Source organism: Ectothiorhodospira mobilis, from assembly GCF_016584115.1.
GTDB classification, from domain to species: domain Bacteria; phylum Pseudomonadota; class Gammaproteobacteria; order Ectothiorhodospirales; family Ectothiorhodospiraceae; genus Ectothiorhodospira; species Ectothiorhodospira mobilis.
In genome coordinates, this window is sequence record NZ_NRSK01000002.1 from 1 (window position 1) to 167,464 (window position 167,464).

Below are 167,464 nucleotides of genomic sequence, written 5' to 3' on the forward strand. Positions count from 1 at the left end.
GGCCCGTTTCGCCCGCTTCCACGCCCCCGGGGTGTTCATCCTGCTGGCGCTGGTCACCGCTGGCGGCTTTCTCCCCGGTGTCCCGGGCATCGCCCTGCAGACCCTGGCCGCTGCCGGTAGGGTGCCGGGATGGGCCGTACCCCCCATCCCGTTCCGGGCCGCCCGGGTGACACATTAGAAATCCGGGAGATATCCGGTACCGCTGATCCTTCTGGTGCCGCCACCCATCCATGGTGCCGGGCCTGGCCAGGGGGGAATCCCTGGTGATGGCCGGTCCGGTGGCCTATTCTTGCCGATGGGCGGTATCCGGTGACCTGATTTCCGGATCCAGGCCCCGCAGGCGGCAATCCGGGACCGCAAATTTTCCGCAAAGCGGCTAAAGCTTGCCGGTGGGGCGCCGATAAGGGGTTTGCAGGGGGATGATGAACCCCCCACAAAAACGGCAAACCAGGGTCCCCGCCCGGGACCCGCATCCGGCAAGGAGAACGATCATGGCACAGGTCATCAATACCAACATCGCGTCGCTGACCGCGCAGCGCAATCTCAACGCCAGCCAGTCCCAGCTGCAGACCTCCCTGGAACGCCTCTCCTCGGGGCTTCGCATCAACAGCGCCAAGGACGACGCCGCCGGACTGGCCATCTCCGAGCGGTTCACCGCCCAGATCAACGGCCAGAACCAGGCCGTGCGCAACGCCAACGACGGGATCTCCTTCGCCCAGACCGCGGAAGGGGCCTTGAGCGAGATCGGCAACATCGCCCAGCGCATCCGTGAGCTGGCCGTGCAGTCCGCCAACGCCACCAACTCCGCCTCCGACCGGGAGGCCCTGAACAACGAGGTGAAGCAGTCCGTCGCCGAGATCAACCGCATCGCCTCCTCCACCCAGTTCAACAGCGCCAATGTCCTGGATGGCTCCGTGGAGGACCTGATCTTCCAGGTGGGGGCCAACGCCGGTCAGACCATCAAGGTGGACGGCATGGATTCCCGGGGCAGTGAGCTGGGGGCGTTGCTCAACTCCACCACGGACTTGGCGGATGACGCCGGTGCAGGCGCTAGCGTGGCTGGGGTCACCGGCCTGAGCGTGAATGAGGCCTTCGCCGAGGGCACCACGGGGACCTTTACGGTGACCATCAATGGTGCGGCGGGTACCACGACCCTCACTGGCACCGCCTCTTCCATGGATGACATCGTCTCCGCCATCAACGCGGAAACGGGTGATACGGGCATCAAGGCCAACCTCACGGCGGATGGCGGTGACCTGGTCTTCTCCAGTGCCCTGGAAAATGATGGTGAAGCCTATGATGTGGGCGTGACCATGAGTATCGGTGGAACTTCGGTTGACTCGGGTACGATTGCCCTGGATACCAACTCCATCACCCTCAACGATGTGGAAGTCGATACGGTGGAAAACGCCAACGAGGCCGTCGTGACCGTCGACTACGTCCTGGACCAGGTGAACTCGATGCGCGCCGACCTGGGTGCTCTCCAGAACCGCTTCGACTCCACGGTGAACAATCTGGAGGTGAGTTCCGAGAACCTCTCGGCCTCGAGATCCCGCATCCAGGATGCGGACTTCGCCGCCGAGACCGCGGCCCTGACCCGGTCTCAGATCCTGCAGCAGGCCGGTACCTCCGTCCTGGCGCAGGCCAACCAGGCCCCCAATAATGTGCTGGCCCTGCTCCAGTAACCCCCGGGGGTGATGTGAACACGGCGGCCCGGGCGGCGAAGGCTTCCCGGGCTGTCGTTCTTCCCGCCATCGGGGAAGAGGAGAATGCAGATGGATACACGAATTCATGCCTTGCCCTTAAACCCCGCCCCCGCATCGAAGGCGGAACCCCCTGCATTACCGGCCACCGGAGAGAACCGGCCGGCCCTTGCGCCTTCGGAAGGCAAACCCCTGCCGGATGCAGGCCGTTCACAGGCCAGCAGCGACCCCAGCCAGGGAGAGCCATCCGCCTCCCGCGGATTCTCGGAACAGGTGGGGGATGCGGTTCAGCGGATCAACGACTTTGTGCAGGTGGTGCAAAGGGATCTGCAGTTCACGGTGGACGAGGACACCGGAAGAACGGTGGTCAAGGTCTTTGATGCCGGCAGCGAGGAGCTCATCCGCCAGCTCCCGCCGGAGGAGATCCTGGAGGTGGCGGCCTACATGGATGAGCTGCGTGGGTTGCTGGTCCGGGATAAGGCCTGAAGGTGGCCTGTTTATTGCATTATGAAATCCTGTCTGCGGGCGGTGGTCTCGATGAGGTGATCTTCGCCAGCGACCGGAAGCGCTCTACGGGGCATGCCTTTGCTGAAAGGGTGCGTCCCGCAGGGCGTTTCAAGACCCTCGTGAAAACGCATGATGGAAATGAATCGCTATGGCCCTCCATGGGGCCGGGGTGGGGCCCTCGGGGTCCGGGAGGAGGATGATGTCGACGATCAGTTCGTTGGGTGTGGGCTCCGGGATCGATGTGCGGGGCCTGGTGGACCAGTTGGTGGCCGCCGAACGGGAGCCCTGGGAAAACCGGCTGACCAACCGTCAGCAGTCCATTGAGACTCAGATCTCCGGGCTTGGGCGTCTTAAGGATGGGCTCACCCAGTTCGGTTCGGTGGTGTCGGATCTCAAGTACAGCTGGAGCTTCCGGGGCATCGAGTCGAAGGTCTCCGACGAGGGGGTCCTTTCCGCAAATGCGCAGTCCAGTGCCCCGATGGGGAACTACGAGGTGCGGGTGGACCAGTTGGCCCAGTCGCAGCGGCTGACCACCAACGAGAATCTCTTCGGTGCCGATTTCTCCCCCGGGACCACTTCCCTGGGGGCGGGGGATGTGACCCTCACCTATGCCGACGGCAGCACCGAGACCTTCACCCTGACAGAGGAGGCGGACACGCTCCAGGACCTGCGGGCCATGATCAATGAGGAATCGGACAAGGCCCGGGCCGAGGTGGTGGACGATGGCAGCGGCTACCGCATGGTCCTCACTACTACCGGGACCGGAGAGGAGAATTCCATCTCCGGGATCGGAGTGAGTAATGCGGATCCCGCTGCCCTGCTCAACGAGCTCGCCTTCGATGCCGGCTCCATGGATGGTAACGGTACCAGCGGTGGGTTTACCCAGTTGCGGGCCTCCCAGGATGCCGTACTGTTCGTGGATGGTCTGCAGATCACCCGTCCCAACAACCAGGTGCAGGATGCCATCGACGGGGTCCGTCTGGAACTGACCGATGTGGGCACCACCCGGGTCTCGGTGAACGAGAAGGATGGCGTGGCCAAGGAGGCGATCCAGGGATTCGTGGAGGCCTACAACAGCCTGCGTGCCACGATCAATGAACTGGGGGCATATAACCCCGAAACGGGGGAATCTGGACTCCTGAATGGCGATGCCACCCTGCGCGGTGTGCAGACGAACCTGGCCCGGACCCTGGGTGAGGCCGTGGAAGGCATGGAAGGCGGGATCCGCGCGCTTGCGGACCTGGGGATCTCCACCCGCCGGGACGGCACCCTGGAGCTGGATGAGCAGAAGCTGAACAGTACCCTGGCAACGGACCCCGGGGCGGTGGAGGCGCTGTTCACCCGTGCCGAGACCGGTGTGGCAAGCCGGGTTGAGTCGGTGGTGAAGCAATACACCGGCTGGGACAGTATCCTCAATGTCCGGAACCAGAGCCTGCAAGACCGGCTCGAGGGGATCGATCGGGAATGGGAGGACCTGGATCGCCGCATGGATCGCTATGAGAGCCGGATGATCGCACAGTTCTCCGCCATGGATGCGCAGGTGGCCTCCCTGAACAAGACCAGCGAGTTTCTGGACAACCAGCTGGCGGCCCTCAACAGCGGCAAATAAAATGCCTGACGCACGGATGCCGCATATGCGTCCTGGAGGCGGACCCGGGACCTGGCTCCGGGCCGGGACTGCGGGACTGGATCGGCCCGGAACCGGATGGGGGATGAATCAGATCCGGGGTTCTTGCTGATGGTGAGATCCATCCCGATAAGACGGGGCAGTGGCGCTCAAGCCCTCACCGCCTTGGCCGATACCATGAACATGGGTACGATCCATCCTGGAGCAACAGCATATGAGTTACGCCGCCATGCATAAAGGCATCAATCAGTACCAGCAGGTGGGCGCCGCCGGGGCGGCGTTCGCCGATCCCCACCGCCTGATCGAGATGCTGCTCAACGGCGGCATCGATCGTCTGGCCCAGGCCCGGGGGGCTGTCCTGCGGGGCGATCGCCCGGCCAAGCTCAAGCTCATCGGCAAGGCCCTGGATATCATCGGCGGTCTACGCGGGGGCCTGGACCTGGACCGGGGCGGCGAGATCGCCCGAAACCTGGACGAACTGTACGACTATATGCAGCGCCGCCTGGTGACTGCCAACGCGCGGGACGATGTGGAGATCCTGGACGAGGTGAGCCGGCTCCTCGCGGAGATCCGGGATGGATGGCAGGCCATCCCCCCCGAGGCCCGCAACCCCGGAAAGGAAACGCCCACAACTGCATCCGCCCAGCCGGAATAGATCCGCAGCGATGCCCTGCCCGCGGGCACAAGTGGAGCGTATGCTGGCAGCGGCCGCGGATCTGGAGCGGCTGGCCCATCGTCGTCTGGAATGGGCGCGGCAGGGGCAGTGGGAGCCCCTGCTTGCCAGCGAAACAAGGCATGCTGAGATTGCGAATGTGATCGATGCGACCGGGGTGGAGCCGGGCAGCCCGGAGGCCGAGGCCCTGGCGCGTCGCCTGATCCGGATCCGGGAACTGGACCGTGCCCTTCAGCCCCTTCTGGAGGATGCCCGCGATCGTCTGGGGGATGAATTGCGCCAGATCCGCCGGAAGGCCAGCGGCGCCCGTGCCTACCAGCAGGTGGAACGCGGGCGGGATTGAAGCCGGCTGCTTACCACCATCCCCGCTGCCTCAGATCGTTCATCACCGCCTCGGTGACTTCAATCACAGCAGCACACCTTCCCGCCGGGCCACGTCGTGGATGGGCAGGGTGCGTAGATTGGGGGTGCTCAGGATGACGTCCACGCGGCGCCCCTGCAGGCGCCGGCTGATCCGGGCGGAAAGTTGAGCGGACACCAGGACGGGTTGTTCCACCGGTCGCTCGAGGGCCACGAAGAGGTCCACATCGCCACCCCGGGCGCTGTCGTCCAGGCGGGAACCGAACAGCCGTACCTGCGCATCGGGACCTGCCCATCGGCCACGATGCGGCGGATGGCTGCCTGTTGTTCGGAGGATAACCGCATGGGTGGAGTGTAACTACAACACCTGTGTAAGCCCCTGTCTTTACCGCGCCAGGCGCGCCAGTTTGTGCTGGTAGCGCCGCATCACCAGCAGGTGCATCACCGCCTGGGTCCAGCGGTAGATGGACCAGGGCAGGGCGGGGGCGTAGTCATGGATGGCGGCCAGGGTGTAGCGCCCCCCCAGCACCGACTGGAACTCGAAACGGGCCTGGCCCGGACTGGGCCGGGCCAGGATGCCGCCCGTGATGTAGTACACCTGCCTTTCGGGGCCGGATGCCTGCGGTGCGTGATGCAGGGTGAGCAGGCGGCATCCCGGCCAGACCAGATCCACATGGATCCGGCCGTCCTCCTGGAGCCGGGTGCGCACCAGGGGCCAGCAGCAGCTCCCCAGCCAGCGGAAATAGTTGCCCGCCACCCAGGCGGCATCCTGGCCGGGGGGCTGGAGGATGCGCTGGATGGAGCGCACCAGGCTGGCCTGGCGCAGTTCCGCGGCGACTTCCCGGCGGATGGGGTGTCGCGGGCTGGGCCGCAGGCGTTTGCGCTCCGGATCCACCGCCTCTTCCAGGGCCTGGTGGAAGGGGATGGCGTCCGGGTCGATGTGGGCCTGCACCGGATTGCTGCGGATGCGGGTATCCCGGGGCAGGCTGGCCATGATGGGGCCCACCAGTTCCGCCGGGGCGCCGGTGATCCAGCGCACTCCCAGTGCGGCGATGCGTTCCGGCATCCAGGGCAGGGGGATCACCAGGCGCCGCAGACCCAGCACCCGGGCGGTACGGCGCAGCATGGTCTCGTAGCTCAGCCACTCCGGCCCGCCGATGTCGAAGGGGCCCCGGCAGGTTTCGGGGTGATCCAGGCAGTAGCGGATGGCCCGGGTGAGATCCCGCAGGGCGATGGGGCGGGTCACCGACCGGGCCGTGGGGGGCAGGGTCAGCACCCCCATGCGCCGTACCAGGTCCACCATGAGCCGGGTGGCCGAGCCGCCGGGGCCCACCACCAGCCCCGCCCGCAGCACAGTGACCGGAACACCGTGTCCCCCCAGGGCCATCTCCACCTCCCGGCGGCTCCACAGCAGGCGGGAGATGCGAAAGCTCTCCGGGATGAGGCCGCTGACGAAGATGATCTGCCGTACCCCATTGGCGGCGGCGGCGCGGGCGAAGTTGTCCGCCAGGATCAGGTCCATGTCCCGGGGGGTGGCCTGGGTGAGCCGGGAGGAGGGGGCCAGGGAATGGATCAGGTAGAGGGCCACATCGCACCCTTCCAGGGCCCGGTTCACGTCGGACTGGGAGAACAGATCGCAGTGCCGCCAGGTGATGCGGGTATCCGGGTCCGGCGTCGCGGCGCGGGCCCGGGAGCGGGTGAGGGCGGTGATCCGGTGTTCCCCGGCCAGTTCATGGCACAGGGCCGTGCCGATGAAACCGCTGGCCCCGGCGATGGTGATGCGGGTCATCAGGGCACTCTTCCCGGCCGGCGGGAGGTGACGCGCATCCACCCCGGGTATCGTGGACAGGCCCTGTCTGTTGCGGGCTGCCATCCGGTGGCGATGCGGTAGGCGGCGTACGGATCGGGAGAGGATTGCATGGGCACAGTGTACCGCGCCCCGGGACTAGGTCGGGAGGGCCTGCACCAAGGCGGCCGTGCCGGCCAGGGCGGAGAAGGCGAGGACCGCGGGCCGCAACCAGCGCCGGTCCAGCCGGTGCGCCACCCAGCCCGAGATCCAGAATCCCAGGAGGATGGCCGGCAGCAGCGAGACCCCCAGCAGGACCTCCACGGGACCGAAGCGGCCCAGCCAGGCCAGGGTGGAGAGGGAGAGGATGCCGGCGGGCACGAAGATGGCCGACAGGGTCCCGCGCAGGCGCGGACCGGAGACGTTCTGGAAGGCCAGGGCCAGGGGCGGCCCGCCGATGGAGGTGATGGTGGCCATGAAGCCGGAAAGCCCCGCCGCCGGGAGCAGGATGGCCGGGCCGGGGTCCGGAACCCGGCGCACCAGGCTCAGGGCGACGGCCAGCAGCACCAGCGCCCCCAGCAGTCCCCCCAAAAGGTCCTGGTCCACCAGGCCCAGCACCAGTGCCGCCAGGGCCGTCCCTGCAAGGCTGCCGGGCAGGGCCCAGGCCACATCGGCGGGGCGCACCGCCCGCCATTCCCGCAGCAGGATCAGCAATGGCAGGCTCATGCCGATGATAATCATGGGGGCGGGCACCAGCTGCGGATGGATCAGATAGAGCAGGGGGGCACCCAACAGGGCCACGCCATAGCCAATGGCGCCCTGGAGGACGGCACCCACCAGGATCACGGCGCTGGCCAGGAGCCACTGCAGCAGGGAGAGGGGGAAATCCATAGGGGCGAGGTCGTTTGGCGCTAGATTGACACCCTCCCCACGGCTAAAGCCGGGGGATTCCTCCTGCGAGACGCTTGTGCCCAAGCGCGAGAATGTTCCTTGCGGCATTGATGTCGCGGTCATGGCGAGTACCGCACGCCTGACAGGTCCATTCTCTTATTCCAAGTCCTGTCCTACCTTTCGGACTGCTGTTGCCGATATGGCCACAGCACGAACAGGCCTGGGTGGTATACGCCTCGTCGATTTCCTCAAACCAAACTCCCCGCGCAATCGCCTTGTATTGGAGTTGGGTCTTGAGCATCGACCAGCCTGCATCCAGCACGGACTTGGCCATACGGGTTTTCGCCAGACTGGAACTGCTCACGTTACCGACGAAGATGGCACCATGCCGCTCCACCAGCATGGTGCTGAATTTATGGATGGCGTCCTTGCGCCGGTTTTTGATTTTTGCGTGGATGGCCTTGATCCGTTTTTTCTTTCCGGCCCGTTGTGCAATGCCCAGCTTCTTTTCCAAAGCCCGGTAGGGCTGGGCGGCCAATAAGCGCTCGCCATCCGAGCAGATGGCCACATCCTTGAGCCCAAGATCAATGCCCACTGCGCTGCAACCTTTCGATCTCTCCTGAGCAGCAACCTCCACCTGCACATTAAAGTACCAACGGCCTCGGGCATCCTGGGAAAAACTCCCCGCACGGAATTTGAAATTTCCCAGCCCGTAGCTGTCCCATACCCCAAAACCCTCTCCGGCAAACCGCACCTTGCCGCCTTCAAACCGCGCCGCGCGGGACTTGAATGGAATCCATCCCAGGCTGCGACGGGGGCCACCGGATACCCGCCAACGCAGCTTGCTTTTCTTGAACTGCTTTCGGCTTTTGCCGTGGACTGCAATCACCTCCTGGATTGTGGCCGATCCGATCCGCCAGCCCCGCGCCTTGTGGATTCCGGCCAATGCCTTCTGGATTTCAAAGGGATGCAACCATGCCCCCTGAATCCAGCCCACCTCGGGCACGGGAACATGCCACGCCTCATAGGCCATTTCATTGGCCAGATTCCACACTTGATTGACCTCGAACGCCATGCGATCAAGCACCTTGGCGTGCCGGTCTTTCACCCGCACGCTCAGGGTCTTGATAATGCTTTTGGCGGCATCGGTCAACTCAAGGTCTCCAGGGCCTACTTCGCATTGAAAAACACTATAACAAAAGCCGCCTTCGGCGGGCGCTATCCCTCCCCACGGCTAAAGCCGGGGGCTTCTCGCGCAATACTGGTGATGTTGGGCTTTCTGTAGCCCTGGAGCTTTTCGAACCCAAGGCCGGACGGCCTTGGGTTTTTCATCAGATCCTTGAGCTTCTTCTCCACCAGGTTCTGCAGCGGGGGATCCAGCTTTCGGAAGTCCCTCTTAAACCGGGCTTTGGCCCTGATTCTGTGGATCTGAACGCCACCACATCCGATGTGGGTCATGGACCGTTTATCCTTCCTTCAGGGCGGCCATCAATCCGGAAATATCTTCGAATTCACCGATGTCATCGCTCGCGTCGGCGTCGTGCTCCCGCAGGATCATCCGCACCTGCTCCAAGGCTTCATGCAGGTCCCTGTAGCGATCCAGGACACGATCGTATTCCGATACCACGCTTTCTTCATGGGTACCGTTCAGCTGGGGATCGCGCACCGCTGCGGCGCGCTTCTTGCGGTACAAGGCGATGACCGAAGCGATCGCGCGCTGGGATTTCTGGTAGGCTTGGTCGATCTCGTCGTTGGGATCGATCTCTTCGTCTTCGTACGCTTCGTTGATGAGTTCGGCGATCTCCTGCGACGCTTTGATGTCAGACTCGAGGGCGCGCTGCTCTGCGGTGAGGTTTTCCACCGTCTGTTCCACGAGGCGCAGGGTCCGCATGTTGACACGGTGCCCAACGAATTCAGGGAAGCTGGTCAGCATCCCTTGCAATTCGTCCCGGGCCTGATGATGCAGCATGGCGTTATTCCTCGGTGATTCCAGGGCCCGGCAGGTCTTCCCGGACCCTGTTGGAGGGATTTTCACCTTCCCGGTTCCATTCAGACCCCACAAAAGGAGATATGGGACCGTAAAGCACCTCTGGCCTGAAGACAAGGAAGACGTCTCGGCCCGGGATAGACCATACCCGGGGCATTCTTCGAGCATAGCCGGTTAAGCGTCTTCCGAAAACCTCGAAAAATGGCCCCATCCCGGGCATCCTGTCTCCTTGCCAGCGGATCGGATGACCCCCACCCAAAAACACTTAAAACGTGACCATGAAAACCGCTGACCAATCAGCCTCCACCCCGCATTCCCACGCGGTTTCGGGGGCTCACCGCTGCTGTCTGGCCCCGATGCTGGACTGGACGGACCGCCATTTCCGGTACTTCCTGCGCCTGATCACCCGCCGGACCTTCCTCTATACGGAGATGGTCACCACGGCGGCCCTGATGCACGGGGATGCCAACCGGCATCTGCGTTTCGACCCCGCCGAACACCCGGTGGCCCTGCAACTGGGGGGCTCCGATCCCGGGGAGCTGGCCCGGGCTGCCCGCATGGGGGCGGACTGGGGCTTTGATGAGGTGAATCTGAATGTGGGCTGCCCCTCGGACCGGGTCCATTCCGGGCGCTTCGGGGCCTGCCTCATGGCCGAGCCGGATCGGGTGGCCGAGGGGGTGCGGGCCATGAAGGCGGCGGTGGAGATCCCCGTGACGGTGAAATGCCGCATTGGCATCGATGATCTGGATAGCGAGGCCCATCTGTTCCGCTTCGTGGACCGGGTGGCCGCCGCCGGTTGCGACCTGTTCATCGTGCATGCCCGCAAGGCCTGGCTGCAGGGGCTGAGCCCGAAACAGAACCGGGAGATCCCCCCCCTGTGCTACGAGCGGGTGCACCGGCTCAAGGCCGCCTTCCCGCGGCTGACGGTGGTGATCAACGGGGGGCTGGCCACGGTGGAGCAGATGCAGGGGCAACTGGCCCATGTGGATGGGGTGATGGTGGGGCGGGAGGCCTATCACAACCCCTATATGCTGGCCCGGGTGGACGCGGCCCTGTATGGCGATGAAGGGCCGGTGCCCACACGGCATCAGGTGGTGGAACGGTTCCTGCCTTATGTGGAGGCCCGGCTGGCGGAGGGGGTCCCCCTGCAGACCATGACCCGGCATATCCTGGGCCTGTTCCAGGGCGTGCCCGGGGCCCGGGCCTGGCGGCGGCATCTCAGTGAGCATGCCCATCGCCCGGGGGCCGGGGCCGAGGTGATCCGGCAGGCGGCCGGGCAGGTCTTGGGAGGGTGAACGGCCGCCTCCCGGGTTTCCCTTCCCGGGAGATGCCATGGTCCCGGATGGGCGTCCCGCAGGGGCCCATCCGGGAACGCATCAGATGCGCTCGGCCTGTGCCCCGGCGTTGCCGGTGTAGTTGCCGGGGGTGAGGGCCTTCAGTCGGGCCTTGTCCTCCTCCGGGATCTCCAGGGTGTCGATGAAGGCCCGCAGGCGGGGGCCGTCCACCCGCTGTCCACGGGTGAGTTCCTTGAGCTTTTCATAGGGCTTCTCCACCCCGTAGCGGCGCATCACCGTCTGGATGGGTTCGGCCAGCACCTCCCAGTTGGTCTCCAGGTCGGCGTTCAGGCGTGCGGGATCGGCCTCCAGCTTGGTGAGTCCCTTGGCGGTCGCCTGGTAGGCGATGACGGACCAGGCGAAGCCCAGGCCGATGTTGCGCAGCACCGTGGAGTCGGTCAGGTCCCGCTGCCAGCGGGAGATGGGCAGTTTGCCCGCCAGATGTCCGAAGACGGCATTGGCCAGCCCCAGGTTGCCCTCGGCGTTCTCGAAATCGATGGGATTCACCTTGTGGGGCATGGTGGAGGAGCCCACCTCCCCGGCCACCACCCGCTGCTTGAAATACCCCAGGGCGATATAGCCCCACACATCCCGGGCAAAATCCGTGAGCACGGTGTTGAAGCGTTCCATGGCGTGGAAGAGTTCCGCCATGTAGTCATGGGGTTCGATCTGGATGGTATAGGGGTTCATCTCCAGCCCCAGCCCCTCGATGAAACCGCGGCTCAGGGCCTCCCAGTCCACCTCCGGATAGGCGCTCAGGTGGGCGTTGTAGTTGCCAACGGCCCCGTTCATCTTGCCCCGGATGCGGACATCGGCCACCTGGTTGCGCTGGGCCTTGAGGCGGTGCGCCACGTTGGCCAGTTCCTTGCCCAGGGTGGTGGGGGAGGCGGGCTGGCCATGGGTGCGGGAGAGCATGGGCTGGTGGGCGTGGCGGTGGGCCAGATCCCGCAGGGCATGGATGAGCTCGTCCATCAGCGGCAGGATGGCCTGGCCCCGGGCCTCCTTGAGCATGAGGGCGTAGGCCAGGTTGTTGATATCCTCGGAGGTGCAGGCGAAGTGGATGAACTCGCTCACCGCCTCCAGTTCCGCGTTGCCCTGGATCTTCTCCTTGAGGAAATATTCCACCGCCTTCACGTCGTGATTGGTGGTGCGTTCGATGTTCTTGACCCGCTGGGCATCCTCCTCGGAGAAGTGCTCCACGATGCCGGTGAGGATGTTGCCGGCGTGTTCCCCCAGGGGGGGGACTTCGGGGATCCCCGGGTGGGTGCTCAGGGTTCGGAGCCATTCCACCTCCACCCGGACGCGGTGGCGGATGAGACCGAACTCGCTGAAGATGGGACGCAGCATCTCGGTCTTGTCGCCATAGCGGCCATCCACCGGCGCGATGGCGGTGAGGGGGGAAAGCTCCATGGGATATCTCCAGGTCTCGCGAAGGGGGCGGAATTATACTACACCAGAATTTTCAGCACACAGCCGGGACCCGGAGGGGATCATGAGTGCAGGGGAACGGATCGAGCGCGACAGCATGGGCGAGGTGGCGGTGCCCGCCGACGCCCTCTACGGGGCCCAGACCCAGCGGGCGGTGGATAACTTCCCCATGAGCGGGATGACCCTGCCGCCGGCCTTCATCCGGGCCCTGGGGGAGGTGAAGGCGGCCTGCGCCCGGGTGAACGGGGAGTCGGGCCTTTTGCCCCCCGGGAAGGCGGCGGCCATCGCCCGGGCTGCCGGGGCCGTGGCGCGGGGGGAATACGCCGATCAGTTCCCGGTGGATGTGTTCCAGACCGGGAGCGGAACCAGTTCCAACATGAACGCCAACGAGGTGATCGCGCGCCTGGCGTCCATGGAGTTGGGGGAACCCGTGCATGCCAACGACGATGTGAACCGGGGCCAGAGTTCCAACGATGTCATCCCCACCACCCTGCACGTGGCCGTGCGCCTGGGTTTGAAGACGCGCCTGCTGCCGGCCCTGGAGGATCTGGCCCGGGTGCTGGAGAGCCGCGCCCGGGCCCTGGATCACGTGGTCAAGACCGGCCGCACCCATCTTATGGATGCCCTGCCCATCCGTCTCGGGCAGGAGGTGGGGGCCTGGGGCCGGCAGGTGCGCTATGGCATCGAGCGATTGCGGGACAGCGCCGTGCGCCTGGAGGAACTGGCCATCGGCGCCACCGCTGTGGGCACGGGGGTCAATGCCCCTCCCGGGTTCGGCGAGGCGGTGGCCGGGGACCTGGCCCGAAGCACGGGGGTGCCCTTCCGGCCCAAGCCCGACCCCTTCGAGGCCCTGGCCGCCCAGGACAGCGCGGTGGAGACCAGCGGTCAGCTGCGGACCGTGGCGGTGAGCCTGATGAAGATCTGCAACGATCTGCGCTGGATGAACTCCGGTCCCCTGGCGGGGCTCGGGGAGATCACCCTGCCGCCCCTGCAGCCGGGGAGCAGCATCATGCCGGGCAAGGTGAATCCGGTGGCCCCCGAGGCGGTGGCCATGGCCTGTGCCCAGGTGATGGGCAATGACGCCGCCGTCGGTGTGGCCGGTCAGTCGGGCAATTTCCAGTTGAACGTGATGCTGCCGGTGATCGCCCACAACCTGCTGCAGAGTGTGGAACTGCTGGCCAGCGGGGCCGACCTGCTGGCCACCCGCGTCATCCCCGGTTTCGGGGTGGACGAGGCGCGCATGCGCGATGCCCTGGATCGGAATCCCATCCTGGTGACGGCACTCAATCCCGTCATCGGCTATGAGCAGGGGGCCGCCATCGCCAAACGGGCCTATCGGGAGGGTCGTCCGGTTCTGGAGGTGGCCCGGGAGATGACGGATCTGGACGAGGAACGGCTGCGGGCCCTGCTGGACCCGATGGCGCTCGCCCGTGGGGGGCAGGGGTCCAAGAATGAATGAAGCGACATCCCGGGAACGCCGAGCCCCAGCTCGGCATCCTTCCTTAAGCCGAGCTGGGGCTCGGCGCTCCCAGGCGGGTGGCAGAACGAACGAGACTGCGGTGTCTTGAGGGAATCCGCTTCAGTGGGGGGGATGCAGCCGGTCCCCGCCCGGTGTCTCCAGGAGGGGGATCAAGGTATCCAGGGGGGCGGGACGAGCGTAATAAAACCCCTGCACCAGGCTGCAGTCCAGGGCCTGTACGAAGGCCAGTTGTTCCGGTGTTTCCACCCCCTCGGCGATGACCTCCAGACCCAGCCCCTTGGCCATGGCCACGATCGCGGTGACGATGGCGGCGTCGTTGGCATCCTCCGGGGCATCCTGTACGAAGGTCCGGTCCACCTTGAGGGTGTGAATGGGGAAGTTCTTGAGATGGCTCAGGGAGGAGTACCCCGTGCCGAAGTCATCCACGGCCAGACGGAATCCCAGGTGGTGCAGTTGCCGCAGGCTGTTCACCGCTGCGTCCACGTCCTGCATGAGGGTGCTCTCGGTGAGTTCCAGTTCGATCCACTGCGGCGGGATGTCCCGCCGGCGCAGGATGTCCCGGTAGGTCTGTACCAGATCCGCCTGGCGGAACTGACGCGGGGAGAGGTTGACGGCCGCCCACTCCGGCCGCAGCCCCCTGGCCTCCAGCCGCTGCAGATCCCGGCAGACCCGCTGCATCACCCAGGCCCCCAGGCCCTCGATGAGCCCCGTTTCCTCGGCGATGGGGATGAACTGGGGCGGGGAGAGCATGCCTTCCTGGGGATGTTCCCAGCGCAGCAGGGCCTCCATGCCACGGACTCGTCCGCTGGCAAGGCAGATCTGCGGCTGGTAGTGGATCTCCAGCTGGTCCCGGGAGAGGGCCTTGGCCAGGGCGTTCTCCAGGACCAGATACCGGTAGCTCTGGGAATTCATCTCCCGGGTGTAGAAGTGGTATCCGTTGCGCCCCTGGCGCTTGGCTTCGTGCAGGGCGGCGTCGGCGTTCTTGATCAGGGTCTCGCTGTCCCCGCCGTCCAGGGGATGGATGCTGACCCCGGCGCTGCAGGCAAGGAACACGGCGTGCCCCTCCACCTCGTACTCCCGGTTCACGGCCTGCACCAGGCGGTGGGCCACCCGCGCCGCCAGATCCGGGGACTCCACTGCATTCAAAAGGATACCGAACTCGTCCCCGCCCAGGCGCGATAGGGTGATCTCCGCGCGCCGCAGGCGGTAGCGGGTGGTCATCGCCTCATCGGATAACAGTCCATGCAGGTCCGTGGCCACCTGTTGCAGGAGACGGTCCCCGGCGCGGTGTCCCAGGGAGTCGTTGATGCGCTTGAAGTGATCCAGGTCCATGAGGATCACGGCCAGGTAGCCTCCCCGTTCCCCCTGTTCCTGATGCGATCCCAGCAACTGGCTCAGGCGGTCGCCGAACAGGATGCGGTTGGGCAGGTCGGTGAGGGTGTCGTGGCTGTACTGGTGGGCGAGGGCCTCGGACTGGCGCCGGGAGACGCGTTCCAGGGTCTGCCGCTGCCGGGCCAGGAGGGCGTAGAGGTCCGCGCTTTCCAGGGCATAGGCGGCATGGAACAGCACCAGGGTGAGCAATCTCAGGCCCAGGTCGTCCCGCTGCAGGGGCTGGTTGTGGATGCGCCCAACGAACATGCCACGGATGCGGGAGCGGGTGGCGATCACGTGCAGCACCCACTGGATTTCGCTGTTGTCCTTGGCCGGCAGGCATACCGGACGGTTCTGGTTGAGGGCCCAGGCGAAGGTGCCGTCTTCGATGAATGCGTCGATGAATGCGTCGACCCCGGGCTCCAGGTCCGCCCTGGCGCCCGCGCCCGGTGGGCGGTAGTGGAGGCGGAAGCCCGATGCGTCATCCACCAGGAAATAGCCGGCGTCCTCCAGGGAGAGGAGGCGATGGATGCAGTCGTGGGCCTTCTCCAGGATGGGGCCGGGTTCCCGGTCCTGCTCGTGGTCACCGAACAGGGTGGTGATGGACAGCAGCACGTCCAGGGCGTACTGGTGACGTTGCGCCGCCTCTTCCAGATGCCGCACGCGCTCCCTCAGATAGACTTCCCCGGGGGTCGGCTCCTGGTCCTTTTCTGTCACGGTCATCCCGTCGCTGCTCCCGTTGCTTAGCTCAGAAACACTTCCAGCGCCTGCTGGTAGTGCCGGTCCGTCTGTGCGGCGATCTGCTCCAGGGCGGATTCGGGCAGGGCCAGGCGCTGCCAGGCCGTCTCCTCCACGGCGGGGCAGTAGCGTTCGCCACTGGTGCCCAGGCGCAGGGCATGGGCCATGCTGTCCGCCAGGTGCACCGTGGCGGTCTCCATGGGATACCGCCGGGCCTCGTCCGGGCTGTGGTGATGGCGCACCGGTTCGATGAGGGCTGCAGGCAGCCGCCAGTGTTCCAGCAGGGCAGCGCCCAGCTGGGTGTGATCGAAGCCCAGTTCCCGGGATTCCACCCGGTACAGCAGATCGCCGCTGCGGTCGCGTGCCGCCAGCACGCGGGTGGCCCGATCCTCCAGGTGCATGAAGAGGATCAGGCGGCCGATATCATGCAGGAGTCCTGCCACATATGCCCGCTCCACGTTGGCCTCCCGTCGGATAAATGCCACCGATCGGGCCATCAGGGCGCAGCCGATGCTGTGCCGCCAGAAGGATGCCATGTCCACGCCGCTCACCGGGATGCGGCTGAAGTGGTGGATGAGGGTGGCCGCCAGCACCAGGTCCCGCACCTGTTGGGTGCCGATGATACCGATGGCCTGGGGGATGGACTCCACCCGGGTGGGGAACTGGTAGAGGCTGCTGTTGGCGATGCGCAGGATGCGGGCGCTCAAGGCGGGATCGGCGCCGATGGTGCGGGCCAGGGTATCCAGGGAACTGGCGGGGTCGTCGATGACCGCCTGGATGCGGTGATAGAGGTCCGCCAGGGTGCCCAGGTCCGGATCACGGCGGAGTATGTCCTGCACGATCCCGGGGATCATGCCTGCTCCATGCGCCGGGAGAGGCGTTCCACCGCCAGGTGGAACAGGGTGCCCATGGGGGGGCGCTGCAGGTCCGCGTGGCGGAAGACCTCCCGCAGGACCGCCTCTGCCCGGGCCTGGGCATCCGTTGCGGGCCGCATCTCCTTATTCTCCTGATCTCTCCCGGCAGGGGCCTGGTGCGCCGCCGATCCGGAGGGATCCCGAACGCTCAGGGTGGCGATACCCCAGATCTGCAACACCCGCAGATGCTTTTCCTTCAATGGCGTCCCGGCGGGGATCAGCAGCCGGCCGCTGCGGTCGCGGACATCCACGGCGACGATCATGCCGGGGTGGGCGTCCTGGGTGGAAAGGGTCTTTTGGGGCTCCATGGAGATCCTTGTGCGGTCCCCGCCGCTCCGCGGCGGGGTCTTTTGGGGTTCTCTTCCGCCGTGTTTCAGTCTGCCGCCAGTTGCCGCAGCACGTAGTGCAGGATGCCGCCGTGGCGATAATAGGCCCATTCGTTGGGGGTGTCGATGCGCACCCGGGCGGTGAAGCGGATCTCGCCGCCATCGTCGGCCCGGGCGGTGACCTGGACCGTCTTCGGTTCCCCCTCCAGGGGGTCGATGTCGAAGCGCTCGTGCCCTGTCAGCCCCAGGGACTGGACGCTTTCCCCCTCCTGGAACTGCAGCGGCAGGACGCCGAAACCCACCAGGTTGGAGCGGTGGATGCGCTCGAAGCTCTCGGCGATCACGGCCCGGATGCCCAAAAGGCGGGTGCCCTTGGCCGCCCAGTCCCGGGAGGAGCCGGTGCCGTATTCCTTGCCCGCCAGGACGATGAGGGGCACGCCCTCGTGCTGGTAGCGCATGGCGGCGTCGTAGACGGTCATGGCCTCGTGGTCGGGCAGATGGGTGGTCCAGCCGCCTTCCGTGCCCGGCGCCATGCGGTTGCGCAGGCGTACGTTGGCGAAGGTGCCGCGCATCATCACCTCGTGGTTGCCCCGGCGGGAGCCGTAGGAGTTGAACTCCTGGGGTTCGATGCCGTGTTCCTGCAGATAGCGGCCCGCGGGGCTCTCGGGGTGGATGCCGCCGGCGGGGGAGATGTGGTCGGTGGTGATGGAGTCCCCCACCATCACCAGGCAGCGGGCCCCCTGCACCGGGGCCGGGGGCTCGGGGGTCAGGCTCATGCCTTCGAAGTAGGGGGGATGCTTGACGTAGGTGGATTCCCGCCAGTCGTAGCGCTCGGATTCACTGACCCCGATGCCCTGCCAGTGGCTGTCCCCCTGGAAGACGTCGGCGTATTTCTCCCGGTAGATCTGCGAGGTGATGTGGGCATGCATGAGGGCGTTGATCTCCGCCTGGCTGGGCCAGATGTCCTTGAGGTAGACCGGCTGTCCGGCGGTGTCGGTGCCCAGAGGGTCCCTGTACAGGTCCACGGCCATGGAGCCCGCCAGGGCATAGGCCACCACCAGGGGCGGGGAGGCCAGGTAGTTGGTGCGCACATCGGGGTGGATGCGCCCCTCGAAGTTGCGGTTGCCGGAGAGCACGGAGGCCACCATCAGGTCCCCCTTGCGGATGGCTTCGGAGATGGGGCCGGGCAGGGGGCCGGCATTGCCGATGCAGGTGGTGCAGCCAAAGCCCACCACGCCAAAACCCAGGGCCTCCAGGGCCTCCATCAGGCCGGCCTTCTTTAAGTAGGCGGGCACCACCTGGGAGCCGGGGGCGAGGGAGGTCTTCACCCAGGGCTTGGGCTGCAGGCCCCGTTCCCGGGCCTTCTTCGCCACCAGCCCCGCCGCCAGCAGGACGGCGGGGTTGGAGGTGTTGGTGCAGGAGGTGATGGCGGCGATCACCACGGCGCCGTGCTTGAGCAGGTGGCGCTGGCCGTCCATCTCGTATTCCACCGCGCCTTTCTCGTGGCAGTCGTCCACCCCGGGGGCACCGTGGCCGCCCTCGTCGGCGAAGCGCTCCTCCTGATCGTCCGCCGGCGCGGCGTGATGTTCCTGCAGGAATTGATCCAGGGTGTCCATGAAGCTGTCCCGGGCCCGGTCCAGGGGGATGCGGTCCTGGGGGCGCTTGGGTCCGGCCAGACTGGGCACGACGCTGCCCAGGTCCAACTCCAGCAGCTCGCTGTATTCGGGCTCGCGGCTGCCCTTCTCCCGCCAGAGCCCCTGTTCCCGGGCATAGGCCTCCACCAGGGCCACCTGGTCCTCGTCGCGTCCCGACAGCCTGAGATAGGTGAGGGTCTCGCTGTCCACGGGGAAGATGCCGCAGGTGGCGCCGTATTCCGGGGCCATGTTGGCGATGGTGGCCCGGTCCGCCAGGGGCAGGTGGTCCAGGCCGTCGCCGAAGAACTCCACGAACTTGCCCACCACGCCCCGCTGCCGCAGCATCTGGGTGACGGTGAGCACCAGGTCCGTGGCCGTGGCCCCCTCCGGCAGGCGGCCCGTGAGCTTGAAGCCCACCACCTGGGGGATGAGCATGGACACGGGCTGGCCCAGCATGGCCGCCTCCGCCTCGATGCCGCCCACGCCCCAGCCCAGGACCCCCAGGCCGTTGACCATGGTGGTATGGGAGTCGGTGCCCACCAGGGTGTCGGGGTAGGCGTGGTGTTCACCATTCTCCTCGCGCACGAACACCGTCTGCGCCAGGTATTCCAGGTTCACCTGGTGCACGATGCCGGTGCCCGGGGGCACCACCCGGAAGTTCTCGAAGGCCCGTTGCCCCCAGCGCAGGAACTGGTAACGCTCCCGGTTGCGGTGGTATTCCAGCTTGATGTTCAGGTCCAGGGCGTTGCGCTGGTTGTAGTAGTCCACCATCACCGAGTGATCGATGACCAGGTCCACCGGGGCCAGGGGGTTGATGCGTTTCGGATCCTTGCCCAGGGCGCTCATGGCGTCGCGCATGGCGGCCAGGTCCACCACCGCCGGCACCCCGGTGAAGTCCTGCAACAGCACCCGCGCCGGCGTGAAGGCGATCTCCTGGCCGGGTTCCGCGGTGGGGTCCCAGGCCAGCAGGGCCTCGATCTGCTGGCGGGTGACGTTGTCGCCGTCCTCGTTGCGCAGCAGATTCTCCAGAAGCACCTTGAGGGCATAGGGCAGACGGTCCACATCGTAGCGGTCCCGCAGGGGGGCCAGGCTGTGGATGTGGTAGCTGCGGTCTTCCACCTCGAGGCGGGAACGGGTCTGGAATGTATCGGTCATCGCGCTACTTCCCTCGGTCGTGGGGCGGATTGGGGTGCCGCATCGTTCTCGGCCGGTCCCGAGGCGGCGGCTCCCGCATGCAGTATGGCATGGCGTGGCACGGAGTGAAGACGGCGAAGCGCCGTCGGGCAGGGGGGCGGCACCCGAGTGGTCTGCTTGCGCAGGCTGGTTTAGAATGCTGCCGCGCAATATCTCGCATTGTCAAAAACACAGAACGATCCAGGGGTCGCATGGCCTGCCCCGCGCCGCGGGGCCTTTCTGCAACAAGGGGACCAATGGTGCTTGAAGCCTATCGTGAACATGTCCGGGAACGCGAAGCCCTCGGGGTGCCACCCAAGCCGCTCGACGCGGGGATGACTGCGCAACTGGTGGAACTGCTGCAATCCCCGCCCCAGGGGGAGGAGGCCTTTCTGCTGGAGCTGATCACCCGGCGGGTACCCCCGGGGGTGGACGAGGCCGCCCGCGTGAAGGCGGAATTCCTGGCACAGGTGGCCCGGGGCGAGGCCCAATCGCCCCTGATCGATCGCCACCGCGCGGTGGAACTGCTGGGCACCATGCAGGGGGGGTACAACGTCGCGCCCCTCATCGAACTGCTGGAGGACGAGACCCTGGGTGCCGCCGCCGCCGAGGCCCTCAAGCACACCCTGCTGGTGTTCGATGCCTTCGACCAGGTGGCGGAGAAGGCCCAGGCAGGCAACGCCCATGCCCGGGCGGTGCTGGAATCCTGGGCCGAGGCGGAGTGGTTCACCTCGCGGCCGAAGGTGCCGGAGGTGCTCACCATCACCGTGTTCAAGGTGCCGGGCGAGACCAACACCGATGACCTGTCCCCGGCGCGGGAGGCCTGGAGCCGTCCCGATATCCCCCTCCATGCCCGGGCCATGTACCAGGTGCCCCGTCAGGGGGTGACCGACGCCGCCGCGCAGATCGCCCAGCTCAAGGAGAAGGGCCATCCCGTGGCCCTGGTGGGGGACGTGATGGGGACCGGTTCCTCGCGCAAGTCCGCCACCAACTCGGTGCTGTGGTACATCGGTGAGGATCATCCCCATATCCCCAACAAGCGCTTCGGCGGGGTCTGCATCGGCGGCAAGATCGCGCCCATCTTCTTCAATACCATGGAGGATGCCGGCGCCCTGCCCATCGAGATGGACGTCACCGCCCTGGAGACCGGGGACGTGGTGGACATCCACCCCTATGCGGGCAAGGTGTGCCGTCACGGCAGCGACGAGGTGATCACCACCTTCGAGCTGGGCAGTGCCACCATGCTGGACGAGGTGCGGGCCGGGGGGCGCATCCCCCTGATCATCGGCCGTGGCCTCACCGGGCGGGCCCGCGAGGCCCTGGGGCTGGGACCGTCGGAGGTCTTCGTGCGCACCGAACCCGTGCAGGGCAGCGGGGGCTTCACCCTGGCCCAAAAGATGGTGGGCCGGGCCTGTGGCGTGGACGGGGTGCGTCCGGGCACCTACTGCGAGCCGCGTATGACCACGGTGGGCTCCCAGGACACCACCGGGCCCATGACCCGGGACGAGCTCAAGGACCTGGCCTGTCTGGGCTTCCAGGCGGATCTGGTGATGCAGTCCTTCTGCCACACGGCGGCCTATCCCACGCCGGTGGATGTGGAGACCCACAAGACCCTGCCGGAATTCATCCGCGAGCGGGGCGGGGTCGCCCTCAAGCCCGGGGACGGCATCATCCACTCCTGGCTCAACCGCATGCTGCTGCCGGACACCGTGGGCACCGGCGCCGATTCCCATACCCGTTTCCCCCTGGGGATCTCCTTCCCGGCCGGGTCGGGGCTGGTGGCCTTTGCCGCCGCCGCCGGGGTCATGCCCCTGGACATGCCCGAATCGGTGCTGGTGCGTTTCAAGGGGCAGCGCCAGCCGGGGATCACCCTGCGCGACCTGGTGCACGCCATCCCCCATGCCGCCATCCAGCAGGGGCTGCTGACGGTGGAGAAGCGGGGCAAGAAGAACGTCTTCTCCGGCCGCATCCTGGAGATCGAGGGGCTGGAGGACCTGACCGTGGAACAGGCCTTCGAACTCTCCGATGCCTCCGCCGAGCGCTCCGCCGGCGGCTGCACCATCACCCTGTCGGAGGAGCGGGTGGCGGAATACCTGCGGTCCAACGTCACCCTGCTGCGCTGGATGATCGCCAACGGCTATGGCGATGCCGCCACCCTGGAGCGCCGCGCCGAGGCCATGGAGGCCTGGCTGGAGAACCCGACCCTCCTGCGGGCCGATACCGATGCCCAGTATGCGGCGGTGATCGAGATCGATCTCGAAAAGATCCACGAGCCCATCCTCTGCGCCCCCAACGATCCGGACGATGCCCGCCTGCTATCGGAGGTGGCCGGCCAGAAGATCGACGAGGTCTTCATCGGTTCCTGCATGACCAACATCGGCCACTTCCGGGCCGCCGGCCGCGTCCTGGAGCAGTTCGAAGGGTCCCAATTGCCTACCCGTCTGTGGCTCACCCCGCCCACGCGCATGGATGAGGACCAGCTCCGGGAGGAAGGTTACTACGGGGTCTTCGGCCGTGCCGGGGCGCGCATGGAGCTGCCCGGCTGCTCCCTGTGCATGGGCAACCAGGCCCGGGTGGCCCCGGGGTGCACGGCGGTGTCCACCTCCACCCGCAACTTCCCCAACCGCCTGGGGGATGGTGCGGATGTGTTCCTGGCCTCGGCGGAGGTGGCCGCGGTGGCGGCGGTGCTGGGCCGCCTGCCCACGCCGCAGGAGTACCAGGAGCATGCCCGGGATCTGACCACCCATACGGCGGAGGTCTATCGTTACATGAACTTCGACCGCATGCCCGACTACGAGGCGGCGGCGCAAAAGGTCATCCCCGTGCAGACGGCCTCGTGATCGGGGGCTCGTGACCGGGACTGAAGGGCAGGGGGCCGGGTCCAGGGATTCGGCCCCCGTTTTTTTTCCGTGCGTTCAGGGGAATCCCCTGGCTGCGGCGGCTCACCAGTATTGCGCGAGAAGCCCCCGGCTTTAGCCGTGGGGAGGGTGTCAATCGTCGACGATGTGATCCAGCATGCCGCGGGCCTCCCGCACCAGGGCATTGCGCCCCAGGAGGAGGCGCCAGCGGGAACCCCCGGCCTGACGCCAGAGCACCGCCCCCCGGATGCCTCCCAACAGGGCCGTGCGGATGCGGGCCGCGGTGTCCTGGTTCGACAGGTGGTTCTGCTCCCCCTGGACGAGGATGCGCGGTCCCAGCTGGCTGATGGTGTCCTGGTAGGTCTGTCCCAGGCGGGCCATGACATTCTCGTGGGTCAGCCCGAAGACCTCGCTCTGGCTCTGGGCCACCTCGATCCCCTGGCGCAGGGTCCGGGTCATGTCCGGTTGTTTCATCAGCCTGCGCTCCAGTTCCATCAGGTTGATGAGATAGCGGGAGATCTCCCCGTCGATGTTTCCCGAAGAGGCGTCCAGCTGTTCCACCAGGCTGCGCAGCCCCCGTTCCAGGTGGTCCACGCCGCCATAGACCGCCTCCAGGCTCTCCGCCTCGAAGCGGAACAGGCTGGAGACCAGGGTCTGCAGCGGGTCCAGATCGCAGCGGCCGTGCCAGGCCAGCTCCTTGACCAGGACGGCGGACTGGAACATGGCCGCCAGGGCCAGGGTACGGTTACGGTTCGAGGCTTCCACGCAGGGTTTCCATCTCTGGGGTTGAGGATGAAAGGGTTTCGCCCGGGAGGGGACACAGGGGTTCCCGGGCGGTGATGACGCCGCCACCCAGACACTGTGCCCCCCGGTAGAAGACCACCGACTGCCCCGGGGCCACGGCCCGCTGGGGCCGGTCGAAACGCACCCGAAGATCGCCCCGGCCATGGGGATCGGGTTCCACCACGCAGTCCTGATGGGGCTGGCGGTAACGGATCTTGGCCTGGCAGCGCAGTGGCAGGGGCTCGGGGGTGCCCCGGATCCAGTGCACCTCCCCGGCGCTGAGGGCGGTGGCCTGCAGGGCCGGGTGGTCGTGCCCCTGGACGACGATGAGTCGGTTGCGGGCCAGGTCCTTGCCCGCCACGTACCAGGGGGCCTCCGCCCCTCCGGCAGTACCGCCAATCCCCAGCCCCTGGCGTTGTCCCGGGGTATAGTACATCAGCCCCTGATGGGCCCCCAGGATCCGGCCTTCCGGATCCACGATCTCCCCCGGCCGGGCCGGCAGGTAGCGCTGCAAAAAATCCCGGAAGCGGCGTTCGCCGATAAAGCAGATGCCGGTACTGTCCTTCTTGGCGTGATTGACAAAACCCGCCTCGGCGGCCATCTCCCGCACGGCGCTCTTGTGCAGATCCCCCAGGGGGAAGAGGGTGCGGGACAGGGCCCGCTGCCCCAGGGCGTGGAGGAAATAAGACTGGTCCTTGCCCGGATCCGCCCCCTGCAGCAGCTGCCACTCGCCGGTCTTCGGATCCTGCTCCACCCGGGCGTAATGGCCGGTGGCGATGCAATCGGCCCCCTTCTCCAGGGCGTAGTCCAGAAAGGCCCGGAACTTGATCTCCCGGTTGCACAGGATGTCCGGATTGGGGGTGCGTCCGGCCTCGTATTCCGCCAGGAAATGGGTGAAGACCCGGTCCCGGTAGTCCCGGGCGAAGTTCACCTTGTGCAGGGGGATCTCCAGGTCCTCGCATACGGCCCGGGCATCCTCCAGGTCCCGGGCGGCGGCGCAGTACCCGGGTTCGTCATCGTCCTCCCAGTTCTTCATGAACAACCCCTCCACGCGGTACCCCTGCTGCAGCAGGCGCAGGGCGGCCACGGAGGAGTCGACACCACCGGAGAGACCGACAAGGATACGTTGTGCACGGGAATAAGGCATGCAGGGCAATCGCGATCACGTGGGGGGAGAGGATTCTAACTGTCGGGGCCCGGCTGTGCACCCGGTGCCGGCCCCAGATCCACCAGCAGTTCCAGGGGATGGCGTCGTCCGGCCCGATAGTCGTCGATGCAGCGCAGCACCAGGGGGCTGCGCAGGCCATCCGGTTCGCGGGCCAGGGTCTCCCGGGACAGCCAGTGGGTGTCCAGGATGTCCGGGTCCAGGCAGGATCCGGGCACCCGCTCGCCCACCTCACCGGCGACGGCCACGCGCAGGAAGGTGAGCCCGCTTTGCGGGTGCCTCCAGCGGTAGATGCCCACCAGGGATTGCGGCGTGAAGACCCGGCCCGTCTCCTCCAGGGTCTCCCGCGCCGTGGCCTGGAGCAGGGATTCCCCTTCCTCCAGGTGACCGGCGGGCTGATTGAATACACGCCGTCCGTCGGCCTGTTCCTCCACCAGGAGGAATCGGCCGTCCCGTTCCACGACGGCGGCGACGGTGACGCGGGGGGTCCAGGTCATGGCATGGTATCCGGGTCGGGGTGGGTGGTCACGGCATGGGCAGGGACGTCCGCTGTCACCGACGGGCCGGGTCATGGCGTGTATAATCCCGGCATCATCGGAATCCACATCCATCTGCATTCAGGAGCCCATATGGCCTACCAGCATATCAAAGTCCCCGAGAACGGCACCCGCATCACCGCCAACGCGGACTGTTCGCTGAACGTGCCCGAGGACCCCGTCATCCCGTTCATCGAGGGGGATGGCATCGGCGTGGACATCACCCCGGTGATGCAGCGGGTGGTGGATACCGCCGTGGAGAAGGCCTATGGCGGCCAGCGCCGCATCCACTGGATGGAGGTCTATGCCGGCGAGAAGGCCACCCGGGTCTACGGCGGGGACACCTGGCTGCCCCAGGAGACCCTGGAGGCGGTGCGGGACTATGTGGTCTCCATCAAGGGCCCGCTGACCACCCCCGTGGGCGGCGGCATCCGCTCCCTGAACGTGGCCCTGCGCCAGGAGCTGGACCTGTACGTCTGCCAGCGCCCGGTGCGCTACTACCCCGGCACCCCCAGCCCCCTGAAGCAGCCCGAGCACACCGACATGGTGATCTTCCGGGAGAATTCCGAGGACATCTACGCCGGCATCGAGTGGGCCGCCGGCTCCCCCGAGGCGAAGAAGATCATCGACTTCCTGCTGGGGGAGATGGGGGTGACCAAGATCCGTTTTCCCGGCACCAGCGGCATCGGCATCAAGCCGGTCTCCGAGGAGGGCACCAAGCGCCTGGTGCGCAAGGCCATCCACTACGCCATCGACAATGACCGCAGTTCCGTCACCCTGGTGCACAAGGGCAACATCATGAAGTTCACCGAGGGGGCCTTCAAGAACTGGGGCTACGAACTGGCCATGCAGGAATTCGGGGCAACCGAGATCGACGGCGGCCCCTGGTGCCGCATGGAAAACCCCCGCACCGGGAAGGAGATCGTCATCAAGGACGTCATCGCCGACAACTTCCTGCAGCAGATCCTGCTGCGCCCCGGCGACTACAGCGTCATCGCCACCCTGAACCTGAACGGGGATTACATCTCCGATGCCCTGGCGGCCCAGGTGGGCGGCATCGGCATCGCCCCCGGCGCCAACATCTCCGACACCGTGGCCATGTTCGAGGCCACCCATGGAACCGCGCCCAAGTATGCCGGTCTGGATAAGGTGAACCCCGGTTCCCTGGTGCTCTCCGCCGAGATGATGCTGCGCCATCTGGGCTGGTTCGAGGCGGCGGACCTCATCGTCCGCGGTCTGAGCGGGGCCATCAGCTCCGGGCGGGTGACCTACGACTTCGCCCGGGCTATCGAGGGTGCCGAGGAGCTGTCCTGCTCGGCCTTTGGCGAAAACATCATCGAACACATGTAACCCGCTTTCCCGATCCGCGCAGGCCCGGGCCAAGCCATCGCCCGGGGCCTGCGCTGAAGGCATCCAGGCCCCGGGACGCGATTCCCCGGGGCCACCGCTCCAAGGGCCGTTTCCTTGCACGGCCCCCGCGACACCCGGCGCCGGCTGTGCTAGACACAGGGCAGGGGATCGCGGCCCATTCTTCCCACAGTGAAACGATTCCAGCGCAGACCGATCAAAGACCATGGGAGAAGAACCCAAGCGACCGGATGACGGCGGTCTTGCCGTCGATGAGGCCAAACCCAGGCTCAAGCAACCGCCCCAGTACAAGGTGGTGCTGCTGAATGACGACTACACCCCCATGGAGTTCGTGGTGGAGGTGTTGGAGGTGTTCTTCGCCATGGACCGGGAAAAGGCCACCCGGGTCATGCTGCACGTGCATACCCGGGGCAAGGGGGTGTGCGGCATCTATACTCGGGATATCGCCGAGACAAAGGTGGCGCAGGTCAACGATTATTCACGGGAGCACCAGCATCCTTTGCTGTGCACGATGGAAGAAGCCTAGAGCGGTACGATCATGCTGAATAAAGAACTCGAGTTTTCACTCAACATGGCCTTCAAGGCCGCGCGGGAGAAGCGGCACGAGTTCATGACGGTGGAGCACCTGCTGCTCGCCCTCACGGACAACCCCACGGCCGTGAACGTCCTGCGGGCCTGCGGGGTGAACGTGGAGACCCTGCGCCGCCAGCTGGAGGAGTTCGTGGACACGAACACCCCGAAGCTGCCGGCCAAGGATCCCCGGGACACCCAGCCCACCCTGGGCTTCCAGCGCGTACTGCAGCGGGCGGTTTTCCACGTGCAGTCCTCCGGCAAGAAGGAGGTGACCGGGGCCAATGTCCTTGTGGCCATCTTCGGTGAGCAGGAATCCCACGCCGTCTATCTGCTGGGCCAGCACGACCTGGCGCGGCTGGACGTGGTCAACTACATCTCCCACGGCATCTCCAAGGTGCCCGATGAATCCCAGGACGAGGACGCCGCCTCCAGCGGTTCCACCGAGTCCCAGGAGGGGGAGGAGTCCGGGCGCAAGAACCCCCTGGAGAACTTCGCCACCAACCTCAACGAGCAGGCCCGCAGGGGCAAGATCGACCCCCTCATCGGCCGTGGCCACGAACTGGAGCGCACGGTGCAGATCCTCTGCCGCCGGCGCAAGAACAACCCCCTGTTCGTGGGGGAGGCCGGCGTGGGCAAGACCGCCATCGCCGAGGGGCTGGCCAAGAAGATCGTGGACGGGGACGTGCCGGAGGTCCTGCAGGGCAGTACCATCTACGCCCTGGATCTGGGGGCCCTGGTGGCCGGCACCAAGTACCGCGGCGACTTCGAGAAGCGCCTCAAGGGGGTGCTGGGTCAGCTGCGGCGCCAGCCCGGGGCCGTGCTCTTCATCGATGAGATCCACACTATCATCGGCGCGGGCTCCGCCTCCGGCGGCGTCATGGATGCCTCCAACCTCATCAAGCCCATGCTGGCCTCCGGTGAGCTCAAGTGCATCGGCTCCACCACCTACCAGGAATACCGCGGCATCTTCGAGAAGGACCGGGCCCTGGCGCGGCGTTTCCAGAAGATCGACGTGAACGAGCCCACGGTGGACGAGACCTACGAGATCCTGCGGGGGCTCAAGAGCCGTTTTGAGACGCACCATGATGTGCGCTATACCAACAAGGCCCTGCGTGCCGCGGCAGAGCTCTCCAGCCGCTACATCACCGACCGGCATCTGCCGGACAAGGCCATCGATGTCATCGACGAGGCCGGCGCCAACCGCCGCCTGATCCCGGTGAGCCAGCGCAAGAAGACCATCTCGGTGCAGGATGTGGAGAACATCGTGGCCAAGATCGCCCGCATCCCGCCCAAGAGTGTCTCCGCCTCCGACATGGAGACCCTGAAGAACCTGGAGCGGAACCTGAAGATGGTGGTCTTCGGTCAGGACGAGCCCATCGAGACCCTGGCGGCGGCCATCAAGATGTCCCGTTCCGGCCTGGCGGACAGCAACAAGCCCATCGGCTCCTTCCTCTTCGCCGGGCCCACCGGCGTGGGCAAGACCGAGGTGACCCGCCAGCTGGCCCAGATCCTGGGGATCGAACTGGTGCGCTTCGACATGTCCGAGTACATGGAACGGCACACCGTCTCCCGGCTCATCGGGGCCCCTCCGGGCTATGTGGGGTACGACGAGGGCGGCCTGCTCACCGATGCCATCCTCAAGCAGCCCCATGCGGTCCTGCTCCTGGACGAGGTGGAAAAAGCCCACCCGGATGTGTTCAACCTGCTGCTGCAGGTGATGGACCACGGCACCCTGACGGACACCAACGGGCGCAAGGTGGACTTTCGCAACGTGATCCTGGTGATGACCAGCAATGCCGGGGCCGAGGTGGCTAGCCGGCGCTCCGTGGGCTTTACCCCGCAGGATCATTCCACCGATGCTATGGAGGTGCTCAAGCGCACCTTCAGCCCGGAGTTCCGCAACCGCCTGGATGCCATCATCCAGTTCAAGGCCCTGGATGCGGTCACCATCGCCAGCGTGGTGGACAAGTTCCTCACCCAGCTCCAGGCCCAGCTGGACGAGAAGAAGGTGGTGCTGGTGGTGGACGACGAGGCCCGGGCCTGGCTGGCCGAGCACGGTTACGACCCCGCCATGGGGGCCCGGCCCATGGCCCGGGTGATCCAGGAGCACATCAAAAAGCCCCTGGCCGAGGAGGTGCTGTTCGGCCGTCTCGTGGGCGGTGGCGAGGTGCATGTGGGGGTCAGCGACGACAAGCTCACCCTGGATTTCGCCGAGGAGGCGGTGCACTGATCCCTTTCAGCCCCTGTCCATCCATCCCTGCGCCCCGCCCGGCCCCGAGCTGGGCGGTTTCTTTGGGGCGGGGCCAGGGCCAATAGGACCCGGGACCGGTTCCCTCCGGTCCGGGAAAGGGGGTGTACGGCGCGCCGGAACTATTTGTTCCGGTAGACGATCCGTCCCTTGGTCAGGTCATAGGGCGTCATCTGCACCGTGACCCGGTCTCCGCGCAGGATGCGGATGTAATGCTTGCGCATGCGACCGGAGATATGGGCCGTCACCACATGTCCGTTGTCCAGTTCAACTCGGAACATGGTGTTGGGCAGATTTTCCAGCACCGTGCCATCCAGTTCGATGTGGTCTTCTTTCGGCATACGCCTGTACAGGGTTGAGCAAGCGAAGTCGCTCATTATCAACAATGGGCGGCATAACACAAGGCCCGCGAGAGCCCCCCGCAAGACCCATTTCCGTCATTGCCCCGGACCCCATGGTTTGCCTACACTACGCGGCTTGATCCAGATCCCCGTGAAGGATTCCGCCCATGAAGATTGCCTGCGTCTTTCCCGGTCAGGGTTCCCAGTCCGTTGGGATGCTGTCCGCCCTGGGGGCGGCCCATACCCGGGTACAGGAGACCTTCCAGGAGGCTTCGGAGGTCCTGGGCCGGGATCTGTGGGCCCTTGTCCAGGAAGGCCCCGAAGCCGAACTCAACCGCACGGAGAACACACAGCCGGCCATGCTGGCGGCGGGCGTCGCCGTCTGGCGGGTGTGGAAGGAGCAGGGCGGTCCCGATCCCGAAATGATGGCCGGCCATAGCCTGGGGGAATACACCGCCCTGGTGTGTGCCGGGGCATTGGATTTCGATGCGGCGGTGCGCGTGGTGGCCGAGCGGGGACGCCTCATGCAGGGCGCCGTGACCGAAGGCAGTGGCGCCATGGCCGCCATCCTTGGCCTGGAGGACGACCAGGTACAGGCGGTCTGCCAGGAGGCCGGCGGACACGGCGTCGTGGAGGCGGTGAATTTCAACGCCCCCGGACAGGTGGTGATCGCCGGTGAGAAGGCCGCCGTGGAGGCCGCCGTGGAAGGGGCGAAGGCCGCCGGCGCCAAGCGCAGCGTGATCCTGCCGGTGAGTGTCCCCTCCCATTGCCGCCTGATGAAATCCGCCGCCTCACAGATGCACGTCCTGCTGGAGTCCATCCGTGTGGGGGCGCCGGCGATGCCGGTGATTCACAATGTGGACGTGGCTTGCCATGATGAAGCGGAGGTGATCCGCGGTGCCCTGGCGGCGCAGATGCACCGGCCGGTGCGCTGGGTGGAGACCGTCCGGCGCATGGCCTCCGAAGGGGTGACCCATGTGTTGGAACTGGGCCCCGGCAAGGTGCTCACCGGCCTGAACAAGCGCATCGACCGGTCCCTTGGGCTGGCCTGCGTGCAGGATCCGGAAAGCCTGAACGAGGCCCTGGCCATGTGCCGCGGGGCATGACCCACCCTGGGCCCACCCAGCCGGGCCGGGACGTAATGAGACTTGAGGAGCATGCATGACGCTTGAAGGTGAAATCGCGCTCGTCACCGGCGCCAGCCGGGGGATCGGCCGGGCCATCGCAGCGACCCTGGCGGCCCGCGGGGCCACCGTGGTGGGCACCGCCACCAGCGAGAAGGGGGCCGAGGCCATCACGGCCTACCTGCAGGAGGCGGGTGCCCGGGGCAGGGGCATGGTGCTGGACGTGACCCGGCCGGAGGATGTGGACGGCCTGATCCGGCAGATCGGCGATGAATTCGGCCCGGTGGGCATCCTGGTGAACAACGCAGGCATCACCCGGGACAACCTGCTCATGCGCATGAAGGACGAGGAGTGGGAGGACATCATCCGTACCAATCTCACCGCCGTCTACCGCATGAGCAAGGCCGTGCTGCGGGGCATGACCCGTGCGCGCCGGGGGCGCATCATCCACATCGGTTCCGTCGTGGGCTCCTCCGGCAACGCGGGCCAGACCAACTACGCCGCGGCCAAGGCGGGGCTCCTGGGTTTCACCAAGTCCCTGGCCCGGGAGGTGGGACCCCGCGGGGTGACGGTGAACACGGTGGCCCCCGGTTTCATCGACACCGACATGACCCGGGATCTGCCGGAGGCGCAGCGTGAGGCGCTGCTGGAGCAGATCCCCCTGGGGCGCCTGGGGATGCCGGAGGAGGTGGCCGAGGTGGTGGCCTTCCTGGCCTCCCCGGCGGCCGCCTATGTCACTGGCGAGACCATTCACGTCAACGGCGGCATGTACATGGCCTGAGGCATCCTCCGGCGGGAACCCCGCCGGACGGAGTGGAACGGCCGTAGGGAATTCACTACAATAGCGGCCCAGCTTCGGCTGCTTTTCAAATCAAGGGGATACGTTAACCATGAGCAATATCGAAGAACGCGTCAAGAAAATCGTCGTCGAGCAACTCGGTGTCAAGGAAGAGGACGTCAAGACCTCCGCCTCCTTCGTCGACGATCTCGGCGCGGATTCGCTGGATACCGTGGAACTGGTGATGGCCCTGGAAGAGGAGTTCGAGACGGAGATTCCCGACGAAGAAGCCGAGAAGATCACCACCGTGCAGCAGGCCATCGACTACATCAACGAGCACCTGCCCAACGCCTGATCGCGGTTTTCAACCCTGCAAGGCGGCGCGGCGGCGGCCACCCCCTGGCGGGTCGTCGCCGTGCCGGCAGGTTCGCCTTATTTCGTGAAGAAGGGGTGCAGATTGTCTAAGCGGCGCGTAGTCATTACCGGTCTCGGCATCGTCTCGCCGGTGGGTTCCACCATCCAGGCCGCGTGGGAGAATATCCTCGCGGGACGCAGCGGCATCACACCGATCGAGGTCTTCGATGCCTCTCAGATGTCCGTGCGGATCTCCGGGGCCGTGCGGGACTTCGACGCCGATGAGTACATCCCGCCCAAGGAACAGCGCAAGATGGACACCTTCGTCCATTACGGCATGGCCGCGGGTATTCAGGCCATGCGCGACGCCGGGATCGAAATCGACGAGGAGAACGCCGAGCGCATCGGCGTGGCCATCGGCTCCGGCATCGGCGGGCTGCCCTACATCGAGAAGAGCTACGGCGCCTATCTCAAGGGCGGGGCCCGCAAGATCTCCCCCTTCTTCGTGCCCAGCGCCATCATCAACATGGTGGCGGGGAATCTGTCCATCCGCTATGGCCTCAAGGGCCCCAACATCTCCATCGTCTCGGCCTGCGCCACCGGCACCCACAACATCGGTGACGCCCTGCGCATGATCAAGTACGGCGATGCCGACATGATGCTCGCCGGCGGCGCCGAGATGGCCACCACCCCCCTGGGCATCGGCGGCTTTGCTGCGGCCCGTGCCCTGTCCACCCGCAATGACGATCCCGAGCACGCCAGCCGTCCCTGGGACAAGGACCGGGACGGTTTCGTGCTGGGGGACGGCGCCGGTGTGCTGATGCTGGAGGAATACGAGCATGCCAAGGCCCGCGGGGCCCGTATCTATTGTGAACTCTCCGGCTTTGGCTGGAATGCCGACGCCTATCACATGACCCAGCCCTCCGAGGGCGGGGAGGGGGCCGCCGCGTGCATGCGCAACGCCCTGAAGGACGCCGGCTTCAATTCCGAGGACGTGGACTACATCAATGCCCACGGCACCTCCACCCCTGCCGGTGACCGGGCCGAGACCAATGCCATCAAGCGGGCCCTGGGGGATCATGCCCACAAGGTGGCGGTGAGCTCCACCAAGTCCATGACCGGCCACCTGCTGGGGGCCGCGGGGGGCGTGGAGGCGGTCTTCACCGCCCTGTCCCTGCACCACGGGGTGCTGCCGCCCACCATCAACCTGGAGAACCCGGATCCGGAATGCGATCTGGACTTCGTGCCCCACACCCCCCGGGAGACCCAGGCCCGGGTGGCCCTGTCCAACTCCTTCGGCTTTGGTGGCACCAACGGTTCCCTGGTCTTCAATACCCTCTGATCGGCGCTTGCCGGCTGCTGAGGGAAGGGAAGGGGCGCCGGGTATGCGGCCATGATCCTGGTCAACGGCCAGCCCGCCCGCACCCTGCCGGTGGAGGATCGGGGATTACAATACGGGGATGGCCTGTTCGAGACCATCCGTATCCTCCACGGCGCCCCGGTGTGCTGGCAACGGCATCGGGCCCGGCTCGCAGAGGGTTGCCGTCGTCTGGGGATCCCGCTGCCGGGGGCCGACCTGATGGATGCGGAGATCTCGAGCGTCTGCGCCGGGGTTGATGCAGGGGTCCTCAAACTGGTCCTGACCCGGGGGCCCGGTCCCCGGGGGTATGCCCCGCCGAAGGTCCCACAGCCCACCCGGATCCTGCAGGTGGCCCCCGCACCCCGTCATCCCGCCGCATGGTCCCGGGACGGGGTGGCGGTGCGCCTGTGCACCACCCGTCTGGCACGAAACCCCCGGCTTGCGGGGATCAAGCATCTCAACCGCCTGGAACAGGTCCTGGCCCGTTCCGAGTGGGAGGACGAAGTCCAGGAGGGGATCATGCAGGACACCGAAGGACAGGTGGTGGAGGGGGTGATGAGCAACCTGTTCCTGGTGTTCGGGGAGGGCCTGCGCACGCCGGATCTGCAGCACTGTGGCGTGGTCGGCATCACCCGCGCCCGGGTTATGGAGCTGGCGCACCGCTGGGGGATCCCCTGCCGGGTGGGGGCGGTCACCGAGGCCGATCTGTGGCGGGCGGATGGTCTGTTTCTCACCAACACCCTGGCCGGCATCTGGCCGGTGTCCTGCCTGGCGGGGAAGACAAGACCCGTTCCGCCCCTGGTGGCGCATCTCAGGGAGGCGCTGGGCTTAACCGAAGGGGGGGGCCGGGCATGATGAAACGAGGACTCCTCCCGCTCCTGCTGGTAGTCCTGATCCTGGGGGGTGGGGTGCTCTGGGACTATCAGCGCTTCCTGGATGCCCCCATCGCAACCCACACGGAGCAGACCTTCCGGGTACCCCAGGGGGCCTCGCTGCGTGCCGTGGGGGATCGTCTTGCACAGCGAGGCCTCATCGAACGCCCCCTGTACTGGGAGATCCTGGGCCGCCGCAGTGGACAGGCGGGGGCCCTCCGGGCGGGGGAATACCGCCTCGAACCGGGCATGAATCCCCGCGATCTCCTGGCCCTGTTCGTCAGCGGACGCACCCTCCAGTACCGGCTGGTCATCCCGGAGGGATGGACCTTCCGTCAGATGATGGACGCCATCGCCGCCCATCCCCACCTGAAGAGCACACTGCAGCCGGAGGACTATGCCGGGGTCATGGATCGGCTGGGGCGCCCCGGGGAGCATCCCGAGGGCTGGTTCTTTCCGGACACCTATCTCTTTCCGGATGGCACCACGGATCTGGAATTCCTGCGCAGGGCACACCGCCACATGAAGATGGAACTGGAGTCCGCCTGGGAAGACCGGGAGGAGGGCCTTCCCCTGGAGAGCCCCTACGAGGCCCTGATCCTGGCCTCCATCGTGCAAAAGGAGGCAGGGCAGAGCGAGCATGAACGGGTGGCCGCGGTCTTCATCGAGCGCCTGCGCCGTGGCATGCGCCTGCAGTCGGACCCCACCATCATCTACGGCATGGAAGACTTCGACGGGGATATCCGCAGAAGGGATCTGCGCCGGGATACCCCGTATAACACCTATACCCGGGATGGGCTGCCGCCCACCCCCATCGCCCTGCCCGGGGCCGCGTCCCTGCAGGCGGTGACCCATCCCGCCGACAGCGACGCCCTGTTCTTTGTGGGGCGGGGTGATGGCACGCACCACTTCTCCAGGACCTACCGGGAGCACCGCGAGGCGGTGATCCGTTTCCAGCTCGACGGGGACGCCAGCCGCTATGGCCCATGATCCCCCAACCCCTGCCGCGGCCCCGCGGGGCCGGTTCATCTGCCTGGAGGGGATCGAAGGGGTGGGCAAGACCTCTCACCTCCAGGCCATCGTGGATCATCTTCAGGCCCGTGGCATCCCGGCCGTGCGCACCCGCGAGCCCGGTGGCACGGCCCTGGGGGAGGCGGTGAGGGGGTTGTTGCTGTCCCGGGATTACCCCCCCATGCACCCCGATACGGAACTGTTGCTCATGTTCGCCGCCCGGGCCGAGCATCTGCGTCACCGCATCCTTCCGGAACTGGAGGCCGGGACCTGGGTGGTCAGCGACCGCTTCACTGACGCCACCTATGCCTATCAGGGTGGCGGGCGGGAGATCCCGGCGTCCCGCATCGCCATCCTGGAAGACTGGGTACAGGGCCCCTGGCGTCCGGACCTCACGCTGCTCCTGGATGCCCCCGTGGAGACGGGGCTGGCCCGCGCCCGCCGGCGGGGGGAGGGGGATCGTTTCGAGCAGGAGACCCTGGCCTTCTTCGAGCGGGTGCGGGGGGTCTACCGAGACCGTGCCCGGAGTGATCCCGGGCGCTACGCCCTCATCGATGCCACAGGACCGCTGCAGGCGGTGCGCCGGGCGGTCCTGGAGCGGGTGGATTGCCTGTGCGACAGAGAGGCGCCGGCATGACCACGGCGGCGCCCTATCCCTGGCTGGAGGCGGGCTGGAGGGACCTGTGGGGACGGGTGGCCACGGACCGGGTCCCCCAGGGGCTCATGATTGTGGGACCGCCCGGGGCGGGCAAGGGCGCACTGGCCGGGACCTATGCCCGCAGCCTGCTGTGCAGCGCTCCGGGGACGGACGGGGCCGCCTGCGGCCGCTGCCATGCCTGCCGCATGGTGGCGGCCGGGGCCCATCCCGATCTCATCCGGGTGGAGGTCCAGGAGAAACGCACCCGCATCCTGGTGGACCAGATCCGGGACTTGTCCGGCTTTATGGGGCTGAGCCGCAGCCACGGGGCCTTTCGCATCGCCCTCATCGAACCCGCCGAGGCCATGGGGGAGGCAGCCGCCAACAGCCTCCTCAAGACCCTGGAGGAGCCCCCTGCCGGAGCGGTCCTGATCCTGGTGACCGCCCACCCGGCCCGCCTGCCGGCCACCATCCGCAGCCGCTGCCAGATCGTGCGCGCGCCGCTTCCCGAGCGGGCCCGGGCCCGGGCCTGGCTGGCGGATACCCTCCCCGAGAAGGATCTGGACATGGCCCTGGCCCTGGGGGGCGGTTCGCCGCTGCGGGCACGAGCCCTGGCGGAGGCGGGAACCGTGGAGGCCTGGCGGCGGCAGCTGGCGGATCTGCTGCAACTGCTGCGCGGCCGGGGCGGCATCGCCCCCCTGGCGGAGGCCCTGCAGGACACCCCCCTGAGTGAATGGGTGGAGCGGCTGCAGACCCTGTGCGCCGATGCCGTGCGCTGGCACATGACCGGGACCCCCGGGGATCTTTCCGGAATGGCCCCGGTGCGGGACTTGCAGGTGCTGGCCGACGCGCTAGACTTGGAGGCCCTGTTCGAACTCCAGGATCATCTGCTCAGGTGGCGCGGTTGGGTGGAGGGCAATCTCAACCCGCGCATGGCCCTGGAGGACATGCTGGTGACCCTGCGCACCCTGGCGCGGTCGGGATCCGGCCGTTCATTCCCATCCGCCGCTGCGGCGTTCTGAACCGAGGGGCACGCCATGCCACCGGGACAAGGTATTCTCTCGCTGTCCATCAAGGACAAGAACTCCCTCTATTCGGCCTACATGCCCTATGTGAAGAATGGCGGGCTGTTCATCCCCACGCAGCGCCAGTACCGCCTGGGGGATGAGGTCTTCATGCTCCTCACCCTGATGGACGAACGGGAGCGGCTGCCTGTGGCCGGACGCATCATCTGGATCACCCCGCCCCGGGCCCAGGGAAACCGCACCCCCGGCATCGGGGTACAGTTCAACGAGCAGGACAACGGCGCCACCCGCAACAAGATCGAGGGGCTTTTGGGGGGCAGCGCCCAGGCCGACCGACCCACCCACACCATGTAATCACCGGGCCTTGAGGCCCGCGCAAGAAGACCTTCATGCTGATCGATTCCCACTGCCATCTGGACCGCATCGACCTCACCCCCTTTGCAGGCGACATGGACCGCCTGCTGGCGGCCGCCGCAGAGGCGGGGGTGGAGCACATGCTGTGTGTCTCCATCGACATGGAGAACTTTCCCCGCGTGCGTGCCCTGGCAGAGCGGTATCCCCAGGTATCCTGCTCCGTGGGGGTGCATCCCAGCGCCGACGCCGCCGCGGATGCCGACGAGGAGACCCTGGTGCGCCTGGCGGGGGAGCCGCGGGTGGTGGCCATCGGCGAGACCGGGCTGGACTACCACTACAATCAGGGGGACCTGGAATGGCAGCGGGAGCGCTTCCGCCGCCATATCCGCGCCGCCCGGGCGGCGGGCAAGCCCCTGATCATCCATACCCGCGACGCCCGCGCCGACACCCTGGCCATCCTGGAGGAGGAGGGCGCCCGGGAGACGGGGGGGGTGCTGCACTGCTACACCGAGGACTGGGACATGGCCCGGCGTGGTCTGGACCTGGGGCTGTACGTCTCCTTCTCGGGCATCGTCACCTTCCGCAACGCCGAGGCCCTGCGGGAGGTGGCCCGGCGCGTGCCGGAGGACCGCCTGCTGGTGGAGACCGATGCCCCCTACCTGGCGCCGGTACCCCACCGGGGCAAGGGCAACCATCCCGCCTGGGTGCGGCATGTGGCGGAGTGTCTGGCCGGGGTGCGGGGGGTTCCCCTGGAGGCCCTGGCCGCGCAGACTACGGCCAATTACCACGCCCTGTTCGGCTGACCCCACCGGGGCGGGGTCAGGTCTCCGCCGCCTGCTCCACCGCCCGCTCCAGGTGACTGGCCGGGGTATAGAAATGGGGGGAGAAGCGGATCCCGCCCCCCCGTGGGGCGCAGAGCACCCCGGCGTCCATGAGCCGCTTCCAGGTGGTCTGGGCGTCCATGCCCGGCCGGGTGAAGGTGACGATCCCGGCCCGGCGTTCCGGATCGGTGGGGGAGAGGACCGTGAAGCGGGCCGAGCGCAGCAGATCGATGAGGTACTCCACGTTGCGCGAGAGGGCATCCGCCACGAAGTGCATGCCCGTCTCCTCGAACAGGGACAGGCTCGCATCCAGGGCATGGATGCCCAGCATGTTGGGACTGCCGGCCTCGAAGCGCCGGGCGCTGGCCGCAGGGGTCCAGTCCAGGCGATCGAAATCCCCCACATCCTCCACCATGTGCCAGCCGAACTGGTGCAGCCGCAGCCGGTCCCGCAGTTCCGCGCGACAATAGAAGACCGCGATCCCCTCCGGCCCCAGGAGCCACTTGTGGGCATCGGCCACCAGGAAGTCCGCGCCGCAGGCCTGCACGTCCACGGGCAGGGCACCCAGCTGCTGGATGGCATCGACGCAGAAGAGCACCCCCCGCTGGCGGCAGGCCCGGCCCAGGCGCTCCAGGTTCAGCCTCAGCCCCGTGGCGTACTGCACGGCGCTCACGCTCAAAAGGCGGGTGTTCCGGTCCATGGCCCCCAGGAGGGCGGCCTCCGGGTCCGGAGTCTCCAGGTCCACCAGCCGCACCTTGACCCCGAAGGCCTGCTCCAGGGACTGCCAGACGATGCGGTTGGAGGGAAACTCCTGCAGCGGACAGACCACATTGTCCCGGGGTGCCCAGTCCAGCCCATGGGCCACCAGGGAGAGCCCCTCGGAGGTGTTCTTCAACAGGGCGATGTCGTCGGGGGAGGGGGCATGGATGAGACCGGCCAGGCGTCGCCGCACCCGCTGCTCCACCTCCAGCCAGCGGGGATAATGCCGGGAGCCCACATGGCTGTTCTCGCGGGCGAACGCGGCCACGGCCCGGTGGGTGCGCTCCGGCCAGGGGCCCACCGCGGCATGATTCATGTGCAGGAGGTCATCCTTCAGGGGAAATTCGGGGTGCATCGGGATCCTCGGGGCTGGCCCGGGGACGGCTCTGCCGCCGGGCGATGGAATTTGGTGATGGAAGGTGGGTTTGGTATAATTGAAAGACTTTTTGCCCCACAAGCTATCAGCGATTCTAGTGCCGCCTTCCGCGCGGTCTTTCCCGGAGAGCAGGGCCAGCCCGCCTGCGACGCCCGCTGTTCTTCACGCTGGATCCAGATTCCCTTTTCGTAACGATCTGATCACAGAGTATCGGAGGCGTCATGAGTTCTGTCCTGAATTTTTATCGACACGAAGAGCTGCGGGCGCTTCAACCGCGGCCGTTCAAGGTCTTCACCGAGCGCAACCTGGACCGCATCCCGGCCCTGGAACGCCTTTCCGAGGAGCGCCGCTTCGAGATGAAGGTGGTGAGCAGCGTGCTGCCGTTCCGGGTCAACGAATACATCATAGAGGAATTGATCGACTGGGATCAGGTGCCGGACGATCCCCTCTATCAGTTGACCTTCCCGCAACGGGACATGCTCTCGCCGGATGCCTTCGAGCGCATGGCGGACCTGCACCGCAGGGGGGCACCCCGGGAGCAGATCACGGCCCTGGCGCGGCAGCTTCGGGAGGAGCTGAATCCCCATCCCGCCGGGCAGGTGGCCATGAACCGGCCCCGGCTCGATGACGAGCCCCTGGAGGGGCTGCAGCACAAGTATCGCGAGACCGTGCTGTTCTTCCCCAGCCAGGGGCAGACCTGCCATGCCTACTGCACCTTCTGCTTCCGCTGGCCCCAGTTCGTGGGGGACAAGGACCTGCGCATCGCCTCCACCCAGGCCGACCGGCTGCAGGCCTACCTGGAGAGCCAGCCCCAGGTGAGCGACCTGCTGCTCACCGGCGGCGACCCCATGGTGATGAAGACCAAGCACCTGCTGCAATACCTGGAGCCCCTCATGGAGCCCCGGTTCGAGCATGTGCAGAATATCCGCATCGGCACCAAGGCCCTCACGTTCTGGCCCCAGCGCTTTGTCAACGATGCCGATGCGGATGAATTGCTGCAGTTGCTGGAGCGCTTGGTGCGGGCCGGCAAGCACGTGGCCCTCATGGCCCATTACAATCACTGGCGGGAGATGGACACCCCCATGGCCCGGGAGGCCATCCGCCGCCTGCGGGACACCGGCGCCGAGATCCGCAGTCAGGGGCCGCTGCTGGCCCATATCAACGATGACCCGGAGGTCTGGGCCCGCATGTGGCAGACCCAGGTGCGTCTGGGGATCGTGCCGTACTACCTGTTCGTGGAGCGGGATACCGGTGCACGCCGCTATTTCGAGGTGCCTCTGGCACGGGCCTGGGAGATCTACCGCGGGGCCATGACCCGGGTCTCCGGCCTGGGACGCACCGCCCGGGGCCCGTCCATGAGCGCAGGTCCCGGCAAGGTGGAGATCCAGGGGGTGACCGAGATCCATGGGGAGAAGGTCTTCGTGCTGCGCTTCATCCAGGGGCGCAACCCCGACTGGGCCCAGCGCCCGTTCTTCGCCCGCTACGACGAACAGGCCACCTGGCTGGAACAGCTCCGTCCCGCCTTCGGGGAAGATCGTTTCTTCTTCGAGGACGAATACGCCGCCATGCAGGCCCGGGCCACCGCCGCGGACTGATCCGGGGGCAGGGCAAGGGCATACCGGACAGACAGCTATTCGGGCCGCGGTGGACGCGGCCCTTTTCGTTGCACACCGCGCCCCGCGGTCCCCGGAGGGGCAGGGCGGGGCGATCCCCGAGGCGAATGAGATGAACAACGAGACCCTCAAGAAACGCGATCTGGCCGTGGTCTGGCACCCCTGCACCCAGATGAAGGACCACGAACACCTGCCCATGACCCCCATCCGCCGCGGCGAGGGGGTGTGGCTGGAGGATTTCGACGGCCGGCGCTACATCGATGCCGTCAGCTCCTGGTGGGTGAACCTCTTCGGCCACGCCAACCCGTACATCAACGAGGCCCTGCGGCGCCAGGCGGAACAGCTGGAACACGTGATCCTGGCCGGATTCACCCACGAGCCGGTGGTGGAGCTTTCCGAGCGCCTGGTGGCCCTGACGCCCCAGGGCCTGAGTCGGTGCTTCTATGCCGACAGCGGTTCCGCCGCCGTGGAGGTGGCCCTGAAGATGAGCTTCCACTACTGGCTCAACCAGGGCCGGGAGGAAAAGACGCGCTTCATCTGCCTGTCCAACAGCTATCACGGTGAGACCCTGGGGGCCCTGGCGGTGGGGGACGTGGCCCTGTACAAGTCCACCTACCGGCCGCTGCTGATGGAGGCCATCACCGTACCGTCCCCGGACTGCTTCGAACGGGAACCCGGGGAGACCTGCGAGCAGGTGGCCCTGCGGCGCATCGCGGACATGGAGGCGGCCCTGGAGCGTCACGCCCACGAGACCTGTGCCGTCATCGTTGAACCCCTGGTGCAGTGCGCCGGGGGCATGCGCATGCATCATCCGGAATACCTGAAACGTCTGCGCCAGCTTTGCGACCGCTACCAAGTGCACCTCATCGCCGATGAGATCGCCGTGGGTTTTGGCCGTACCGGAACCATGTTCGCCTGTGAGCAGGCCGGCATCAGCCCGGACTTCATGTGCCTGTCCAAGGGGCTCACCGCGGGGTATCTGCCCCTGTCGGTGGTGCTCACCCACGAGCAGGTCTACAACGCCTTCTACGACGAGTACACCCGGCTCAGCGCCTTCCTGCATTCCCATTCCTATACGGCCAACCCGCTGGCCTGCACCGCGGCCCTGGCCACTCTGGACCTGTTCGAGAAGGATGCGGTGCTGGAGCGCAACCGCCACCTGGCCCGGGTGATCCGGGAGACCCTGGCGCCCCTGGCGGATCATCCCCATGTGGGCGATGTGCGCCAGCACGGCATGATCGCCGCCGTGGAGATGGTGAAGGACAAGGACACCCGCGAGCCGTACCCCTGGCAGGAACGCCGCGGCCTGGCGGTGTATCGCCACGCCCTGGAACGGGGCGCATTGCTGCGGCCCCTGGGTAACGTGGCCTACATGATGCCTCCGTACATCATCACCGAGGAACAGATCCGTTTCCTCGGAGAGGTCCTGGCGGAGGGTATCGACAAGGCGGTGGCCGCCTAGAACGCATCGTCCCGGCGGCCGGGTTCCGTGTGCATATCGAGCGCGTGCCCCGGCCGTGTGCAGTGCCTGTGCGCCTGCGCCTCAGAGGCCCGGATCAAGAGAGCCGGTCCCAAGGGGCCGGCGCTTCAAGCGCCGACTCCACCGACCGCAGGCAGGCGAGGGCGATCTTGCGAAACGCCCCCGAGAGCCGTGGCTCTTCGCTTAGCCGCCGCCAGTAGGCCGCGGCAGCCAGGCCCGTGGATTGCCAGAGTTCTTCGCCATCGCGGTACGAGCGAATCGGCGGCTGGTAGACCGGTTCCATAAGTTCTCCGCGAATCGGCGCAAAGGCCATTGGCAGCATGTCGTAGGCCGGCAGCAGCCGATAGCCCGAGCGGGTCGGGGCGAGACTGACGTTGCCGAGGTGACGGTCGTTGTTGGCGATCCACTCCCCGAACCGATCCAGCCAACGAAGGCGCCCGAGATCATCTCGTCTGAGCAGACCCTGCTCGGCGAGCGCTTCACCGCTTTGGCTCCACGATTCGAGGGCACCGACGAACTCCATGTCGATGGCCGTGAGGGAGAGACTCGGCAATCGCCCGTGCTCGCCCATCCGATCGAACCGCTCGATCTCCAGGTAGACGCGGCCGCCGAGGCTGTGAAGCGAGGTGCGCGGCGTCTCGATGCCGTGCTCACGCAGCAGCTCAAGGGCATGCCATTCGGAGACCAGCAGATCCCGCCAGCGCTGCGACTCCGCCGATTCCCCCATCGGGGAGAACTTCACGATAACGTGACCCTGATCCGTCAGGGCTGTGAACTTGGGCTGTTCCCCCCCCGCAGAGGAACCCGGCGCACCGGCCGCCATGATGCGCTGTGCAAGCTCCGGGTAGACGGCAGGTGAGTCCGGGACAATCTCGTGCTGGTGTCGTTGGACGGCCTCCAGTGCGCGTTCGCCCAGGATCAGATTACCGGGGAGGTCCTTGCCGTGGCGCAGCAGGTATCGGCCCACCTGGTCACTGCTCCAGCGTTCAGGATTGGCCGGAAAGCCCGTCTCCGGACGCAGCGCCTTGGCGATCCGGCGGCCGAGGAAACCCTGGGGCCTCAGATCCTGAAGAAAATAGGGCAGGTCCTCGAAGGTCCCTACGGCGCTCTCGCCCCTGAGCCAGGGTGCGCTTGAGGACGATTCGACGTAAAACCCGCCCGGCGCCACCGGATGCAGCGTGGCGATGAGGGTCGGGGCGCCGTGCTGATTGATGGCAAACAATGGAAACTCGTCACCGGCGTCGAAGGCTGTTCGCCGGGCGGCGTAACGGGTCTTGCGGGCCTGTCCGGCCCGGACCACCGTGCGGCCCGCCCGCCGGATGAGCCGCGAGACGGAGGGTTGGCTCAAACCCAGTCGGTCACCGATCTCGCTGGACGACATCCAGCCGCGGTGACTCAGTAAACCGGTGAGAGCTTTTGAGTCCATCCGGGGTGCCCATGTATGGAACTATGAATAGATATTCGAATTGAATTCTACTCAATTAAATCTTAATTTCACAGTAACTTAGATCGATCCTGGCTTGTAAAAAAACCAGATCTGAATAGATCTGAATAGATCTGAATAGATAAGAGGCCAGGCGACCCCGGTTTCCCGACGATGGCGCCCATCCAGCGCTGAAGCCAAAATCGCGTGACCGTTTCCCGTTGAGTGGAAGGCCTTGCACAAGGGACCGTTCGCGGACGGCGGGTATGCCGGGGACGGAGGGCCGTCACGAGGCATTCCCGCCTAGATCGGTGCGCTGGAGCGGGAGCTGATTCGGGTTTCCGTTATGCGCGCACCCGTACCTTAAAGTTCGCATAATGTATATTATGTTAAATTAAGGAGTGACCCTGAAAACCCCTTCCCCTCTCCGCAGCCCCCCACCCCGAACGTTTGTTGCCCCGGAACCCGCGAGGATGGGGATCAGAGGGCCCGTGTATCCCGCCAGAGGCGGGTCTGGGCCTCATTGCCGATATCCCATTCCTCTTCGGAGAACTGGCGGTCGCCCGTATCCAGCAGGATCCAGCTGACGAAATCCGCCACGCGCTTGCTGGACTCCAGTTGCCCCTCGGCCTTCAGGCGGCGGAAACGCTCCACGCCGGGGAACCGGCTCGCGTCGGTGGCGCGGATTCGGGTCTGCATTGGGGTGTCCACCACGCCCGGGCGCACGCTGCCCACATGCACCCCCCGGGGGGCCAGTTCCTCCCTCAGGCACAGGTAGAGCATGTGCAGCGCGGCCTTGGAACTGCAGTAGCCGCCCCAACCCACCAGGCAACGATGGGCCGCCCCCGAGGAGATGTGCAGGATGCGTCCGCCGTGCATCATATGCGGCAACAGGGCCTGGGTGAGGAACAGCGGGCCTTCCACGTTGACGGCCTGCTGGTAACGCCAGTCCTCCGGGGAGACTTCAGCCAGCGGTCCCACCGGATCCAGCACCGCGGCATTGTGCACCACGCCATAGAGCGGCCCCCGATCCTGCACGGCCTGTACCACGGCCTCCCGGCCCTCGGGTGTGGCCACATCCGCCGTCACCGCAAGGATGGATTCCGGGGCGCTCGCGCGCGTCTCCTCCAGGGCCTCCGGGCGGCGCCCGGCCACGATCACCCGCCCGCCCCGGCCGACGATATCCCAGGCCAGGGCCTGCCCCAGACCGCTGCCGCCGCCGGTGATGAGGGTCCACCCGGTCTTGTATGCTCGCATGACGTCTTCTCCCGATGACCGCACGTGCGGAAATGACCGTAAACCCGGATAATACACCGCCCCCCAATCCCCGTTCCAAGCCCTGATACCCCATGGATAAAAGCTCCCTAGACCAAGCCGCCCTCGATTACCACCTCCAGCCCACCCCGGGAAAGATCTCGGTGGTCCCCACCAAGGGGCTCACCAACCAGCGGGACCTGGCGCTGGCCTATTCCCCCGGGGTGGCCGCCGCCTCGCGGCTCATCGCCCAGGACCCCGCCCAGGCCGGCCGCCTCACGGCCCGGGCCAACCTGGTGGGGGTGATCACCAACGGCACGGCGGTGCTGGGACTGGGGGCGGTGGGCCCCCTGGCGGCCAAGCCGGTGATGGAGGGCAAGGCGGTCCTCTTCAAGAAATTCGCCAATATCGATGTCTTCGACATCGAACTCAACGAGCGCAACCCCGACCGCCTGGTGGACATGATCGCCGCCATGGAGCCCACCTTCGGCGGCATCAATCTGGAGGACATCAAGGCCCCGGAATGCTTCTACATCGAGCACCGGCTGCGGGAACGCATGAACATCCCCGTGTTCCATGATGATCAGCACGGCACCGCCATCGTCGTGGCCGCGGCCGTGCTCAATGCCATGCATCTCAGCGGCAAGGACCTGAGCAACGTCAAGCTGGTCACCTCCGGGGCCGGGGCCGCCGCCCTCGCCTGCCTGGACCTGCTGGTGACCCTGGGTCTGCCCCTGGACAACATCTGGGTCACCGATATCCATGGCGTGTTGTACAAGGGCCGCCCCGAGGAGATGGACACCATCAAGCAGCGCTACGCCCAGGCCACGGAGGCGCGCACCCTGGGCGAGGTCATCGACGGGGCGGATATCTTCCTGGGCCTCTCCGCCGGCGGCGTGCTCAAGCCGGATATGGTGGCGCGCATGGCCCCCAATCCCCTCATCATGGCCCTGGCCAATCCGGACCCGGAGATCTTCCCCGAGGAGGTGGCCCAGGTGCGCCAGGACGCCATGATGGCCACGGGCCGCTCGGACTATCCCAATCAGGTGAACAACGTCCTGTGCTTCCCCTTCATCTTCCGGGGCGCCCTGGATGTGGGGGCCCGCACCATCACCGATACGATGAAGGTGGCCGCGGTCAAGGCCCTGGCGGAACTGGCCCGGGCCGAGCCCTCGGAGGTGGTGGCCAAGGCCTACGGCGACGAGGGACTGCGTTTTGGCCCCGAATACCTGATCCCCAAGCCCTTCGATCCCCGCCTGATCGTCAAAATCGCCCCCATGGTGGCCAAGGCGGCCATGGACTCCGGGGTGGCCACCGCCCCCATCGAGCAACTCTGGACCTACCGGGATCACCTGAATAATTTCGTCTACCAGTCCGGTTTCGTCATGAAGCCGGTCTTCGCCGCCGCCAAGGCGGCGCCCCGGCGGGTGGTCTATCCCGAGGGGGAGGACGAGCGCGTCCTGCGGGCGGTGCAGACGGTGCTGGAGGAAGGCCTGGCCCAGCCCGTGGTGGTGGGCCGGCCGGAGGTGGTGCGCAGCCGCATCGAACGCATCGGGTTGCCTTTGGTGCCGGGGAAGGATTTCGAACTGATCAATCCCGATTCCGACCCCCGCTTCCGGGAGTACTGGAGCGAATACCACCGCATCATGGGCCGACGGGGCGTCACCCCGGATCTGGCCAAGCAGCAGATCCGCAGCAACAACACCCTCATCGCCGCCCTGCTCCTGAAAAACGGCGAGGCCGACGCCATGATCTGCGGCATGGTGGGCCAGCATGCCTATCACCTGAAGCACATTGGCGACGTGATCGGCCTGGCCCCGGGGGTACGCCACTTCGCCACCATGAACCTGCTCATGTTGCCGCGGCGCACCCTGTTCCTCTGCGACACCTACGTCAACGAGAACCCGGATGCCCAGACCATCGCCGAGATCACCCTCATGGCCGCCCAGGAGGTGCGCAACTTCGGCCTCACCCCCAGGGTGGCCCTGGTCTCCCACTCCAACTTCGGCAGTGTGGATTCGGAGGGGGCGCGCAAGATGAGCCACGCCCGGGACCTGCTGGAACACATGGCCCCGGATCTGGAGGTGGACGGGGAGATGCATGCCGACGCCGCCCTCAAGGAGGAGATCCGTCAGCGCCTCTTCCAGGACTGCCGCCTCAAGGGAGAGGCCAACCTGCTGGTGATGCCCAACATCGATGCGGCCAACATCGCCTTCAATCTGCTCAAGGCCGCCAGCGGCGAAGGGGTGAGCGTCGGCCCCATCCTGCTGGGGGCGGACCGTCCGGTGCACATCCTCACCGAGACGGCCTCGGTGCGCCGCCTGGTGAACATGACCGCCCTGGCGGTGGTGGACGCCAACCAGTACCGGGGCGGCGAAAGCCGCTACCCCATCCCTGCCCCGGGCGGGCGTTGACACCACCCCGCCCTGCCCCGGTTCATTCCCCCGGGGAATCCGGGGCCCCGGCCGCCACCGGCGGCCGGGATCCCGCCTTGAGATGATGCACCTGCCGGGGGCGGCTGTTCTCCGGGAAGGGGTATTCCATGTAGCGGGCGGTGGCCCGGGCCACCTCCTGGCCATAGAAGCGCATCACCAGCTGCAGGGCCATGTCGATCCCGGCGGAGATCCCCGCCGAGGTGATCACCGAACCGGCATCCACCACGAACTCGTCCTCCACCACCATCACATCCGGGAAGTAGTCCCGCATCCACTCCAGGGAGCGCCAGTGGGTGGTGGCGCGCAGCCCCTCCAACAGCCCCGCCTGCCCCAGCAGCATGGAACCGGTGCATACCCCGGCCAGCAGGGACAGACCGTTGGACTGTGCCCGCAGCCATTCCATGAGACGGATATTGCTCAGTTCCCGGCGCGCCCCCCGCCCCCCCGGAACCACCAGGATGTCCAGCGCGGGACAATCCCTGAAGTCGTGATGGGGCACCACCATCATCCCGCCCGCTGTGGTGACGGGACGCTTGCGCTCGGCCACCAGGCGGATATCGAAGGGGGAATCCGTCTCCGTGCGGCGGGATTCGTCCAGGCGCGTGGTGGCGAAGACCTCGAAGGGGCCGGCGAAGTCCAGGACCTCCACCTGGTCGAAGATCAGAATGCCGACGCGGATACCTGCAGGCGCTTGGCTCATGGGGTTCCTCCAGGGCCGCGCTGCGGGCCCTGACCGGGGAAAAGTCCGTTGAATCTACACCATCAAGGGGCGCACGGCATCCTGCCCGCCAACGCCTTTCGGGGCAAGGCCCTTGAAATGACCGTACCGACCCCCATCCTTGTTGTTGCAGTGCACAAAATACTGCGCTATGCTGCAATGCAACAAGGTCGGGATCTCCCCGGCCCCGCAACCCGATACGGGAGGACCTGTCATGTACAACGAACTCTTCGACAAGACCCAGGAACAATTCAATGCCATGGCCGAACCGGTGCGCCGGTTCAACAACGTCACCCTGGACCACATGGCCAAACTGGTGGACTATCAGATCAGCATGTTCCGTGGCTATTCCGAGGTGGCCATCGAACAGATGCGGGCCATGCAGACGGTGCACGACCCCAAGAGCCTGGAGGCCTATCTGAAGGCCCAGGGCGAGGCCGCCAAATCCCTGAGCGAGAAGCTGGCACGGGATACCAGTGAACTGGTGGAGCTGCACCGGGGATATTCCCAGGAGGTGCAGAAGCTGGGCGAGGAAAGCCTGGCCACGGTGACCCGTCTGCACCCCGAACAGGACAAGTCCTCCGCCAGTCGCAAGAGCGCCTGACGCGGCAGGATGCAGCATGACCTCCGGGCCCGTCCCCCTTCCTGGGAGGCGGGCCCGGTGTCTTTTGAGGGCGGGATCAATAAGAGGCCGACGGTCCCTGACTGCGCCGCTGCAGATACAAAACGCCCCCCCGCCAGGTCATGAGCAGGGTGTCCCGATCCCGCAGATAGAGCATGCCCCCCTGCTCCGGAGGCAGGGTTTCGCCCTGGCAGGAGATGGCGATACGCTCCCGGAGGGCTCCCTGGTCCACCCGCGCCACGGCGGGCGCAGCACCGTCGGCGGGCATGGGCTCCAGGGTGTATTGCGGGCGCAGGCACTGCATGGATTCGAAATGGGCGATGTGCCGCGTATATACGGCGCGCTGGCCCACCAGGGCGTTGAGCCCGCCAGCGGCCTCCTCCCCTTCTTCAGCGGCGATGACCTGCGTCACCTCCCAGATCCCCAGATGGGGCAACGGTGCTTCGGGGCCGCAGCCGGCAAGGCCCGCCAGTAGGGCCAGACCCGCCAGGAACCTGCCGGATAGGAATTTGCTGAAGTTCATGATGTCAACGGCTTGAGGAGCTGTTCTTCCGGTCAACTTTTTTAAACCGTCATCGTGGTGAGACATGGTTCATCCCCCGATCCGGCCAGAGCCTGGGCCACGCCCCGGAATGGCGGGATGGTACCCCCGCGGGAAAGAGAATTGAACCGCCCCCACCGCCGAGAGCTTATGGGTGGTGCAGGAGCGCGCACCGTTTCCCCATGGGTTTCAGGCCGATCGATCCCGGTACCCCAGCAGGACATCCCCGGCCTGTCCGGTACTGCCGTCATTGCGCACGTAGCGCCCTTCCTGGGCCACGGTGTCGTAGGCGTTCAGGGCCCGGGCCGTTTGGCGGTGATCCAGGGGGATGGCCGCCACCCCCGCCTCCCGCAACGTGCGCTGCTGCTGGCGGCCATCCGCCTCCAGTTGCAGCAGGCGCAAACGGGAGAAGACCGGATCCCTGGCATCGATCACCCCGTCGCGATGGGTATCGAAACGGGCCAGTTCCGCAAACCCATGTTCGGCCCCGTGTTGGTCCCCGAAGAGTTCCCGGCCATCCTGGATATGCCCGCTGGCATCGCGGTCCAGGGCCAGGAACCAGGTGTCCCCCGTGGGAACGCTCACCTGCTCCGGGCGTCCGTCCCCCGTGAGGTCGAAACGCACCCCCGCCTCCACCCCGGTGGTGGCCAGGCCCTCGCCCCCCAGATCCAGCATCAGGGGATCCGCCTGGCGCACGGGCTCCGGCTCCGGGGCGGAACCCATGCGTACCTGCAGGTGTTGGCTACGAACGGCGTCGATCCTCAGGCGGGCGGCCGTCAGTAGGGTGTCCTCCGGGGAGGCATGGCTTGCCCCGACGGGCGCCTGCGGAATCTCCCCGGAACGCGCGGGTTCGCCCGCGCCCGCTGCCATCCCCCGGCCCTTCCCGGGGACCCCGGCCGTCTGCGCCTGCCATTCCCCGTTGGGGCGGGAGGGGGCAGCGTCCCCGCCACGGGTCTCCCGGACCAGCATCCGGCGGATGATGCGATAGTCGGCATGCTGGTTCAGGCGCTCTTCCTTGTCCGCCAGGATACGGGCGTCCCCCTGTGCCGGGTTGGCGGCGGAAGGTGCCGGTTGGCTGCGCCCCGTAAAAGCGGGTGCCGTGACCTGGGGAGAGGATAGGGCCATGTGGCAATACCTGTTCAGCCGGGAGGAAGGGGGTCATGCCGGCAGGGTGGGCGGACAGAACCTCGTAAGGGTTATCGGCCCGGCGGCAGCGGACTTGAGGGCCCATCGGGCCCCGCCCCAGGCCCCCGATGGATTCAGGTATCGTCGTACTTGAAGGAGACGTTCAATCGGGCCCGATAGGCGGCGATCCGCCCCTGTTCATCCAGTTTGAGGTCCAGCTTGTTCACCTCCACGATGCGCAGGTTGCGCAGGCTGGACCGGGCCTTTTCCACCGCCTGCCGCGCCGCGTCCTCCCAGGATTCCTCGCTGGTGCCGATCAGTTCGATGACCTTGTAGACGCTCATCTTTGTCCTCCTCCGTTGCAGCTTGGGGGGTATCCGTCAGATCCCGGGGATACCGGCCCATGACCTCTATATAGACGATACGGCGGGAGGTTTTGCGGGGGCGATGGGGCTTCAGCGGCACAGCCGGGCGGTATGCCAGGCGATCATGCGTTCCTCGTCCGTGGGCAGGACCCAGACATCCACGGCACTGTCGTCTGTGGAGACGCGCTGCTCGTGGGCCCTGTTCCGGGTCTCATCGAGGCTCACCCCGAGCCAGGCACAGCCCTCGGCCACCCGGGCGCGCACCGGTGCGGCGCGCTCACCGATGCCGGCGGTGAACACCAGATGGTCCAGACCGCTCAGGGCGGCGGCGAGGCTGCCGATCTCCCGCACGATGCGGTAGACGAACAGGTCCACCGCCTCGCGGGCCTCGGGGACGTTGCTCTCCAGCAGGGTGCGCATATCCCCGCTGATGCCGGAGACCCCCAGCAGGCCGGATTCCTTGTAGAGCAGGTGCGTCACCTCCTCCGGGGTCATGCCCTCCTGTGCGATCAGGTGCAGCACCACGCCGGGGTCGATGTTGCCGCAGCGGGTGCCCATGGGCAGGCCATCCAGGGCGGTGAAGCCCATGGTGGAGGCCACGCTGCGTCCGTCCTGCAGGGCGCACAGGCTGGCGCCGTTGCCCAGATGGGCCACCACCGTGCGGCCGCTGTGGGGGCTGCCCAGGCGGGCGGGCAGGACATGGCCGATGTATTCATAGGAGAGGCCATGGAAGCCGTAGCGGATCACCCCCCGCTCGGTGAAGCGCCGGGGCAGCGCAAAGGACTGGGCCTGCCGGGGCTGATGGCGGTGGAAGGCGGTGTCGAAGCAGGCCACCTGGGGTAGATGGGGCCGCAGGTCGCTGAGCGCCCGCGCCGGGGCCAGGCCATGGGGCTGGTGCAGGGGGGCCAGGGGGATGAGGCGCTCCAGGTCGTCCAGGACCCGGCCGTCCAGGCGCACGGGGGCCCGGTAGGCCTCCCCCCCATGCACGATGCGGTGGCCCACGGCGGCGATGCGGCGGGCGTCGGGGCGCTGTTCCACCCAGTCCAGCAGGGCGTGCAGGGCCGCCTCGTGGCCGAATCGCCCTCCCGGAGCGGTTCCTTCCGGAAGCTCCTCCACCCGGGCGTTGCCCTCCCCGTCCTGGACCACGAAGCGGGGGCGTTCCCCCAGGCCGGAGAAATGCCCCCGGTAGCGGGGATGGAAATCCTCCGGCGTGGCCACCGCATCGTGCCCGAACAGGGCGAACTTGAGGCTGGAGGACCCGCTGTTGATCACCAGGACCTCTTCCATGAGATTACCTCCCCTTCTTTTTCTGGTAGTCCGCCATGAGCAGGGCCAGGGCACAGGAGGCCATGCGGGTGATGGCATCATCGGCCCGGCTGGTGAGGACGATGGGCACCCGTGCCCCCACCACCAGCCCCGCCCCGGTGGCATCCGCCAGGTAGGTGAGCTGCTTCATGAGCATGTTGGCGGCCTCCAGGTCCGGGGCCACCAAGATATCCGCCTTCCCCGCCACCGGGGAGACGATGTGCTTGGTCTTGGCCGCCGCCTCGGAGACGGCGTTGTCGAAGGCCAGCGGTCCATCCAGCACGCCCCCCTCGATCTGCCCCCGCTCGGCCATCTTGCACAGGGCCGCTGCCTCCAGGGTGGACTGGATGTTGGGGTTCACCGTCTCCACCGCCGAGAGGATGGCTACCTTGGGGTTGTCGTTGCCCACGGCATGGGCCAGATCGATGGCATTCTGGACGATGTCCACCTTGTCCGCCAGGGTGGGATAGATATTGATGGCCGCGTCGGTGATGAACAGGGGCCGCGGGTAGGTGGGGACATCGAAGGCCATGACATGGCTGATGCGCCGCTCCGTGCGCAGTCCGGCATCCCGGCGCACCACCTCCCGCAGGAGCTCGTCGGTGTGCAGGGAGCCCTTCATGATGGCCCCGATCTCGCCGCTGCGGGTCATGGCCACGGCCTTCTCCGCCGCCGCGTGGCTGTGGGCCACGGGCACGATGCGGAAATCACGGATATCCACCTCCGCCTCCTCCGCGGCGGCGCGGATGCGGTCCTCCGGTCCCACCAGCACCGGGTCGATGAGTCCGGCCCGGGCGGACTCATAGGCCCCCTGGATGGCGGCCGTGTCCACCGGGTGCACCACCGCCATGGTCACGGGCTCGGGATGGGTGGCGGCATGCAGGAGTTCGTGCAACCGGGCCCGCTCGGCCATGCGCACCTGGGGCAGGACGGTGCGCGGACGGCGCACCTTCTCCGTGGGGGCCAGCACGTCCGCCACCCCCTCGATCACCTCCTGCCCGTCTTGGTTGGTGCAGCGGCAGTCGAACTGGATGCGGTTGCGCCTGGGATCCTTCTCCTTCACCTGCACGCTCACCTGGAGCACATCCCCCAGCCCCACCGGGGCCTTGAAGCGCAGGGTCTGGCCCAGGTAGATGGTCCCGGGTCCGGGCAGTTCCGTGCCCAGAACCGTGGAGATGAGGGCCCCGCCCCACATGCCGTGGGCGATGATCTCCTGGAACCGGCTGCTCCTGGCGAAGTCCTCGTCCACGTGTGCCGGATTCACGTCCCCGGACATGATGGCGAAGAGCTTGATGTCGTCCATGGTGAGGCGCCGCTCCAGGGTCGCGGTGTCCCCCACCTGGATCTCGTCGAAGGTGCGGTTCTCGATGTAATCCCGGTCGTCGACTTGCTGGTCCATGGATCTTCAGGCCTTCACGTGATGACCGGCGTCCACGTAGGTGGTGCCGCCGGTGAGTGATTGTCCCGCCTCCGAGATGAGGAAGACGGCCGTTCGACCCACATCCTCGGTGGAGGCCAGGCGCCGCAGCGGGGCCCGCTGCTCGGCGTCCTCGGCCAGGGCCTCGAAGTTGCGGATGCCCGAGGCGGCGCGGGTGCGGATGGGTCCCGGGGAGATGGCGTTGACCCGGATGCCGGCGGGACCCAGTTCATCGGCCATGTAGCGCACCGAGGCCTCCAGGGCCGCCTTCACCGGCCCCATGAGGCCATAGTTGGCCACCACCTTCTCGGCCCCGTAGTAGGACAGGGTGATGAGGCTGCCCCCGGCGGTCATCAGCGGTTCCGCCCGCCGGGCCAGGCGCAGGAAGGAATGGCAGGAGATATCCATGGCCTGGGCGAATCCCTCCCGGGAGCAGTCCACCACGCGACCGTGCAGGTCGTCGCGTTGGGCGAAGGCCATGGAATGGATGACAAAGTCCAGCCGGCCCCAGCGCTCCTGTGCGCGCTGGAACACGGCCTCCACCTGGGCCTCGTCCTGGACATCGCAGAGCATCAGCTCGGGATGGCCCATGGATTCCAGCAACGGCGTGAGGTGCGGCTCCGCCTTGGGATGGCCGTAGGTGGCGATCATCTCCGCCCCCGCCTCGTGCAGGGCCCGGGCGCAGCCGAAGGCGATACTGTCGGCATTGGCGAGCCCGGTGACGATGCCGGTCTTGCCGGCCAGGGAAAAGGGATGCTGGATCGTCATGTGACCTCCATTGGGGAGACTCGGGACGGGCCGGCGGCCCGCCCCGTCTCCATGTTGCACTGCAGCGAAGACTAGCAGATCCAGATTGCATCTGCATGTCGCAGGACCGGAAAGCCGGCTGCAGACCGCCCCATCCAGGCGATTGCCTGCATTGGATCAAACTCCGGTCACCAGTGCATTGAGTCCCCATGCCGAACCAGTACACTCATTGCGTGCGGTCTTTGTGCCGCTGTGCCGGTCCAGGGAGGCCCAGTGCGGCGGAACCCCGGTTTGCAGATCCAGGGTTTCGCATTGAGATTCCTCATGGGGCCAGGGACCGGCAATCATTAGACTTGGTCTACATTTCACCGTGACACGGGAGCCCTTCCCATGGATCTCGATCCCCTGATCTTGTCGCGAATCCAGTTCGCGTTCGTCGTCTCCTTCCATGCCCTCTTCCCGGTCTTCACCATCGGTCTGGCCTCCTATATCGCCGTGCTGGAAGGCCTGCTCTATCGCACCAAGAATCCGGCCTACGAACAACTGGCCCGGTTCTGGACCAAGGTCTTCGCCGTGGTCTTTGGCATGGGGGTGGTCTCGGGCATCGTCATGTCGTTCCAGTTCGGCACCAACTGGAGCGTCTTCTCCTACAGCAGCGCCAACTTCCTGGGCCCCGTGCTGGCCTACGAGGTGGTCACGGCCTTCTTCCTGGAGGCGGTCTTTCTGGGGATCCTCCTGTTCGGGCGCGACAAGGTGCCCCGGGGCACCCACCTGTTCGCCGCCTGCATGGTGGCCCTGGGGACCTTCATCTCCTCTTTCTGGATCCTTTCGGCCAACAGCTGGATGCAGACCCCCGCCGGGGTGGAGATGAGGGACGGGATCGTCCACCTCACCTCCTGGAGCGAGGCCATCTTCAACCCCTCCTTCCCGCCCCGGTTCTTCCACATGGCCCTGGCCTCCTTCCTCACCGGAGGCTTCGTGGTGGCGGGGGTCTCCGCCTGGTTCCTGCTCAAGGGCAAGGCCCCGGAGGCCTCGAAACGGGCCCTGCAGATGTGCATGGTCATGCTGGTGCTGGCCGCCCCGGGGCAGCTGCTGGTGGGGGATGTCCACGGCCTCAACACCTTCCATCACCAGCCGGTGAAGGTCTCGGCCATGGAGGGGGTCTGGGAGACCACCCAGGGGGCGCCGCTGCTGCTGTTCGCCCTGCCCAGCCAGGAGGCGGAGCGCAACTTCCTGGAGATCGGCATCCCCAATCTGGCCAGCCTCATCCTCACCCACGAGCTGGACGGCGAGATCCGCGGCCTCAAGGAATGGGCGCCGGAGGACCGGCCCTACGTCCCGGTGGTCTTCTGGGGATTCCGTATCATGGTGGGCATCGGGGTGCTCATGATCCTCATGGCCCTGTGGGGGGCCCTGCTCACCCTGACCGGGCGGCTGGAGCGCTCGCGCCTGTTCCTGCGCCTGACCAGTTTCATGATCCCCCTGCCCTTTTTGGCGGTGCTGGCGGGGTGGTTTGTCACCGAGGTGGGACGCCAGCCCTGGATCGCCTATGGCCTGATCCGCACGGAACAGGGACTGACCCCCTCCCTCACCGGCGGCATGGCCCTGTTCAGCCTCATCGGCTTTATCACCGTGTACGCCGTGGTCTTCATCTCCGGCATCACCTATCTGGTACGTATCATCCGTAAGGGACCCGAGGCCCCGGTGCATGAGGCCCCCGGGGCCCACGCCAAACGGCCCTTCTCGGCCGTGGATGATCCACTCCATGAAGCCAACGCCAACCCCCAGGGCACGAGGTAAACCCCATGGAACTCATCGACCTAACCCTGATCTGGATCGGTATCATCGCCTTCGGCGTGTTCATGTACGTGCTCATGGACGGCTTCGACCTGGGGGTGGGCATCCTCTTCCCCTTCGCCGGCAGCGATGAAAGACGGGACATCATGATGAACTCCGTGGCCCCCGTCTGGGACGGCAACGAGACCTGGCTGGTGCTGGGGGGGACGGGGCTGCTGGCGGCCTTCCCCATGATCTATGCCGTCTTCCTGCCGGCCCTGTACATCGGCGTCTTCCTGCTCCTGGCCGGGCTCATCTTCCGCGGCGTGGCCTTCGAGTTCCGCTTCAAGGCCCCACCCCAGGGCCGCGGCCCCTGGAACTGGGCCTTCTTTTTGGGCTCGCTGGTGGCCGCCTTCGCCCAGGGGGCGGTGGTGGGTGCCTATATCCAGGGCTTCGAGGTGGAGGGCTTCCGTTATGTGGGCGGCCCCCTGGACTGGCTCACCCCCTTTACGGTGATGACCGGCCTGGGCCTGGTGATGGGTTATGCCCTGCTGGGGGCCTGCTGGCTCGTCATGAAGACCGAGGGGGACCTGCAGGCCTGGGCCTACCGGGTGGCCCGCTGGATGCTGGTGGCCGTGCTCCTGGTGTACCTGGTGGTGAGCCTCTGGACCGCCCTCGGCCATCCGGATATCCTTGAGCGCTGGCTGGACAACGCCGCCACCCTCTGGATCTTCCCCACCCTCTCGCTCCTGGTGGGGGTCGGGCTCTGGCGCGCCCTGTCCCGGCGCAATGAAGGCTTCCCCTTCGTGGCCACCCTGATGCTCTTCGCCCTGGCCTATATCGGTCTGCTCATCAGCATGTGGCCCTATGCCGTGCCTCCGGTGCACACCTACTGGGATGCCGCCTCGTCGCCGGACAGCCAGCTGTTCACGCTCATCGGCCTGCTGTTCGTGATCCCCATCATCCTGGGCTATACCGCCTGGACCTACTGGGTGTTCCGCGGCAAGGTCCGTGCCGGAGAGGGTTACCACTGACCGGGGAACACACCAAACCGACTGTCCCGCCGCGACAGGCCCGCCGCTGGCTCCAGGGGCATGTGGGCCTGGTGCGTCCCCTGCTGGGGGGCGCCACCGCGGCCGGCGTGCTGTCCGGATGGCTGGTCATCCCCCAGGCGGGGCTCATGGCCTGGATCCTGGACCGGGCCATCGCGGGGCAGCATCCCCCGGCGGCGCTCCTGATCCCCTTCCTGCTGCTGGCCGGGGTCATGTGCCTGCGGGTGTTCCTGGGCTGGGCGCGGGAGACGGCGGGCCTGGCGGCGGCGCTGCGCATCCAGGGACACCTGCGGGAGCAGCTGTTTGCCCATCTGGCCCATCTGGGACCGGTGCGCCTGGCGGACCGGCACAGTGGCACCCTGTCGGCGGCCCTGGTGGAGCAGATCGAGGCCCTCACCGGCTACTACGCCCGCTACCTGCCGCAACAGGCCGTGGCCCTGGCCGTCCCCGCCGCGATCCTCATCGCGGCCTTCACCCAGGACTGGGTGGCCGCCCTCATCCTGCTGTTCACCGCCCCCCTCATCCCCCTCTTCATGGCCCTTTTGGGTATGGGGGCGGAGCAGGTGAGCCGCGAGCAGCAAGAAACGGTGGCCCGCCTGGGCGGGCACTTCCTGGACCGGCTCCAGGGGCTGACCACCCTGCGCCTGCTCAATGCCCAGGATCGGGCCGCTGACGAGGTGGCCCGGGCCTCGGAAGGCTACCGGGCCAGCACCATGAAGGTGCTGCGGGTGGCCTTCCTGTCCTCGGCGGTGCTGGAGTTCTTCAGCGCGGTGGCCATCGCCCTGGTGGCCATGTACGTGGGCTTCGGGCTCATCGGCTATCTGGACTGGGGCCCGGCGGATGAACTTACCCTCTTCTCCGGGGTGTTCGTTCTGCTCATGGCCCCGGATTTCTTCCAGCCCCTGCGCCAGCTGGCCCAGCACTACCACGACCGGGCCTCGGCCCTGGGCGCGGCCCAGACCCTGATGCCCCTGCTGGAGCGAAGGGCGCCGGATCTTCCTGCACCAGGACGCGGGGCGAACCCGGGCCAGGGGGCGGCCGTCCATCTGCAAGACGTGCATCTGCGATTCGACGGCGATCGCCGCGCCCTGGAGGGGGTTGATCTGTCCATCGCCCCCGGTGAGCGGGTGGCCCTGGTAGGCCCCAGCGGCGCGGGCAAGTCCAGCCTGCTGCACCTGCTGGCCGGCTTCATCGAGCCGGACCATGGCCAGGTCCGCGTGAATGGGGAACCCCCCGACCCGGTGGCCCAGGCGGCCTGGGTGGGTCAGCGTCCCCATGTCTTCGCCGGCACCCTGACGGACAACATCCGCCTGGGGGATCCCGGGGCCTCGGAGGCGGCGGTGGAGGCGGCGGCCCGGGACGCCGGAGTGCTGGAGTTCGCCGCCGGTCTGCCCCGGGGCCTGGATACCCCCCTGGGGGAACGGGGCCATGGCCTCTCCGGCGGCCAGGGCCAGCGGGTGGCCCTGGCCCGGGCCGCCCTGAAACGCGCCCCCCTGTGGCTGCTGGACGAGCCCACTGCGGGGCTGGACCCGGACACCGAGGCCCGGGTGCTGGCGGCCCTGGAGCGCTCCGCCACCGCCGGGGCCACCGTGCTCATTGCCAGCCATCATCCCCGGGTCATGAACTGGGCTGATCGGGTCGTCACCCTGCAGGACGGTCGGGTGGTGCAGGACACGAAACGGGGAGAGGAAAAGCCTTGAAGGATCTCTGGCCGTTTCTCCGGCTCGCCCTGCCGCGTCTGCCCTGGTTCGGGGGCGGTCTGCTGCTGGCGGTGCTGACGGTGCTGACCTCGGCGGGGCTGCTGGCCCTGTCCGGCTGGTTCATCACCGCATCCGCCCTGGCGGGCGCGGGGCTGCTGGCGGCTCTGGATGTGTACCGCCCCGCCGGGGGCATTCGCGCCTTCGCCATTACCCGCACCGTGGCCCGCTACACCGAACGCCTGGTGAATCACGAGGCGGTGTTGCGCCATCTCGCGGACCTGCGGGGCTGGATCTTCCGCACCCTGGCCCCCCTGGACCCGGCCACCCTGGCCCGGTTCCGTTCCGCCGACCTGCTGCAGCGCCTGGTGGGGGACATCGACACCCTGGACGGCCTGTTTCTGCGGGTGATCACCCCCAGCCTGACGGCGGTCATCACCCTCATGACCGGGGCCGTCTTCTTGGGCTGGCTGGCCCCGGCATCCGCCCTCTGGATCGTGGCCTGGCTGGCCCTGGCGGGTCTGTTGCTGCCGGCCCTGGCCCTGGTCCTCGGCCGGAGCGCGGGACGGGCCCGGACCGGGGCCGCGGCGTGGGTGCGCGAATATGCCGTGGAGGGGATCCGGGGCCTGGCGGAACTGCGGGTCTTCGGGGCACTGGATCGCCATGCACAGGCCCTGCGGGAGGCGGAGCGGGCCCGGGCCCGGGCAGAATTCGCCCTGGGCCTGCGGGGGGCCCTGGGGGATGCCGCCGCCACCCTGGCGGGTCTCGGGGCCGTGTGGCTGGCCCTGTGGCTGGGCGCGGGCTGGCTGGCCGCCGGTGAGGCCGGGGCACCGCTGGTGGTGCTGGTGGTGCTGGGGGCCCTGGGCCTGGGGGAGGCGGTGGCCATGCTCCCCGGGGCCTATCAACGGGTGGAACAGATGCGGGCCGCCGCACGCCGTCTCCTGGAGGTGGCCCATACCCGCCCCGCCCTGCCGGAACCGGCATACCCCATCCCCCCGGGGGAGCGGGGCGGGCTGGCGCTGCATGAGGTGACGCTGCGCTACCGGGAGGGGATCCCCCCGGTCCTGGACCGGGTGAGCCTGAAGGTGGATCCCGGGGAGATCGTGCTGGTGACCGGCGAAAGCGGCGCCGGCAAGACCAGCCTGGTCTCGGTGGCCCTGCGCCTGGTGGCCCCGCAATCCGGTGAAGCCCGGTTGGCGGGGGTGCCGGTGGCGGACATGAGCTATCGGGAGCTCTACGATCACGTGGCCGTGCTCACCCAGGAGACGGTGCTCTTCGCCGACAGCATCGCCGCCAACCTGCGCCTGGCGGATCCGCAGGCGGACGATGCCAGGCTGCACCAGGCCCTCCACCTGGCGGGGCTGGAGGATTTCGTGGCCACCCTGGAACAGGGGCTGGATACCCCCGTGGGGGAAGGCGGGGCCCTGCTCTCCGGTGGCCAGGCCCGGCGTCTCGCCCTGGCCCGGCTGATCCTGCGCGAGCCCCGGGTGGTGATCCTGGACGAGCCCTTCCGGGGACTGGATGGCGCCACCATCGAGAGGCTGCGGACACGGCTCACCCCCTGGCTGGCGGCGCGGGCCACCCTGGTGATCGCCCACGAGACCGCCGTGGCCCCCCCGGCGACGCGGCATTACCGGTTGCAGGACGGACGCCTCGAAGCGGTGGAAGCCACGTCCGGGCCGGCGTTGTTCCCCGCCACGCTGGAGTGAAGTGCGCAGCCCACCGCGGACCCGATCTCCCTTGTCCGGCCCCGCGCACGGGCATGGAGTGCCTGCAACCGGGTTCCCTTTCCCCTTTCAAGCCTGACCCCCCCCCGGCACGAGTCGTGGGAAGGATGTCAACGAGGAGGTACACATGAGCGGATGGGGTTGCCCCCACGAGAGCAAGGGCCGTTGCGGCAAGTTGGACGGACGCCCGTGCGAGCCGGGCATGAAGGGCTGTGTGCTGGCGGGGCGCTTTGTCTTCAGCGACCCCTCGAAGAACACGGCCCGGGCCCTGCGGGAGAAGGCGGACGAACCCCTGCGGGAGCGGCTGACGAAGAAGGGATGAAGGCCCCTCTCCCCCGGGCCCTCGCATCCCCTCCTCAGCGGCGGTAACGGCCCTCCAGCCAGTGGAATGCCGCCCGCAGGCCCATGGCCTCCCCCCCCTTGGGCCGTCCCGGCCGGTGGCGGGTGTTCCAGGCCATGACATCGAAATGCACCCAGCGCGGACCGGCGGGCACGAAGCGCTGCAGGAACAATCCGGCGGTGATGGCCCCGCCGTAGGGGCTATGGGCCCCGTTGCACAGATCCGCCACGCTGCTCTCCAGCAGGGCGCTATAGGGGGCATGCAGGGGCAGGCGCCAGCAGGGGTCGTCCACGGCCCCGGCGGCACGATACAGACCATGGGCCAGGTCTGTATCCCCGGTGAAGAAGGCGGCGATCTCGGTGCCCACCGCCACCCGGGCCGCACCGGTGAGGGTGGCGAAATCCAGGATCACCTCCGGCGTCTCCTCCCCGGCCCGGGCCAGCAGATCGGCCAGGACCAGCCGGCCCTCGGCATCGGTGTTGTCCACCTCCACGCTGAGCCCGGCGCGGGTGGACAGGACATCCCCGGGGCGGAAGGCGTCGCCGGAGATGGCATTCTCCACCGCCCCGATGAGCACCCGCAGGTGCACCGGCAGGCCCGCGGACATGATCAGGCGGGCCAGGCCCAGCACGTGGGCCGCACCCCCCATATCCTTCTTCATCCACCGCATGCCATCGGCGGACTTGATGTCCAGACCCCCGCTGTCGAAGCAGACCCCCTTGCCCACCAGGGTAACCCGGGGATGGGCCGGATCCCCCCATTCCAGGTCAATGAGCCGGGGGGCATGGGCACTGGCCCGGCCCACCCGGTGGATGGCCGGATAGTTCTCCCGCAGCAGGTCCTCCCCCACCACCTGGGATACCCGGGCCCCGTAGGCCCCGGCCAGGGTCTCGGTGGCTGCCCCCAGGTCCCCGGGCATCATGTCCTCCGCCGGGGTGTTGATCAGATCCCGCACCAGGGAGACGGCCGCCACGGTGTCGTGCAGGCGGTGGATCTCCTCCGGCTCCAGCCCCGGGAGATGCAGTTGCGGTACGGGCCGGTCGCATGGGCGGTAGCGGTCGAAACGATAGCCGCTCAGCCCCCAGCCCACGGCGGCCTGCAGGCGACGGGCAGCGGGCCAGTCCCGGGGCGGCGCGAACACCCCCTCCTGCAGCTGTCCGGCGGCCGCGGCCAGGGACCAGGTATCCCCCTCCGGGGAGACCCCCACCAGGGCCTGGCCGATGCCGCCATCCGCGTCCGGCACGGTGAGCACCTGCTCCGGCCGCGCCCGGAACCCGGCCGCCGCCACCCACTGGCGCACCCGCTGTGGCTGTCCTTCCAGCCAGGCGGACAGACCCTCCGCCTCCAGCGGCACCAGGGGGATCGGGGTCTCGGGGGTGTCGGCCGTGGCGAAACAATCGTTCATGACGTCCTCGGGGATGGGCGTGGGCCAAAAGAAGGCAGTGTACCCCAGGGCGCCGGCTTGCCTTCAAGCGGTCCCATGCGGGGGGCGGGGGCGGCGAAGGGGCCGCCCGCCCCATGGGCCGCCGGCCATCGCCAACGGGTCCGGACGCAATGCATTGGCCCCGAATCCACCCGGGCGGGTAGAATAATGGGTTTACACAGGCCCGGGACCCGATCTTCCCCCTTACCATGCCCAGCGCACTTTCCATCCGGCAGCTCACCAAGACCTACCGCAACGGCTTCGAGGCCCTCAAGGGCATCGATCTCGATGTGGAGCCCGGTGACTTCTTCGCCCTGCTCGGACCCAACGGGGCCGGCAAGTCCACCACCATCAGCATCGTGGCCTCCCTGGTGAACAAGACCGGCGGCAGCGTCTCCATCTTCGGCCACGACCTGGACCGGGACATCCACGCCGCCAAACGCTGCCTCGGGCTGGTGCCCCAGGAGTTCAACTTCAACGTCTTCGAGCCGGTGGAGGAGATCCTGGTGAACCAGGCGGGGTATTACGGCATCCCCCGCCGGGAGGCCTGGAAGCGGGCGGAGAAGTACCTGGTGGAGCTGGGGCTATGGGACAAGCGCAAAGGCATGGCCCGCATGCTCTCCGGGGGCATGAAGCGCCGCCTGATGATCGCCCGGGCCCTGGTGCACGAACCCCGGCTGCTGATCCTGGACGAACCCACCGCCGGGGTGGACATCGAGATCCGCCGCTCCATGTGGTCCTTCCTGCGGGAACTGAACCGCGAGGGGTGCACCATCATCCTCACCACCCACTATCTCGAGGAGGCGGAGAGCCTGTGCCGTCACATCGGCATCATCGACCAGGGGCGGATCATCGAGAACACCACCATGAAGGGGCTGCTGTCCAAGCTCACCAGCGAGACCTTCATCCTGGATCTGAGCGAGCCCCTGATGCACCTGCCGGATCTGCCCCATCACCGGCTGCGCTGGGTGGACGAACTGACCCTGGAGGCGGACGTGGATCGGGACACGAGCCTCAATCAGTTGTTCCTGGACCTGCAAAGTAAGGGGATCCAGGTGCGCAGCATGCGCAACAAGTCCAACCGCCTGGAGGAGCTGTTCATGCACATGGTGAACGGGAGCCGCAATCCATGAACGCCCATGCCCAGTGGATCGCCTTCAAGACCATCGTCCTCAAGGAGATCCTGCGGTTCTCCCGCATCTGGATCCAGACCATCCTGCCGCCCATGATCACCACCAGCCTCTACTTCATCATCTTCGGGGGGCTGATCGGCGGGCGCATCGGCGAGATGGAGGGCATCCGCTACATGGACTTCATCGTCCCCGGCCTGATCATGATGGCGGTGATCACCAACGCATACTCCAACGTGGTGTCCTCCTTCTACAGCTCCAAGTTTCAGCGCCATCTGGAGGAGATGCTGGTCTCCCCCGTACCCAATTACCTGATCATCCTGGGCTTTGTGGGCGGCGGCGTGGCCCGGGGTCTGGCCGTGGGGGCAGGGGTGACCCTGGTGTCCATGTTCTTCAGCCCGCTCACGATCCACGACCCGCTGGTGGCGGTGACGGTGGTGCTGCTCACCGCCGTGCTCTTCTCCCTGGCGGGGCTGATCAACGGGGTCTTCGCCCGCAGCTTCGACGACATCTCCATCGTCCCCACCTTCGTCCTCACCCCCCTCACCTATCTGGGGGGGGTGTTCTATTCCATCAGCCTGCTGCCCGGGTTTTGGCAGGATGTCTCCCTGCTCAACCCCATCCTGTACATGATCAATGCCTTCCGTTACGGCTTCATCGGCCTTTCGGATATGGGGCTTGCCCTGTCCTACGGCATCATCCTGGGCTTTGTCGCCGCGCTCTTTCTCACGGCCCTGTACCTGCTGGATCGCGGCGTGGGCATCCGTAATTGACGGCCCTCAGGCCCCGGTGGGGTCCGGGGCCCGCTTATCTTCCTCCGGCGGATCCGCCGGCCAGAAACGGGCCTTGCCCCGGTGCTTGGCGCAGTACAGGGCCTGGTCCGCACTACCCATAAGGGCCTCGTAGCCGTCGCCATCTTCCGGATGGAAGCCGATGCCGATGCTGCAGCCGATGCGCAGGACCCGGCCCTTGATCTCCACGGGCCGCCCCAGGATCTCCAGGATCTTGGCGGCCACCTCCCGGGCCTGTGCCCTGTACTCCAGGTCCTCCAGCAGCACCACGAACTCGTCCCCACCCACCCGGGCCACGGTATCCGAGGCGCGCACGGCGCCCATGAGACGATGGGCCACCTCGCACAGCATCCGGTCGCCGGCATCATGGCCCAGGCGATCGTTCACTGGCTTGAAGTCATCCAGGTCGATGAACATCAGGGCCACCCCCTGGCCGCTGCGCCGGGCCTGGGCCAGGGCATGCTCCACCCGATCCCGCAGCAGGCTGCGATTGGCCAGCCCGGTGAGGGGGTCGTGCAGGGCCATATGGCGTATGTCTTCCTGGGCCTTCCTGCGCTGGGTGATGTTCACCGCCAGCCAGAGCACCGCCGGGCACCCCATGACATCGGCATCCAGGGGGGTGACCCGGCCCTCGAACCACTGCGGCCCCACGGGGCCGTTGGATTCGTCCATGCCCACGTCTTTTGCCGACAGGGTGTATTCCAGGGTCTGGAGCTGACCCGAGGCCAGTACCCGGCGGATGTGCTCCAGGAACAGCCGGGCCTTATCCGCCGGGAGAACGTCCTCCACCGAAAGCCCCACCAGACCGTCATAGTCCTGATGGTAACCCGCCTCGTCCGTGCCGCCGAAGATCTCCAGGTAGCGGCCCTGTGCATCCAGGATGAAGAAGATATCGGGCATGGCCCGGATGATGGCCCGCAGGCGCTCCCCCTGGGCGCGGTACAGACGCTCGGATTCCCGCAGGCGCAGGGCCTGATAGGTGAGATTCCAGCTGAGCAGCCCCGCCATGAATACCAGCACCCCGCCCCCCAGGTACCAGGCCCCGGGACGCCCGGTCCAGGCCGCCCAGCCCTGGCGCGGCCGCGCGGCCATCTCCCAGCGCCCCCCGGTCACCGTCACGGCCTGACGCACCGTATTCTCCCGGAAAAGGGCCGGATCGCCGTAAAAGACCGCCCCTTGGGCACCCAGGCCGTCGCGTCCGCGCAGGGCGATTTCCAGATGCCGTTCCACCTCCCCCAACCGCGCCCGTTGCTGGATGGCCCCCAGGTTCACCGGGATGCTGCTCAGTCCCCAGTAACGCCGCCCCTCCGGTCCCGCCCGGTAGACGGGGGTGCGGATGAGCAACCCCTCCCCCCCCTCCCGCAACGGCCAGGGACCGGCCAGTACGGTGCGGCCCTCGTCCATCATCCGCCGCACCGAGGCCCCCTGCTCCGGATGGTGGTAGAGATCCATTCCCAGGACCGCCTCGTTGCCCTCCCGGGGGTAGACGTAGCGGATGACATTGTCCGGGGCCAGGGTGAGGTTGCGCATGACATCCGGGCGGCGGGCATAGAGCGCGGCGGCGATCTGCTCGAATTCCTTCCGGTCCAGATCGGGGTGGATGCCGGTATAGGTGGACAACACCAGGGTCAGATGCACAGTGGCGCTGAGCTCCCCCTCCAGGCGCGCACGGTAGGTGGTCAGTTCCTGGAGCACCCGGGCCCGCGCCCGGTCCTCCAGACGGTGGGCCCAGGCATGATCCACCATCCAGCAGGCCCCGGCGGTGAGGGCCGCCCCCAGCAGGCCCGCGGCGAGGGCCTTGAAGGCACAGGGATGGGAGAAGGGGTTGGGGGGCATGGCAGGCGCAAAGCGTGGACTTGATCCAGTGTACCGCGGTGCACTGCATCATGGCGATGTTCACCAGGACGGCCGTCGCCCCAAGGGACCGTCTGGAAAGAACGGCGCGAGTCCGGGATAATGCACGGCCACGCGCAGTCACGATCCATTCCCCAGACAGGTTTCTTATGGCCCAGTACATCTACACCATGAACGGTGTGGGCAAGGTCGTCCCGCCCAAGAAGGAAATCCTCAAGGACATCTCCCTGAACTTCTTCCCCGGCGCCAAGATCGGGGTGCTGGGTTATAACGGCGCGGGCAAGTCCACCCTGCTGCGCATCATGGCGGGCGTGGATCAGGAATACGTGGGCGAGGCCCGGGCCCAGCCCGGCATCAAGATCGGCTATCTGCCCCAGGAACCGCAGCTGGACCCGGACAAGGACGTACGCGGCAACGTGGAGGACGGTGTGGCCGAGATCAAGGCCCTGGTGGACCGGTTCAACGCCATCGCCGAGGAGTTCGCCGATCCCGACGCCGACTTCGAGACCCTGCTGGCGGAACAGGCAAAGCTCCAGGACCGCATCGACGCCGCCGGCGCCTGGGACCTGGAGCGCAAGCTGGAGGTGGCCGCCGACGCCCTGCGCCTGCCCCCCTGGGATGCGGACGTCAACCGCCTCTCCGGCGGCGAGCGCCGCCGCGTGGCCCTCTGCCGCCTGCTGCTCTCGGCACCGGACATGCTGATCCTGGACGAGCCCACCAACCACCTGGACGCGGAATCGGTGGCCTGGCTGGAGCGCTTCCTGCAGGAGTTCCCCGGCACCGTGGTGGCCGTGACCCACGACCGCTACTTCCTGGACAACGTGGCCGGCTGGATCCTGGAACTGGACCGGGGGCACGGCATCCCCTGGCAGGGCAACTACTCCTCCTGGCTGGAACAGAAGGAGAAGCGCCTGGAGATCGAGGAGAAACAGGAGAACGCCCGCCGCAAGAACATGGAGGCGGAGCTGGAATGGGTGCGCAGCAACCCCAAGGGGCGCTCCGCCAAGAGCAAGGCCCGGCTCAAGCGCTTCGAGGAGATCTCCTCCCAGGAATACCAGAAGCGCAGCGAAACCAAGGAGATCTACATCCCGCCGGGCCCGCGCCTGGGGGATGTGGTGGTGGAACTGGACGGGGTGACCAAGGCCTACGGCGACCGGGTGCTCTACCAGGACCTGTCCTTCAGCATCCCCCGGGGCGGCATCGTGGGGGTCATCGGCCCCAACGGCGTGGGCAAGTCTACCCTCTTTCGCATGATCGTCGGCCAGGAGACCCCGGATGCCGGCAGCATCCGCGTGGGGGACACGGTGGATGTGGCCTACGTGGACCAGAGCCGCGACGCACTGCAGGACGAACGCAGCGTCTGGGAGGAGATCGCCGACGGCCAGGACATCATCCACGTGGGCAACTACCAGATGCCCTCCCGGGCCTATGTGGGCCGCTTCAACTTCAAGGGCGGTGACCAGCAAAAGCTCATGAAGGAGCTCTCCGGCGGGGAACGCAACCGCGTGCACCTGGCCAAGCTGCTGCGCAGCGGCGGCAACCTGCTGCTGCTGGACGAACCCACCAACGACCTGGACGTGGAGACCCTCCGGGCCCTGGAGGAGGCCCTGCTGGACTTCCCCGGCAGCGCTGTGGTCATCTCCCACGACCGCTGGTTCCTGGACCGCATCGCCACCCATATCCTGGCCTTCGAGGAGGACGGCAACGTGGTGTTCTTCGAGGGCAATTACCAGGACTACGAAGAGGACCGGCGCAAGCGCCTGGGCACCGACGCCGACCAGCCCCACCGGGTGAAATACCGTCGCCTGGAGACCTGAAGGAGCATCCCATGGCCCCGCAGCCCTCTCCGGCGGAGATCTCCCAGGTCATCCAGATGTCCGTCGCCCCGGTCTTCCTGCTGGTGGGGGTGGCCGGGTTCGTCAACGCCTTCGTCGCCCGCCTCTCCCGGGTGGTGGACCGGAGGCGTCACCTGGCGGGGCTGCTGCGGGCCCCGGATCCGGAGCGTGAGGCCCTCATGCTGGAGGAGGTGGGCATCCTGGACCGGCGCGCCCGGCTGGTGCACATCGGCATCACCCTGAGCATCACCACCGCCCTGCTGGTGTGCCTGACCATCATCACCGTGTTTTTGGAGTTCTTCCTGGAGGTGGCCCAGCCCCAACTGGTGGGGGGATTCTTCGTGCTGGCCATGCTCTGCCTGGTGGGATCCCTGCTGGCCTTCCTGCGGGAGGTCTTCCTGGCCATCCGCAGCCTCAAGCTGAGCCATCGGGACACCACCGGTCCCCGCCGTCCCCTTACGGACGACGGCGAGACCCCGTAACCCCCGCCGCGACCCAGGATCCGCACAGGACATGACAGCGCCCCAAGATCCGAAGGACGAGAGGCAGCGTTTCACGGCCCTGCTGGAACGGGCGGAATCCCTGCTGGCACGGGTGGAGACCCTGCTGCCTGAGCCCGCGCCGGCGCCGGACTGGAACGCCCCCGCCTTCTGCTGGCGGGAGGGAAGCCTGCGGCCCATCCACCACGTCGCCCCCCTGGAACTGGAGGATCTGCTGCACCAGGACCGGCCCAAGGCCCTGCTGGAGCGCAACACCCGCCAGTTCCTCCAGGGGTTTCCGGCCAACAACGCCCTGCTCTGGGGGGCCCGGGGCACGGGCAAGTCCTCCCTCATGCGGGCCCTGCTCACCCGCTACCGGGAACAGGGGCTGCGTCTGGTACAGACGGACGCCCAGGCCCTGGTGGACCTGCCCCGCATCGTCGCGCCGCTGCGGGGGCGTCCGGAGCGGTTCATCGTGTTTGCAGACGATCTCTCCTTCGAGGCGGACGAGCCCGCCTACAAGGCCCTCAAGGCCACCCTGGACGGTTCCCTGGAGACCCCACCGGAGAACGTGCTCATCTATGCCACCTCCAACCGGCGCCATCTCATGCCCGAGCGCATGGCGGACAACCTGGAGGCGCGCCGGGTGGAGGACGAGATCCATCCCGGGGAGGCGGTAGAAGAGAAGGTCTCCCTGTCGGAACGCTTCGGGCTCTGGCTCTCCTTCCACCCCTTCTCCCAGGCCCAGTACCTGGAGGTGGTGGCCCACTGGCTGGAGCGTCTGGGGGGCGGCCCCCTGGACGAGGCCTGTCGCCGGGAGGCCCTGCAGTATGCCCTGCTGCGGGGATCACGCAGCGGCCGCGTGGCCTGGCAGTTCGCCCGGGACTGGACCGGGCGGCAAAAGACCGCGGAAGCGCCGCCCCGGGATTAACGCCCCGCTGATCCTGCACCCTGTTATCCACAGGGGGCATGGAAATGGATCTGCCCCGGCCTGCATCGAGCACGGATGACCCTGCGCGTGCAGACCGGGGGGCTTTTTTCAGTCCAGCTGATCCAGGATGGCCCGCTTCACCGCATCCAGATCGGCCTCCACGGTGAGCGGCGGCCGGCTGCCCTGACGGATGGCCGTTTCCGGGTCCTTCAGGCCCTGGCCCGTGAGGGTGCAGACGATACTGGATCCCTCGGGGATACGGCCGTTTTTCACATCCCGCAGGGCGCCGGCCAGGGAGGCGGCGGAGGCGGGCTCGCAGAAGACCCCCTCGCGCTCGGCCAGGAGCTTCTGCGCCGCCAGGATCTCCTCATCGCTGCATTCGTCGAACCAGCCCCCCGACTCCTCCTTCACCTTCCAGGCATAGTCCCAGGACTGGGGATGGCCGATGCGGATGGCCGTGGCCACCGTTTCCGGATGGTCCACCATATGACCGCGCATGAAGGGGGCACTGCCGCTGGCCTGGTAACCCAGCATCTTCGGGCGGTTGCCCACCACCGCGCCGCCGGCGTACATGCAATGGCCCTTACAGAAGCTGCAGGCCTCGGTGACATGGTCCCCGGAGGCGGAGGAGTACTCGCAGTAGCCGATCCAGTGGGCGGTGATGTTGCCGGCATTGCCCACGGGCAGGCAGTGGTAGTCGGGGGCCCGCCCCAGCTCCTCCACGATCTCGAAGGCCGCCGTCTTCTGGCCCTGCAGGCGGTAGGGGTTCACGGAGTTGACGATGGTCACCGGCGCCGCCTGGGCCATCTCCTTCACCAGGCGCATGCCGTCGTCGAAGTTGCCCTTGATCTGCAGCACCGTGGCCCCGTGCATCATGGCCTGGGCCAGCTTGCCCTGGGCGATCTTGCCATCGGGGATGAGCACGAAGGCGCGGATGCCGGCGCGGGCGGCATAGGCCGCGGCGGAGGCGGAGGTGTTGCCGGTGGAGGCGCAGATGATGGCCCGCGCCCCCTCCTCCACCGCCCGGGTGACGGCCATGGTCATGCCCCGGTCCTTAAAGGAGCCGGTGGGGTTCAGGCCCTCGAACTTGACGTAGATGTCCACGTCCCGGCCCAGGGTGCGGGGGATGTTGTTGAGGCGGATCAGGGGGGTGTTGCCCTCCCCCAGGGCGATGACGCGGGCGTCGTCGTGCACCGGCAGGCGGTCGCGGTAGCGTTCGATGATGCCGGTGTAGCGGGAACGGAATGGCATGGTTCGGATCTCGGTCAGGCTGCGTTGGGACGTTGCGGCGGAATCAGCGCAGGGCTTCCATGCGGATGCGCTGCACCGGGGCGATGACGCTGGACAGGGCCTCGATGCGGCCGATGGCCTGATCCAGATTGCCCTCGCGCACGCGGTGGGTGAGCAGGATCACATCGGCCTCGTGGGTGTCCTCGTCGGGCTCTTTTTGCAGGATGGCCTCGATGCTGATGTCCAGCTCCGCCAGGATGCGGGTCACGTCGGCCATCACCCCGGGCTGGTCCACCACCCGCAGGCGAAGATAGAAGGCCGTCTCCACCTCGTCCATGGCCAGGATGCGGGTGTCGGCCAGGGCATCCGGCTGGAAGGCCAGGTGGGGCACCCGGTTCTCCGGGTCGATGGTCAGGGCCCGCACCACGTCCACCAGGTCCGCCACCACCGCCGAGGCGGTGGGCTCGGCACCGGCGCCGGCGCCGTAGTAGAGGGTCGGCCCCACGGCGTCACCCCAGACCAGCACGGCATTGAGCACCCCGTCCACATTGGCGATGAGGCGCCGCTCGGGGATGAGGGTGGGATGCACCCGCAACTCGATCCCCCGCGGGGTGCGCCGGGCGATGCCCAGGTGCTTGATACGGTAGCCCAGTTCACTGGCGTAGGCCACGTCCTCCCGGGAAACGCCGGTGATGCCTTCCATGTACACCCGGTCGAACTGCAGGGGTACGCCGAAGGCGATGGAGGCGAGGATGGTGAGCTTGTGGGCGGCGTCCACCCCCTCCACGTCGAAGGTGGGATCGGCCTCGGCATAGCCCAGATGCTGCGCCTCGGCCAGGACATCATCGAAGTCGCGGCCCTTGTCCCGCATCTCCGTGAGGATAAAGTTGGCGGTGCCGTTGATGATCCCCGCCAGCCATTCGATGCGGTTGCCCGCCAGCCCCTCGCGGATGGCCTTGATGATGGGGATCCCCCCGGCCACGGCGGCCTCGAAGGCCACCATCACGCCCTTTTCCTGGGCCCGCTGGAAGATCTCGTTGCCGTGGTGGGCGATCAGGGCCTTGTTGGCGGTGACCACGTGCTTGCCCTGGTCGATGGCCCGCAGCACCAGTTCCCGGGCCGGGGAGAGACCGCCGATGAGTTCGACGATCACCTCCACCTCGGGATCGTCCACCACCTGAAAGGCATCTTCGGTGAGGCGCATCCCGGTGGTGTCCAGATCCCCCAGGCTGTCCAGATTGCGCGCCGCGGCGGCGATGATCTCGATGCCCCTGCCGGCGCGGCGGGTGATCTCGTCCCGGTTGCGCGTGAGTACACGCACCGTGCCGCCACCCACGGTGCCCAGACCCAGGAGGCCAATCTTGACGGGTTTCAACAGCGAACTCCTTGTGGATTGGAAACGCAGAAAGGCCGGGATTATAACGGAATCCGCCGGCGCCCATCAGGAGCGCCGTCAATCGTCCTGCGCATCCGGTCTACCGGGGCAATCCCCGTTCTTGCTGCATTCCTCCGGAAAACGGTCCCGGATGGCCAGGATCTCCGGTACCAGGCTGAAAAACAGTTCCGTCAGCCGCGGATCGAAGTGGCTTCCGGCCCCGTCCCGGATCAGATCCAGGGCGTCCTCCACCGGCCAGGCGGGTTTGTAGGGCCGTTGGGAAGTCAGGGCGTCGAAGACATCGGCCAGGGCGCAGATGCGCCCCACCATGGGGATGTCCTCCCCGGCCAGGCCGTTGGGATAGCCGCTGCCGTCCCAGCGCTCGTGATGGGTCAGGGCGATCTCCCGGGCCATGTGCAAAAGGTCGGAATCGTCGCCGCTGAGGATATCCACGCCGATGGTGGTGTGGGTCTTCATGGTCTCCCACTCCTCGGCGGTGAGCCGGCCCGGCTTGAGCAGGATGCAGTCGGGGATGCCGATCTTGCCCACATCGTGCATGGGGCTGGCGTGCAGCAGGCGCTCGCAGGTGCCCCGGCTCCAGCCCAGGTGGCGGGCCAGCAGCACGGCGATGTGGCTCATGCGCAGGATATGACAACCGGTCTCGTTGTCCCGGTATTCCGCCGCCCGGCCCAGACGCTGCACCACCTGCAGACGGGTGCGGCGGATCTCCTCGGTGCGCTCGTGCACCAGCTGCTCCAGCATGTCCTTTTGTCCGTGGGTCATGCGGTGGGCCAGTTGCACATCCAGCATATTGCGCACCCGGGCCAGCACCTCGGCCCGGTCGAAGGGCTTGCCGATGAAGTCCCGGGCGCCGCCGTTGAGGGCCCGCAGCATGTAGTCCCGGCTGTGCTGGGCGGTGAGCACCAGGATGGGGGGTACCAGGGGATCGTCCAGGGCCGCGAACTGCTCCATCACCTCGAAGCCGCTCATGTGGGGCATCTTGATGTCCAGCAGGATCAGGTCCGTGGGGGCCTTGCGGTAGGCGGCCATCACCTCCCGCGGATCCTGGATCAGGACCAGGTTGTGATACCCCTCGGTGCGCAGCAGGCGATCCATGAGGATCAGGTTGGCGCGTTCGTCGTCCACCACCAGGATGCGGGCGGACTTGCCCTCGGGGTCATAGGGGGGGGCGGGGGTGTCGTCGCGTGGTTTCAATGCGTCTTCTTGCATCTCGGATGGCTCCGTTTCGCCGCCTCACGCCGGTCTTGGGGTGCGCTGCAAGAGATCCTCCAGGGTCTCCAGCAGGGTGGTCAGATGCAGCGGCTTGGTCAGGTAGGCATCGAACCCGGCACGCATCCCGCGGTCCCGGTCCTCCTCCCCGGCATGGGCCGTGAGGGCCACCACGGGGATGTCCCCGGTACGGGGGTCGCGCCGCAGTTCAGACAGCACCTGATAGCCGTCCATGCCCGGCAGGCGGATATCCAGGAGGATGACCTGGGGACGATGCTGCCGTGCCAGTTCCAGTCCTGCCCTGGCCTCCCGGGCGCTGAACACCTGCATGGACTGGCCCGAAAGCAGGCGTTCCAGGAGCCTGAGATTGGAGGGGTTGTCCTCGATCTGAAGGACGCGGGAGACCTTCGCGCCCCCCCCGGGGGCGGAGGAGGACTCATGGGCCGAGTCCTCTTCCGGAGGGGAATGACCGGGATCCGCCATGGGGATCTCCACCCAGAACAGGCTGCCCTCGCCCACGCGGCTGGAGACCCCCATGCGCCCGCCCATGGCCTCCGCCAGACGCCGGCTGATGGCCAGTCCGATGCCGGTCCCCTCCTCTTCCTTCCCCTCCCCGTCGCTGGCGGCGGTGATGCGGGTAAAGGGCTGGAAGAGTTCCTCCAGACGATCCTCCGGGATCCCCGGCCCGGTATCGGCCACACCGATACGCACCCCGCCGGGGAGACGGTCGGAGAGCCCCAGGTCCAGATACACCCGGCCCCCGCTGCGGTTGTACTTGATGGCGTTGGAGAGCAGGTTGATGAGGATCTGCTTGAGGCGGATGCGGTCCGCCTGGACGGCCACATCCCCCAGGCTGCCGGTCTCCAGTGCCAGGCCCTTGCGGCTGGCCAGGGGCTCCACCATGGCGATGCATTCACTCACCAGCTCGCGCAGATCCACCGGCGCCAGGGAGAGCTCCATGCGGCCCGACTCCACCCGGGCCAGGTCCAGGACCTCGTTGATGAGATCCAGCAGGTGCTTGCCGCCGCGCAGGATCTCCTGGACGCTCTCCCGTTGCGCCTCGTTCAGGTCCGATTCCAGCTCCAGCAGTTGCGCAAAGCCCAGCACCGCGTTCATCGGGGTGCGCAGTTCATGGCTCATGCGGGAGAGGAACTCGGACTTGGCCTGATTGGCCCGTTCCGCCTCCTGTTTCGCCTCCCGCAGGGCCCGCTGGGTCTCGAAATGCTCGGTGACGTCCTGCTGGATGCCCACATAGTGGGTGATGGTGCCGGCATCGTTGCGCACCGGGGCGATGCTGAATTCGTTCCAGAACATACCCCCGTCCTTGCGGTAGTTGCGCAGCAGCACCCGGGTGGGCCGTTCCTCGGCCAGGGCGCGACGGATCGCGTGCACCCCCTCCTGGTCGTTGTCCTCCCGCTGCAGGAAGCGGCAGTTATGGCCGAGGACCTCCTGGGGGGCATAGCCTGTCATCTCGCAGAAGGCGGGATTGACGTACACCAGGGGCATGTCGGGACGGGTGGCATCGGCGATGGAGATGCCGTCGACGATGGCCTCCATGGCCCGGGTCTGCCAGCGCAGGCGCTCCTCCAGCCCCTGGCGCAGGGCCACGCCCAGGGACCGCCCGCCCTCGGCACAGCGCCGGGCCCGGCGCAGGGCCAGGCGCACCTGTCGCAGCAGCTGCATCGGCGTCACCGGAGGCGGGAGCATCTCATCGGGCCCGTCGAGGGTCCCGGCGGCCCGCTCCAGTTGCACGGCATTGGCACCGGCCAGCAGGTACTGGCGGTGGGCCTGATGCTCATCCGACTGCCAGAGTCGGATCAGATCCACCGGGTCCACATCCAGGTGGGTGCCGTCCAGTACCACCACCTCGGCGGGGAAGTTCTGCATCTGTTCCGCGGCGTTGCCCGGGGTATCCGCCATCTGCACCGCCAACCCCGTCCCGGTCAGGGCCTTCCGCCAGGGGGCAAGGGCATCGGCATCCTGGCCCAGCAGGAGGACATGCCCCGTGCGCGGCAGGGCCTGGTGGAGGACAGCCCGCAGGTTGCGCAGCAGATGGCCGGCGCGCACCGGCAGACCGAGACAGCGGCTCACCCCCAGTTGCATGAGCTCCAGGCGCTGATCCAGGGCGCGGCGGCGCGACAGCACCAGCAGCGGCAGGGAGGTGGGGCGGCTTTGCATCACCGCCTCCAGGAAGGTCCGCTCTGCCGGGGCATCCGGCAGGGCCGAGGTGTCCACCACCAGGGCCTGGAGGCGATCCAGGTCCGAGGCATTCCAATGGCCGGGATCCCCTTCGTTCAGGCAGTGGAGCTGGCATCCCACGGCCGCGAGCAGGTGCTGCACGGCTTCGGGATTCCCGGGCGGGAGGCGCTCGGTGAGGGACGGGGAGCGTCCGCCATCCTCCGGGCAGGGCGGGGTCTGCCCCGCGCCCGCCGCACAGAACCCCACGCGATAGCCGGAGAGGACTTTCCCCGTCCAGTTGTTCGGGTCTTCTACGTGCATCGATAGACCACCTCGACCCGGGAACCCCCGGCATCGAACGCCACCGACTCACACAGGCTGCGCACCAGGGCGATGCCCCGTCCCCAGGGCCGTGCAGGATCCTGGGTCACGGGCTGCCAGTTTTCGGCATCGAACCCGTCCCCGGTGTCGCTGATGCGGATGCGGATCGCCCCGGCACCGTCCCCGGGTTCGTACGCGATGCGGATCTCCACCCGGCCCCGGGGTCCCGCCTCCAGGCGTTCCGCGCGGCGCTGGTAGTAGGTGGCGAACCCCTCCGGATGGGCCTTCATGGGGGAGTGCAACCTCAGGATACCGTGCTCCAGGGCATTGGAGTAGAGCTCGTTGACGATGGTCTCCAGGGCCCCGGCGCAATCCTCCAGCCCCTCCAGAAGGCCCAGCCCCCGCAGCACGGAGCCCACCGAGGGCAGATCCCCCAGGCGTTCGTCCTCCAGCACCAGGCTCCAGGTCCATCCCCCGCGGGGGGTGTGCGTCCCCTCCTGCGGGTCGGTGGGACGGGGCTGGAACAGGGCCCCGTCCAGGGGGACCTCCACCACAGCCACGTCATCCTCCGGTTCGGCCCCGTCGCAGTGCCGGTCCAGGGCCTCGCACAGGGTGGGCAGCACGGCCCGGTTCCAGTCCCACCCCGTAAGCACCCCGTTAAAGCCGGCGTCCTGGAACTGCACCCCCTCGTCATTGCGCGCCTCCAGCAGGCCGTCGCTCATGAGCAGAAGGTGATCCCCCTCGTGGATGGGGATACGCCGCGGGCATTCCCGCGCGGGCAGGGCCGGCAGGATCCCCAGCGGCAGGGCATGGGAGGAGAGTTCCCGCAGCCCCTCCCGGGTACGCAGCCAGGCGCTGGGCATGCCGCCGTTCCACCAGCGCAGTTCCCCGCCTCCGCCCGGCAGGGTGATGAGGCAGGCGGCCATGAAACGGTCCGCCGGCAGCATCTCATGGAGCTTGCGGTTGAGCTCCTCCAGCACCTGTTCGTCATCCAGCCCCTTGCGGGTCATGGTGCGGAAGGCATCGGAGACCGGCAGGGCGCCGATGGCCGCGGCGAGGCCGTGGCCGGTGAAGTCCCCCAGGAGGATGCGCAGGCCGCCGTCCGGCAGGTGCTGGGTCAGCAACAGGTCGCCGTTGAAGGTGGCGGCGGAGCGCTGCACGATCTGCAGCCGTTCCGTGGCCACGTTGCGCTGGTTCACCGCGCGGCTGAAGATGCGCTCGGCCAGGGTCTGCTCCTGGCGATCCTTCTCCAGGAGCTGGGCCAGGGCCCGGTTCTTGGCGGCGATGGTGCGCTGCAGGTCCCGCACCCGTTCCATGGCCACGATGCGGGCCTTGAGGATGCTGAAGTTGAAGGGTTTGGTGAGGAAGTCATCGCCCCCGGATTCGGTGCAGCGCACCAGGGACTGCTCGTCGTGCAGTGCCGTGAGGAAGATCACGGGCACGAAGTCCATGCCTGCCAGGGCCTTGATGCGGCGCGTCGCCTCGAAGCCGTCCATCTGCGGCATCATGATGTCCATGAAGACGATGTCCGGCCGGTGCGCCTGGAATTGCGCGATGGCCTGCTCCCCGCCCGAGGCCTCCATGACCTCGTCGAAGCCCTCCTTCTTCAGCATGCGGGCCAGCAGCCGCCGGTTGGTGGGTTCGTCGTCCACCACCAGGGCAATCCCCCTGGAGGTATGGGGGGAAGATACGGCGCTCCCTGCCGCCTCGGTCCGGATCTCGGGGGATGGGGGCGAGAGCGTCATGCGTGGGGCATCACTCCAGGGTGAAGAGGCGGTCGAAATGGGCGATCTGGAGCACCCGCTGCACATCCGCGCTGCAGCCGCGGATGGTCACCCGCGCCGAGTCCCCGCCGGCGTGTTCCCGCAGCAGAAGGAGCATCCCCAGGGCCGAGCTGTCCAGATAGGTGGCCTCGCTCAGGTCCACCACATAGCGCCGGGTGTTGGCGGGGATGTCCCGGTAGGCGTCCCGGAACTGCTTGTGCTGGGCGAAATCAAAGCGCCCGCCGACGGTAATGGTGACCAGGTTGGATTGCTCGTCCACTTGGGTCTGGATGCTCATGATGTGACTCCGTGCTCACTCTTGGGGGATCATCTCAGATTTCGGGGCCGGGCGGCAAAATTTTGCCGCCCCCGGGAAGGGACTCAGCGGGTGGCCTTCAGCAGGGCCTCGGCGATGCGTGGCAGGGGCAGGACCTGGGTGACGGCTCCACGCTTCACCGCCTCCCCGGGCATGCCCCAGACCACGCTGGTGGCCTCGTCCTGGGCCACCGTGAACACGCCCATGGCGTGCAACTCCTCCAGCCCGAGGACGCCGTCGGCCCCCATGCCGGTGAGCAGGGCGGCGCAGGCATTGGTCCCGGCGGCCTGGGCCACGGAGCGGAAGAGCACGTCCACGCTGGGGCGGTGGCGGTTCACCGCCTCCCCGTCGCTGAGCCGGCAGATGTAGCGGGCCCCGTCCCGGGCCACCAGCAGATGACGGTTGCCCGGGGCCACGTAGGCGCAGCCCGCCATGAGCCGCTCACCGTCCTCCGCCTCCTTCACCCGGATACCCGCCAGGCGGTCCATGCGCGCCGCCCAGGCCCCGCTGAAGCCCGGCGGGATATGCTGGGCCACCACCACCGCAGGGCAGTCCGCCGGCAGGGCCACGAGGACATCCTTGACCGCCTCGGTGCCGCCGGTGGAGGCGCCGATGGCGATGAGGCGGTCGGTGGTGCGCAGGCGCACGGCCTGCCGCCGGGGCAGGACCGCGTCCACGGAGTGTTTCGGTGGCGGCTGTCGGCGGGCGTGGATGTTCACCGCGGCCGCCGTGCGGATCTTTTCCACCAGTTCGTCGCGATAGCCCTCCAGCCCACGGGCCATATCCAGGGCGGGCTTGGTGACAAAATCCACGGCCCCCAGTTCCAGGGCCTGGAGGGTCACCTCGGCCCCCCGTGCGGTGAGGGAGGATACCATGACCACCGGCATGGGGCGCAGACGCATGAGGTTGCGCAGGAAGGTGAGCCCATCCATGCGCGGCATCTCCACGTCCAGGGTGAGCATATCCGGATTCAGGGCCTTGATGCGCTCCCGGGCCACGTAGGGATCCTGGGCCGTGCCCACCACCTCGATCCCGGGGGCCGTGCCCAGGATCTCCTTGAGCACCTTGCGCACCAGGGCGGAGTCGTCCACCACCAGGACGCGCACCGGTCTATCCACGTGCCGTCCCCCGGAAATGAAGGATGAATGCCGGGATCAAGGGCCGCATCCTCAAAAGAGCTCGATCTCGCCGCCACCCATGGAGGTCTGCTGCACCGGCTTGTGGGCGGCCTGGCGCAATTCCTCCCTCAGGGACTCCAGCCGGGCCCGGGCCTGTTCCACCTGGTTCCGGGAACGGCCCGGTTCCACCAGGGGCAACTGGCGCAGCTCGGCGACGAAGCGTTCCATGAAGTCGATGCGCATCTGTGCCCGTTCCAGCACCTGACGGGTGATGTCCTCGAACTGCAGCAGGCGCACGGCGGCATTCACGCTGTCCTGCACCTGCTGCGCCTGCTGGCTCATCTCGTCCAGTCCCCGGGAGATGCGCTGATTCAGCTGCTGCACCTGGTTCATCATCTCGTCCATGCTCCCCTTGGCGCTGATGGAGGTATTCATGTCCTGGGAGGCCATGCGGCCCACCACGTCCCGGGTATGGCCGAAGAGCTGGCTGGCCTTCTCCACATGCTCGCGGATCTGCTCGTTGAAACGGTCGGAATCCCGCGAGAGCTTGCGCACCTCCTGGGCCACCACGGCAAAGCCGCGGCCCGCCTCCCCGGCCCGGGCCGCCTCGATGGCGGCGTTCAGGGCCAGCAGATTGGTCTGACCGGCGATGTGCTTGGCGCTGTCCAGGAGCTCGAAGATCTGTCCCATGAGGGTGGCCAGGTCGTCCACCTGGTGGGCCACCTCCACGGAGTGCTTGCCCATGTCGATGAGCATCTGCACGTTCTCTCCCAGGACCTTCTCGTTCTCCTGGATAAAGGCATCCATGTCGATACCCTGGCCTTCGTCATTCTCGTCCCCGGCCATGCCGTGGAAGAGCTGCACCGCCAGATCGCGCTGATTGCGGGAGGAATCGTTCAGGCTATGGAAGCTGCTTTGCAGGTCGTTCGCGGCGTTGTGCACCAGATCCTTGGCCTGCCCCACCAGGTCCCGCAGTTCCGAGGTCTCCGGGGCGATGAGGGCGTCGATCTCCACCACCAGGTCCCAGAGTTCCCGGTCGGAGCCCTCCCGCTGGGCAGCTCCGGCATCCGTGGTGGTGGCCTCAGGGGTCTCCCGGGACAGGGGGCGCAGCCCCAGGGAGACGGGCCAGGCCAGGGCCGCCAGCAGCACGCCGACCCAGCCGGGCAGCAGCCCTACGAGGGTCAGCACCAGCACGACGACACCCGCAGCGGCCGCCGGCCAGTGGTGGCTCAGGATCTCGTTGGTCGTCCCGTGCATGTCCCTCTCCTCGTTGCATCGATCGTGCGGATCCACGGTTCCCCCATCCCCGATCTGCGCTGGTGATGGCCGCGGCCTCTAGCCGAAAAGCTCCACCTCGCCGGATACAGGGGCCTGACGCAGCTTGCGGCTGTAGCTCATCTCCCGGGCGATGATGGTGTCGTTGTGCAGGGTGCGCAGCTTCTTCACCAGCACCCGTCCGGTGGCGGGAAAGAAATAGACCTTGCGGGGGTGGTTCCCCAGCAGGTCCTTGGCCGCCACGGGGATCCCCTCCATGCGCAGATAATCCAGGATGAAGTGGGCATTGCGTTCCCCCACCACGTTGGTCTTGAAGCCCGGCAGTACATTGCCCCCGCCGAAGACCTTGGCCTCCAGATCGGCACGCCGGGCCCCCAGCTTGAGCAACTGGTTGATGAGGATCTCCATGGCGTAGTCCCCATAACGCATGGAGCTGCCCACGCGCCGGTCTTCCTCCCGCTTGTCGTCCGGGAGCATGAAGTGGTTGATCCCGCCGATCCCCCGCACCCGGTCGCGCACACAGGCGCCGATGCAGGATCCCAGCACCGTCACCATGAGCAGGTCCCGGTTGGAAACGTAGTATTCCCCCGGAAGGATCTTGACCGCGTCCATCTCGAAGTGGCGGTCATAGTACAGGTTCGGGGCCAATACCTCCTCGAAGGCCGTCATCCGGGCATCCTCATGACCGCCGCACCGGCACGCATACCGTCTTGCCCCGCAGGCGGAACAGATCGGCGGCGTGGGCCAGGCTCTCCGAGTGCCCCACGAACAAAAGCCCATCGGGCCGCAGCTGGGGATGGAAGCGGGCCAGCAGACGGTATTGCGTTGGTTTGTCGAAGTAGATCAGCACATTGCGGCAGAAGATGGCATCGAAGGGCTCCTTCAGGGGCCATTCCGAGCCCAGCAGATTGAAGGGCTTGAAGGTCACCAGTTCGCGCACCTGGGGCTTGATCCGCACCAGCCCCTTCATCTCCCCCTTGCCGCGCAGGAAGTAGCGCTTCACCTGGGCCTCCGGCATGCGCGCCACGCGGTCGGCGGGGTAGATCCCCTCCTCGGCGTGCCTCACCACCTGGGTGTCCAGGTCGGTGGCCAGGATCCGCACCGGGGGCTGCCGCCCGCCAAAGGCCTCTATGAGGGTCATGGCGATGGAATAGGGCTCCTCCCCCGTGGAACAGCCGGCGGACCAGATGCGCAGCCCCCGGCGCTCGCGCCGATAGGTCTCCAGGGCATGTTCCTGGAGGATCGGGAAGTGGTGCGCCTCGCGAAAGAAGGAGGTCAGGTTGGTGGTCAGGGCGTTGACGAAATGCTGCCACTCCTCCGACTGCACCTCCAGGCGGTCCAGGTATTCCGCGAAGGAATCCAGCCCGGTGATGCGCAGTCTGCGCGCCACCCGGCTGTAGACCATGTCCCGCTTGCCCGTATGCAGGGAGATCCCGGCATGTTCGTAGATCAGGCGGCGGATGCGCTGGAAATCCGCATCCGAGAACGCGAATTCCCGTTCACGCATGGAGGCCGACCCCGCGCTGCAGGCCCAGGCGGGATGCGCCGGGTACCGGATTCCCTTTCAAGCTCCCATGCTCCCCTGAAGGATCAGAACTCTTCCCATTCGTCGTCCGCAGCGGCCGGCGGGGCCTTGCGGGACCCCGCACCGGGTTTGCCTCCGCCCGACGCGCTGCCCGTCTTGCCAGTGCCGCCTTTGGGTGCGGCCTTGCCCGTACCGGATCCTCCCTGCCCGCCCTGGGGACGGGCCTGGGCACCGGAACCCTTTCCTGTGGTTTGACTCCCCTGCCGTGGAGCGGCTCTGGAGGAGCGGGCAGCACCCTGCCCGGCGGAGGTCGAACCCGGAAGGGCCCGGGAGTCTCCCCGCGCCGGGGCCGACAGGCCACCGGAGCGGCGCTGCTCGTCCACACGAAAGACATTGACCGCCCGGGCCAGATCCTGGGACTGCTCCTCCAGGGACTCGGCCGCGGCCGCCGCCTCCTCCACCAGGGAGGCGTTCTGCTGCGTCACCTCGTCCATCTGCGTCACCGCCGAGTTCACCTGCTCAATGCCTGAACTCTGCTCGTCCGAGGCCGCCGCGATCTCGGCAATGAGATCCGACACCCGCTTCACCTGCTCCACGATCTCCTCCATGGTCTCGCCCGCCTCCATGACCTGCCGGCTGCCGGTCTGGATGGTCTCGGCATCCTCGGCGATGAGGGACTTGATCTCCTTGGCCGCCGAGGCGGAGCGCTGCGCCAGGTTGCGCACCTCGCCGGCCACCACGGCAAACCCGCGGCCCTGCTCCCCGGCCCGGGCCGCCTCCACCGCCGCGTTCAGCGCCAGGATGTTGGTCTGGAAGGCGATGCCGTCGATCACCGTGATGATGTCGCCGATCTTCTCGGAGCTCTCGGTGATGGCCTTCATGGATTCCATGGCCTGCCTGGCCTTGTCGCCGCCGCGGGTGGCCACCTCCCGGGCGGTACCGGAGAGCTGGTCGGCCTGGCGGGCATTGTCCGCGGTCTGCTTCACCGTGGAGGTGAGCTCCTCCATGCTGGAGGCCGTCTCCTCCAGGCTGGAGGCCTGCTCCTCCGTGCGCTGGGACAGGTCCGTGTTCCCCGAGGCGATCTCCTTGGCCGCCGTGTTGATGGCGTCCACCGACTCCTTGATCTGGCCGATGAGCTCCTTGAGCCGCTCCGCCGTGTTGTTGGTGTCCCGCTTGAGCTCACCGAAGGTGCCTTCGTAGTCGCCGGTGACCTGGCGCGTGAGGTCCCCCTGGGCGATGGCATTGAGCACGTTGGCCACCTCGCCAAGGCCCGTGGCGGTCTTTTCCATAAGGGTGTTGACGCCGTTGCCCAGGCGCTGGAAGAAACCGTCCAGTTCCTCGGTGGCCACACGCCGGGTGAAGTCCCCCTTCACCGCGCCCTCCACCAGGGCGCTCACCTCGTTCTCCACCTTGAGTTCCTCGGTGCGATCAGCCCATTCGATGACCGTACCCAGACGCTCGCCCTCGTTGTCGGAGATGGGATTGGCGATGAGCTTGAAGGTGCGACCGCCGATGCGGATCTCGGTCTCATAGGTGCTGCGCATGGCCTCCATCATCTGCCGCTGATGGCCGGGGTTGCGATGGAAGATATCCACGTTGGCCCCGCGCACCTGCTCGGGATCGAAGTTGGGCAGGTCCTTGCGGATCTCGCTGGCCCCGCGGCGGAACATGCCGATGACGGCATCATTGGCGTAGATGATCTCCCCTTCCACGTCCGAGACCATGACATTGGAGGAGACGCTGTCCAGGGCGTAGCGGATGCGCAGGTTCTCCGCCGCCGTGCGTTTGGTCTTGCCGATATCCGCCTTGAGCTTGGCCTGCATGTCCGCCAGACCCTGGAGGGCCTGGCCCACCTCGTCGCGCCGGTCCTGCTGGATCTTCTGGTCGTAGTCGCCGTTGCCGATGGCGTGGAAGTGCTCCACCAGGGTGCGCAGGGGCCTGGCCAGGCCCAGGATGGTGAGTACTGCCAGGGCCAGGGAGACCAGGATGGCCAGGGCGGACAACCAGAGGAGCTGGCGGATCTCGGCGGAGGAGGTCACCACCGCCTCATCCGCCTGGGCGGAGGCCCGTTGCATGTTGCCCTGCACCAGACTCATGAAGGTCTCGCCCATGGCATCGGAGATGGGGACCATGCGCTGCATGGTCTCGCGATAGTCCCCCATGAGGCGGTCAAAGCGTGCCGGATCACGGGTGTTGATGAGCAGCGCCAGCAGCCGGTCCAGCTCCACATAGATCTCCCGCCAGTCCTGGTAGCGGGCCTTGAGCTCCGCCATGGTGCGTCGTCCCGTTTCTGTCAGGCGCGGGATCCCCTGCAGTCGTTCCCAGTTCTCGTCGATCACCCGCCAGGACTCGGTCCGTTCCCGGGCGATCTCCCGCAGACCGGTCTTGTCGTCATAGGCCTCCTCCTGGTCCAGCACCTCCACGGTCTGGGCGCGGATGGCCATGCGTTCGGTGTTCAGGGCCCCCAGGGCCTGGATGGAGGGCAGGCGGTTGTCACGCACCTGCTCGGAGTAGTCGGACCACTGGTTAAAGCCCAGGAAGGCCTCGTAGATGGCATAGGCCAGGGACAGCAGCAACACCCCGCTGAGCAGGCCGATCTTGACCCCGGCGGGCAGATTGTTGAACCAGCGCATGAGAGGCATTCCCCTTGTTTGATTGAGCCGCGCGTCTCAGACCGATTGCTGCTGCTGGACCTGGTCCACCAGCCCCATTTCATTGCTGGACATGAGGCGCTCGATATCCACCACGATCACCATGCGTTCATCCAGGGTGGCCAGGCCCTCGATGTAGTCGGTGTCCAGCACGGCCCCGAACTCCGGCGCGGGGCGGATCTGTTCCCGGCGCAGGGCCACCACATCCGACACCCCGTCCACCACCATGCCGATGACCCGGCCGGTGACGTTGAGGATGATCACCACGGTGAACTGGTTGTACTCCACCTCACCCAGGTTGAACTTCAGGCGCATGTCGATGATGGGGACGATGACGCCGCGCATGTTGATCACCCCCTTGATGAAGTCGGGGGCGTTGGCGATCTTGGTGACGGCGTCGTAGCCCCGGATCTCCTGGACATTGAGGATGTCGATGCCATACTCCTCCTCGCCCAGGGTGAAAGTCAGGTATTCCCGGCTGTCGTCGGTGTTGACGGCGGCCCGTTCCTTCAGTTCCTCGGTCATGGGCTATCCCCTCATGCTGTGGTGGATGGACGGGGCCGGACGGTGCGATGGCTCAGCCGGAGCAGCTCATCCACATCCAGGATCAGGGCCACCCGCCCATCCCCGAGGATGGTGGCACCGGACACCCCCTCCACCTTGCGGTAATTGGTCTCCAGGCTCTTGATCACCACCTGCTGCTGGGCCAGGAGTTCGTCCACCACCAGGGCGGCCCGCCCCTGGCCCGTATCCACCAGCACGATGATGCTGTCCTCGATCCGCTGTGCCGGGGATCCCAGGTCGAACACCTCCTGGAGGAGGATCAGGGGCAGGTATTCGTCCCCCACCTGCAGCACCCGTCCCTGGCCGGAGACGGTCTTGAGTTGCTCCGGCCGCGGCTGGATGGACTCCCGGATGGCGGTCAGCGGCAGGATGAAGATCTCCTCCCCCAGGCGCACGGACATACCGTCCAGGATGGCCAGGGTCAGGGGCAGGCGGATGGTGATGCGTGTGCCCTCCCCCGGCGCCGAATCGATATCCACGCGCCCGTTCATCTGCTCGATATTGCGGCGCACCACGTCCATCCCCACGCCCCGTCCGGAGATGTCCGTGACCTGATCGGCCGTGGAGAAGCCGGGGGCGAAGATGAGCTGCCAGATCTCTTTGTCGCTGGGGTTCTCGCTCACCGAAACCCCCCGCTCCGTGGCCTTGGCCAGGAGTTTGTCCCGATTGAGGCCGCCCCCGTCATCGGCCACCTCCACGACGATATTCCCCCCCTGGTGGCTGGCACGCAGGGTGATCTCCCCGGTTTCGGATTTGCCGGCGGCGCGGCGCTTCTCCGGGGCCTCGATGCCGTGGTCGATGCTGTTGCGTACCAGGTGGTTCAGGGGGTCGGCCAGGCGCTCGATCAGCCCCTTGTCCAGTTCGGTATCCTCCCCCACCAGCTTCAGGCGGACCTTCTTCTTCAGGCTGGCCGCCGTGTCCCGCACCACCCTGGGGAAGCGGTTGAAGACGAAGCTGATGGGCATCATGCGGATGGACATGACGGCCTGTTGCAGATCCCGGGAGTTGCGCTCCAGATTGGACAGACCGTTGAAGATGTTCTCATGGGCCACCGGGTCCAGCCGGGAGGCGGATTCCGCCAGCATGGCGTGGGTGATGACCAGTTCCCCCACCAGGTTGATGAGCTGATCCACCTTCTCCACGCTCACGCGGATGGAGGAATCCCCCCCGCCGGGTTTTCGCGGCGGCCGGCCGGAACCCTGACGGCGTTCCTGACCGCCCCCCGGCGGCGGGGCGTTGCCTGCGGCCGCACCCGTATCGGCGTTTTTGCCGGCCTCCGGGGGGGGATGGGGGTGTACGTCCGGGTCCCCGTGGTTCCCTTCCGGCTCCCGGGCGGCCCCGGGATAACCCGGGGAGGGATCGAACAGCCCATAGCCCTGGGCCGTCTCCGCCCGGTCCTGCTCGGCCCGGGCGTGCACCTGTTCCGATCCCGGGGCATCACTGAAGAGACCGTAGCCCTCCCCCTCCTGGACCTCCCCGCTCGGGTCGGGGCTGCCGGGAGCCGCCGCGAAGAAACCGTATCCCGCCTCCTGTGCAGCCGCATCCCGGGCCATCGCAGATTCCGCCACGTCGGCGCCGGCTGCGCCCGGGGCGTCTTCGAAAAGACCGTAACCGGGATCCGGCCCGGTGTCCGCCGGGGTCCCGGGCGCGGCATCGAACAGGCCATAGCCGGGGTCCGCGGCCACGGATGCCCCGGACGCCGGCAGGGGCTCCAGCCGAATGTGGTGCGTGTCGCAGACGAAATCGAAGACCTCGAGGATGCGCTCCGCCGGCACCTGGGTGTCCGTCACCAGTTCCCAGCGGTACGGCCGTCCGGTGGCCTCGTCCACCCGTTGCAGCCGTCCCAGCTCCGCAACCCCGTCGGCCAGAGCGTTCAGGGTGTCGGCCTCGGCGATGCCCGCCGCCACGGGATCGAACTGGATGCGCCAGCCCGTGCCTTCCACGGATGGCTCAGGGTGGTCCGAGTCCGGGGCAGCGGCGTGCATATCCGCAGCCGGTGGGGGCTCCCCCGCCGTCAGCGCCTCCAGGCGCTGGCAGACCTGCTCGATGCGCTCGTCCTGGTACTCCCCACCCGCCCGGTGGGCCTCCAGTTGGGCCCGCAGCACGTCCCCGGCCTCCAGGAAGGCGTCCACCATCTCCACGGCAGGTTTCAGTTCCTGCTTGCGCAGGCGGTCCAGCAGGGTCTCCAGGACGTGGGTGACCCGGGCCATGTCGGTGAAACCGAAGGTACCCGCCCCGCCCTTGATGGAATGGGCGGCCCGGAAGATGGCATTGAGCTTCTCCAGGTCGGGCTGATCCACGTCCAGTTCCAGGAGCAGGCTCTCCATCTCCGATAGGTGTTCGTCGGTCTCGTCGAAGAACACCTGGTAGAACTGGCTCATGTCGATGGTCATACCTGACTCCCCTGCGCTCGGGTAGGTGCCCTCAGCCGATCACCTTGCGCACCACCTCCAGCAACTTCTGCGGGTCGAAGGGCTTCACCAGCCACCCCGTGGCCCCGGCGGAACGCCCCTGCGACTTCATGGCCTCACTGGACTCGGTGGTGAGCATCAGGATCGGTACACTCCGGTATTGCGGCAGGTTGCGCAATTCCTTGATGAGGGTGAGCCCGTCCTTGCGGGGCATGTTCTGGTCCGTAAAGATCAGATTGAAGCTCCCGGACCGGGCCTTTTCCAGGCCGTCCTGCCCGTCCACCGCCTCGGTCACGCTGTAGCCCGCCCCCTTGAGGGTGAACGACACCATCTGGCGGATGGACGCCGAATCATCCACCGTAAGAATCGACTTGGCCATGCAGATGCTCCTTGATTCCGAAAGATAGGCCCCCGAAGGAGAAGGGGATCAACCCGATCGTGTCCGGCGCATGCTATCGCAGCGCCGCAAGGCTTGAACAGATTCAGTGAAGGGTATCGCACATCCGGGGAAAAGCTTGAGGCCACTGACCCGGATCGGCACGGGCTGCGCCGCCGGGAAAGGCCCGGCGGCGCAGCATTGCAGGGAAACGGAAGATTCAGGCGATGCGTTCGGAACGGGCGTCTTCCCGGAGCATGGCCTTGATCCCCCGCAGGGCCTGACGGGTGCGGTGCTCGTTCTCGATGAGACCAAAGCGCACATGTCCGTCGCCATGGCTGCCGAAACCGATCCCCGGGGAGGCGGCCACCTTGGCGTCCCGCAGCAGTTTCTTGCAAAAGTCCAAAGACCCCATGTGGCGATACTGCTCGGGGATGGGGGCCCAGACGAACATGGTGGCCTTGGGCTTCTCCACGGGCCAGCCCAGGGCGTTGAGCCCGTCGCAGAGCACGTCCCGGCGGCTGCGGTAGAGCTGGCGGATCTCCTCGACGCAGTCCTGAGGGCCCTCCAGGGCGGCGATGGCGGCCACCTGGATGGGGGTGAAGGTGCCGTAATCCAGATAGGACTTGATGCGGCCCAGGGCGGAGACCAGGGTGGGGTTTCCGCACATAAAGCCCACGCGCCAGCCGGGCATGTTGTAGCTCTTGGAGAGGGTGTAGAACTCCACCGCCACGTCCTTGGCCCCGGGTACCTGCAGGATGGAGGGGGCCTTGTAGCCGTCAAAGACGATCTCCGCATAGGCCAGATCGTGCACCACCCAGATCTTGTGCTCCCGGGCGATGGCCACCACCTTCTCAAAGAAGTCCAGCTCCACGCACTGGGTGGTGGGGTTGGCCGGGAAGTTGAGGATGAGCATCTTCGGACGCGGCCAGGACTCCTCGATGGCCCGCTGCAGTTCGGCGAAGAAGTCCACATCCGGCGTCAGGGGTACATGGCGGATATCGGCGCCGGCGATGACGCAACCGTAGGGATGGATGGGATAAGCCGGATTGGGGACCAGCACGGCATCCCCGGGCCCCAGGGTGGCCAGGGCCAGGTGGGCCAGGCCCTCCTTGGAGCCGATGGTGACGATGGCCTCCGACTCGGGGTCCAGATCCACGTCGTAGCGGTCCTTGTACCAGCGGCATACGGCGCGACGCAGCCGCGGGATGCCGCGGGACATGGAATAGCGGTGGGTGTCGTTGCGACGCGCCACTTCCACCAGCTTCTCCACGATATGGGAAGGCGTGGGCTGGTCGGGGTTGCCCATCCCGAAATCGATGACGTCCTCCCCCCGGGCCCGGGCCTTGGCCTTCAGGTCGTTGACGATATTGAAGACATAGGGGGGCAGACGCTTGATTCTGGGAAATTCGTCGATCACGGGGCGTTTCCGGGACAGGTTCGGGATGGATGGGGTGAAATTGAAAACACTACTGAGGGTGCGGGGACCTGTCAATGCGATCCCGCATCCCCGAAACCAGGCCGGGGCAGGGCCTTGCCAGCACCCCTTGAGCGGGGTAATTTCTGCGCCATGAGACTGGCGCGGGAATACGGTGAGGGAAGGTATGCCATCACGGCCTATGGCCAGGGCGGTGTGCGCATCAATGAGACCGTACACCGGCAGAGCCTGGTGGTAATGCCGGACCAGTTGCTGACGGACTGGGCCCCGAGGACACCCCGGGATCTCACCGGGGGCGCCTTCATCCCCGTCCTGGAGATGGGGCCGGAGATCGTGCTCCTGGGTACCGGGGACCACCTGGCCTGGCCACAGCGGGAGGTGCGCCTGCGGCTCCAGCAGGCGGGGGTGGGCCTGGAGGTGATGGACACCCCCGCCGCCTGCCGCACCTACAACCTCATCATGGCCGAGGGCCGCCGGGTGGCGGCGGCCCTGCTCATGCCCGGGCGGGGATAAGGCAGCCCCGGTTCAGTTCTGCAGCAGACTCTCCTCGGAAAACCCCCGGCTCTCCAGGATCCGGCGAAGGCGCTTGAGGGCATCCATCTGGATCTGGCGCACCCGCTCCCGGGTGACCCCCAGTTCAAAGCCCACCTGCTCCAGGGTGGAGCGCTCGAATCCATTCAGGCCGAAGCGGCGCACGATCACTTCCCGCTGTTTCTCGTCCAGCTCGCCCAGCCATTCCTCCACGTAATGCACCACGTCCTCGTCCTGGATCAGTTCGGAGGGTTCGGGGGTCTGTTCGTCCGGGAGCATGTCCAGCAGGGGGCGCTCCCCGTCGCGGCTGATGGGCAGATCCACCGAGGTGACGCGCTCGGAGAGGGCCATCATGCGCTTGACCTGCTCCACCGGCTTGTCCAGATGGCGGGCCACCTCCTCGGCCGTGGGTTCGTGGTCCAGCTCCTGGGCCAGCCGGCGCGCCGCCCGCAGGTAGACGTTGAGCTCCTTGATAACGTGGATGGGAAGCCGGATGGTGCGGGTCTGGTTCATGATGGCCCGCTCGATGGTCTGCCGGATCCACCAGGTGGCGTAGGTGGAGAAGCGGAAACCCCGTTCGGGATCGAATTTCTCCACCGCCCGGATCAGCCCCAGGTTGCCTTCCTCGATGAGATCCAGCAGGGCCAGACCCCGGTTCATGTAGCGACGGGCAATCTTCACCACCAGGCGCAGGTTGCACTCGATCATCTTGCGCCGGCCGTGTTCGTCCCCCTTCTGCGCCAGGCGGGAGTAATGCACCTCCTCCTCGGGGGTCAGAAGGGGTGAGAACTCGATCTCGCTGAGATAGATGCGCGTGGCATCCAGTTCCCCCTTGGGCACGTCCCCGGCAGTGAAGACCTCGGTGACCTCCTCCGCGTCCGTTGCCTCCCCCTCCAGGATCGCCTCCTTGCCCTCCCGGGCGACGTCCCCCTCTCCCTCCTCGGGTTCCCGGGCCATGGGGTCTTCGTCCAGTACCTCATGGACCCGCTGCCCCGGGGTGTCGTCTCGCCTTCTCGGCATGGGACCTCCTGTTCGGGGCTGCCGCGCCCCTATCAACGGTCAGGCAGGTAGTTCAGCGGATCCACCGGTTCCCCATCCCTGCGGATCTCGAAATGCAGCATGGGGCGGTCGGTTCCGGTCTCCCCCATCAATGCAATCTCTTCTCCTGCCCGGACTTCAACCCCTTCTTTTACAAAGATTTTATCGTTGTGAGCATATGCACTCAGATAGCGTTGATCGTGCTTCACAATAATAAGCTTGCCGTATCCGACAAGTCCACTTCCGCTGTAGACCACACGCCCCCCTGCGGCGGCGCGCACCGGCTGCCCCCTCTGTCCGGCGATGCCGATACCGCGCTTGGCCGTATCCTCCCGGGGGAAGCGGCGCACCACCTCCCCGCGGGTGGGCCATTGCCAGCGGATCCCCGTCTGCTGCCGGGCAGGGGCCGCCTGCGTCGCTTCGGGGGCTTGCCGTGGCGCGGGGGAACGGGTGGAACCGGTTTCGTGGCCCGAGGGCTCCCGATGCGCCCCCCCCCGGCCGGAGACGGACCGGGAACGATCCGCGGCCACCGCCGTGGGCTTTTGCTCTGGCGCCTCCGGAGACTCCCCCGCGGGTGGGTTCATGCGCAGACGCTGCCCGGGGTAGATGGTGTAGGGGGCATCGATACCGTTCCAGCGGGCCAGTTCCCGCCATTCCAGACCGTAGCGCCAGGCGATGGAGTAGAGGGTCTCGTGGCGGCGGACGGTGTAGTACCCGGAACGGAAGCCGGGATCCTCCATATACGGCACCAGACTGCACCCGGTCAGCGCAATACCGATGACCAGGGTTGCCAGCACCTTGCGCATCACGGCCTCCCGCCTACCCCTGCACCTGGTAGGCGACCACCGCCACGGCCAGCAGCGCCACCGTGGACCAGCCGATCCACTCCATGTACGGGCGCAGACGCGGCTCGATGCGGGGACCCAGGGCGGCGATGATCAGGGCCACGGTGAAGAAACGGGCGCCCCGACCGAGGAAGGAGGCCAGCACGAACGGGGCCAGCGGCATGGCCATGGCCCCGGCGGTGAGGGTGAACAGCTTGTAGGGGACGGGGGAGAATCCCGCCACCAGCACGACCCAGACCCCCCACTGGCCAAACCAGTCCCGGGCCCGTTCCAGCTCCCCGCCATGCCCCGCCTGCACGATCCAGGGGGTGATCGCCTCGAAGGCGAGATGGCCCAGCAGATAACCGGCCAGGCCCCCCAGGACGGAGAACAGGGTGGTGATCAGGGCCAGACGTATCCCCTGATCGGGCCGGGCCGCCGCCATGGGGGCCAGCATGACGTCCGGAGGGACCGGGAAGAAGGAGGATTCCGCAAACGACAGGGCGGCCAGGTAGCGGGGGGCCCGGGGGTGACGGGACCAGCCCATCACCCGGTCGTAGAGGGGACCGAACAGCTTCACTGCACCTCCCCCGGCAGCAGGGGCACGAAGCTGACCGGGCCCAGGTCATCCCGGGTCCAGCCCGAGGCGGTGCGGATGATGCGCACCAGACACTGGCTGCCCCCCTCCTCCCCCACCGGGGCCAGCAGTTGCCCCCCGGGGGACAACTGCAGCAGGAGGGAATCGGGCACCTGCCGCGGGGCGGCGGTGAGCAGGATGGCGTCGTAGGGGGCATTCTCCGCCCAGCCCTGGCTGCCGTCGGTATGGCGCAGGCTGATGTTGTGCAGGCCCAGGCTGCTCAGCACCTCCCGGGCCCGGCGCTGCAGGGCGCGGATGCGTTCCAGGCTCACCACGCGCCCGGCGAGCCGGGCGAGGACGGCGGCCTGGTAGCCCGAACCGGTACCCACCTCCAGCACGGTCCCCGGCGCGGGGTCGTGGGCCAGCAGGGCCTCGGTCATGCGCGCCACGATCCAGGGCTGGGAGATGGTCTGGCCGAAGCCGATGGGCAGGGCGGTGTTCTCGTAGGCCTGGTGGGCCAGGGCCTCGTCCACGAACAGGTGCCGTGGCGTGGTGCGCATCACCTCCAGCACACGCATATCCCGGATCCCCAGGGACTCCAGGCGCCGGGCAAGGCGGTCCCGGGCCCGCTGGGAGGTCATACCGATCCCCGTGACCTCGTGGTTCAAGCCCGTTCCTCCGCCAGCCAGCGGGACACCGTATCCATGGCCTCGTATCGGGTCAGGTCCACCTGGATGGGGGTGACAGAGACATAGCCGCAACGGATGGCATGGAAATCCGTGCCCGCCCCCGCGTCCTGCTCCGGACCCGAGGGGCCCACCCAGTAGATGGGGTGCCCCCGGGGATCCGTGGAACGGGTTACCGGTTCCGCCTTGTGGCGGTGTCCCAGACGGGTAGACTGATAGCCCTGCAGATCCGCCCAGGGCAGGTCCGGGACGTTCACGTTGAGGATGGTGTCCGGGGGCAGCGGGATGTCATGCAGCCGCTGCAGCAGGTTCAGCACCACACGGGTCGCCGTTTCATAGTGCTGCACGGGGGGGGTGCCCGCCAGGGAGACGGCGATGGCCGGCAGCCCCAGGAAACGCCCCTCCATGGCCGCCGCCACGGTGCCCGAGTAGAGCACATCGTCCCCCAGATTGGCCCCGGCGTTGATCCCCGAGATGACCATGTCCGGTTCCTGCTCCAGCAGGCCCGTGATGGCCAGGTGGACACAGTCGGTGGGGGTGCCGTCCACCCGGATATCGCCGTTGTCCAGGGTATGGGCCCGCAGGGGGCGGATGAGGGTCAGGGAGTTGCTGGCGCCGCTACGGTCCCGGTCCGGTGCCACGACGGTGACCTCGGCCTGTTCCCTGAGGCCCCGGGAGAGGGTCTGCAGTCCGGGGGCGTGGACACCGTCATCGTTGCTGAGCAGGATGCGCATATTGAATCACTGTTGGGTCATTTCGCTAATATACTGGAAACGCCGGGTCCATCGCAGGGTACGATGGCCCGGCCCCATCCCCTGAGGCACCCCGGACCGAGGAGCCCCATGCCGCCCGAGGACCCCACCGACGACGACCGTGCCCTATTCCGTGCCGCCGTGGGCCCGGTGCATCCGGTGCGCGGAGACCGGCACGGGGCCCGTCCCGCGCCACCTCCCCCGCGCCCCCGGCAGACCGAGCGGGAGCGGCTGCGGGTGCTGGAGGAGCTGCGGGACGACCCCTTCCCCGGAACGGAGGTGCAGCCCGGGGACGAACTGTGCTTCATGCAGGAGGGGGTGCAGCGCCAGGTCTTTCGCAAGTTGCGCCGTGGGCATTACCGCATCGCCGCCGAATTGGATCTCCATGGGTTCTCCTCCGTCCAGGCCCGGGAGGCCCTGGCGGAATTCCTCGCCCACGCCCGCGAGCGGCGGCTGCGCTGCGTGCGCATCGTCCACGGCAAGGGGCGGGGATCCAGCAACCGGGGGCCGGTCCTCAAGGGCCTCGTGGCCCAGTGCCTGCGCCGCCGTGCCGAGGTCCTGGCCTACTGCTCCGCCCCCCAGAACCAGGGTGGGACCGGAGCCGTGCTGGTCCTGCTGCGCCTCAAAGACTGACGATCCGCAGGCGATTTTTCAAGGACCCGGCGTCCCCGCGAATCCGGAATAACATGGTATGATGGTCAGGTAGTCGGGCGAGGGCACGGAGGCGGAGTCCGCCCCGCGACGCCCGGACCCCGTAGGATCGGGCCACCGGGTTATTGTGCAGGCGCAACCAGAGGTGCTTTGACCATTGGCCAATTCATGCAATCCAATCCCCCGGGGGGAGATGCCCACAGTGGACAGAAAGAGACCCCGAGGCGCAGGCCCGCGCAAACCCGCCCCGCTGATGGACAACGACTGTCTGACCTGTCCGGTCCGGGACGAGAGCCTGTTCGGCGCCCTGCCCGAAGAGGCGGTGCGGCGCCTGAACAACCCGGCGGAGAATCTGGTGATCCCGGCCGGTGAGGTCCTCTACCGGGAGAACGCCGAGGCCAGTGCCTCCTACACCCTCAAGGACGGGGTCATCAAGCTCACCCGCACCGCCATGAACGGGCGCGAACAGATCCTGCGCCTGCTCACCCGTGGTGACGTGATGGGCCTGGAGTGCATGCTCGGCCAGCGCTACAACCACACCGCCACCACCCTCACCCCGGTCCAGGTATGCCGCCTTCCCCTGACGGCGCTCAAGCGCCTCCAGACGGACAACCCGGCCCTGAACCACGCCCTGCTCACCCGTTGGGCCGCCGCCCTGCAGCAGGTGGAGATGCTGGCCGTGGAGCTGGGGACCAAGAAGGCCAGCGAACGCCTGGCCACCTTCCTGCTCTTCTGGAACGAACGCACCGGCGGCCACGACGACATGCCCCTGCCCCTCTCCCGCACCGAGACCGGTGAACTGCTGGGGCTGACGGTGGAGACGGTGAGCCGTTTCTTTGCCGACTGGAAACGCCGCGGCCACCTCTCCGAGAAGGCCGGGGTGGTCTACCTCCACGACCGCAGTGCCCTGCGGGAGCTGAGTGGCGGCGACACCAGCGGCCTGCTGAGCTGAGCCGGGGGGCTATTCCCCTTTTGCGAGTTGCACCACCCGGGCCAGCACCGTGGTGGCATAACCCCCGGGACCCAGGGTGAAGGCCAGCTCCAGGGTATCCTCCTGCAGCCAATCCCAGGTCAGCCCCTCCACCCGCAACCGCAGCGGCCGGCGCTCCAGGCGCAGGCCGGCCTCCTCCAGGCCCCGGGCCAGAACGGGGTGATCCGCCGCCACCGCCGCCTCCAGCGCCGCCACCGCCCCTTCCACCGGGGATGCCCCCCGGCCCCAGAGGGGGCCGGTGGGATGCACCTCCAGGTCCGCCACGCGGGCATCCACCGTGGGGTCCTCCCCCTGGTGCACAAAGAAACTGCCGCGACCATCCAGTTGCAGGGCATCCCCGATGCGGGCCCGGTCCCAGGTGCCGTCCGCCACCCGGCGCTGCAGCAGGTCGTTGAACAGGAGGGCCCGGGCGGCGGAGAGATAGAGTCCCCGCAGCTTGCGATCCCGCACCCGCAGTTGGCCCTGGAACAGGGCGGCGGCCTTGGCCGGGTTGTCCCCGTCGCGGCCGAAGCGCTGTGGCCCGAAGAAATTGGGCACACCGCCGCGGGCCATGGCCTCGAGTCGCTCTTGTGCCGCCTCCCGGTCCCCACTGCAGGCCCGCACCCGCAGCTGGAAACGGTTCCCCAGCAGATGTCCGGTCTGCAGCTTGCGCCGGTGGCGCGCCGCCTCCAGCACCTCCACCTGCGGCGGCAGGTGACCGCCCCAGTCCGGGTCCGCCATGCCCGGCAGGTGCAGGCTGAACCACTGGGTGGTCACGGCGTGGCGGTCCTTCAAGCCGGCATAACCCACGGCCCGGCGCCCCACCCCGGCGGCCCGGGCCAGCATGGCCGCCACCTGCTCGGTGTTCAGCCCCGTCTTGCGCACCCGCAGCCACAGGTGTTCTCCCTCCCCCTCCGGCTTCGTGGCCGGCAGCTCATCCACGCGAAAGTCCTCCGGCTGACTGCGGATGCGCCCGCGCAGCGGCGGGGTGTCCTGTTCCTGCAACGCCATCCTGTCCCCGTTCATCGCCCGGCCCCCGCCGGGGGCTCGGCCACCCGGTCCCGGAGATACACCGGCAGGGCCGCCTCCGCCGGTACGGCGCGGCCCATGGCCCATTCCCGCACCGCCAGCCGCGCCACCTCGGCGGCGCGGGGGATGCGGTCCGCGTCCGGCAGGGCATCCACGCGTCCCTCCAGGCGCTGCAACAGGGCCTCGCCGTGGACCGTCCAGCCCCGCCCCACGGCGGTCCAGCCCGGGGACGGGGGCACAGGCACGGCCTGCGGCGGGCACACGCACTCCCCGGCCACGGCCTGGGCCAGCCCCTCCCGGGCCTCGAAGGCACCCCAATAGACCTCGCCCATGCGGGCATCCAGGGCCGCCAGGACCCGGGAGGCCCCGGCATCCACCGCCTGCTGGGCCAGGGCCGCAAGAGTGGAGACGGGCACCACCGGCCGGTCCGCGGCAAAGGCGGCCCCCTGCACCACGCCGACGGCCACCCGCACCCCGGTAAAGGCCCCGGGCCCGCGGCCGAAGGCCAGGGCGTCCAGATCCTTCGGCGTCAGCCCCGCCTCGGCCAGCAGGGCATCCATCATGGGCAGGATGAGGCGGGCATGGGCCCGCGGGATCACCTCGAAGCGCTGGGTGACGGTGCCGTCCACCCAGAGGGCGGCGGAGCAGCCCTCGGTGGCCGTCTCCAGGGCCAGGATCTTCGCCGCCTGCGGTTCCATCAGGCCCCCTCCTGCAGGAAGCGGATCACCTCTTGCGGGCCCGGGGCCCGCCCCATGGGAGGGAGACTCTTCATGAAGATCTTTCCATAACTCTTGGTCTGGATTCGTGGATCACACAGGATCAGGACCCCCTGATCGTGGCTGTCCCGGATCAGGCGCCCGGCCCCCTGCTTCAGGGCGATCACCGCCTGGGGCAGCTGCAGGTCGCGGAAGGGGTTGCCGCCCCGCTCACGGATGGCGGCCATGCGCGCCTCCAGTACCGGGTCGCCGGGGGCGGCGAAGGGCAGGCGGTCGATGACCACACAGCTCAGGGCATCGCCGCGCACGTCCACCCCCTCCCAGAAGCTGTGGGAGCCCAGGAGCACCGCGTTACCCGCCTCCCGGAAACGCTCCAGCAGCAGCCCCCGGGGGCCGCTGCCCTGCACCAGGAGTTCCCGGTCCTGCAGGCCCTGGGCCAGAAGCTCCGCCGCCTCGCGCAGGGCCCTGAGGCTGGTGAACAGCAGGAAGGTCCCCCCGGGGTTGGCCCGGATCAGGGGCAGGGCCGTGTCCACCACCGCCCGGGTGAAGCCGGGGGCATTGGGTTCGGGCATGGGCCGGGGCAGGTAGACCCGGGCCTGATTGGCGTAATCGAAGGGGCTGTCCAGCAGCAGCTCCCGGGGCCTGCCCAGGCCCATGCGCCGGTTGAAATGGTCGAAACGGCCGTCCACGGAGAGGGTGGCGGAGGTGAAGATCCAGGCGCTGGCACAGGCCGCGCGGCGCTGCGCGAAGACCGAGGCCACGTCCAGGGGGGTCAGGTGCAGTGCGAAGGTGCGGGTCCAGGTCTCATACCACGGCACCTCGTCCGACGGGGGGTCGCGGAAACGCTGCAGCCGCTGCAGATGGTCCCGGGCGCGGCGGGCACAGGAGTCCAGACCCTTGGCGCGATCGGCCACCGTGTCCATGCCCCCGGCCAGTTCCCCCAGGGCCGTTTCCAGTTCCTCCAGACCGGTCTGCACCTCATCCCGGTCCGCCACGGCCTCCCAGGCACGGCGTTCCAGCCCGCCGCCCAGGACCACCCGGAAGGCCTTGACCGCCTCCCCCAGGGCATCGGCGCGGGTGCGCAGCCCGGGCATGTCCGGGGCCTCCCGCACCAGCTCCGCCAGACAGTCCCGGGACAGATCCACCAGCTGGCGCGCGCTCACGGTGGTGCCGAAGAAGCTGCCGGCCACATCCGGCAACTGATGGGCCTCGTCCAGGACGAAGGCGTCGGCGGAGGGCAGCAGTTCCGCGAATCCCTCCTCCCGCAGGGCCAGGTCCGCCATGAGCAGGTGATGGTTGATCACCACCACTTCCGCCTCCTGGGCCCGGCGGCGGGCCTGGGCCACGCAGCAGCGGTCGTACTCCGGGCAGTCGGTGCCCAGGCAGTTGTCCGTGGTGGAGGTCACCCGCGGCCAGATCTCCGCGTCCTCCCCCAGGCCCTGGAGTTCGGCGATATCACCGCTGCGGGTACGCTCCGCCCAGGCCTGCACCTGCGCCAGGGGCTGGCGCAGCCGTGGCTCCAGCTGGCGTCCCTCGGCCACCGCCAGGGCCAGGCGGTGGGGGCACAGGTAATTGGCCCGGCCCTTGAGCAGGGCGATGCGGGCGTGCACCCCCAGGGCCCGGCGCACCAGGGGCAGGTCCTTGTGATAGAGCTGATCCTGCAGGTTGCGGGTACCGGTGGAGAGGATCACCTTGCCGCCATGCAGCAGGGCGGGCACCAGGTAGCCGAAGGTCTTGCCCACCCCCGTGCCGGCCTCCACCACCAGGGTTTCCCCGTCGCCCATGGCGGCGCCCACCGCATCGGCCATGCGCTGCTGGGATTCCCGCGGGGCGAAGCGCTCCAGGGTCCGTGCCAGGGGGCCGTCCGCCCCCAGAAGATCCGCCGGCGAGGCGCTCAACCCGTCTCTCCCGAGCGCAGCCCCCGGGCCCGTTCCAGGGCGCGTCGTGCGCTTTCGCCATCGCCCTGCAGGCGCCGGGCCCCGGCGATGATCTCCCAGTTGCGGATGCGCAGCGCCGTGTTGGTGCCGCAAAGGCCCAGGGAACGCCGGGCCAGTTCCTCCGCCTGCCGGGCCTCCCCCTGCTCCAGACGCACCTGGGCCAGTCGCTGCCAGAGGCGGGGATCCCGCGGGGCGATGCGCAGGCCCCGTTCCAGGCTCGCCGCGGCCGCGTCCAGATCCCCCGCCCGGCGTTGCCGGTCGGCGTCCCGGGTCAGGGCCGCCACCGCCGGCAGCGGGGGTTCATCGCCCGCGGCGGGGGCATCCTCCGCCGGGGCACGGGCGATGGCGGGCATGGGCGTGGGGACGCGCTCCTGCTCCGGTGTCCTCTGTGCCGGCTGGGACCGCTGTTCCGGCGGGGTGGCGGCATCGGCTTCCGGTTGCGGCGGAATGCCGCCCCCACCGGCGGATTCCTGCGGCCAACGATAGGGGGCGGTGCTGCAGCCACCGGCCAGCAGCAGGAGCAGCAGGATGGGGAGATGGAAAGGGGGTTTGGGTATGCTCATGACACACTGGGGCATCTTGGATTCGGGAGGATTCTCTGCGGCGGGGATTCAACTGCCGGAGGTCCGGCGCACGGTGAAGACGTTGGACACCGCACCGATCTTGTCCATGACCGCGCTGAGCTGGTCGGTGCCGGTGATCTCCATGGTCAGATCCATGGTCACGGTGTTCTCCGCGGGATCGGTGCGGGTGGAGGCGGAGAGGACATTCACCCGCTCGTTGGCCAGCACCTGGGTGATGTCCCGCAACAGCCCCTGACGGTCGAAGGCCTCCAGGTGGATGCACACCGGGTAGGCGCGGCGGTCGTCGCCCCAGGAGACCTCCACCAGGCGGTGGCGCTTGTCCGCCGGCATGCGCAGGATGTTGACGCAGTCCCGGCGGTGGATGGTGACCCCCTTGCCCCGGGTGATGTAGCCGATCACCGGGTCCCCGGGCACGGGCCGGCAGCACCGGGCCATTTGCGTGAGCAGGTTGCCCACGCCGCGGATGCGGATCCCCTGCCCCCCCTCACGGTCATCCGACGGACCCTGACGGCCGTGGCGGCCCACCAGGGTCTCCTCCGCCGTGGGCTCGATGGGCACCTGCATGGCGGCGGCCAGCTGGGCGGGGGTGATGTCCCCGGCGCCGATGGCCACCAGCAATTCCTCCCGGCTGGGCTGGCGGAAGCGGCGCAGGAGTTCCTCCATGTCCGGCTGCTGCACCCCCATGCGCTGGGCCTCCCGTTCCAGCACGACGCGGCCTTCCGCCAGGTTCTTCTCCCGGTCCTGCTGGCGGAACCAGCTGCGGGCCTTGGTGCGGGCCCGGGAGGTGCGCAGGTAGCCCATGTTGGGGTTGATCCAGTCGCGGCTGGGACCGCCGGTGCGGCTGGTGAAGATCTCCACCCGCTCCCCGGAGCGCAGTTCGTAGGTCAGCGGCACGATGTGGCCGTTCACCTTGGCGCCGCGGCAATGATGCCCCACCTCGGTGTGCACGGCGTAGGCAAAATCCAGTGGCGTGGCCCCCTTGGGCAGGTCCATCACGTCCCCCCGGGGGGTGAGCACGAAGACCCGGTCCTGGAAGAGTTCCGAGCGGAAGCTGTCCAGCAGGTCCCGGTCACTCTCCTGGTTCTCCAGCAGCCGGCGCAGGGAGGCGATGGCCCGGGTCATGGCCTGATCCTCCGGCCCCCCTTCCTTGTAGCGCCAGTGGGCGGCCACCCCCAGTTCCGCGAAGCTGTCCATGTCGCGGGTGCGGATCTGCACCTCCACCACCTTGCCCTCGGGGCCGATCACCGCCGTGTGCAGGGACTGGTAGCCGTTGTCCTTGGGGTTGGCGATGTAATCGTCGAACTCCTTGGGGATATGCGGCCAGGCCCCATGCACCACCCCCAGCACGGCATAGCAGGCGGCCACCCGGTCCACGATCACCCGCACCGCCCGCAGGTCGTAGAGATCATGGAATTCCAGGTTCTTGCGCTGCATCTTCTTCCAGATGCTGTAGATGTGCTTGGGCCGCCCCCGCACCTCCGCCGGGATCCCCTCCTGGTGCAGCATGGACTTCATGCGATCAATGAAGTCCACAATATAACGCTCTCTCTCGGTTCTGTTTTCCTCCAGAAGCGCGGCGATGCGCCGGTACTCCTCCGGCTGGGTGATGCGCAGGGACAGATCCTCCATCTCCCACTTGAGCTGGGCCACACCCAGGCGGTTGGCCAGGGGGGCGAAGATCTCCAGGGTCTCCTGGGCGATGGCCCGGGCCAGGTCATCGGGCTCGGCCGCCACCAGGCGCAGGTGCTGCAGACGGTAGGCCAGCTTGATGAGCACGGCGCGCACATCGTCCACCATGGCCAGCAGCATCCGCCGCAGGCGCTCCGCCTGCTCGGGGGTGCTCTGGACCTGGCTGGCGGAACGCTTGAAGTGGGTCAGCAGGTGCACATTGCGCACCAGGCAGGCCACGGCCTCGCCGTAGCGCTCGCGGATGACCCCATCCTCCAGGGTGCCCTCCATGTGGGCATCCAGCAGCATGGCCGCGATCAGGGTATCCACGTCCGCCCCCAGTACCCGCAGATTCTCTGCCACGTCCAGGCAATGGGGCTGCGTGGGCTCGCGGCGGCAGGGCTGCAGAGCCAGGGTCAGGGCCTCCTCCAGGCGCGGATCCTGCGCTGCTTCCGCCGGTGCGAAACGTTCCAGCAGGGCCTCCAGGGGCTGTTCCCCCAGGGGGGTCTTGTCGTATTGCGTATGCCGCATGGGCGCAGAGTATATCCGTCCGTCAAGGAATGGGCGATGCGCTGCAAAGGCAACCGGATCAGGAGACCCCCCGCAGGGTCCACAGCGGAGGCTGACGCAACACGGGGCGCACCCCCAGCCAACCGGCCAGGCCCACCCCCAGGGCCCCGCCGCCGGTGCCCAGGATCCATACCAGGGGATCCGGGCCATAGGGGAGATCGAAGACCCGGCTGGCCAGCAGGGCGCCGCCGGCACTGGCCCCGGCGGCGGCCAGCAGCCCCGCCAACGCCCCCAGCACCACGAATTCCGCCAGCAGTCCCGCGCGGATCTGTCCCCGGGTGGCCCCCAGGGTGCGCAGCACCGCCGTCTCCCGCCGGCGCAGGTCCCGGGTGGACTGGATGGCCGCCAGCAGCACCATCACACCGGCCGCCAGGGTGAACAAAAAGACATATTCCACCGCCAGGGTGGCCCGGTCCACGATCCTTCGGATGCGCTCCAGCAGGGCCCCCACGTCCAGTACCGTGGCGCTGGGGAAACGGCGCGCCAGATCGCTGAGCAGGGTCTCCCCCTCCTCTCCCAGGTAAAAGCTGGCGACGAAGCTGGGGGTGTGTTCCTGCAGCAGCCCCGGGGAGGCCAGGACGAAGAAATTGACGTTGAAGGAATCCCAGTCCACCTGGCGCAGGCTGGTGACCGGGGCCGAGACCCGCTCCCCCTCCACCCGGAAGGTGAGGCGATCCCCCAGGGTGATCCCCAGGGTGCGGGCCAGATCCGCCTCCACGGAGAAACCGGGCGGGGTCCCGTCCGCCCCCCACCATTGTCCCGCCACGATGCGGTTATCCGCCTGCAGTGTGCCGGTATGGGACAGGTTGAACTCCCGCGTGGCCAGGCGGCGGGCCCGCCCCGGGGCAAAGTCCTCGGCACGGACCGCCTCCCCGGCAATGGCCACCAGCCGGGCGCGGATCAGGGGATGGAAGTCCGGGGCGGGCCGGCCCTGCTCCCGGAACCGGTCCTGGATGGGGGCCACCTCGTCGGGCTGCACGTTGATGAGGAAATGATCCGGCGCCGTATCCGGCAACTGCCCCTCCCAGGTGGACAGCAGGTCCACGCGCACCACCGCCAGCAGCAGCAGGGCCATGATCCCCACCCCGAAGGCGGCCAGTTGCAGGGCGCTCACCCCACCCCGGCGGGCCAGATTGGCCAGGCCGAAACGCAGGGCCACCCCGCCGCCGGTGCGCAGCCGGCCCAGTACCCGCACCAGGCCCCAGGCCACCGTCAGCAGGACCCCCAGCAGGCCCAGGGTGCCCGCCAGCACCCAGCCCGCCAGTACCGGGTCCCCCGCCTGCCAGAACACCAGTGCGGCAAAGGCGATCAGGGCCAGCCCCGCCACCAGCCAGGCAGAAGGGGCCGGGGGCGCCAGATCCCGGCGCAGGACCCGCAGGGGCGGCACGCCCCCCAGGGTCAGCAGCGGCGGCAGGGCGAATCCCAGGGCGGTGATGGCGGCCACCCCCAGCCCCGGCAGCAGCGGCCGCAAGGACGGCGCTGGTAGGGCCGTGCCGAACCAGTCCGCCACCAGGGCCGCCAGACCCGCCTGGGCCAGTCCCCCCAGAAGGATCCCGGCGGCCCCGGCCAGGAGCACGATCCACAGCATGCGCAGGGCGAACACCGCCGTCACCCGCCGCCGCGAGGCCCCGAGACAGCGCATCACGGCCACGGCATCGGCCTGGCGGGCGCTGTCGTGGCGGGCGGCCACGGCCACCGCCGCCCCGGCCAGCAGCACGGCCATCAAGGCCGCCAGGCCCAGGAAACGGCGGCTGCGGTCGATGGCCCGGCGCAGTTCCGGGCGGGCATCGTCCACCCCCCGGATCTGCGTACCCTCCCCCACCCGGGTCTCCGCCCAGGTGCGGAAGGCCTGGATCGCCTCCGCCGGACCGGCCAGCAGCAGTCGGTGGTCCACGCGGCTGCCGGGCACGATCAGCCCCGTGCGCGCCAGATCGGCGTGGTTGAACAGGAGCCGGGGCGCCATCTGGAAGAGCTCTCCGCCCCGCCCCGGCTCGTCGCTGATCACCCGGGTGAGGGTCAGGGTGGCCTCCCCCACCTCCAGCCCCACCCCCAGGTCCACACCAAGACGCTGCAACAGCGGGGCCTGGACCCAGGCCTCACCGGGCGCCGGGACCCCCCGGGCCGGCCGGTCCCCGGCAAAGGGTGCATCCGCCACCCGGGCCGTACCGCGCAGGGGCCAGCCTGCCTCCACCGCCTTGAGCTCCGCCAGCTGGGTGCGCTCGCCGTGGAAGAGCACGCTGCGGAACTCGGCCGTGCGCACCGTCTCCAGCCCCATACGGTGGGCCCGTTGCGACAGGTTCTCCGGCGGCGGCTGCCGCGCGCTGATCACCAGATCGGCGCCCTGCAGGACCGCGGCCTGGCGGTCCACCGCCCCCTGGACCCGGTCGGTGAACAGCCCCACCGAGGTCACCGCCCCCACGGCCACCACCAGGGCGAGCACCAGGATGCCCGGGGCCCCGGAACGCCATTCCCGCCCCAGGGCCTGCAGCGATTCCCGCAGGATCCCGCTCATGCCGCCACCAGCACGCCGTCATCCAGGCGGTAGCTGCGTTCGCAACGGGCCGCCAGATCCGGGTCGTGGGTCACCATCACCAGGGCCGTGCCACCGGCCGCGCGCAGATCGAAGAGCAGATCCACCACCCGTTCCCCGGTATGGCGGTCCAGGTTGCCGGTGGGTTCATCCGCGAACAGCACCCGGGGCCCCGGGGCGAAGGCGCGGGCGATGGCCACCCGCTGCTGCTCGCCGCCGGAGAGCTGATGGGGATAGTGCCCCAGGCGATGGGCCAGACCCACCCGTTCCAGGGCCTGCTGCGCCACGCTGCGGGCACCGGCACCCCGTCCCGCCAGTTCCAGGGGCAGCATGACGTTCTCCAGGGCCGTGAGGGCGGGCAGCAACTGGAAGGACTGGAACACGAAGCCCACGCGCCCGGCCCGCAGGGCCGCGCGCCCGTCCTCGTCCAGGCCGGAGAGGGCCGCACCCAACAGATGCACCTCCCCCTGGGAGGGGGCATCCAGACCCGCCAGCAGGCCCAGCAGGGTGGACTTGCCGGAACCGGAGGTGCCCAGGATGGCCACCGCCTCGGCGGCGGCCACTTCCAGGTCCACACCCGCTAGAATGGACACGGGTCCCTCGGGGCCCGGGATCCACCGGGCGAGACCCCTCGCCTGCACCACGGGACTGGAAGACTCGGATACCATGCGTTCACGACTCCTGATGCTGTTGATCATGGTCTGCCTGGGCCTGGCCGCCGCCCCGGGCACGGCGGCGGAGCGCCCCACCCTGCTGGTGCTGGGGGACAGTCTCAGCGCCGCCCACGGCATCCCCCTGGAGGCCGGCTGGGTGGCCCTGCTGGCGGATCGCCTGGAACGGCGCGATCCACCGTGGAAGGTGGTCAACGCCAGCGTCGGCGGCGAGACCACCCGCGGCGGCAGGAGCCGCCTGCCCGCACTGCTGCAGCGCCATGCCCCCGAGGTGGTGATCCTTGCCCTGGGGGGCAATGACGGCCTGCGGGGCATCGCCCCGGACGAGGCCCGGGACAACCTGTCGGCCCTGGTGCGCACCGCCCGGGAGGCCGGTGCCCGGGTCCTGCTGGTGGGGATCCGCGTGCCGCCCAACTTGGGCCCGCGCTACGCCGAGAGGTTCCATGGCATCTACCACCAGCTGGCCGAATCCCTGGACGTGCCCCTGGTGCCCTTCCTGCTGGAGGGGGTGGCCCTGGAGGCGGACATGATGCAGCCGGACGGGATCCATCCCACGGCCCGGGCCCAGCCGGTGATGCTGGATCACGTCTGGCCCATGCTGGAGCCGCTTCTGGAGACGACGGACGCGTCGCCTGCAGGGGGAGGGTCACAACCCCAACCCAGATCCGCCAACCGCTGAGGCAGTTCCCCCACCCCCCGCACCATGAGATCGGGATAGGGCCCACCAGGCCAGGGGGCAAGATGGGTGTTCACCCAGGCGGTGCGCATCCCCACCCGCGCCGCACCGCGCATGTCCCGTTCCGGATCGTCCCCCACGTGCAGGGCCTCGCCGGCGGCCACCCCCGCCTCATCCAGGGCGGCGGTGAAGATCTCCGCCGCGGGCTTGGCCGCCCCGGTGCGGGACGCGGTGACGATGAAGTCGAAAAAGCCGCCGATACCGATGCGGTGTACATCGGCGTTGCCGTTGGTGATGGCCCCCACACGGAAGTGCCGTGAGAGGTGTTCCAGGGTCTCCATCACTGCATCGAAGAGCTCCACCTGGTTGCGGCCCTCCCAGAACACCTGGAAACCGGGTTCCACCAGGGTGTCGTCATAGTCGAACTGGCGCGCCAGTTCCTGCAGCCACTCCTTGCGCAGCACGGTCAGGTCGGGATAGCGGTGGGCCCGTGGGGAGAACCAGTCCTGGCGGTGGCGGATCAAGGCCTCTGCATCCAGACGGCGGGTGATGCGCGGATAGTGGGCGGCCAGCCAGGCATGGAAGGCATGCTCCGCCCGCCGGATCACGGGGGCGCATGCCCAGAGGGTGTCATCCAGGTCGAAGGTGATGCAGCGCAGTTCCATGGCTGCAAGCATACCCGAATCCGCCGCTCGGGTAAGCCATTGGGGTCGGAGGCCCTCATGGCCGGGCCAGGGTGAGATGCTACACTCCCTGCGGACATTCAACGAAGGAACATCGGAGGTATCCCGCATGAAAATCGCAACCCAGGCCGTGCTCACCGGCACCCTGCTGGCCCTGACCGCCGGCGCCGTGCAGGCGGTGGAGCCCGAGGACGCCATCGAATACCGTCAGGCGGTGTTCGAGGTCTTCAAGTGGAACATGGGGCCCCTGGGGGCCATGGCCCAGGGCAAGATGCCCTTCGACCGGGAACAGGCGGCCCTGCACGCCCAACAGCTGAACCGGGTGGCGGACATGCCCTGGCAGGGGTTTGTCGAAGGCTCGGACAGCGGCAACAGCGAGGCCCTGGCGGAGGTGTGGACGGACCGCCAGGGGTTCGATGAAAAGGCCTCCGACTTTGAGCAGGCCGCCGCCACCCTGGCGGAACTGGTGCAAAGCGAGGCCCCCGAAGGGGACATCCGCCGCCAGATCGGGGCCGTGGGCCAGAGCTGTAAGGCCTGTCACGACCACTACCGGGAGGACTGACCCTCTCGCGGCCGCCCCGGCGGGGCGGCCGTACCTGGCCCCTCACGGGGCCAGGCTGATCCCTCCCCAGACCAGCGCGGCACAGAGGGCGAGCAGGACCAGGGCCCGCCCCATCCCCACGAAATGCACCTCCTCCACACCGCGATCCGCGGGCATGGGTTTGCGCCCGGTGATCATGGGCCGCACCAGGTCGTCCCCCTTGAGTACCCTGTGCAGCACCACGGCCACCACGTGCACCGTCACCACCGCCAGGATCAGATTGAAATTGGCGTGGTGGATCCCGGTGAGCCAGGCCCGGGTGTCCCCGGAGACCAGGGTCGCCAGGGGCCCCTGGGTGAAGATCTCGTCATCGGCGAAAAGCCCCGTCACCGCCTGCACCAGGAGCAGGCCCAGCATGAGCAGCACCGACCAGCCCCCCAGGGGGTTGTGACCAAAGCTGCGATGCATGCGGCCCCGGGCCAGGTCCCCCACATAACGGGCCACCGTCCCGGGCCCCGTGACAAAGGCCGGGAAACGGGCGCTGCGGCTGCCGAAAAAACCCCAGGCGATGCGAAACAGCACCAGGGTGAGCAGGGCATAGCCCAGCTGCATGTGCCAGCCCAGGGTGGTGAGGTCCTGCCCCGTGTACCACAGGGCCGCCAGCAGCACCGGCAGCGCCCAGTGGAACAGGCGCGTGGGGGCGTCCCACAGCCTGAGGGGATGCAACGGGATCGCCTCCTGCGTCTGTCTCTTCTCCGTCATCGCCGGTCTCCTTCACGTGCGGGATGGGGGTTCATGATGGCCCATGGGCATCGGTCTGCGCATCCCGTCCCTGGGGATCGTAGCCGGTCAACTCCACAAAACCCCGTCCCGCGGGCCGGCCGTCCTCGAAGACATCCACGGCACCCTCCCAGTAGCGCACCGTCAGGTCCATCTCCTGGTCCGGGCGCAGGGCCCGCACCTCCAGGGTCCGGTCCTCCCTGCGCAGATGCACCCGCCAGGCCACGGGGTACACGGCCCCGGAGGGGGCGGTCCAGGTATCCAGCACCTCCACCCGGTAGTCCTCCCGGGGGATGGGGCGGTAGCCGCCCCGGGGGTCCACCCACAGCCCGTGGCTCACCGGGTCCACGCCCCCGTCCTCCAGGCGCATGCGGTAGAGCATCACATCGTGGCCATCGGCCAGCTGCAGGGAGAACCAGTCCCAGCCCACCTGATCCTCCCCCAGGGCGCTGGTGCTCCATTCCCGGTCCATCCAGGACAGGCCCGACACGCGATATCCCTCGCCATCCAGGGTGAGCCTGCCCTCGGTCTGCATGCGGGTGATGGAATAATAGTAAGAGGCATTCCCCGGACGGCCCGACTTGCGGCTCAACCCCTCCTCCCCCTGCAGCACCACGGGCTTGAGGGCTTGCAAACGCAGATCCAGCGCCACCGACCCCGCCCCGGCCCGCAGCCGCCAGGGGAAATCGTTGCCGGAGACCGCCTCCAGGCGCCAATCGTCCAGCCAGACCCGGAAGGGATCCAGCTGCGCCCCCGCCAGTCCCGCCGCACCCCGGGAGAACCGCTCGAAGGCCCGGTGCCCCCCGCCGGCCACGTCGGTCACCGCCAGGTGGGCCATCCAGCCCTGGTTCGTGGCCCAGGCGGAGGGGGAGGATGGGGGTTCTGGGGCCAGGGCGAAGCGAAAGAAGGTGATCTGGAATCCGAAGCGGCGCCCGGCCGCATCCTCCAGGTTGCCGGTGACATACCACCATTCGTTGCGATAGTCGGGATGGGCCCCGTGATCCCGGGGAAAGCGGAAGTTGCGGGGCTCCACCGCCCGGGCATAGCCCGAGAGATCGTCCCCGCCCAGGGCCCGGGACACCTGCAGGCGGTCCCCCTCCCCTGCGGCCGGTTCCGGGCCCTTGCCGCAGCCCGCGATCCCCAGGATCAACAGCGGCAGCAGGATGCGCCGCATCCACAGGCGGCCGGTATGCCTCATGGCCTATTCCTCCCTCAGGTGTTCGGCGGGCCGGGCCCGGCTCATGCGATACCCGGGATAGGCCCCGGCCAGCAGGGCCGCTGCCACGGCCAGCCACAGGCCGTCGGCCAGCACCCGCCAGGGGACGCTGTGGGCCATGCTCCAGCCGAAGGAGCGGCGGTTGATCACATCGATGAGCACATCGGACATCAAAAGCCCCAGGGGGATGGCGAACAGACCCGCCGCCAGCCCCAGCAGGACGCTCTGCAGCGCCACCATCGCCCCCAGTTCCCGGGGGGTGACGCCAGTAGCCCGCAGCACGGCATGCTCCCGGGGCCGTTCCAGCTGCAGGGCCATGAGGGCGCTCAGCACCCCCACGAAGGCCACCCCCACGGTGAGCAGACGCAGCACGTGGGTGATGGCGAAGGTGCGGTCGAAGACCGCCATGGCCTCCTCGCGGATCTCCCCGGTGGGGGTGACCAGGACGGGGGCATCCAGGCCGGCGACGGCCTCGCGCACCTCCGCCAGGGCCCGTGCCCGGGGGATCCCCGGGTCCAGGAACAGCCCCAGGGAGGCCACGCCGGGGTCATCCCAGTAGCGGTCGTAGCGGTCCCGGTGGATCGTCACCAGCCCCCGGTCGGAACCATACTCCTGCACCACCCCCACGATCTCGAAGGCCCGCAGCCCCCGGTCGGTGCGCAGGGTCAGATGATCCCCCGTCTGCAGTTGCAGGCGCCAGGCCAAAGGTTCGGAGACGATCACCGCATCCCGCCGGGCCAGGGCCTCCCAGGCGGCGCGCCGCTCCCCGGAGCGGAAGCGGTAGCCCTCGGGGGTCCGGGGGGCCGGGTCCACCGCCATGAGCTCCAGGGTGCCCCGGGGCGACTGCACGGGCACGCGGCGGGCCGTGCTCACGGCCTGCACCGCCTCCAGGGCCTGCAGCCGGGGCCGGGCCGCCTCCGGCAACAGCGGGTTCAGGCCCAGACTGGAGCGGCCCGGGGCGCTGACATAGACATCCCCCTGCAGGGTCTGGCCCAGCCAGTCGTCCACGGTGGTGCGGAAGCTGGAGACCATCACCCCCACCCCGATGGTGGCGGAGACGGCCACCGCCAGGGCGGCCACCGCCAGGGCGGAACGGCTCAGCCCGGCACTCACCCCCCGTGCCGCCATGCGGCCCATGGCCCCGAAGACCCCCCCCATGACCGGGGCCAACCCCCGGGAGAGCCCCATGAGACCCAGCGGCACCAGCAGGGCATAGCCCAGGATGAGGGTGAACAGGGCCACGAAGCCCAGTACCAGGCTGCGGCTGGGCCACAGGATCAGGGCCAGGCCCAGGGCCATGAGCCCGGCCCCCGCCCATCCCAGCCACGGGATGAGGCGTCCCACCCGGCGCTCCAGGTGGGAGCGGCTCAGGGCATCCCGGGGGGAGACCCGGGCCGCCTCCCAGGCGGGCCCCAGGGCCGCCACGGCGGTGGCCCCCAGCCCCAGGGCCAGTCCCTTGAGCAGCACCCAGGGGGACAGGTCCAGTGCGGTGACGCTGAGGACGAAGTACATGTCCGAGATGGTGCGGGTCACCATCTGCAGCAGGAAGCGGCCGATGACCGTCCCCGCCAGCAGGCCCAGCAGGGTGCCCATCAGACCCACCACCAGGGCCTCCGCCATCACGCGGCGGCCCAGTTCGCCGCCGGTCATCCCCTGCATGCGCAAGAGGGCCAGCAGACGCCGGCGGCGCAGCACGGAGAAGATCATGGTGTTGTAGACCAGAAAGCCCCCCACCAGCAGGGCCAGCAGGCTCATGGCCGCCAGGTTCACCTGAAAGGCCCGGGCCAGTTGCAGCGTGGCCTCATTGCGCCCCTCGGTGCGCACCAGGTCGGCCCCCGGCGGCAACAGGGCCCGCACCCGCTGCACCGCCGCCGGGTCTTCCAGGATCAGGTCGATGCGGTCCAGGCGGCCCACCCGGTCCAGGAGCCCCTGGGCCTGGGCGATGTCCGCCACCAGGATGCCGTCCAGGGCGGGATCGTCGCTGTCCAGGACGGTCTCCAGGGTCACCGGGTGCCGCTCCCCGAGCACCTCCAGGGAAAAGCCCTCCCCCGCCGTCAGGCCCAGGCGGTCGGCGGCCCGCCGGCTCAGGGCCACGCCATCGCCGGAGGTGATCAGGTCGGTCATGCCGCCGCCCTGCAGGCCGGCGGCGTAGCTGCGAAAGGGGGCCTCGGCAAAGGGATCCAGGCCCAGCAGGGTCAGGGTCTCGCCCCGGATCTGCACATGGCCCTCCACCACCGGGGCACTGTCCCGCACCCCGGCCTGGCGCAGCCGGGTGTAGACGGCCTCGTCCAGGCCCGCCGGACCGCCCAGCACCTGGTGGGTGGCACGCCCGGAGACCGCGTCCAGGGACAGTTCAAAGGCCCGGGATGCGCTGGAGTTGGCCAGGTCCACCCCCACCACCACGGCCACCCCCAGGGCGACGCCGAGGATGGACAGCAGCACATTCCAGGGATGGCGCCGGTGATCCCGCAGCAGGGCCAGGAACAGGCTGTTCATGGATGCACATCCCCGCGATCCAGACGCCCCTCGCACAGGGTCCACACCCGGTCGGCCACCGCCGCCACGTCGCGGCTGTGGGTCACCATCACCAGGGTGCGGCCCTGACGCCGGACCAGATCCCGGAGCAGGGTGATGATGCGGTCACCGGTATCGGCGTCCAGGTTTCCCGTGGGCTCGTCCGCCAGCAGCAGGGCCGGCTCGTGGGCGATGGCCCGGGCGATGGCCACCCGCTGTTGCTCGCCCCCGGAGAGGGCATCGGGGAAGGCCCCGCCCCGTCCGGGCAGGCCCACCTGTTCCAGCAGATCCTCCACGCGGCTGCGCCGTTCCCGGGCCGGAAGGCCGTTGAGTTCCAGGGGCAGGGCGATATTCTCCGCCACGGTGAGGGTGGGCACCAGATTGAAGAACTGGTAGACAAAGCCCACGCGGCGGCGGCGGAACAGGGTGCGCTCCCGTTCCCCCATGCGGTCCAGGCGCTGCCCCTCCACCTGGATCTCGCCGCCGTCGGGGCGGTCGATCCCCGCCAGCAGATTCAGCAGCGTGGACTTGCCCGAGCCGGACCGCCCCAGCAGGGCAACGATCTCCCCGCGCTCCACCCGGGCGTCGATGCCGTCCAGCACCACGCGCCGGTGCCCCCCCTCCTCGTAGGCACGGCGCAGATCCCGGACGAAAAGGACCGGACCTTCCCCGGGCGTCGCTGTCGCATTGGCCATGATGGGTTTCCTGTCTTGTGGTTATTGTCCGTTGGGGACGGGGGAGGCCTCAGGCCCCGTCCGGGTCCAGCACATGCTCCACCACCAGTTGCGCGCTGCAGGCCCCGCGGAACTCGTTGGCATCCAGACGGTAGGCCAGGTGCACCCTGTCCCGGTCCTGCGGCCAGTCCCCGGGATCGATATGGAAGGCGATGCCGCCGATCTCCGTATGGCCGCCCCGGGGCCGCAGGCGCAGGCGCAGATGACGCCCCCCCAGCAGCCGGCGTTCCAGCACCTGGAATTCCCCGTCGAACAGGGGCTCCGGAAAGCCCTGCCCCCAGGGACCGGCGGCGCGCAGGGCCTCGGCGGTCTCCAGGTTCAGTTCGTGCTCCGCCAGGGGGCCGTCGCTGTGGATCACCCCCTCCAGGTCCGCCGGGGACAGGGTCCGGCGCACGTGGTCATCGAACCGATGGCGGAAGGCCTCCAGCCGGTCCGCCGGCAAGCTCAGCCCCGCCGCCATGGCATGGCCGCCGAAGCGGGTGATGAGGCCGGGATGGCTGGCGTCGATGGCCGCCAGGGCGTCGCGCATGTGCAATCCGGGGATGGAGCGGGCGGAACCCTTGAGCTCCCCCGCCTCCCCCGGGGCGAAGGCGATCACCGGCCTGTGCAGCCGCTCCTTGAGCCGTGAGGCCACGATGCCGATCACCCCCTGATGCCAGTGGGGTTCATGCACACACAGCCCGTGCCATGTCTCCCGGTCCAGGCCGCCTTGGAGCAACGCCTCCAGCCCCTCCAGGGCCTCGGCCTGCATCTGCTGTTCCACCTCCCGGCGTTCCCGGTTGAGATCGTCCAGGGCGCGGGCCAGTTCCCGGGCCCGGTCTGCATCATCGGTCAGCAGGCACTCGATGCCCAGGGACATATCGTCCATGCGCCCGGCGGCGTTGAGGCGGGGGCCGGCGGCGAATCCCAGGTCCGAGGCCACCACCCGCTGTGGGTTGCGTCCCGCCACCTCCAAAAGGGCCCGGATGCCCGGCACGGCCCGGCCGGCGCGCATGCGCCGCAGCCCCTGTTCCACCAGGATGCGGTTGGTCTGCTCCAGGGGGACCACATCCGCCACCGTGCCCAGGGCCACCAGGTCCAGGAAATCCCCCATGACCGGCTCGGGCAACCCCCGCTGCGCGAACCAGCCGCCCGCCCGCAGGCGGGCCCGCAGGGCCGCCAGGACGTAGAAGATCACCCCCACCCCCGCCAGGGACTTGGCCGGGAAGGGATCACCGGGCAGGTTGGGGTCCACCAGGGCATCCGCCTCCGGCAGATGCTCCCCGGGCAGGTGATGGTCGGTGACCAGCACCCGCATGCCCCGGTCCCGGGCCGCCCGCACCCCCTCGATGCTGGCGATGCCGTTGTCCACGGTGAGGATCAGGTCCGGGGCCCGGTCGGCGGCCACCGCCACGATCTCCGGGGTGAGTCCGTAGCCGTACTCGAAACGGTTGGGCACCAGGTAATCCAGACGCGATGCCCCCATGGCCCCCAGGGCCCGCAGGGCCAGGGCGGTGCTGGTGGCGCCGTCGGCGTCAAAGTCCCCCACCACCAGGATGGACCAGTCCTCCCGCAGGGCCTGCTCCAGCAGCGCCGTGGCGGTGTCGATACCGGAGAGCCCGGAATGGGCCGGCAGCCCGCCCAGGCCATGCTCCACCTGGGCCGGGTCCGTAATGCCGCGATGGGCATAGACCCGGGTGAGCACATCCGCACCCGCCGGGCTGTGGGCGGGCCGCACCAGGCGCCGCCGGGCCTTCATCGTCCCCCCCCGGTACACAGGGGGCGGGGACGGCGCCAGAGGCGCCAGGCGGCCCCGCGGCCCAGGCGCAGCCCCTGAGCGTCGGCATGCACCTGCAGTTCCTGCAGTACACCCCGGCGCAGGCGGGCGCGCAGGGGGGCAAACCAGGCCCGTTCCAGCCCCTCCAGGGTGGCCATCCAGGCCTCGATATCGTCGTAGGCGGCCGCCCTCTGGAGCGGGTCCAGCAGCACCAGCACGGCGCCACGGCCGGAATGGGCCTCCAGGGCCGCCCAGAGGGCATCGGCATGGTCCGGCAGCGGCTGCTGCGTCACCCCGCTCCAGCGGCACAGCCCCCGCAGCAGGGGGATATCACCAAAGGCGGCGGCCAGCGGCGGGGATGGGGGTGGCCCGGGCAGGGCCCCGGCCCCCCAGAGCCAGAGGCTGTTCACCGCCGGCAGCCCCCGGGCCGTACGTTCCCCGTTCACCCGCGCCGCGTCCAGCACCATCTGGATCTCCGTGAGCCGGCGCACCCATTCATGGTCGGCCCGCTCGCCGCCACCGGGCAACAGGCGCTGGATCCGCCCCCCCATGGCCAGGGACAGGGGGGCGCTGTCCAGGGGGGGGGCTGTATCCGGGAGGCGCAACTGCCAGTGCGCCGGGTCCGGGGCTTCCATGCCGCCGATGCGCTCCCCGAAATGGGCGTTCAGTTCCGCCACCAGGCCAGCGGCCTGTGCCGGCGAAAGCTCCAGCCGGGCCGCGTCGTTCAGGATCAGATCGTCCGTCCCCACCTGCAGATGCACCGGATCGGCGCAGGCCCAGGCATCCGCTCCGGGATCTGCGCCCAGACCCAGGCGGATGAAGGGGGCGGCGGGCGTGCCGGTCTCCAGGCCGAACAACCGGCACAGCCGGGTCTCCACGGCCTGCTCCAGGGACGACGAGACCTCCCCCCGGCCCCGGAACCATTCCAGCGCAGGGGCCCGCCCCACGCCACCGTAGGAGGCACACCATTCCGGCACCCGTCGCCACAGGCCCGGCACCAGCAGATGCAGGACAGTCGGGGTCATGGGCAATGGGGGCTGGGTTTGTACATGGTGGATACCGGACAAGGAAAGTCCGGTATTGTCCACGATCCGGGCCGAAAGGCCAAAGGGGTTTGGGACCACCCTCGCCATTGCGCGCCAGCTCCCGGCTGATCGGATTCTGGCTACACTCCAGATGCCGAGCCATCGCCACCGGCGAGTACCCCAACCCCGCCCCATCATGCGGCGCGTTGCCGCTGTAAAGAGCCCATCAAGACCTTGATCGGGGCCCGGTATCCGACCTGGGTCGGCTGGGGCCGGTAGTACACCGAGGAACGACTGACGTCGAGCAACTGACGCTGTCGCCGGAAGCTGACATCAACCGCCTGCGGCTCCACCAGGGCCTGTCACTGGGCCCGGCTCAACGACCGAGCCTGCGTGATAAAAAATCGCGTTCCACCGTCAGCTTGCCGGTCTCACGGTACAGGGTGTCGATCTCCTCCTGAGTCTTCTGGGCCGCCTTGCCTCCGCCCTTGCCCTCGAAGATCCCCGTCGCCTTGTCCAGCAACTCATGCCGCCACTGACTCATCCAGGTCCACCCATAGAAATCAAATGGGTACGCCTTACCGGTAGACCTCCTTGCGGTGTCCGATCCGCACGACCAGCACCACCAGAACATCCTGGCGCAGTTCGCAGACCAGGCGATAATCCCCCACCCGGTAGCGCCATAGCTCCGAGAGGTGGCCCTTAAGCCCCTTGCCGAGCTGGCGTGGATCGTCCAGGGGCTCGATGCGCTGGCGCAGGTAGTCGCATATCCGCTTCGCCTCAGCGTGGCCCAGTTTCTTCAGCTGCTTCCTGGTCTCTTCCGTGAGCTCAATCCGCCAAGCCAAGGTCGCGCTCCACCTCGTCTAGCGTATAGGTGCGCTCTTCGCCCCGGCGCATCCGCTCCAACGTCTGCTCGGCCAGATAGATGTCCTCCAGGTCCTCCAGGTGCTCCTCGATGGCCTCGCGGATGTAGTAGGTCGCTGTGCGCCCCGTCCGCGCCGCCAGCGCCTGCAACCGCTCATAGGTCTCGTCAGAAATCCGTACTGCCGTTTGCTTGGTCACCCACTTCGCCCCGCAAGGTATGCATGTATACCTTAATATACCGCACGGGGCGCGAAACGGGGCCTGAATTCAGGGGTTTTTTCCCGCCCGGTCACCACGCTCGTCGAAACCCGGCCGCGGGGCGTGGTCGGGGTTGGCCCGGCGGGCGAGGACGAAGGCCAGGGCGATGGCGGGCAGGCCCGCCAGGGCGGAGGTGACGAAGAACCAGAACCAGCCCACCGCCTCCACCAGCAGGCCGGTGAACCCCGCCAGGAACTGGCCCGGGAGGGTCATGAGGGAACTGAACAGGGCGTACTGGGTGGCGGTGTAGGCGGTATTGGTGAGGCTGGAGAGATAGGCGATGAACACCGCCACCGCCAGGCCGCCGGTGATGTTGTCGGCGACGATGGCCACCACCAGCCCCCCCATCTGTGGCCCCAGCAGGGCCAGCCAGGAGAAGGCGAGATTGGTCAGGGGGGCCATGAAGGCCGTGACAAGGAGCATGGGGGTGATGCCGAACCGGGCCACCAGTACCCCCCCCAGGCCGGCCCCCAGCAGGGTCATGGCCAGGCCGAAGGCGGCGGCCACATTGGCGATCTGCGCCTTGGTGAAGCCCAGATCCAGATAGAAGGGATTGGCCATCACCCCCATGAAGATGTCGCTGATGCGGAAGATCCCGATGAAGACCAGGATCACCAGGGCCATGCGCCCGTAGCGGCGGAAGAAATCGGCGAACGGGCACACCACCGCACCGATGAACCAGGCCGCCAGATCCCGCCGCCAGCCCCGGCTGCGGGTGCGGTCCAGGTAGTCCACCACCCGCTGCTCCGCCTGCCAGGTGGGCCGGTCCACGTCGCCTTCCGGTTCCCGCACGATCAGGGTGGTGGCCAGGCCCACCCCCATGAGGGCGGCCATGGCGCCGTAGGCCAGGGTCCAGTCCCCCACCGCCGCCAGGTGCAGGGCCCCCGCCCCGGCCACCAGCAGGGCCACGCGGTAGCCCAGGATGTAGCTGGCGGCCATGGCCCCCTGCCGGTCCCGGCTCACCGCCTCGATGCGGTAGGCATCCACGGCGATGTCCTGGGTGGCGGAGCCGAAGGCGGCCAGCACGGCCCACAGGGCCACCCACCCCAGATGCTCCATGGGGTCGGTGAGGGCCAGCCCCAGCAGGGACAGGCCGATGGCCCCCTGGGCCAGGAGCATCCAGGCCCGGCGCCGGCCCAGCAGGCGGCTGAGGAGCGGCAGCTGCAGCCGGTCCACCACCGGGGCCCAGAAGACCTTCACCGAATGGGCCATGCCCACCCAGCTGAGAAAGCCGATGGCCGCCAGCTCCACCCCCAGGTCCCGCAGCCAGGCGGTGAAGGTGCCCCCCACCAGCAGCAGGGGCAGCCCGGCGGAGAAACCGAGAAAGAGCATGCCGATGACCCGGGGATGGCGGTAGACCCCCAGGGCCTGCCGCCAGCCACGTCCCGTGCTGTCCGCCGATGCCTTCACCCTATCCTCTCCTCCGGGGCCCTGCCCCCATGTCCCCTAGCCGCCGACCCGGCAACACCGGCGCCGGCCCCAGGGCGATGGCAGGGGCGGCGCTTGTCCGTGCCCCGGGCGGGTGGCAATCTGAGATCCCCCATGTCGCCTTGCAGGAGCCCCCCGTGTCCCTTCGCACCCTGCCGCTTGCCCTGTGCTGCGCCCTCGTCGCCCTCCCCCTGCAGGCGGAGACCATCTTCCTGCAGGAAGGCGAGCAGTGGCGGCGTGGGGACGTGCAGGTGTGGTGCGGCCGACCGCAAGGGGGATCGGATCGGCCGGTGGTGCTCACCGAATGCCAGCATTGGGACGATTTCCGGGATGAATGCCTCTTCCAGCGCCGCATCCACCGGGCCGGCGGCGTGGAATGCGTGGAGGAATGCCAGCACTGGGACGACTTCGCCGGCGCCTGTCACTTCGAGACCCGGTGCGCATACCGCCCCGGCCAGGGGGGATTCGTGCGCACGGAATGCGCCCGCTTCGATGACTTCCGCAAGACCTGCCGGGATACCCGGGAGGTCTGGATCGGGCCCTGACAGACGTTCACAAGGTCATTCCCCATGGCGGGGATTCTACGCCAGGGGCCGGAACGGGGCACAGGTCTCAGGAACCCATGCCCGGTAGCAGGGGGACCGCCAGGGGCAGCAGGAAGGCGGTGAGGATCCCGGCCAGGCTCAGGCCCAGACCGGCGAAGGCCCCGGCCGTGGCGCTGATGCCAAAGGCATGGGCCGTGCCAAAGCCGTGGGCGGTCACCCCCAGGGCGAAGCCCTTCACCCGGTCGTCCCGGATGCCCATGAGGCGGATGAGCAGGGGCGCCAGCAGGCAGCCCAGGGCCCCGGTGAGCAGCACCAGGGCGGCGGTGAGGGACGGCAGCCCCCCCAGTTTCTCCGACACCCCCATGGCGATGGGGGAGGTCACCGACTTGGGGGCCAGGGAGGCCAGGGTGCGGGGCTGCGCCCCCAGAAGGTGGGCCACGGCCACCGCACTGATGGCGGCGGTGCCCGCCCCGGCCACACCGGCGGTGAGCAGAGGCAGCAGCAGGGCCCGGATCTGGCGGCGGTGGTCATAGAGGGGGATGGCCAGAGCCACGGTGGCGGGCCCCAGCAGGAAATGGATGAACTGGGCCCCCTCGAAGTAGGTCTCGTAGTCCGTGCCGGTGAGCAGCAACACGGTGATGAGCCCGCCCATGGCCAGCAGCACGGGATGCAGCACCGGGCTGCCCCCCAGACGGCGGTTGAGCCAGAGGCCGGCCTGGAAGGCCAGCAGGGTCAGGGAGAGCCACAGCAGCGGGCTCGCGGCCAGGAAGGCCCAGATGTCGGTGCCTTCAGGCAATCCGTTCACCCCCCTCAGCCATCCCGGCCCGGGCGCCCCGCGGTGCGGATCAGTACATTCAGCAGACCCAGGGTCACCCCCAGGGCCAGGGCCGTGCTCACCACAAGCCCCGTGAGCAGGGGCCAGGCATCCTGCAGGACGCGGTCAAAATGCACCATCAGCCCCACCCCGGCGGGCACGAACAGCAGGGCCAGATGGCGCAGCAATCCGTCACATACCCCCCGCAGGGCATCGGGGACGCCCCCACGGAACACAAGGCCCAGAAACAGCAACATCATGCCCACCACCGGGCCGGGGAACGGCAGCCCCAGGGCGACCACCAGCACCTCCCCCGCCAACTGGCAGAGGAGCAGCACCAGCAGGGCGGGCACCATCCCCGGCATCAGTCACAGGGGCCGGTGCGGTGGCCGTTGATCTCGGTGCGCATGCGCATGGGGCCGATGGGGGTCTGCATGGTGGCCGTGGCCTGCCCCTCCAGGGTGTCGCCGGAAAAGTGCATCTCCGCCTGCATCTCCACTTCCATCCCCTCCTGGGTGCAGAGCAGTTCGTAGCGGGCACGGGATGCGGTCATGTCCATGGAGCGGATCTCGCAGTTCTCCTCCACCCCGAGAAATTCCCGGCCCTTGCCCAGATCCTCTTCGGTGATGCACTCGCTGGAGGTGTTGCGCTGTTCGGGGAAGGCGGCGCTGCCCTCCATGCGGCTGACGTTCTCGAAGGTCCATTGCCCGGGATTCAGGTCCGGGCGGGGATCGGCGGCCTGGGCACCGGAAAGGCCAAAGATCAGGGCAAGGCTGGCGATGCAGATCAGGGGTCGGATGGCCATGATGGGCAGGGCTCTTTGTGGGGGATGGGCAAGGCATGGTAGCAATGCCCGGCGGGGGCCGCCAGGCACCGGTGCCCGGTTCCTCAGGGATTCATGGGCTCGGGGCATCCTTCTCGATATCGAACTGCAACACCCCCAGGGCCTCATCGTAGCGGTCCAGCATCTCCGCCTGATCGCGTCCGCCGATGAAGACATTGGCGATCTCGAAGCTGTACATGTCCTGTCCCTGGAGTTCGCCCAGGTGTTGCCCCGCACGCACCGGGATCTTCACCCGGGTGCCCGGCTGACGGCGCCGGAGCCGGTCGATGGCCTCCTGGCTGGGAAGACGCAACACACGTCCACTCTCGCGGGTGCGCAACATGAAGTGCCCGGCCACGTTGTACGGTCCCTTGCGCTCCATGGGCCTGGGTTTGCGCCCCAGGGCCAGATCCACCATCACCGCCAGGTGGGAGATGCCGTGCACCTTCTCGAAGATATCCGCATGGGCCTGGGATACCCGGGGATTGATCTCCAGCAGCCAGACCTGATCGGAATCCCGATCGTAGAAGAACTCGGCGTTGAAGGGGGTCTGGTCCAGTCCGATCTGCTGCACCGCCATGCGCACCACATCCATCATGTGGTATTGGATGTCCAGGGGCAGCGAGGAGGGGTATTCGTAACGGGCAAAGGAGGAGCGGCCCGGCTCGCGCACCGAATCCACCACCCCATAGAGGTGCACCTGCCCGTCGTGACTATAGAGCTCCAGGGTGCACTGCCAGCCGCCGATGGGGGACTCCGCCAGGAAGCTCTCGGGCATCCCGGTGATCTTCTCCGGGGCCCCGAAACGCTGCATCAGGTAACGGAAAGGCTCGTCGATGAATCCCACCTTCTCGCGGCACACGGGCATCACCGCCTGGAACTGGTGCGCATCCTGGATGTGGAAGGCCAGGAAGGAGCGGAAGGATTTGAAGGGCTTGATCCAGAACGGCGGCGGCAGGTCGATGCCCTCGAAGGCCCCCTCATCGAAGGGGTTGAAGGCCTGGAACCGGGGGATATATTCCGGGATCACCTTGCGTTGTTCCAGGCGACTCCAGTACTTGTGCTCACACTTGAGCACCGCCTCCAGATCGGGACCGGGCAACCCGAAGCGGGCCGCCAGGATGGGGACCAGTATGGTACCGGGGAAATCGAAATAGCTGGCCACTGCATCCACGCTGCCGTCAAAGGTTTCCATGGTGTGGATGGCCTTGTCCAGCAGGTGGGGGATATCGTAGCGATCCACGTTGCGGATGTCGCCGATATCCAGGGCCGCATGAAAGGCGCATTCCCGCGCCTGGGGCAGACGCTCCAGCTTCTCCCGGTTGAACGCATCCAGACCGATGATGAAGACATTCTTCTTCGCCATGGAGGATTCCCCCTGATGGTGGTTGCATCGCCCGCAGGCGTTCCCTCAGATCCCGTCCCGTGGCACGGTTTCATCCCAGGTGCGGGAGAACACGCGCACATCCCCCTCATAGGCATCCAGGGTGGCGCGGATGCTGAAATGGGTGCGGGTGGAGGTGAGCACGGTGCGGGTGATGGTATGGACCGACCAATCCCCCCGGGAAAAATCCCGCTCGTGCACCACTTCCCCCCGCACCGTTTCGTAACGCCCGTTGCTGTAGCTGTAGCGCTCCTGCACCCGGCGGCCGAAGGTGAGATGGATGTCCTCCAGGCGCAGCGTGGGGTCGTTGTTGACCACCTCCAGGGCCACCTGGTTGGTGGCCAGGTTGTGCATCACCTGCCATTCCCGATGGGCCGGGGCCAGGAGGGTATGCACCGGGGCCGGGGCACGGCGTGCCTGGCCCAGATCCCGCAGGGGGGCCTCCCCTTTCGGGGCATCCCGCTGCGGCAGCAGCAGACGGCAGCCGCCGGTGCACAGGGTCAGGCGCGCCGGTTCCGGCGCCGGCCAGGCCAGGGGCCAGTAGGAACTGGACACCGACAGGCGGACGCGATGTCCGGCGCGAAAGCGCTGCGCCACCTCGTTCATGCGCACCCGCACCCGGTAGCATCGCCCCGGCTCCAGTTCCCGGGGGGTCTCATGGCCTTCCCGGTGGGTGAGATTGAGGATGCCGAAGGTCACCCGCGTGGCGCGGTCATCCGGGGCCAGGTCCGACAGCCGCACCGCCACCTGGGCCACCGGCTTGTCGGCGGCCAGTTCCAGTTCCACCTCCGGGGCCCCCAGCATCTGCAGGTCCGTCTCCAGGGGCGGGGTGTCGAACACCAGGGCCCCGCCGTCCTCCAGGCGCTGGTCCGAGGGCAGGTCCGTGGTCTCGGCGTAGGAGCACCACTTGCCGGCGAACAGGCCCACGCTCAGAGGGCTCTGGATGGTGAGTTCCTCCGCATCCGGCGGCGTCCCGCCCTGTTCCGGCAGGAGACGGCCCCGGGCCAGACGATACCCCCTGGATTGCACCGCGGGGCTGGGCCATTGAGGCTCTGCCACCCACTCGCCGGTGGTGTCCGGCAGCAGCGGATCGCGCCGGTCATGCATCCAGATACGCAGCATGGGGTCCGCCTCCACCCCCCGATCGATGCCCTTGAGCCAGTGGTCCCACCAGCGCAGGCATTCCCCGAGGAAGTCGATGCTGGGACCGGGGCCGCCCATGTGGGGATACTTGTGTCCCCAGGGGCCCACCAGCCCGCGGCGGGGGACCTGCAGATGCCGCATCAGGCGGAACACGGTGTTGGAATAGCCGTCGGCCCAGCCGCTCACCGCCATCACCGGCACGCGGATGGCGTCGTAGTCCTCGCATACCGAGGCGTGGCGCCAGTAGTCGTCCCGGCGCTGGTGCTGCAGCCACTTGTGGATCCACAGGCCGCTGCCTTCCAGGCGCTCCCGCCACATCCCGCGCCAGCACTCCCCCACCACCTGCGGGTCCGGAGGACAGCTGTTGAAGCCGAACATAGTGGAGGCCCAGGAGAGGTTGTCGGTGAGCAGGCAGCCTCCCATGTAATGCACATCGTCGGCATAGCGATCATCGGAGGAGCACACCGACACCACGGCGCCCAGTTGCGGCGGCTGCAGGGCCGCCAGCTGCAGGCCGTTGAACCCACCCCAGGAGAGGCCGAACAGCCCCACCCTGCCGGAACACCAGGGCTGGGCGGCGAGCCAGCGCAGGATCTCCAGGCCGTCGTCCAGCTCCTGCTGCAGGTATTCATCCCGCAGGATGCCCTCGGAGTCCCCGCTGCCCCGCAGGTCCACGCGCACCCCGGCATAGCCATGGGCGGCAAAGAAGCCGTGGATCTCGGCATCGCGCAGGGCCTTGTGGTCGCGTGTACGATAGGGGATGTATTCCAGGATCGCCGGCACCGGGTGGGTCTCGGCGTCCTCAGGCAACCAGATACGGGCGGCCAGGCGGCAGCCGTCCGGCATGGGGATCCGGACGGGTTCCATCACCCGCACCCGGGCGCGTTCCCCTCCCTCCTGCATCACCGCATCTCCATTCTCGGGATGTTCCAGGGAGCGTAGTCCAGCCGGCTGCACTGGAGCGCGAACCCGGGCACAATCCTGGGAGATCAATGCATCCTGAAGTGAAAACCCCCATCATGCAGACCATGCCGTCCCGGGAACCGATCATGCCCGACACCCTCGCCCAGCGCACCGTGCTCATCGTCGACGACCAGCCGGACAGCATCCAGGTCCTGGCCCGCCTCATCAAGGACGACTACCGGGTGCGCGTGGCCACGGGCGGGGAAAAGGCCCTGGAGATCGCCGCGGGGGAGGACCCGCCGGACCTGATCCTGCTGGATGTGGAGATGCCGGGCATCGACGGCTACGAGGTCTGCCGGCGCCTGAAATTCCATCCCCGAACCGTGGGCATCCCGGTCCTGTTCATCACCGCCCGCAACGATCCCGAGGACGAGGAACGGGGGCTCACCCTGGGGGCGGTGGACTACATCTCCAAGCCCTTCCGCCCCGCCGTGGTCCGCGCCCGGGTGCGCAACCACATGCGACTGAAGGTGAAGAGCGATCTGCTGGAGCAGTACTCCATGCGCGACAGCCTCACCAACGTGGCCAACCGCCGCCTGTTCGACGCACGCCTGGCGGAGGCATGGGCACGGGCCCTGCGGGAAGGCCATGATCTGACCCTGATCCTCATGGATATCGACCATTTCAAGCAGTACAACGACCACTACGGCCATGGGGCCGGGGACGACTGCCTGTGCCGTGTGGCCCGGGCCCTGCACACCCCGTTGCAGCGCCCCGGGGATCTGCTGGCCCGCTACGGCGGCGAGGAATTCATCGCCCTGCTCCCGGAGACCGATGCCCCGGGGGGGGCAGAAGGTGGCGGAGCGCCTGCGCCAGGCGGTGGAGACCCTGCAGATCCCCCATGCCACCTGCGATCGCGGCCATGTCACCCTCAGCCTGGGCTGCGCAACCCTGGCATCCGGCCTGCTCCGGGACGGAATGCAGACCCCGGCTGATCTGCTGCAAGCGGCGGACCAGGCCCTCTACCGTGCCAAGGCCGCGGGGCGCAACCGGGTGATGGTCGCGCAGGATTGAATCCCGGACGGCGGGATCATGCCAGTTCCACCCCGGCCCGTTGGGCCAGATCCCGCAGCAACCCCAGGGCCCGGTCATGCTCGAATGCCGTCACGGCCCGGGTGAGATCGCTGCCGGCCCCCTCCCCCAGATGATGCTCCAGATAGCGCACGACGCGGGCCAGCGCCCCCTCCTCCACCCATTCCTGGTGCTGCAGGGCCCGGGCCAGTTCCGCCAGACCGGCCCGGCCCTGAGAGTCCCCCGGTGTTCCGGTGCCCTGGCCCACAGCCGCCGGAGGTTCAAGCTCCAGCCCCTCCAGGACCCTGCGGGCCTCCCGGATCGCCTGCCCCAGCGCGCTGCAGGTGGCGGCCTCCACCGCTTTCCCGGCGCGCAGTCGCGCATCCGCGTTGGTGGCGATACGGGCGATGTCCACCGCACCCACCGTGCCCGCCAGCCCCTTCAGGGTATGGACCCGGCGCCGCAATGCGGCATCCTGCGGAGCCCCATGCCGTAGCGCCTCCCCGAGGTTGGCAAACTCGCCGGAGAGCTGCGACGCAAACCGGCGCAGCAGGGTCTGCTGAAAGACCGGATCCCGGTCGGCCAGGCGCAGCCCCCGGGCAAGGTCAAACCCCTCCAGGCGTTCGGGCAGGACCGGCTCCGGGGGTGGCGGAGCCTCCGCCCGGGACGGAGGTGCTGCAGGCAGGGCGTCGGCCTCCTTCCCCGGGGGCAGCCATTGGCGCAGGGTGTCATAGAACACGGGGGTGTCGATGGGCTTGCCCAGATGGGCACTGATCCCGGCCGCCCGGGCCTGCTCCCGGTGAGAGGCCATGACAGCGGCGGAGAGGGCAATCACCGGCAGATCCGGATGCCCCTCCCGGATGCGCCGGGTGGCCTCGAAGCCATCCATCACCGGCATCTGCAGATCCATGAGCACCAGATCGAAACGCCCCTTTTCCACCGCTTCCACGGCCTGGGCCCCGTCGTGCACCAGGGTGAAATCGGCCCCTGTGCGCTCCAGCAGATGGGCCACCACCTCGCGGTTGAGGGTGTTGTCCTCGGCCACCAGGATGGAGTGGCCCGACAGATCGGGGATCCGTCCCGGTTCCAGTCCCCTCTGGGTGGGGTCCATGCCGCCGGTGATCTCCATGAGGGCATCGAACAACCCGGAGGCGGTCACGGGCTTGCTGAGAAACCCCACCTCCCCCCGCAGGGCCTCGGGCAGTTCCTCCCGTTCATGGGCGCTGACCACGAGCATGTGCGGGGACCTGCCCGGCAATACCCCCCTGCGGTAACGCCGCTTCAGGTGCTTCAGGGCCTGCAACCCGTCCATCTCCCCGGGCATGCGCCAATCCAGGAGGACGAAATCAAAGGGCCGGCCTGCATGGGCCGCGGCCTCCACCCGGTCCACCGCCTCCCTGCCGCTGCCGGCTTCGGTCACGCGGAAACGGGCGTTCTCCAAAAGATCCCGCAGCACCAGCCGGGCCATGGCGTGATCATCCGCCACCAGCACATGCCCCCCGGGGATGCCCTGCAGGTCGTTCCCCGCGTCCTCCTCCACCTGCAGGGTGAGATCGAAGAAGAAACGGCTTCCCAGCCCCGGCGTGGACTCCAGCTCCAGCCGCCCGCCCATGGCCTCCACCAGACGACGGCTGATCACCAGCCCCAGGCCGCTGCCCCCATAACGGCGCGTGGTGGAGCTGTCGGCCTGGGAAAAGGCCCGGAACAGACGCGCCACCTGCTCCGGGGACATGCCCATACCCGTGTCCGACACCTCAAAGTGAAGCCGCCGGTGGTCCTTCGCGATCCCCCCTTCCAGGCAGCCGATCTCCACCAGCACATGGCCCGCTTCGGTGAACTTGATGGCGTTGCCGATCAGGTTGGTGAGGATCTGACCCAGGCGCAGGGAATCGGCGAACCAGCGGGCGGGCACATCGGGGCCGACACGGAAGATCAGTTCCAGCCCCTTGCGTCCTGCCTCGGCGCTGAAGAGGGTCTTGAGCTGGTCCAGCAGCTGCTGGATGGGGAAGGGATGCGGCTCCATTTCCAGGCGGTTGGCCTCGATCTTGGAGTAGTCGAGGATGTCATTGAGGATCCCCAGCAGCATGCGCGAGGAGCCGTGGATCTTGCCCACCTGATCCCGTTGCGCCGGGTTCAGGTCCGTCTCCAGCAGTCGCTCGCTCAGACCGATGACCGCGGTCATGGGGGTGCGGATCTCGTGGCTCATGTTGGCCAGGAATTCGCTCTTGGCCTGACTGACCTGTTCCGCGGTCTCCTTGGCCTGACGCATGTCCTGTTCCACACGCTTGCGCTCGGAGATGTCCTGGATCACGGACCAGACCACCACCTTCTCGGTGGCGGGATCGGTCATGATGAAGCCGTTGAGCAGTACGGGATACCGGCTGCCATCCTTGCGGATGTACTCCTTCTCGAAGGGACCGTAGCGTCCGGTCTCCTGGAGCTGGCGCAGTTGTTCCTGCTCCTGGGGGAAATAGCGCTCGGGGGTGAGGTCCCAGTAGCTCAGCCCCCGGAATTCCCCGGCCGTGTATCCCGAGGGCTCCAGCAGGGCGGAATTGAAATCCAAAAATTCCCCCGTCTCCAGGTCATTCATGGCCATGCCCACGGGGGAGAGTTCGAACAGGCCGCGAAACAGGCTCTCCCGCTGCTTCAGGATCTCCTGCGAACGGTGCCGCTCGGTGATGTCGTGCTGTACCCCGAAATGCCCGGTGATACGGCCCTGGTCGTCGTACAGGCAGATGTAGTCCCCCTCGATGAGGATGCTGCGGCCATCAAGACGCCGCTCCCGGGTCTCCACGTGCAAACGGCCCCGATCGAAGAGATCCCGCATGATGACGCGTCCCTGGGCGGGATCGTGGGCAAACAGATCCTGGGGGGTCAGTCCCAAAAAGTCCGCCTCGGAGGCCCCGTACTGCTCCAGCATGGCCTGATTCACCTTGGTGATGCGCTGGTGGGTCAAGATGTAATCCAGCAGGGCCTCCTTGTCCGGGGCCCCCTCCCAGACCACCGGTTCGTCGAGCATGAAGAAGAAGAACCCCTCCAGGGACTGGGAGAAGAACAACTCCAGTTGCCGCTCGTTTTCCATGAGACGCTGCTTGGAGCGTTTCTTTTCGGTGATGTCCTCGACGATGCCCACCAGGCGCACCGTTTGACCGCTCCCATCCACAAGGGGGCGGGCCACAAGACGCAGATCCCGCGGGTCCTGGCCATGGGGCAGGATGCGGATCTCCTGCTCGATGGACAGGGTACTGCCCCCCGTCAGGAGCGCCCGGAGACGCTCCCGGTCGGGGGTGGGCATCATGGCAAGCCAGGCCTCCGGATCCGGGGGGGCTCCCCGTGGGTCCAGGCCATGGATGTGGAAGGTCCGCTCGTCCCATTCCAGGCTGGCGTCTTCCAGACGCAACTCCCAGACCCCCAGACGGGCTGCCTCGGTGGCCAGGCGCAGGCGTTCGCTCAACTGCTGTTCGGCCTGGGCGGCGGTCTTTTCGGCGGTGATATCCAGTCCGGTGCCGCGATAGCCCACCAGCCGGCCCTCGGCATCGAACATGGGCTGGCCGCTGACCCGTTGCCATACCACGCTGCCGTCCGGGCGCAGGGAACGATGTTCCAGCCCCCGCCAGGCACCGGCCTGGGCCGCCCATTTCTGCAGCCGCCCGCGCACATGCCGGGCATCCTCCGGGGGCATGAAGTCCATGGGGGAATGGCCCAGCAGCGCCGAGACCGGCCGCCCCAGGAGGGGTTCCACCGGCCGGGTCAGCAGGGTATAGATGCCCTCGGCATCGATCTCCCAGATGTACTCCCCGGCGGCTTCGGCCACGTCACGAAAACGCCGTTCGCTTTCCTGCAGGGCCTGCAGGGTCTCGCACAGGGCCTGTTCCCGCGCCTCGTTCTGCCGCGTCACCGCCTCCAGGCGGTCATTGCGCTCCTTGAGGGTGGCATTGAGGGCGGTGAGTTCCTCCTGATGCTGCTTGAGCAGATTGAACCACTGGTTGTAGTAGAGATTGACCAGTTCCTTCTGCCCGATCACCCCGGCCAGGCCGCCGCGCTCATCGACCACCACGATACGGCGCAGATGCCGCTGGCGGCAGAAATTCAGGGCCTCGGCAATGGTGACCGTCTCGCTCAGGGTGATCACTGGTGAGGTCATGAAACGGGTCACGGGTTGTCCCAGGTCGGTTCCGTTCCGCAGCAGGGCGATCAGATCCCGCCGCGTGAGGATGCCCGCCGGCCGCCCCTCCTGGGTGATCACCACGGCCGTGCGCAGTTGCGCATGCATGCCCTGCAACACCTCATCCAGAGGGGTCTGCGGAGAGGCGGTCAGGGGCCGGCTGCCCAGCAGCAGCATGCGCAGGGGCTGGGTACGGGCCAGGGTCTCCGGATCCAGGGCACCGGCCAGGTCGGTGTAGCCGATGATCCCCGCAAGCCGGCCCCGGTCATCCTCCAGACAGACGCGCTCTCCGGGATTGTGGATGAGGGCAAGGGCCTCCAGCACGGAATCCTCCACCGAAAGCACCGGCAGCCGCGGCAGTTCCAGCCGGGACAGGGGCGTCGTGAAATCCCACCCCTCCAGGCGCAGCGGCACCAGGGCATCCGCCGTCAGGACACGGTAACCCTCCCGGCCCCGGACCACCACGTCCCGGATGTCGTGGTGATGCATGGCCTCCATGGCCTCCTGCACGCTGGCGGTCTCCGGCAGGGCCACCACATCGGCGGTGGCCAGATCTTGCAAGCGGTTCAGGGTCATGGCAGCACCCGACGGGTATTCACCGTTATCATGGGCTCTCCATCATCCCATGGAGAGCCCGGACAATGCATGCAGACGTGGTGATCATCGGCGGTGGCCTGGCCGGTCTGGCCTGCGCCCTGACCCTGCGGGAACACGGCCGCGAGCCCCTGATCCTGGAGGCCGGGGATGCCCCCGGCGGCCGGGTGCGCACCGATGTGCAGGACGGCTTCCTGCTGGACCGGGGGTTCCAGGTGCTGCAGACCTGGTACCCGGAGGCCCGGCGGTTCCTGGATTACGGGGCCCTGGACCTGCGGCCCTTCGAACCCGGGGCCCAGGTGCGCTGCGGCGGTCACCTGCATCGGGTGAGCGATGTCTGGCGACGTCCCGGGCGTCTTGCGGAAATGATGTTCTCCCCGGTGGGGCATTGGACGGACAAGCTGCGCCTGTTGGGCCTGCGCCGCCAATGCCTGCGGGGGGATCTGGAGGCCCTCTACGGGGCCCACGAACGGGATGCCATCACCCACCTGCGGGAGATGGGGTTCTCCCAGCGCATCATCGACCGCTTCTTCAAGCCCTTTTTCAGCGGTGTCTTCTTCGAACCGGAGCTCCAGGTCTCCTCCCGGGCCTTCGAGTTCGTCTTCCGTGCCTTCGCCCTGGGGGACACCGCCCTGCCGGCCCGGGGCATGGAGGCCATCCCCCGGCAGCTGGCGCAGCGCCTGCCCGCCGGGACCCTGCGCCTGAACACCCGGGTGGAACGGCTGGAGGGCCGGCGCGTGATCCTGCAATCCGGGGAGCCACTGGAAGCGGGCACGGTGGTGGTGGCCACGGCGGGGACCGAGGCGGCGCGCCTGCTGGGGGATACCGAATCCTTCCCCACCCGCGGCACCACCTGCCTGTACTTCGACGCCCCCCAGGCGCCGGTTGCCGGACCCTACCTGGCGGTCAACGGCGAGGGCCATGGACGGGTGAACAACGTGGTCTGCCCGGCACAGCTCTCGGAACACTATGCCCCCGCCGGCCGCCAGCTGATCGGCATCAACCTGCACGGCGCCAAAGAGGAGCCCGAGGCCCTGGAGGAGACCGTGCGCGCCGAGATGGAGCCCTGGTTCGGCGAGGGGGTCCGGGACTGGCGGCTGATCAAGGGCTACCGCATCCCAGAGGCCCTGCCGGCACAGCACCCGCCGGTACCCTACCCCGGGGCCGCGGAACTGCGCCGGGGAGAGGCCCTGTGGGTCTGCGGCGAATACCGGACCGCCCCGTCCATCCAGTGGGCCCTGCATTCGGGCCGCCGGGCGGCGGAAGGGATCGTTGCGGCCTGAGGCCGCCGTTCCTGGCCCCTGCATACCCGGATGAGGACACAGACAGCCAAGCCATGACGATCCCGCACGCCGAAAAATGCACTCCCCATGGCCACGACCATGGCCACGACGGCATCCCCCCCGTGCTGGGTCTGGCCGCCTGGAGCGGCACCGGCAAGACCACCCTGCTGGCGACCCTGATCCCCCTGCTTCGGGCCCGGGGCCTGCGCCCCGCCCTGATCAAGCATGCCCATCACCGCTTCGATGTGGATCACCCCGGCAAGGACAGTCACACCCTGCGCGAAGCGGGGGCGGAGCAGGTGCTGGTGGCCTCCCGCCACCGCATGGCCCTCATGGTGGAATCCCCCGAACCCCGGGAGCCGCGACTGGAGGAGCTGTTGCGCCATCTGGACCCCCGGCGCACGGACCTGGTGCTGGTGGAGGGCTTCCGGGAAGCACCCGGGCTGCCGAAGATCGAACTCCACCGCGCCGCCCTGGATCGCCCCCTGCTCCACCCGGGTGATCCGTACTTTATCGCCGTGGCCAGCGATACACCGGGGGCCCTGAAGACGTCCCTGCCAGTCCTGGACCTGAACGCGCCGCCGGCCATCGCCGGCTTCATCCTGGACTGGCTCCGGGGGTGAGGGCGTACCCCGGGATCCGCGTCCCGGGTCAGGTTCCGTACTCCTGCCGGATCCCGGGGATGGCCTTCCCCAGCGGGGGGTTCAGAACGCCTCCCGTCCGCTTTCCCGCACCCACCGGTCCAGCCGCTGCAGGAAACGGTCCACCTCCAGGGGCTTGCCCAGGTGGTCGGTGAACCCCGCGGCACGCATGCGCTTCAGGTCCTTCTGGGATGCGTGGGCGGTCAGGGCCACCACCGGGATCGCCGCCGTCTGCGGGCAGTCCCGCAGCCGTTGCAGGGCCTGGAAGCCGTCCATATGGGGCATGTTGATGTCCATCAGGATCAGATCCGGACGATGGGACCGGGCCAGCTCCAGGCCGGTGCCGGGGCTGGAGGCGCTGAGCAGGCGCACCCGGTCCGCCCGTCGCAACAGGATCTGCTCCACCAGGCGCAGGTTGGCCGGGTTGTCGTCCACGCACAGGACCGTGAGCATGGGACGGTCCGTCTCCCCCGGCGCAGCCTTCTCCCCATCCCCGTCCGCAGAAGAGGCGCCCCCCGTCTCCCCTGCATCGGGCACCAGGACCTGGGGCAGTTCGATCCAGAAGGTGCTGCCCTCCCCTTCCAGGCTCTCCACCCCGATGGTCCCCTCCATGGCCTCCACCAGCCTGCGGCTCAGGGACAGGCCGATGCCGGTACCCTTCACCGCCCGATCGTCCGTCGTAAGCCGGGTGAAGGGCTGGAAGAGCACCGCCTGCCGGGACGGGGGGATGCCGCATCCGGTGTCTCTCACCTGGATGCGCAGGCGCCCGGCGCTGGTGTCCTCGGCGTAATCCAGGGTGACGCGTCCCCCGGCCCGGTTGTACTGGATGGCGTTGGATAGGAGATGGATCAGCACCTGCTTCAGGCGCCCCCGGTCCGCGCGTACATGGTGCTCCCCCGGCGCCCCGGGCTCCAGGGTGATCCCCGCCTCCCCGGCCAGGGGCTGCATCAGGTCGATGCAGTCCCCCACCACGCAGGCCACGGGCACAGTCTCCAGGGAGAGCTGCAGACCCCCGTTCTCCACCCGGGACAGGTCCAGGATCTCATTGATGAGACGGAGCAGATGCCGGCCGCCTTTGAGGACCTCCCCCACGTTCTCCCGCTGGGCGGGGTCCAGGGCCGGGTCCGCCTCCAGCAGCTGGGCGAAGCCCAGGATGGCGTTCATGGGGGTGCGCAGTTCATGGCTCATGGCGGAGAGGAATTCCGACTTGGCCCGGCTGGCCCGCTCCGCCTCGTCCCGGGCCTGGCGCATGGCCGCCTCGGTGCGCTTGATATCGGAGACGTCCTGGTGGGTCACCACCAGGTGACGGACGGGGCCCGCATCCATCTCCAGGGGGGCGATGCGCACGATGAAGTAGTCCTCGCCCATGGGGTAGAGGTGCTCGAATTGGGCCTGGCCGTCCGCCAGGACCCGGTGGATGCCCTCGGCCACCTTCACCGCATCCGCCTCCCCCCGGGCGGCCGCCTCCTGGCAGATGGCCAGGTAGTTCACCCCCGGTCCGGTGCGCTGCTCGGATGCCCCCTGCAGGGCCGCGAACTCCCGCCAGGCCCGGTTCACCGCCACGATGGTGCCCTCCGAATCCAGCACGCAGAGGCTGGCATCCAGGGAATCGATGATCCCCTGGCTGAAGCGCAGGTCCTTCGCCTCCCGCGCCCGCAGGGCCCGTTCCGCCTCGCGGCGGCGGGTGATGTCCCGGTTCACCGCGCGCCGGCCCAGGTAGCGGCCATCGGTGTCGAACACCGGCAGGCATTCATGCTCGATCCAGCGCAGACCACCGTCGGGTCGCCGGATACAGAACTCCAGGATGTGGCGCGGCAGGGTGTCGCCGCCCTGGCGGATCTCCTCCAGATGGGACCGCCAGCGGGCGGCATCCTCCGGCGGCATGAGCCGCTCCATGAGCCCGGGATCCTGCATGAAGGCCCCGGGGGGATAGCCGCTGATGCCCTCACAGGCCGGGGAGATGTACTCGAAGCGGCCATCAGTGCCGTACCAGTAGTCCCAGTCGGGGGAATGATCGGCGGCGATGCGGTAGCGCCGCTCGCTGGCCGCCAGGGCCTCCAGGGCCTCCCGGAGTTGTGCCGCCGTGCTCTCGTAGTCCTTTTCCGGGTTTTCCCCCGCTCCCTGCCCATCCGTACCGGCCATCCCGCTCCCCCTCACATTGGATCAGGGTACCGCCATTTGACCGGCGGTGCCCCTGGAAAAAAACACGGAGACCCCTGTTCAGGGACCTCCGTGGGCGTGTCGGGGTTCCGGAGGGAGGATCCCTGCGGGGATCCTCCGGGTCCTCATGTTCCGCGGTGGGCGGGGATCAGAAGCTTTCCCATTCCCCGTCCTCGGGTCCTTCCAGGGCCTTGGCATTGGACCGGCCCCCGTGTTCGCCCCCCCGTGCAGGCGCGGCGTGCGCCCGGCTGGCGGCGCGCTGGCCACCGCCGGGGGCCGGCAGCCCCGGCTGACGGCCGGCATCGTCCACGCGGAAGATGCTCACGGCCCGGGCCAGGCCCTGGGACTGCTCCTCCAGGGACTCGGCCGCGGCCGCCGCCTCCTCCACCAGGGAGGCGTTCTGCTGCGTCACCTCGTCCATCTGCGTCACCGCCGAGTTCACCTGCTCGATGCCCGAACTCTGCTCGTCCGAGGCCGCCGCGATCTCGGCAATGAGATCCGACACCCGCTTCACCTGCTCCACGATCTCCTCCATCTTGCCCCCGGCCTCCATGACCTGCTGGCTGCCGGATTCGATGGTTTCGGAGCTTTCGTTGATCAGGGTCTTGATCTCCTTGGCCGCCGAGGCGGAGCGCTGCGCCAGGTTGCGCACCTCGCCGGCCACCACGGCAAACCCGCGGCCCTGCTCCCCGGCCCGGGCCGCCTCCACCGCCGCGTTCAGCGCCAGGATATTGGTCTGGAAGGCGATGCCGTCGATCACCGTGATGATGTCGCTGATCTTGTCGGAGCTCTCGGTGATGGCCTTCATGGCCTCCATGGCCTCCTTGGCCTTGGCGCCCCCCGTCCCGGCCACGTCCCGGGTCTCGTTGGCCAGGCGGTTGGCCTCGCGGGCATTGTCGGCGTTCTGCTTCACCGTGGAGGTGAGCTCCTCCATGCTGGAGGCCGTCTCCTCCAGGCTGGAGGCCTGCTCCTCTGTGCGCTGGGACAGGTCCGTGTTCCCCGAGGCGATCTCCTTGGCCGCCGTGTTGATGGCGTCCACCGACTCCTTGATCTGGCCGATGAGCTCCTTGAGCCGCTCCGCCGTGTTGTTGGTGTCCCGCTTGAGCTCACCGAAGGTGCCTTCGTAGTCGCCGGTGACCCGCCGGGTCAGGTCGCCCTCGGCCACGGCATTGAGCACGTTGGCCACCTCGCCAAGGCCCGTGGCGGTCTTCTCCATGAGGGTGTTGACCCCGTTGCCCAGGCGCTGGAAGAAACCGTCCAGTTCCTCCGTTTCCACGCGCCGGGTGAAGTCCCCCTTCACCGCGCCCTCCACCAGGGCGGTGACCTGGCGCTCCACCTGCACCTCGTCGGTGCGGTCGTTCCATTCCATCACCGTGCCCAGGTGTTCCCCTTCCTGATTGACGATGGGGTTGGCGATGAGGCGGAAGGTGTGACCGCCGATGACGATCTCGCCCTGGTAGCCGGAACGGCTGTTCTCCATGCGCTGACGCGCCTCCCCCAGCTTGTCCTGGAAGACATCGATGCGGGAACCTTCCAGGCGGTCCCCCTGGAACCCGGGCAGTTCCTTGCGGATGCCGTCGCCAGCGCGCCGGAACATGGTGGTCAGGGCCTGGTTGGTGTAGATGATCCGGGTGTCGGGATCCGCCACCAGGACGCTGGAGGAGACATTGTCCAGGGCGAAGCGGATGCGCAGGTTCTCCGCCGCGACACGCCGGGTCTCGGTGATGTCGGCGTTGAGCTTGGACTGCATGCTCGCCAGGTTGGAGAGGACCTTGCCGATCTCGTCGTTGTGCGTGATCTGGATCTCGTTGTCCAGCTTGCCCTCGGCGATGCGGTTGAAGTAGCCCACCGCCCGGTTCAGCGGCCCGACGATGGCCCGGATAAGCAGCCAGCCGATGACGGCAGAGACCAGCACGCCGATGGTGATCATGATCACGGCCGCATTACGGGTGGTGCTGTAGGTATCCACGGCGCTCTGGAACTCCTGCCGGCCCACTTCCTGCTGCAGATCCAGCAGATCCCGGACCACCTCCACCGCGGCGTCATAGCTGGGATTGGTCACCTCCACCATGCGGATGTTGGCCTCGGCGAATTCCCCGGCCTCATAGAGATTACTGGTGGCCACCAGCCCCTCGCGCACGAATTCCGCCCGCAACTCCGTAAAACGCTCCGCCAGGCGCCGCTCTTCGGGGGTGAGGTAGGTATCCATATAGGCCGACCAGAGCTCGTCGATCCGGCGGATGTTGCTGCGGATCTGGTCGGTATGCAGGGTGATGGGATGATCGTGCAGGCGGCTCTCCTGCAGGCGCGGGTCGTGCATCGCCGCCAGGTTGAGCTCGATGATGTTGGCCTGCATGAGGTTATTGATATCGGCGATCTGCTGGGAGGGGATGAGGCGGTCCTGATAGACCGTGCGGAGCCCTTCATTGGCCCCCTGCATCCCGGTCAGCCCCATGGCCCCGATGATCACCAGGAGGACGGACAGCAGCGCGATGACAAAGATCAGGCGCGCCTTGACGCTGATGTTCTTGAGCAATGGATCCTCTCCTTGCAGGCTGATGGACTGCGGCACCTTGGCTTTGCTCAATGGAATCGGCCGCCGCCACCGATTCTTGAGGCCCCATGGGGTCCTGGCCCCATATCCGGATCCGGCCGGGTCTCATGCGCCCGGCGGTGCACCTGCGCCCCCGCGGGCGCTGGCGCGCATCAGATGCTGAAAGGCCATCTCCGCCTGGGTCTGAGCCGCCTGCAGTTCCGGCAGATGGCGCTGCAGGGCATCCCTCCAGCCCCGGCGGCGCAGCTTGCGCAACGTCTGCACCTGGGCACGCATGCGCCGATGGGCCCGGCCCAGTTCCTCGAAGCCGGGATGCTCCCCATAGCGGTTGGCTCCGCTGCCGAAATACCAGCGCTCGAAACGTTTCAGGGCGGCATCCGCCTCGGGGGAGGTCCTGCCCCCCTCCACAAGGACCCGCATCAGTTCCCCCGACCAGCGGGCGTGGCAGCGGGCCGCCAGCCCCAGGGTGGGATCCCCCTCCTGCGGGAGCCGGGCGGCCAGGTCCTCCCAGGAGCGTTCCCGACGCCATTGCTCCACCCAGGACGGCAACGCCTCCGGGGGCAACGCGGCAGTGAAGGCATACCCCTGGGCCTGCACGCAGCCCAGGCGCAGCAGCAGCGCCGCATGTTCCAGGGTCTCCACCCCTTCCGCAACCACCTGCTTGTTGAAGGTGCGGGCCAGGCGCACGATGCTCTCCACCATGTCCAGATCGTTGGGATCCTGCAACATGTCCAGGACGAAGCTGCGGTCGATCTTGAGGATGGCCACCGGCAGGGTACGCAGATAGCTGAGGGAAGCATAGCCGGTGCCGAAATCGTCCAGGGCGAACTGGGCGCCATGATGGAGGCAGCGGGAGATCACCTCGCTGGCGTGGTGCAGGTCCGCCAGGGTGGTGGTTTCCAGGATCTCGAACTGCAGATCCTCGGGGGAGACCCCGGGATGGGCCTCCAGCCCCCGGCGCCAGGCGGGCTCGAAGCGCGGCCCCAAGAGGAATTCGCCGCTGACGTTGATGCCCACGGGGCAATGAAAGCCCGCACGCCGCCAGCATTCCATCTGCCTCAGCACCTGTTCCAGCACCCATTCGTCCAGATCCTCCTCCAGACCCGCGGCGCGGAAGGCGGGCAGGAAGTGATCCGGCCCGCGCAACCCGTATCCCGGCTCGTCCCAGCGCACCAGGGCCTCCGCCCCCAACAGTTCCCCGGTGCGCAGATCCACCTTGGGCTGATAGTGGACGGTCAGCTCCCCCTCCCGCATGGCCAGACGGACCCGGTCGGCATGACGCTGCAGATCCCGGACCTCGCGATGACGCTCGGGATCGAAGCGGTGATAGCGGTTGCGTCCGGCCTCCTTGGCCTGATACATGGCCTGGTCGGCGTGGCGCAGCAGATGGTCGGGGTCCCCCTCGTCCGGCGGGCAGAAGGTCACGCCGATGCTGGCGGAGACCTGCAGCCGCAGACCGTCCAGCCACACCGGACCGCTGGCGGCCTCCAGTACCCGGCGCAGGGCGGCGTCGGCGCGATCCGGGGAGCCGATGCGGTTGAACAGGATGACAAACTCATCCCCGCCCAGGCGGCCGAGGGTATCCCCCGACCGCAACAGTTCCTTGAGCCGTCCGGTGATCTCCAGCAGCAATCGATCCCCCACGGCATGGCCATGGCGGTCATTGATGGTCTTGAAGCCGTCCAGGTCCAGGTAACACACTGCCAGCGGGTTGCCGTGGCGGCGGGCGGCGGTCACGGCCCGCTCCAGGCGCGCCGCCAGCAGGCGGCGGTTGGGTACCCCGGTGAGGGCGTCGTAGTGGGCGATGCGGTCCAGTTCGGCCTGATGGGTGCCGATGCGATGGATCAGGTCGTTGAAGGCGGTGACCAGCCCCCCCAGCTCGTCCGCGCGATGCCGTTGCGGCAGTCGCAGGGGCTGAAAGGGCCCCACATGGGACTGACGGGCCTGTTCCGCCAAGGTACGCAGCGGGAGCCCGATATAGCGGGTGAGGAAGGCCAGCAACCCCAGCATGATCACCAGCATCAGGGCCCCGATGAGAAAGACCGTGCGCACCAGGACCCCGGCCTCTCCGCCCTGGTCCCGCACGCTCATGAGCACCCCCGCCGGGGCCTGCAGATGGGCCAGGTCCAGGGGGCGCCAGGCCAGATGCCAGCCCTTTGGGGAAGGGGCGGCGGCCTGCTGCACCGGCAACGGCCAGGCCAGCTCCGCCAATCCCCGGCCCTGGGCCCCCGGGATCATGAAGAGGCGATCCCCCAGGGTGAGACCCACCCCCTCCAGGCGGGCGTTATGCCGGATCGCATTGAACAGGGAGAGCTTGTCCGACAGGATCACCGCCCCGGCCAGATGGGCCACGGCGCGGCCGGTGGCGGGATCGCGTACCCCCCGGCGTACCACCAGCACCAGCGACGGCGCCCGGTTGGCGTCCCCGGGGTGGACCACCAGACGGGTCTTGTAAAGGTACGGGGTGGCGGCGCGTCGGGCGAGCCAGTCCTGCAGATCCACCCGGTGCCTCAGGGCCACCCCGCCGGCGGCCCAGGGGGTGGCGGTGTCCCGGGTGAGGACCACGGCATCGAAGCGCCGCGCCACCGCCCCCGCCCGAATGCGGTTGAGCACCCTCGCGGCCTGCTCCGGATGATCCCCCCGCACCGCCTGTTCCAGCGCCGGCAGCCGCGCCAGTTCCCCCACGGCCCGTTCCGCCGCCTGGATCTCCTGGTCCAGCACCAGGGCGGCCAGGGCGGCGCTGCGGTCAAAGCCACGCTGCAGCTCCTGCAGCGTGGTCTCCCGTGCACCCTGCACCGCCAGCAGCACCGCCAGCAGGGTGAAGACCATCATGGCCCCGCCCAGGGCCACCACCAGGGTGCGGATCAGCGTCCTGGGACGAGATGCGCTGGGGGCGCTCTTTGGGCCGGCGGAGGGATCGGCGGAGGTCACGATCGGGGCATCTGCCGTTTTCATGGGGGCATCCCCGTCCCCGCGTCTCGGAGTGCGGCGGGGTCCTCCCGGGCATCCCGTCCGGAGTAACGGAAGGCCCGGGCCTCAAGGCCGCGCAACACCTGGGCCGGGGTCTGCCGGGTCACCAGCACCATGTCCCCGGCGTATACGGTGGGCACCTGGCCTCCCTTTCCCGCCACATCCAGGGCGATGGCCTCGGCCATGGCCACGCCGGCATCGTCGTTCATGCGCATGACCGTGGCTGCCAGGCGGCCCGCCTCCAGGGCCGCCAGCTCCTCGCTGCCCCCACCCCAGCCGGTCACCAGGACCCTGCGCTGCGGTGGTACCGCCTCTTCCACCCATCCGGCGGCCACCAGGGCCATGTCCGTGGCGCAGGCGATGACCGCCTTCAACTCCGGGTAACGCGCCAGGGCATCCCGGGTGGCCCGACGCACCACGGGGGCCAGGAAATCGGTGACATAGCCCTCCCGGATGCGCAGGCCGCTCCCTTCCAGGGCCTTGATGAAGGCGCCGCCCCGGGCGCGGCTGACATAGCCGTCGGTGCCATAGAGGATCACCAGGTCGCCACCGGGGAGTACGTCACGCAAATGCGCCGCCAGGATGCGCGATCCCTGGACATGGTCAAAGCCCACATAGAGCAGGGGCTGGCGGCCGTCCCAGGCGCGCACCGGGGTGGTGATGTTCTGCAGGATAAGGCCTGGCCCATCCCCCCGGGCCAGGATGCGGTCGATGAGTTCGCGGTGCAGGTCCGTGTCCAGGGTGTAGACGAGATAATCCGGGTCCTGGCCCAGGACCTCCCTGAGCTGATCGGCCTGCAGCTGCACGTCCCCGCTGTCGGGCCCCGTGAAAAAGACCTGCAGATCCAGATCCAGGCCCAGTTCCCGGGCCCGTTCCCGGAAGGCCAGCAGGTTGCGGCGCCAGTAGCCGGAACTCTGCAACCCGGGATAGATCACCGCCACCTGGACCCGCTGCCGGGATCCGTCCCCCCGCTCCGCCAGGGGGCGTGCGGGACCGCGCACCCGCCGGGTGAAGGCCTCCGTCAGGGCAGCCTGTTCCGGGTGGCGTTCCAGGTAGTCCCCGATGCTCCAGTACCCGGCGGGGACCTGGGCCACAGCCAGACCTCCGGCCCCGGCCAGCAGGGTGGCCAGCAGGACCTGCGCCATCGTATGGATCCAGCGGGACATGGGGACCGCCCCTGGGTTTTGAACCGGATCTCAATGGTACCCGGCGGCGACCTGCCGGGCCATCCCGATCCGGCACGCGCCTCTGGCCCCCATCGCGGGCAGGCACTAGGATCGGGGGCGGATCCAGCCATGCAGGGTTCAGCCATGACCGAGGTCTTCGTCTACGGCACCCTACTCAGGGGGCTCCGTTTCCACGGGGCCCTGAAGGGGGCCACCTTCCTGGGTCCTGCCCGGGTCCGGGGCCGGCTCTTCGACCTGGGGCCCTATCCTGCCCTCGCGGACGGCCCGGACCAGGTGCACGGGGAGGTCTACCGGGTGGATGCCGGGACCCTAGCCCGCCTGGACCGCATCGAGGACTTCGATCCCCGGGATCCCGAGGGTTCCCTGTACCGCCGGGTGGTGCGCCGGTCCTGGCTGCCGGATGGGGAGTTCCGGGATGTGCAGGTCTACCTCTACAACGCCCGGGTGGATCCCCGGCGGCGCATCCCCCACGGGGACTATCGCCGCCATCTGCAATCCCTTCGGGGCAAGGCCACCCCGTAAGGAGCGATCACCGGGATCGCGCACTGCGACCCCTCTTTTATTGAAACGTTATAACGTAAAAAACCCACCCCGAACGGGGTGGGTCCATTCGGTCGCGGCGTACATGGCACCGCGATCCCGCCTCCTTCCTCCCGGCGGTCTTGGCCGGATCAGTCCTTGTTGCGCACCGCGCGGGTCCACTCCTCCATGGCGGCATTGGCGGCCGGCATGGGGGCCTCGAGGAAATCGATCACGAAGCGGTCGGCCATCTCGCACACGCCGATGGAGCGGGGGCGCACGGCCATGGCCCGGGGCGTGGGCAGCTTGATGCCGAAGCAGAAGAGGATGTGCTTGGCATCCAGGATCTCCGGGCTGATCTCGCCCTCTTCCAGCTGCTTGGTGTGGTTGTAGTGATCGAATTCACCGATGTACTGGGCCACCGGGTGGGCGTCCACCTTCTCCTTGAAGTAGGCGATGATCTCGGGCGCGGACTGGAAGGTGGTCTCGGACTTGTCCACTTCGAAATAGAAGACGGGATACTTTTCCTGGAACAGGGTCTGCTTCATTGAGAACTCCCAATGGATGCGATTGCGGATTTACAGGGATCCGGCGGGAAAGACACCCGCCGGGTTTGCCCTCGAGGCCCTGCTTGTTCAGGGCCCCACAGGGGTCGGTGGGCGGCACCCGGAAGGCCGGATGCCGCCGATGTGCCGGGCGCCGCCCGCTTAGCGTGTCGCCGTGGCCGTGGACCCAGCAGGATCGTGCAGCACATGGCGTTTGAGGTGCAGCATCACCTGCACCGTCTTGGCCTGCACCAGCACGAACGGGACCATGAGCGTGTAGTGGACCCAGGAGCCGGCCTGCACCACGCCGCTGGCGATCAGCCCCAGGTGGATGAAGAACAGGCCGAAGACGAAGAAGGCCACCCCGGGGCAGATGAGGGTGAAGGTCCCGGCATCCCCCTTGGGGCCGCGCACGTAATCGCGAAAATAGCCCAGGCGCTGCATCACCGCATAACCGATGAGACCGAAGAGGATCTGCGCCGAAACGATGCCGGCACCGAACACCAGGATGTCCGTGTGATCCATGGGCTGACCCAGGGTGTGGTGCATGCCGTAGCTCAGGCGCACCCAGGTGATGCCCATGAGGGTGAGGATGGGAATGATGATCCACAGGCTGGGGCTGGCCGCCTCGCGAATCCCCTTGATCATCATGGCCTGGAAGCCGTGCACCAGCTTGATCACCGCCAGCAGGGCCGCCGAGGTTAAGAAGAACAGGGATAGCAGCATCCCCGTCATCATGGTCACCAGGGTCTGGCTCATCATGGCCGGGGCGGCGAAACCCACAGCAATCATCGCCAGGGCGAAGATGGCGATCATGGGGGAGAGGCTGTTGTTGGTGGAGAAGTCCACGTTCCCCTGGGCCAGGGTGCGGGCGAAATAGGTGGTGAGGATCCTCAGGGCGTACACCCCCACCGCGGCGAAACCCGCCAGGGCCATGGGGAAGAGCCATTCCACCACCGACCACAGTCCGGGCACGAACAACGCCCCCAGCACAAACAGGATGTTGATGGTCATGGCCAGGGTCAGGGGAATGGCCATGAGGGCGATCTCATCGTTGCTGTTGCGCAGCTCCCCGAAGGCCGGGGTGCGGCGGAATATGCGGTATTCCCGCAGGTTCCACGCCAGCAGCCGGAAGTGGAGCGCGGCGAAGAACAGCACCAGCAACAGGGCCAATGCCAGCAGCACCGAACCCAGGGAGACCGGAGCGGTGAGGATGGGCCAGATGTGGTCGAAGGTCACCAGCGGCACGCCCTGGTGATCCACCAGGAACATGGGATAGAGAAAAAAGGAAACCGCCAGCCCGCCGGCCCCTAATGGGGCCAGAAAAAACAACGGGTTGTACGATTCTCCCAGATTACGCCTGAGCATTGCCTGACCTCGGTTGGTACGCCGGATCTTTCATTATGGAATCAGTATTTTCTAATATTCAACCCCATCGGTCCCCGGCGGCCTGTTCTCCTGCAAAGAGGCGGACAGGGATTGAAAAAGGTCAATGTCAGTACCTGAGTATATTGGTATTGTATTATATTCCCATTCGCCGAAGGAACAGCCGGCCTCCGGGTTCACATCCACCATCCAACCACATCACGAGGAACCGTACACGATGTCACAAGCTGCCAACGCTTCTCAGGAAAAGTCATCCGAGGGGGGCGCCCGCTGGCTGATGCACGTGCCCATCCCCCTGTTCGCCATGGTGATGGGGATCACGGGGCTCGGCCTGGCCTGGCGCAAGGCCGGGCACGTACTGGGGGCGCCGGCCATGGTGGGCGAATATCTCCTGGGTACGGGCGCGGTGCTGTTCGTGCTCATCTTCATGCTCTACATGACCAAGGCCATCGCCCATCCGGGGGAGGTGAAGGCGGAGTTCTCCAATCCCATCCGTGTGAACTTCTTCCCCACGGTGAGCATCTCCCTGCTGCTGCTGGCCATCGCCTCCTTCGACTACTCCCAGGCCACCTCCCTGGCCCTGTGGGCCATGGGCACGACCCTGCACTTCATTGCCACGGTCTACCTCATGGGCCGCTGGATCAACCATGCCCATGAGATCCACATGATCAATCCGGCCTGGTTCATCCCCGTGGTGGGGAATCTGCTGGTGCCCATCGCCGGGGTGCGGCTGGGCTTTATGGAGACCTCCTGGTTCTTCTTCTCCATCGGTATGGTGTTCTGGATCCTCCTGTTCACCATCGTCTTCTACCGCATCGTCTTCCATAATCCGATGCCCGCCAAGTTCCTGCCCACCCTGTTCATCCTCATCGCCCCGCCAGGGGTGGCGGTGATCGCCTACATGGGCCTGATGAACCACCAGGCGGACGTGCTGGTGAAGCTGCTGGTGTACTCCGGCCTGTTCATCACCGTGCTCAATCTCAGCCTGGTGCGCCAGTTCCTCAAGGTGCCCTTCTTCGTCTCCTGGTGGGCCTACACCTTCCCCCTGGCGGCCATGACCATCGCCACCCTGGACTATCTGGCGGTCACCGGCGGCCTTGGCCTGACCCTCATCGGCTGGACGCTTTTGGGCATCACCTCCGTCATCATCCTGGTGGTGCTGCTGGCCACCACCATCGCCCTCTTCCGGGGCAAGCTGTTCGTGCCGGATTGATCGCCGCCATCCCGGGCAGGGAGGCTTCCTCCCTGCCCGGGCCCGGGTGCTTGACATCCGGTGTGCCACCCTTACACTCAAGACCACACGGCAACTGGGGTTGGGCGGTCATTGGCCTCTTCGGCGGAAATGCGCTCGGTTACGTCGACGACCGCCGTGCATGCCGTGACATCAAGACGCCTGAATCCTGTTCAAGGGAGGTACAATCCGCATGAGCGAATACAGACCCACGAAGCCCAGCAATCCCCGGGACGACTGGAAGCTCTGGCTGGTGGTCAATCCGGGCACCTGGCTGATGCCGATCCTGATGGCGGTTCTGGTTGTCGCCCTGGCCGTGCACGCCTTCGTGTACAGCAACGACAACTACAATCCGCTCACCTACGACGCGTCCGCCCAGGCGGCCGCCGAATCCGAAGCCGAGTAAACGGAGGACATCGACGATGGAAACCAGCATCTCCGGCCTGACCGAAGAACAGGCTCTGGAATTCCACGAGCAGTTCAAGACCACCTTCACCGTCTTCATGGTGCTGGCTGCCGTGGCCCACTTCCTGGTCTACCTCTGGAGACCCTTCTACTGAGGGGCCCCCGGTCCCTGCCCGCCCCGCCCTGGCGGTGCGGGCAGGCCCATGCCGGATCATCGTGCCGGATCTCCCCCGGTGATGATGATCCGGTTTTTTTGTGGACCCATGTCCCGCCTCCACCCTGCCCGCCGGCATCCCTCCGCAGTCATCCCCGGACCATGAAGATGCGCTAGGCTCTCCGCAGAACTCGCGCATGGCGCATCCCCTCCCCCACAGAAGACCGCAACGATATGGATACACGACTGGCAACGGAGAACCGATGGTTACGTGCCCGGCTGGAGGCCCTGATCGAAACCGCACGGGAGACCGAGGACAAACTCAATCGTCTGGCCGATCTGGAGTTCCGCCTCCTGCAGGCGGGGGATCTATCCCACCTGCTGCGCCTCCTGCTACAGGATCTGAAACGTGATTTTGAGCTGGACCACGTGGGTCTGGTGCTCTGCGACACCACGGGGGATCTGCAGGCGGCCCTGGAAGGGCATCCCCTGGGCGAGGGGTGGCCACTGCGTCTGATCCCCGATCCTGCCCCCCTGCAGGGGCTGCACACCCCCGTGCTGGGGCCCGCGGGGAACGGCCATACCACCGTCCTGCTCCCGGAGGAGATGGAGGGACTGGCCAGCCACGCCCTCCTGCCCCTGGGCCGCGGCGATCCCCCCCGGGGAATCCTCCTGCTGGGCAGCCACGGGGCCGAGCGGTATACCCCCGACCAGGACACCTTTCTGCTCAGGCGCCTGGCAGCCATCGTCTCCGTCTGCCTGGAGAATGCCCTCGCCCACTGGCGACTGCGGGAGATGGGCGTCACCGACCCCCTCACCGGCGTACGCAACCGGCGGTTCTTCGACCAGCGCCTGCAAGACGAGATCGGGCGCATGGACCGTGAGGGCCACGCCCTGGCCTGTCTGTTCATCGACATCGACCATTTCAAGCGGGTGAACGACCGCCACGGTCACGCTGCGGGAGACCGCGTCATCGCCGCCGTGGCACAGCGTCTGGCGCGCCATCTGCGCCGGTTTGACCTGCTGGCCCGCTACGGCGGCGAGGAGTTCGTCATCCTCCTGCCTGCCCTGGACGACTCCGAACTGCAGTCCATCGCCGAACGCATGCGCCACACCGTCGCCGCCACCCCCGTACCCGTGGAGGATCACCGCGCCATCCAGGTCACCGTCTCCATCGGCGGGGCCCGTCTGCCCCCCGGGGGGCAGGGACAGGCCCCTGAGGCGAGGGCACGCATCCTGCTCGGCAGCGCCGATCACGCCCTGCTGCGGGCCAAGGAGACGGGCCGCAACCGGGTGGAGATGGCCGCGGAAGGCCTCTACAGGCAAGAGGCCGGCCCTACCCCGCCGGTTCCCGCCGGGGCCATCCCCCCTTCTTCTGAGATGAATCCTTGAGCGGTGGAGGACGCTGGAGCACGGCACTCCTCCCCTCCAGGGCTGAGCGGGTGCTGAAAGAAGGGGCAGGAGTGATTGCGTTCATGGCCGCCCCTGCAGCCGGGGGACGACCAGGGCCTTCGGGTATGGAATCAAAGAGGGGGATACAAAAAAACCCGCCTCTGCAATCCAGCAGGGGCGGGTTTTTTCAAATCTGGCGGAGAGAGAGGGATTCGAACCCTCGATGGGCTTTTGACCCATACTCCCTTAGCAGGGGAGCGCCTTCAGCCACTCGGCCATCTCTCCGGAGATGTCGCCATATCGCGCGACCGATAAAGTGCATATGGTAGCGTTTTCGGCGGGACAGGTAAAGCGTACCGGGCGGACGCCGGTCTATGGAAACCGCCATAAAGAAGGGGGCCCTGAAGGCCCCCCGTCTATGCGCATGCGATAAACCGGGCGGTGCTTACTGGTCGCCGGCCACCACTTCTTCCCCGTCCTGCTCGCGCTGGATCCTTTCGTAGATCTCTTCGCGGTGTACGGCCACGTCCTTCGGGGCATTGATGCCCACCCGGACCTGGTTCCCCTTGACACCCAGCACGGTCACGGTGACCTCGTCACCGATCATCAGGGTCTCACCTACCCGACGCGTCAGAATCAACATGTCCTTTTCTCCGTTTTGAACTTCAATCACCTTGCTTTATCATCATCCAGGCTCGGGGCCTGGGGTCGACCGGTGTTCACCCCGGTTCATCATGTGCGCTCTCGGCCCCGGGGGAGGATGTGGTTCCGTTTCCCCGTCCCCATGGCCATGGCGCTGTCTTCCCTCAGGAAGCCTCTTGCGGTGCGTGCTCCAGCCCGAAGGCGTCGTGCAGGGCGCGCACCCCGAGTTCCAGGTACTTCTCGTCCACCACCACCGAGATCTTGATCTCGGAGGTGGAGATCATGCGGATGTTGATGCCCTCCGCCGCCAGGGCCGAGAACATGCGGCTGGCGATGCCGGCGTGGGAGCGCATGCCCACGCCCACGATGGAGATCTTGGCGATGCGCGGATCCCCCTTCACCTCGCGGGCCCCCAGCTCCCGGGCCCGTTCATCGACGATGCGCATGGCCTTGTCGAAGTCGTTGCGGTGCACGGTGAAGGTGAAGTCGGTGGTGGCATCGGCCCCCACGTTCTGCACGATCATGTCCACCTCGATATTGGCATCGGCCACGGCCCCCAGGATACGGTGGGCCACACCCGGCTGGTCAGGCACCCCCTCGACGGTGAGCTGGGCCTCGTTCTGGTTGAAGGCGATACCGGAGATGAGCGCCTGTTCCATGTCCCCTTCCTCGAGCGTGATGAGCGTGCCCTCCCCGCCTTCCTCGAAGGAGGATAGGACACGCAGCGGTACGTTGTACTTGCCTGCGAATTCCACGGCGCGGATCTGCAGGACCTTGGAGCCCAGGCTGGCCATCTCCAGCATCTCCTCGAAGGTGATGCGTTCCAGCCGGCGGGCATTGGGCACCACCCGCGGATCGGTGGTGTAGACGCCGTCCACATCGGTAAAGATCTGGCATTCGTCGGCGTTCAGGGCTGCCGCCAGGGCCACGGCCGTGGTATCGGAGCCCCCGCGTCCGAGGGTGGTGATATTGCCCATCTCGTCCACCCCCTGGAAGCCGGCCACCACCACCACCCGGCCGTCCGCCAGGTCCCGGCGCACCCGGGCGCCGTCGATCTCCTGGATGCGGGCCTTGTTGTGGGCGCTGTCGGTGCGGATGTGCACCTGCGCCCCGGTGAAGGAGCGGGCCGGACATCCCTTGGCCTCCAGGGCCATGGCCAGCAGGGCGATGGTCACCTGCTCGCCGGTGGAGAGCAGCACGTCCAGTTCCCGGCCGTCGGCGTCGGGGCGGACCTCATGGGCCAGTCCCAGGAGACGATCGGTCTCCCCGCTCATGGCGGAGACCACCACCACCACGTCATGTCCCTGGCGGCGGTAGCCGATCACCCGGTCGGCCACGTGCTGGATGCGTTCGACGCTGCCCACCGAGGTGCCGCCGTATTTCTGTACGATTAATGACATAGTCTTTTATTCAGGTATAGACCGCCTGCGGACGGCTGCGTTCAAGCCGCGTGGAAAAGAATCCTCTGCAAAGGACCGTTAGGCGCGGGCCTGCACCCAGGCCTTCACCGAGGCCAGGGCCTCATCCAGGGCCTCGGGCTGGCTGCCCCCGGCCATGGCCATGTCCGGGCGGCCGCCGCCGCGGCCCCCCACCTGACGGGCCACCTCGTTCACCAGGTCCCCAGCCTTGAGGGTCTTGTTGTAGGCGTCGGTCACCCCCGCCACCAGGTTCACCTTGCCGTCCCGGGCGGTGGCCAGGACGATGACCCCCTCCCCCAGCTTGTTCTTCAGCTGGTCCACGGTGTCCCGCAGGGACTTGGGATCGGCCCCGTCCAGGCGGGCGGCCAGCACCTTGATGCCCCCCACCTCTTCCACCTGATCCGTGAGACTGGACCCGGCCTGGGAGGCCAGGCGGTTTTTCACTGTCTCCAGTTCCTTCTCCAGGCTGCGGCTGTGTTCCTGCAACTGGCGCACCCGTTCGCTGAGCTCCTCCGGGCGGGCGCGCAACAGCTCGGCGGAGTCCTCCAGGGTGGACTGCATGCGGGCCACGTGGTCCAGGGCGTTCTGCCCGGTCACCGCCTCGATGCGGCGGATGCCGGCGGCCACACCGGCCTCCTGGATCACCTTGAACAGGCCGATGTCGCCGGTGCGGCGCACGTGGGTGCCACCACAGAGTTCGATGGAGAATTCCCCCAGGGAGAGGACCCGCACCTCATCCCCGTACTTCTCGCCGAACAGGGCCATGGCCCCTGCCTCCAGGGCCTCCTGGATGGGCATGACCCGGGCCTCGGCCGGGGCGTTCGCCCGGATGGCCCGGTTCACCAGCTGCTCGATGCGGGCGATCTCTTCGGGGCTCAAGGGTTCGAAGTGGGAGAAGTCGAAGCGCAGCCGGTCCGGGGCCACCAGGGATCCCTTCTGCTGCACGTGATCCCCCAGCACCTCCCGCAGGGCGGCGTGCAGCAGGTGGGTGGCGGAATGGTTCAGGACCACGGCCTGGCGGCGCTCGCCGTCCACCCGGGCGGTGACCGTCTCGTCACAGGCCAGGCTGCCGCGCACCATCTGTCCCTGGTGAATGAAGACACCGCCCTGCTTGTGGGTGCCGGTCACCTGGAACAGGCCCTGGGGCCCCTCGATGAAGCCGGTATCCCCCACCTGGCCGCCGGATTCGGCGTAGAAGGGGGTGGTGTCCAGGACCACACTGCCCGACTGATCCCCCTGCAGGCGCTCCACCGGGGTGCCGTCGTCCCCCTGCCCCAGGCGGACCACCCGGGCGGGGGCCTCGATGTCCTCGTAGCCCACGAAGCGGGACTCGGAGAGTCCGGCGGCCACGGCCCCGGCGTCGGTCATGCGGAAGCTGCTGGCGGCCCGGGCCCGTTCCCGCTGCTGGCGCATCTCCTCCTCGAACCCGGCCATGTCCAGTTCCAGGCCCTTTTCCCGGGCGATGTCGCCGGTCAGGTCCACGGGGAAACCGTAGGTGTCATAGAGCTTGAAGATGAGGCCGCCGGGGATGGTCTTGTCCTGGATCCGTTCCAGTCCCTCCTCCAGATGCCTGAGGCCATGCTCCAGGGTCTCGCGGAACCGTTCTTCCTCCTGCAGCAGGATCTTCTCCACCTGGGTCCGGGCCCGGGCCAGTTCCGGATAGGCCGCCCCCATCTCCTCCACCAGGGGGGCCACCAGGCGGTGGAAGAAGGGCTCGCTCATGCCCAGCTTGTGGCCATGGCGGGCGGCGCGGCGGATGATGCGGCGCAGGACGTAACCGCGACCCTCGTTGGCGGGCATGACCCCGTCGGTGATGAGGAAGCTGCAGGAGCGGATGTGGTCGGCGATCACCTTGAAGGAGGGCCCCTGGACATCCTCCCGCCCCAGCACCCGGCCCACGGCGGCGAGAAGGTTCTGGAAGAGGTCGATCTCGTAGTTGGAGTGCACCCCCTGCATCACCGCCGCCAGGCGCTCCAGGCCCATGCCGGTGTCCACGGAGGGACTGGGCAGGGGATGCAGGACACCGTCCTTGTCCCGGTCGTACTGCATGAAGACCAGGTTCCAGATCTCGATGTAGCGGTCCCCGTCCGCCTCGGGGCTGCCCGGAGGGCCGCCCCAGACCCCGGGGCCGTGATCGTAGAAGATCTCCGAGCAGGGACCGCAGGGGCCGGTGTCGCCCATCTGCCAGAAGTTGTCGGAGCCCCCGTCGGGGTCATCGCCGATGCGGGTGAGCCGGTCCCGGGGGATGCCGATCTCGTGGATCCAGATGTCGTGGGCCTCGTCGTCGGTCTCGTAGACGGTGACCCAGAGCTTCTCCGGGGGCATGCCCAGCACCCGGGTGAGGTATTCCCAGGCAAAGTGGATGGCGTCGCGCTTGAAGTAGTCGCCGAAGCTGAAGTTACCCAGCATCTCGAAGAAGGTGTGGTGGCGCGCGGTGTAACCCACATTCTCCAGGTCGTTGTGCTTGCCCCCGGCGCGCACGCAGCGCTGGGAGGTCACCGCCCGGGTATAGGGACGCCGTTCCCGTCCCAGAAACACCTCCTTGAACTGCACCATGCCCGCGTTGGTGAACAACAGGGTGGGGTCGTTGCCGGGTACCAGCGGGCTCGAGGGCACGCATTCGTGGCCCTTGGAACGGAAATATTCAAGGAAACTGCTTCTGATCTCGGCGCTTTTCATGTCGTATCCACGTCATTCATCACCCTGCGGATGGTCTCGGGGGGGAACCCGCGACCCTGCAGGAAACGCATCCGCCGGGCGCGCTCCCTGGGCGCCTGCGGCATGTCGCCGCCGAAGCGGCGCCGGTACACCTCCCGGGCCAGGGCCTCCCAGTCCACCTCCGCGGCCTCCACCGCCGTATCCGGATCATCGATCCCCCGCTGGCGCAGGTCCGCGATGATCCGCAGTGGGCCGTGCCCCTGCTGCACCCGCTGGCGCACCAGGGATTCGGCGAAGCGTGCCTCGCTCAGCAGCCCCTGGGCCTCCAGGCGGTCCAGGGCGGCCTCCACGTCAGCGCATGGATAGCCCCGGGCGGCGAGCTTGCGGCCCAGTTCCAGGCGGCTGTGCTCGCGGCGGGCCAGGAGACGCACGGCGGCCTCGGCCGGGTCCTGGTCAGCCCTGGGCGGTGGCGTCCTCGCCCTCACCCTCGGAGCTCTCCCCGCCGCGCCGGGGCAGATGCGCCTCCCGGATCTGGGTCTCGATGGCCTGGGCGATCTCGGGATGATCCTTCAGATAGGTGCGGGCGTTGTCCTTGCCCTGGCCGATGCGCTCGCCCTTGTAGCTGTACCAGGCGCCGGCCTTGTCGATCAGGCCATCCTTGACCCCCATGTCGATGATCTCCCCCAGGCGGGAGATGCCCTCGCCGTAGAGGATCTCGAAGTTGGCCTCCCGGAACGGGGGGGCCACCTTGTTCTTGACCACCTTCACCCGGGTCTCGTTGCCGATCACCTCATCGCCCTTCTTGATGCCGCCGGTGCGGCGGATGTCCAGGCGCACGGAGGAGTAGAACTTGAGGGCGTTGCCGCCGGTGGTGGTCTCGGGATTGCCGAACATCACACCGATCTTCATGCGGATCTGGTTGATGAACACCACCAGGGTGTTGGAACGCTTGATGTTGGCCGTGAGCTTGCGCAGGGCCTGGGACATGAGGCGGGCCTGCAGGCCCACGTGGGCGTCCCCCATCTCCCCCTCGATCTCGGCCTTGGGGGTGAGGGCCGCCACCGAGTCCACCACCACCACGTCCACGGCCCCGGAGCGCACCAGCATGTCGGCGATCTCCAGGGCCTGTTCGCCGGTGTCCGGCTGGGACACCAGCAGGTTGTCCACGTCCACCCCCAGGGCCTGGGCGTAGGTGGGATCCAGGGCATGCTCCGCGTCCACGAAGGCGGCGGTGCCCCCCTGCTTCTGGCACTCGGCGATCACCTGCAGGGTCAGGGTGGTCTTGCCGGAGGACTCCGGCCCGAAGATCTCCACCACCCGTCCCCGGGGGAGACCGCCCACCCCGAGGGCGATGTCCAGGGCCAGGGAGCCGGTGGAGATGGCCGGCACGTCGCGCACGGCGCTGGCATCGCCCATGCGCATGACGGCGCCCTTGCCGAACTGGCGCTCGATCTGCCCAAGGGCCGCGGATAAGGCCTTCTTGCGATTCTCGTCCAAGATCCATTCCCTCTTGCGCTGCCGGAACCCGGCCCACGACCCAAGGCGCCGTATGGCCGGTTCAAACTGTTGATTATCTCACAGGTTCCCTCTGTCCCGCCAACGCCGGAGAAGGTACGGTTTCATCGCCGGGACAGGACCGTGGCCAGGCCCTCCAGGGCCGTGGCCACCGCCTGGCGGCGCACGGCGTCCCGGTCGCCGGGGAAATGGCGGCAGGCCGTGTCCACCTCCCCCACACCGCGCCGGGCCCAGGCCAGCCAGACGGTGCCCACGGGCTTCTCCGCGCTGCCGCCACCGGGTCCGGCGATGCCGCTGATGGCCACCGCCACCCGGGCCTCGCTGCGGGCCAGGGCCCCCACGGCCATGGCCCGGACGGTCTCCCGGCTGACCGCGCCGTCCCGTTCCAGGAGGCCCGCCGGCACCTCCAGCTGGGCCTGTTTGGCCGCGTTGCTGTAGGTGACAAACCCCCGGTCGAACCAGCGGGAGCAACCGGGGAGGTCCGTGAGCACCTTGGCCACCCATCCCCCGGTGCAGGACTCCGCCGTGGCCAGGCCGGCCCCGGTGGCGAGGGCCGCCTGCTCCACGGTACGGGCCAGGGCCTGCAACTCCTGATCCGAAGGGGGCACCATCAACGCACCCCGAGGATGCGGGCGGCCACCCGGTAGCCGCCGTCCTCCGGGTCCACCCGCAGCACCTCCGCCTCTGCGCGGAAGGGGGACAGCAGGGTGCTGCCGGGCTCGATGGACACGGAGATCGTGACCCCCACCGGCAGCGGCGAGGTCATCACGAAGGAAACGCCGGTGGCGCTCAGGTCCCGGCCCAGGGCCTCGTGGGTCCGTCCGCTGTCCGTCTCGGTGACGCGGACGGGATGATCCACCTGCAGGCGCTGGAAGTCCCGTTTTTCATCCATCCCCATGCTCATGTGCACCCCCGTGATCTTGATTCTGGCGTCGGGCCGTCCCGGATCCCCGGTCTTCTTCCACCCGCCTGCGGAAATACTATCATCTGAGGAGAGACCCCGCGCCGCCCCGGACAGCCACGCAGGCCCGTGATGAAAGACCCCATCGACCGACTCATCCGCCGCATCCGCGACGACTACCAGGCCACCGCCACCACCACGGGGCTGGAGGCCCCGTCCCCCGCGGTGGAGGCGGCCCTGCGCCACGTGCCCAGGGAACGCTTCGTCCCCGGGGACCTCGTATCCCGGGCCTGGGACAACACCGCCCTGCCCATCGGCCATGGTCAGACCATCTCCCAGCCCTTCATCGTCGCCCTGATGACGGACCTGCTGGCGCTGGACAAGGACAGCCGCGTACTGGAGGTGGGCACGGGCTGCGGCTACCAGACCGCGGTCCTGGCGGAGATGGCGGCGCAGGTCCATACCATCGAGGTGGTGCCGGAACTGGCACAGGCCGCCCGGGAACGCCTGCGGGAACTGGGCTACACCCGCGTGGAGACCCGGGTGGGGGATGGCCGCGCCGGGTGGCCCGGGGCGGCCCCCTTCGATGCCATCCTGGTCACCGCCGCCGCCCCCGGGATCCCCCCCGCCCTGCCAGAGCAGTTGCGTCCCGGCGGACGCCTGGTCCTGCCGGTGGATTCCGGCTGGCAGGCCCAGGACCTGATGGTGGTCACGCGCGCACAGGATGGCGGCCTGCAACGGCACAAGGTCCTGGGGGTGCGTTTCGTGCCGCTGGTACCCGGGCAGAACCCCCCCGCCACCGGGGAAACGGACTGACACCCTGATTCACAGGAAACGGGGGAGCTGCCGGCGGATCTCCTCCACGTCATGGGCGGCCAGGTTCTTGTCCACCGTTCCCGCCACGGACTTCTGCGTGGTGTCGTCCATGCAGTTGCGCAGGATGCCCAGAAAGGCCGGGGCGGCGATGATGTAGAGCTTGTCGAAGCGACCCTTGGCGCGGGCCGTATTCAGGTGTTCGCACAGTGTCCGCGCGAAGCGCTGCGCCTCCTGTTTCTTCGGCGGCACCTCCCGGCTCAGGGCATGACGCCCGTCGCCGGTACTGTCGAACGCCCTTCCCATGCGCTCCGTCTCCAGCTCCTGGGCATGCAGCCGCGCCTGGGGATGGGAGAGGTCCTCCTCCTCCACCAGGGGGCTGAAGGACTTTTCGGCACTGAAGATCCGGGCGCGGCTGGCGTCCGCGACGACGACCCATATGCTCATGGACGGGACTCCTCATCAGGGGAAACAGAAGGCACCGGCGGGACCCGCGCCGGGAACCCGGCGTACGGGGATCCCTTAGCTGAGGGTAGCAGGTCGCCGGCCGGTGGCGCGGCTTACAGAGGCCGGCCGCGTCCGTACAATACCCCCCCTCGAGCCGGGACCCGCCCGGCTCCCGCACCGCGATCCGTTCCCATACCGCAACCAGGGCCCATCGTGACCGAGACGCAAGACCTCTCCGCCCATACCCCCATGATGCGCCAGTACCTGGCCATCAAGGCCGAATACCCGGACACCCTGCTGTTCTACCGCATGGGGGATTTCTACGAACTCTTCTACGAGGACGCCCACCGGGCGGCGGCGCTGCTGGATATCACCCTCACCAAGCGGGGGCAATCCGCCGGCGCACCCATCCCCATGGCCGGGGTGCCGGTCCATGCCGTGGAGTCCTACCTGGCCCGGCTGCTGCGCCAGGGGGAATCGGTGGCCATCTGCGAGCAGGTGAGCGACCCGGCCACCGCCAAGGGACCGGTGGAACGCAAGGTGGTGCGGGTGGTGACCCCGGGCACGGTCACCGAAGAGGCCCTGCTGGACGAACGCCAGGACAACCTGCTGGTGGCCCTGTGCCCCGCACGGGAACGCGTGGGCCTGGCGGTCCTGGACCTGAGCAGCGGCCGTTTCCAGGTGCAGGAACTGGCGGGGGAAGAGGCCCTGCAGGGGGAGCTGGAACGTCTGCAGCCGGCGGAGATCCTCCTGCCCGAGGGGGCCACCCTGCCCGGCGGGGAGCGTCCCGGGGTGCGCCCATGGGCCCCCTGGCACTTCGAGACCGGGGCGGCCCGGGAACGCCTCACCCGCCAGTTCGGCACCCGCGACCTGGCGGGCTTTGGCTGCGAATCCATGGATCTGGCCGTCAGCGCCGCCGGGGCCCTGCTGCAGTACGTCCAGGAGACCCAGATGAGCGCCCTGCCCCATATCGACGGGCTGAGCGTGCAGGAACGGGGGGCCGGCATCATCCTGGACGCCGCCACCCGGCGCAACCTGGAGATCACCACCAACCTGTCCGGCGGGCGGGAGAATACCCTGATCTCGGTGCTGGACCACACGGTCACGGCCATGGGCAGCCGCCTGCTGCGCCGCTGGCTGCACCAGCCCCTGCGGGACCGGGACGCCCTGCGGGCGCGTCATCAGGCCGTGGGCGAGCTGCGGGACCGGGGCACCCTGGAGCCCCTGCGGGAGATCCTGGAGGGGATCGGGGACCTGGAGCGCATCCTCGCCCGCGTCGCCCTGGGCTCGGCCCGGCCCCGGGACCTGGCCACCCTGCGGGACTCCCTGGAGCTGCTGCCCGCGCTGCAGACCCCCCTGGAGGGTCTGGAGGCCCCGCGGCTGCGGGCCCTGGCCGAACAGGTGGGGGACCATCCCCGGGTGGTGGATCTACTGAGGCGGGCCATCCTCCCCCAGCCGCCGGTGCTGATCCGCGATGGCGGGGTCATGGCCGCGGGCTACGACCCGGAACTGGACGAGCTGCGGGCCCTGTCGGAGAACGCCGACCAGTTCCTGCTGGATCTGGAGCAGCGGGAACGGGCACGCACCGGCATCCCGAACCTCAAGGTGGCCTATAACCGCGTCCATGGCTATTACATCGAGATCAGCCGCGCCCAGGCCGAACGGGCCCCGGAGGACTACACCCGGCGCCAGACCCTCAAGGGGGCGGAACGCTTCATCACCCCGGAGCTCAAGCGTTTCGAGGAACAGGTCCTGTCGGCGCGGGAGCGGGCCCTGGCGCGGGAGAAGCAACTCTACGAGGCACTCCTGCACACCCTGCTGGAGCCCCTGCCCGCCCTGCGGCGCAGTGCCGAGGGTCTGGCGGAGCTGGATGTGCTGGCGAATCTGGCGGAGCGGGCCGAGGCCCTGGGCTACACCGCCCCCGAGCTGGACGACACCCCCGGGCTGCACATCCGGGGGGGGCGCCATCCGGTGGTGGAACAGGTGCTGGACGATCCCTTCGTGCCCAACGACCTGGTCATGGACGAGGGCCGCCGCATGCTGGTGATCACCGGCCCCAACATGGGGGGCAAATCCACCTACATGCGCCAGGCTGCACTGATCGTGCTCCTGGCCCATGCCGGCAGCTTCGTGCCGGCGGAGCATGCCCGCCTGGGCCCGGTGGATCGTATCTTCACCCGCATCGGCGCCGCCGACGATCTGGCCTCGGGCCGCTCCACCTTCATGGTGGAGATGACCGAGGCCGCCGCCATCCTCCATCACGCCAGCGCGCACAGCCTGGTGCTCATGGACGAGATCGGCCGGGGCACCAGCACCTTCGACGGACTCTCCCTGGCCTGGGCCTGCGCCGAGCATCTGGCGCGGCACAACCGGGCCTTCACCCTGTTCGCCACCCATTACTTCGAGCTCACGGCCCTGCCCGACACCCTGCCGGGGATCGCCAACGTGCACATCGACGCCGTGGAGCACGGCGAGCGCATCATCTTCCTGCATGCCCTGAAGGAAGGCCCCGCCAACCAGAGCTACGGCCTGCACGTGGCCGCCCTGGCGGGGGTACCCGCGGGGGTGATCCGGCGGGCCCGGGAGCGCCTGGCGGAGCTGGAGCGCCAGAGCCTGGGGGATGCCGGGGACACGGCCCAGCTCAGCCTCTTCCCCGCGGAGACCCCCACCCCGGAACCGCCGCCCCCCGATCCCGCCTGCCAGGCCCTGCGGGAGGCGGTACAGGCCCTGGACCCGGACGACATGACCCCGCGCCAGGCCCTGGAGGCCCTCTACCGTCTGCAACAGCTGCTGGAGACCCCGGACGCCGACCCCCCGTGACGGGTCGGCGCCTCGAAATCCGCCCATCCGGAGACTATGCTCCCCTTAGCCCCGCCGGCATCCCGCGGGGCGTGGGCCCTGGCCGGGGCATCCCCGGACCGGGTGGACCGGACCGCAGGAATACGGGAGGCGCGCGATGACTTTCGTGGTGCTGGAGAACTGTATCCGCTGCAAGTACACCGATTGCGTGGAGGTGTGCCCCGTGGACTGCTTCCACGAGGGGCCCAACTTCCTGGTGATCGATCCCGATGAATGCATCGACTGCGCCCTGTGTGAGCCGGAATGCCCCGCCCAGGCCATCGTGCCCGGGGACGAGGTGCCCGAGGGACAGGAGCCGATGATCGCCCTGAACGCCGAACTGGCCGGTCAATGGCCGGTGATCCACCGGCGCAAGGACCCGCCGCCGGACGCGGACCAGTGGAACGGACGCCCGGACAAGCTGCGTTACCTGGAGCGCTGAGCCCTCAGTCCCGTCCCTGGAGCAGGGCCACGGCATGGGCGGAGATGCCCTCCCGGCGTCCCTCGAAACCCAGGCGTTCGGTGGTGGTGGCCTTGACGTTCACCTCGGCGGGGGTCACCCCCAGATCCTCGGCCAGGTGGGTGCGCATGCGTTCCACATAGGGGGCCATCTTCGGGGCCTGGGCCACCACGGTGGCGTCCACGTTGCCCACACGCCAGCCGCGGGCATGGATCTCCTCCACCACCCGGCGCAGCAGGACGCGGCTGTCGGCTCCCCGGTAGGCGGGGTCCGTGTCCGGGAAGTGGCGGCCGATATCCCCCAGGGCCGCCGCCCCCAGCAGGGCGTCGCATACGGCGTGGACCAGCACGTCCCCGTCGGAATGGGCGGCGAAGGCCCGGTCGTGCTCCAGACGCACCCCGCCGATGATGAGGTGATCCCCCTCGGTGAAGGCGTGAACGTCGAAACCGTGGCCGATGCGCAGGTTCATGGGGTCTCCTCCGTGTGGGGTGCCCGCCGGCGGGCCAGGTAGAATTCCGCCAGGGACAGGTCCTCCGGGCGGGTGATCTTGATGTTCTCGGCGCTGCCCTCCACCAGGCGCGGGGCCAGCCCGGCGTGCTCCATGGCGGAGGCCTCGTCCGTCACCAGAAAGCCATCCGCCAGGGCCTGCTCCAGGGCCTGGCGCAGGGGGTCCAGGCGGAACATCTGCGGGGTGAAGGCACGCCACAGCCGGGCCCGGTCCACGGTGGCGGCGATGCGCCCGTCGGCGGTGGCGCGTTTCTTGGTATCCCGCACCGGCGTGGCCAGGATCCCCCCCACCGGGTCGTCCCGCAGGGCCTGCATCAGGGCCTCCAGATCCCGGTCACTGAGACAGGGACGGGCGGCGTCGTGCACCAGGACCCAGTCCTGGGGATGGGCCAGGTCCGCAAGGCCCCGCAGGGCGTTGAGCACCGAGTGGCAACGCTCGGCGCCGCCGTCCACCACCCGCAGGGGCTTGTCCGCCGTGATGCCGAGGCGGTGGAAATAGGGATCCCCGGCGCTGATGGCCACCGCCACCCCGGCCACGGCCGGATGACGCAAAAAGACCCCCAGGGTGTGCTGGATGACGGTCTCCCCCGCCAGGGGCAGGTATTGCTTGGGGCGGTCCGCCTGCATGCGGCTGCCCACCCCGGCGGCGGGGATCACCGCCCAGAAACGCGGATCAGGGTTCATCGTCACGCATGTCCTCGGGGTCCACCACCTGGAAGAAGACCTCGTCCTCGGCGATCATCCCCAGGTCCCGGCGGGCCCGTTCCTCGATGGCCTCCAGGCCCGTCTTCAGGTCCCGCACCTCCGCCTCCAGGGCCTCGTTGCGGCTGTGCAATTCCCGGTTTTCCGCCCGCTGACGCTCCAGGGCCCGGTTCAGTTCGTACACCTCCAGCAGGCCACCCTCGCCGGACCACAATTTGTACTGCAGGCCCAGGAGCAGTGCCAGCAGCAGCGCCGTCAGCCATCGCATGGATGCGGTCCTGTGCGTCGGGACGTGGGCGTGCCCGCTCAGTGGATCTTCCCGCCCTGCGGGCCCGGCGGGGTGCGGGCCGCCCCGGGCGGCCCGGGGCGGCGGGGGTCAGGCCCGCTGACGGAAGGCGCCCACGCCGGCGTAGCGCGCCGCCTGCCCCAGGTGCTCCTCGATACGCAGGAGTTGATTGTACTTGGCCACCCGGTCCGAGCGGGACAGGGAACCGGTCTTGATCTGCCCGGCACCGGTGGCCACGGACAGGTCGGCGATGGTCACGTCCTCGGTCTCGCCGGAACGGTGGGAGATCACCGCCGTATAGCCCGCATCATGGGCCATGCGGATGGCCTCCAGGGTCTCGCTGAGGGTGCCGATCTGGTTGAGCTTGATGAGGATGGAGTTGGCGATCCCCCGGTCGATGCCCTCTTGCAGGATGCGGGTGTTGGTGACGAACAGATCATCCCCCACCAGCTGCACGCGATCCCCCAGGCGCTCGGTGAGCCGCTTCCAGCCCTCCCAGTCCCCCTCGTCCATGCCGTCCTCGATGCTCAGGATGGGGTACTGCTCCACCCAGCCGGCCAGGTAGTCCACCATGCCTTCGGCATCCAGGCTGCGCCCCTCCGAGGCCAGCTCGTAGCGGCCATCGCGGAAGAACTCGGAGGCGGCGCAGTCCAGACCCAGGTGGATCTCCTTCCCGGGGGTGAAGCCCGCCTGATGGATGGCCTCGAGGATGACCTCGATGGCCGCCTCGTTGGAGGGCAGGTCCGGGGCGAAGCCCCCCTCGTCCCCCACCGTGGTGGCCAGACCGCGGCCACCCAGCACCTTCTTCAGGGCATGGAAGACCTCGGCGCCGTAGCGGATGGCATCGGCCATGGAGCCCGCCCCCACCGGCAGGATCATGAACTCCTGCAGGTCCACGCTGTTGCTGGCATGGGCACCGCCGTTGAGGATGTTCATCATGGGCACCGGCAGGGTGTGGGCCGACTCCCCGCCCAGGTGCCGGTAGAGGGGGTAACCGCTTTCCGCGGCATTGGCATGGGCCACGGCCATGGAGACCGCCAGCAGGGCATTGGCCCCCAGGCGTCCCTTGTTGTCGCTGCCGTCCAGTTCGATCATGCGCCGGTCCACCGCCGCCTGATCGTCCGAGGGCATGCCCAGGAGGGCCTCCCGGATCTCGCCGTTGACGTGGCCCACGGCCTGCTGCACGCCCTTGCCGCAGTAGCGCGTGCCGCCGTCGCGCAGCTCCAGGGCCTCGCGGGATCCGGTGGAGGCCCCGGAGGGCACGGCGGCGCGGCCCTTGGCCCCGGAGACGAGCTTGACGTCCGCCTCCACGGTCGGGTTGCCCCGGGAATCCAGTACTTCGCGGGCATGGATGTCGACGATGTCTGTCATGGGTCTTGATTCCCCTGTGTGCTCAATCTTTGGCTGAGATCAGATCCTGATCCTCGATGAAACCCTGGCGCTTGGCCACTTCGTCCAGCGCCTTGAGGGTGGTCAGCAGGGCCTCCATGCGCTGCAGCGGCCAGGCGTTGGGACCGTCGGACAGGGCCCGCTCCGGATCCGGATGGGTCTCCATGAACAGGCCGGCCACCCCGGCGGCCACCGCCGCCCGGGACAGCACCGGGACGAACTCCCGCTGACCGCCGGAGGCGTCCCCCCGCCCGCCCGGCTGCTGCACCGAGTGGGTGGCGTCGAACACCACCGGACAGCCGGTGCGGCGCATCACCGCCAGGCCGCGCATATCGGAGATGAGGGTGTTGTAGCCGAAAGAGACGCCGCGCTCGCAGACCATGACCTGGTCGTTGCCGGCGGCGCGGGCCTTGTCCACCACATGGGCCATGTCCCAGGGGGCCAGGAACTGGCCCTTCTTGATGTTCACCGGCCGCCCCTGGGCCGCCACCCGCTGGATGAAGTCCGTCTGCCGGCACAGGAAGGCCGGGGTCTGCAGGACATCCACCACCGCGGCCACCGCCTCCAGGGGCGTGTCCTCGTGCACGTCGGTGAGCACCGGCACACCGATCTGCTCCCGCACGGCCTCCAGGATCCTCAGCCCCTCGTCCAGCCCCGGCCCCCGGTAGCTCTTCACCGAGGAACGGTTGGCCTTGTCGAAGGAGGACTTGTAGAGGAACGGGATGCCCAGGCGGTGGGTCATCTCCCGCAGCCGGCCCGCCGTCTCCAGGGCCAGCTCCCGGCTCTCGATGACACAGGGACCGGCGATGAGGAACAGCGCCCGGTCGTTGCCGACCTCGAAGTCACAAAGCTTCATGGCGTTCGCCCACGTTGAGCATCTTTTCGTGCTGCAGCCGCGCGGCGCGCACGAAGCCGGAGAACAGGGGGTGCCCGTCCCGGGGGGTGGAGGTGAACTCGGGATGGAACTGGCAGGCCAGGAACCAGGGATGGTCATGCAGTTCCACCACCTCCACCAGGGCCCCGTCCATGGAGGTGCCGGAGATCACCAGCCCGACCGCCTGCAGCCGCTCCAGGTACTGGTTGTTAAACTCATAGCGGTGGCGGTGGCGCTCGCGGATCACCTCCTGGCCATAGATGCGCCGGGCCAGGGTATCCGCCTTCAGCAGGGCCTGCTGTCCCCCGAGGCGCATGGTCCCCCCCAGGTCGTCGTCCTCGCCACGGCGCTCCAGTCTGCCCTCCGCATCCTGCCATTCCGTGATCAGGGCGATCACCGGGTCCGGGGTGTCCGGCCTGAATTCCGTACTGTGGGCCTCCTGCAGACCCGCCACGTTGCGGGCGTACTCGATGACCGCCACCTGCATCCCCAGGCAGATGCCCAGGTAGGGCACCTGGTGCTCCCGGGCGTAGCGCACGGCGGCGATCTTGCCCTCCACCCCCCGCTCGCCGAAGCCACCGGGGACCAGGATGGCGTCCACCCCCGCCAGTTCCTCCGCGTCCGGCCCCTCCAGCTTCTCCGAGTCGATGTAGCGGATATGCACCCGGGTGGAGGTGTGGATGCCGGCGTGGGTGAGGGCCTCGTTCAGGGACTTGTAGGACTCGGTGAGTTCCACGTACTTACCCACCATACCGATGGTCACCTCCGCCTCGGGGAATTCCATGGCGTTGACCACGTTCTTCCAGTCCGAGAGGTCCGCCTGCGGGGCCTCCTCCAGGCGCAGCTTGCGCAGGACGATCTCATCCAGCTTCTGGGAGTGCAGCCACAGGGGGATCTTGTAGATGTTGTCCACGTCCACCGCGGAGATGACCGCCCGCTCCTCCACATTGGTGAACAGGGCGATCTTGCGCCGTTCCCCGTCCGGCAGGGGATGGCTGGAGCGGCACAGCAGCACCTGCGGCTGGATGCCGATGGAGCGCAGCTCCTTCACGGAGTGCTGCGTGGGCTTGGTCTTGATCTCGCCGGCGGCGGCGATGTAGGGCACCAGGGTCAGGTGCATGAACAGGGCGTGATCCTGGCCCAGTTCCACCCCCATCTGACGGATGGCCTCCAGAAACGGCAGGGACTCGATATCCCCCACCGTGCCGCCGATCTCCACCAGGGCGATATCCGTCCCCTCGGCACCGGCGCGGATGCAGCGCTTGATCTCGTCGGTGATGTGGGGGATCACCTGCACCGTGCCCCCCAGGTAATCCCCCCGCCGCTCCTTGCGGATGACGTTCTCGTAGATCTGGCCGGTGGTGAAGTTGTTGCGGCGGCTGGTGCGGATGCGCACGAAGCGCTCGTAATGGCCCAGGTCCAGGTCCGTCTCCGCCCCGTCCTCCGTGACGAACACCTCCCCGTGCTGGAAGGGGCTCATGGTGCCCGGGTCCACGTTGATGTAGGGGTCCAGCTTCATCAGCGTGACCCGGAAGCCGCGGGCCTCGAGGATGGTGCCCAGGGAGGCGGCGGAAATGCCCTTTCCCAGGGAGGACACCACGCCCCCGGTAATGAAAACGTATCGCGTCATGAAGTGATCGTCGGGGAATGGAATGGCGGCGCTTGTGCGCGGGATGGCACGCAAGGATACCAGAGGGGTCATACCCCCTCAACGCGCCATGGGGACGATCACGTCCCTGGCCCGCCGCCCCCCTGGCGGCGGGCCAGGATTTACAGGGGCAGCCCCAGCTCCGGGGCAATCTGCCGCAACCAGGCCTCGAGACGGGCCTCGGTCTGATCACCCTGGTTGTCCTGATCCAGGGCCAGGCCGACGAAATGACCATCCACCAGGGCCTGGGACTGCCGGAAGGTATAGCCCTGTGCGGGCCAGGCCCCCACCACGCGTCCGCCCCGTTCAGTCACCACCTCGTAGAGCTCCATGAGTCCGTCCACGAACTCGTCGGGATACCCCAGCTGGTCCCCCAGACCGAACAGGGCCACCGTCTTGCCGGAGAAGTCGATCGCCTCCAGTTCGGGCAGGAACTCCTCCCAGCTCTCCTCCTCGCAGTCCGCCGACCGCCCCGGGAGCTGGCCGGAGCCCATGGTGGGGGTGCCGAGGATGAGGCGATCATAGGCGGCGATCTCGTCCGCCGTGACGCGATTCACGTTCTTTGGTTTGTCGATCCACGCCTCTCCGAAGCGTTTCTGGATCATCTTCGCCACCTTGCGCGTGTTTCCGGAAGTGGTACCGAAAAAGACGCCAACATGTGCCATTGCGTGCCTCCATGGGTTCTCGGGATCAAAGGCCCTCCACCTGCGTCCATCACGGGGACGCCGAGGGGATCGGATTATCTCCATGGAGCATCCGGGCAACGATCATGCCGTTTACAGAAAAACCAAAAATAAATCACGCATCTATTTGTATTTATTGATTTTTTCTGGCTTTCAGCATGGGTGGCAACCCCACCGTGAGACGGGCCCCTTATGCAGCAAATGCCACATCGTGTCGGCTTTGCCACAGGCCTCATCCCGGCCCGCTTTCATCTGCCCGGGATGTGAATCCCCCATGACGATCCGCAAGCAAGACTTGCAATCCTCGCAAAAGTCCCCCAAGGTATTAGGGATGCATCAGCGCAAGACCTTACGGGTGCATACGGTGACCGCCACATACACCGGCATCAAACCGCAACCAGGCAGGGCTTTGGCGCGAGCGCTTACGTTGTCTTCGTCTTCTTTTGTAGTGCCGTCAGGGACGGCACGCCTGCCAGCAATACGCCGTCGGTTTCTGCGCACTCGGGCCACCTGACCCGAAGGCCCCAGACGGTCGTGCCCCACGACCCGGCCGCGAGAACCGATTCGCGACGCGCTGTCCCCGCGGTAACCCGCCGCAGGCCGGACAGCCTCGCCGGGCGAGAAAACGTGTCAGCACAACAAGGATTATCGGGCACGGCGGACACCATCGCCGGCGCAGGACTGCGCCGGCCTTGGGTTGCGCGACCCTTCCGGGGTCGGCGTGGCCGACACCGTGGGCGCCCTGCGCCCCACGCCCTACATCAAGCCACAGCACATGGCGGGAGAGCACTATGTCCAACGCAACAGCCAACACAGAACAGGATTTCGGCGACAAGCCCACCGAGCGCCGGGACACCGACAACTACGTCCATGAATACGTGGATTCCTTCGTCGACAAGTGGGATGACCTGATCGACTGGGACAGCCGCGCCAAGAGCGAGGGCAGCTTCTTCATCGACGTCCTCAAGGAACGCGGCGCCAAGCGCGTGCTGGACGTGGCCACGGGCACCGGCTTCCACTCCGTCCGCCTGCTGGAAGCGGGCTTTGACGTGGTCAGCGTCGACGGCGCCCCGGAGATGCTGGTCAAGGCCTTCGAGAACGGCCGCAAGCGGGGCCACATCCTGCGCACCACCCAGGCCGACTGGCGCGAACTCAACCGCGACATCTACGGCCGCTACGACGCCGTGGTCTGCCTGGGCAACTCCTTCACCCACCTGTTCAACGAGAACGACCGGCGCAAGGCCCTGGCCGAGTTCTACGCCGCCCTGAACCACGACGGCGTGCTCATCCTGGACCAGCGCAACTACGACGCCATCCTGGACCACGGCTACTCCAGCGCCCACACCTTCTACTACTGCGGCGACAACGTTTCCGTCTACCCGGAACACGTGGACGACGGCCTCGCCCGCTTCCGCTACGCCTTCCCCGACAAGTCCGTGTTCCACCTGAACATGTACCCCCTGCGCAAGGCCTACGTACGCCGCCTGATGCGCGAGGTGGGTTTCCAGAACATCGAGACCTTCGGTGACTTCAAGGAGACCTACCACGACGCCGAGCCGGACTTCTTCATCCACGTGGCCGACAAACGCTATATGGGAGAGAAATAATGAGCAATCAGTATGATGGTGCCGTCGCCACCGCCCGCGACTACTACAACAGCGAAGACGCCGACAACTTCTACTTCCGCGTCTGGGGCGGTGAGGACATCCACATCGGCCTGTACGAATCCGACGACGAGCCGATCCCCGACGCCAGCCGCCGCACCGTGGCCCACATGGGCGATCTGCTGGGCGAACCCTCCAAGGACGCCAAGGTCCTGGACGTGGGCGCCGGCTACGGCGGCGCCGCCCGCTATCTGGCCGCCACCTTCGGCTGCCACGTGACCGCGCTGAACCTCTCCGAGGTGGAGAATGAGCGCGACCGTGAGATGAACAAGGCCCAGAAGCTGGACCACCTCATCGACGTGTGGGACGGCAGCTTCGAGGATATCCCGGCCAAGGACAACAGCTTCGACGTCGTCTGGTCCCAGGATGCCATCCTGCACAGCGGCAACCGCACCAAGGTGGTGGAAGAGGTGGCCCGGGTGCTCAAGCCCGGCGGGGTCTTCATCTTCACTGACCCCATGCAGGCCGATGACGCCCCCAAGGACAAGCTGCAGCCCATCTATGACCGCATCCATCTGGAGACCCTGGGTTCCCCCGGGTTCTACCGCGAGGCCGCGAAGAAGGTGGGGCTGGAAGAGATCGGTTTCGAAGACCACACCCACCAGCTGCCGCGCCACTACGGTCGCGTGCTCAAGGAGCTGGAGTCCCGTGAGGACAGCCTCAAGGGCCTGATCTCCGATGACTACATCAGCCGTATGAAGAAAGGTCTGCAACACTGGGTCGACGGCGGCAATGCCGGCTACCTGTGCTGGGGCATCTTCCGCTTCCGCAAGGCGTAAGGCATCCCCCGCCCCGATCCCAACACCATCCCAGGAGAAGCCAATAACATGAGCAAAACCTACCTGTTCACCTCCGAATCCGTGTCCGAGGGCCATCCCGACAAGATGGCGGACCAGATCTCCGACGCCGTGCTGGACGCCTATCTGGCCCAGGACCCCAAGGCCCGCGTCGCCGCCGAAACCGTCACCCAGACCGGCATGGTGCTGCTGGCCGGTGAGGTGAAGTCCACCGCCACCATCAACGTGGAAGATCTGGTGCGCGAAGTGGTGCTGGACATCGGCTACGACAGCTCCGACAAGGGCTTCGACGGCAATACCTGCGCCGTGCTCAACTCCATCGGCGCCCAGTCCATGGACATCAACCAGGGTGTGGACCGCACCCGCCCCGAAGATCAGGGCGCGGGCGACCAGGGCCTGATGTTCGGCTATGCCTGCAACGAGACCGACGTGCTCATGCCGGCCCCCATCCACTTCTCCCACCGTCTGGTGCGTCGTCAGGCCGAGGTGCGCAAGAACGGCACCCTGCCCTGGCTGCGTCCCGACGCCAAGAGCCAGGTGACCTTCCGCTACGAGGGGGGCCAGGCCGTGGCCGCTGACGCCGTGGTGCTGTCCACCCAGCATGACCCCGAGATCGACCAGAAGAAGCTGCAGGAAGCGGTGATGGAAGAGATCATCAAGCCGGTGCTGGGGGACAAGTGGCTGCACAAGGACACCAAGTTCCACATCAACCCCACCGGGCGCTTCGTCACCGGCGGTCCCCTGGGGGACTGCGGCCTCACCGGCCGCAAGATCATCGTGGACACCTACGGCGGCATGGCCCGCCACGGCGGCGGTGCCTTCTCCGGCAAGGACCCGTCCAAGGTGGACCGTTCCGCGGCCTACGCCGCCCGCTACGTGGCCAAGAACATCGTCGCCGCCGGCCTGGCCGAGCGCTGCGAGGTGCAGGTCTCCTACGCCATCGGCGTGGCCGAGCCCACCTCCATCGCCGTGGAGACCTTCGGCACCGGCAAGATCGACGAACTGCGCCTGACCGATCTGGTGCGTGAGCACTTCGACCTGCGTCCCTTCGGCATCCTCACCATGCTGGAGCTGGAAAAGCCGGTCTACCGCCCCACCGCCTCCTACGGCCACTTCGGCCGCGAGGACCTGGGCGTGTCCTGGGAGCGCACCGACCGCGCCGAGGCGCTGGCCGCCGCGGCACGCTGATCCCGTGCACTCCGCCGCCCCGGGGATGTCCCCGGGGCGGCCCGGGATCGCCAAGGGCCGGGAGGGGTTTCCTCTCCCGGCCCTTTTTCGTTGGCCCGTACTGGCGGCTCCCCCTACAGCGCGGGCCGGCTTTAGCCGTGGGGAGGATGATCCGTGGGAGGTGCGCCCCCTGGCTCTCCCAACGCCCCCAGGGCCCGGATCATCTCCAGGGTGCGGCGGGCCTCCTCCGCGTCCAGGCGGCTGATGGCAAAGCCCACGTGGACGAGGACATAATCCCCCACCGACACCTCTTCCAGAAGGGCGGTGCTCACGGTCTTGCAGACCCCCCCCAGATCCACCCGGGCGCGATCGCCGGGCAGTCGTTCCTTCACCTCAGCCGGCACAGCCAGGCACATGGGGCACCTCCGATGGGGGCACGCAGCGGTGGGCGCCGCCCCATTGCAGCTCCTGCAGATGACACCGCCCCACCCAGGCCTGTCCCAGGCTCAGTCCCCCATCCCCGGGAGGCAGGGCCACCGGCTCGAAGACCCGCAGCCCCCCCTCCTCCAGACGGGTGCGCAGGTCGGTCATCAGCAGGCGGTTGAGCACGCAGCCACCGGCCAGGGCGACGCACCCCAGCCGACGCTCCCGGGCCGTCTGCAGGACCCACGCCGCCAGCCCCTGGGCCACCGTGGCATGGAACACCGCCGCCCCCTCCCCTGCATCCCGATGTGGTGCGCAGAGCCAGTCCAGCAGCGGGGTGAAATCCAGCACCCCGCCATGCAGGCACCATCCCCCCGGCAGGGGCGGCATCGCCCCGTGCCCCTGGGCCCGCCCCTCCAGGCGCAGGG

Annotated in this window: 149 protein-coding genes, 1 tRNA gene and 1 pseudogene; 56 read left to right on the forward strand and 95 right to left on the reverse strand. The window is 68.0% G+C overall.

Translation table 11 applies throughout. The annotated features are described in order from the left end of the window. The first annotated feature begins 491 nt into the window (after nucleotides 1-491). The 5 genes from CKO33_RS01125 to CKO33_RS01145 all read left to right on the forward strand — a co-directional run bounded on the left by CKO33_RS01125 (nucleotide 492) and on the right by CKO33_RS01145 (nucleotide 4,853). Nucleotides 492-1,685, forward strand: coding sequence for a flagellin (locus CKO33_RS01125; protein WP_200178423.1), 1,194 nt, complete (start codon nucleotides 492-494; stop codon nucleotides 1,683-1,685). Between the two features lie 90 nt (nucleotides 1,686-1,775). Beyond that, nucleotides 1,776-2,189: a flagellar protein FlaG gene (locus CKO33_RS01130; RefSeq protein ID WP_200178424.1), complete on the forward strand. Its 414-nt coding sequence runs from the start codon at nucleotides 1,776-1,778 to the stop codon at nucleotides 2,187-2,189. A gap of 217 nt (nucleotides 2,190-2,406) precedes the next feature. Next, nucleotides 2,407-3,819 (forward strand): flagellar filament capping protein FliD, encoded by a 1,413-nt coding sequence (gene fliD / locus CKO33_RS01135; RefSeq protein WP_242472406.1) that lies wholly within the window; start codon nucleotides 2,407-2,409, stop codon nucleotides 3,817-3,819. A gap of 247 nt (nucleotides 3,820-4,066) precedes the next feature. Then, a complete protein-coding gene (fliS, locus tag CKO33_RS01140) occupies nucleotides 4,067-4,492 on the forward strand; it encodes a flagellar export chaperone FliS (RefSeq protein WP_242472407.1) in 426 nt (141 codons plus the stop codon). 40 nt (nucleotides 4,493-4,532) lie between these two features. Then, a complete protein-coding gene (locus CKO33_RS01145) occupies nucleotides 4,533-4,853 on the forward strand; it encodes a flagellar protein FliT (RefSeq protein ID WP_200178427.1) in 321 nt (106 codons plus the stop codon). A 63-nt stretch (nucleotides 4,854-4,916) separates the two neighbouring features. Here the strand turns inward: CKO33_RS01145 and CKO33_RS01150 are convergent, their stop codons facing one another. The 6 genes from CKO33_RS01150 to CKO33_RS01175 all read right to left on the reverse strand — a co-directional run bounded on the left by CKO33_RS01150 (nucleotide 4,917) and on the right by CKO33_RS01175 (nucleotide 9,516). After that, nucleotides 4,917-5,207: a nucleotidyltransferase domain-containing protein gene (locus tag CKO33_RS01150; RefSeq protein WP_200178720.1), complete on the reverse strand. Its 291-nt coding sequence runs from the start codon at nucleotides 5,205-5,207 to the stop codon at nucleotides 4,917-4,919. Between the two features lie 48 nt (nucleotides 5,208-5,255). Beyond that, the gene (locus CKO33_RS01155) at nucleotides 5,256-6,659 is read right to left on the reverse strand and encodes an NAD(P)H-binding protein (protein WP_200178428.1); all 1,404 of its coding nucleotides are present in this window, start codon (nucleotides 6,657-6,659) and stop codon (nucleotides 5,256-5,258) included. 156 nt (nucleotides 6,660-6,815) lie between these two features. Beyond that, a complete protein-coding gene (locus tag CKO33_RS01160; protein ID WP_200178430.1) occupies nucleotides 6,816-7,547 on the reverse strand; it encodes a sulfite exporter TauE/SafE family protein in 732 nt (243 codons plus the stop codon). A gap of 43 nt (nucleotides 7,548-7,590) precedes the next feature. Beyond that, nucleotides 7,591-8,700, reverse strand: a complete 1,110-nt coding sequence (locus tag CKO33_RS01165; RefSeq protein WP_200178432.1) for an RNA-guided endonuclease InsQ/TnpB family protein — start codon at nucleotides 8,698-8,700, stop codon at nucleotides 7,591-7,593. A gap of 65 nt (nucleotides 8,701-8,765) precedes the next feature. After that, on the reverse strand, nucleotides 8,766-9,005 hold the full coding sequence (locus CKO33_RS01170) for a type II toxin-antitoxin system RelE family toxin (protein ID WP_200178434.1): 240 nt from the start codon (nucleotides 9,003-9,005) through the stop codon (nucleotides 8,766-8,768). Nucleotides 9,006-9,012: 7 nt separating this feature from the next. Beyond that, on the reverse strand, nucleotides 9,013-9,516 hold the full coding sequence (locus CKO33_RS01175; RefSeq protein ID WP_200178435.1) for a hypothetical protein: 504 nt from the start codon (nucleotides 9,514-9,516) through the stop codon (nucleotides 9,013-9,015). A 296-nt stretch (nucleotides 9,517-9,812) separates the two neighbouring features. Here CKO33_RS01175 and dusA point away from each other — a divergent pair, with 296 nt between their 5' ends. Then, the gene (gene dusA, locus CKO33_RS01180; protein ID WP_200178438.1) at nucleotides 9,813-10,829 is read left to right on the forward strand and encodes a tRNA dihydrouridine(20/20a) synthase DusA; all 1,017 of its coding nucleotides are present in this window, start codon (nucleotides 9,813-9,815) and stop codon (nucleotides 10,827-10,829) included. A gap of 81 nt (nucleotides 10,830-10,910) precedes the next feature. Here dusA and purB read toward each other — a convergent pair whose 3' ends face one another. Further along, nucleotides 10,911-12,278 (reverse strand): adenylosuccinate lyase, encoded by a 1,368-nt coding sequence (purB, locus tag CKO33_RS01185; protein WP_200178439.1) that lies wholly within the window; start codon nucleotides 12,276-12,278, stop codon nucleotides 10,911-10,913. An 82-nt stretch (nucleotides 12,279-12,360) separates the two neighbouring features. Here purB and CKO33_RS01190 point away from each other — a divergent pair, with 82 nt between their 5' ends. Further along, nucleotides 12,361-13,755 (forward strand): class II fumarate hydratase, encoded by a 1,395-nt coding sequence (locus CKO33_RS01190; protein WP_200178441.1) that lies wholly within the window; start codon nucleotides 12,361-12,363, stop codon nucleotides 13,753-13,755. A 120-nt stretch (nucleotides 13,756-13,875) separates the two neighbouring features. Here the strand turns inward: CKO33_RS01190 and CKO33_RS01195 are convergent, their stop codons facing one another. The 4 genes from CKO33_RS01195 to acnA form a co-directional block, all read right to left on the reverse strand. Next, nucleotides 13,876-15,870: a putative bifunctional diguanylate cyclase/phosphodiesterase gene (locus CKO33_RS01195; protein WP_200178443.1), complete on the reverse strand. Its 1,995-nt coding sequence runs from the start codon at nucleotides 15,868-15,870 to the stop codon at nucleotides 13,876-13,878. A gap of 20 nt (nucleotides 15,871-15,890) precedes the next feature. Beyond that, the gene (locus tag CKO33_RS01200; protein ID WP_338081715.1) at nucleotides 15,891-16,724 is read right to left on the reverse strand and encodes an HDOD domain-containing protein; all 834 of its coding nucleotides are present in this window, start codon (nucleotides 16,722-16,724) and stop codon (nucleotides 15,891-15,893) included. An 11-nt stretch (nucleotides 16,725-16,735) separates the two neighbouring features. Then, the gene (locus CKO33_RS01205; RefSeq protein WP_200178446.1) at nucleotides 16,736-17,107 is read right to left on the reverse strand and encodes a hypothetical protein; all 372 of its coding nucleotides are present in this window, start codon (nucleotides 17,105-17,107) and stop codon (nucleotides 16,736-16,738) included. Between the two features lie 65 nt (nucleotides 17,108-17,172). After that, on the reverse strand, nucleotides 17,173-19,914 hold the full coding sequence (gene acnA / locus CKO33_RS01210) for an aconitate hydratase AcnA (RefSeq protein ID WP_200178452.1): 2,742 nt from the start codon (nucleotides 19,912-19,914) through the stop codon (nucleotides 17,173-17,175). Between the two features lie 278 nt (nucleotides 19,915-20,192). On the opposite strand from acnA, the gene acnB reads away from it, so the two are divergent. Beyond that, the gene (acnB, locus tag CKO33_RS01215) at nucleotides 20,193-22,772 is read left to right on the forward strand and encodes a bifunctional aconitate hydratase 2/2-methylisocitrate dehydratase (protein WP_200178726.1); all 2,580 of its coding nucleotides are present in this window, start codon (nucleotides 20,193-20,195) and stop codon (nucleotides 22,770-22,772) included. 150 nt (nucleotides 22,773-22,922) lie between these two features. On the opposite strand, the gene hflD is transcribed toward acnB, so the two are convergent. From hflD to CKO33_RS01230, 3 genes are read right to left on the reverse strand one after another with little or no spacing between them, the layout of a single operon-like run. Then, on the reverse strand, nucleotides 22,923-23,555 hold the full coding sequence (gene hflD / locus CKO33_RS01220) for a high frequency lysogenization protein HflD (RefSeq protein ID WP_200178454.1): 633 nt from the start codon (nucleotides 23,553-23,555) through the stop codon (nucleotides 22,923-22,925). Next, nucleotides 23,536-24,720, reverse strand: a complete 1,185-nt coding sequence (gene mnmA / locus CKO33_RS01225; protein ID WP_200178456.1) for a tRNA 2-thiouridine(34) synthase MnmA — start codon at nucleotides 24,718-24,720, stop codon at nucleotides 23,536-23,538. The genes hflD and mnmA overlap by 20 nt, the downstream gene beginning before the upstream one ends. Before the next feature lie 35 nt (nucleotides 24,721-24,755). Further along, the gene (locus CKO33_RS01230) at nucleotides 24,756-25,235 is read right to left on the reverse strand and encodes an NUDIX hydrolase (RefSeq protein ID WP_200178457.1); all 480 of its coding nucleotides are present in this window, start codon (nucleotides 25,233-25,235) and stop codon (nucleotides 24,756-24,758) included. 132 nt (nucleotides 25,236-25,367) lie between these two features. On the opposite strand from CKO33_RS01230, the gene icd reads away from it, so the two are divergent. The 3 genes from icd (at nucleotide 25,368) to clpA (ending at nucleotide 29,445) form a co-directional block, all read left to right on the forward strand. Further along, nucleotides 25,368-26,624 (forward strand): NADP-dependent isocitrate dehydrogenase, encoded by a 1,257-nt coding sequence (gene icd, locus CKO33_RS01235; protein ID WP_200178459.1) that lies wholly within the window; start codon nucleotides 25,368-25,370, stop codon nucleotides 26,622-26,624. A 223-nt stretch (nucleotides 26,625-26,847) separates the two neighbouring features. Beyond that, nucleotides 26,848-27,168, forward strand: a complete 321-nt coding sequence (gene clpS / locus CKO33_RS01240) for an ATP-dependent Clp protease adapter ClpS (protein WP_200178461.1) — start codon at nucleotides 26,848-26,850, stop codon at nucleotides 27,166-27,168. Nucleotides 27,169-27,180: 12 nt separating this feature from the next. Next, on the forward strand, nucleotides 27,181-29,445 hold the full coding sequence (clpA, locus tag CKO33_RS01245; protein ID WP_200178462.1) for an ATP-dependent Clp protease ATP-binding subunit ClpA: 2,265 nt from the start codon (nucleotides 27,181-27,183) through the stop codon (nucleotides 29,443-29,445). Nucleotides 29,446-29,585: 140 nt separating this feature from the next. Here the strand turns inward: clpA and infA are convergent, their stop codons facing one another. After that, complete coding sequence (gene infA / locus CKO33_RS01250) at nucleotides 29,586-29,804, reverse strand: translation initiation factor IF-1 (protein WP_090483656.1); 219 nt, start codon at nucleotides 29,802-29,804, stop codon at nucleotides 29,586-29,588. A 167-nt stretch (nucleotides 29,805-29,971) separates the two neighbouring features. Here infA and fabD point away from each other — a divergent pair, with 167 nt between their 5' ends. The 10 genes from fabD (at nucleotide 29,972) to CKO33_RS01300 (ending at nucleotide 38,122) form a co-directional block, all read left to right on the forward strand. Continuing rightward, complete coding sequence (fabD, locus tag CKO33_RS01255) at nucleotides 29,972-30,910, forward strand: ACP S-malonyltransferase (protein WP_200178464.1); 939 nt, start codon at nucleotides 29,972-29,974, stop codon at nucleotides 30,908-30,910. A gap of 55 nt (nucleotides 30,911-30,965) precedes the next feature. Continuing rightward, the gene (gene fabG, locus CKO33_RS01260) at nucleotides 30,966-31,709 is read left to right on the forward strand and encodes a 3-oxoacyl-ACP reductase FabG (RefSeq protein WP_200178467.1); all 744 of its coding nucleotides are present in this window, start codon (nucleotides 30,966-30,968) and stop codon (nucleotides 31,707-31,709) included. 109 nt (nucleotides 31,710-31,818) lie between these two features. Then, nucleotides 31,819-32,061, forward strand: coding sequence for an acyl carrier protein (gene acpP / locus CKO33_RS01265; RefSeq protein ID WP_090483653.1), 243 nt, complete (start codon nucleotides 31,819-31,821; stop codon nucleotides 32,059-32,061). A gap of 102 nt (nucleotides 32,062-32,163) precedes the next feature. Then, nucleotides 32,164-33,402, forward strand: coding sequence for a beta-ketoacyl-ACP synthase II (gene fabF / locus CKO33_RS01270; protein ID WP_200178473.1), 1,239 nt, complete (start codon nucleotides 32,164-32,166; stop codon nucleotides 33,400-33,402). A 51-nt stretch (nucleotides 33,403-33,453) separates the two neighbouring features. Beyond that, on the forward strand, nucleotides 33,454-34,275 hold the full coding sequence (pabC, locus tag CKO33_RS01275) for an aminodeoxychorismate lyase (protein ID WP_200178476.1): 822 nt from the start codon (nucleotides 33,454-33,456) through the stop codon (nucleotides 34,273-34,275). After that, the gene (mltG, locus tag CKO33_RS01280) at nucleotides 34,275-35,282 is read left to right on the forward strand and encodes an endolytic transglycosylase MltG (protein WP_200178728.1); all 1,008 of its coding nucleotides are present in this window, start codon (nucleotides 34,275-34,277) and stop codon (nucleotides 35,280-35,282) included. The genes pabC and mltG overlap by 1 nt, the downstream gene beginning before the upstream one ends. Beyond that, nucleotides 35,272-35,940 carry a dTMP kinase gene (gene tmk / locus CKO33_RS01285; protein WP_200178478.1) on the forward strand — a complete coding sequence of 223 codons (669 nt, stop codon included), beginning with the start codon at nucleotides 35,272-35,274 and terminating at the stop codon, nucleotides 35,938-35,940. The genes mltG and tmk overlap by 11 nt, the downstream gene beginning before the upstream one ends. Further along, nucleotides 35,937-36,962 (forward strand): DNA polymerase III subunit delta', encoded by a 1,026-nt coding sequence (gene holB / locus CKO33_RS01290; protein ID WP_200178480.1) that lies wholly within the window; start codon nucleotides 35,937-35,939, stop codon nucleotides 36,960-36,962. Before tmk ends, holB begins: the two co-directional genes overlap by 4 nt. A gap of 15 nt (nucleotides 36,963-36,977) precedes the next feature. After that, nucleotides 36,978-37,319: a PilZ domain-containing protein gene (locus CKO33_RS01295; RefSeq protein ID WP_200178488.1), complete on the forward strand. Its 342-nt coding sequence runs from the start codon at nucleotides 36,978-36,980 to the stop codon at nucleotides 37,317-37,319. A gap of 35 nt (nucleotides 37,320-37,354) precedes the next feature. After that, the gene (locus tag CKO33_RS01300) at nucleotides 37,355-38,122 is read left to right on the forward strand and encodes a TatD family hydrolase (RefSeq protein WP_200178489.1); all 768 of its coding nucleotides are present in this window, start codon (nucleotides 37,355-37,357) and stop codon (nucleotides 38,120-38,122) included. A gap of 16 nt (nucleotides 38,123-38,138) precedes the next feature. Here the strand turns inward: CKO33_RS01300 and CKO33_RS01305 are convergent, their stop codons facing one another. After that, nucleotides 38,139-39,254 carry an aminotransferase class V-fold PLP-dependent enzyme gene (locus tag CKO33_RS01305; RefSeq protein ID WP_200178491.1) on the reverse strand — a complete coding sequence of 372 codons (1,116 nt, stop codon included), beginning with the start codon at nucleotides 39,252-39,254 and terminating at the stop codon, nucleotides 38,139-38,141. 242 nt (nucleotides 39,255-39,496) lie between these two features. Between CKO33_RS01305 and CKO33_RS01310 the strand changes: the two genes are divergently transcribed. Together CKO33_RS01310 and CKO33_RS01315 are read left to right on the forward strand one after the other, a co-directional pair. Then, nucleotides 39,497-40,870, forward strand: coding sequence for a KamA family radical SAM protein (locus CKO33_RS01310; protein WP_200178493.1), 1,374 nt, complete (start codon nucleotides 39,497-39,499; stop codon nucleotides 40,868-40,870). Nucleotides 40,871-41,000: 130 nt separating this feature from the next. Then, nucleotides 41,001-42,350, forward strand: coding sequence for an adenosylmethionine--8-amino-7-oxononanoate transaminase (locus CKO33_RS01315; RefSeq protein WP_200178495.1), 1,350 nt, complete (start codon nucleotides 41,001-41,003; stop codon nucleotides 42,348-42,350). Nucleotides 42,351-42,444: 94 nt separating this feature from the next. On the opposite strand, the gene yjjJ is transcribed toward CKO33_RS01315, so the two are convergent. Together yjjJ and CKO33_RS01325 are read right to left on the reverse strand one after the other, a co-directional pair. Then, entirely contained in the window at nucleotides 42,445-43,794 is a 1,350-nt protein-coding gene (yjjJ, locus tag CKO33_RS01320; protein ID WP_200178497.1) for a type II toxin-antitoxin system HipA family toxin YjjJ, read from the reverse strand. 477 nt (nucleotides 43,795-44,271) lie between these two features. Further along, nucleotides 44,272-45,048 carry an SDR family oxidoreductase gene (locus tag CKO33_RS01325; protein ID WP_200178499.1) on the reverse strand — a complete coding sequence of 259 codons (777 nt, stop codon included), beginning with the start codon at nucleotides 45,046-45,048 and terminating at the stop codon, nucleotides 44,272-44,274. A 92-nt stretch (nucleotides 45,049-45,140) separates the two neighbouring features. Between CKO33_RS01325 and CKO33_RS01330 the strand changes: the two genes are divergently transcribed. Next, the gene (locus tag CKO33_RS01330; protein WP_200178501.1) at nucleotides 45,141-47,459 is read left to right on the forward strand and encodes an NADP-dependent malic enzyme; all 2,319 of its coding nucleotides are present in this window, start codon (nucleotides 45,141-45,143) and stop codon (nucleotides 47,457-47,459) included. A 22-nt stretch (nucleotides 47,460-47,481) separates the two neighbouring features. On the opposite strand, the gene CKO33_RS01335 is transcribed toward CKO33_RS01330, so the two are convergent. Beyond that, on the reverse strand, nucleotides 47,482-48,180 hold the full coding sequence (locus CKO33_RS01335) for a DJ-1/PfpI family protein (protein WP_200178503.1): 699 nt from the start codon (nucleotides 48,178-48,180) through the stop codon (nucleotides 47,482-47,484). Between the two features lie 232 nt (nucleotides 48,181-48,412). Between CKO33_RS01335 and CKO33_RS01340 the strand changes: the two genes are divergently transcribed. After that, nucleotides 48,413-48,802, forward strand: a complete 390-nt coding sequence (locus CKO33_RS01340; RefSeq protein WP_200178504.1) for a phasin family protein — start codon at nucleotides 48,413-48,415, stop codon at nucleotides 48,800-48,802. Between the two features lie 76 nt (nucleotides 48,803-48,878). Here the strand turns inward: CKO33_RS01340 and CKO33_RS01345 are convergent, their stop codons facing one another. From CKO33_RS01345 to fabI, 6 genes are all read right to left on the reverse strand, one after another. Further along, nucleotides 48,879-49,343, reverse strand: coding sequence for a hypothetical protein (locus tag CKO33_RS01345; RefSeq protein WP_200178505.1), 465 nt, complete (start codon nucleotides 49,341-49,343; stop codon nucleotides 48,879-48,881). A gap of 207 nt (nucleotides 49,344-49,550) precedes the next feature. Beyond that, a complete protein-coding gene (locus CKO33_RS01350; RefSeq protein ID WP_200178506.1) occupies nucleotides 49,551-50,486 on the reverse strand; it encodes an SPM autocatalytic domain-containing protein in 936 nt (311 codons plus the stop codon). A 134-nt stretch (nucleotides 50,487-50,620) separates the two neighbouring features. Continuing rightward, nucleotides 50,621-50,830 carry a dodecin family protein gene (locus CKO33_RS01355; RefSeq protein WP_200178507.1) on the reverse strand — a complete coding sequence of 70 codons (210 nt, stop codon included), beginning with the start codon at nucleotides 50,828-50,830 and terminating at the stop codon, nucleotides 50,621-50,623. 111 nt (nucleotides 50,831-50,941) lie between these two features. Next, nucleotides 50,942-52,138, reverse strand: coding sequence for an acetate/propionate family kinase (locus CKO33_RS01360; protein ID WP_200178508.1), 1,197 nt, complete (start codon nucleotides 52,136-52,138; stop codon nucleotides 50,942-50,944). 4 nt (nucleotides 52,139-52,142) lie between these two features. Next, nucleotides 52,143-53,555, reverse strand: coding sequence for a bifunctional enoyl-CoA hydratase/phosphate acetyltransferase (locus CKO33_RS01365; protein WP_200178509.1), 1,413 nt, complete (start codon nucleotides 53,553-53,555; stop codon nucleotides 52,143-52,145). Nucleotides 53,556-53,561: 6 nt separating this feature from the next. Beyond that, nucleotides 53,562-54,341 (reverse strand): enoyl-ACP reductase FabI, encoded by a 780-nt coding sequence (gene fabI / locus CKO33_RS01370; protein ID WP_200178510.1) that lies wholly within the window; start codon nucleotides 54,339-54,341, stop codon nucleotides 53,562-53,564. Between the two features lie 369 nt (nucleotides 54,342-54,710). On the opposite strand from fabI, the gene CKO33_RS01375 reads away from it, so the two are divergent. From CKO33_RS01375 to CKO33_RS01395, 5 genes are all read left to right on the forward strand, one after another. Then, on the forward strand, nucleotides 54,711-56,120 hold the full coding sequence (locus CKO33_RS01375; protein ID WP_200178512.1) for a cytochrome ubiquinol oxidase subunit I: 1,410 nt from the start codon (nucleotides 54,711-54,713) through the stop codon (nucleotides 56,118-56,120). Between the two features lie 5 nt (nucleotides 56,121-56,125). Beyond that, nucleotides 56,126-57,130 (forward strand): cytochrome d ubiquinol oxidase subunit II, encoded by a 1,005-nt coding sequence (gene cydB, locus CKO33_RS01380; RefSeq protein WP_200178514.1) that lies wholly within the window; start codon nucleotides 56,126-56,128, stop codon nucleotides 57,128-57,130. A 71-nt stretch (nucleotides 57,131-57,201) separates the two neighbouring features. Then, on the forward strand, nucleotides 57,202-58,848 hold the full coding sequence (gene cydD, locus CKO33_RS01385; protein WP_338081716.1) for a thiol reductant ABC exporter subunit CydD: 1,647 nt from the start codon (nucleotides 57,202-57,204) through the stop codon (nucleotides 58,846-58,848). Beyond that, complete coding sequence (gene cydC, locus CKO33_RS01390) at nucleotides 58,845-60,554, forward strand: thiol reductant ABC exporter subunit CydC (RefSeq protein WP_200178519.1); 1,710 nt, start codon at nucleotides 58,845-58,847, stop codon at nucleotides 60,552-60,554. Before cydD ends, cydC begins: the two co-directional genes overlap by 4 nt. A 145-nt stretch (nucleotides 60,555-60,699) precedes the next feature. Continuing rightward, the gene (locus CKO33_RS01395) at nucleotides 60,700-60,894 is read left to right on the forward strand and encodes a hypothetical protein (RefSeq protein ID WP_200178521.1); all 195 of its coding nucleotides are present in this window, start codon (nucleotides 60,700-60,702) and stop codon (nucleotides 60,892-60,894) included. A 34-nt stretch (nucleotides 60,895-60,928) separates the two neighbouring features. Here CKO33_RS01395 and CKO33_RS01400 read toward each other — a convergent pair whose 3' ends face one another. After that, entirely contained in the window at nucleotides 60,929-62,317 is a 1,389-nt protein-coding gene (locus CKO33_RS01400) for a leucyl aminopeptidase family protein (protein ID WP_200178523.1), read from the reverse strand. 227 nt (nucleotides 62,318-62,544) lie between these two features. Here CKO33_RS01400 and CKO33_RS01405 point away from each other — a divergent pair, with 227 nt between their 5' ends. After that, the gene (locus CKO33_RS01405) at nucleotides 62,545-63,468 is read left to right on the forward strand and encodes an ABC transporter ATP-binding protein (RefSeq protein WP_200178524.1); all 924 of its coding nucleotides are present in this window, start codon (nucleotides 62,545-62,547) and stop codon (nucleotides 63,466-63,468) included. Further along, nucleotides 63,465-64,238: an ABC transporter permease gene (locus tag CKO33_RS01410; protein ID WP_200178525.1), complete on the forward strand. Its 774-nt coding sequence runs from the start codon at nucleotides 63,465-63,467 to the stop codon at nucleotides 64,236-64,238. Before CKO33_RS01405 ends, CKO33_RS01410 begins: the two co-directional genes overlap by 4 nt. A gap of 6 nt (nucleotides 64,239-64,244) precedes the next feature. Here the strand turns inward: CKO33_RS01410 and CKO33_RS01415 are convergent, their stop codons facing one another. Next, nucleotides 64,245-66,092, reverse strand: a complete 1,848-nt coding sequence (locus tag CKO33_RS01415; protein ID WP_242472409.1) for a sensor domain-containing diguanylate cyclase — start codon at nucleotides 66,090-66,092, stop codon at nucleotides 64,245-64,247. A gap of 167 nt (nucleotides 66,093-66,259) precedes the next feature. Between CKO33_RS01415 and ettA the strand changes: the two genes are divergently transcribed. From ettA to CKO33_RS01430, 3 genes are read left to right on the forward strand one after another with little or no spacing between them, the layout of a single operon-like run. Beyond that, nucleotides 66,260-67,927, forward strand: coding sequence for an energy-dependent translational throttle protein EttA (gene ettA / locus CKO33_RS01420; RefSeq protein WP_200178526.1), 1,668 nt, complete (start codon nucleotides 66,260-66,262; stop codon nucleotides 67,925-67,927). Nucleotides 67,928-67,938: 11 nt separating this feature from the next. Further along, on the forward strand, nucleotides 67,939-68,427 hold the full coding sequence (locus tag CKO33_RS01425) for a DUF2721 domain-containing protein (RefSeq protein WP_200178527.1): 489 nt from the start codon (nucleotides 67,939-67,941) through the stop codon (nucleotides 68,425-68,427). 31 nt (nucleotides 68,428-68,458) lie between these two features. Further along, on the forward strand, nucleotides 68,459-69,355 hold the full coding sequence (locus CKO33_RS01430) for an ATP-binding protein (RefSeq protein ID WP_200178528.1): 897 nt from the start codon (nucleotides 68,459-68,461) through the stop codon (nucleotides 69,353-69,355). 108 nt (nucleotides 69,356-69,463) lie between these two features. Here the strand turns inward: CKO33_RS01430 and thrC are convergent, their stop codons facing one another. The 15 genes from thrC to alaC all read right to left on the reverse strand — a co-directional run bounded on the left by thrC (nucleotide 69,464) and on the right by alaC (nucleotide 89,108). Continuing rightward, entirely contained in the window at nucleotides 69,464-70,606 is a 1,143-nt protein-coding gene (thrC, locus tag CKO33_RS01435) for a threonine synthase (RefSeq protein WP_200178529.1), read from the reverse strand. A gap of 43 nt (nucleotides 70,607-70,649) precedes the next feature. Further along, nucleotides 70,650-71,960 (reverse strand): homoserine dehydrogenase, encoded by a 1,311-nt coding sequence (locus tag CKO33_RS01440; protein WP_200178531.1) that lies wholly within the window; start codon nucleotides 71,958-71,960, stop codon nucleotides 70,650-70,652. Between the two features lie 78 nt (nucleotides 71,961-72,038). Beyond that, on the reverse strand, nucleotides 72,039-73,175 hold the full coding sequence (locus tag CKO33_RS01445) for an HD domain-containing phosphohydrolase (RefSeq protein WP_242472410.1): 1,137 nt from the start codon (nucleotides 73,173-73,175) through the stop codon (nucleotides 72,039-72,041). A gap of 39 nt (nucleotides 73,176-73,214) precedes the next feature. Continuing rightward, the gene (locus CKO33_RS13795; protein WP_200178535.1) at nucleotides 73,215-75,689 is read right to left on the reverse strand and encodes a response regulator; all 2,475 of its coding nucleotides are present in this window, start codon (nucleotides 75,687-75,689) and stop codon (nucleotides 73,215-73,217) included. Further along, a complete protein-coding gene (locus CKO33_RS01455) occupies nucleotides 75,680-77,434 on the reverse strand; it encodes an ATP-binding SpoIIE family protein phosphatase (RefSeq protein ID WP_200178536.1) in 1,755 nt (584 codons plus the stop codon). Before CKO33_RS01455 ends, CKO33_RS13795 begins: the two co-directional genes overlap by 10 nt. Nucleotides 77,435-77,444: 10 nt before the next feature. Then, a complete protein-coding gene (locus CKO33_RS01460) occupies nucleotides 77,445-77,750 on the reverse strand; it encodes an STAS domain-containing protein (RefSeq protein WP_200178538.1) in 306 nt (101 codons plus the stop codon). A gap of 83 nt (nucleotides 77,751-77,833) precedes the next feature. Further along, the gene (locus tag CKO33_RS01465; RefSeq protein ID WP_200178540.1) at nucleotides 77,834-78,886 is read right to left on the reverse strand and encodes a chemotaxis-specific protein-glutamate methyltransferase CheB; all 1,053 of its coding nucleotides are present in this window, start codon (nucleotides 78,884-78,886) and stop codon (nucleotides 77,834-77,836) included. A 51-nt stretch (nucleotides 78,887-78,937) separates the two neighbouring features. Further along, the gene (locus tag CKO33_RS13910; RefSeq protein ID WP_338081717.1) at nucleotides 78,938-80,143 is read right to left on the reverse strand and encodes a methyl-accepting chemotaxis protein; all 1,206 of its coding nucleotides are present in this window, start codon (nucleotides 80,141-80,143) and stop codon (nucleotides 78,938-78,940) included. A 78-nt stretch (nucleotides 80,144-80,221) separates the two neighbouring features. After that, nucleotides 80,222-80,830 carry a chemoreceptor glutamine deamidase CheD gene (cheD, locus tag CKO33_RS01475; RefSeq protein ID WP_200178542.1) on the reverse strand — a complete coding sequence of 203 codons (609 nt, stop codon included), beginning with the start codon at nucleotides 80,828-80,830 and terminating at the stop codon, nucleotides 80,222-80,224. A gap of 10 nt (nucleotides 80,831-80,840) precedes the next feature. Further along, nucleotides 80,841-81,668: a CheR family methyltransferase gene (locus CKO33_RS01480; protein WP_200178544.1), complete on the reverse strand. Its 828-nt coding sequence runs from the start codon at nucleotides 81,666-81,668 to the stop codon at nucleotides 80,841-80,843. An 83-nt stretch (nucleotides 81,669-81,751) separates the two neighbouring features. Beyond that, on the reverse strand, nucleotides 81,752-84,319 hold the full coding sequence (locus tag CKO33_RS13800) for a methyl-accepting chemotaxis protein (protein ID WP_274600711.1): 2,568 nt from the start codon (nucleotides 84,317-84,319) through the stop codon (nucleotides 81,752-81,754). Between the two features lie 36 nt (nucleotides 84,320-84,355). Next, a complete protein-coding gene (locus CKO33_RS01490; protein ID WP_200178546.1) occupies nucleotides 84,356-84,862 on the reverse strand; it encodes a chemotaxis protein CheW in 507 nt (168 codons plus the stop codon). An 11-nt stretch (nucleotides 84,863-84,873) separates the two neighbouring features. Beyond that, a complete protein-coding gene (locus CKO33_RS01495; protein ID WP_200178548.1) occupies nucleotides 84,874-87,294 on the reverse strand; it encodes a chemotaxis protein CheW in 2,421 nt (806 codons plus the stop codon). A gap of 31 nt (nucleotides 87,295-87,325) precedes the next feature. Further along, nucleotides 87,326-87,691 (reverse strand): response regulator, encoded by a 366-nt coding sequence (locus CKO33_RS01500; protein ID WP_200178550.1) that lies wholly within the window; start codon nucleotides 87,689-87,691, stop codon nucleotides 87,326-87,328. A gap of 217 nt (nucleotides 87,692-87,908) precedes the next feature. Beyond that, complete coding sequence (gene alaC / locus CKO33_RS01505; RefSeq protein ID WP_200178556.1) at nucleotides 87,909-89,108, reverse strand: alanine transaminase; 1,200 nt, start codon at nucleotides 89,106-89,108, stop codon at nucleotides 87,909-87,911. Between the two features lie 150 nt (nucleotides 89,109-89,258). Between alaC and CKO33_RS01510 the strand changes: the two genes are divergently transcribed. Then, the gene (locus CKO33_RS01510) at nucleotides 89,259-89,639 is read left to right on the forward strand and encodes an Mth938-like domain-containing protein (RefSeq protein WP_200178558.1); all 381 of its coding nucleotides are present in this window, start codon (nucleotides 89,259-89,261) and stop codon (nucleotides 89,637-89,639) included. Between the two features lie 12 nt (nucleotides 89,640-89,651). On the opposite strand, the gene rpoS is transcribed toward CKO33_RS01510, so the two are convergent. Genes rpoS through surE form a run of 5 tightly spaced genes read right to left on the reverse strand, consistent with a single transcriptional unit; the run spans nucleotide 89,652 to nucleotide 93,516 of the window. Further along, complete coding sequence (rpoS, locus tag CKO33_RS01515; protein ID WP_242472411.1) at nucleotides 89,652-90,677, reverse strand: RNA polymerase sigma factor RpoS; 1,026 nt, start codon at nucleotides 90,675-90,677, stop codon at nucleotides 89,652-89,654. A gap of 32 nt (nucleotides 90,678-90,709) precedes the next feature. Beyond that, nucleotides 90,710-91,501 carry a peptidoglycan DD-metalloendopeptidase family protein gene (locus tag CKO33_RS01520; protein WP_200178560.1) on the reverse strand — a complete coding sequence of 264 codons (792 nt, stop codon included), beginning with the start codon at nucleotides 91,499-91,501 and terminating at the stop codon, nucleotides 90,710-90,712. A 13-nt stretch (nucleotides 91,502-91,514) separates the two neighbouring features. Further along, nucleotides 91,515-92,099, reverse strand: a complete 585-nt coding sequence (locus tag CKO33_RS01525; protein WP_200178562.1) for a VTT domain-containing protein — start codon at nucleotides 92,097-92,099, stop codon at nucleotides 91,515-91,517. Further along, a complete protein-coding gene (locus CKO33_RS01530; RefSeq protein ID WP_200178753.1) occupies nucleotides 92,096-92,737 on the reverse strand; it encodes a protein-L-isoaspartate(D-aspartate) O-methyltransferase in 642 nt (213 codons plus the stop codon). Before CKO33_RS01530 ends, CKO33_RS01525 begins: the two co-directional genes overlap by 4 nt. A gap of 23 nt (nucleotides 92,738-92,760) precedes the next feature. After that, the gene (gene surE / locus CKO33_RS01535; protein WP_200178564.1) at nucleotides 92,761-93,516 is read right to left on the reverse strand and encodes a 5'/3'-nucleotidase SurE; all 756 of its coding nucleotides are present in this window, start codon (nucleotides 93,514-93,516) and stop codon (nucleotides 92,761-92,763) included. A 108-nt stretch (nucleotides 93,517-93,624) separates the two neighbouring features. Here surE and CKO33_RS01540 point away from each other — a divergent pair, with 108 nt between their 5' ends. Further along, complete coding sequence (locus tag CKO33_RS01540) at nucleotides 93,625-94,167, forward strand: Smr/MutS family protein (RefSeq protein WP_200178567.1); 543 nt, start codon at nucleotides 93,625-93,627, stop codon at nucleotides 94,165-94,167. 271 nt (nucleotides 94,168-94,438) lie between these two features. After that, on the forward strand, nucleotides 94,439-95,137 hold the full coding sequence (locus CKO33_RS01545) for a Crp/Fnr family transcriptional regulator (RefSeq protein ID WP_200178569.1): 699 nt from the start codon (nucleotides 94,439-94,441) through the stop codon (nucleotides 95,135-95,137). Between the two features lie 9 nt (nucleotides 95,138-95,146). Here the strand turns inward: CKO33_RS01545 and truD are convergent, their stop codons facing one another. The 7 genes from truD to CKO33_RS01580 are packed head-to-tail and all read right to left on the reverse strand — an operon-like array spanning nucleotide 95,147 to nucleotide 104,857. Then, complete coding sequence (gene truD / locus CKO33_RS01550) at nucleotides 95,147-96,181, reverse strand: tRNA pseudouridine(13) synthase TruD (protein WP_242472412.1); 1,035 nt, start codon at nucleotides 96,179-96,181, stop codon at nucleotides 95,147-95,149. Continuing rightward, nucleotides 96,178-96,882: a tRNA (adenosine(37)-N6)-threonylcarbamoyltransferase complex dimerization subunit type 1 TsaB gene (gene tsaB / locus CKO33_RS01555; protein WP_200178574.1), complete on the reverse strand. Its 705-nt coding sequence runs from the start codon at nucleotides 96,880-96,882 to the stop codon at nucleotides 96,178-96,180. Before tsaB ends, truD begins: the two co-directional genes overlap by 4 nt. Beyond that, the gene (gene yoaA / locus CKO33_RS01560) at nucleotides 96,882-98,798 is read right to left on the reverse strand and encodes a DNA repair helicase YoaA (RefSeq protein WP_242472413.1); all 1,917 of its coding nucleotides are present in this window, start codon (nucleotides 98,796-98,798) and stop codon (nucleotides 96,882-96,884) included. Before yoaA ends, tsaB begins: the two co-directional genes overlap by 1 nt. Next, complete coding sequence (locus CKO33_RS01565; protein WP_200178575.1) at nucleotides 98,795-99,400, reverse strand: tetratricopeptide repeat protein; 606 nt, start codon at nucleotides 99,398-99,400, stop codon at nucleotides 98,795-98,797. The genes yoaA and CKO33_RS01565 overlap by 4 nt, the downstream gene beginning before the upstream one ends. Before the next feature lie 48 nt (nucleotides 99,401-99,448). Then, on the reverse strand, nucleotides 99,449-101,620 hold the full coding sequence (relA, locus tag CKO33_RS01570) for a GTP diphosphokinase (protein ID WP_200178577.1): 2,172 nt from the start codon (nucleotides 101,618-101,620) through the stop codon (nucleotides 99,449-99,451). Nucleotides 101,621-101,678: 58 nt separating this feature from the next. Further along, nucleotides 101,679-104,171 carry an ABC transporter permease gene (locus tag CKO33_RS01575; protein WP_200178578.1) on the reverse strand — a complete coding sequence of 831 codons (2,493 nt, stop codon included), beginning with the start codon at nucleotides 104,169-104,171 and terminating at the stop codon, nucleotides 101,679-101,681. Beyond that, nucleotides 104,168-104,857: an ABC transporter ATP-binding protein gene (locus tag CKO33_RS01580; RefSeq protein ID WP_200178581.1), complete on the reverse strand. Its 690-nt coding sequence runs from the start codon at nucleotides 104,855-104,857 to the stop codon at nucleotides 104,168-104,170. Before CKO33_RS01580 ends, CKO33_RS01575 begins: the two co-directional genes overlap by 4 nt. Here CKO33_RS01580 and CKO33_RS01585 point away from each other — a divergent pair. Beyond that, on the forward strand, nucleotides 104,856-105,539 hold the full coding sequence (locus CKO33_RS01585) for an arylesterase (protein WP_200178583.1): 684 nt from the start codon (nucleotides 104,856-104,858) through the stop codon (nucleotides 105,537-105,539). The two genes, CKO33_RS01580 and CKO33_RS01585, sit on opposite strands and share 2 nt — an antisense overlap. Here the strand turns inward: CKO33_RS01585 and CKO33_RS01590 are convergent. After that, the gene (locus CKO33_RS01590; RefSeq protein WP_242472414.1) at nucleotides 105,443-106,213 is read right to left on the reverse strand and encodes an HAD family hydrolase; all 771 of its coding nucleotides are present in this window, start codon (nucleotides 106,211-106,213) and stop codon (nucleotides 105,443-105,445) included. The genes CKO33_RS01585 and CKO33_RS01590 overlap by 97 nt on opposite strands. 115 nt (nucleotides 106,214-106,328) lie before the next feature. Here CKO33_RS01590 and CKO33_RS01595 point away from each other — a divergent pair, with 115 nt between their 5' ends. Then, a complete protein-coding gene (locus CKO33_RS01595) occupies nucleotides 106,329-106,781 on the forward strand; it encodes a c-type cytochrome (RefSeq protein WP_200178585.1) in 453 nt (150 codons plus the stop codon). Between the two features lie 42 nt (nucleotides 106,782-106,823). Here CKO33_RS01595 and CKO33_RS01600 read toward each other — a convergent pair whose 3' ends face one another. From CKO33_RS01600 to CKO33_RS01645, 10 genes are all read right to left on the reverse strand, one after another. After that, complete coding sequence (locus CKO33_RS01600) at nucleotides 106,824-107,522, reverse strand: cytochrome b/b6 domain-containing protein (protein ID WP_200178587.1); 699 nt, start codon at nucleotides 107,520-107,522, stop codon at nucleotides 106,824-106,826. A 31-nt stretch (nucleotides 107,523-107,553) separates the two neighbouring features. Next, on the reverse strand, nucleotides 107,554-108,738 hold the full coding sequence (locus tag CKO33_RS01605) for a lipocalin-like domain-containing protein (protein WP_242472415.1): 1,185 nt from the start codon (nucleotides 108,736-108,738) through the stop codon (nucleotides 107,554-107,556). Between the two features lie 3 nt (nucleotides 108,739-108,741). Next, nucleotides 108,742-111,252, reverse strand: coding sequence for an ABC transporter permease (locus CKO33_RS01610; protein ID WP_200178588.1), 2,511 nt, complete (start codon nucleotides 111,250-111,252; stop codon nucleotides 108,742-108,744). Continuing rightward, on the reverse strand, nucleotides 111,249-111,965 hold the full coding sequence (locus tag CKO33_RS01615; RefSeq protein ID WP_200178590.1) for an ABC transporter ATP-binding protein: 717 nt from the start codon (nucleotides 111,963-111,965) through the stop codon (nucleotides 111,249-111,251). Before CKO33_RS01615 ends, CKO33_RS01610 begins: the two co-directional genes overlap by 4 nt. Before the next feature lie 49 nt (nucleotides 111,966-112,014). Then, nucleotides 112,015-113,742, reverse strand: coding sequence for a single-stranded-DNA-specific exonuclease RecJ (recJ, locus tag CKO33_RS01620; RefSeq protein WP_200178592.1), 1,728 nt, complete (start codon nucleotides 113,740-113,742; stop codon nucleotides 112,015-112,017). Continuing rightward, nucleotides 113,739-114,785 (reverse strand): hypothetical protein, encoded by a 1,047-nt coding sequence (locus tag CKO33_RS01625; protein ID WP_200178594.1) that lies wholly within the window; start codon nucleotides 114,783-114,785, stop codon nucleotides 113,739-113,741. Before CKO33_RS01625 ends, recJ begins: the two co-directional genes overlap by 4 nt. 376 nt (nucleotides 114,786-115,161) lie before the next feature. Then, complete coding sequence (locus CKO33_RS01630; RefSeq protein ID WP_200178596.1) at nucleotides 115,162-115,329, reverse strand: hypothetical protein; 168 nt, start codon at nucleotides 115,327-115,329, stop codon at nucleotides 115,162-115,164. Nucleotides 115,330-115,363: 34 nt separating this feature from the next. Further along, nucleotides 115,364-115,630: a type II toxin-antitoxin system RelE family toxin gene (locus tag CKO33_RS01635; RefSeq protein ID WP_200178598.1), complete on the reverse strand. Its 267-nt coding sequence runs from the start codon at nucleotides 115,628-115,630 to the stop codon at nucleotides 115,364-115,366. Next, on the reverse strand, nucleotides 115,614-115,847 hold the full coding sequence (gene relB, locus CKO33_RS01640) for a type II toxin-antitoxin system RelB family antitoxin (protein ID WP_200178601.1): 234 nt from the start codon (nucleotides 115,845-115,847) through the stop codon (nucleotides 115,614-115,616). Before relB ends, CKO33_RS01635 begins: the two co-directional genes overlap by 17 nt. A gap of 69 nt (nucleotides 115,848-115,916) precedes the next feature. Continuing rightward, nucleotides 115,917-117,317 carry an AmpG family muropeptide MFS transporter gene (locus tag CKO33_RS01645; RefSeq protein WP_439099407.1) on the reverse strand — a complete coding sequence of 467 codons (1,401 nt, stop codon included), beginning with the start codon at nucleotides 117,315-117,317 and terminating at the stop codon, nucleotides 115,917-115,919. A gap of 155 nt (nucleotides 117,318-117,472) precedes the next feature. Here CKO33_RS01645 and CKO33_RS01650 point away from each other — a divergent pair, with 155 nt between their 5' ends. Continuing rightward, nucleotides 117,473-117,880 (forward strand): hypothetical protein, encoded by a 408-nt coding sequence (locus CKO33_RS01650; RefSeq protein WP_200178603.1) that lies wholly within the window; start codon nucleotides 117,473-117,475, stop codon nucleotides 117,878-117,880. A 67-nt stretch (nucleotides 117,881-117,947) separates the two neighbouring features. Here CKO33_RS01650 and CKO33_RS01655 read toward each other — a convergent pair whose 3' ends face one another. The 5 genes from CKO33_RS01655 to CKO33_RS01675 form a co-directional block, all read right to left on the reverse strand. Continuing rightward, nucleotides 117,948-118,685: an LrgB family protein gene (locus CKO33_RS01655; RefSeq protein ID WP_439099408.1), complete on the reverse strand. Its 738-nt coding sequence runs from the start codon at nucleotides 118,683-118,685 to the stop codon at nucleotides 117,948-117,950. A gap of 5 nt (nucleotides 118,686-118,690) precedes the next feature. Further along, nucleotides 118,691-119,050: a CidA/LrgA family protein gene (locus CKO33_RS01660; protein WP_200178607.1), complete on the reverse strand. Its 360-nt coding sequence runs from the start codon at nucleotides 119,048-119,050 to the stop codon at nucleotides 118,691-118,693. Nucleotides 119,051-119,058: 8 nt separating this feature from the next. Then, nucleotides 119,059-119,499, reverse strand: a complete 441-nt coding sequence (locus CKO33_RS01665) for a DUF3617 domain-containing protein (RefSeq protein ID WP_200178614.1) — start codon at nucleotides 119,497-119,499, stop codon at nucleotides 119,059-119,061. A gap of 91 nt (nucleotides 119,500-119,590) precedes the next feature. Beyond that, nucleotides 119,591-120,883 (reverse strand): ATP-grasp domain-containing protein, encoded by a 1,293-nt coding sequence (locus tag CKO33_RS01670; RefSeq protein WP_200178616.1) that lies wholly within the window; start codon nucleotides 120,881-120,883, stop codon nucleotides 119,591-119,593. A gap of 45 nt (nucleotides 120,884-120,928) precedes the next feature. Beyond that, nucleotides 120,929-122,947 (reverse strand): CocE/NonD family hydrolase, encoded by a 2,019-nt coding sequence (locus CKO33_RS01675; RefSeq protein WP_200178622.1) that lies wholly within the window; start codon nucleotides 122,945-122,947, stop codon nucleotides 120,929-120,931. 146 nt (nucleotides 122,948-123,093) lie between these two features. Here CKO33_RS01675 and CKO33_RS01680 point away from each other — a divergent pair. Together CKO33_RS01680 and CKO33_RS14000 are read left to right on the forward strand one after the other, a co-directional pair. Further along, nucleotides 123,094-123,729: pseudogene (locus CKO33_RS01680) on the forward strand (response regulator); the annotation flags it as partial. A gap of 52 nt (nucleotides 123,730-123,781) precedes the next feature. After that, the gene (locus tag CKO33_RS14000) at nucleotides 123,782-124,021 is read left to right on the forward strand and encodes a diguanylate cyclase (RefSeq protein ID WP_439099409.1); all 240 of its coding nucleotides are present in this window, start codon (nucleotides 123,782-123,784) and stop codon (nucleotides 124,019-124,021) included. A gap of 16 nt (nucleotides 124,022-124,037) precedes the next feature. Here the strand turns inward: CKO33_RS14000 and CKO33_RS01685 are convergent, their stop codons facing one another. Next, nucleotides 124,038-128,759, reverse strand: coding sequence for a PAS domain S-box protein (locus tag CKO33_RS01685; RefSeq protein ID WP_200178624.1), 4,722 nt, complete (start codon nucleotides 128,757-128,759; stop codon nucleotides 124,038-124,040). A 65-nt stretch (nucleotides 128,760-128,824) separates the two neighbouring features. On the opposite strand from CKO33_RS01685, the gene CKO33_RS01690 reads away from it, so the two are divergent. Then, the gene (locus tag CKO33_RS01690; protein WP_200178626.1) at nucleotides 128,825-130,060 is read left to right on the forward strand and encodes a protoporphyrinogen/coproporphyrinogen oxidase; all 1,236 of its coding nucleotides are present in this window, start codon (nucleotides 128,825-128,827) and stop codon (nucleotides 130,058-130,060) included. A gap of 53 nt (nucleotides 130,061-130,113) precedes the next feature. Next, nucleotides 130,114-130,683: a molybdopterin-guanine dinucleotide biosynthesis protein B gene (mobB, locus tag CKO33_RS01695; protein ID WP_200178627.1), complete on the forward strand. Its 570-nt coding sequence runs from the start codon at nucleotides 130,114-130,116 to the stop codon at nucleotides 130,681-130,683. An 81-nt stretch (nucleotides 130,684-130,764) separates the two neighbouring features. On the opposite strand, the gene CKO33_RS01700 is transcribed toward mobB, so the two are convergent. The 4 genes from CKO33_RS01700 to CKO33_RS01715 form a co-directional block, all read right to left on the reverse strand. Beyond that, nucleotides 130,765-132,843 carry an ATP-binding protein gene (locus CKO33_RS01700; protein ID WP_200178629.1) on the reverse strand — a complete coding sequence of 693 codons (2,079 nt, stop codon included), beginning with the start codon at nucleotides 132,841-132,843 and terminating at the stop codon, nucleotides 130,765-130,767. A 166-nt stretch (nucleotides 132,844-133,009) separates the two neighbouring features. After that, the gene (locus tag CKO33_RS13805; RefSeq protein WP_200178631.1) at nucleotides 133,010-135,448 is read right to left on the reverse strand and encodes a methyl-accepting chemotaxis protein; all 2,439 of its coding nucleotides are present in this window, start codon (nucleotides 135,446-135,448) and stop codon (nucleotides 133,010-133,012) included. A 72-nt stretch (nucleotides 135,449-135,520) separates the two neighbouring features. Then, nucleotides 135,521-138,370 carry a putative bifunctional diguanylate cyclase/phosphodiesterase gene (locus tag CKO33_RS01710; protein ID WP_200178633.1) on the reverse strand — a complete coding sequence of 950 codons (2,850 nt, stop codon included), beginning with the start codon at nucleotides 138,368-138,370 and terminating at the stop codon, nucleotides 135,521-135,523. Continuing rightward, nucleotides 138,367-139,551: a substrate-binding domain-containing protein gene (locus CKO33_RS01715; RefSeq protein ID WP_200178635.1), complete on the reverse strand. Its 1,185-nt coding sequence runs from the start codon at nucleotides 139,549-139,551 to the stop codon at nucleotides 138,367-138,369. Before CKO33_RS01715 ends, CKO33_RS01710 begins: the two co-directional genes overlap by 4 nt. A gap of 129 nt (nucleotides 139,552-139,680) precedes the next feature. On the opposite strand from CKO33_RS01715, the gene CKO33_RS01720 reads away from it, so the two are divergent. Continuing rightward, nucleotides 139,681-140,094, forward strand: coding sequence for a gamma-glutamylcyclotransferase family protein (locus CKO33_RS01720; protein WP_200178637.1), 414 nt, complete (start codon nucleotides 139,681-139,683; stop codon nucleotides 140,092-140,094). A gap of 149 nt (nucleotides 140,095-140,243) precedes the next feature. On the opposite strand, the gene CKO33_RS01725 is transcribed toward CKO33_RS01720, so the two are convergent. Further along, the gene (locus CKO33_RS01725) at nucleotides 140,244-140,639 is read right to left on the reverse strand and encodes a DUF6858 family protein (protein WP_200178639.1); all 396 of its coding nucleotides are present in this window, start codon (nucleotides 140,637-140,639) and stop codon (nucleotides 140,244-140,246) included. Nucleotides 140,640-140,798: 159 nt separating this feature from the next. Then, nucleotides 140,799-142,004, reverse strand: a complete 1,206-nt coding sequence (locus tag CKO33_RS01730; protein ID WP_200178641.1) for a TsoY family (seleno)protein — start codon at nucleotides 142,002-142,004, stop codon at nucleotides 140,799-140,801. A gap of 295 nt (nucleotides 142,005-142,299) precedes the next feature. Between CKO33_RS01730 and CKO33_RS01735 the strand changes: the two genes are divergently transcribed. From CKO33_RS01735 to CKO33_RS01750, 4 genes are all read left to right on the forward strand, one after another. Next, the gene (locus CKO33_RS01735; protein ID WP_242472416.1) at nucleotides 142,300-143,235 is read left to right on the forward strand and encodes an SLAC1 anion channel family protein; all 936 of its coding nucleotides are present in this window, start codon (nucleotides 142,300-142,302) and stop codon (nucleotides 143,233-143,235) included. Nucleotides 143,236-143,446: 211 nt separating this feature from the next. Then, nucleotides 143,447-143,659, forward strand: coding sequence for a light-harvesting antenna LH1, alpha subunit (gene pufA / locus CKO33_RS01740; RefSeq protein WP_200178644.1), 213 nt, complete (start codon nucleotides 143,447-143,449; stop codon nucleotides 143,657-143,659). A 16-nt stretch (nucleotides 143,660-143,675) separates the two neighbouring features. Further along, the gene (gene pufB / locus CKO33_RS01745) at nucleotides 143,676-143,813 is read left to right on the forward strand and encodes a light-harvesting antenna LH1, beta subunit (protein ID WP_200178645.1); all 138 of its coding nucleotides are present in this window, start codon (nucleotides 143,676-143,678) and stop codon (nucleotides 143,811-143,813) included. 233 nt (nucleotides 143,814-144,046) lie between these two features. Next, nucleotides 144,047-145,204: a GGDEF domain-containing protein gene (locus tag CKO33_RS01750; RefSeq protein ID WP_200178646.1), complete on the forward strand. Its 1,158-nt coding sequence runs from the start codon at nucleotides 144,047-144,049 to the stop codon at nucleotides 145,202-145,204. 194 nt (nucleotides 145,205-145,398) lie between these two features. Here CKO33_RS01750 and CKO33_RS01755 read toward each other — a convergent pair. From CKO33_RS01755 to CKO33_RS01790, 8 genes are all read right to left on the reverse strand, one after another. Beyond that, nucleotides 145,399-145,489: transfer RNA gene (locus CKO33_RS01755), tRNA-Ser, on the reverse strand. A 160-nt stretch (nucleotides 145,490-145,649) separates the two neighbouring features. After that, nucleotides 145,650-145,847 carry a carbon storage regulator CsrA gene (gene csrA, locus CKO33_RS01760; protein WP_200178647.1) on the reverse strand — a complete coding sequence of 66 codons (198 nt, stop codon included), beginning with the start codon at nucleotides 145,845-145,847 and terminating at the stop codon, nucleotides 145,650-145,652. Between the two features lie 163 nt (nucleotides 145,848-146,010). Then, the gene (locus CKO33_RS01765) at nucleotides 146,011-147,246 is read right to left on the reverse strand and encodes an aspartate kinase (protein ID WP_200178648.1); all 1,236 of its coding nucleotides are present in this window, start codon (nucleotides 147,244-147,246) and stop codon (nucleotides 146,011-146,013) included. Between the two features lie 78 nt (nucleotides 147,247-147,324). After that, on the reverse strand, nucleotides 147,325-149,943 hold the full coding sequence (gene alaS / locus CKO33_RS01770; protein ID WP_200178649.1) for an alanine--tRNA ligase: 2,619 nt from the start codon (nucleotides 149,941-149,943) through the stop codon (nucleotides 147,325-147,327). Next, nucleotides 149,940-150,353 (reverse strand): RecX family transcriptional regulator, encoded by a 414-nt coding sequence (locus CKO33_RS01775; protein WP_200178651.1) that lies wholly within the window; start codon nucleotides 150,351-150,353, stop codon nucleotides 149,940-149,942. The genes alaS and CKO33_RS01775 overlap by 4 nt, the downstream gene beginning before the upstream one ends. 22 nt (nucleotides 150,354-150,375) lie before the next feature. Then, entirely contained in the window at nucleotides 150,376-151,419 is a 1,044-nt protein-coding gene (gene recA, locus CKO33_RS01780; protein ID WP_200178657.1) for a recombinase RecA, read from the reverse strand. Between the two features lie 122 nt (nucleotides 151,420-151,541). Continuing rightward, on the reverse strand, nucleotides 151,542-152,048 hold the full coding sequence (locus tag CKO33_RS01785; protein WP_200178663.1) for a CinA family protein: 507 nt from the start codon (nucleotides 152,046-152,048) through the stop codon (nucleotides 151,542-151,544). Then, entirely contained in the window at nucleotides 152,048-152,341 is a 294-nt protein-coding gene (locus CKO33_RS01790) for a PilZ domain-containing protein (protein WP_200178665.1), read from the reverse strand. The genes CKO33_RS01785 and CKO33_RS01790 overlap by 1 nt, the downstream gene beginning before the upstream one ends. Nucleotides 152,342-152,470: 129 nt before the next feature. Here CKO33_RS01790 and CKO33_RS01795 point away from each other — a divergent pair, with 129 nt between their 5' ends. Then, on the forward strand, nucleotides 152,471-153,154 hold the full coding sequence (locus tag CKO33_RS01795) for a protein-L-isoaspartate(D-aspartate) O-methyltransferase (protein ID WP_200178672.1): 684 nt from the start codon (nucleotides 152,471-152,473) through the stop codon (nucleotides 153,152-153,154). A 9-nt stretch (nucleotides 153,155-153,163) separates the two neighbouring features. Here CKO33_RS01795 and CKO33_RS01800 read toward each other — a convergent pair whose 3' ends face one another. Beyond that, entirely contained in the window at nucleotides 153,164-153,598 is a 435-nt protein-coding gene (locus CKO33_RS01800) for a host attachment protein (protein ID WP_200178674.1), read from the reverse strand. A 249-nt stretch (nucleotides 153,599-153,847) separates the two neighbouring features. Here CKO33_RS01800 and mutS point away from each other — a divergent pair, with 249 nt between their 5' ends. Together mutS and fdxA are read left to right on the forward strand one after the other, a co-directional pair. Beyond that, nucleotides 153,848-156,418 (forward strand): DNA mismatch repair protein MutS, encoded by a 2,571-nt coding sequence (mutS, locus tag CKO33_RS01805; RefSeq protein WP_200178771.1) that lies wholly within the window; start codon nucleotides 153,848-153,850, stop codon nucleotides 156,416-156,418. A gap of 136 nt (nucleotides 156,419-156,554) precedes the next feature. Beyond that, complete coding sequence (gene fdxA, locus CKO33_RS01810) at nucleotides 156,555-156,878, forward strand: ferredoxin FdxA (RefSeq protein WP_200178676.1); 324 nt, start codon at nucleotides 156,555-156,557, stop codon at nucleotides 156,876-156,878. A gap of 4 nt (nucleotides 156,879-156,882) precedes the next feature. Here fdxA and ispF read toward each other — a convergent pair whose 3' ends face one another. The 7 genes from ispF to CKO33_RS01845 form a co-directional block, all read right to left on the reverse strand. Continuing rightward, nucleotides 156,883-157,365 carry a 2-C-methyl-D-erythritol 2,4-cyclodiphosphate synthase gene (gene ispF, locus CKO33_RS01815; protein WP_200178678.1) on the reverse strand — a complete coding sequence of 161 codons (483 nt, stop codon included), beginning with the start codon at nucleotides 157,363-157,365 and terminating at the stop codon, nucleotides 156,883-156,885. After that, nucleotides 157,362-158,087 (reverse strand): 2-C-methyl-D-erythritol 4-phosphate cytidylyltransferase, encoded by a 726-nt coding sequence (gene ispD, locus CKO33_RS01820; protein WP_200178680.1) that lies wholly within the window; start codon nucleotides 158,085-158,087, stop codon nucleotides 157,362-157,364. The genes ispF and ispD overlap by 4 nt, the downstream gene beginning before the upstream one ends. Further along, nucleotides 158,077-158,373 (reverse strand): cell division protein FtsB, encoded by a 297-nt coding sequence (gene ftsB / locus CKO33_RS01825; RefSeq protein ID WP_200178687.1) that lies wholly within the window; start codon nucleotides 158,371-158,373, stop codon nucleotides 158,077-158,079. The genes ispD and ftsB overlap by 11 nt, the downstream gene beginning before the upstream one ends. A gap of 108 nt (nucleotides 158,374-158,481) precedes the next feature. Then, nucleotides 158,482-159,762, reverse strand: coding sequence for a phosphopyruvate hydratase (gene eno / locus CKO33_RS01830; RefSeq protein ID WP_200178689.1), 1,281 nt, complete (start codon nucleotides 159,760-159,762; stop codon nucleotides 158,482-158,484). Nucleotides 159,763-159,784: 22 nt separating this feature from the next. After that, nucleotides 159,785-160,636, reverse strand: a complete 852-nt coding sequence (gene kdsA / locus CKO33_RS01835) for a 3-deoxy-8-phosphooctulonate synthase (RefSeq protein ID WP_200178691.1) — start codon at nucleotides 160,634-160,636, stop codon at nucleotides 159,785-159,787. Then, nucleotides 160,623-162,284: a CTP synthase gene (gene pyrG / locus CKO33_RS01840; RefSeq protein ID WP_200178700.1), complete on the reverse strand. Its 1,662-nt coding sequence runs from the start codon at nucleotides 162,282-162,284 to the stop codon at nucleotides 160,623-160,625. Before pyrG ends, kdsA begins: the two co-directional genes overlap by 14 nt. A gap of 140 nt (nucleotides 162,285-162,424) precedes the next feature. After that, entirely contained in the window at nucleotides 162,425-162,967 is a 543-nt protein-coding gene (locus tag CKO33_RS01845) for a flavodoxin (RefSeq protein ID WP_200178701.1), read from the reverse strand. Between the two features lie 809 nt (nucleotides 162,968-163,776). On the opposite strand from CKO33_RS01845, the gene CKO33_RS01850 reads away from it, so the two are divergent. The 3 genes from CKO33_RS01850 to metK are packed head-to-tail and all read left to right on the forward strand — an operon-like array spanning nucleotide 163,777 to nucleotide 166,634. Further along, entirely contained in the window at nucleotides 163,777-164,592 is an 816-nt protein-coding gene (locus tag CKO33_RS01850) for a glycine/sarcosine N-methyltransferase (protein ID WP_200178703.1), read from the forward strand. Beyond that, nucleotides 164,592-165,428 (forward strand): methyltransferase domain-containing protein, encoded by an 837-nt coding sequence (locus tag CKO33_RS01855; protein WP_200178705.1) that lies wholly within the window; start codon nucleotides 164,592-164,594, stop codon nucleotides 165,426-165,428. The genes CKO33_RS01850 and CKO33_RS01855 overlap by 1 nt, the downstream gene beginning before the upstream one ends. Before the next feature lie 48 nt (nucleotides 165,429-165,476). Beyond that, on the forward strand, nucleotides 165,477-166,634 hold the full coding sequence (metK, locus tag CKO33_RS01860; RefSeq protein ID WP_200178712.1) for a methionine adenosyltransferase: 1,158 nt from the start codon (nucleotides 165,477-165,479) through the stop codon (nucleotides 166,632-166,634). A gap of 131 nt (nucleotides 166,635-166,765) precedes the next feature. Here the strand turns inward: metK and CKO33_RS01865 are convergent, their stop codons facing one another. Both CKO33_RS01865 and CKO33_RS01870 read right to left on the reverse strand, forming a co-directional pair. Next, a complete protein-coding gene (locus CKO33_RS01865) occupies nucleotides 166,766-167,029 on the reverse strand; it encodes a HypC/HybG/HupF family hydrogenase formation chaperone (RefSeq protein ID WP_200178714.1) in 264 nt (87 codons plus the stop codon). Beyond that, a partial coding sequence (locus CKO33_RS01870; RefSeq protein WP_439099410.1) for a Kae1-like domain-containing protein occupies nucleotides 167,007-167,464 on the reverse strand: 458 nt, incomplete at its 5' end. The genes CKO33_RS01865 and CKO33_RS01870, both read right to left, overlap by 23 nt.

Coding starts and splice junctions, on each gene's coding strand:
- CKO33_RS01615 (WP_200178590.1), bottom strand. CDS start 111,965: ATGGCCAATGCGACAGCGACGCCCGGGGAAGGTCCGGTCCTTTTCGTC.
- cydB (WP_200178514.1), top strand. CDS start 56,126: ATGGAACTCATCGACCTAACCCTGATCTGGATCGGTATCATCGCCTTC.
- CKO33_RS01295 (WP_200178488.1), top strand. CDS start 36,978: ATGCCACCGGGACAAGGTATTCTCTCGCTGTCCATCAAGGACAAGAAC.
- yjjJ (WP_200178497.1), bottom strand. CDS start 43,794: ATGGACTCAAAAGCTCTCACCGGTTTACTGAGTCACCGCGGCTGGATG.
- CKO33_RS01400 (WP_200178523.1), bottom strand. CDS start 62,317: ATGAACGATTGTTTCGCCACGGCCGACACCCCCGAGACCCCGATCCCC.
- CKO33_RS01720 (WP_200178637.1), top strand. CDS start 139,681: ATGCAGGGTTCAGCCATGACCGAGGTCTTCGTCTACGGCACCCTACTC.
- ispF (WP_200178678.1), bottom strand. CDS start 157,365: ATGAACCTGCGCATCGGCCACGGTTTCGACGTTCACGCCTTCACCGAG.
- CKO33_RS01565 (WP_200178575.1), bottom strand. CDS start 99,400: ATGAGCATACCCAAACCCCCTTTCCATCTCCCCATCCTGCTGCTCCTG.
- CKO33_RS01425 (WP_200178527.1), top strand. CDS start 67,939: ATGGCCCCGCAGCCCTCTCCGGCGGAGATCTCCCAGGTCATCCAGATG.
- CKO33_RS01325 (WP_200178499.1), bottom strand. CDS start 45,048: ATGCGAGCATACAAGACCGGGTGGACCCTCATCACCGGCGGCGGCAGC.
- pufA (WP_200178644.1), top strand. CDS start 143,447: ATGAGCGAATACAGACCCACGAAGCCCAGCAATCCCCGGGACGACTGG.
- CKO33_RS01660 (WP_200178607.1), bottom strand. CDS start 119,050: ATGGTGCCCGCCCTGCTGGTGCTGCTCCTCTGCCAGTTGGCGGGGGAG.
- acnA (WP_200178452.1), bottom strand. CDS start 19,914: ATGACCGATACATTCCAGACCCGTTCCCGCCTCGAGGTGGAAGACCGC.
- CKO33_RS01170 (WP_200178434.1), bottom strand. CDS start 9,005: ATGACCCACATCGGATGTGGTGGCGTTCAGATCCACAGAATCAGGGCC.
- CKO33_RS01480 (WP_200178544.1), bottom strand. CDS start 81,668: ATGCGTGAACGGGAATTCGCGTTCTCGGATGCGGATTTCCAGCGCATC.
- rpoS (WP_242472411.1), bottom strand. CDS start 90,677: ATGCCGAGAAGGCGAGACGACACCCCGGGGCAGCGGGTCCATGAGGTA.
- CKO33_RS01125 (WP_200178423.1), top strand. CDS start 492: ATGGCACAGGTCATCAATACCAACATCGCGTCGCTGACCGCGCAGCGC.
- CKO33_RS01685 (WP_200178624.1), bottom strand. CDS start 128,759: ATGACCCTGAACCGCTTGCAAGATCTGGCCACCGCCGATGTGGTGGCC.
- acpP (WP_090483653.1), top strand. CDS start 31,819: ATGAGCAATATCGAAGAACGCGTCAAGAAAATCGTCGTCGAGCAACTC.
- clpA (WP_200178462.1), top strand. CDS start 27,181: ATGCTGAATAAAGAACTCGAGTTTTCACTCAACATGGCCTTCAAGGCC.
- CKO33_RS14000 (WP_439099409.1), top strand. CDS start 123,782: ATGCCCCGGGGGGGGCAGAAGGTGGCGGAGCGCCTGCGCCAGGCGGTG.
- tsaB (WP_200178574.1), bottom strand. CDS start 96,882: ATGGAACCGCAGGCGGCGAAGATCCTGGCCCTGGAGACGGCCACCGAG.
- CKO33_RS01795 (WP_200178672.1), top strand. CDS start 152,471: ATGAAAGACCCCATCGACCGACTCATCCGCCGCATCCGCGACGACTAC.
- ettA (WP_200178526.1), top strand. CDS start 66,260: ATGGCCCAGTACATCTACACCATGAACGGTGTGGGCAAGGTCGTCCCG.
- alaS (WP_200178649.1), bottom strand. CDS start 149,943: ATGAAAAGCGCCGAGATCAGAAGCAGTTTCCTTGAATATTTCCGTTCC.
- CKO33_RS01415 (WP_242472409.1), bottom strand. CDS start 66,092: ATGCCCCCCAACCCCTTCTCCCATCCCTGTGCCTTCAAGGCCCTCGCC.
- CKO33_RS01765 (WP_200178648.1), bottom strand. CDS start 147,246: ATGTCATTAATCGTACAGAAATACGGCGGCACCTCGGTGGGCAGCGTC.
- CKO33_RS01545 (WP_200178569.1), top strand. CDS start 94,439: ATGGACAACGACTGTCTGACCTGTCCGGTCCGGGACGAGAGCCTGTTC.
- CKO33_RS01340 (WP_200178504.1), top strand. CDS start 48,413: ATGTACAACGAACTCTTCGACAAGACCCAGGAACAATTCAATGCCATG.
- CKO33_RS01345 (WP_200178505.1), bottom strand. CDS start 49,343: ATGAACTTCAGCAAATTCCTATCCGGCAGGTTCCTGGCGGGTCTGGCC.
- pabC (WP_200178476.1), top strand. CDS start 33,454: ATGATCCTGGTCAACGGCCAGCCCGCCCGCACCCTGCCGGTGGAGGAT.
- infA (WP_090483656.1), bottom strand. CDS start 29,804: ATGCCGAAAGAAGACCACATCGAACTGGATGGCACGGTGCTGGAAAAT.
- dusA (WP_200178438.1), top strand. CDS start 9,813: ATGAAAACCGCTGACCAATCAGCCTCCACCCCGCATTCCCACGCGGTT.
- CKO33_RS01790 (WP_200178665.1), bottom strand. CDS start 152,341: ATGAGCATGGGGATGGATGAAAAACGGGACTTCCAGCGCCTGCAGGTG.
- fabG (WP_200178467.1), top strand. CDS start 30,966: ATGACGCTTGAAGGTGAAATCGCGCTCGTCACCGGCGCCAGCCGGGGG.
- CKO33_RS01130 (WP_200178424.1), top strand. CDS start 1,776: ATGGATACACGAATTCATGCCTTGCCCTTAAACCCCGCCCCCGCATCG.
- CKO33_RS01300 (WP_200178489.1), top strand. CDS start 37,355: ATGCTGATCGATTCCCACTGCCATCTGGACCGCATCGACCTCACCCCC.
- CKO33_RS01670 (WP_200178616.1), bottom strand. CDS start 120,883: ATGGCGAAGAAGAATGTCTTCATCATCGGTCTGGATGCGTTCAACCGG.
- CKO33_RS01360 (WP_200178508.1), bottom strand. CDS start 52,138: ATGGAAGAGGTCCTGGTGATCAACAGCGGGTCCTCCAGCCTCAAGTTC.
- CKO33_RS01230 (WP_200178457.1), bottom strand. CDS start 25,235: ATGACCTGGACCCCCCGCGTCACCGTCGCCGCCGTCGTGGAACGGGAC.
- CKO33_RS01800 (WP_200178674.1), bottom strand. CDS start 153,598: ATGAGCATATGGGTCGTCGTCGCGGACGCCAGCCGCGCCCGGATCTTC.
- ftsB (WP_200178687.1), bottom strand. CDS start 158,373: ATGCGATGGCTGACGGCGCTGCTGCTGGCACTGCTCCTGGGCCTGCAG.
- ispD (WP_200178680.1), bottom strand. CDS start 158,087: ATGAACCCTGATCCGCGTTTCTGGGCGGTGATCCCCGCCGCCGGGGTG.
- CKO33_RS01675 (WP_200178622.1), bottom strand. CDS start 122,947: ATGCAGGAGGGAGGGGAACGCGCCCGGGTGCGGGTGATGGAACCCGTC.
- CKO33_RS01365 (WP_200178509.1), bottom strand. CDS start 53,555: ATGGACCAGCAAGTCGACGACCGGGATTACATCGAGAACCGCACCTTC.
- mltG (WP_200178728.1), top strand. CDS start 34,275: ATGAAACGAGGACTCCTCCCGCTCCTGCTGGTAGTCCTGATCCTGGGG.
- CKO33_RS01850 (WP_200178703.1), top strand. CDS start 163,777: ATGTCCAACGCAACAGCCAACACAGAACAGGATTTCGGCGACAAGCCC.
- fabI (WP_200178510.1), bottom strand. CDS start 54,341: ATGACGATCCAGCATCCCTTTTCCCTGGCCGGCAAGACCGGCATCGTC.
- recJ (WP_200178592.1), bottom strand. CDS start 113,742: ATGAAGGCCCGGCGGCGCCTGGTGCGGCCCGCCCACAGCCCGGCGGGT.
- CKO33_RS01625 (WP_200178594.1), bottom strand. CDS start 114,785: ATGACCCCGACTGTCCTGCATCTGCTGGTGCCGGGCCTGTGGCGACGG.
- CKO33_RS01735 (WP_242472416.1), top strand. CDS start 142,300: ATGCACGTGCCCATCCCCCTGTTCGCCATGGTGATGGGGATCACGGGG.
- CKO33_RS01605 (WP_242472415.1), bottom strand. CDS start 108,738: ATGAGGCATACCGGCCGCCTGTGGATGCGGCGCATCCTGCTGCCGCTG.
- purB (WP_200178439.1), bottom strand. CDS start 12,278: ATGGAGCTTTCCCCCCTCACCGCCATCGCGCCGGTGGATGGCCGCTAT.
- CKO33_RS01665 (WP_200178614.1), bottom strand. CDS start 119,499: ATGGCCATCCGACCCCTGATCTGCATCGCCAGCCTTGCCCTGATCTTT.
- CKO33_RS01600 (WP_200178587.1), bottom strand. CDS start 107,522: ATGACGGAGAAGAGACAGACGCAGGAGGCGATCCCGTTGCATCCCCTC.
- fliS (WP_242472407.1), top strand. CDS start 4,067: ATGCATAAAGGCATCAATCAGTACCAGCAGGTGGGCGCCGCCGGGGCG.
- kdsA (WP_200178691.1), bottom strand. CDS start 160,636: ATGAAGCTTTGTGACTTCGAGGTCGGCAACGACCGGGCGCTGTTCCTC.
- mobB (WP_200178627.1), top strand. CDS start 130,114: ATGACGATCCCGCACGCCGAAAAATGCACTCCCCATGGCCACGACCAT.
- CKO33_RS01710 (WP_200178633.1), bottom strand. CDS start 138,370: ATGAAAACGGCAGATGCCCCGATCGTGACCTCCGCCGATCCCTCCGCC.
- CKO33_RS13795 (WP_200178535.1), bottom strand. CDS start 75,689: ATGCACGTAGAAGACCCGAACAACTGGACGGGGAAAGTCCTCTCCGGC.
- CKO33_RS01500 (WP_200178550.1), bottom strand. CDS start 87,691: ATGGCCAAGTCGATTCTTACGGTGGATGATTCGGCGTCCATCCGCCAG.
- clpS (WP_200178461.1), top strand. CDS start 26,848: ATGGGAGAAGAACCCAAGCGACCGGATGACGGCGGTCTTGCCGTCGAT.
- icd (WP_200178459.1), top strand. CDS start 25,368: ATGGCCTACCAGCATATCAAAGTCCCCGAGAACGGCACCCGCATCACC.
- eno (WP_200178689.1), bottom strand. CDS start 159,762: ATGACAGACATCGTCGACATCCATGCCCGCGAAGTACTGGATTCCCGG.
- csrA (WP_200178647.1), bottom strand. CDS start 145,847: ATGTTGATTCTGACGCGTCGGGTAGGTGAGACCCTGATGATCGGTGAC.
- CKO33_RS13910 (WP_338081717.1), bottom strand. CDS start 80,143: ATGCACGGGACGACCAACGAGATCCTGAGCCACCACTGGCCGGCGGCC.
- CKO33_RS01355 (WP_200178507.1), bottom strand. CDS start 50,830: ATGAGCGTCTACAAGGTCATCGAACTGATCGGCACCAGCGAGGAATCC.
- CKO33_RS01460 (WP_200178538.1), bottom strand. CDS start 77,750: ATGAGCATCCAGACCCAAGTGGACGAGCAATCCAACCTGGTCACCATT.
- CKO33_RS01195 (WP_200178443.1), bottom strand. CDS start 15,870: ATGACCGTGACAGAAAAGGACCAGGAGCCGACCCCCGGGGAAGTCTAT.
- CKO33_RS01585 (WP_200178583.1), top strand. CDS start 104,856: ATGCGTTCACGACTCCTGATGCTGTTGATCATGGTCTGCCTGGGCCTG.
- CKO33_RS01190 (WP_200178441.1), top strand. CDS start 12,361: ATGAGTGCAGGGGAACGGATCGAGCGCGACAGCATGGGCGAGGTGGCG.
- pufB (WP_200178645.1), top strand. CDS start 143,676: ATGGAAACCAGCATCTCCGGCCTGACCGAAGAACAGGCTCTGGAATTC.
- CKO33_RS01205 (WP_200178446.1), bottom strand. CDS start 17,107: ATGGAGCCCCAAAAGACCCTTTCCACCCAGGACGCCCACCCCGGCATG.
- CKO33_RS01785 (WP_200178663.1), bottom strand. CDS start 152,048: ATGGTGCCCCCTTCGGATCAGGAGTTGCAGGCCCTGGCCCGTACCGTG.
- pyrG (WP_200178700.1), bottom strand. CDS start 162,284: ATGACGCGATACGTTTTCATTACCGGGGGCGTGGTGTCCTCCCTGGGA.
- CKO33_RS01455 (WP_200178536.1), bottom strand. CDS start 77,434: ATGACGCTCTCGCCCCCATCCCCCGAGATCCGGACCGAGGCGGCAGGG.
- CKO33_RS01155 (WP_200178428.1), bottom strand. CDS start 6,659: ATGACCCGCATCACCATCGCCGGGGCCAGCGGTTTCATCGGCACGGCC.
- CKO33_RS13800 (WP_274600711.1), bottom strand. CDS start 84,319: ATGCGCTGGTTCAACAATCTGCCCGCCGGGGTCAAGATCGGCCTGCTC.
- fdxA (WP_200178676.1), top strand. CDS start 156,555: ATGACTTTCGTGGTGCTGGAGAACTGTATCCGCTGCAAGTACACCGAT.
- CKO33_RS01375 (WP_200178512.1), top strand. CDS start 54,711: ATGGATCTCGATCCCCTGATCTTGTCGCGAATCCAGTTCGCGTTCGTC.
- CKO33_RS01580 (WP_200178581.1), bottom strand. CDS start 104,857: ATGGTATCCGAGTCTTCCAGTCCCGTGGTGCAGGCGAGGGGTCTCGCC.
- thrC (WP_200178529.1), bottom strand. CDS start 70,606: ATGCCATTCCGTTCCCGCTACACCGGCATCATCGAACGCTACCGCGAC.
- CKO33_RS01610 (WP_200178588.1), bottom strand. CDS start 111,252: ATGAACAGCCTGTTCCTGGCCCTGCTGCGGGATCACCGGCGCCATCCC.
- CKO33_RS01430 (WP_200178528.1), top strand. CDS start 68,459: ATGACAGCGCCCCAAGATCCGAAGGACGAGAGGCAGCGTTTCACGGCC.
- CKO33_RS01725 (WP_200178639.1), bottom strand. CDS start 140,639: ATGAAGCAGACCCTGTTCCAGGAAAAGTATCCCGTCTTCTATTTCGAA.
- CKO33_RS01160 (WP_200178430.1), bottom strand. CDS start 7,547: ATGGATTTCCCCCTCTCCCTGCTGCAGTGGCTCCTGGCCAGCGCCGTG.
- CKO33_RS01595 (WP_200178585.1), top strand. CDS start 106,329: ATGAAAATCGCAACCCAGGCCGTGCTCACCGGCACCCTGCTGGCCCTG.
- CKO33_RS01145 (WP_200178427.1), top strand. CDS start 4,533: ATGCTGGCAGCGGCCGCGGATCTGGAGCGGCTGGCCCATCGTCGTCTG.
- CKO33_RS01690 (WP_200178626.1), top strand. CDS start 128,825: ATGCATGCAGACGTGGTGATCATCGGCGGTGGCCTGGCCGGTCTGGCC.
- surE (WP_200178564.1), bottom strand. CDS start 93,516: ATGCGCATCCTGCTCAGCAACGATGACGGTGTCCACGCCCCCGGACTG.
- fliD (WP_242472406.1), top strand. CDS start 2,407: ATGATGTCGACGATCAGTTCGTTGGGTGTGGGCTCCGGGATCGATGTG.
- tmk (WP_200178478.1), top strand. CDS start 35,272: ATGGCCCATGATCCCCCAACCCCTGCCGCGGCCCCGCGGGGCCGGTTC.
- CKO33_RS01540 (WP_200178567.1), top strand. CDS start 93,625: ATGCCGCCCGAGGACCCCACCGACGACGACCGTGCCCTATTCCGTGCC.
- mnmA (WP_200178456.1), bottom strand. CDS start 24,720: ATGCCTTATTCCCGTGCACAACGTATCCTTGTCGGTCTCTCCGGTGGT.
- CKO33_RS01495 (WP_200178548.1), bottom strand. CDS start 87,294: ATGACCATCGACATGAGCCAGTTCTACCAGGTGTTCTTCGACGAGACC.
- CKO33_RS01750 (WP_200178646.1), top strand. CDS start 144,047: ATGGATACACGACTGGCAACGGAGAACCGATGGTTACGTGCCCGGCTG.
- CKO33_RS01845 (WP_200178701.1), bottom strand. CDS start 162,967: ATGGCACATGTTGGCGTCTTTTTCGGTACCACTTCCGGAAACACGCGC.
- CKO33_RS01315 (WP_200178495.1), top strand. CDS start 41,001: ATGAACAACGAGACCCTCAAGAAACGCGATCTGGCCGTGGTCTGGCAC.
- CKO33_RS01310 (WP_200178493.1), top strand. CDS start 39,497: ATGAGTTCTGTCCTGAATTTTTATCGACACGAAGAGCTGCGGGCGCTT.
- CKO33_RS01715 (WP_200178635.1), bottom strand. CDS start 139,551: ATGTCCCGCTGGATCCATACGATGGCGCAGGTCCTGCTGGCCACCCTG.
- CKO33_RS01305 (WP_200178491.1), bottom strand. CDS start 39,254: ATGCACCCCGAATTTCCCCTGAAGGATGACCTCCTGCACATGAATCAT.
- CKO33_RS01350 (WP_200178506.1), bottom strand. CDS start 50,486: ATGGCCCTATCCTCTCCCCAGGTCACGGCACCCGCTTTTACGGGGCGC.
- CKO33_RS01335 (WP_200178503.1), bottom strand. CDS start 48,180: ATGAGCCAAGCGCCTGCAGGTATCCGCGTCGGCATTCTGATCTTCGAC.
- CKO33_RS01510 (WP_200178558.1), top strand. CDS start 89,259: ATGAGACTGGCGCGGGAATACGGTGAGGGAAGGTATGCCATCACGGCC.
- CKO33_RS01700 (WP_200178629.1), bottom strand. CDS start 132,843: ATGGCCGGTACGGATGGGCAGGGAGCGGGGGAAAACCCGGAAAAGGAC.
- CKO33_RS01730 (WP_200178641.1), bottom strand. CDS start 142,004: ATGCTCAGGCGTAATCTGGGAGAATCGTACAACCCGTTGTTTTTTCTG.
- CKO33_RS01410 (WP_200178525.1), top strand. CDS start 63,465: ATGAACGCCCATGCCCAGTGGATCGCCTTCAAGACCATCGTCCTCAAG.
- CKO33_RS01855 (WP_200178705.1), top strand. CDS start 164,592: ATGAGCAATCAGTATGATGGTGCCGTCGCCACCGCCCGCGACTACTAC.
- CKO33_RS01405 (WP_200178524.1), top strand. CDS start 62,545: ATGCCCAGCGCACTTTCCATCCGGCAGCTCACCAAGACCTACCGCAAC.
- fabD (WP_200178464.1), top strand. CDS start 29,972: ATGAAGATTGCCTGCGTCTTTCCCGGTCAGGGTTCCCAGTCCGTTGGG.
- CKO33_RS01175 (WP_200178435.1), bottom strand. CDS start 9,516: ATGCTGCATCATCAGGCCCGGGACGAATTGCAAGGGATGCTGACCAGC.
- truD (WP_242472412.1), bottom strand. CDS start 96,181: ATGAACGGGGACAGGATGGCGTTGCAGGAACAGGACACCCCGCCGCTG.
- CKO33_RS01575 (WP_200178578.1), bottom strand. CDS start 104,171: ATGAGCGGGATCCTGCGGGAATCGCTGCAGGCCCTGGGGCGGGAATGG.
- CKO33_RS01395 (WP_200178521.1), top strand. CDS start 60,700: ATGAGCGGATGGGGTTGCCCCCACGAGAGCAAGGGCCGTTGCGGCAAG.
- CKO33_RS01590 (WP_242472414.1), bottom strand. CDS start 106,213: ATGCTTGCAGCCATGGAACTGCGCTGCATCACCTTCGACCTGGATGAC.
- relA (WP_200178577.1), bottom strand. CDS start 101,620: ATGCGGCATACGCAATACGACAAGACCCCCCTGGGGGAACAGCCCCTG.
- CKO33_RS01865 (WP_200178714.1), bottom strand. CDS start 167,029: ATGTGCCTGGCTGTGCCGGCTGAGGTGAAGGAACGACTGCCCGGCGAT.
- metK (WP_200178712.1), top strand. CDS start 165,477: ATGAGCAAAACCTACCTGTTCACCTCCGAATCCGTGTCCGAGGGCCAT.
- holB (WP_200178480.1), top strand. CDS start 35,937: ATGACCACGGCGGCGCCCTATCCCTGGCTGGAGGCGGGCTGGAGGGAC.
- CKO33_RS01630 (WP_200178596.1), bottom strand. CDS start 115,329: ATGAGTCAGTGGCGGCATGAGTTGCTGGACAAGGCGACGGGGATCTTC.
- CKO33_RS01520 (WP_200178560.1), bottom strand. CDS start 91,501: ATGCGCAAGGTGCTGGCAACCCTGGTCATCGGTATTGCGCTGACCGGG.
- CKO33_RS01530 (WP_200178753.1), bottom strand. CDS start 92,737: ATGACCTCCCAGCGGGCCCGGGACCGCCTTGCCCGGCGCCTGGAGTCC.
- CKO33_RS01330 (WP_200178501.1), top strand. CDS start 45,141: ATGGATAAAAGCTCCCTAGACCAAGCCGCCCTCGATTACCACCTCCAG.
- CKO33_RS01490 (WP_200178546.1), bottom strand. CDS start 84,862: ATGACCGAGGAACTGAAGGAACGGGCCGCCGTCAACACCGACGACAGC.
- cheD (WP_200178542.1), bottom strand. CDS start 80,830: ATGACGGCCTTCGAGGAGGTATTGGCCCCGAACCTGTACTATGACCGC.
- mutS (WP_200178771.1), top strand. CDS start 153,848: ATGATGCGCCAGTACCTGGCCATCAAGGCCGAATACCCGGACACCCTG.